This is a genomic window from Actinomadura sp. B10D3 (genome assembly GCF_039871695.1).
Classification (GTDB): Bacteria; Actinomycetota; Actinomycetes; order Streptosporangiales; family Streptosporangiaceae; genus Spirillospora; species Spirillospora madurae.
Genome location: NZ_JBDPLY010000007.1, coordinates 1 through 224,416 on the forward strand (window position 1 = coordinate 1; position 224,416 = coordinate 224,416).

Sequence of the window (224,416 nt, forward strand, 5' to 3'; positions counted from 1 at the left end):
ACGATCCCCCGGAGCCCCCTGTGCCTCCGCCATCCCCCACCCGCCCGCCCCCGGGCCTCTGCCCCTGTCCCCCGGGTGGTCGGGGGTTTCTGTCTCCGGTTACGTTGGGCCATCGGGTTCTCTCTTGGGAGTTTCCAGTGGAGCGGACGGTCGGGGATCGGCTTCGGCGGGCTCGGCGGCGGCGGTTCGTCGGGCGGGGCGGGGAGATCGAGCTGTTCCGGACGGCGCTCGCCGACGGGGACTTCTCCGTCCTGTTCCTGCACGGGCCCGGCGGGGTCGGCAAGAGCGCGCTGCTCGGGGAGATGGCGGAGGCCGCGCGGGAGGCCGGCGTCGTGCCCGTGACGGTGGACGCGCGGACACTGACACCCGAGCCCGCGGCGTTCCTGCGGGCCGTCGAGACGCCCCGGGAACGGCACGCGGTCCTCATCGACACCTACGAGCTGCTCGCTCCGCTGGACGACTGGGTGCGGGAGCGGTTCATCCCGGGACTGCCCGCCGACACCGTCGTCGTCATCGCCGGGCGTGACGCGCCGCCCGCCCGGTGGGTCGCCGACGCGGGATGGCACGAGCTGCTCCGGGTCGTGTCGCTGCGCAACCTCAGCCCCGACGACACCCGCTCCTACCTGCGGGTTGAGGGCGTCCCCGCCGAACTGCACGAGCGCGTCCTGCGGCTGGCGCACGGGCATCCGCTCACGCTCTCCCTGCTCGTCGACCTCATCCGGCGGGGGCAGGACGTGCCGGGCGCGCTGAGCGGCGTGCCGGACGTCGTGCGGGCGCTGCTCGGGCGGCTCGTCGAGGACGTGCCGGGAGCGCGGCACCGGGAGGCGCTGCAGATCTGCGCGCACGCCCGGTTCACCACCGAGGATCTGCTGCGGGAAATGCTGGGTGAGGACGCCGGGCCGCTGTTTCGATGGCTGCGGACGCTGTCGTTCGTCGAGGAGCGCGAGTTCGGGGCCTTCCCCCACGACGTCGTCCGCGACATCCTCGACGCCGACCTCCGCTGGCGCGATCCCGAAAGGTACGCGAAGCTGCATCGGGAGCTGCGGGCCCGTTTCGTCGAGCGTGCGCGGACGGTCCGGGAGGACGAGCGGGTCCGGCACCAGGCCGTCGCCGACATCATGTTCCTCAGCCGCCACCATCCGGTCGTCCTGGGCTACTGGCGGCTGGCCGGGCTCGGGCACGTGTCCGTCTCCAGGCTCCGGCAAGGGGACGTCGGAACCGTCGTCGCCATGACCCGGGAGCACCAGGGCGAGGAGCAGGCCGCGTACGCGGCGCGGTGGGCCGAGCGGCAGCCAGGGGCGTTCGGGGTGTTCCGGGACGAGGCGGGCGAAGCCTTCGGGTATGCCGCCTACCTGGCCCTGCACGAGGCCGCCGAGGAGGACCTCCAGGCCGACCCGGGGACCGCGGCGATGTGGGGCCACGTCCACCGGCACGCGCCGCCCCGGCCCGGAGAGGGCGTGCTGGCCTGGCGGTTCTTCGTGGACGCCGAGCCGGAGCAGCGGCCCTCCCGGTCGGAGACCATGATCAGGCTCTGGCACGGGCAGGAGATCATCACCCGCTCCGGCCAGGCCTGGGACCTCGTCACCGTCCTGTCCGAACGGGACTACTGGGACCCGCTGCTGTCCTTCTTCGACTTCCACCACGCGCCCGAGGCGTCCTACCGGGTGGGCGGGCGGCTCTACGACGTGTACGCGCACGACTGGCGTGTGCTCGGCGTCGACGACTGGCTCGCGCTCACCGCCGAACGGGAGCTCGGCGCGCCCGTCACCGCCGCCACGGTCGCCGCGCCCGAGCTCGTGCTGTCGCAGCAGGAGTTCGCCGGCGCCGTCCGCGGCGCGCTCCGCGACCTGCACCGCCCCGACCGGCTCCTCGGCAACCCGCTGGCCCGGTCCAGGCTCGTGCGGTCGGACGACGACCCCGCCGCGTCGCTGCGGAGGCTGATCGAAGAGGCCGCCGGGGTGCTGCGCGAGGACCCGCGCGAGGAGTCGCTGTACCGGGTCGTCGACCGCACGTTCCTGCGCCCGGCCGCCACCCAGGAACGGGCCGCCGAGATGCTCGGGCTGCCGTTCAGCACCTACCGGAGGCACCGCAACCGGGCCGTCGAGCGGATCGTCGCGGTCCTGTGGGACCGGGAGGTCTACGGAACCGGCCACCAGGTGGACAGCGACCGGCCTGGTGGGTGAACAGCGCGCCGCCGCATCGTCGCCTCATCGACCGACAACGGGAGGCACGAGATGCGGAGCATCGGAGAACACGCGGTGGTGCTCGGCGCCGGAATGGCGGGGCTGCTCGCGGCCCGCGTCCTGACCGGGGCCTACGAACGGGTCACCCTGGTGGAACGCGACCAGGGCGCGGCCGGAGCCTGCCGCAGGGGAGTACCGCAGGGCCGGCACGCCCACATCCTGCTGCCGCGCGGGCAGCAGGTCCTGGAGGACCTCCTGCCCGGGGTCGAGGCGGAGCTCATCGGCCGCGGCGCCGTCGTCGCCGACCCCGGCCTCGACCACCGCTTCACCCTCGGCGGGCACACCCTGTCCAGGCGTCCCGGCGTGGAGCGGGCGGTCCAGGCGAGCCGGCCGCTGCTGGAGGGCGTCGTCCGCGAGCGGGTCGAGGCGCTGCCCGGCGTCCGGGTCGCCGGAGGGCGCGATGTCGTCGGGCTGCTCACCGCGGCGCCCGGCCGCGTCACCGGAGTCCAGGTGATGCCGCGGACGCCCGGCGCCGCCGCCGAGGAGATCCGCGCCGACCTGGTCGTCGACGCGATGGGACGCGCCGGACGCGCCCGGCGGTGGCTGGAGCGGCTCGGCCACGGGCCCGTCCCGCGGGACGAGATCAAGGTCGGGGTCGCCTACGCCACCCGGCCCGTCCGGCTCCCGCTGGACACCGTCGCTCAGGGCAAGGCCGTCGTCGTCGGCCCGCGGCCCGGCCGGCCGCGCGGCATGGCGATGGTCGCCGTCGAAGGCGACCGGCACCTGCTCACCGTCGCCGGGCTGGACGGCCCGAACCGGCCGCCCACCGACGAGGAGGGCTTCCTGGACTTCGTGCGGACCCTCGCGCCGCCGGAGGTGTTCGAGGCGATCCGCGCCGCGGAACCGCTCGGCGGGATCGCCGCGCACCGGTACCCGTCCGACCTGCGCAACCGCTACGAACGCGTGCGGGGACTGCCCGCCGGCCTGCTCGTCATCGGGGACGCCCTGTGCAGCTTCAACCCCATCTATGCGCAGGGCATGACCGTGGCCTGCCTGGAGGCGCTGGTGCTGCGCAGCTGCCTGGAGGACGGGCCGCGCGGTCTGACCAGGCGGTACTTCCGGGCCGTCGCCAAGGCCCTGAACGACCCGTGGCGCATGGCCGTCGCCGCCGACCTGTCCATGCCGGAGGTCGAGGGGCGGCGCACCCCCGCGATCCGCGTCATGAACGCCTACGTCGACCGCGTCCAGGCGGCGGCCGCCCGTGACGCCGACATCGCCGAGCGGTTCTTCCGCGTCATCGGCCTGCTCGACCCGCCCCCGGCGCTGATGCGCCCGTCCGTCATGGCTCGGGCGCTGCGCCCGGCCGCCTAGCCTGGAGGCATGCGGAGTTCCCTCAACCCAGAGGTCGCAGGATCGATTCCTGCCCCGCTACTGGTCCTGGGTCTCCTTGGCCGCCGCTTTGCGGCTTCCCCGAGGGGACCCTTCGTTGCGGGGTGGGGCTTGGTCAGCTTGCGGTCGTCGGCGGGGCGACGATCTCGCGTTTGAGGATCTTGTTGGTGGGGCCCTTGGGGAGCTCGTCGAGGAACCAGATGTGGCGGGGGTACTTGTACGCCGCGACACGCTCGCGCACATAGGCCCGAAGCTCGCCGGCGCCGACCGCTCCGGGCCGGGTGAGGACCACGGCGGCCCCGATCTCTTCGCCGAGCTCGGCGTGGGGCACGCCGATGACCGCGCACTCGCCCACGGCGGGATGTTCGTAGAGCACTTCCTCGATCTCCCGCGGGTAGACGTTGTAGCCGCCGCGGATGATGAGTTCCTTCTTGCGGTCGACGATGTAGAAGAACCCGTCCTCGTCGACGCGGCCCAAGTCGCCCGTGCGGAACCAGCCGTCGGTGTCGAGCACCTCGGCGGTGGCCTCGGGACGGCGCCAGTAGCCCTTCATCACGTTGTGGCCGCGGACGGCGAGCTCGCCGACGGTCCCGGCCGGGACCTCGGTGCCCTTCTCATCGACGACGCGCATCTCGGTGCCCGCGATGGGGAGGCCGATACTGCCGGGTCGTTTCGCCTCGGGAAGGTTGAACGAGGCGATGGGCGAGGTCTCGGACAGGCCGTAGCCCTCCAGGAGCGCGCAGCCGAAGCCGCTTTCGAAGCCGCGGAGGATCTCGGCCGGCAGTGCGGCTCCGCCGGAGACGCACAACCGCAGGCGAGAGACGTCGAAGCGGTCGCGCTCGGGATGGTGGAGCAGCGCGTTGTACATGGTCGGAACACCCATGAACACCGTCGCGCGGTGCTCGTCGATGGTCTTGAGCACCAGGCCCGGCTCGAAACGGGAGACCAGGGACAGCAGGCCGCCGGAGGCCAGGAGCGCGTTGAGGCCGCAGGTCTGGCCGAAGGAATGGAACAGCGGGAGGGCGCCGAGCACCACGTCCTCGCCGGTCAGACCGAACAGGCGGGCGCCGGACTCGGCGTTGCGGGTTAGATTGGCGTGGGTGAGCTCGGCGCCCTTGGGCCGGCCGGTGGTGCCGGAGGTGTAGAGGATGACCGCGGTGTCCCGCGGCTCTCGGTCGGCCACGCCAAGGTACGGCGTCTGCTGGGCCGTCAGCGCTTCGAAGAATCCCGGAGCCACGAAGACGGTCGTGACGTCCAGACCGTCGGTGCCCGCCGTGACCTCCTCGCGGCAGGTGTGCCAGGCGAAGATCACCTTCACGCCGGGATCGGACAGGTGGTAGCGGATCTCACGGCCCTTGAGAAGCGGATTCATGGGCACCACGATCGCGCCGGCGCGGAGGGCACCGTAGTAGGCCACCGCGAAGGCGGGATGGTTGGGCACCATGACCGCGACCCTGTCCCCGGCCCCGATGCCGGCGGCGCGCAGCATCCCGGCCGCATGCGCGGTCAGGGCGTCGAGCTCCCCATAGGTGACCTCCTCATCGCCGAAGCGGAACGCGGCGCGGTCGGGACGGGCGGCCGCACTGCCGGCGAAAAGCCCGAACAGGTTGTGGTTCACGGTTCTCTCCAGGTTCGGATCGTGGGCCAGGTCTCAGCCGCGCAGGGCGGAGGCGAAGAGCGCCGGCAGCGCCCGCCAGCGCGGCCGCGCCGTGAAACCGGTCAGCAGCCTTCCGGTGGTCGCGGCGGTGCGGTTGGTGACGAACCACGGGGGCTTGGGGGAGATGGACCTCTCGCCGTGCAGGACTGATCGTGGCGAGGGACGGAACGGCCCGGTCACGACGGTGCGCTCGGTGTGGTCGAGAAGCAGGGCATTGTGGACGACGCCGACGCCGCTCTGCACGTCGTCCACGGTGTGCCCCGGGTAGGCGCCCCAGGTCGCGCGCGGGGTGAGGAAGCCGACACCGGTCCAGGCGTTCACCCCGATCGTCCCGTACCGGAGGTCGGCGATGGCCGCGCCGAGACGGTCCCCGAGCGCCCTGATGGTCCGGGGATGCACGATGACGTTGGCGCCCAGGGTGCCGCGCAGCCGGTCGTTGGCGGCCGCCACCGCGGCGTCGAGGAACCGCGCGCCGGTGCCGGGCAGCTCGGCGACTCCGAGGACGGGACCGAAGTACTCGGTGGAGAACGCCGATTCTCCCGGGTCCGCGAGGTCCAGCCCGGTGAGCAGGGTGCGTTCGGGCGTCCCGCCGACGGCGTCGGCCGCCGGGTGCAGGTCGCGGGCGGAGCGGACGCGTGCGCCGCACCCGGGATACCACGCCGGGCGGGCGGGTGCCTCCTTCAACGCCCGCCGGAGCGCGGCGAGGAAGGCGTCCTTCTGCGTCCAGTCGGCGCTGAGGATCACGATCTGCCCGGCGACGCAGTTGAAGCCGCTGTTGTGGAGGCGCTGGGTGGCCACGTGCTCGGCCTGGTAGCGCAGGTCCGCGGCGGACCAGTCCCCCGGCACGACGATGACCGGGCAGACCCCGCCGAGTTCGCTGGTCATCGGCTTGTCCAGCTTCGGGGTGCCGGCGGCCTTCGCGCCCGCCGCCTCCTCTCCGACGCCCCAGACGATGGCGTCATGGGTCGCCTCGCTGCCGGTCATGTGCACCGCCGTGATGCCCGGATGGTTCGCCAGCGCCGAACCGACCTCGGCGCCCCCGCTGACGATCTCGACGAGACCGCGGTCGATCAGCGGCTTGAAGGCGGCGCGGAAGACGTCGAGGAGCGGATCGGTGATGGGGTTCAGCTTGAGCGCGACGGTGCGGTTCCCGGCGTACAGCTGGTGGAGCACGTCGAGCGGGGCGATGGAGAAGATGTTGCCCGCGCCCAGGACCAGCGCCACCCCGTTGGTCTCGTGCGGCGTTCGCTGCCCGAGTCCCGCGCCGTCGTGGAGTTGCTCCTCGGTGGTGCCCGGCGTCGTCCAGACCTCGGCGCGGAAGCCGTTCAGCAGCAGCCTGTCGAAGGTGTTGTGGGGCAGAACCCGGACGGCGAGCCGGTCGCCGGGGACCTGCCTGACGTCGTGGCCGGTGAGGACCGGCGCGCCCTCGACCAGGCGTCCGAGGGTGTCCCGCAGTGCCCGGGCGTAGCCGATCACGGCGTAGGGGCCACTGATCCACTCTTCGCCCACCAGCGGAGACGCCGGATCCAGCTGCTTGATACGCGCCGCGACGCGGACCCATTCCGCCGCGTGCGCGTCGACGGCCTCGATCACCTGGAGGAGGAGGTCGCGGCGCCCGGAGACGGGCAAGGCGGCCCAGGCCTCCTCGCCCGCGACGAGGCGCTCGACGAGCGCGTCGAGATCGAGGTGGGCGTCGGCCGGTTCGGTCAGCCTCATGATCAGATCCTCGGGGTCGCACGGCGGTCGGACATGGACGGGCGGCGGCGGATCGCCGGCCCTCCGGGTTCAGGAGAGCCCGGTCAGAACCTCGGCGGCGGCGCGGCGGCCCGAGCGGACCGCGCCGTCCATGTAGCCGTTCCAGATGTCGGACGTCTCCGCGCCCGCCCAGTGGATGCGGCCGACCGGTGGGGCGAGGGCCCTGCCGTACTGGGTCCAGGCGCCGGCGCCGAGGTGTCCGCCGTAGCAGCCGCGGGTGAACTCCTCAGCGCTCCAGTCCTGCTCCACGATGTCGAACGGGCGGGCGGCCCTGTCGCCGAAGTACTTCACCAGGTCGGCGACGACCAGCTCGCGCCGCTCCTCCGCGGTCAGCCGGTGGGCCGCGCGGGCGTGGGCGCCCTCGAGGAAGCCGACCAGGACGCCGCAGGACGCGTCGGGCGGGGAGTTGTCCAGGACGACGTTGAGGCGGTCGTCGAGGCTGAGCACGAAGCCGTTGAGGCCCTCCTCACGCCAGAACGGCGTGTCGTAGCCGACCTGGAACTTGATCACCGAACCGGCCGGCATCTGCTGGGTCAGGCCGTCGCGCAGCGCCGGCATCGCCGGGGTGTAGCGGATCCGGCCCGCGAGCGTCTGCGGAACCGCGACGATCACGCGTTGCGCGGTGACCTCGCCGCCCTCGTAGGCGACGACCGCTCCCGCCTCGTCCTGGGAGATGGACCGGACCACCGCGCCGAGCCTGACCCGGTCACCGAGTTCCTCGGCCATCCGCTCCGAGATCAGGTGGGTTCCGCCGACCACCCGGGTCTCCTGGGCGCCGCCCGTGGTGGCGACCAGGGTCTCCAGGCTGGTGCCCGACTTGACGTAGAAGAGGAAGTGCAGAAGTGAGAGCTCCGGGGACTCCGCGGAGAAGAGCGCGGGCACCAGCAAGCGGAAGAAGCGCAGGGCCACCGTGTCATCGGTGTTGGCGACCAGCCACTGGTCGAGGGTGTGGCGATCGAGGTCCTCGGCGCCCTCGGTCTCCCACGGCGCGCCGGTGGTGACCGTGGAAGCGAGGCCCTCGACCAGCTCCCAGAGCCGGCCGACCTCCAGCGCGGAGTCCAGGGGGAGACCGAAGGTCTCGTCGGAATACCGCGCCGTCTTTCCGTCGTAGACGGTGAGGGCGTCGCCCTCGTCGTAGCTCGGGAAGGTCTCCAGGCCGAGCTCTTCGATGAGTCCGAGGACCGCCTCCTGGGTCGGGCCGACCCACTGGCCGCCCATCTCCACCGGCACACCGTTGCTCAGGAAGCCGCCGAGGGTGCGGCCCGCGGCCCGGTCGCGGGCCTCCAGGACGGTCACGGTCCGGCCGGCGGCCACCAGCGCGCGGGCCGCGCTGAGGCCGGCGAGGCCGGCCCCTACCACCACTGCATCGACGTCATGCATCCCGTCCTCCCAAGTAATACAGTCGTATGACTTGGTGGGAGGTTAGGCGTCCAGGGTTCGCGGTGGCAAGGGTCTGGGGGATGAAGTTGTGCAGGTGACCGGATCGTCTCCGGCTGCGAACGGCCCTCAGGCGTCGTCGGCGGCGCGTGCCCGGATGGCCGGTCGAACCCGGGCGAGGGCGATGAGCATGTCGATGACGGTGTCCAGGTCCTCGCGCGACCGGGCCGGGTTGGGGTCGCAGACGTGCTGGAGGATGAGCCCGTCGACACTGGCGACCAGCACCCTCGCCAGCCGGGCGAAGGGAACCGCGCAGACCTCGCCGGCATTGCTGGCGGCCTCCTGGCACCACTGGGCCACGATGCCCGCATAGCGTTCGTACTGCCAGCGCGCCAGGTATTCCTGGCGCGGGGTGCGCCGGGCATAGGTGGTCAGCTCGTACTGCATGAGCTGCAGATCGGTCTGCTCGGCCACGAGCCGGGACCAGAAGCCGGTGAGTCCCTGGCGGATCGCGTGCTCCAGGCCGTCCTCGACCTGAACCGAGTCCTGGAGCACCCCCGCGATCTCGTCGACCACGTCCTCGATGACGGCCCGCAGCAGGAGCTCCTTGGAGGGGAAGACGTACTGCAGCGTCCCGAGCGAGACCCCTCCCTCCGCCGCGACCGCCCGCAGGGAGGTGCGGGCCACGCCCTCCCGGGACAGCACGCTCCGAGCCGCCGCCACGAGCTGCTTGCGGCGAACCGAGGATTCGATGTACGGCATTGCTCTCCAGTTCGGTCGGATGACCGAAATTATCTCACACCGTCTTGTCAACGGGCCGTCCGTCTGCTTAGGGTCCGTCTATGTCAGTTGACTGACTTGAAACAAGGGCACCTCCTCTCCCCGGCGCCGCATCCTGCGGCGACGACGAGCGCCCGCGGCTCGCCGGACGCCGACCCCCACCCGCGAACGAACGCGACCCCCAGCTCTGCGAAAGATGGGCGAACAAGTGCATCCATCCGTGAAGAAGATGTTGATGAGAAAAAGGCTGGTGCCGGTTCTGGCGCTCCTCCTCGCCTTGGGGGTCGCCGTCGGTGTGGGCTTCTCGATCGTGGAGCAGCCCCGCCGCCCCGGGGGGACCGGGAATGCTGACACGGTCTTCGTGAACGGCCGGATCTTCACCGCGGACACCTTCTCTCGCACCGTCGAGGCCGTGGCCATAGACGACGGGAAGTTCGTCGCCGTCGGATCGAACGAGGAGGTGCGCCGGAAGATCGGTTCCAAGACGACCGTCCACGATCTCGAGGGCCGCATGGCGATGCCCGGCATCACCGACATGCACGTCCATCCGATCAGGGGCGGGCTCGCGGAGCTGACCTACTGCAAGTTCTCGGACCAGCTCGAGCTCCCCCGCGCGCTCGACGCCGTCCGTACGTGCGTGGCGGGCAAGAAGCCGGGTGAATGGATCGAGGGCGCCCAGTGGGACACGAGCCTCGCGTCGTCACTCGACAAGGCGGCGCTCGACGAGATCGCGCCCAAGAATCCCGTGTACCTGCATGACAACACCAACCACGTCATCTGGGTGAACTCGGCCGCCCTGGCCGCTGCCGGGATCGACAAGTCCACGCCCGATCCCCCGAACGGCAAGATCCTTCGCGATCGGAAGACCGGTGAGCCGACGGGCGTCCTGCTGGAATCGGCCATAGCCATGGTTCACAAGGTCAAACCGAAACCGGAAAGCGGCGACATCGAGCACGCGGCCAAGTGGATCTTCCAGAAGCTGAACGCCTACGGGGTCACCAGCATCCAGACCGGTAACGCCGAGGCCACGCACCTGGCGGCTCTTCGCAAGCTCGAAGGCAAGGGCGACCTGTCGGTGCGCGTGAAGGCGAACTGGGATTTCAACACGCCGCTGGCCCCGGTCGAGCCGGAGAAGATGCTCGAGCGCTTCGACACCCGCGACGAGCGCGGCCCGGTCAGCGCCCTGATCAACCCCGACGGCGGGAAGATCTACGCCGACGGCATCCCCATCGGAGCCCAGTCGCCTTACCTGGAGCCGTACGTCCACGAGCCGACGCACGGGCATGCCGCGATCGACAAGACCAGCCTCAACGCCGCCGTGAAGAAGATGGACGAGCTCGGCCTGTCCGTCATGATCCATGCCATGGGCGACGCCGCGGTGCGCATGTCACTCGACGCCTTCGAGGCCGCCAGGCGGGCCAACGGCGACGGCGGGAAGCGGCATGTCATCGCGCACACCTTCAGCGTCGACCCGGCGGACAGAGGGCGCGCGCACAAGCTGAACGTCGCCTTCGAGAACTCTCCGCCGATCGTCATGTTCCCCAATGACCTCACGGTGGTCGTCGCGGACCAGCTCGGCCGCAAGAGGACGAGGGAGATCGCGCCGATCCGCTCGCTCCTGGACGCGGGCGAGAGCGTCGGCTACGGCAGCGACTGGGACAACATCCCCGAACCCGATCCCTGGCTCGCGCTGCAGGCCATGATCACTCGGCGGAACCCGGCGAGCCCGCAGAGCGGTGTCCTCGCGCGCTCCGAAGCCGTCGACCTGATCACCGGTCTGGAGATCCTGACCTACAACGGGGCCCACGGCCTCGGTCTGGAGAAGAGCACCGGATCCATCGCGGTCGGCAAGGACGCCGATCTCATCGCCCTCGACCGGGATCTGACGAAGACGCCCGTGAACGACATTCACAAGACCAAGGTGCTGAGGACGATCCTGCGAGGTAAGACGGTCTTCGCCCGGGAGTGACCACTGGGTGCGAGGCCGTCGCCCACTGGTCGTAGCCTGGTGGGCATGCGGAGTTCCCTGGCCGGGCTGGTCGACGTCTGTTGCGTGCTCGTCTTCGTGGCGATCGGGCGGGCGTCGCATGGCGAGGCCGCCGGCCTGGCCGGGTTCGCCGGTACCGCCTGGCCGTTCCTCTGCGGCCTCGCCGCCGGATGGGGCGCCTGGCGGGTCTGGCGGCGCCCGGAGGCGCTCGTGCCCACCGGGGTCGGTGTCTGGGTGACGACCGTGGCCGTGGGGATGGTGCTGCGCGTCCTCTCCGGGCAGGGGACCGCCACCGCGTTCGTAATCGTGGCCTCGGTGTTCCTGGGGCTGGCGCTGGTCGGGTGGCGGCTCCTCCGGACGGTCGCGGTACGGGGCGGCGCGCCCGCCGAATGACCGCCCGGTCCGTTCGATGATCGAAACGGTTGACGGAAACGCGCCGCACTGGTGAAGTTACCCGCGAGTCACGTGGGTGACCGGGACCAACGCCGAAGGGGAGACGATGGCATCTGCGCTGCGCGGATGGCTGGACAAGCCGAACACGGCACGCGGCGTCCACCTGGCGGCCGACGACGGCGGCTGGGACTACCGCGACTACGGCGAGCTGGCCTCCGCCGCGCGACGCACCGCCGGGGCGCTGATCGAGGAGGGCGTCCGGCCGGGCGACGTGGTGTGCCTGGTGCTGCCCACGGACTTCACCTGCATCGAGACCTACTTCGCCGTCTGGGCCGCGGGCGCGACCGTGTGCTTGATCACACCGCCGCTGTTCCAGGACGGGGACGACTACGTCGCGCACGTCGCGGCGATCCTGCGGCAGGCGTCCCCGGCGCTGGTCGTGGCGTCCGAGGGCCTGGCCGAGTACGCGGGCCGGGCCATGGCCCAGGCGGGGCTGGACGGCGAGCCGTGGCGGCCCCGCCAGGCGGCCGAGGAGGCCGAGGTGCAGCCCGCCGGCGAGCTGGCGCTGCTCCAGTTCACGTCCGGGTCCAGCGGCGCGCCGCGCGGCGTCATGGTCACCTGGGCGAACCTGGAGGCCAACAGCGACCTGATCGGGCGGATGGCCGGGTACGAGGACGGCGACGTCGTGGCGTCCTGGCTGCCGCTCTACCACGACATGGGGCTGATCGGCTGCTTCCTCACCCCGATCACCCGGCAGGGCACGCTCAAGCTGATGCGGCCCGACCACTTCATCCGCGATCCCGCACGGTGGATCCGCTGCTTCGCGGAGGCCGCGCACACGGCCGCGCCGCCGTTCGCCTACGCGTACTGCGCGCGGCGGGTCAAGCCGGAGCAGCTGCAGGGCCTCGACCTGTCCGGCTGGAAGATGGCGCTGATCGGCGCCGAGCCCATCGACCCGCACGCCCTGGAGGTGTTCGCGCAGCTCACCGAGCCGTTCGGGTTCTCCCGGACGATGTTCAAGCCCGCCTACGGCATGGCGGAGACCACGCTGCTCGTCACCATGGACAGCGCGCAGCGCGAGCCGCTGGCCGTCCGCCCCGACCCGGAGACGCTGTCGTTCGGGGAGCCGGTCCGGATCCTGGAAGAGCACCCGCTCGGGCCCCGGTTGCTCGGCGCCAAGGCCGGCTGGATCGTCGGATGCGGGACGCCCGAGGACGACGTGCCCGTGACGATCGTGGACGACGACGGCGACGAGCTCGCCGACGGGCTGCTCGGCGAGATCGTGGTGGGCGGCCCCTCCGCCTGCCCCGGCTACTTCGCGGGCGCCGAGGCCAAGTCGACGCGGTTCATGGACGGGAAGGTCTACACCGGCGACGCCGGCTTCTTCCACGAGGGCCAGCTGTTCGTCCTCGGCCGGATGGGCGACAGCATCAAGGTGCGCGGCCGCTCGGTGTACGTCGAGGACCTCGAATCCAAGATCGCCGAGGTGAGCGGGCTGGGGAAGGGCCGGATCGTCGTCGTCGGCGTCCCCGGCGCCGGGCAGAAGGGCCTCGCCCTGTTCGCCGAGACGCAGGACGAGTCGTGGGTCCCCGCCGTCCGCGAGACCCTGCGCCGCCGCGTCGGCGACGACGTCGAGCTGACGATCGTCGTCGGCACGGGCCTGATCCAGCGGACGTCCAGCGGCAAGCCCCGCCGCCGCTACATGTGGGAGCGCCTCCAGGCGGGCCACATGGACGGCGCACGCGTCGTCGGCTGAGCATCGCACCGGCTTGATTGCTAAAGCCAGTGATAACAGGACAACATGGCGTTGACGCTGCGAGAGGTCGACGATGCCTGTTGCCAATACGCTCCTTCGCCTGGGCGCCCGCCTGGGCTCCACAGCCCAGAACGCCTTGGAGGTCGCCCGGTTCGGGGGCTTCGACACCGAGGAGGACGCCTCCCCGTGCGAGGTGGTGACCGAGCAGCGGGTGTACCGGCTGCGGCACTACTTCCCGGACGCGCCGTCCGGCGACGAGCCCGTGATGCTGCTCGTCCCGCCGCTGATGATCACCGCGGAGGTGTACGACATCTCCTCGAGGGTCAGCGCGGTGAAGGTGTTGCGCGACCGCGGCGTCGACCCGTGGGTGGTGGACTTCGGCGCGCCCGAGCGCGAGCCCGGCGGGCTGGAGCGCACCGTCACCGACCACGTCCTCGCCGTCGGCGACGCGGTCGACCGGATCCGCAAGGCCACCGGCAAGGACGTCCACCTCGCCGGATACTCCCAGGGCGGCATGTTCGTCTACCAGGCCGCCGCGTACCGGCGCAGCGAGGGCGTCGCGTCGGTGGTGACGTTCGGCAGCCCGGCCGACACGAGCGTCGGCCTGCCGTTCGGGCTGCCCGGCTGGCTCGCGTCCGAGGGCGTCGAGCGCGTCCCCGACTGGCTGCTCGGCGGGTTCGCCGTGCCGGGCTGGGTGACGCGGCTCGGGTTCCAGCTGCTCAGCCCGGTCAAGTCGGTCCGCTCCCGGGTCGACTTCATCCTCCAGCTGCACGACCGGGAGCGGCTCGCGCAGCGCGAGCGGCAGCGGCGGTTCCTGGAGCGGGAGGGCTGGGTGTCGTGGCCCGGCCCCGCGCTCGCCGAGTTCATCCGCCAGTTCGTCCAGCACAACCGGATGCTGACCGGCGGCTTCGTCATCGGCGACCGGCTCGTCACGCTCGCCGACATCACCTGCCCCGTCCTGACGTTCGTCGGCGAGGTCGACGAGATCGCGCCGCCGCCGATGGTGCGCGGCATCCGGCGGGCCGCGCCGCGCGCCCAGGTGTACGAGGCGTCCCTGCGCGCCGGGCACTTCGGGCTCGTCGTCGGCGGCCTCGCGATCGCGCGGACCTGGCCCGCCGTCGCCGGGTGGGCGCGCTGGCGCGAGGGCGGGGACGACCTGCCGGAGATCGTCGCGCCCGTCACCGGGGACGAGGAGGCCGAACCGGCCGGCCTGCCCGGCGGGCCTGCCGGGTACGCGCTCCAGCTCGCGACCGGCGTCGGGACGAGCGCCGCCCGGTCGGCCTACCGGACCGCGTCCCGGGCGGTGCACGGGACGCGGCAGCTCTCGGGGGAGGCCGCGCAGAACCTGCCGCGGCTCGCCCGGCTCGAACGCATCCAGTCCGACACCCGCATGTCCATGGGACTGCTGCTGGACGAGCAGGCCGCCCGCAGGCCGGGCGAGGTGTTCTTCCTCTACCGGGGGCGGCCGTACACGCACGAGGCCGCCAAGCGCCGCATCGACGCCGTCGTCCGCGGGCTGATCCACATCGGGGTGCGGCGCGGCGACCAGGTCGGCGTGCTGATGGGCACCCGGCCCACCGCGCTCGCGCTGGTCGCCGCGCTCAGCCGGCTCGGCGCGGTCGCGGTGCTGCTGCGCCCCGACGGCGACCCGGCGGCCGAGGCGCGCCTCGGCCGCGTCACCCGGGTGATCGCCGACCCCGAGCACGCCGCGCGGGCCGCCGCCCTGGACGGCGTCCAGGCGTACCTGCTCGGTGGCGCCGGGCGCGGCGACCGCGGCCCGCTGACGGACATGGAGGTCATCGACCCGGGGCAGGTCGCGCTGCCCGGCTGGTACCGGCCGAACCCCGGACGGGCCGGCGACCTGGCGTTCGTGGTGTTCCGGGGCGACGGCGAGCAGCTGCGGGCCAACCGGATCACCAACCGGCGGTGGGCGCTGTCGGCGTTCGGGACCGCGTCGTCGGCGGCGCTGTCGCCGTCCGACACCGTCTACAGCATCACGCCGCTCCAGCACCCGTCCGCGCTGCTGATGAGCCTCGGCGGCGCCGTCGCGGGCGGCGCCCGGCTCGCGCTCGCCAGCTCCTACGATCCGGAGACGTTCTGGGACGAGGCGCGCCGCTACGGCGTGACCGTCGCGTCCTACACCTGGACCTCGCTCGGCGACCTCGTGAACGCGCCGCCGAACCCGGCGGAGCGGCACCACGCCGTCCGGCTGTTCATCGGCTCCGGCATGCCGCGCAATCTCTGGCGGCGCGTGGAGGAGCGGTTCGCCCCGGCGCGCGTGCTGGAGTTCTACGCCTCGACCGAGGGCGAGTCCGTCCTGGTCAACCTGAGCGGCAAGAAGCCCGGCTCGCTGGGGCGCCCGCTGCCGGGCAGCGCCGAGGTGCGGCCGGCCCGCTACGACCTGGAGAGCGGCCGACTCGCCGAGGGGCCGGACGGGTTCGCGGTCGAGTGCGAGCCCGGCGAGATCGGCATGCTGCTCGCCCGCGTCCGGCTCGCCGCCATCGGCTCGGCGGCGCGGCCCGTGCGGGGCGTCTTCCGGCCCGAGGACGCCTGGACGATCACCGGGGACCTGTTCCGCCGGGACGCCGACGGCGACTACTGGCTGGTCGGCCGGGAGACGGAGCTGATCCGCACCGCCGACGGGATCGTCCCGCCCGGCCCGATCCGGGACGCGCTCGGCGACATCCCCTGCATCGGCACCGTCGCGGTCTACGGCATCCCGGTCGGGGACACGGAGCTGGCCGCGGCGGCCGTCAGCCTGCGGGACCCGGCCGAGCTGAAGCCGCTCGACCTGTCCGAGGCGCTGCTGCGGGTGGAGCCGGCGCTGCGACCCGCGATCGTCCGGGTCGTGGACGAGGTGCCGGTCACGGCGGGACGGCGGTTGCGGACGGCGCCGCTGCGCGACGAGGGCGTCCCGCCCGCGGGCGACGGGCGCGCCTACTACCGGGACAGGGCGGGCGCGTACCGGCCGCTGAGCGAGGCGGCCCGGCGGCGGCTCCTCAAGGCGCCGCCCGCCCGGGAGGCCCGCTGACGCCCGGATCACGTGCCGTAAGCCTGGACTTACGACCGTCCGCTACGTTAGAACAAAGCGACAGAATTTGCGTTTTTGTTGCACGCGTTCGGAGGGATCCATGGCCAGCGTCCTCGCACCGCCGCCGCAGGGCAGCGGCCTGAAACCGGTCCCCGGCGTGCCCGGCGTCCCGTACATCGGCAGCACGCTCGCGGTCATGCGCGACCCCATCGGCATCGCCAGGAAGCGGTACGAGGAGTACGGCCCCGTCGCGTGGGGATGGCTGCTCGGCCAGCGGACGGTCACCGTGCACGGCCCCGAGGCCGCCGAGGTCGTCCTGGTCAACCGGGACAAGGCCTTCGCCAACGGGCCCGCGTGGAGCTACTTCATCGGCCCGTTCTTCAACCGCGGCATCATGCTGCTGGACTTCGAGGAGCACCTGCACCACCGGCGCATCATGCAGCAGGCCTTCACCCGGCCCCGGCTGCGCGCCTACATGGACGCGATGGCCCCCGGCATCGTCGCCGGCGTGGAGTCGTGGGAGCCCGGCCAGGGCTTCAAGGTCTACGACCACTTCAAGAAGCTCACCCTCGACCTCGCCGCGGACGTCTTCATGGGCGTCGAGCTGGACGACGCCGAACGCGCGCGGGTCAACGGCGCGTTCATCGACGCCGTCCGGGCCGGGACCGCGTACGTCCGGTTCGCCGTCCCCGGCCTGCGCTGGCACCGCGGCCTGCGGGCCCGGCGGGTGCTGGAGGACTTCTTCCGCCGGCACCTGCCCGCCAAGCGCCGCGACGGGGGAGACGACCTGTTCGCGGCGCTCTGCCAGGCCGAGACCGACGATGGCGAGCGGTTCACCGACGAGGACGTCGTCAACCACATGATCTTCGCGCTGATGGCCGCGCACGACACCACCACCATCACGCTGACGACGATGGCGTACTACATGGCCAGGTTCCCCGAATGGCAGGAGCGCCTGCGCGAGGAGTCGCTGGGGCTCGGCGCGGCCCCGCCCGGCTACGACGACCTGGACGCCTTCACCGGCATCGACATGGTGATGAAGGAGTCGCTGCGGATGGTCACGCCCGTCCCGGCGCTGCCGCGCAGGGTCGTCAAGGACACCTCCATCCTCGGCTTCCACATCCCCGCCGGCACGACCGTCGTCGTGCCGATGCTCAGCAACCACCACATGGCCGAGTGGTGGCCGGACCCCGACCGGTTCGACCCCGGCCGGTTCTCCCCGGAGCGCCGCGAGGACAAGGCGCACAAGTACGCGTGGGCGCCGTTCGGCGGCGGCGCGCACAAGTGCATCGGGCTGTACTTCGCCGGGATGCAGGTGAAGACGATCATGCACCAGGTGCTGCTGCGGTACCGCTGGAGCGTCCCCGCCCGCTACGAGTGGCCGCTGGACACCACGTCCCTCCCCTCTCCCAAGGACGGGCTGCCCGTCCGACTCGACCGGCTGGAGTCCTGATGAGCCTGGAGTACCGATGAGCCTGGAGTGCCGATGAGCAAGGTCGTCGTCATCACCGGGGCCGCCCGCGGGATCGGCCTCGCCACCGCCCGCGCCCTCAAGGCCCGCGGCGCCACCGTCGTCATCGGCGACATCGACGGCACCGCCGTCAAGGAGGCCGCGGAGTCGCTGAGCGTCACCGGGCTGACCGTGGACGTCACGTCCCGCGAGTCGTTCACCGCGTTCCTCGACGCGGCCGAGGAGGCCGCCGGGCCCGCCGACGTCGTGGTCAACAACGCGGGGATCATGCCGATCGGGCCGGTCACCGGCGAGAGCGACGCCGACGCCCGCCGCTGCGTCGACATCAACCTGCACGGCGTGATGCTCGGCACCAAGCTCGCGCTCGACCGGATGCTGCCGCGCGGCTCCGGCCAAATCATCAACATGGCCTCGGTCGCCGGCGTCATGTTCACCCCCGGCCTCGCGCTCTACAACGCCAGCAAGGCCGCCGTTCTGGGGTTCACCGAGGCGACGCGGCTGGAGGTGCTGGACCGGGGCGTGCACGTCAGCGCCGTCCTGCCGACGTTCACCAACACCGAGCTGGTCGCCGGGACGCGCAGCCCGAAGGGCCGGCGCAACTGCGAGCCCGAGGACGTCGCCGCCGCCGTCGCCGGGCTGATCGCCCGCCCGCGCCCGCAGGTGATCGTCCCCGCGAAGCTCGGCCGGCAGCTCAGGCTGAGCGCGCTGCTCCCCGACCGGGCCCGGTGGGCGGTCTCCCGCCGCCTCGGCCTCGACACGATCTTCCTGGACTACGACGCGGAGGCCCGCGAGGCCTACGACGCCCGGATCCGCTCGGCTCCCGGAGCGGAGCGCTAGCGGGCCCGCCGGGCGCGGCGGAAGGCGCGGCGGGCCTGGGGCAGGTAGCGGACGGCCTCGGGCAGCAGCGGCCACACCCGGTTCCCCGCCCGGACGGCCGCCGCGAACCGCCGGTAGCGGCGCTCGTCGGCGGCGCTCCACGGCAGGTCCAGCAGCTCCCGCATCCGCGGAGGGAACCCGCCGACCGTGATGAACCGGGCCACCGCGTCGAGCGGCGGCGACACCGCCCGCCACAGCGGCGCCGGGACCCTCCTCGGCGCGGGCAGGCCCTTGGTGACGTAGCCGACGCCGTACCGGGCGGTCCGGTGCGGGACGATCACCTCGTCCAGCATCCGCTTCCAGTACGCCTGGAACGCCTCCCAGTCGTCCGGCATGGCCCGGTCGCTGACCCCGTACATCCGGAACCAGGTCTTGGACTCCTCGTAGATGCGGCGCTTCTCGGCCTCGCTCAGCGGCCGGACGAACGTCTCGACGCAGTACAGCATGCTGTCGAGGAAGGTCGCGTGCGCCCAGTAGTAGGTCTCGGGGTCGAGCGCGTGGTAGCGGGAGCCGTCCGGCATCGTCCCCTTGATGTCCCGGTGGTAGTCGCGCACCTTCCGGCCCGTCTCGGCGGACCGCTCCCCGTCGTACACGGTGTTCATGATCGGCCCGGCGGACCGCTTCACCCGCGCGAACGTCTCCTTGAAGAACACCGAGTGGTCGAGGACGCCCTGCCCCAGCTCGGGGAGCATGTTCTGCAGGACGGCGGCCCGCGGCCCGGCCAGGAGCATCCGGGTGTCGCCGAAGTACCGCCAGGTCAACGAGCCGGGTCCGAGAGGGGCGGTTCGGGCGTCGGCCTGATCAGTCATCTGCACCGCCGGAGAACGCAACAGAACTACAGAACGACGATTATTGTAACTGTGTAGCGCCTGGCGGGCGGAGGCCGGGCCCCGAGCCGGTTAGGGTGCGGCTATGACCTCGGATGCGACACTGCGGGAGCGGCTGGCGGCGCCGGAGGCGGACGCCGGCGGCCTCGACGCGCGCATCCTCGACGCCGCGCTCGCCGAGTTCGAGAGCTACGGGCTGCGCCGCGTCAGCGTCGAGGACGTCGCCAAGCGGGCCGGGGTCGCGCGCACCACCATCTACCGGCGCTTCGCCGGCAAGGACCAGCTGCTCCAGGCCGTGATCCTGCGCGAGTGCCGCCGGTTCCTCCTCGCGATCGCCGAGGCCACCGACGACCTGCCCACCCCGGAGGACGCCGTCGTCGAGGGGTTCGTGGCCGGGCTGCGCAGCGCCCGCGCGCACCCGCTGCTGGCGCGCGTCCTGGAGAGCGAGCCGGAGGCGTTCCTGCCGCAGCTCAGCATGAACGGCGGCGCGGTGATGCTCGCCGCCCGCGACATCCTCGCCGACCGGCTGCGCCGCGCCCGCCCCGGCGACGCCGGGGACCACGACACCGTGGCCGAGGTGCTGCTGCGGGTCGCGGTCTCGCTGCTGCTCGTCCCGGGCGGCGGCCTCGCGCTGGACGACGAGGACGCGATCCGCCGGTTCGCTCGCGACCACCTCACCCGGATGCTGCGCCCCGGCAAGGGCTGACGGGCCGTTCCGCCGCGTCCGCCCGTCCCGTACTTCGTCTTCGACAACCTGGGCGCCGCGGGCGAGCCCATGACCGGCCCGAACCCGCCGCAGGCGCTCGCCGACCGGATGCACCGCGCGTGGGTGGACTTCGCCGTGGGAGGCGACCCCGGCTGGGAGCGGTTCGACCCGTCCACGCGGGCGGTGCGGACGTTCGACGACCCGGCGGACGAGATCGTCCACGATCCGCACGGCGAGGACCGCAAGCTCTGGGACTAGACGCGGCGCACGGCGCGGGCGGTGCGCCCGCGCCGCGCGCCCACCCGTCCATCGCGGCGCCCGCGCCCGGGAAGGGGCGGGCGGGAGCTCAGCTGCCCAGCCTCTTGCGGCCCTGCGCGCGGACCCGCTTGCGCTGGGACGGGTCGAGCATCATGTACCCGACGACCGGTGCGCCGAGGACCCCGAGGATGATCAGCGCGCTGAGCCACCAGGGGAACACGAACAGGGTGAGGAAGCCGACGACGACGCCGCCGATCACGAGCTTGGTCTGGGTCGACATCTGGTACCTCCGTTTACGGGCCGCCCATCATGTCAACGGCCGTCCCGCGACCGCTGTTCCACGATATGTCGCGAGTCTGCCTGAAGGCCATGATGATCTGGCCTCGCGGACTGTATTCCCCGTCTCCCGCGGTCGGATGCGGATGGGTGCGGTCAGATGCGCAGGGAGAGCTGGCCGCCGCCCAGGGTGCGCAGGACGTCGGCGTGCAGCTTGCCGTTCGTGCACACGACGCTGCCGCCGTCCGGCCCGGGCACGCCGGACAGGTCGGTGAACATCCCGCCGGCCTCCTCCACGATGACCTGGAGCGCGGCGAGGTCCCACAGCGACACCTCGGGCTCGGCGGAGATGTCGACGGCGCCCTCGGCGACCATCATGTGCGACCAGAAGTCGCCGAACGCCCGCGTCCGCCACACCGACCGTGTCAGGTCGAGGAAGCGGGGGAGTCGGCCCTGCTCCTCCCAGCCGCTCAGGCTGGAGAACGACAGGGAGGCGTCGGACAGCTCGGTCACCGACGACACGGTCATCCGGGTCGCCCGGGTCAGGCTGCGGCCCGTCCACGCGCCGCCGCCCCGGGCGCCCCACCAGCGGCGGTTCAGCGCGGGCGCCGACACGACCCCGACGACGATCTCGTCGTTCTCCATCAGCGCGATCAGCGTCGCCCACACCGGCACGCCGCGGACGAAGTTCTTCGTCGCGTCGATCGGGTCGATGATCCAGCAGCGGTTGCCGTAGCCGGTCTTGCCGTACTCCTCGCCAAGCACCGCGTCCCGCGGCCGGGCCCGCTTCAGCGTTCCCCGGATCTGCTCCTCGACGCTGCGGTCGGCGTCGCTGACCGGTGTGAGGTCCGGCTTGGTCTCGATGGCGAGATCGAGGGCGCGGAAACGCTTGGTCGTGATGTCGTCGGCCCCGTCCGCCAGTACATGTGCGAGACGCAGGTCATCGGAATAGCCCGCCACGGCGTGCCACGCTACCCTGATCACCGCGCGTCCCAACACACTTACCCGGCCCGATCCGGCTTTTCGGTCCCGCGGTGGGGCGCGCCGGGCCGCGAACGCCGGTTTCCGGGGCCCCGGGGTGGCAGCATGGGGCCCATGCCGCACGACCTTCCCGCGTGGGTGGCCGAGCTGACCGACCCGCGCCGGGCCGAGACGCTCGACGAGCTCGCCGACCGCCTCGTCCCCCTCGCCGAGCACGCCATCGACGTCTCCCGCCGGCTGCAGGCGCAGCTCAACGAGCTCAACGATCCGTTCAAGCGCGAGGCGCTGTACGGGCGCGTGGAGCGCCTGAAGGCGCGCGTCGGCGAGGCCCTGGAGGAGATCACCTCCGAGATCAGCGCGTCGGGGGAGGAGCGCATCGAGCGCGTCTGGGCCGAATGCGCCGGGCAGGCGGGCCCCGGCGGGCGCGGCGCGGAGGAGCGCGAGCTGCGGCGCGTGCTCGACCGCGACATCGTGGCGGTCCTGTCCCGGCAGCAGCAGGAGGTCGCCGAGCGCGTCGCCGACCGCACCTCCACGGCCCTGGAGGACGCGACGCAGAAGCTGCTGACACGGGTGGAGGAGCTGGCCAAGGCCGTCACCGACCTGATCCACGACGTGCTGCCGCTGGCGCGCGAGGGCCTGACCCTGGCCAGCCGCATCTCGGCCCTGTCCGGGCACGCGCGCAAGACCGGGCGCGGCCCGATCCCGGACGAGCTGAAGGACGCCGGAGCCGAGACGTCCCGGGCGTTCGACGAGGCCGTCGCGCGGCTGGAACTGGAGTGGGCCGCGCTCGGCGCCCGCTCCGCGACCGTCCGGGCGGCGCTGCGGGGCGCGGAGGAGAGCGCGTTCAGCCAGGTCACCGAGGAGATGACCCGCTGCGTGGAGGAACTCGCGCCCCGGCACGTCCAGGCGCTGAACGAGGCCGAGGCCAAAGCGCGCAGCCTGTTCGAGGAGGCGCGGGGCTAGCATCGATCACGAGGCCCGGGCCCGTCGACCAGCCCGCGTAGCTGTGCCCGCCGCAGCGCACCGCGACCGGCATCCGCCTCAGCGTCGCGAACGCCAGGCACTCCGAGACGTCCTGCGGGGTCTCGCAGTAGGCGATCCCCGCCGGGCGGACCCGGTCGAAGCGCGGGATGTGGAGGTGCCCGGCCTCGGGGTAGGCGCCGTCGGACGGCCGGATGAGCCTCCCGTCGAGACCGCGTTCCAGCGCGCCCCAGTCGGCCGGGCCGGTCGGGCGGGGGCGGGACGGCGACGGCGGACGCCCGCGCGGGGCCGGTCCTTCCTCAGAGCATCCCGCGGCCGCGAGCGTGCCGAGGACGGTCGCCTTGAGCACCGTGCGCCGCTCCATGCCGCCATTGTCGCGGCGATCACTCGCGGGCGTGGGGAAGTCCGGCTTTTCAGGACGGCGCCCGCCACGTCCGCAGGAACGTCTCGAAGTGCGCGACGCCGGGCTGCCAGTCCTTCTGCGCGGCGAGCAGCGTGACCTGGTAGAACCCGCCGCCGAACTCGAAGGCGCGCATCCGGGCGCGTCCCGGCGTGCCCTGCTTCGTGAAGGTGAACTGGAGCTCGGCCGCCTGCCCGCCCTGGTAGGGGATGTTCCGGGTGAAGCGCTCCTGCTTGAAGTCGGGGAACTCCTTCGGGTCGTTCTTCATCTGCCGGGCCGCGGTGGCGAGACCGTCCCCGGCGTCGCCCGACCGGATCGAGACGAGCTGGACCGCGATCGCGCGCCGCACGCCCGGGGTGGGATCGGTGAACGTCACGTCGTCACCGGACGGCTCCTTCTTCCAGCCCTTGGGGACGGCCGCCTCGAAGGCCGACCCCCGGTACCGCTCGTACCCTGCGGGCACCCCCGCCTGCGGCCGCGACGAGGGCGACTCGCCGCCCTTCGACTCGTTGCCCCCGTCGTTGACGAACACCAGGATCGACAGGACGGCGGCGAAGAGCGCGGCCGTGAAGATCCCCGCCGGCACCACCAGCGGCCACGGCACGCGCCGCTCGCGGCGTGGAGGGGCCAGGGGCGTCGCGACGGTGGGCGCGGCCGGGGACTGCAACGTCACGTCGTGCGGCGGCGGGGAGGGCGGAGCCACCGAGGGAGCCGCCGGCGGAGGCGCCCACCGCGAACCGCCCTGCGCGATCTGGCTGAGCAGCCGGCCGGCCTCGCCCGGCCCCATCCGCTGCTCGGGGTCCTTGCGCAGCAGCCCGTGCAGGACCGGGGCGAGCGGGCCCGCGTGCTGGAGCGGGTCGGGATCGTCCGCCAGGACGGCCGCCATCACGCCCCACACGTCCGGGCGCCGGTACGGTGGGCGGCCCTCCACCGCCGCGTACAGCGTCCCGCCCAGCGACCACAGGTCGGACGCCGGCGTGGCCTTCTGGTACCGCGCCTGCTCGGGCGCCAGGTACGCGGGCGACCCGACGATCGCGCCGGCCTGGGTGAGGGTCTCGTCGCCCGCGACGGTCGCGATCCCGAAGTCGGTGAGGACGGCCCGGCCGTCCCGCAGCAGCACGTTGCCCGGCTTGACGTCCCGGTGGACCACTCCGGCGGCGTGCGCGGCGCCGAGCGCGTCCAGCAGGTCGAGCCCGATCGACGCGACCCGGTCCGGCGGCAGCCGCCCCTCGCGGGCGATGGCCTTGTCGAGCCCCTCCGCGCGGACGAGCTGCATCACGATCCACGGGCGCCCGTCCTCCTCGACCACGTCGTAGACGGTCACGATGCGGGGATGGTCGAGCCGCGCCGCCGACCGCGCCTCCCGGAACGTCCGCGCGTGGATGCGCGCGACCTGCTCGTCGTCCAGGCCCTGCGGCAGCGACATCTCCTTGATCGCCACCTCGCGGTCGAGCGTGCGGTCGAGCGCCCGCCACACGGCCCCCATCCCGCCGCGGCCCAGCACCTCCACGAGTTCGTAACGCCCTGCGATCAACCCCGGCATGGGGCGCACCTTACCGACGCGAACCGGGCGCCCGCAGCGGCATGGCGGCACCCCGCACGGTCACGCGGGACCGTGCCGCGGGGATCGGCCGGTGCGCGGCCCGGGTTCCACGGCGTCGTCGCCCGGGGACAGGGTGCCCCCGAGGGCCAGCAGCAGCCGGCGGAGGGAGTCCAGGCGGGCCTGGGACGCGTGGCCGTCCTCGACCCAGCCGTCGAGACCGCAGTCCTCCTGGACGTGGTCGCAGTGCGGCGGGCAGCGTTCGGCGGCGCCCTCGGCGAGGTCTTCGAACGCGTTGAGCACGTGCTCCGGATCGACGTGCGCCAGGCCGAAGCTCCGCACGCCCGGGGTGTCGATGATCCAGCCGTTCCCGCCGGGCAGCTCCAGCGCGATCGCCGACGAGGAGGTGTGCCGGCCGCGCCCGGTGACCGCGTTGACGTGGCTGACCGCCCGCTCGGCGTCCGGGACGAGCGCGTTCACCAGCGTCGACTTGCCGACGCCCGAGTGGCCGACCAGGACGCTCGTCCGGCCGGACAGGTGCTCGCGCAGCTCGCCGAGGTCGCCGCCGCGCCGCGTCACCACGTACGGGACGCCGAGCGGCGCGTACTCGGCGATCAGCGGGCCCGGATCGGCGAGGTCGGCCTTGGTGAGGCAGAGCAGCGGGTCCATCCCGGCGTCGTAGGCGGCGACGAGCTGCCGGTCGATCATCCGGGGGCGCGGCTCGGGATGGGCCAGCGCCGTCACGATGACGAGCCGGTCGGCGTTCGCGACGATGATCCGCTCGAACGGGTCGGTGTCGTCGGCGGTGCGGCGCAGCGCCGACGTGCGCGGCTCGACCCGGACGATCCGGGCCAGGGTGTCCTGGTCGCCGGAGACGTCTCCCACCAGCGCCACGCGGTCGCCCACGACGACGCCCTTGCGGCCGAGCTCGCGGGCCCGCATCGCGGTGACGGCGCGCTCGCGGTCGGTGCCGGGGTCGGCGAGGCAGCGGTACCTGCCCCGGTCCACCGCGGTCACGAACCCGGGGGAGGCGTCATCGTGCGCGGGGCGGCGGCGGGTGCGCGGGCGCGACCCGCGGCGGCCGGGCCGCACCCGGACGTCGTCCTCGTCGTAGTCGTGTGCTCGTCGTGCCAGTGGTCCGGTCCCTGCTGTCAGGCGGGCGCCAGCATCGACGCCCACTGCCGGGTGAAGTCCGGAAGAGTCTTGCCCACGGTGCCCGGATTCTCCACTTCGATGCCGGGAACGGCCAGTCCGAGAACGGCCGCCGCCATCACCATCCGGTGGTCGTCGTAGGTGTGGAACACGCCGCCGCGCAGCGGCCGCGGCCGGATCTCCAGGCCGTCCGGCAGCTCGGTGACGTCGCCGCCCAGCCCGTTGATCTCGGCGGCGAGCGCGGCGAGCCGGTCGGTCTCGTGGCCGCGCAGGTGCGCGATGCCGGTGAGCCTGGACGGCGAGTCCGCGAGCGCGCAGAGGGCCGCGAGCACCGGCGTCAGCTCGCCGACCTCGTGCAGGTCGGCGTCCAGCCCGGCGAAACCGCCGGCGCCGCGCACGGTCAGGCCGTCCGGGCCGCGGGTCACCTCGCCGCCCATCGCGGCGAGCAGCCCGCGCAGCGCGTCGCCGGGCTGCGTCGTGTCCTCCGGCCAGCCGGGCACGGTGACGCGCCCGCCGGTGACCAGTGCCGCGCCGAGGAACTGCGCCGCGTTCGACAGGTCGGGCTCGATCACCCACTCGCCGCCCCGCAGCGGGCCGGGCGCGACCCGCCAGACGTCGTGCTCCGTCTCGACCTCCGCGCCCGCGTCCCGCAGCATCCGCACGGTCATCGCCAGATGCGGCGCGGACGGCACCGGCGGCCCCTCGTGCCTGACCTCCACGCCCTTCGCGAACCGCGGCGCGGCCAGCAGCAGCCCCGACACCAGCTGGGACGAGGCCGACGCGTCGATCGTCACCCGCCCCCCGGCCACCGAGCCCGTCCCGCGGACGGTGAACGGCAGCGCCGCCCGGCCGCCGTCGTCGATCTCCGCGCCCAGGGTCCGCAGCGCCGCGATGATCGGGCCCATCGGCCGCTCGCGGGCGCGGGGGTCGCCGTCCACGGACACCTCGCCGGTCGCCAGCGCGGCGACCGGCGGCAGGAACCTCATCACCGTTCCCGCGAGGCCGACGTCGACGCGGGCCGGGCCGGTCAGCGGCTCCGGCATCACCTGCCAGTCGGTGTGGTCCTCCCCGATGCCCGTGCCGAGGGCGCGCAGCGCGTCCGCCATCAGTTCGGTGTCGCGGCTGTGCAGGGGCCGGGTGATGCAGACCGGCGCCTCGGCGAGCGCGGCGAGGACGAGCGCCCGGTTCGTCATCGACTTCGAGCCGGGCAGCGGCACGGTGGCGTCCACCGGGGCAGGGGCGACCGGGGCGGACCAGTGCGGAGCGGACATGCCCCAAGGCTATCCGGCCGGATCCCGTCAGAGCGGAATCGTCAGCAGAGTCCCGCCGCCGTCGAGCCGGACCTCGAACCGGCTGATCTCCTGGCGGGGCAGCCCCGTCCCGCCCTGCATGGTCAGCGGCTTCGGCTGACCGGGCACGCCGTACCCCTTGTCCGGGACGCGCCATCCGGCGACGACGCTGCGCTCACCGTCCCGCGACACCGCCTCCAGGTGGCACCGCAGCGGCCCCTTGATGCCGCGCAGCTCCAGGCTGACCTGCGTCCCCCACCCCTTGTCGACCAGGCCGACGGCGCCTGACGCGCCCGTGCTCGCGTTCGTCGCCTGGAAACGCTCGCCGGTGATGGCCTGCGCCGGCGGTCGCTCGGCGGGGGTCCCGTCGTCGTCGAGCACCGTCCCGAGCCCGACTCCGGCGGCCAGGGCCACGCCCGCCGCGGCGGCGCCGATGACGTACGCGCCGCGCCGCACGCGCCGGTCGGCCCGGCGCTTGCGGCGCATCATGTCGATCACCGGCGCCGGAGGTGCGGACGGCTCGTCCTCCGCCTCCAGCCCCACCTCCCCGGGTCCGCCGCCGAGCTCGAAGAGGGCGCTCGCCGTCCCCGACAGCGCCCTCAGCTCGGCCTGGCACGCCCCGCAGCCCCGAAGGTGCGCCTCGAACGCCCGCCGGTCGCCGGGTTCGAGGAGGCCGAGCGCGTACGCGCCGACGTCGGTGTGCTCCACCTGGGAACTCATGAGGTCACCCCCCTCTCCTCCAAGGCGACGCGCAGGGCGCGCAGCGCGTAGTACACGCGGGACTTGACCGTCCCCACCGGGATGCCGAGGTACTCGGCGGCCTGGTTCACCGTCCGGTCGCGCAGCACCGTCTCCGTCAGCGCCTGCCGGTGCGCGGGCGACAGCGATTCGAGCGCCTCGGTCACGACGACCTTGCGCAGCAGGCCGTCCATCTCGTCCGCCATCGGCAGGTTCTCCAGGGGGCCGTCGCCGACCTCCGGCGGCCTCACCTCGCGCTGCCGCCGGTTGTCGATCACGATACGCCGGGAGACCGTGGCCAGCCACGGCATCAGCGAGGACGTCCGGTCGTCGAGCCGGTCCGCGCTGCGCCATGCCCGGATCATGGTCTCCTGCACCACGTCCTCGGCCCACTGGCGGTCACCGCCGGTGAGTCGCAGGACGAACGCGAGGAGTGGCCGATGGTACTCGCGATACAGCGCGGCCACCATGTCCTCGTCGCGCACGGGCGCGTCATGGGGCTGGACGGGCCGCGCCGTGCCGGGGCGGCGGAGAAGGCTCCGCAACCCGCCGCTCTGGCGACCGGTCGATCCGGGAACTGCCATGGCCGGGGCGTCTCCGTCGGGGAATCGAAGGGCGGTCACCAGGCAGTACGGAACCACCCCGGTCCGCGGTTCAATCCTCTTGAGCCTCTTTTAAGGTTCTCTTCGGGAAGTCAGCGCTTCGCCGCGTGCAGCACCTTGCCGGCCTGCGCCGTCGTGCCCGCCTTCACGGCCTGCCCGGCCCGCGCCGCCCTGCCCGGCTTGGACGCGCGCCCGAACTTGAACCCGGCGCCCGCCGCCTTCTTCAGCGTCCCGCCCTTCTTGCGGGACTTCCGCGCCTTCAGCGCGCCGGCCGCCTTGCCGACCTGGAGTGCGCCGCCTGCCTTGGCGGACTTCGCGCGCTTCGTCGCCTTCGCGGACTGCTTGGCCGCCGTCCGCGCACCCTCGGCACGGGCGGCGCGCACCTGCCGGGCCGCCTCCCGCCGCGCCTCCCGCAGCGTGGCGGCGGCCTCCCGCCGCAGGGCCTTCGCCTCGGCGCCGCCCTTGACCTGCGTCTCGCGGGCCGCGCGGCGCAGTTCCGCCGTGCGGGGCTTGCGGCGCGGCTCGGTCGCCGCCATGAGCAGCGCGCCGAACATGCCCGCGTTCTTCAGCAGGTGCGAGCGTTCACCGGCCCGGCGCTCGGGGTCCTCCTCGGTCCAGAAGCGGTGCTCGGTGGCGAGCGCCGGGACCATCTGCGCCGCGAGCAGCAGCGTCGTCAGCCGCCGGAACTTCCCGGTGAGCAGCAGCGCGCCGGTGCCGAGGCTCAGCGCGCCTTGCATGCGGACGAGCGTCTCCGGGTCCTTGGGCATCCAGTCGATCCGGTCGGCGACCGGCTTGACCGCGGGTCCGACCCGCTCGGCGCGTTCCCGCGGATCCCGGACTGCCTCCAGGCCGGTCATGATGAAGGGCGCCGCCACGAACGGGCGGGCCAGGGTCGTGAAGGGTCGCATGACCCGCTTCATGCCCAGCGCGCCGCGCCTCAAGCGCGGCAGGATGGGACCCATGTGCGGACGCTATGCCACCACCCGCGCGCGTCAGGAGCTCCTGGACGAGTTCCAGGTGCAGCTCGACGCGGTCGACGGGGACATCCAGCCCGACTACAACGTCGCTCCGACCAAGCAGGTCCCGGTCGTCCTGAACCGGCGGCCCAAGGACGAGCCCGACGAGGCGCAGGCCGTGCGCCAGCTCCGCACGGTCCGGTGGGGCCTCGTCCCGTCCTGGGCCAAGGACGTCTCGATCGGCTCCCGGATGATCAACGCGCGGTTCGAGACGGTGCACGAGAAGCCGTCGTTCCGCCGCGCGTTCGCCAGGCGGCGCTGCCTGCTGCCCGCCGACGGGTACTTCGAGTGGTACACGCTCCAGGACCAGGGCGACCCGGCCGAGAGCGAGAAGAAGGCCAAGAAGAAGCCGCAGAAGCAGCCCTACTTCATCCACCCGAACGACGGCGCGATCATGGCCATGGCCGGCCTCTATGAACTGTGGAAGTCGCCCGAAAGCGGTTCCGGGGGGTCTGGAGGGTCGTCCTCCCAGACAGGACCTGGCGAGTGGCTGTGGACGTGCACGGTGATCACCACGAACGCGCCCGACGACCTCGGCCGGATCCACGACCGGATGCCGATGATCGTCGAACGGGACCGCTGGGACGCGTGGCTGGACCCCGCGCTCACCGACACCGAGCAGGTGCGGGGCCTGCTGGTCCCGGCGATGGCCGGGACAATGGAGGCCTACCCGGTGTCAAAGGCCGTCAACAGCGTGCGAAACAACGGACCCGAACTCATAGAACCGGCGAATTCTGGGGATAGTTCCGGCAACCAATCCGACAGTTTGTTCTGACACGGGGGCCCACCGGGAGGAGTTCGCAGCACCGTGGACACCGCCGTCGCCCGTGCCCGCCTTGAGGCCATGCTCCATGATCTGGACCGTTCCATCGCCATTCTGCGCGGGGAGGCCCCCGAGCGCGACAATTCCGCCGCCGACGCCGGGTCGGGGCTCACCGACCACCACCGCGTGGAGGCCGCGCTGGAGTCGCTGGAACGCCACCGCGGCGGCGTGGCCGCGGCCCTGGACCGGATAGGCGCCGGCACCTACGGCCGCTGCATCGGCTGCGGGCACCCGGTCCCCGAGGGCCGCCTGGAAGCCCGCCCGGACGCGGCCCGCTGCATCCCCTGCCAGACCAAGCACGACCGCCGCTGACCCCACCCACCCCCAGTGGGGTTCCCGCACCCGCCCCCTCTTGGGGGTACCCCCGCCCCACCCCTCTTGGGTTAAAGCTCAGCCGGGGTCACGGGCAGGTGCGTGGAGCGAGTGCAGCGAGCGGAGGGCGCATGCCCGTCGAGCCGGGCGACCGCAGCGGCACGTCGCAGACCCGCACGGTCACGGGGCACCTGCACCGTGGCGTGAGGATCGACCGGCTCGTGACGGGGGGTCCCAGGGGGGTCGCTACCCCTGGGACAACACAGCACTTGCCAAAAGATGGATGCCTAGGGATTCGTCGGGTTGTTGGGCGTTCAGTTCTGTGCGCACCAGGCGGGGGAGGGCTCGCGGGGATTCGGTGAGGACGTGTTCGACCGTCGAGGGGGAGAGCACGGTGCGGGGGCGGATCCACTCGACTTCCAGGCCGGCGTCGGCGAGGAGTTCGCGGAGCTGGTGGGAGGAGAAGGAGCGGGTGATCGTGCCGTCGGGCCAGGGGACGAGGACGACCTCGGCGCTCGGCACGTCCGACAGGTGGGCCCAGTAGTTCCGCTCGGCCAGGAGGGCCATGCCGAGGGTGAGGGAGTCGACGCAGAGCAGGACGCGTCCGCCGGGGCGCAGGACGCGGGCGATCTCCGCGATGGTGGTCTCGGTGGCCAGGTGGCGGGACAGCGCGCGGTTCTCGGCGATCACGGCGTCGAGGGAGGCGTCGGCGAGGTAGGGGAGCGTGCCGGAGTCGCCGATGAGCGGGGTGGTGCGTTCCCCGCGGGCGGGGCGGGCGAGGGCCGGGCGTCCGGGGTCGCGGACCTCCAGGACGGCATGTCCGGCCGCGGCGGCCTGGGCCGCGCTGTGGCCGGGGCCGCCCGAGACGTCCAGGACGCGGGACGGTCTGCGCGGCAGCCATCGGATGAGCTGGGCCTCCGCCACCGCCCTGTAGAACGTCCAGTAGTGCGCCAGGGAGTCTCCTGGGCCGCCTCCGGACGTCTCGCGCAGGCTCGCGATGGTGGGCTCGGACGATTGCGCCGAAGGCACCGAGTGCACCAATTGCTCCTGTTCTCTCCGTTATGTCAGTTCTTCCCCGTCCGGAGCCCCCATCACCCTGTGTGATGGACAGGGCGGACGAGCCCGTGCACCGATACGTCCGGCCGCGGCCGGGAATCGCCGCGGGCGTTCCGGTGTTGCACCGTCTCACAAGCCCGGTAAGAGCCTCACATCCCAGCACACGGAGGTGCGAACCCCATGACGACGGCCGTCGCCGATCAGCAGCGGAGCGCCGGCACGGCGGCGTCCCGTGGGGGCGCGCGGGAACCCGCCCGCGTGAGCAGGCCGCGCGGACCGATATCGTCTGGTGGACACGGCGCCGCCGGCCCAGCCGCGGCCATGCGCGCCACTGCCGAGGAGGTGGTTCAGGTACCGGGCACCACGGAGACCGTGGAGCAGCGCCAGGAGCGCTTCCAGCGCGACGTGCTCCCCTTCTTGGACCAGCTGTACTCTGCCGCGCTGCGCATGACGCGCAACCCCGCGGACGCAGAGGACCTCGTCCAGGAGACCTTCGCCAAGGCGTTCGCGTCCTTCCACCAGTTCAAGGAAGGCACCAACCTCAAGGCGTGGCTCTACCGCATCCTGACCAACACGTTCATCAACTCCTACCGCAAGAAGCAGCGCCAGCCGCAGCAGGCCGCGACCGAGGACATCGAGGACTGGCAGATCGCCCGCGCCGAGTCGCACACCTCCAGCGGGCTGAAGTCCGCGGAGGCCGAGGCGCTGGAGCACCTGCCCGACTCCGACGTCAAGCGGGCCCTGCAGGACCTGCCGGAGGAGTTTCGCATCGCCGTCTACCTCGCCGACGTCGAGGGCTTCGCGTACAAGGAGATCGCCGAGATCATGGGCACGCCCATCGGCACGGTGATGTCCCGTTTGCACCGCGGCCGGCGGCAGTTGCGCGGCATGCTGGAGGACTACGCTGAAGAGCGCGGGCTCACCCGTGCGAGCAGGGGGTCATCATGAGCTGCGGCAACCATCACGAGACGCCGTGCGACGAAGTCCTCGCCCGGGTCTATACCTATCTCGACGGTGAGCTCGACCAGGGCGGCTGCGGCGAGGTGCGCCAGCACCTCGACGAGTGCGGCCCCTGCCTGCGCGAGTACGGGCTGGAAGAGGCCGTCAAGAAGATCGTGAACAAGTCCTGCGGCTCCGAGCAGGCCCCGACGGACCTGCGCGCGAAGGTGCTCGGCCGCATCGAGGAGATCTGCGGCGAGATCAAGGCCTCCGCCGACGCGGGCACGACCGAGAGCGCCTGAACCCCGGTATCTTGCTCGGGTGCTCGCACTCGTCACCGGCGCGGCCGGATTCATCGGATCCCATCTCGTCGACCGGCTCCTCGCGGACGGCCACGAGGTCATCGGCGTGGACAACATGGCGACGGGCGCGAACGTCCGCCCGGACATCGAGATGTGGGAGTTGGACGTCGCCGACCCGGCCCTCCGCGAGCGGGCGGCGGCCCGCCGCCCCGAGGTGATCTGCCACCTCGCCGCACAGGTCAGCGTCCGGCACAGCGTGGCCGACCCCGTGGCCGACGCCCGGGTCAACGTCACCGGGACGGCCAACGTGCTGGAGGCGGCGCGGGCGGCCGGCGGGCGCAAGGTCGTCTTCACCTCCAGCTGCGCGGTCTACGGGGTGCCGGACGCGCTGCCCGTCCCGGCGGACGCCGAGCTGCGGCCCGCGTCCCCGTACGCGGCCTCGAAGGTCTCCGGCGAGGTCTACGCCGGGATGTACCGGCGGCTGCACGGCGTCGACTTCACGACCCTGACGCTGGCGAACGTCTACGGGCCGCGGCAGACGCCCGACGGCGAGGCCGGGGTCATCTCGATCTTCACGGACGCGCTGCTGTCGGGCCGTCCGACCAAGGTGTTCGGGGACGGCGGCCAGACCCGCGACTACGTCTACGTGCTGGACGTGGTGGACGCGTTCGCCCGCGCGGCGGGGGACGCGGGCGGCGGGCGGCGCTTCAACGTGGGCACCGGGGTGCAGACGACGGACCGCGACCTGCACGCGCTCGTCGCCGAGGCGGCGGGCGCGCCGGACGACCCGGAGTTCGCGCCGGCGCGGCTCGGCGACCTGCCCGCGATCGCCGTCGACCCGAGCGAGACGCGCGAGATCCTCGGCTGGGAGCCGAAGGTCGCCCTGCGGGACGGCATCGCCGAGACGGTCGCCTGGGCGCGCGAGCGCGGCGCGGCGGCCTCCGGCTGAGCGGGCCCAGACCAGGATGCGTCCAATGGTCCGCTTGTACTAATCCCCGGAGATGACCTTTTGGGGCTCTTTCCTGGGGCTATTGCGGAGCACCACCAGAATGCACGTGCATTCTGATTGTGCAGAGCGTTTGTGGCCGGCACCGCGGGCCCATTCGGCAGGGACAATTGATCACAACAGGTGACGAATCGTTCACGCTTAGCTCACATTTTCTCGCATGCCTGTGTGACCTGGGCAGTTCGCGTTAGGCTTGTGCCGAAATCAGCGACGGGAGCATGTGCGCACCGGTCAATTCGGGGGTATGTGCTCGCCCGGGAACCTGGACCGCACTGGTCCCGGCGGCCGGCCGCCACGGCCGGGCGGCCCGGTACGGCGGGGGGGGAGGCAAGGAGCCATGCTCAAGCGCGTGATGCCGGTGGGACACGACCGGCGGCCGAGCGCCTCGGCGTCGTCGCTGATGATGACCAGGGGCGTGTCCTGGGTCTAGGTGCCGGCAGGCACGTCTGAGCCAGGCGGTGCCCGCCATTCGTCACTCCCCGAGGGGCGGCAATGCGTGGACTACCTCTCGCTGCCTGGGCGTACGTCTGTGGTGTGGTCGCCCTGGCGGCGGGCCTCATCGCGACGTCGTCCTTCGCGGAGCTCGACTGGGGCCAGCTGGCCGTCCTGGCCCTGCTGTTCCTCGTCTGCGACTCGGCGCCCGCGCGGCTGAACATCACGCGGGCCAGGGTGTCGCTCAGCTTCGCCGCGAGCCTGGCCTCGGTCGTGCTGCTCGGCCCGGTCGGCGCCGCGCTGCTCGGGCTGTGCGCCGTCGTCACCGGCCAGCGGTTCTTCGCCCCCGTCAAACGGATCTTCAACGGCGCGCAGTTCGCGCTCAGCGGGTTCATCGCCGGGACGGTCTTCGAGCTCCTCGGCGGCGACCGCTTCCACCCCGAGCAGGCTCGCTGGGTGGAGAACGTCATCGGGCCCTTCCTTGGCGCGCTGTTCACCTTCGTCCTGGTGAACCTGGCGCTGATGGCCGGGGTGCTGCTGCTCAGCCGGCAGGCCGCGCCGCGCGAGCTGCTGCACGAGAGCGGCCAGCTCGCCGTCGGCTGCCTCGGCTACGGCATGGTCGGGCTGCTGATCGCCGGGCTGTGGCCGCGCGTCGGGCCGTTCGCCGCCGTGCTCGTCCTGCTCCCGCTGTTCATCGCCCGCTGGGCCATGGACCAGGCGTACGCGCAGCAGCAGGCGCACGCCGCGACGCTCGCCGCACTGTGCCAGGCGGTCGAGACCAAGGACTTCTACACCCGCGGCCACTCCGAGCGCGTCTCCCGCGGCTCGGTGATGATCGCGCAGGAGATCGGGATGCGCGCCGACCGGGTCGAGGCGATCCGCTACGCGGGCATGCTGCACGACGTCGGCAAGCTCGGCGTCCCCACCAAGGTCCTGCAGAAGAACGGGCCGATGACCGAGGAGGAGTTCGCCGCGATCCAGCTGCACCCGATGCGCGGGCTGGAGATCGTCCGGGAGATCGGCTTCCTGGACGAGGCGCTCGCCGGCATCATGCACCACCACGAGAAGATGAACGGCCGCGGCTACCCGATGGGCCTCGCGGGCGACGAGATCCCGGAGTTCGCCCGGGTCATCTCCGTCGCGGACGCGTTCGACTCGATGACCTCGACCCGCTCCTACCGGGCGGCCCGCAGCATCGACGAGGCCGTCCAGGAGCTGCGCCGGGGGATGGGGGACCACTTCGACCCGGCGATGGTCGAGGCGTTCCTGCAGGCGCTCGACCGCGACGGCTGGGAGCCGCCCGACCCGGTCGTCCTCCCCGACGACGACGTCGTCGAGACCACCCAGCAGGACCACGACGACCCGAGCACCCCCCTGCGGATCGCCGACAGCGGCGAGGTGCGCCGGTGACGGGACGCGCATGAGCGGCCAGACCCGCGCCCGGGAACGGGCGGCCTGGCAGACCATCGACTCCGGCCAGCTGCTGCTGATCGCCACGGCCGGGCTGTTCGTCATCATCGCGATCACCCAGGTCGCCGCGGCCGGCCTGCGGCAGCCCGACATCGCGATCATCTTCGGCGTGCTGATCGCGCTCGGCGAGCTGTTCCGCATGGTGATGCCCGGGAACCGGGAGGTCGCGCCGGTCGCCGCCGCGGGCGCCACCGGCTACGCGCTGCTCGTCGGCGTCGGCCCCGAGGGCGCCCCGCCGGACGCGCCGCTCGGCGTGGTCGCCGCCGAGCACTCCGCGCTGCAGGTCGTCGCCGTCACCGCGGTCGCCATGCTGGTCGGCTCGCTGCCGCACATCGCGGTCGGCCGCACCCCGCGCCCCGACGCGATGGCGCGCCGGCTGTTCACCGTCGCGGTCGTCGCGCTGTGCTTCCGTCCGCTGCTCGACCTCGACCTGCCCTGGCCGCTGCTGCTCGCCGTGATGTGCGTCGTGGTCGTCCTGTCCTGCTTCACCGACGTGCTGATCGCCGCGATGATCCGGGCGGAGGCCGTCCGGGCCCGGTTCGGCATCGCGCTGCGGGACGAGATCGACGCCAAGGCGGCGCTGTGCGCGGCGACCAGCGCCACCGCGGTGCTGATCGCCGTGGCGACGACCGCGATGGGCGAGGCCGCGCTGCTGATCTTCACGGTGCCGATCCTGGTGACGCAGTTCGCGTTCCGCCGGTACGCCGGCATCCGCGCCACGTACCTGCAGACCGTCCGGGCGCTGTCGCGCGTCACCGAGGTCGGCGGCTACGTGGAGACGGGGCACTCGCGGCGCGTGTCCAGGCTCGCGGTGCGGATGGGGCGCGAACTCGGCATGTCCGAGGAGGAGCTGCTCGAACTGGAGTACGCGGCGCTGATGCACGACATCGGGCAGCTGTCGCTCGGCGACCCGATCCCCGGCGGCGCGACCGTGCTGGCGTCCCCGGCCGAGCAGCGCCGGATCGCCGAGCTGGGCGCCGAGGTGATCAAGCAGACCGGGGTCCTGGACCGCGTCGCGCACATCGTCCAGCTGTCCTCGCACCCCTACCGGACGGGACGCGAGCCGTCCGGCGACTCGGGGGAGCGGCCCATCCCGCCGCCGCTCGCCGGCCGCATCATCAAGGTCGCCAACGCCTACGACGACCTGGTCGGCGACTCCTCCGACCGCGACCGCGGCGCCGCCGTGCTGGAGCGGCTGCGGCTGGACTCCGCCGCCGAGTACGACCCGACCGTGGTGGAGGCGCTCAGCCGGGTCGTGGACCGGCGCCTGCGCCAGTAGGCCGCGTGCGCCGCCGCGACCGCAAGGGTGATCGCGGCCGTGAGCGTCCACAGGAGCAGCGCGCCGAGGCGCTGGTCGTCGAGCGGCGGCGCCCCCCAGCGGCGGCCGAGGTGCTCGTACCAGCCGCCGAGGACGGTCCCGTTCCGCATCAGCGCGATCCCGGCGATGGCGTGCAGCGGCAGGAGAGCGAGCGGCATCGGCGTCCCCGTCGTCCCGTGGAAGTACGCCAGGCCGATGACGAGGAAGGCGGCCATCGCGAGCGAGTGCAGGGCGTGGTTGCCGAGAGACGGCCCGAACAGCGGCGACACGTACCACGCGTAGAGGGAGAGCAGGAGCAGCGAGGACGAGACCGCCGGACGCGCGAGCAGCCGCAGCGCCCGGCTCGCGCCGGCGGCGGCGACGAGGGCGCGTCCCTCACCGCGCATCGCGCCGAGCGCCAGCCGGAACGGCGCCCCGTAGAGCAGCAGGGCCGGTGCCAGCACCCCGACGAGGACGTGCTGGAGGGCGTGCGCGCTGAACAGGACCATGCTGTACCGGGAGATCCCGCTCGCGGCGGCGAGCAGCACGACGAGGAGGCCGGCGGCCCACGACGCGCTCCGCGTCCACGGCCAGTCGCGCACCCGCGCGGCGCCCAGCCCGTACAGGACTGCCCCGGCCAGGACCAGGACGAAGAACAGCGGATCGATCCACCAGTCGAGCAGGTAGGGGCCCGGCCCGGCGGGCCCCGGCAGCGGGAAGCCGAGGTTCAGCGCGACGACGTCGAGGGTGTCCGGCGGGTTCTCCGGCGGAGGCGTCCGGGACAGCCCGGTGGCGAGCGCCATCGTCGCCGTCATGATGAGGAGCTCGACGGTGCCGAGGCGGAGGAACGGCCGCGCGCCCGTCCCGTCCCGCAGGGCGGGGATCGTGGCGCGGCGGTGCCACCAGCCCAGCGCGCCGAGCACGGCGAGCGCCGCGCACTTCGCGACGACGAGCGCCCCGTACCGCGACCCGAGGTGGACGCCGCCGAGCCGCACCCAGGCGTTCACCGCGCCGCTGAGCCCGACGACGGCGAACGACACGAGCGCCAGGCCGCTGTACCGTCCGACGATCTCGGGGAGCCGGTCGCGGACGTACGGCGCGGCGGTGACGAGCGCGACCAGCCCGCCGACCCACAGCGAGACGCCGACCACGTGGAAGGCCAGGCTGTGGACGGCGAGCGCGTGGTACGAGGCGTTCGCCGCGTGCCCGGTGAACAGCGGCGGGAGGAGCCCGGCGAGCGCGCCCGCGAGCAGGTACCCGGTGCCGCCGGCGGCGCGGGGCAGGCTCGCCGCGACCGCCAGGGCGACCGCGGCGGCGAGGACGAGGAGCAGCGCCCGCCCCTGCGGCAGTTCGAGGAGGAACGTCCGCATCATGTCGCCGGTGACCCCGGCGACGCCGATGCCGAACAGGTCCAGGATGGAGAACACGATCAGCGCCAGCGTGCACGCCGCCCACGCCATCGCCGACAGCGCCGCGGCGCGCAGGCAGCGGCGCCCGGCGGGGGAGGCCGCCGGGACGAAGACGGCGCCGACGAGCAGCCACCCGACCGTGAGGACCGCGGCGACGTCGCCGCCGAGCTTGGCCACCGACAGGCCCACCTTGGTCAGCGCCCCGGCCTGCGACAGCCCCGGCGCGGCGGTGGCGCTGAGCGCGCCGCCCAGCCTGATCACGAGCGCGAGGACGACCAGCGCGATCGCCGCGGCGCCGATGACGAGCATCGGCCGGTCGGCCCGGGGCGCCCGTGCCGCCTCTGAAGCCGGGGTCGCCTCGCGTGTCGTCACGCGTAGAAATACGCACACGCACGGGTGAAGGGTTCATTAAGGTATCGGCCAAGCCGAGCCCCCGAGGAGCGAGATGAGCGCCCCCGACCAGGGAAACACCTATCTGGAGAAGGTCGTCGCGCAGCAGGCGGTTCTGGAGGACGATCTGCGGGCCAGGCGTTCGGCCCCGGCCGTGCCCGGGATGCCCGCCGCGGTCCCGCCGGCGGGTCCGCTGGCCAAGCGCGAACGGGCCCTCGGCGCCGCGCCGGGCACGGACCGGTCCGGGCCCGGTCCGGTGGACGTGCGGATCAGCGGGTTCTGGCGGTGGAAGAACGTGCTCGTCCCGCCGAACGCGTTCGTCGTGCACACCCGGCGCGGGCGGGCCGAGCCGCTGCACATCGGGCTCGGGGTGTCGTTCCGGTTCAACCCGTCCACCGACTCGTTCCTGGTCGTGCCGGGCGCGACGCAGACGATCCTGATCAACGCGTACTGCATCTGCCGGGAGCTGCAGGGCGTCCTCGTCCAGGGCTACGTGCAGTGGATCATCCAGGACTTCGCCACCGCGTACCGCAAGCTCGACTTCGGCGACGCCGACGACCCGATGCGGGTGGTGAACCTCCAGCTCCGCGAGCAGGCCGAGGCCGCGATCAAGGACAAGGTCGCCACGATGGGGGTGCGGGACGTCCTCAGCGACAAGCAGCCGATCATCGAGGAGCTGACCGCCCGGCTCCGCGCGGTCGCCGAGGGCGAGGAGAGCGGCGACCAGGGCCTCGGGCTGCGCATCGTCACGGTGCAGATCAAGGAGGCCGTGGTCAGCTCGTCCCGGCTCTGGGAGAACCTGCAGAAGCCGTACCGGGCCGAGCAGGGGCAGATCGCGCGGCTCGCCGAGCTGCAGGCGGAGGAGGCGGTCGCGCAGCGGGAGATGGCCGCCGCCCGGGTCAAGGAGACGCAGCGGCTGGAGCACGAGCGGGAGATCGCCGAGCTGCGCGCCCGCAACGAGTCGCAGCTGTTCGACACCGAGGCGGCCGAGAAGCTGCGCCGCACCCGCCGCGAGCACGACGACTCCCGCGAGGTCGCCGAGCTGCAGACCGAGACGACCCGGCACGCGCTGCGGATGGAGCGCGAGCGGCACGAGGAGGAGGCCGAGACGGGGCGGCTGCGCATCGAGCGCGACCACGAGCTGGCCCGGCTCCGCACCGAGGGCGAGCTGGGGCTCGCCGACATGCGCGCCCGGTCCCGGCACGAGCAGGCGCTCCTCGACCTGGAGCGGGAGGGCGCCCGGGCCGCGCTGGAGAACGACCGCTCGCCCGCGGCCGTCCAGTCCCGGCTCATCGCCTCGCTGCCGGAGATCATGGCCAAGCTCCCCAAGCCGGACGAGCTGCGCACCGTCACCGTCAACGGCGCCGACCAGACCAGCGTGGCCGGCCTCATCACGCAGCTGACCGCCGTCGTCGGCGCCCTCCGCGCCGCGACCACGGACGAGCAGCGGAAAGCCGGGTCCTGACCGGCCGGGGGGAAGACCACGGGCAGGGCCGTCATCGCGCGGTGGAACGGGCCGGGCCGCCATTCGAGCCGGTCCACCGGAACGGCGAGCTCCACGTCCGGGAGGCGGTCGAGGAGCTGCTCGATCGCGACCGACGCGATGAGCCGGGAGTGGCTCTTGGCCGGGCAGTTGTGCGGCCCGCCGGTGTACGACAGGTGGGCGCGGTTGCCCTTCCGGTCGGCGGTCGCCCGTGACGGGTCGGTGTTCGCGGCGGCGTAGCTGACCAGCACGGGCTGGTGCGCGGGCAGCCGGTACCCGTGGAAGTCGATGTCCTGGCGGGGGAACGTCGTCCCGTAGTTGGCCATCGGCGGGTCGGTCCACAGGATCTCGTCGAGCGCGTCCTCGACCGGCAGGCTGCCGCCGGACAGGTCGCCGCCGAACCGGTCGTCGGACAGCAGCAGCCGGATGCCGTTGGCGATGAGGTTCTGCTCCGGCTCCGTGCCGGCCCCGACCAGCAGGATGAGCTGGTGGGCCATCTCGCCGTCGTCGAGGCCCGCGGGGTGGGCCATCATCCAGGACGTCACGTCGGCGCCCGGCCGCCGCCGCTTGGCCGCGATGAGCTCGCCGGTCGCCTCCAGGAGCAGAGCGTTGCCCTCCTCGGCGGAGACGGTGTCGAAGATGGCGCTCATGCCCCGGACCAGCTTGGCGCCGATGTCCTCGGGGCAGCCGAACATCTCGTTGAACACCAGCAGCGGCAGCGTGCGGGCGTACTGCCCGATGAGGTCGGCCTTGCCGTCGGCCGCGAACCGGTCGATGAGGGAGTCGGCGTTGCTCGCGACGTACCCGCGCAGCGACACCGGGTCGACCCGCTCCAGGCTGTCGACGATCACCGACCGGAGCCGCGCGTGCACGGCGCCGTTGGTGAACAGGGCGCTGGGCCGCGTCATCATCATCGGCAGCACCGGGCATTCGGGGCCGACGGCCTCGTCCCACACCTCGCTGCAGCGCGGGAAGGTACCGGGGTCGCGCAGGATCTCCAGCGCGGCCTCGTAGCCGAGGACGAGCGTCGCCGGGACGCCGGGCGACAGCTCGACGGGCGCGAGGTCGCCGTGCCGGGCGCGCATCCGCGCGTAGGCCCCGGCGGGGTCCCGGGCGAACTCGGGCCCGTAGATCGGCGTGCGCTCGGATTCGGTGAACTGCGTGGTCATGAGGTCTTTCCGAGGGTCAGCAGGTGGTCGACGAGGGAGATCAGCGCCTCGGTGGACGAGCGGCGGTCGCGGGCGTCGCAGGTGACGAGCGGCGTGTCCGGCGCGAGGTCGAGGGCCTCGCGCACCTCGGCGTCCGGGAACACCGGCGCGCCCTCGAAGCGGTTGACGGCCACCGCGTACGGCAGGCCCTGCTTCTCCACGATGTCCATGACGGCGAACGACTCCTTGAGCCGCGCGGTGTCCACCAGGATCAGCGCGCCGAGCGCGCCGCGCGCCAGGTCGTCCCACAACCGGGTGAAGCGCTGCTGGCCCGGCGCCCCGAACAGGTACAGGACGAGGTCGTCGCTGAGGGTGAGGCGGCCGAAGTCCATCGCGACCGTCGTGGTCGTCTTGTCCTTGATGCCGGCGAGGTCGTCCACGGTGGCGCCGGCCTGCGTCATCCGCTCCTCGGTGCGCAGCGGGCGGATCTCCGACAGCGTTCCGACGTAGGTGGTCTTCCCGACGGCGAAATGCCCCACGATAAGGATCTTGACGGCGGTTCTGACGCTCTCCCGCAGATAGGAGGTGTCAGAGGCGAGCGCGGAGTCCATCGAGCACCTCCTGAAGGAGCCGGGCCTTCGACTGCTGGGCGGCGGGCGGGGTGGCCCGGGTGGTGAGGTGCCCGCTGTCGACGAGGTCGGAGAGCAGCACCTTGGTGACCCCGACGGGCAGGCTCAGATGCCCGGAGATCTCGGCCACCGACAGCGCCCCGCCCCGGCACAGCTCGATGATCCGCAGCTTCTCGGGGGACAGCCCGGTCCGCGGCAGGTCGCCGGTGGCGATCACGAGCGTGACGAGGTCGAACACGTTGCGGGTGGGGTGCGCCCGCCCGCCGGTGACGACGTGGGGGCGGACGAGCGCGCGCTCGTTCCGGCGGGGGGTCATGCGGGACGGCCCGCGCCGGGGCGTGGCGGACTGGTCATCTCCTTGCCCAGCCGCTGCACCAGTTCCTGGAGCCGGAACGACACGGTCTCCATGTCGACGTGCTGCGTCGCCGACACCGCCAGGTACGCGCCGGGACCGGCGGCGACGAGGAACACGTACCCGTCGTCGAACTCGTTCACGGTCTGCCGCCACGTGGTGCCCGGGTCCCCGCAGAACTCGGCGGTGCTGCGGGCGAGGGACTGGAGCCCCGCCATCCCCGCGGCCTGCCGCTCCGCCTCGTCCCGGCTGATCCGCTCGGAGTGCGCCATGAGCAGCCCGTCGGCGGACAGCAGGATCGCGTAGCGGGTCTCCGGCATCCGCAGCGCGTCGTCCAGCATCCAGCCGAGCCGGTTCGTACCGTCGTCCATCGCGCCGTTCCACCCCTCGTTCATGGCCGCAGGTCCTTGCTCTCGATGCCCGGGCCGTCCGCGCCGGGCGACCCGGCGGCCCGGCCGGACCGGGTCCCGCGCTGCCAGGCGCCTAGGCCCGCGGCGGTCTCTTTGGCCGGTCTGGCGGGGGGCCGCTCTCCGGTGTCCGGCGGGCCGGCGGGCTCGTCCTCCCCGGCGGGCACGGCGGGCCGCTCGGCGATCGCGACGCGGTTCCGCTTCGGCAGGCCGCCGGGCGTGGCCGGCTCGTCCGCCGCGCTGCCGGGCGGTTTCTCCTCCGCATGGTGGGGCGCGGCGGACGGCTCCGGCGCCTGCTCCGGGACGGCCGCCAGTAGCGCGGACGGCACGAACACGACGGCCCGCACGCCGCCGTAGGGCGAGCGCGTGTCGACCGACACGCGGAAGCCGTAGCGGGCGGAGAGGACGCCCGCGACCGCGAACCCGACGCGGGGCGGGTCGCCGAGCCGGTGGATGTCGACCGACGCGTCGCCGGACAGCAGCTCGGTGGCGCGCTGGAGCTCGTCGGCGTCCATCGCCACGCCCGCGTCGTCGATCATGATGGCGACGCCGTTGTGCGTCGGCTGGAAGTTGACCTCGACGGTGGTGTCGGGCCGCGAGTGGCGCGCCGCGTTGTCCAGCAGCTCGGCGAGGGTCAGCACGATCGGCTCCACGGCCCGGCTGGTCACCGCGGTGTTCACCGGCCCCTGCAGGTTGACGCGCAGGTAGTCGCGGATGCGGGAGGTGGCGCCGCGCACCACGTCGGTCAGCGACGACGCCGAGCGCTGCTGGCCGGGCCACGACCCGCACAGCACGGCGGTGGCCTGGGCGCGCCGCCCGAGCTGGGCGTTCATGTGGTCGATGCGGAGCAGGCCTTCGAGCACGTCCGGGTCGTCGTGGCGTTCCTGCATGTGGGAGATGGCGAGCTGCTGCTCGTTGGCGAGGCTCTGCACGGCGCGCATCATCGCCCGCAGCGTCGACTTCGCCGACAGGTCGGCCCGTTCCCGGACGCGGGCGGCGGACCCGGCGAACAGGTCGATCACCGTCTGCAGCGCCTGCCCGTAGGCGGGGGCCTCGCGGCCGAGGTCGTGCAGCGGCCCGGCGACGCGCACCCCCGGGTTGTGCAAGGACTCCATGAGCTCGGGCAGCCGGACGTCAGCCAGGTGCCGCAGCTCCTTCTCGCGCAGGTCGAGGCCGCGGGCCAGGACGGCGTTCTGCTCGCGGAGCTCGGCCGCCGCCTGCCGTTCGCGGACGAGCAGGACGGCGGCGGCGATGCCGGCGCCCGCCACGACGACGAACGCCGCAGCAAGGAGGAAGGGCTCCATCAGATCCTCGTGCAGGGGTTCGGGTGAGGGGACCGGCCCGTGTCACGGCACCAGGCCGACCGCCTCTTGGCTGGTGGGGGTTTCGGACGGCGCGATTACGCCGCAGTTTCGGCACCGTAGGACGGGTGCTGGGGTGCGCGCTTGTGCTCGCGCGCAGAGAAGTTGCCGCCGGGCGCATCGCATGATCACATACCGTCTGAATCGCGTCACTTTCCGGTTGATTTTCCAGATTCACCAGTGGTGGCCGTACTACTCTCACGCCGAAGCGATCTTCACGTCCGGGCCGGTGACGCGTCCGGCGGCGCGGCGGAGGACCTGTGGACGACATGCTCGGCGGGGCGGTCCGGCAGGGCACCGCCTACCGGCTCGTCCTCTGCCTCGCGGACCGGACCGACTACGTCCGCACGGCCGGGCAGGCCCGCCGCGACGGCGGCTACCGCTTCCTGCTGCCGCTGCACGGCGAGCTGCTGATGGAGCAGGAAGGCCGCGAGGCGTGCCTGCGCCCCGGGACCGGCGGCCTCATCGCACCGGCGGCGCCGTTCCGCGTCGTCCAGCCCCGTCCCGCCCGCGCGCTCGTCATGACCATCCCCGCTCAGGAGATGGACGGCCGGCTGCCCGGCCCGACCCTGCCGCTGACCGGCCTCGACCTGTCCACGGGCCTCGGCCGCGTCGTCGCCGACATGGTCCGCGCGGTCGGCGCCGAGCGCGGCGCGCTCACCGGGCCGCAGTTCGACGCCGCCTGCGAGCGCGTCACCGAGCTGCTCTGCCTTCTCGTCACCGGGCAGGAGCACCCGCCCGCGCCGGGCCACCTCGCCGAGGTGGAGGCGGTCGTGCGCCGCTACGTCCGCGAGCACGCCACCGACCCGGGCCTCACCGGCGCCGCGATGGCGCAGGACCTCGGCTGGTCGCTGCGCCAGATCCAGCTCGCCCTCCAGCGCGCCGGGACCACCCCGCGCCAGCTGATCCGCGAGGAGCGGCTCCGCCTCGTCCGCGACCGCCTGCGCCGCGACCGGCACGTCACCATCACCGACATCGCGCACGCCACCGGCTTCTCCTCCGCCAGCGCCCTCAGCCACGCCTTCCGCCGCCGCTTCGGCGTGAGCCCCCGCGAACTGCGGTCCCGGTGAGTGTGTCGGATGACATGGACGTCCGCCCGCCCGAGGCGTTCACTCGTTCCGTGGACGCATCCTTGGAGCGCGCCGGCGCCCTCGCGACCTGGGCGGGCCTGAACTGCTCCGTCCTTCTCTGCGACATCGCCGGTTTCGGCGACCCCTCTCGCGACGACGACGATCGCCAGGTCGTCCGCGAGGTCACCTACAACATCCTGCTCCAGGCGCTGGACGCGTCGGGCGTCCCGGCCTCGGACCTCTACCGCGAGGACCGCGGCGACGGCGCCCTCGTCATCGTCTCGCCCCGCGTCCCGACCGCGTCCCTCGTCGACCCGCTCGCCGGGCACCTGGCCCTCGCACTCCGCCGGCACAACCGCCGCGCGAGCGAAGCCGTCCGCGTCCAGCTCCGCGTCGCCCTGCACGTCGGCCCCGTCGCACCCGACGCCGAGGGCGTCAACGGCCAGGTCATCATCCAGACGGCCCGCCTCCTGGAGGCCCCCGTCCTCAAGACCGCCCTGGCCGAGACCGGCGCCGACCTCGGCTTCATCGTCTCCCCGTTCGTCTACGACGCCTTCGTGTCCCACCTGAACGGCCCTCTGGACCCCCGCGCCTTCGAACGCGTAACGCTCACGGTCAAAGAGACCACCACCGAAGCCTGGATGTACCTGACAGGCTCGAACGCCCCCACTCGCCCGCGCCCCGCAGCCCGCGCCGCACCCCACCCCGCCGCCGCCACCGTCTTCAGCAGCGCCGTCCACGTGGAGGGCGACCTGGTCCTGGGCAACAAAACCGTTCACGAGCACTGAGCCAGGCGTCACTCTTGTGGGGTGAAAAGACAGGCGATCTACCTCGACGTGCGCGCCGACACCGATGAGCACCCTGGACAAGTGGCCGCACGGGTCGGACGGGCACTGGACTGCACCTTCGCCGAAGGTGAACACCTCGGGTGGTACGCACAGATCGCGCACGTCTTCGGCCTCAAGCTCGTGCTCGTCGGCAGGGCAGGTATCGGTGGCAAGAACGTCATCAAGGTGACGTCGCAGCTCGCCGAAGCCGATTTCCTTCGTACCCCGGACGGCAACGGCCGCTTCGAACAGGACCGGGTGGACATCAGCCCCTACATCACCGTCCTGCTCACCCTCCGCACCGGACTCCTCTGGTACCAACCGACCGCCGAAGACCGCGCGGCCGAGAACAAGGCGGCCAGCAGGTTCGACGACTTCCTCGGCGGTGTGGGAACGGATTCGTGGACCAGCGACGATGAAGAGCGCTTCGGCGACTGGTAACCCCACCCCCATAGCCCGGGTCTCCTGGATGAAGCGCGGGGCTACGCTGGCGGCGGTCGGTGGGTGGCGTGCTTTGGTGCTCGGAGGTGCGGGTCGGGTGGGCGAGGGGCGGCTTCGTAACTGGGCGGGGAATGTTGTCTTCGGGGCGGGGCGAGTGCATCGGCCCGAATCTGTGGATGAATTGTGCCGGGTCGTTGCTCGTGGCCGACGGGTGCGGGCGCTTGGTAGCGGGCACTCGTTCAGTCTTGTTGCGGACAGCGACGGGGAGCTTGTCCGGCTGGATGCGTTGCCGCCCATGGTTGAGATCGACTCGGACCGGTCGTCTGTGACCGTGGCGGCTGGGATGCGGTACACGGACGTGGCGGCGGAGCTGTACCGGAACGGGTTCGCGTTGCCGAACATGGCGTCGCTGCCGCACATCTCGGTGGCCGGGTCCTGCGCCACCGGGACACATGGGTCCGGGGACGGTCTGCGCTGCCTGTCCGCGTCGGTCAGTGCGCTGGAACTCGTCGGGCCGGACGGCGACCTTGTCGAGCTGGATCGGGATGGCTCTGAGGTGTTCTCCGGTGCTGTGGTGGCATTGGGGGCGCTGGGGGTCGTCACGCGGGTGACGTTGGATGTCGAGCCCGCGTTCGAGGTGGCGCAGAGCGTGCGGGTCGAGGTGCCGCTGGACGATCTGGCGGCGGGGTTCGATGAGGTGTTCGGGGCGGCCTACAGCGTGAGCGCGTTCACCGACTGGCGGAGTGGGCGGGCGAGGGTGTGGCTCAAGTGCCGGACGGACGTGCCGGCGCCTGTCTGGGCGGGTGGGAGTGCCGCGTCGGAGCCGGTGCATCCCGTTCCGGGGATGGTTCCGGCCGCGTGCACCGCCCAGATGGGGCTGCCGGGGCCGTGGCATGAGCGGCTGCCGCACTTCCGGCCGGAGGTGACGCCGAGCGCCGGGCGGGAGCTCCAGTCCGAGTGGTTCCTGCCCCGGGACGCGGCGGCCGAGGCGTTCGGGGCGGTGCGGGCCGTCGCCGATCGCGTTGCGCCGGTGCTGCACATTTCCGAGGTTCGTACGGTGCGTGGTGACGATCTTTGGTTGAGCCCTGCGTACGGGCGGGACTCGGTGACGCTTCACTTCACCTGGCACGACGACCCCGCAGGGGTGCTGCCCGTGGTCGCGGAGCTTCAGGAGCGTCTCGTGCCGCTGGGTGCGCGGCCGCACTGGGGCAAGCTCAGCACCACGCCGGGGGAGGAGGTCATCGCGCAGTACGAGCGTGCCGATGATTTTGCTCGCCTGGCGAGGGGATTCGATCCCGGCGGAAAGTTCCGTAATGCGTTTGTGGACGCCCTTCTTCGCCCGGGAGGGTGACGGTCACGTGGAGGCCGCCCGTCTTGCGCGGGGCGGCGGTCACCGTGCCGTCGTGGGCCCGGACGATCGAGTGGACGATCGAGAGGCCCAGGCCGGCGCCCTTCGCGGTGACGATGCGGTCGGAGTCCATGCGGCGGAACGGTTCGAAGAGGGCCGGGATCTCGTAGGGCGGGACGGGCGGGCCCGAGTTGCTCACCTCCAGGACGGCGTGCCCGTTCTCGGTGCGGCACGAGACGTTGACCCACCCGGACTCGGTGTTGTGGCGCAGGCCGTTCTCCAGGAGGTTCTGCACGACGCGCTCCAGCAGGAGGGCGTCGCCGGTGGTCATGGCCTCGGCGGTGCTGGTCTCGACGGTGATGCCGGTGTCCCTGGCTTCGAGGGCGGTCTGGGACGCGACGTGCCCGACCACGTCCGCCAGGTCGACGGGGGCGCGGGTGGTGATCTCGTTCTCGGAGCGGGCGAGCAGCAGGAGGCCGGTGATGAGGCGTTCGTGGCGCGTGTTGATCTGCAGCAGGGTCTCGCCGAGCTGACGGACGTCCGGGGACGCCGATTCGCGGTGCATCGCGACCTCGACCAGGGCGCGGCCCAGGGTGAGCGGGGTCCGCAGCTCGTGGGAGGCGTTGGCGACGAAGCGGCGCTGGCCGTCGAAGGACCGGTCGAGGCGTTCGATCATCGAGTCGAAGGTGTCGGCGAGCTCCTTGACCTCGTCGTGCGGGCCGGGGAGGGCGATGCGCTCGTGCAGGCTGCGGTCGGCGGCGGGGGAGCCGGCGATGCGGCGGGCGGTCTCGGTGACGCGGTGCAGCGGGGTGAGGACCCGGCCCGCGATGAGCCAGCCGAAGCCGGCCGCGGCGCCGCCGACGACCAGCAGGGCGACGGAGCCCTGCGTGATCAGGGAGGTGATCGCGGCGTCCCGCAGCTCGTCGTGCTGCTTCTTCATCCACCGTTCGGTGTCCAGGAACGGCTCCTCCTCCTTCTGTATGGGCTGGGGGTTGACGGCGGTGGGCGCGGGGCCGGGGTTCAGCCGGGTCGCGACGACCTTGGTGGTGCCCGAGCGGGAGAGCTGCTGGTTGAACAGGGCGTAGGTGGCGCCGAGCAGGACCACGCCGGCGACGAGGAACAGGCCGGCGTAGGTGATGGTGAGCCGGGCGCGGAGCGACAGCCTCATGGGATCCGGTACCCCGCTCCCTTGACGGTCTCGACGACGGGCGGGTCGGCGAGCTTGCGGCGCAGCTTGAGGACGGTGAGCCGGACGGCGCCGGTGAACGGGTCGGCGTGCTCGTCCCAGACCTTCTCCAGGAGCTGCTCGGCGGACACGACGGCGCCGTCGGCGCGGAGCAGCTCGGCGAGGACGGCGAACTCCTTGCGCGCGAGCGGGACGTAGCGGCCGTCCCGGAACACCTCGCGGCGCGCCGGGTCGAGGGTGATGCCCGCGCGGTGCAGCGTGGGCGGCGCGGCGGGGCGGGCGCGGCGGCCGAGCGCGAGGACGCGGGCGGCCAGCTCGGGGAACGCGAACGGCTTGGTCAGGTAGTCGTCGGCGCCGATCCCGAGGCCGTCGACGCGGTCGGTGATCTCGGCCGCGGCGGTGAGCATCAGGACTCGCGCCGTGGTCTCGCTCCGCACCATCTCCCGGCAGACGTCGTCGCCGTGGACGAGGGGGAGGTCGCGGTCCAGGACGACCACGTCGTAGTCGTTCACGCCGACGCGCTCCAGGGCGGCGGCCCCGTCGTAGGCGAGATCGACCGCGTGGGTCGCGTCCCGCAGCCATTCGGCGATCGCGTCGGCCAGCAGCCGCTCGTCCTCCACCACCAGCACCCGCATACGTTCCTCCCTCGACGGTCCCGACCGAATGGTGCCCCAGGCGCTGTTTCGTTTCTGTTAGGGGACGGGATCCGGAGGCAGAAACGAGGGGGAAACCTGCGGCCCGGTTTCATCACTCGTCAACCGGCCGGAATCGCTCCGGCCGCGGAGACGAGGAGACCCCACATGCGCAAGCGAGTGCTGGCGATACTGCCCCTGGCCCTGGCGTTGACCCTGACCGGATGCGGCGGGGACGAGGGCGGCTCGAAGGTGGCCTCGGCGGGCGGAGAGAAGAAGGCGGCCGGCGGCGAGCAGCTCGGCAAGGAGGAGATGGGGCTGAAGTTCGCCCAGTGCATGCGCGACCACGGCGTGGACATGGAGGACCCGAAGCCCGGTCAGGGCGTCCAGCTCAAGGTCAAGGGCGGCCCGGAGAAGCAGGAGGCCATGAAGAAGGCCATGGAGGCGTGCCGGCAGTACAGCCCGCAGGCGAACCGGAGCGGAGCGCCCGATCCGAAGGCGCAGCAGCGCGCGCAGGAGTTCGCCGAGTGCATGCGCCAGAACGGCGTGAAGGACTTCCCGGACCCCGACCCGAACGAGCCCGGCATCCGGATCCAGCGGAAGAAGGGCGAGGACGACGCCACCTTCGAGAAGGCGCAGCAGGCCTGCCAGAAGATCCTCCAGGGCGGAAAGCAGAAGTGATGGGCGAGACCACCGTGGAGCGCACCCAGCCGAAGGAGGAGGGGCGCCCGCCGCGCCGCAGGCGCCGCCGGCCGCGGTTGAAGATCGCCCTTGCCGTCGGCGCCCTGGTCGCGGCCGGCGGCGTCGCCACCGCCGCGGCGCTCGGCACCGGCGGGGATTCCGGCGGCGGGGCGGCGGCCACGCTGCCCCCGAACACCACGAAGGTGGCCAAGCAGACGCTCCGTGACACCCTGAACGAGGAGGGGCAGCTCGGCTACGGCCCGGTGCACACCGCGACGAGCCAGGTGAAGGGCACGCTGACCAAGCTGCCCGAGAGCGGCGACGAGATCACCCGCGGCCACGAGCTGTACGAGGTGGACGGCGACCCGGTCGTGCTGATGTACGGATCGAAGCCCTCCTACCGCCCGCTGAGGGTCGGTGACGAGGGTTCGGACGTCAAGCGGTTCGAGGCCAACCTCAGCGCGCTCGGCTACGACGGGTTCACGGTCGACGACGAGTACTCGTCCGACACCGCCGCCGCCGTCCAGGAGTGGCAGGACGACATCGGAGTGGAGGAGACCGGGATCGTGGAGCTCGGACGCGTCGCGTACGCGTCCGGACCCGTCCGGGTGGACGGCGTCCAGGCGACCCCCGGCGAGCCCGCGGCGCCCGGCAAGAAGGTGCTGACCTACACCGGCACCGCGAAGGCCGTGACCGTCGAGCTGGAAACCGCCGACCAGCGGATGGCGAAGAAGGGCGCCGCGGTCGAGGTGACGCTGCCGGAGAACGAGGAGGTCACCGCGAAGATCGACGAGGTCACCACGGTGATCGATCCGGGCGAGCAGAACGAGGACCCGACGACGAAGGTGGAGGTGACCATCTGGCTCGACTCCGGCAAGGCGAAGAAGGCCGCCGCCGGGTACGCGCTGGCCGCCGTCGACGTCACGTTCACCGCCGGCGAGCGCGAGGACGTGCTGACCGTGCCGGTCGCCGCGCTGGTCGCGCTGAGCGAGGGCGGATTCGGCGTCGAGGTCGTCAAGGGCGGGACCTCCTCGTTCGTTCCGGTGGAGACCGGCCTGTTCGCGGACGGGAAGGTGGAGGTCTCCGGCCAGGGGATCGCCGAGGGCACCGTGGTGGGGGTACCGAAATGATCACGCTGCGGGAGGTGACCAAGCTGTACGCCGGCGGCGTCCGCGCGCTCGACGGCGTGACGCTGCACATCGGCGCCGGCGAGATGGCCGCGATCGTCGGCCCGTCCGGCTCGGGGAAGTCGACCATGCTGAACATCCTCGGCACGCTGGACCGCCCCACCTCGGGCAGCGTCCACATCGCCGGGCACGACGTCGGGCGGCTGCCGGACGCGAAGCTGTCGGCGCTCCGGGCGAGCGGCATCGGGTTCGTCTTCCAGCACTTCCACCTGGCCGCCGGCACCCGGGCGATCGACAACGTGGCGGACGGCCTGCTGTACACGGGGCTCCGCCCGGCGGCGCGGCGCCGGCGGGCCGCGGCGGCGCTGGAGAGGGTCGGCCTCGGCCACCGGCTGGACCACGAGCCGCACGAGCTGTCGGGCGGCGAGCGGCAGCGCGTCGCGATCGCGCGGGCGGTGGCGGGCGAGCCCGCGCTGCTCCTCGCGGACGAGCCGACGGGCGCGCTCGACTCGGCGTCGGGGGACGGGGTGATGGCGCTGCTCCGCGAGCTGCACGAGGCGGGCACCACCATCCTGGTCATCACGCACGACCTGGAGATCGCGGCCGGGCTGCCGCGCCAGGTGCGGATGCGCGACGGCCGCATCGTCCACGACACCGCCGCCGGCGGCTCCGGGGCCGAGGCGCTCGCGGAGGCCGCGCGATGATGCCCGGGACGTTGCAGCCCGCGCGGATGTGGCCGGGGGACGTGGTGCGGGTCGGCGCGGTCGGCCTGCGGACCCGGCCGATGCGGGCGTTCCTGTCGGCGCTCGGCATCGCGATCGGGATCGCGGCGATGGTCGCGGTCGTCGGCGTCTCGTCGTCGTCGCGCGCCGAGCTCGACCGCGCGCTCGCCGCCCTCGGCACGAACCTGCTGACCGTGTCGCCGGGCAGCACCATGACCGGCGAGGAGTCGCAGCTGCCCCTCGAAGCCGAGGCCATGGTGTCGCGGATCGCCCCGGTCCGGCAGGTGTCGGCGCTCGGCCTGATGAACGACGCGAAGGTCTACCGGACCGGCAAGATGCCCGAGAGCGAGACCAAGGGCATCTCCACCTACGCGGCCCGCACCGACCTGCGGGCCGCGACGGGCGCCGAGCTGAGCAACGGCGTCTGGCTGAACGCCGCGACCGGCCGCTACCCGGCGGTGGTGCTCGGGGCCACCGCCGCGGAACGGCTCGGGATCGGCCACGCGGCCCCGGACGTCCAGGTGCTCATCGGCGGCCGGAAGTTCACCGTCATCGGCATCCTGAAGGCGGCGCCGCTGGCCCCCGAGCTGGACACCGCCGCGCTGGTCGGCTGGCCCGCCGCCCGGGCCACGCTGGGCTTCGACGGGCACGCCACGACGATCTACACCCGGTCGCAGGAGGCGAGCGTCGAGGACGTCCGGGACGTGCTGGGCGCGACCGCGAACCCGGAGGCGCCGAACGAGGTCCAGGTGTCGCGGCCGTCGGACGCGCTGGCCGCCAAGCAGGCGGCCGGCGAGGCGTTCACCGGGCTGCTGCTCGGGCTCGGCGCGGTCGCGCTGCTCGTCGGCGGCGTCGGGGTGGCCAACACCATGGTCATCTCGGTGCTGGAGCGCCGGTCGGAGATCGGGCTGCGCCGCTCCCTCGGCGCGACGCGCGGCCAGATCCGCTCCCAGTTCCTCGCCGAGTCGCTGCTGCTGTCGGCCCTCGGCGGCGTCGGCGGCGCGTTCATCGGGACGGTCGTCACCGGCATATACGCCCTCTACCAGGGCTGGCCGGTCGTCATACCGGCGTGGGCGCTGGCGGGCGGTGTGGCGGCGACGCTGCTCATCGGCGCGATGGCCGGCCTGTACCCGGCGATCAGGGCGTCCCGCCTCAGCCCGACCGAGGCGCTCGCCACCACCTGACGGGGCCCTGCCCGCAGTGGCGCCGGCCGCGCGCCGCGGGCCAGCGCCCCGCGGGTCCGGCGGGCATGGAACGGCACACGGCGGTGAGAGTGCATGCATGGGGACAGCGGAGGCCGAGCCCGTCACGGTCGTGATCACCTGGGACGTCAAGCCCGGCCGGGAGAACGACTTCGAGGAGTGGGCCGACGGGCTGCACGCGGTCGCGTCCCGGTACCCCGGGCACATGGGTGCGACATGGCTGCGCGCCGAGGGCGCGCGGTCCCGGTACTACACCGTGGTGAACTTCGCCGACCAGGCGAGCCTCGACGGCTGGTTGCGCTCGGGCGAGCGCAAGGAGTGGCTCGGCCGGGTCCGCGGCATCGCCGACGAGGACAAGCAGGACACCACCGGGCTGGAGACCTGGTTCAACCTGCCCGGCGAGTCGGTCCCGGCGCCGTCCAAGGCGAAGATGATCGTCGTGACGTTCTGCGCGGTCTACCCGCTCAGCCTCCTGCTGCAGGCGTTCGTGACACCGTCGGCGTCGTCGTGGCCGCTGCCGCTGAAGGCCCTGGTCTTCCCGGTGATCGTGATCCCGCTGCTGACCCTGCTCGTCATGCCGGCGCTCAGCCGGGCGCTCCGGCGCTGGCTGTACCCGGCCGACCGGACGCACCGGCCGGCGCGGCCCGGCCGGTGATCAGCCGAGCAGCTCCCGCAGCTCGGCCACGGCCTCGCGGAGCCTCTCCGCGAACACCCCCATCGCCGCCGCGACCGGGCGCGGGGTGCTCAGGTAGACGTTGAAGCGGTCGGGCAGGAGGACGTAGGCGACGCCGATGCACTGCTCGCTGGTCGAGCCGAAGCCGAAGTACTGGATGTTGACCGACGGCGCCGAGCTGGTGCTCAGGTAGTCGTCCCGCATCGTCAGCCACCCCGGCGAGTCGAACAGCGCGGGCGGCTCGGTGACGCCCAGCTCGGCGCCGCGCCGCTTCTGGATCAGCTGCAGTTCCCAGAGGTGCTGCTCGGGGGCCTGCCCGGACTGGCACTCCTTGGCCCGGCGGACGTGGGCGTCGGCGGCGGCGCGGAACGCGTCCCGGCGGAGCGCGGTGCCGGCCGCCGGGTCGTCCATGACCTCGGTGAAGCGGAGCACCTCGGGGGTGACGACGCGCATCGCCTCGGTGCGCCCGTGCCGGTACTGGCGGGTGGCGATCGACTCGTAGGTGGCGCCGACGTGGCCCTTCGCGCGCTTGTGGGCCAGCTGGTAGGCCATCTGGACGAACGCGTCCGGCGACATCTTCAGCCGCTTGGCGTCGTCGGCGCCGAAGTCGTCGAACGACACGGTCGCCGTGGCGGTCGCGGCGCCGTAGTCGGCGAAGGCCGCCGCGGCGTCCCGGATGTCGCTCCGCAGGGCGTCGTCGAGGACGAACTCGACCGGCTCGATGACCGGCAGGCCCTGCGACCTGGCGCCCGAGCGCCGGGAGAGCTCGCCGGCGGGCGTGCCGAGCAGCGCGTCGACGAAGCTGAGGATCGTGGTGCCGTCCAGGCCGCAGTGCTCGACGTTGATCCCGGCGGTGCCGTCGCCGAACACGACGAAGGACACGGCCTTGTCGAACCAGCGGTTCGCGCTGTCGCCGTGGAGCAGCTGGTCGCAGGCTTCGAGGGTGCTCGCCGGGGTGAAGTCCTCCAGGCAGACGCAGAACAGCGCCGTCTCGACGGTGTCGAGCGCGCCGTCGTTGCCGAGCGCGATGAGCGCCTCGCGGCTCGCGGCCCACTCGGCGCGGGCCTTGGTGGTGAGGTGCCCGGCGGACGGCTCCGGCGGGGCCTCCGCCTTCATGATCGTGGCGAGGCCCGCCATCAGCTCGTCCAGCGTGTGCGGGCGCCCGTCGGGGCCGAGCACGTCCATCCGGACGATGTTGCCGCGGAAGAACACCACGATGTGCCGGGCGCCGGACGGGCCCGGCCACTCGTCGGTGTAGGGGGCGCGGACCGTGTCCTGCTCGGTCCCCGGGATGCGCGTGGTAGAGAACAGGAACCTGTTCTGCACCATCGACAGGGGACGGCCGCGCTGGACGACCGGCGGGACGTTCTCCTCGTCCAGCCGCAGCTTGTAGTCCAGCGCCCCGGCGATGAGGCCCGCCGCGCGCTCGACCTGCCCCTTGGGCGACTCCTTGAACAGGAAGAAGAAGTTGGCGTTCAACGCGATCCGGTCGCGGCGGCCCAGGTAGCGGTACGGCCAGAACGTGTCCAGCCAGCTGTGCACGCCCTCGCTCGCGTCGTAGCGTTCGAGCGCCGCGTGCAGCGCGCGGCCCGGCCCGTCCGGGCGCGCGAACGAGGCCAGCGCCGACTCCGTCCGGGCCCGCTCGCCGTCGGTCAGCAGCGGCGCGCACCACTCCATGAACCGCTCGCAGGTCGCGTCGAGCGTGGGCAGCGGCACCCGCGGCAGGCGCTCCTCGTTGCCGAAGGTGCGGGGCGACAGTTCTTCACCGGCGTTCAATGCGTTCCTCTTGTTCCAGGGTGGGCCGCTTGTTCCAGGGCGGGCCGCGCGGCGTCAGGCGGTCGGGCGGGAGATGTACAGCTGCGCGTAGAGCCGGCCCTCGGTCTCCAGGCCGCTCGGGTCGACGCCGACGCCGGAGAGGCGCTCCAGGACGAGCGCCTGCTCCTCCCCGGTCGCGAACTTCCGCTGGTGAAACAGGCCGTCCGCACGGACGGTCTCGTACCCCGCGGCGGCCAGGGTCTCGGCGATCGGGTCGAAGGGGAACATGCGCAGCACGAAATGCGCCGTCCACGGCAGGCGGCCCGGGGCCGCGCCGATGACGCGGGAAATGGTGCGCTCGGTGACGTAGCCGAGGCAGCCCGTCGAGATGACCAGGTCCGTTCCGGCCAGCTGCGCGCGCTGCTCGTCGGTCGGGTCGCCGTTCTCCAGATCGGCGTGGACCGCTCCGTCGAGGAAACCGGCTTCGAGGGCATAGGAAAGGGCGTTCTCCGAGGCGTCCAGCCCGACGAAACGCAGCCGGCCGGTGCGTTTCCGGGAACGGACCAGTTCCCGGTCGCGGGCCAGTAGCGTGCCGCGGGTGTGCCGGCCGGCGTCGGGACCGGCATAGCGATCGTACAGCTCACCCATCGTCACGTCGTATTTCACCAGGGCCGCGTTGACGCCGTAGGAGCAGCCGATGTCCAGAACGGTCGTGGACGGGAGATCCCGCGCCTCCCGGATTTCGGCGATGAGCCGCTGGAAGTGCGGTTTGGCCCGCTGCGGGATGTCGTAGTCGAGCCCGCGCAGCGTGCCGAAGTAGTCGCGGGGATCGGGCCGGGTGTAGATGTGGTCGAACGAGATCTTCCCTGTGGTGTCCGTGCGCACGCACGCCCTCCTAGTCGAGCAGCCGGTCGACCCGGACGGCGCCGCCCGCCGCCGCCCGGTGCTCGGGCAGGACGCGGCCGAAGAGCTGCCTCGTGCGCGCGACGCTGCCGATGACCCCCGGGCGCTCGCTGTAGGCGAAGATCGCCGTGTGCCGCGCCGTGTTCCCCCGGACCCTGCCGACCCGGTGCAGCGAGTACCGCCCCTTGAACAGCTGCAGGTCGCCGGGGCGCAGGGTGAGGCCGCGGACGAGGTCGCCGCCGTTCCCGGTCAGCACCCGGCGCACGTCGGCGAAGTTCTCCGCCTCCGCCGACCTGATGTTCGGGCAGTACTCGAAGACGCCCCCGTCCTCCGGCTCCTGCGTCAGGAGGCTCACGGTGAACTCGTTGGTGTCGAAATGCCAGGGATGCTCCATCTCCGGGTTGACCACGTTGACGCACAGCCCCGACAGCGGGTCGGCGAGCTCGTGCACGCGCGGCAGCCCGAAGCAGCTCGCCACGAACCGCTGGAAGAGCTCGCTCGAATAGATCCGGTGGACGATGAAGCCGCCGGGGATGTGGTCGCGGGCCACGAACGCGTTGCCCCGTTCGACCGTGATACGCCCGGGATGATCTTCCGGCAATGGGGTGGCGACGTCGATGTTGTAGGCGTTCACCGTTTCGACGTCGTAATGCGCGAGCGGCGCGATCTCCGCGCATTCCGCGCGGAGCGCGTCCTGCAATGCCGGGCGAATGAAGGCCGGCAGCACGCAGCAGCCCGTTTTCGCCAGTTCGTCCCGGGTCCGGGAAACGACCGCGTCCCACCCGGTGCTCCCCGGCGCGGCCAGCGGATAGCGCTCCGTGTCGACCACCCGTCCGAGAGCCTCCGCTGCGCCCATGACGATCCTTCCGCGTCGGCCGATCTCAGACGGGTTTTAGCACATTCCTCCCATGAATTCATGGCCGTGCTTTTCCGCCTGGTTTGTCAGAAAACGAGGAGGGTGTGGCGTGACCTGTGCCTTGGACCGTTCCCGGGCTCGGGGGCCGTCCGCGGGGGGTGTGTCCCATCTCACCGCCGGCCGCCGGCCGGACGGCGCCGGGCGGGGGGTGGCGCTCGTCGTGGCTTTCCGCGAACCTTTCGGCACGTGGCGGCGTCACCGTCCAGTGGAGCTTGATCGGAGAAGGGCGGGAGCACGGGATGGACTGGCGGCTGACGGGGTTCACCGAGGACCGTGAACTGGGACGCGGAGCGCAGGGGCGTGTCGTGCTCGCCCATCACACCGAGTCCGGGACTCCGGTCGCCATCAAGTACCTCGTCCGGGGGGACGCCGAGGCGATCACCGCGCTGCGGGCCGAGGCGCAGATGCTCGGCCGGCTGACCAGCCCGTACGTGGCGCGCCTCTTCCAGTTCGTGGAGAGCGACCAGGGCGCGGCGATCGTGATGGAGGCGGTCGACGGCGTGTCCCTCAAGGAGGTGCTGCGCGAGCACGGGACCCTGGCCCCGGAGGCGGCGCTGCTGGTCCTGAAGGGCTCGCTGCTGGGGCTCGCGGCCGCCCACGCCGTCGGGGTCGTCCACCGCGACTACAAGCCGGCCAACGTCGTCGTCCGGTCCGACGGCCTGAGCAAGCTGGTCGACTTCGGCGTCGCCGTCCTCGCCGGGGAGGGCTCGCGCATGGGAACGCCCGTGTACATGGCGCCCGAGCAGTGGCGCGGCGACCCCGCCACCCCCGCCACCGACGTGTACGCCGCGACCTGCGTGTTCATGGAGTGCGTCACCGGGCGGCGGCCCTTCGCGGCGTCCGAGCCGGCGGCGCTGATGAACCAGCACCTCAACGTGCCGGTCGACGTGGGGGACGTCCCCGAGCCGCTGCGCCCCCTCGTGCGGCAGGGGCTGGCCAAGAGCCCGGGGGAGCGGCCGCCCGGCGCCGCGGCGTTCGTGACCTGGCTCGAGAACACCGCCGCCGCCGCGTACGGGAGCGACTGGGAGCAGCGCGGCGTCCGCGCGCTGGCCGGCGCCGCGGTCGCCCTGGCCGCCCTGTTCCCGCTGGGCGCGCTCGCCGTCGCCCCGGGGGCCGCCGCCTCGGCGGGCGCGGGCACCGCGGGCACCGTGGGCGCGGCGTCCGCCTCCGGGGCCGGCGGGACGGCCGCCGGCGGCGGGACGGGCGCCGGAGCCGCCGTGAGCAAGGGGTTCCTCGCCACCGCGGCCGGCAAGGGCACGATGGCCGCCGCGGGCGTCGCCGTGGTCGGCGCGACGGCGGGCGGCGCCGTGTACGCGGTGCAGGACCACAAGGAGCCGCCGCCCCGGCCCGTCGCGGTCGTCCGGATGGCCACCGACAACCGCACGCTCAGCAACCCGGCGATCCAGATCCAGAACGGGCAGTACGCGACGGTCAGCGGCCTGGAGGACGCCGCGCTGCAGCGTCGGATCAACGCCGAGCTGCGCGGCCCCCTGGACCGCCTCATCGCCATGTCGCGGAGGCTCGACGCCTCGGTCGGCTGCAAGGGAAAGCCGGTGAAGATGCGGACCGAGGCCCGGCTCGGGCTGCGCGGGCCGCGGCTGGTCTCCGTCCGGTACTTCCAGGTCACCGACAACTGCCAGCAGGCCGACGGGTCGCCCGGCGGGGAGGTCGTCACCGTGGACCTGCGCACCGGCCGCAGGCTCACCGCCAAGGACGTTTTCACGCCCTCGACGCTGACCGCCGCGGGCGTCGCCCGGTTGCAGTCGCTCGTGCAACAGCGTCGCGGCAGGTTCGGGCGTGATTGGGCGCAGTGCTCCGGCGACGGCCGGTTCGAGCTCGCCGACTTCTCTCCGACCGAGGACGGGCCCGAGCCCACCCCGCCCCGCCTGAGCGCGTTCTTCACCCCCGCCGAGTTCCAGCTCTCCTATCTGGCCGGCGGCAGTGACGGCTGCGGCGACCTGGACTTCGGCGGTTCCTACGCGAGCGTCCGGTCCCTGCTGAAGCCCGAGATCGCCGCGATGCTGCCGAAGAACCCGTCGCCGACGCGGTCCTGACGGTCGCCGGCCGCCGTACGTTCCGGTGCTCACCTGCGGGTATACCGGGATACAAGCACCGAGGGGGCGGTCATGCAGACCTTCTTGCCGTATGCGGACTTCACCGCCACGGCGGACGTTCTCGACGCGCGCCGGCTCGGCAAGCAGCGCGTCGAGACCATCCAGGTCCTGCGGGCGCTGACGGTGCCGGGGTACGGCTGGCGGCACCACCCGGCGGCGCGGATGTGGAGGGGCTACGAGGAGGCGCTCGTCCGGTACGGCCTGGTGATCTGCGACCGCTGGTGCGGCCTCGGCCACGGGGACACCTGCGCCGGGACACTGGTGGAGGACCTGTCCGAGAGGACGGGAGTGCGGCGCCCGCGGGACCAGGCCGGGCTCGCCGCGGCGGGAGACCTGCCCCCGTGGCTGGGTGACCCGGCGTTCCACCGCAGCCACCGTTCGGCGCTCGTCCGCAAGGATCCGGTCTTCTACCGCTCCCGGTTCCCGGACGTGCCGGACGACCTGCCCTACGTCTGGCCCGCCTCGGACCGGCGGCCACATGGGAAAGCCGCAGGTGGGTAGAGGTCAGGACACCGAACCGTCCGTGATCGAGGATGTGGGGCGGCGAGCCCATGCTGAGGGAGTTGCTGGCGGCCAGCCATCTGATGTCGATGGAGCAGCTACCGGGCGCGGTATCCGAGCATGCCGCGAAGGTGGGTCTGCACGACGTGGAGATCTATGTCGTCGATCTCCAGCAGACGGTGCTGCGCAAGCTGGCCGGCACCGCGCCGGTCGTGGAGTCGGACGCCTGGTCCGAGACCGACCTCCAGATCAACAGGACGGTGGCGGGCCGGGCGTTCCAGACGGTGCAGACGCTGGCGGGGCAGACGTTCCCGGACGGGACGGTCCAGTACTGGGCGCCGATCCTCGACGGTACCGAGCGCATTGGCGTCCTGCGGGCCACGCTGCCGCAGGACGACGAGCGGGCACGGCAGGACGTCGAGTACCTCGCCGGCCTGGTCGCCCTGATGATCGTCAGCAAGGGGCCGTACAGCGACACCTACGCCCGGCTGATCCGGACCCGCGAGATGACGGTGTCGGCCGAGATGCAGTGGCGGATGATGGCGCCGCTCAGCTTCGCCAACGACCAGATGGTGATCGGCGCCGCCCTGGAGCCGGCCTACAGGCTCGGCGGCGACGCCTTCGACTACGCCCTGGCCGGCGACGTCGTGCACCTCAGCGTGTTCGACGCCATGGGCCACGACACCGCGTCCGGCCTGACATCGAACCTGGCGGTGGCGGCGGGACGCAACCTCCGGCTGCAGGGCGTGCCCCTGCGGGACGTCGGGCGCGCCATCGAGGAGATCCTGCTCGAGCAGGACTCCTCCGGCCGGTTCGTGACCGCGGCGCTGGCGGACCTGGACCTGCGGACGGGCGTGCTCTCGTGGGTCCTGCACGGGCACCCGGCGCCCGTGATCATCCGGGGCGGCCGGTGGGTCGCCTCGCTGCGCTGCGAGCCGGGGCACCCTCTCGGCACAGATCTCGGGGTGAGCGCCGAGGTCTGCGAGGAGCAGCTCGAACCGGGCGACCGCGTCGTGCTCTACACCGACGGCATCGTGGAGGCCCGGGACCCGAACAAGGACGAGTTCGGCCTCGCCCGGTTCGTCGACTTCATCATCCGCCACAACGCCGGCGGGCACGCCGTCCCCGAGACGCTCCGGCGTCTCACCCACAGCATCCTGGAGCACCACGCGGGGCGCCTGGACGACGACGCGACCGTCCTGCTCCTCGAATGGCACGGCACGTCCGGGCGCGAGGACGGGGGTGTTCCCGTGATCGCGTCCTGATCAGCCCGGAAGTCCGAGGGACCTCATCAGCGCCGGGTAGGCCTCGTGCAGGTCGCGCTGCCAGTACGGCCAGTCGTGCTGCCCGTCGAAGAACCGCGTCGTGACGGGGACGCCCTCGTCCTGCAGCCGCTTCACGAACGCGTGCGCGTTGGCGTACGCGGCCTTCTCCACCGGGTCGGTGAACGGCATCCCGCCGAGGGAGCCGGCCTTGCCGTTGCCGCTGGCCACCCACAGCCGGACGCCGCGCAGCCGGCCCGCGAGGTCGGCCGGGTTGTGCGCGTGCCAGATCGCGGCCTGGTGGTCGGGGTGGCCCCACACCCGCCGCCAGTCGGTGCCGGGGCAGGAGAAGGACGGCCCCCAGCCGGTCGAGCCGTCGCCCGGCTTGTGGCCGTGCAGGGTGTCGACGTACCCGCTGAACGCCGCCGCGGCCCGGAACATCCCGGGGAAGCGGGCCGCGTACAGCATGGCGCCGAGGCCGCCCATGGAATTGCCGGCGACCGCGCGTTCCCGTCCGGCGCCGTAGTCCCGTTCGAGAATGTGCCGCAGTTCGGTCATGTGGAACGTCTCCCATCGCGGGGAGCCGCCGCGGCCGTAGTTCCACCAGTCGGAGTAATTGCCGCACCGGCCGCCGTTCGGCATGACGACGATCACCCCGGTCCGGGCGGTGAGTTCGGCGACGTCGGTGTCGCGCGTCCAGGCGGTGTGGTCGTCGACGCCGCCGTGCAGCAGCCACAGGACGGGCCAGGTGCGGCCGGCGTCCCTCGACCAGCCGCGGGGCAGGAGGAGCCGGACCTTCTCGCGGCGGTCCATGGCGGGGGACTCGACGGTCAGGTCCACGGCGCGGGGTGCGACGGCCGTCTCGGCGACGACCTCGGCGCGGGGCGCGGCGGCGGCCGTGGAGCGGTCCACGACGGCGCCGGGAACGAGCAGGACGAAGGCCCCCAGCCATGCGGCGGGGGTACTGCGGCGGAGCAATGCGGGGCCTTCCGGAAACACCGGCGGGGATGGGCCGGCCTTTGCAGGAAAAGAAGAGACGCGGTCGGGCGCTTTTCTCTTCTCACCGGAATGGATTCCCGCGGGCCGGCCGTCCAAGCACTTCGTCAAAAGTGTATAAAATGCATTTCCCCGGCCGGGCGGACGCGCGCCGCGGTCCGCTCAAAGGCCTGTCCGCTCAGGCTCCGGAGGCGGTCTCCTGGACGGGCGCGTTGACGAAGCGGACGGCCCGCCGCACCAGCCAGCTCGCCATCATGTAGAGGATCAGCAGCACGCCCGCCAGCGGCAGCGCCAGCAGCAGGATCTGGAGCCCGGAGGTGAGCAGCTCGAGCGGGCTCGCCCCGGCGGACGCGGAGGCGGCGAGCCGGCGCATCATCCACCAGTCCTTCATCACCAGGTTCGGGATCTGCGTGACGATGAGGCCGATCTGGACGGCCAGGAGCGGGACGATGGTCAGCACCCAGGCCGTGACGAAGACCTGCGGCCAGCGCTTGAGGTCGCGGAGCCGCTCGTCGGCGGGGCGGCGCAGGAGCGTCCGGCGCAGGATGGGGCCGATGTACTTGAATAGGTCGGGGATGCCGATCAGGTCCGACATGATGTAGTACCCGTCGAACCGCAGCGTCGGCAGCAGCTGCTGGATGATCTCGATGTTGACGTAGAGGACGGCGACGAGCAGCGGCTCGTACCCCGTCGCCAGGTAGAGCAGGACGAGCCCGGCGACGAAGAGCCCGTTGAAGTAGACGCCGGCCAGGTCCGCGCGGAGCCGTCCGGCGCGGCCGAGCCGGTACGACTCGGTGATGTCGGTGTAGAACGCGGGCCACACCAGGTAGATGCCGCACCCCATGACCCCCGGGCGGACGCCGCCGTAGCGGCAGGCGGCGGCGTGCCCGACCTCGTGGAAGGCGCACGACAGCACCCCCAGCGCCATGATCAGCAGGATGCTCACCGGGGCGAGCAGGGTCTGCTGGAGCGCCTCGGCGATCGACCGGGTGGTCAGCACCCACACCTCGCCGGCGATGACGCCGGCCACCGCGACGGCCACGATCAGCGGCCTGAACAGCCAGGCGAACAGCCCGGCGACGAACCAGGAGACCGACTCCGGGAAGACGGCGACCTTGAACTTCAGCCCGAGGAACGGGTCGGCCTTGACGACGGGAGGCGGGGTGCCGTCGCTGTAGGTCGTCACGCCGAGCGGAGCCAGCTTGTGGTCGACCAGGTAGACGAGCTGCTCTGCGGTGAGGCGGGCGCCCGCCTGCTCGCTGACCGCCGCGGCCACGGTGTCGAGCGCGGCCGTCACGTCCTTCGTCCCGGCCGGCTCGCGGTGGTCGTGCAGCGTCTTCGCGACGAGGAACAGCAGCGGCGGCAGCCGGACGAGCTGGCGGTTGGGCAGGCACACCAGCTGCGGCGGCTCGCGGTAGCCGGAGTTCTTGAACTCGCCGGCGAACTCGGCGCCCTCGGTGATCGTGGGAAGGGTGAGCGCCGCCCGAGCGCCGGCGGCGGTGGCCTGGCCCGCGGGGTCGCTCATGATCCGTGGTGGACCACGACGGGGAAGCACGTCACCGTGGTGCGCTCGGCCTCCGCGAACAGCCCGGTGTCGAGCACGCCGGACGTCCCGGCCGAGTGGGTGTACTGGCAGGCGTACACGGCGTCGAGGTCGCCCGCGCGGCCGGCGGCCGACAGCAGCAGCCGCCCGGGGAGCACCTCGCCCGACAGCCTGTCGAGTTCGGCGTAGCTGAGCGCGTGAGGGTTGGTTGTGCTCATCGGTTCGCTTTCAGATCGTCCGGAAAGAGGGGGAAGGGCTGGCGGGAATCACCAGCCCTTCCGTGCGGGCGCGAACCCGCGGTCATGCTCGGTCTAGTCAGCCGACCGTGGCGCCGCTGCAGGCGACGGTGGCGGTGTTCGGGCCGGCCAGGAGCAGCTGGCCGAGGCTGCCGCTCTGGTTGACGACGTTGGTCGCGCAGTTCGGCACGATCGAGTTGCCGCCGCCGCCACCGACGAGGAGGGTGGACAGGACGGCGCGCTCCGGCAGGACCTCGCCGGTCAGCTCGGCCAGGTCGGTGTAGCTGTAGGACTTCATGTGGTTCCTTTTCTTCCTTGTCACGCCCGGATTCCAAGGTGGATACCGGATGTCCTTCTCCCGCCCGGATCGGAACGGGTAGCTCTACGTATAGCAGATGTGACTGGCCGTAGCCAAGCGCCCCTTGATCAGCGTCTTCGCGGGCGGGCGCCGGAGGCATGAGCGGCTCCTGCCGGGTAGGGACGCCTACGTCCAAGCCCGATGGGAGGAGTGGGAGCATGGCCGAGAGCAGCTTCAGCATCGACGTCGCGGCGATCCGGGAACGCGCCCGCCAGAAGATGGCGGACGGCCCGGTGACCGCGGGGTACGGCAGGAGTCCCGAGGAGGTCATCGGCGTCCTCAACGACGTCCTGGCGACCGAGATCGTCTGCTGGATGCGGTACGCGCAGCACGCGATCAGCGCGACCGGGATCGACCGCGCGCAGGTGGCGGCCGAGTTCGGCGAGCACGCCGACGAGGAGCGCGACCACGCCATGCGCGCCGCGGAGCGCATCAGCCAGCTCGGCGGCGACCCCGACTTCGACCCGAAGACGATCGCCGCGCGGTCCCACACGACCTACGTGACCTTCGACGACGGCGACCTGCGGGGGATGCTGCAGGAGAACCTCGTCGCCGAGCGGATCGTCATCGAGTCCTACCAGGAGATCATCCGCTGGCTGGGCGACGGCGACGTCACCACCCGCCGGCTGATGGAGCACATCCTCGCCGAGGAGGAGGAGCACGCCGACGACCTCATGGACCTCCTGGGGAACTGACATGCGATTCGGGTACACGCTGCTCTGCGAGCAGACGCCGCCGAAGCAGCTCGTCGCCGACCTCGTCGAGGCCGAGGAGGCGGGCTTCTCCTACTCGGTCATCTCCGACCACTACTTCCCCTGGCTGGAGGACCAGGGCCACTCCGCCTACGCCTGGTCGGTGCTCGGCGCCCTCGCCCAGGCCACCCACCGCATCCCGCTGATGACGTTCGTGACCTGCCCGATCATGCGCTACCACCCGGCCGTCGTGGCCCAGAAGGCCGCCACGATGGGCGTGCTGTCGGACGGCCGGTTCACGCTCGGCCTCGGCGCGGGGGAGAACCTCAACGAGCACGTCGTCGGGCGCGGCTGGCCGTCGGTGGACGTCCGGCACGAGATGTTCGCCGAGGCCGTCGAGATCATCCGCGCGCTGTTCGGCGGCGACTACGTCAACTACCGGGGCCGGCACTTCACCGTCGACTCGGCGAAGCTGTACGACCTGCCGGACGAGCCCGTCCGCATCGGCATGGCCGCCTACGGGCCCCGCGCGGGACGGCTCGCCGCGCGCCACGCCGACCTGCTGATCTCCGACCAGCCCGTCGAGGGCACCGTCGACGTCTTCCGAGCCGAAGGCGGGGCGGGGAAGCCCGTCTACGGCCAGATCCCGGTCGCCTACGGCCACGACCACGACGAATGCAAGGACCGCGCCCACCGCATCTGGAGGTTCTCCGCCCCGGCCTGGAAGGTCATGGCGGAGCTGCCGGGCCCGGTGAACTTCGAGGCGGCGGCGAAGACCGTCCGGCCCGAGGACGTCGCCGAGTCGGTGCCGTGCGGCGACGACGTGGAGGACTACCTGGCGGCCGTCCAGCAGTGGGCGGACGCGGGCTTCACGCACATCTCCTTCTGCCAGTCCGGCGCCGAGCACCAGAAGGACTTCCGGACGTGGGCGGAGGCCGACCTCCTCCCGGCGCTGCGCGAACGCTTCGGTTGAGCGCCCGGTCTCCCCTGCTGCGCCTGCTGGGCGCCCAGACCCAGGCGACGGGCCCGGCCGACGTGCGGACGGTGGTCGACCCGCCGCGTCCCGCCTCCGCTCCCGCTCCCGCCGCGGCCTCCGCGGCGCCGGTCTGCTGAGACCGGAACGGCGGACGCCGCCGCTGGAATAGCGGTGACCTAAATGCCAATTTACGGACAGGTAACGGTAAATACCGCGGCTGGTTCGTCGTCGAGGGAATGAGAGATTTTGATCAGGTATTGACCGGCAGAGGGCCGTTGTCTATCTTCCAGGTAGAACGCGTTCTACTTGGTGGTCGGAACCGTGGTCGACGCGGACACGGCGGTTCCCGGCTCCCGGCCCTCGGCTCACGACCGCGGCGCCGTCCATTGGCCACGGGCGGGGCAGCGCGCGGATTCGAGGGCGTCCCACCCCATTCCTTCGGGTGCAGGCGCGACGCCCACCGTTCGAAATGAGGACTCCCTTGTCCCGCACCACGAAGACGGCCGCGCTCGGCTCGGCCTTCGCCGCGGCGGCGCTCACCGTCGCCGTGACCGCCACCCCCGCCCTGGCTTGGACGGCCGGCGACTTCACGGCCACCCTGAACGGGACCATGACGATCGACGCGGGAATCCCCGCCTCCTGCACCGGCTCCACGCTGTCCGGCACGATCGCCGAGGACGGCACCCTGTCCATCACCTCGGCGTCCGTCGAGGGCTGCGGCGTGACCGTCACGCCGCAGGACCTGCCGTGGAGCGGCAGCCTGGACAACGGGGTCGCCACCATCAGCGGCTTCTCCATGAGCGCCATCGGCTGCACCTACGCGGGCAGCATCAGCGGCGGCTTCACCGGCACCGACCTCCCGGTCACCGCCACCTTCACCGAGCAGACCGTCAGCAAGACCAGCGGGCTCTTCTGCCCGGGCTCGGCCACCGTCACCGCCACCTACGACTTCGCCCAGGCCTGACCCGGCGAACGCCGTGACCCCGGCCGCACACCGGCCGGGGTCACGGTGGGGCCGTCAGCGCACTTCGTAGGCCCGGACGACCTCCTGGGTGATCTTGTTGCCCTGGGTGTCCTCGGCGGCGACCCGCAAGGAGACCAGTCCCTTCCCGCCGATCCGCGCGACGCCGTCCTTCACGGGGACGGTGGTCCAGGTGGCGCCGTCGTCGAAGGAGGTTTCCAGCGACAGCCGCTTCAACGGCATCGGCGAGCCGTCAAGGCGCCCGACGTTCACCTTCAGCTTCCGGGACCGTGCCCTGTTGCGCAGGTCGAGATCGGCGTCGAGGTCCACGCGGAGGAGCGGGATCGCGGTCGTCTCGGTGGTGTGCGCGGAACGGAACGCCCAGACCGTCTTGGTGCTCGTGGAGAACCGGGCCCAGGTCGCCTTGTTGGTGAAGTCGTACTCGACCCGGTAGGCCGCGTCGTCCGGCGTGGCCGCCAGATACCCGTCCGCCAGATAGGCCGTCCGGGCGACGAGCCGGTCATCCTGGTAAACGCGGAAGTCGGTTTCGAATCCCTGCGGGAACATGCTCGTGTAGGCGTCCGAGAAGTCGTTCTCGGCGTCCACCAATCCGACGTGGATGTTGATGGTGTTGCCTTCGCGAGTGAACGGCGTGGTCGGAGGGATCCCGCCCAGGAACGGAGGCTTGGCCCAGGCATGCGTCCCTCGATATCCGGGTTTGAACGAGGTCCATCCGGGATCGTTGAACGAAAGACGCGGTGTCGGCGTCTGGGGGAAGTTCGACACGACGGAATGCGCTTCCGGTGTCGTGGTCAGCACGGACCATTCCGTCTTCGGATCGGCCGAGAAGTACTGCGTACGTCCCGAGCGGCTGTGGGGGTAGCCATAGCCGACGGTGAAGTCCTCCCATGCGCGCCTGCCGAAGTGGGTCGTCGTCACGGTGCCGGTGTCGTGGTAGGTGGCGTCGACCCGCGCCAGATCCCGGGTGCGCACGACGTGGTTCAGGTTCTCGGAGATCCGCCCCTTCTCCGGGAAAAGGAGGTTGTACTGGTAGGGGCTGTTCAGGACGCCCTTGGCGGTCACCTTCGCGTTCTTCTTGCTCATCAGAGCAAGCCCTTCTTCGCGGGACAGGTACACCGTCGGGACCTTGAGCAGGACGCCATAGGCGCCCGTCGCTTCGAGTCCGGTCTCGTCGTTCACGCCGGGCTTGTCGTTGTAGACGGCGACCATGCGCGCACCGGCCTCGGCGGCCCGGTTGGCCTGCTCGCTGACGGCCACGCCGTCTTCGCGCTGGATCAGCGCGAGACGTCCGCGCAGGTCGGCGCGGGGGTCGTCCCCGTCCTGGACCCGCATCGCGGCGCTGCCGTCAAGACGGGGGAACTGGTGTGTGGACCCGCTGAACAGGAACGCGGGATAGTACTCCGGGTGCAGAGGGATTCCCTCGGCCCGCATGGTGATGACGGGGGCCTCCAACTGCCATCGCGTGTAGGCGTCGAACGTCCCGGTGCGGACCTTGCGGGTCGGCTGCATGAACACACGCTCTTTCAGGAGCGAGGCGCCTGTCTGAAGGGTCAAGGTCTGGGCCGGGCCCTTCTCGGGTGCGCGCATCCACCCCAGCGCGCTCATGGCGCCGGGATTGGGCTTGGTGACGTGCCCGGGCGTCTCGATGGTCACCTCCTTCGCCTTGCGCGCGTCGAGCACGATCTCGGTGTCCCCGGTGATCTCGATCTCCGGGTCGCCCACCAGGCTGTAGCTGAGCGCCTTCGCGTGGGGGTCCGGGCTCGGCGCCCAAGACGGCATCGTCTTGATGTACGCCATGACGGAGTAGGTCCCCTTGGGCACCTGGACGCATTCGGCGTGGTCCCAGTCGGCATTCGTGCACGGCAGGCCGGGGGTACCGGGCAGCGGCCGGCTCAAGGTCGCGAGCGACCCGTCCTCGACGTTGACCAGCTCGGCCTGGCCGCCTCCGGGCCGGCCGTCCCTCGCGATGCTCTTCAGGCGGACCGTCACGAGATCGCCGGCCGCCGCCTTCGGCTTGGGTGCGGCGGGGCGCCGATGCTCGTGCAGAGCGGTCACGTTGTAGCGCTGCGGGTTCTCCGAGGTCTTGTCGCTCGGAACGACGTAGAGGTCACCGTTCCGGTGCGAGACCGAGAACGCGGGTGAGCGTCCCCGTCCGGGCGTCACGGTCACCTGGTCGCCCGCCACGTGGACCTTGTCGCCCGTCGGCAACGTGACATCGTAGGCGCCGCCACCGACCCGCAACGCGGACGGTGGGGCCGGCCGCGCGTTCGCCGGTGCCGCGAGCCCCAGGGCACCGAGCCCCAGAACGGCGAGGCCCAGCGCGGCCGTCGTCTTCGCCAGCATGGCCATCCCTCCAAGAAAGTCGATCTTGATTCTCAGGCCGTGATCACGAGGGATCCAGAGACCGGGATGGCGGCTTCCGTCATGGCGGGAACCCGCCAAACGGTCGAAGGACCTCTACATTTAGGACGTGTCCGATTCGCCGCTGCTGGAGGGACTCGGGGTCTCCGCCGCCGAGGAGACGGCCTACCGCGGCCTGCTGCGCGAGGGCCCGTGCACCCTCGCCGACCTCGCCGCGCGGCTCGGCACGTCGGTCGCCGCCGTGCGCCGCCTCCTGCCGCGCCTGGAGGAGCTCGGGCTCGTGACCCGCCTGGCCGGCCGCCCGCTCCGCCTCCTCGCCACCCCGCCCCACGTCGCGGTGGAGGCCCTCGTCGCGAGCCGCCAGGAGGAGATCGCCCGCAGCCGCGCCGCCATCGGCCCCCTCCTCGCCGAGGCCGCCCCGCACCCGGAGGAGCTCGTCGAGGTCGTCAGCGGCCGGGCCGCCGTGGCCCGCCGCTACCTACAACTCCTCCAGGGCGCCCGCGAAGAACTGATCGTCCTGGTCCACCCGCCGTTCGCCACCGACGTCGCGGTCTCCAGCGACGAGCAGGAACGCACGATGCGCCGCGGCATCCGGGTGCGCGGCATCTACGGCCCCGAGGCGTTCGGCGAGCCCGGGGCGCTCGACCGCGTGCGCCGCGCCGTCGCGTCCGGCGAGCAGGCCCGCCTCGGCGCCGTCCCGATCAAGCTGGCCATCGCCGACGGCCGCACCGCGATGCTCCCGCTGACCTCCGAGCACGCCAGCTCGGTCGACAGCTCCCTGATCGTCCACCCCTCGGCCCTGCTGGACGCCCTCGTCTCCCTCTTCGAGGTGCTGTGGCGCAGCGCCCTCCCGCTCCCCGGCGAGGACGCCCCGGACGACGCCGTCCTCACCCTCCTCGCCGCGGGCCTCACCGACGACGCGATAGCGCGTCGCCTGTCCATCAGCACCCGCACCGTCCAGCGCCGCGTCCGCGACCTCTGCGACCGCCTCGGCGCCCGCACCCGCTTCCAGGCCGGCGCCCTCTACACCCGCCACCGCACCCCCTGACCGGGCGTATCACGCCTAATTTCCGGCGCCCGGCATTTCCGGTGTGCGGCGGTATATATCGCCTTTATTGCATTTGGTGTTAATACTTGCGGGTGTGACGGCGGGGACAGTAGTTTCGTCGGGCTAGCGGAGCGGCGGGCCTGGGGCGGCCCGGACAGCTGGGGAGCCATGAAGAAGCGTACCGACAGGAAGATCGCCATCGCGGGCACCGCGGCGGCGGCCGTGCTGCTGCCCGCGGTCATGGTCGGGCTCGCGCAGGCCGGGGTCGGCGTGCCGAAGGGCAGGTCGGAGGCTTCCGGGAACGGCAAGCCCATTCCGTCGTTCGGGCCCGCCACGCAGCCGTCCGCGCCCGGCTCGGCGTCCCCGACCACGTCGCCGAAGGCCCCGAAGCTCCCGAACGTCCCGCTGAACAGCAACCCCTTCGGCACCGGCGGCGGGTCGCCGAGCCCCACCGACCCCGACTCGAACACCGGCAGCCACGGCAAGAAGCCGCACCTGCCGCCCGGCGCCGGGTCGGGCAAGTACGCCAAGGCGCCCGACGGCGCCACCATCACCGGCGTGAAGAAGGTCGCCTCGCGGATCTTCGACGTCACGATCGCCTCGCCCGCGCTGGGCGCGCAGGTGAAGACCCGCGTGATGGTGCCGAAGAGCTGGAAGTCCAGCACCACCAAGACGTGGCCGGTCGTGTACGCCTACCACGGCGGCAACAACAACTACACGTCGTGGACGAAGGACTCCAACATCGAGCAGGTCGTCGGGCCCTACAACGCGATGGTCGTGATGCCCGAGGGCGGCTGGAACGGCTCGTACACCAACTGGTACAACGGCGGCAAGGGCGGCATCCCCGAGTGGGAGACCTTCCACATCCGCGAGGTCATCCCGCTGATGGAGCGCAATTTCCACGCGGGGTCGGTGCGCGCCGCGATCGGCCTGTCGTCCGGCGGGCAGGGAGCGATCACCTACGCCGAGCGGCACCGCATCTTCAAGTACGCCGCGTCCTACAGCGGCGCCCTGAACATCACCGCCCCCGGTATGCCGATCATCCTGACGTCGATGAACCGCGAGGCGGGCACCGCCATCTGGGGCGACCCGATCAGCGCGCGGGCGAACTGGCAGGCGCACGACGCGACCGTGAACGTGGCCAAGCTGAAGGGTGTCGGCGTCTACGTCTCGTCCGGCAACGGCCAGCCCGGCCCCCACGACAAGCCCGACACGCCGCCGCACGACGCGGGGCGGATCGGCGAGCAGCTCGCCGGGACGATGAACGAGAACTTCGTCGCCGCCGCCAAGCGGGCGGGCGTCCCCGTCACGTCGCACCTGTACGGGCCGGGGATGCACAACTGGAAGTACTGGCGCGTCGAGCTGCAGCGCAGCTGGCCCGCCATCGCCAAGGCCATCGGCGCCGGCAGGTCCTGACACCGGGGTGAAGGGCTTCGCGCGGCGGGAGTTCCAGCTCGTGCTGCTGCGCCGGATGGCCGACTATCAGCCGGAGCTAGTCGAGGACGCGATGCGCTCGCTCGGCGCGGACCGCACCGAGATGCGGGAGGTCAACGCGCGCTGGCAGCGCATCGTCCGGTCCCGGACGTTCCCGCGCGGGCGCCGCCGCTACGAGGCCGTCCTCGGGCCCGCGACCGCCGCGGAGCGCCGGATCGGGGACGTCGTCTGCGAGGTGGCGTGGTGGCCGCCGTTCCCGCTCTGGCCGGGCCTGCGCTTCGAGATCCTCATGGCCCCGGACGGGACGGTCGCGCACGAGTGGCTCGTCCGGGACGAGGGCGCCCCGGTGCCGCGGCTGGAGACCGTGGACGATCTCGTCCCGTGGTCCTGCGTGGTCGGTGACCTCGACGAGCGGTTCGGGGCCGTGGCGCACCAGGACGGCGACGCCCCGAGCCGCTGGCACGCGACCCTCACCGCACCGGACGGGACCACCTATGTCGCCCATTTCGTCTGGGGCCTCCTCCAGACGGTGGTAAGTGTCTGACCTGCCCGAAATGTTGGGACGATCTTGGCATTTCCGGAAACCGTCGATGGCGCAGGCGTCCCTAGCGTGGACGTCATGCGAGCTGTACGGGACCGGCGATGCCCGAGGTGACCTTCATCCCTCCCGGCTTTCCGGCGTGGACCGACCTGGGAACCCCGGACGTGGAGGCGTCCGAGCGGTTCTACCGCGGACTGTTCGGCTGGTGCGTCTACGAGCTGACCATCCCGGGGCGGACCGACTACCTCATGTTCACCCTCGGCGACATCGGCGGGCCGGAGGTCGCCGGAATGCAGGAACTCGCCGACGACACCCAGCCTCCGTCCTGGACCTGCTTCATCCGCAGCGACGACATCGAGGCGACCATCGCCGTCGTGGAGGCCGAGGGCGGGCAGGTGCTGGTGGACCCCTCGGACGTCGCGCATCTGGGCCGCTTCGCGGTCTGCATGGACTCCCAGGGCGCCGAGTTCGCGCTGTGGCTCCCGTTCGACCGGGCGGTGGGCGCCGGCGTGGTCGACGAACCGGCCGCCCGGTGCTGGGTGGAGCTGGCCTGCGAGGACGTCGAGGAGGCGAGGCGCTTCTACGGCAAGGTCTTCGGATGGGACGCGGTCGAGCGCCAGTACATCGCCGGCGCCGCCCCCTACACCAACTGGAGGGTCGGCGACTGGTCCCTGGGCGGCATGGTCCAGCTCGACGACCGCTTCCCGCCGGGCTTCGGCGCCCACTGGGTCCCCTACTTCTGGGTGACCGACTGCCCCGCGGCCACGGCGAAGGCCGCCGATCTCGGCGCCCGGGTCCTGCTCGGGCCGACCGAGGTCGGGCCGGGCCGCTTCTCCATCCTCATCGACCCGACCGGCGCCAGGCTCGGGCTCTTCACCCCGGCGCCCGGCCGGCGTCCGTCGATCCCGCCGGACGGTCCGGAGCGTGAAGACGGCCGAGGAGCATGAGGACGAGCTCGTCGATGACCTCGTCGAGGGTGGCGTCCACCCAGCCGGCGCTCCAGTCGTGCAGGAGGCCGTTGATGCTGCCGATGAAGGCGGTGGCGGCGATCCGGTAGTCGCGGTCGGGGATCTCGCCGCGCGCGGCGGCCGCGGCCGCCTCGGCGCAGATGAAGTCGACCCAGCGGGCGCGCCGGGTGAGGCGCTGGCGGTCCATCCGCGGGCTGACGCCGACGATCTCGACGAAGGCGATGCGGATCCGGGCGCGGTCGCCGGTGATGCCGGCGGCGTAGGCGCGGAAGAGGCGGGCGGTGCGCTCGGCCAGTTCGAGGCCCTCGACGGACGGGAGCGCGGCGAGGACGTCGCGCTCGGCGGCGTCGTTCACTTCGAGGTGCAGGTCTGCGAGGAGGTCCTCCAGGGTGCGGAACTCCTCGTAGAACTGGCGGGTGGACAGCCCGGCCGTCTCGCTGAGCGCCGCGACCGTGGTGCCCCGGTAGCCGGGGCCGCGGCCGAACATCTCCAGGCCGGCGTCCAGGAACCGGCGGCGGCGCTCGGCGCGGCGCTCGGCGGCGGTCCGGCCGCCGTACCTGCCGGTCGGTGTCGCGCGCCTGCCCGCCACGTCGCTCCCTCCGCTCGCTGGACCGCATTTTCCCGCAAATGGGTCTTGTGCGACACATCACCCTGTCTTACTGTCCAGTAACCACGGTTCGAACACGACCGTTTTCACACCGGAGACCCACCCCCTCCAGGAGGACGCGATGCCTTCCCGAAGTCTCCGACGAGGTACCGCGCTGCTGGCCGCCGCCGTCCTCGCGGTGACGGCGATCAACGGTGCCCTCCCCGCGCGGGCGGCCGGGCCGCTCCGGGACGTGATGGCCGTCGGCAACGGCCAGGGCGGCACCGTCAGCTTCATCGACACCGCCACCTACGCCAACCTCGGCTCCATCAACGTCGTCCCCGACCTCCAGGAGCGCCTGGACGCCATGACGCCGGTGGAGCGCATCGGGTACGAGGCCGTCAACGCGGCGCAGGGCTACCGCAAGCTCGTCGACGACATGGCCGTCTCCCCGGACGGGAAGACCATCTACGTCTCCCGGGGCGCCCTGTCGGACGCCGTCGCGTTCGACATCGCCTCGAAGCGGATGCTGTGGCGGCGCAAGACCGAGGGCTTCAAGGCCGACCACGCTTCGCTGTCGCCGGACGGGACGCGGTTCATCGTCTCCGCCACCACGGCGAGCAAGGCCGAGGTCATCAAGACCGCGACCGGCGAGCTGGAGACGACCTTCGCCACCGGCACCTACCCGCACGCCAACGACTACTCGCCGGACGGCAGGATCGTCTACAACTCCAGCATCGGCATCACGTCGCTGCCGAAGGCCCTCAACGTGCTGAAGGGGTCGAAGGCCGTCACCGCGGTCGACGCGGCGACGTTCCGGCCGCTGCGCACCTACACCTTCGAGTACGGGATCCGACCGGCCGTGTTCACCCGCGACAACAAGACGATGTACGCGCAGCTGTCCTACCTCAACGGGTTCGTCGAGTACGACCTGACCGCCGGCCGGATCAAGCGGACGGTGCAGATGCCGTTCAGCGACAAGGCCGCTCGGATGAAGCCGGACGACTACCCGCAGAACTCCGCGCACCACGGCATGGCCATGAACCCCGACGAGTCCAGGCTGTGCGTGGCGGGGACGATCGACGACTACGTCTCCATCGTGTCCCGTCCGGGCCTGACGACGGCCGGAACCGTCCACTACCCGACCGACGCGCTGCCGTACTGGACGCAGACCAGCCCGAACGGTCACGACTGCTTCGTCTCGCTCGCCGAGGAGGACCAGGTCTCCGTCGTCGACTACCGGACGGCCAGGGAGGTCGCCCGCATCGACGTCGGCCGGTTCCCGCAGCGGGAGCGCGCCGCGAAGCTCACCGCCGAGGCCGTCGCCTCGCTCGCCCCCGCCAGGGGCTGAGCCCGAGACCGGTCACCGCGCGGCCCGATTCCCCCGGCGGGCCGCGCGGTGACTTTTCGTGCGCCCGCGCCGTGCCTGCGCCGCGACCGTCTCGGCGCCGCTAATGTACGCAGGATTGTTGATAATCTGGGTTACAAGGCTGAGGGTGGGGCATGAGTACTACTGCCCCCTCCAGTCCCCTCCTCGTCGTCAGCGCCCACGCGGGCGACTTCGTGTGGCGCGCCGCCGGCGCGATCGCCCTGGCCACGGGGGCTGCCTCGGCCCGTCCATCCGCCCGGTGCACCTCGGCTCGCGGATCGCCGGGACGGCGGTGACGGTGCTGTCGTGGCCGGGCGACAACCTGATGATCCATGTCGCGGTCGAGCAGTGCCGCCCCGGGGACGCATCAAGCACGGCACATCATGACCGGCGGGGCCGGCCGGTCAGCCGGACAGGCGCCTGAGCAGGTCGCGGCTGGCGGCGGCCATGGTGGGCGGGACGTCGAGCTCGTCCAGCATGGTCGCCGCGGCCTCCATCTCGGCGGCGCGGCGGACGGCGTGCTTGTAGGTCCCGTCGACGAGCCGGTCCACGGTGTGCTCGCCGGCCGCGGCCAGCTCCTCGACGATGTTGCCGCGCAGCCAGTCCTCGCAGCCGGCCGCCCGCGCCGCCTCCAGCGCCTCGACGACCGACCCGGCCAGCCCCTTGAAGAAGACGCTGCGGAGCAGCTTGCGGCCCGCGGCCTCGCCGGCCTCGGCGTCCATCACCTCGACGCGGGCGCCGAGCGGGCCGAGCAGGGCGGCGACGCGGGCCGCGCCGTCCCCGGCGGCCAGCATCGGGGTGCGCAGCCCCCGTCCGGGCACCGGTGCCATGATCGCGACGTCCGCGAACGGGACGCCGCCCTGCCGGGCGATGCCGTCCAGCTCCCGCTTCAGGCCCGGCGACCCGGTGTTCAGGTCGGCCCAGACGGCGCCGTCCTCGACCCCGCCGATCCCGGCCTTGAACGCCGCGGCCGCGTCGTGCGCGCTGTTGACGCTCAGCACGAGGTCGGAGCCGGCCGCGGCCTGCGCCTCGCTCCCGGCCGGGACGATCCCACCGGACGCCGCGACGAGCGGGTCGTAGCCGCGCACGACCGCACCCGCCGCCACGAGGTCGCGCGCGATCGCGCCCCCCGCCTCACCGAGCCCCAGTACGGCGATGACCGTCATGCGTGCCTCCCTCGCGACCTGCACTTGCGTCACCGGATACCCTAGATCAGCGACAAAATTGGCGACAATCTGGGGGACTCCGTGAGCGACGTGGTGGCCGGGATCCGCGAGGCGATCCTGAGCGGCGAGTTCGTCCCGAACCAGCGGCTGATCGAGGCCGACCTGTCCGAGCGGTTCGCCGCGAGCCGCGCCGGCGTGCGGGCGGCGCTCGTCGAGCTCGCCAACGAGGGCCTGATCGAGCGCGTCCAGAACCGCGGCGCCCGCGTCCGCGCCGTGTCGCTGGAGGAGGCCGTGGAGATCTCCGAGGTGCGGATGGTGATCGAGGGGCTGTGCGCCGCCAAGGCCGCCGAGCGCGCCGCCCCGGCCGACGTAGCCTCGCTCCAGGAGATCGGCGAGGCGATGCGGACCGCGGTCTCGTCCGGCGACGTGCTCGGCTACTCCCGGCTCAACGAGCGGCTGCACAGCCGCGTCCGCGAGATCAGCGGCCAGGCGACGGCGTCGCAGGTGCTTGAGCGGCTGCGCGCCCAGAACGTCCGGCACCAGTTCCGGCTGGCCATGCACCCCGGCCGGCCCCAGGTCTCGCTCCCGCAGCACCTGGACATCATCGACGCCGTCGCCGCCCGCGACCCCGCCGCCGCCGAGGAGGCGGCCCGCGCCCACCTCCGCAGCGTCATCGAAACGCTCCGCGAGATAGCCCCTTGACGCGCTCCCCGGCCTGAAGGCCGGGGATTCAGCCCGTGCCGCGCGTGCGGCACCTCTGTGGCTTCCTGTTTCACCGGGTCCTGCCCTCCGCTAGGCGGCGGGTCTTACGGTCCCTCCGCAGGCGTTTGGCCTCTCCGCCCGTCCGGCGGCGAGGATGTTGCGGGCGGCGTTGACGTCCCGGTCGTGGACCGCCCCGCACGGGCAGGCCCACGACCGGACATTCAGCGGCATGGACTCGGCGACCGCCCCGCACGCCGAGCAGAGCTTCGAGCTGGGGAACCAGCGGTCCACCTTCATCAGGGTCCGGCCGTACCGGTCGGCCTTGTACTCCAGCATGTTCACCAACGCCGACCATCCGGCGTCGTGCACACTCTTGGCCAGCCGGGTGCGGGCCAGGCCCTTCACCGACAGGTCCTCCACGTACACCGCTTGGTTCTCGCGGATGATCCGGGTGGAGAGCTTGTGCGCGAAGTCCCGGCGCGCATCGGCCACCCCCGCATGGGCACGGGCGACCTTGACGATGGCCTTCTTCCGGTTGTTCGACCCTTGTGCTTTCCTGCTGAGCGCCTGCTGGGCTTTCTTCAACCGGCGTTCGGCGCGGCGCAAGAAACGCGGGTTGTCGATCTTGCGGCCGTCCGAGAGGACCGCGAAGTGGGTGAGCCCCAGGTCGATGCCGACCTCGGCGGCGGTCTCGGGCAGCGGCTCGCCGCTGGTCTCGACCACGAACGAGGCGAAATACCGGCCCGCCGCGTCCTTGACCACCGTCACGCTGGACGGCTCGGACGGCAGGCGGCGTGACCACCGCACCGTAACATCGCCGATCTTCGGCAGGCGCAGCTTCCCGCCCGCCGTGACCTGGAACCGGGCGTTCCTGGTGAAGCGGATCGCCTGCCGCCGGTCGCTCTTGGACCGGAACCGGGGCGGGGCGACCTTTGCCTTCCGTTTGCCGGTGATCGAGTTGAAGAAGTTGCGGTAGGCGGTGTTCAGGTCCGCCAGGGCCTGCTGGAGGACGACGGCCGAGACCTCGCCCAGCCATGCCCGCTGGCCGGTCTTCTTCGCCTCGGTGATGACTTGCTTGGACAGCTCGCCGTCGGAGATGTACGCCAGCCCGGCCGCGTGCGCTTCCTGCCGTGCGCGAAGGGCGTCGTTGAACACCACCCGGGCACACCCGAAGGCATTGGCCAGCGCTTGGCGCTGGCCGGCGGTCGGGTAGAGGCGGAAGTTGTACCGGAGCTGCACATCATGATCCTATCGTTGGTTTATGGCCGAGTATGGAGACATCAGAACAGGTAGACATTGTGTTTTTGCTCTGCACGCTCACTTGGTTTTCGTCACCAGGTTCCGGCATCGGGTGTTCACCGGTACCCATCTGGAGCGCATGGAGCAGATCATGCGGGACGTGTGCGCTGACTTCGAGTGCGAGCTGGCGGAGTTCAACGGCGAGAGCAACCACGTCCACCTGCTGGTGCACTTCCCGCCGAAGGTCGCCCTGTCCCGGCTGGTCAACTCGCTGAAAGGGGTGTCCTCCCGGCGGCTGCGACAGGAGTTCCCCGAGCTGGCCCGCCACTACTATCGGGCGAACAAGCTGTGGTCGGGCTCCTACTTCGCCGGGAGTGTGGGCGGCGCTGCGATCACCGTCCTGCGCCAGTACATCGAGCAGCAGAACCGCCCCGTCTGAGCCCACCCGGACGACGATCCGCCTGGCGGCGGATCGTCTTTCCCTGCCCCGCTACGCGGGACGGTCCGCTTCACCCCCGGCCTGAAGGCCGGAGCACTGCGGACGAGCCAGGAAGCGGAAAACCCTTCGCGGTCCTCCTCGTCCGGCCGTTACGGTCACGGTGCCGCACAGGCGATCTTGCCCGGCGGCGGTCGTCATCAGAGAGAAGAGGAGGATCCCCGATGACAACCACGACCCTTGCTCTGACCAAGGTCCGCAACATCGGGATCATGGCGCACATCGACGCCGGGAAGACGACGACCGCCGAGCGCATCCTCTTCTTCACCGGCGTGTCGCACCGCATCGGCGAGGTCCACCACGGCAACACGGCGCTGGACTTCATGAAGCAGGAGCGCGACAAGGGCATCACCATCACGTCCGCGGCCACGACCTGCCACTGGGACGGCCATACGATCAACCTGATCGACACGCCGGGCCACGTCGACTTCACCATCGAGGTCGAGCGCTGCCTGCGCGTGCTCGACGGCGCCGTGGCCGTCTTCGACGGCGTCGCGGGCGTCGAGCCGCAGTCGGAGACGGTGTGGCGCCAGGCCGACCGGTACGGCGTGCCGCGGATCTGCTTCGTCAACAAACTCGACCGGGCGGGCGCGGACCACCTGCGCTGCGTCGGCATGATCAGGGAACGGCTCGGCGCCGTCCCGCTGGTCATGCAGCTGCCGATCGGCGCAGAGGGCGAGTTCGCCGGGGTCGTCGACCTCGTCTCCGAGCGCGCCCACGTCTGGTCGGACGGGGACTACGCGGTCACCGGCGTCCCGCCGGGCATGGCCGAGGACGTCCGCCGGTGGCGGGCCGCGCTCATCGAGACGGTCGCCGAGCACGACGAGGAGGCCATGGAGCTGTACCTGGCCGGCGCGGAGCCGTCCGAGGAGCAGCTGCACGCGGCCGTCCGGCGGCTCACGGTCGCGTCCGCCGTCACCCCGGTGCTCTGCGGGAGCGCGTTCAGGAACAAGGGCGTCCAGCCCCTGCTCGACGCGGTCGTGCGGTACCTGCCGTCGCCGCTGGACGTGCAGGACGTGTCGGACGACAGGCCGCTGGCCGCGCTCGCCTTCAAGATCATGGCCGACCGGCACCTGGGCCGGCTCACGTTCGTCCGGATCTATTCCGGGCGCCTCGTGGTGGCGCGCAGGTGCTGAACAGCGTGAAGGAGCGCAAGGAGCGGATCGGCAAGATCTACCGGATGCACGCGGACGCGCGGGAGGAGATCGCCTCGGCCGGGGCGGGCGACATCGTCGCCGTGATGGGCCTGAAGCAGACCACCACCGGCGAGACGCTGTGCGACGGCGCCCACCCGGTCGTCCTGGAGTCCATGGACTTCCCGGCCCCGGTGATCGAGGTCGCGATCGAGCCGAGGTCCAAGGCCGACGTGGAACGGCTGGGCGCCGCCGTCCAGCGGCTCTCGGAGGAGGACCCGTCGTTCCAGGTCCACGACGAGGACGGGCAGACCGTCATCGGCGGCATGGGCGAGCTCCACCTGGAGATCCTCATCGACCGCATGAAGGAGGAGTACGGCGTCGAGGCCAACGTCGGCCGCCCGCGGGTCGCCTACCGCGAGACCGTCCGCCGGGCGGTGGAGCGGGTCGACCTGACGCACCGCAAGCAGTCGGGAGGCAAGGGCCAGTACGCGAAGGTGCAGATCTCCGTCGAGCCCATCGAGGACGGGTACGAGTTCGTCAACCGGGTCACCGGCGGGCGGATCCCGAAGGAGTTCATCCCGTCCGTGGACGCGGGCTGCCAGGAGGCGATGCAGACCGGCGTGCTCGCCGGGCACGAGATGACCGGCGTGCGCGTCACCCTGCTGGACGGCGACTTCCACCCGGTCGACTCGTCCGAGCTCGCCTTCAAGATCGCCGGTTCGCTGGCGTTCCGGGAGGCGGTCCGGCGCGCGTCCCCGGTGCTGCTCGAACCGGTGATGGCCGTCGAGGTCACCACCCCCGAGGAGTACCTGGGCGCGGTGATCGGCGACCTCAACGCCCGCCGGGGCCGGATCGAGGGGACGGGCGAGCGCGCGGGCGCGTGGACCGTCGAGGCCCTCGTCCCGCTGGCGGAGATGTTCGGCTACGTCGGGCACCTGCGCGGGGCGACGTCGGGCCGCGGCGTGTTCACCATGCGGTTCGCCGCCTACGCCGAGGTCCCGCCGGCGGTCGCCGAGACCGTCATCGCGGCCGGCTGAGGCCCTGACCGGGGCCGCACCGAGGTGCGGCCCCGGTCAGCTCCAGATGGTCACGTAGACCGGCGGGCGGAAGCGGGACGGCGGCACGCCCGAGCCCGGCGAGCGCATGAGGTGCAGCGCCTCCGCGGTCGCCAGGAACCGGCGGAACACCCCGGCGAGCGGCGGGCGGCGGTCCGGCGCCAGCGTCGTGGCGTGCCAGCGGATCTCCAGCGGGGTCGCGGGGGTCGCGATGACGTGCAGCTCGCCGCGCTGGACGCGCGGCGCGACAAGATGGGCGAGGGCGATCGCGAGGCCGTCGCCGTCCGCGGCGGCGGCCCAGGCCGCGGTCTGGTTGGGGTAGACCCGGATCCTGTCCTCGGGCACCTTCAGCCGGCGCAGCAGCCGCGCGGTCTCGCTGCCCGGGTCGGTGCCGGACGGGTCGACCAGCCACAGCGGGCGCGGTGCGGGGACCGTGCCCGCGGCGCCGCCGCCCACGGCGACCAGGGCGGTGCGGTAGACGGGCTCGCTGACGAGGCCCGGGTCGTCGGCGAGATGGGGGCCGAGGGCGACGTCGGCGAGGCGGTTGTGCAGCAGGACGGGCATCTCGCGTCCGGCGACGACGCCCGCGCTGCCCTCGACGGGGCGGGACGAGCGGGCGGCGAACGCGTCCAGCAGCGGGGTCGCGACGAACTCGGCGATGGCGGGGACGGCGACGACCCGCAGCGCCTCGGGCGCGCCGCGGGCCGCGCGGACCGCGCCCTCCGCCTCCGCGCCGAGCACCACCATCTGCGACGCGATCGGCAGCAGGCGCGCCCCGCCCTCGGTCAGCGTCATCCCGCCGGGCCCGCGGACCAGCAGCGGGTCGCCCAGGTGCTGGCGCAGCGCGGCCAGCGCCTGCGACACGGCGGGCTCGCTCACGTTCAGCGCCCGCGCCGCCTCCTTCACCGAGCCGAGCCGGGCGACGAGGACGAACGCGCCGAGCTGCGTCAGCGTCATACCGCCCAGTCTGGCCCTCCGGGCGGCCCGCGTTAACCCTTCGCTTATTCGCCTGTTGTCCCTGTTCGCGAGGCGGAGTGAGAATTCCGTCACATCCTTACTCCGAGGGGGACGCCGTGCAGGTTCCCGCGAACTTCGAGTACGCGAAGGCGACGACCGTCGAGGAGGCGCTGGCGCTGCTGGCGCGCCACGGCGACGATGCGAGGGTGCTGGCGGGCGGCCACAGCCTGCTCCCGATGATGAAGCTGCGCCTGGCGCAGCCCGAGGCCCTGGTCGACATCAACGACGTGGCGGAGCTGGCCCGCATCCGGATCGAGGGCGACGCCCTGTGCGTGGGCGCGCTCGTCCGGCACGCCGAGCTGCTGGCCTCCGCCGTCGCGGGGGAGCACTTCCCGATCCTGCACGACGCGGAACGGGTGATCGCCGACCCGGTGGTGCGCAACCGGGGGACGGTCGGCGGCTCGCTGTGCCAGGCCGACCCGTCCGAGGACCTGGCGGCGGCGTTCGCCGCGCTCCGGGCGTCGGCGGTGATCCGCGGGCCGGGCGGGGAGCGCGTGGTGCCGGTCCGGGAGTTCCACACCGGCCCGTACGAGACGGTCGTGGAGCCGGGCGAGCTGCTGACGGAGCTGAGGGTGCCGATCCGCCCCGGAGGGTCAAGCGCCTACGTCAAGGTCGAGCGGCGGGTCGGGGACTGGCCGCTCGCCGCCGCGGGCGCCGTGCTGAGGCTGGCGGACGGGCGGATCGCCGAGGCCGGGATCGGCCTGACGGTGGTACGGGCGGAGCACTTCACCGCCGCGGAGGCGGAGGACGTGCTGCGCGGCGCCGTCCCGTCCGAGGAGGTCTTCGCCGAGGCGGGACGGGTGGCCGCCGAGCACTGCGACCCCGGGTCCGACCAGCGGGGACCCGCCGACTACAAGCGCCACCTGGCCGGGGAGCTGACCACCCGCGCGCTGCGCCGCGCCTACGAGAGGTGCCTGCCGTGAACATCACCGTGACGGTCAACGGGCAGCCGTACACCCGCGACGTCGAGCCGCGGATGCTGCTCGTCCACTTCCTGCGGGACGAACTGGACCTCACCGGGACGCACTGGGGCTGCGACACGTCCAACTGCGGCGCCTGCGTCGTGTGGCTGGACGGGGTGCCGGTGAAGTCGTGCACGGTCCTGGCGGTGATGGCGTCCGGCAAGGAGGTCCGCACCGTGGAGGGCCTGGAGCGGGACGGGGAGCTGGACCCCGTCCAGAGGGGCTTCAGCGAGTGCCACGGCCTCCAGTGCGGGTTCTGCACGCCGGGGATGCTGATGACGTCGCGGTGGCTCCTCGACCACAACACCGACCCGACCGAGGCGGAGATCCGCGAGGCGGTGTCGGGCCAGATCTGCCGGTGCACCGGCTACGAGAACATCGTCCGGTCCGTCCGCTGGGCCGCCGAGCACTCCTCCCGGGAAGTGACGTCATGAGCCAGGTCACGAGCGAGAACGGGCACCGCGGGTTCGGCAGGGTGCCGCGCAAGGAGGACGCCCGGTTCATCCGCGGCAAGGGCACCTACGTCGACGACATCAAACTGCCGGGGATGCTCTACGGGGCGGTGCTGCGCAGCCCGCACGCGCACGCCCGGCTCGTCTCCGTCGACACCACGGCGGCGGAGGCGCACCCGCAGGTCAGGGCCGTGATCACCGGCGAGACGCTGGCCGGCCTGAACCTCGCGTGGATGCCGACCCTGTCCGGCGACGTGCAGGCGGTCCTCGCCACCGACAAGGTGCGGTTCCAGGGCCAGGAGGTCGCGTTCGTCGTCGCCGAGTCGCACTACGCGGCGCGGGACGCGCTGGAGCTCATCGACGTCGACTACGAGGCCCTGCCCCCGGTGATCGACGCCCGCCGGGCACTGGACGAGGACGCCCCGCTGATCCGCGACGACGTGGAGGGGCGCACCGGCAACCGCATCTTCGACTGGGAGGCCGGGGACGCGGACGAGGCCGCCCGCGTCTTCGACGGGGCCGAGGTGGTCGTCGCCCAGGACGTCCTCTACCCGCGGGTCCATCCGGCGCCGCTGGAGACGTGCGGGATCGTCGCGGACATGGACAGGGTGACCGGCAAGCTCACCGTCCACACCACCACCCAGGCCCCGCACGCCCACCGCACCGTCTACGCGCTCGTCGCCGGGCTGCCCGAGCACAAGATCCGGGTCGTCTCGCCCGACATCGGCGGCGGCTTCGGCAACAAGGTCGGCATCTACCCGGGCTACGTGTGCGCCATCGTCGGCTCGATCGTCACCGGGCGTCCGGTCAAGTGGATGGAGGACCGGTCGGAGAACCTGATGACGACCTCCTTCGCCCGCGACTACCACATGCGGGGTGAGATCGCCGCGACGCGGGACGGGCGCATCCGCGGCCTGCGCGTGAAGGTGCTCGCCGACCACGGCGCCTTCAACGGCACCGCCCAGCCGACCAAGTTCCCGGCCGGGTTCTTCCACGTGTTCACCGGCTCCTACGACATCGAGGCCGCGCACTGCGCCGTCACCGGCGTCTACACCAACAAGGCGCCCGGCGGCGTCGCCTACGCCTGCTCGTTCCGCATCACCGAGGCCGCCTACCTGGTCGAGCGGATGATCGACGTGCTGGCCGCCGAGCTGGACATCGACCCGGCGGAGCTGCGGCTGCGCAACCTGCTGCGCTCCGAGCAGTTCCCGTACTCGACGGCCACCGGCTGGGAGTACGACTCCGGCGACTACCCGCGCACCCTGCGCAAGGCCCTGGACATCGCCGGGTACGACAAGCTGCGCGCCGAGCAGGCCGACCGGCGCGAGCGGGGCGACGGCCCGCTGATGGGCATCGGCATCAGCTTCTTCACCGAGGCGGTCGGCGCCGGGCCGCGCAAGCACATGGACATCCTCGGGCTCGGCATGGCCGACGGCGCCGAGCTGCGCGTCCACCCGACCGGGAAGGCGGTGCTGCGCATCTCCGTCCAGACGCAGGGGCAGGGGCACGAGACGACGTTCGCGCAGATCGTGGCGCAGGAACTCGGTATGCCGGTGGAGGACGTCGAGGTCGTCCACGGCGACACCGACCAGACGCCGTTCGGCCTCGGCACCTACGGGTCGCGGTCGACGCCCGTGTCCGGCGCGGCGACGGCGGTCGTCGCGCGGAAGGTGCGCGAGCGGGCCCGGATCGTCGCGGGAGCGATGCTGGAGGCCGCCCCCGAGGACCTGGAGTGGACGCCGGGGCGCTGGAACGTGCGCGGCGACCCGTCGTCCGGGGCGACCATCCAGGAGATCGCGATGGCCGCGCACGGCAGCCTCGAACTCCCGGAGGGGGTCGAGGGGCATCTCGACGCGACGACCGTCTACAACCCGCCCAACCTCACCTACCCGTTCGGCGCCTACATCGCGGTCGTGGACGTCGACCCCGGCACGGGCAAGGTCACCGTCCGCCGGTTCGTCGCGGTCGACGACTGCGGCGTCCGGATCAACCCGATGATCGTCGAGGGGCAGGTGCACGGCGGGCTCGCCGACGGCGTCGGGATGGCGCTCATGCAGGTCATGGCGTTCGACGAGGACGGCAACCACCTCGGCGCCTCGTTCATGGACTACCTGCTGCCCACGTCGATGGAGTGCCCGTCGTGGGAGCTCGGCGAGACCGTCACGCCCTCGCCGCACCATCCGCTCGGCGCGAAGGGCGTCGGCGAGTCCGCGACCGTCGGCTCGCCCGCCGCGATCGTCAACGCGGTCGTGGACGCGCTCGCGCCCTACGGCGTCCGGCACGCCGACATGCCGCTCACCCCGGCGAACGTCTGGCGCGTCATCCAGGGGCGGCCCTTCCGCACGGACCTGGCGATCCCCTGATGATCGAGAACGCGGAACTGGCGGAGCGCCTGCGCGGCGAGCGGACGCCGTACGTCCTCGCCACGGTCGTGCGGGCGGAGCGCCCGACGAGCGCGAAGACCGGCGACCGGGCGCTCGTCCTGCCGGACGGGACGATGGAGGGGTTCGTCGGCGGCCACTGCGCCGAGTCGGCGGTGCGCGACCAGGCGCTCGAACTGCTCAGGTCGGGCCGGTCGACCCTGCTGCGCATCACCCCCGGCGCGGACGCCCCGCCACTGGAAGGGATGGTGACGGTGAGCAACCCGTGCCTGTCCGGCGGGACGGTCGACGTGTTCCTCGAAGCGGTGATCCCGCCCGCGCTGATGAACGTCTACGGCGACGGGCCGGTCGCGCGTGCGCTGACCGAGGTGGGACGGGTCGCCGGGTTCGACGCCCGCCCGTCCACGGCGGCCGACCCGCCGTCGCCGGACGCGGCGGCGGTCGTGGTCGCCACCCACGGACGCGACGAGGAGGCCGTCCTCCAGGCCGCGCTGGACGCCGGCGTCCCCTATATCGGCCTGATCGCCAGCCGGAAGCGGGGCACCGCGGTGACCGCGGACCTGGAGGGCGGCGAGCGGGTCCACACCCCGGCGGGGCTGGACATCGGCGCCCGCACCGCCCCCGAGATCGCGCTGTCGGTGCTCGCGGAGATCCTCTCGCTGCGTCCCCGCGCCGACCGCCCTCCGGAGCCGGTGGCCCCGGTCGAGGCGTCGCCGGCCGGGATGGGGGAGTGCTGCCACCACGGAGGTTGACGGCCGCGCACGACTAGAATTAGGTTCGCATTCCGACCGGTCGGTACATTCCTGCCGTCCGGGCTCCCGGCGAGAGACGGAGGCGGCGGATGCGAGCGGCACGGCAGGCATGGCGGCGGCTGGAACCGGTCCATTCGATGATCTACTTCGTGCCGGAGGCGCCGGAGCGGTACGCCGCCCTCGGCCTGGACGCCCGGACCGCCTACTTCGCGTCCCGCGCGGCGGCCTTCGGGCGCGCCTCCGCCGAGATCGTCATCGCGACGTTCTACAACTTCAACCCCGAGGTCGTCCGCGCGGCCCTTCCCGGCGCCTGGGAGAAGACGTCCCCCGAGCAGGTGCTCGACGCCCGGGCGGACGCGGCCGCCGCGGCCCTCCGCCGCGCCGGCGTCGACCGGCTCCCCGGGCTGGAGGAGACCCTCTCCCTGGCCCGCCGCGCCGCCGAGGCCGCCGGCGACCACGCCCAGGGCAGGCCCCTCTACGCCGCGCACGCGGCGCTGCCCTGGCCGGACGAGCCGATCCTCCAGCTCTGGTGGGCGCAGACCCTCCTGCGCGAGTTCCGCGGGGACGGGCACATCGCCGTCCTCACCGCGGAGGGCGTCACCCCCGTCGAGGCCCTCGTCCTGCACGTGGCCACCGGCACCATGCCCAAGAAGTTCCTGACGTCGACCCGCGCGTGGCCCGCCGAGGAATGGGAGGCGACCGCCGAGAGCCTCCGCGGGCGCGGCCTGCTCGACGGCGAATCCCTCACGCCCGAGGGCGAGGCCTTCCGCCAGCGCATCGAGGACCGCACCGACGAGCTCGCGCTCCCCGCCTACGCCGCCCTGGGCGAGGACGGCTGCGAGCGCCTCGCCGAAATGGCCCGCCCCTTCGGCAGGGCCGTCGTGGACGCCGGCCTGTTCGGCCTCTCGTAGCACGCCGCCCCGGGGTCTCCGCTAGGCTCGCGCCGATCGGGTCGTCTGGCGCGCTAGGGGTGTCCGCAAGTGTTCGAGTCCGTGCTCGTGGCGAACCGCGGGGAGATCGCCGGACGGATCGTGCGGACCGCCCGCGCGATGGGGCTCAAGGCCATCGCGGTGCACTCCGACGCCGACGAGGGGCTGCCGTTCGTCGCGGAGGCCGACGAGGCCGTGCTGATCGGGCCCGCCGACCCGTCCCGCAGCTACCTCAACGCCGCCGCGATCCTGGAGGCCGCGCGCCGGACGAACGCGCAGGCGATCCACCCCGGCGACGGCGTCCTAGCCGAGAACGCCGTGTTCGCCCGGCAGGTCACCGGCGGGGGCCTGGTCTGGGTCGGCCCGCCGCCGCTCGCCATCGCCCGGATGAGCGACAAGATCAACTCCCGGAACCTGATGCGGGAGGCGGGCGTCCCCGTCGGGCCCGCCGGCTGGGAACCGGTCCCCGACGCCGGCAGCGCGGCCGAGGAGGCCGAGCGCATCGGCTACCCCGTGATGGTGAAGCCCGCGGCGGGCGACGGCGGCCTCGGCCTGGCCGTCGCGCACGACCCCGCGGGCCTGCGCGCCGCCTACGAGACGGCCCGCGCCACCGCCGAGCGCGTCTTCGGGCACGGCGCGGTGCTCCTGGAACGGTACGTCCCGGGCGCGCTGCACATCGAGGTGCAGATCCTCGGCCTCGCGGACGGCACGGTCCTCGCGCTCGGCGAGCGCGACTGCTCCGTCCAGCGCCGGTACCAGAAGATCGTCGAGGAGACGCCGTCGCCGGGCGTCGCCCCCGCCCTCCGCGACCGCCTGCTGGCCGCCGCCGTCCGCGCCGGCGAGACCGTCGGCTACCGGGGCGCCGGCAGCGTCGAGTTCCTCGTCGACCCCGCCGCGCAGGACTTCGCGTTCCTGGAGATGAGCACCCGGCTGCCGTCCGGGCACGTCGTCACCGAGACGGTCACCGGCATCGACCTCGTCGAGCAGCAGTTCCGCATCGCCGCCGGCGGGCCCGTCTCGTTCACGGACGCGGCGCCGCGCGGCCACGCCGTCGCGTTCCGCGTCCACGCCGAGGACCCACGGGAGTTCCGCCCCGGCTCCGGCGAGATCAAGGTGTGGGAGGAGCCCGCCGGAGACGGCATCCGCATCGACGCCGGGTACGCCGAGGGCACCACCGTCACCCCGCACTACCACCCCCTGATCGCCAAGCTGACCGTCCACGGCGACGACCGCGGTCACGCGCTCGCCCGCGCCAGGGCCGCCCTCGACGCGTTCCGGATCGAGGGCCCGCCCACGAACCTGCCCTTCCTGCGCGAGCTGCTCGACGCCCCCGGGTTCGCGGCCGGCACCTACGACACCGGCATCGTCGGGCGCATGCGCGCCGGCGGCCCGTCGTAGAGTGGCGACGTGCCCCGAGACGAGCCCGTGTACTGCGACCGCTGCGGCGAGCCCGCCGCCGAGGGCGCCCACGCGTCCTGCCGCGCGGCCCGCGAGATGGAGCCGCCCCGCTACTGCGCGCACTGCCGCCGCCGCATGACCGTCCAGGTCACGCCGCTCGGCTGGACGGCCCGCTGCTCGCGGCACGGCGCGCTGCAGAGCGCGTCCTAGAACGCCGGTACCCGGTCACACACCGGTGGTCCTGCGGGGGTAGGACACCTCGGGATCGGTCGCGACGTTCACCAGGTACGGGACGCCGGAGTCGAACGCGCGCCGCAGCGCCGGGCCGACCTCGTCCGGGCGGGTGACCAGCTCGCCGGCGCCGCCGAGCGCGCGGACCACCTCGTCGTAGCGGCAGTGCGGCTGGAGGTCGGCGGCCACGTCGTAGCCGTAGAGCATCCGCATCGGGTGCTTCTCCAGCCCCCAGGAACCGTTGTTGCCCACGATCATCACGACCGGCAGGCCGTGCCGGACCAGGCTGTCGGCGTCCATCAGGGACAGCCCCGCGGCGCCGTCGCCGAGCAGCAGCACGACCTGGGCGGACGGCCGGGCGAGGCGGGCCGCGATCGCGTAGCCGAGGCCGGTGCCGAGGCACCCGTACGGCCCCGGGTCGAGCCAGCCGCCGGGCCGCCGCGGCTCGACGTACCTGCCCGCGTAGGAGACGAAGTCGCCGCCGTCCCCGATCACCACGGCGTCGTCGTCGAGGAGCTTCGACAGCTCCCCGTAGACGCGCAGGGGGTGAACCGGGTCGGCGTCGGAGGTGAGCAGGTCGACGTCCTCGGCGATGGCGGCGCAGGTCGCGTCGCGCAGGCCGTCGCGCCAGGGCGCGTGGGCGGCGGGGGAGACGCCGGCCTTCGCGCAGGCGGCGGCCAGGCCCGCGAAGACGAGCGACAGGTCGCCCGCGGCGGCCGCGGCCGGCCGGACGTGGGCGGCGAGGGCCGACGGCGCGTCCGCGAGGTGCACGACCTTGGCGGTCCCGTCGCCGAACGAGCCGTAGCCGAGGCGGAAGTCCAGCGGCGTCCCCGCGACGATGACGAGGTCGGCGTCGCCGAACGCGGTACCCCGCGCGCGGGTGACGAGCAGCTCGTGCCCGGCCGGCAGGACTCCGCGGCCCTGCCCGTTGGCGACCACCGGAAGCCGCAGCTCCTCGGCGAACGCGCGGGCGGCCTCCTCGGCGCCGTCCATCCACACGTCCGAGCCGAGGACGAGGACGGGCCGCCGCGCCGCCTTGAGCAGCCCGGCGATGCGGGCGAGCGCGTCGGGGTCGGCGGGCCGCTCCGGCGGCTCGGCCGGCCGCCGCGCGCCGTCCCGCCCGGCGGGGCCGAAGAGGTGGTCCATGTGGACGTCGAGGAAGACGGGGCCGCGGTGCGGCGCGGCGGCCGTCGCGAAGGCGCGGGCCACGTCGTCGGCGAGCGTGTCCGGCCCGCCGGCGGTCGTCGCGAGCTTGGTGACCGGGGCGAGGATCGGCGGCTGGTCGAGCTCCTGGAGCGCGCCCGAGCCCCACCGCCCGAGCGGGGCCCGGCCGCCGAGGACGACGACGGGGGACCCGTTGAACCAGGCCGTGGTGATCCCGCTGACGCCGTTGGTGACGCCCGGCCCGGCCGTCAGGACGGCGAGCCCGGTGCGGCGGGTGAGCCGGGCCGTCGCCTCCGCCGCGAACACGGCCGTCTGCTCGTGCCGGACGTCCACGATCCGCGGGTCGGCGCCGTCGGCGGTCCTGGCGCCGTCCTCGCCGACGCCCCCGTCGTAGAGCGGGAACACGTGCCCGCCCGAGAGGGTGAACATCGTGTCGACGCCGTGCCTGCGGATCTCCGCGATGGCCGTGTCACCGCCGTGCCGAGCGCTCATGCACGCACCGTAACAAGCGGTCGCTTGGCTGCCCAGGGGGCGGCGGTTCCGGTCAGGCGAGGTCCTGGCAGGACAACTCGCCCGGGAGCAGGGGACGGAGGCGGACCGAGTAGGTCTCGCCCTCGCTGCGCCAGGCGATATCGGGCCCGGTCTCGGGGATCTTCTTCGGCGGGGCCAGCGTGCAGATGGCGCCCGCCACCTGGGCGCCCTTGCCGAGCGGCTTCAGCGGCCAGGTCTTGACCGTGCCGCCGCCCGTGGTCGGTCCGGCGAGGACGGCCGTCTTCTCCGGCGCGTACGGGCGGGGCTTGGCGGCCTGGTCGGCCGCGGGCCAGCCGGCCGGGTCGAGCCTCTTCAGGAACCGCGCCTCCGGCCCGGCCTGCGACTCGGGCTGGATGATCCGGGTCGTCGCGTCGCCCATGCCGACCACGGTGATGATCGCGTCCGCGATCCGGTCGGAGCCGACCGTGTGCGAGCGGCCGAGTCCGGCGGCGCGGGCCTCGTCCAGGAGCCGCCGGAGCGCGTCCGGCTTCAGGCGGTACTCGGTCAGCCTGCCCTGGGAGGAGGCGACGGCGCGTCCGGTGGAGTAGAGGGAGAACTCGGGGACGCTTCCCGGGCCGCCGAGGCCCGCGAAGCCCCCGGTCTGCCGCCGCCGGAGGACGAGCTGCTCACCGGCGGGGGAGTCCTTGGCGGGGGACGAGGCGCCGGGTGACGAGGGCGAGGGCCCGGCGGTGCCGGAGCCGTCCCCGCACGCGATGAGCGTCGCGCAGGCCGCGAGGGCCGCGCAGGCGAGTGCCGGCGTCCGGTGGGAGCGTGTGTGCGGACCGGCCATGACGGTTGGACGCCCCGCCGCCGCCCCGGGTTCCGCCCGTGCCGGAAAAGTGAGGGGTCCGGCGACGGGCGAGGTCAGGGCCCCGCGCTAGGGTGCCGCGTTGTGAGCGTTCTCGTTGTCTCCGGGACCTGCACGGGCGTGGGGAAGACCGTCGTGACCGCGGCCCTGGCCACGGTCGCCGCCGCCCGCGGCGCGTCGGTCGCCGTCGTCAAGCCCGGCCAGACGGGCGCCGGCGACGCGGATCCCGGCGACCTGGACGAGGTGCGGCGCCTCGCCGGCCTGGACGACGTGCACGAGTTCGCGCGGTTCCCCGACCCGCTGTCCCCGGCCGCCGCCGCGCGCCGGGCCGGGGTCCCGCCCGTCCGGCTGGCGGACGTGGCCGAGCGCGTCCGGGACCTCGCGGAGACCCGCCGGCTGGTGCTGGTGGAGGGCGCGGGCGGGCTGCTCGTCCGCTACGACGACGAGGGGACGACGATCGCGGACCTCGCGCGCTGGCTCGGCGCCGCCGTCGTCGTGGTGGCCCGTCCGGACCTCGGCACCCTCAACCACACCGCGCTCACCCTGGAGGCGATGGCGCACCGCGGCGTGCAGCTCGCCGGGGTGGTGGTCGGCGCCTGGCCGGACGACCCGGACCTCGCCATGCGCAGCAACATCCGCGACCTGGAGACCATCGCGGCCCGCCCGCTGTCGGGCGCGCTGCCCGCGGGCGCGGGCGCCCTGGACCCGGCGGAGTTCCTGCCGGTCGCGCACCGCGGCCTGGCCCCCTCGTTCGGCGGCGGCTTCGACGCCGCCGCGTTCCGCGACCGCTTCGGCCCCGACAAGGAGAACACGTGACCGACATCCTCGACATCCTCGATATCGCCCGCCGCCAGGTGCTGGAGGAAGGCCGGGGCCTGTCCCGGGAGCAGGTCCTGGAGGCGCTGACCCTGCCGGACGACCGGCTGCAGGACCTGCTCGCGCTCGCCCACGACGTCCGGATGCGCTGGTGCGGCCCGGAGGTCGAGGTCGAGGGCATCGTGTCGCTGAAGACGGGCGGCTGCCCGGAGGACTGCCACTTCTGCTCGCAGTCCGGCACGTTCGAGTCGCCGGTCCGGTCGGTGTGGCTGAACATCCCGGACCTGGTCGAGGCGGCGCGGGAGACCGCGAAGACCGGCGCGACCGAGTTCTGCATCGTCGCCGCCGTCCGCGGCCCGGACGAGCGGCTCATGGCCCAGGTCCGCGAGGGCGTCAAGGCGATCAACGACGCCGTCGAGATCAACATCGCGTGCTCGCTCGGCATGCTCACCCAGGAGCAGGTGGACGAGCTGGCCGCGATGGGCGTCCACCGCTACAACCACAACCTGGAGACGGCCCGCTCCCACTTCCCCAGCGTGGTCACCACCCACACGTGGGAGGAGCGCTGGGACACCCTCCGCATGGTCAAGGACGCCGGCATGGAGGTGTGCTGCGGCGGCATCGTCGGCATGGGCGAGTCCATCGAGCAGCGCGCCGAGTTCGCCGCGCAGCTCGCCGAACTGGAGCCCGACGAGGTCCCGCTGAACTTCCTCGCGCCCCGGCCCGGCACCCCGTTCGCCGACCGCCCCCTGGTCGAGGGCACGGAGGCGCTGAAGACGATCGCCGCGTTCCGGCTCGCCCTGCCCCGCACGATCCTCCGCTACGCCGGAGGCCGCGAGCTCACCCTCGGCGACCTCGGCACCCGCGACGGCATGCTCGGCGGCATCAACGCCATCATCGTCGGCAACTACCTCACCACCCTCGGCCGCCCCGCCCAGAAGGACCTGGACCTCCTGACCGACCTCCAGATGCCCATCAAGGCCCTGACCCAGACCCTCTAGGCCGGAGCCGCTCCCGGTGCCTCCCGCTGGCACTCAGGCGTCCCATGGTTTCCACTCTGTGGTGTCTATGTCGATGTTGAACGGCTCGGGGAGGTGGATGGGGTCGCCGAAGTCCCAGGCTTCCTGGTGCAGGTATGCGCCTAGGGGTTGGTCCGGGATGCTGTACAGGATGGCTTGCGCGACCTTCGGGGAGCGGTCGACCAGCAGGTAGTACGGGATCTCGGCCCTGGCGTAGCCGTTCCACTTGTTGCTGCCGCGCTTCCCGGTCGGCTGCCGGTCGTTCTTCGCGTTGCTGCGGGAGGTGACCTCCACGACCAGTTCGACCTGGTCCGGAACCAGCGTCCGCACACCCGCGCGCCGCGCGGCCAGGTACACGTCCTGCTCTATGACCATCAGGTCCGGGACGTATCCGTCGCCGACGCCGACGAGCGACATCCCTGTCCCGCTGTCGGTCCTCCAGGTGAAACCGGGCTGGAGCACGTGGCCGCGGATCAGTGCGTAGTTGATGTCGCCCACGATGGTGTTGTGCGGGAAACCCGGCGGCGGGGACACTACGACCTTCCCTCCGATGACCTCGACTCGGGATCCTTCGGGGGCGTCGACGTAGTCATCGAGGTCGCCGCGGACCCACAGGTTGTAGGGGGTATCGGGCAACAGCGACACTTCTTCTTCTGTCAGGACCTTCACGCCGTGTGACTCCTCCCTCACGATCTGCTCCCGGTCATCGTAGAGAAGGGGTGCACCCAGCGTAGCCGGATCCTTCGAAAGTGTGGTCGAAAGGCCGGCTCGCGCGGAGGTCAGCGGCTGAGGCGGGTGATGAACTTGTAGCGGTCGCCTCGGTAGAGGGACTGGGCCCACTCGACCGGCTGGCCCGTGGTGTCGAAGGCGTGGCGGGAGAGCAGGAGCATCGGCAGGCCGACGTCCACGCCCAGGAGCTGCGCGTCGTGCGGGGTGGCCAGGACGGTCTCGATCGTCTCCTCGGCCTCGGTGAGGTGGACGTCGTAGGCCGTGGCGAGCGTCTCGTACAGGGAGTTGTGGCGGGGGAGCTCGCGACGCAGGCCGGGGAAGCGGCGGGCCGGGAGGTGGGACGTGTCGATCGACATCGGCTCGCCGTCGGCGAGGCGGAGGCGGTGGACGCGCAGGACGCGCCCGCCCGGGCGGATGCAGAGGAGGGTGGCCAGGCGCTCGTCGGCGCTGACGTAGCCGGCCTCCAGGATGCGGGTCTCGGGGCGCAGGCCGTGGTGGCGCATGTCCTCGGTGTAGCTGACGAGCTGGAGCTCCTGCGCGACCTTCGGTTTGGCGACGAAGGTGCCCTTGCCCTGGATGCGCTGGAGGCGGCCTTCGACGACGAGTTCGGCGAGGGCCTGGCGCACGGTGGTGCGGGACGTCTCGTACTTCTCCGCGAGCGTCCGCTCGGGCGGCAGCGGGCTGCCCGCCGGCAGCGACTGGATGAGCTCGACCAGCAGCTCTTTGAGCTTGTAGTACTTGGGGATCCGGGGCGCCTGGTTCGGGTGGCGCTTACCGAGGTCGCCGAGCCCCGTCCGGTCGTACCCGTGCTGGAATCCGCCCCCGTGCCGGGGCCCGCCCCTGACCTCCGTCACGGCATCTCCTCACGTTCATCACGGGTTCTCCCGATGTTATGTGTGAAGACTACGGGCGGTAGACGACGCAACATCGGCCAGGGCCGTCCGGAGGCGTGTGAGGTCGGCCTCGTCGAGGGTGGCGCGGGCGGTCAGGCGGAGGCACGCGCGGCCCTTGGGGACGGACGGCGGACGGAAGCATCCGACGCGGAGACCGTGCTCAGCGCAGATCGCGGCGGCCCGGACGGCGGCGTGCGGCTCGCCCAGGAACACCGGGACCACGGCCGCGGCGGGGTCGGTGGTCTCCAGGCCGGAACCGGCCGCGAGGTCCGCCAGCCGGGCCGCGCGCTCGCGCGCCCGGCCCGGCAGCCCCGGCTCGGCTTCGAGGACGTCCAGCGCGGCGAGCGCGGCGCCGGCGGCCGGCGGGTTCAGCCCGGTGTCGAAGATGAAGGACCGCCCGGTGTCGACGAGCGTGTCGATCACCTCCGGCGCGCCGAGCACCGCGCCGCCCTGCGAGCCGAGCGACTTCGACAGGGTGAGGGTGAGGACCACGTCGGGTTCGCCGGCGAGCCCGGCCGCGTGCGCGGCGCCCCGGCCGCCGTCGCCGACGACGCCGAGCGCGTGCGCCTCGTCGATCACCAGCAGCGCGCCGTGCGCCCGGACGGCCGCGTGCAGGGCCGCCAGCGGGGCGAGGTCGCCGTCCACGGAGAAGACCGCGTCGGTGACCACGAGGGCGTCGTCCTCCTCGCGCTCGGCGAGGGCCTGCTCGACGGCGGCGGTGTCCCGGTGCGGGACGATCGCGACGCGGGCCCGCGACAGCCGGCACGCGTCCACGATCGAGGCGTGGTTGACCTGGTCGGACACTACGAGCGTGCCGGGGCCGGCGAGGGCGGTGACGGCACCGAGGTTGGCCAGGAAGCCGGAGGAGAACACGAGGCCGGCGGCGCTCCCGGTGAACGCGGCGAGCCGGCGGTCCAGCTCGGCGTGCAGCTCGGTCGTCCCGGTGACCAGGCGCGATCCGGTGGAGCCGGTGCCCCACGCGCGGGCGGCGGCCACCGCGCCCTCCGCCAGCCGGCGGTCGCCGGCGAGGCCCAGGTAGTCGTTGGACGCCAGGTCGGTGAGCCCGTCGGGGCGGGGGCGGGGGCGCAGCGTCCGGCGCAGCCCGGCCCCGGCGCGCCGCGCGGCCGCGTCCCGGAGCCGCGCCAGGGGGTCTGCTCCTGCGGTCATGCGTGGATACTGCCAGGTCGCGCGGGGGGCGGGGCACCCGGCCCCCGCACCAGGAAGCATGGGCGATGATGGTCGCGTGCCTACCTTGACCGATCTGGTCCGCGATCACTCCGATCTGACCGACACCGACCTGGAGTGGCTGCACGCGCTGGTGTCGGACTGGCAGCTGCTGGCCGACCTGTCGTTCGCGGACCTGCTGCTGTGGGTGCCGCTGCGGTCCGCGGACACCCTCCCCGCCGACGGGGCGTCCCGGCCGGGCCGCGGCCAGCGGGGCGCCCTCGACACCGGGGCGGTGGTGCCGGGCTGGGTGGCGATCGCGCAGATGCGCCCCACGACCGGGCCGACCGCCTACCCGGAGGACCTCGTCGGCAAGGTCGTCCGGACGGGGCGCCGCGGGCTGATCGACGTCGCGTGGCGGGAGCGCCGGATCGTCCGGGAGGGCGACCCGGAGTGGGGCAGCGGCATCCCGGTCCGGGAGGAGTCGATCCCGGTGCGGCGCGGCGCCAAGGTGCTCGGGGTGATCCAGCGCAGCACGAACCTCAGCTCGGCGCGCACGCCGTCCCGGCTGGAGCTGACCTACCTGCAGAGCGCCAGCGACCTCGCCACGATGATCTCCGAGGGGCGCTTCCCGGTGCCGGGCGAGGAGCCGAACATGGTCCGCTCGCCGCGCGTGGGCGACGGGCTGATGCGGCTGGACCGGGCGGGGCGGGTCACCTACGCCAGCCCGAACGCGCAGTCGGCGTACCGGCGGCTCGGCTTCCCCGCCGACCTGGTCGGCGAGGCGCTCGGGCAGGTCACCGCCGACCTGTGCGACACCGGCGAGCCGATGGAGGAGGCGCTCAGCGTCGTGCTGTCCGGCCGGGCGCCGCGCGAGGTGGAGGTCGAGTCGCGCGGGTCGGTCATGCAGTTGCGGACGATCCCGCTGGTCGTCGGCGGGACGCGGATCGGCGCGGTGGTGCTGTGCCGGGACGTCACCGAGCTGCGGTGGCGGGACCGGGAGCTGATGACCAAGGACGCCACCATCCGGGAGATCCACCACCGGGTGAAGAACAACCTGCAGACGGTCGCCGCGCTGCTGCGGCTCCAGGCCCGCCGGCTGCGCATCCCGGAGGGGCGGGCCGCGCTGGACGAGGCGGTGCGGCGCGTGGGGTCCATCGCGATCGTGCACGAGACGCTGTCGCACACCCCCGACGAGCTGATCGACTTCGACGACATCGCCGACCGGGTGATCACGATGGCGGGGGAGGTGTCCACGCCGGAGACGAAGGTCGCGCCGAAGCGCACCGGCAGCTTCGGCGTCCTGCCCGCCGAGGTCGCGACGCCGCTGGCGATGGCGCTCACCGAGCTGCTGCAGAACGCCCTCGAACACGGCCTCGCCCGCCGGTTCGGGACGCTGGAGGTCGTCGCGCACCGCTACGGCGAGGGCGAGACCCCCCGCGACCCGGGCGGCGTCCCGGTCTGGGGCGAGTGGCCCGCGCCCGGCTCCGACGAGCCCCGGACCACCGCTGGTGACGAGCCCCAGGCCTCTCGTGAGGACGCGCCGCCGCCGGGGCGGCGCCTCGTGACGATCGTCGCCGACGACGGCGTGGGGCTGCCCGAGGACTTCGACGTGGAGAGCAGCAACAGCCTGGGCCTGCAGATCGTCCGGACCCTGATCGTCGGGGAGCTCGGCGGCCGTCTCGACTTCCGCCCCCGCCCCGGCGGCGGCACCGAGGTCGTCGTCGACATCCCCCTGGACCACCACCACGGCCCCGGCCGGAACTGAGGGGCCGGGGCCGATGCCGTCAGTACGGCGCGAGCCGTTACTGCGCTGGGGACGGGGAGGTCAGATGCGGGCGCGGGTGCGGGCGCGGGACGCCCGGCGCTTCAGGGCGCGGCGCTCGTCCTCGCCCATGCCGCCCCAGACGCCCGAGTCCTGGCCGGACTCCAGCGCCCAGCGGAGGCAGGCGTCGCTCACGTCGCAACGCCGGCACACCTGCTTGGCCTCTTCGATCTGCAGGATCGCGGGCCCGGTGTTGCCGATGGGAAAGAACAGCTCGGGGTCCACGTCACGGCAGGCTGCGCGGTGGCGCCAGTCCATGCGGTCCACTCCTTCGTCAGGTGGTGGAGACATTCCACACTTGTGAACGGTTTCACATGTCGCGAACGCCCGGGGTGGCGGTGGCCAGGTCCAGGGGTGGTTGTTCGGCGGCGCTGCGAGCAGGGGACCTACGGCGTTGGGGCCCTCTGTCGATCGGCGCACTTCGAGCGTGTCAGGGGGTACCGGACGGCGCAAGACCTTTGAGAAAGGATTCTCAAAGTATGGGTGTCGCATGTGTCACACACGCGGGACGACCGTGTTACTTGGCTCTCACCTTGCGGCGCCGCCGTCCTCAAATGACGATGCGGATCGCCTTCGGGACCGATCGGAACGTCACGCTCCGGTGCTCGCCGAGGTAGTCGCCGTCCAACTGGAAGGCCACCGGGCGGTCGGCGCACAGGGTGACCTCCGACGCGTCGTGCACGTTGACCACCTGCCTTCCCTGGACGGGACGGTGGCGCGCGGTCAGCATCTGGGCCAGCGCCCCGGCCGTCGGGCCCACGTCCAGGGAACGCATCCCGAACACGTCCAGGCCGCGCGAGAAGTTCGCCTTCGGACTCGGATTCACCGGCAGCCGGCCCATGAAAGTCCACGGCGACGTATTGGAGATGAAGGCCAGGAACAGGCCCGATTTCGGCGGGCGGCCCGGCTGCTCCAAAGTGAGCGCGGGACGCCTCCGGTCCGTGCCGGAGAAGAAATGCCGGACGGCCGTGCGCACGTACAGCGACGGGTCGGCCCGGACCCCGGCCGCGCGCCGCCGCTCCACCTCCCGGACGACCTCCGCGTCGAGCCCCACCCCCGCGCAGAACGTGAAGTACCGCTCGGTGCCGCCCGGGTGGCGGGCCGTGCCGAGCCCGACCGTCCGGTGCCGCCCCGCCCGCAGCGCCTCCAGCACCGCCTTCGTCGAGCCGATCGGGTCGTCGGGCAGGCCGAGCGCGCGGGCGAACACGTTCGCGCTCCCCGACGGCAGCACCGCCAGCGCCGGCAGGTCCGGGGACGGCCCGTCGGCGAGCAGCCCGTTCACCGCCTCGTTGACCGTCCCGTCGCCGCCGAGCGCGATCACGACGTCGTAGCCGTCCACCGCGGCCTGCCTGGCCAGTTCGGTCGCGTGGCCGCGGTGGCCGGTCTCGGCGAGGACGAGGTCGAGATCGCCGGTGAAGGCCCGCATCAGGATGTCGCGGGCCCGCCGGGAGGTGGAGGTCGCCTTGGGATTGGCGATGAGCACAGCGCGCACGGCGCCAGCGTATCGATCGTTCCGGACGGGGTCGGCGGCCGTTCGCCCTCGGGACGGGCGGCGGCCGGGTGCGAGTAGGGTTTCGGGGTGTGACCAAGCGTCCCTTCACCGTGCGGGCCGCCGCCGCCCTCGAGGCCGCGGAGGGGCTCGCCGCCGCCGGATTCGGTGTCTTCACCGGCGTCGAGACCGCCGTCGGAGCAGCCGTCGACCCGGCCAGCGCGATCGGGGTCACCGTCCTCGCGCTCGCCGGCGGGCTCGGCATGCTGGCGTGCGCCCGCGGCCTGCTGCGCGCCGACCAGTGGAGCCGCGCCCCCACGGTGCTGACCCAGCTGTTCGCGCTGCCGATCGCCTGGTCGCTGTGGCAGAGCGACCGTCCCGCGATCGCGCTCCCGATGGCGGTCGTCGCCGTCCTCGCGCTCATTGCCGTCCTCAGCCCGCCGAGCACCGCCTGGCTCGTCCACGACCACGACGAGGACGAGGGCGGGGACGCGGAGAAGGGCGGCGGGCCCGCCGTCCCGGCCACCGCGCCCAAGGCCGGCAAGGCGCCCTCCGAGGGCGAGACGGACGCGAAAGAGCCGCGCTCCCTCGGGCAGCGCCTCAAGGACCGCCTGAAGGAACAGCCCACCAAAGACTGACCGGAAACGGCCGAGAGCCCCGGGGGGAGTACCCCGGGGCCCTCGTCACGTCATCCGTTACTCGTCGGCGGTCAGGCCCTCGCGGAGCTGCGCCAGCGTGCGGGCGAGCAGCCGGGACACGTGCATCTGGGAGATGCCGAGCTCCGCGGCGATCTGCGACTGCGTCATGTTGCCGAAGAACCGCAGCAGCAGGATCTTCTTCTCGCGCGCCGGCAGCTTCTCCAGCAGCGGCTTGAGGGACTCGCGGTACTCCACGCCCTCCAGCGACTCGTCCACCATGCCGAGCGAGTCGGCCACCGCCGGGGCGTCCTCGTCGCCGGAGTCGGGGGCGTCGAGGGACACCGTGGAGTAGGCGTTCGCCGACTCCAGGCCCTCCAGCACCTCCTCCTCGCTCATCTGCAGGTGCGCCGCCAGCTCGCTGACCGTCGGCGCGCGGCCCTCGCGCTGGGCGAGATCGCTGATCGCCTTCGTCAGCGACAGCTTCAGCTCCTGGAGCCGGCGCGGAACCCGCACCGCCCAGCCCTTGTCGCGGAAGTGCCGTTTGATCTCACCGACGATCGTGGGCGTGGCGTAGGTGGAGAACTCCACGCCGCGCTCCAGATCGAACCGGTCGATCGACTTGATCAGGCCGATGGTGGCGACCTGGATCAGGTCGTCCAGCCACTCGCCCCTGTTGCGGAACCGGCGGGCGAGGTACTCCACCAGCGGCAGATGCAGCTCCACGAGCTGGTCGCGGATGCGCTGGCGCTCCGGGTCGCCCTCCGGGAGCTCGGCCAGCCGCTCGAACAGGGCACGCGCCCGCGCCCGGTCGGGCACGGCGCTCTCCGACCGCTCGGTACCCGCGCCCGCGACGGTCGTCTGCTCCGTGGTCGTCTTCTCCGTCACGGGGCCCCCGCCGCACCGCGCCGCTTCTGCAGTGTCACCGTGACCCGGTCGTCGGCGCCCACCCGGGCGTCGACCTCACCGGCGAGCGACGACAGGACGGTCCAGGCGAACGTGTCGCGGCTGGGCTCCTCGCCGTCCACCGTGAGGACCGACACGGAGATGCGCATCGCGTCGCCGGACAACTCGAACTCGCAGGTCAGATCCGTGCCCGGGACCGCCTGCGCGAGCAGCATCGCGCACGCCTCGTCGACGGCGATGCGCAGGTCTTCTATCTCGTCCAGCGTGAAGTCCAGCCTGGCCGCCAGGCCCGCGGTGGCCGTGCGCAGCACGGACAGGTAGGCGCTCGCGGCAGGCAGCCTCACCGTCACGACGTCGCGGACGGACAGCTTCGTACTTGCCGGCATTGCAGCGGTTTCCTCGGTCACGTCACTCCCTCGCAGGATGGTCCCGCTGCCTTCGAAACTACCGCCTACACGACGTGCTACGAGACTCCGGCGCGGTGTTTGCTTGGCATTTCTCTCCTCGTGTTCATGGCAGAGCCCTTCTCCTTCGGGCCTGGCGGCCCTCCATCGTCGGGCACTGCGGGCGATCGCTGCATCGCTTCGACTCGCCTTGCGGCTCGCTGCGCGATCAGGTTCTCGCAAGCTCGAACCTGCCTTCGGACGCGATCGCAGCCCTTTCGGTTGTTGCGGGGTTGCGGTGGTGGCTGGGGTTTGCGCGGAACGGGGGTGCGGTTGGTGTGTTCGTCCTGGTCAGGTGCTTGTGCCGGGTGGGAGTAGGGCTCCTCGGTGGGTTATTACCTTGGCGGCCAGGGTTGTTGCTTCTTCGGCTGACTCTCGGCGGGACGTTCCCTGTAGGCGGGCGGCCAGGTAGGCGGCGTTGTAGGCGTCGCCGGCGGCTGTGGTGTCGGTGACCTTTACGTCTGGGACGGCTGGGATGTGCTCCTGTGTGCTCGTGTCCGCGATCACGCTGCCCTGGGCGCCCATCTTCACGGCGATCTCGGTTACGCCGGTTTCGCGGAGGCGGCGGATGGTGTCGGTGGGGGTCTCGTCGCCGAAGACGGCCCGGTCGTCGGTGAGGGTGGGCAGGGCCACGTCGGTGCGCTTGAGGACGGCCCGCATGGCGGACGCGGCGGCGTCGGGGGACGGCCAGCCCGCCGGGCGGTAGTTGCCGTCGAAGGCGACCCGGCCGCCGCGCCGGCGGGTCTCGTCCAGGACGGCCAGGAGGCGCTCGCGGGCCTCGGCGGTCAGGACCGAAAGGGTGATGCCGGAGAGGTAGACGAGGTCGTGGCCCGCGACGGCCTCGTCGATCTCCGTGGGGTGGGACGGGCCGAAGAGTCCTCGGGCCGCTGATCGGGAGCGGTAGTAGTGGAACGTCCGCTCGCCCTCGGTGTCGGTGCGGATGAGGTAGAGGCCCGCCTGGCCGCCGGGGACGACGCGGGTGTGGTCGGAGCGGACGCCGTGGGCCGTCCACGAGGCCCGCATCTCCGCGCTGTACGGGTCGTCTCCGACGAGCGTGACGAACTGGACGTCGGTCCCGGGAGGCGCGCTCCTGGCCAGGTACGCGGCGGTGTTGAAGACGTCGCCCGCGTAACCGATCGCGAGGCGGTCCGGGGAGACGTGGCTGAGTTCGATCATGCACTCGCCGACCAGGGCGATGCGGGTCGGACGGGGGCGCGGACTGTCCACGGGCGGATCCTCTCTGTTCGGGCGAGGATACATCTAGACAACAAGTCATCAGATGACTAACACTTCGGGTGGTGCGGATCACGGACGAAGGGACGCCCCATGCACGACGATCCGATGCGAGGCTATGACGAGGACGGGTACGCGATCTTCAGGAACGTGCTGGACCCCGCGCTGATCGCCGAGGCGGACCAGCACGTCCGGTGGCTCCAGCGGCGGTACCCCGAGCGGTCCGGCGAGGACCTGTCCACGGAGCTGGTCGCCAAGGACCCGTTCTGGGTGCGGCTCGTCTCCGACGACCGGCTGCTGGACGTGGCCGAGCGGTTCATCGGCCCCGACATCGCGCTGTTCGCGTCCGCCTACATCTCCAAGCCGCCCTACACGGGCAAGGCCGTCCTGTGGCACCAGGACGGCGCGTTCTGGCCGCTCGATCCGATGCGCGTCGTGACGTTGTGGTTGGCCGTCGACCGCTCGACGCCGGAGAACGGCTGCCTGCGCGTCATCCCCGGAAGCCACAAGGAGGACCTGCACGAGGTCCGCGAGCGCGAGGACGCCGAGGCCGTCTTCGGCGTGGAGAGCGCGGCCGGCGTGGACGAGTCGCGGGCCGCGGACCTCGTTCTCGAACCCGGCGACGTCGAGGTCCACCACCCGAACATCATGCACGGCAGCAACGCCAACGACTCGCCCTACCGGCGCTGCGGGCTGACCATCCGGTACATCCCGACCTCGACCAGGATCACCGAGGAGCCGCTGCCGTGGCCGTCCGCGCTGCTGCTGCGCGGCGAGCCGGGCGTGAACGAGTACCAGCCGCGGCCCCGCTACGTCCCCGGCGAGCACTTCGCCTTCAGCGGCGCGGAGAACTGGAGCTGATGGGCGTCCGCAGGCACCGGCCGTCCCGCAACTGGGGCGCCCGCGTCCACGAGACCACCTGGGCCGGCATCGACGCGGTCGTGCTGGAGAACGAGCTGGTGCGGGTGACGGTCCTCGCGGGCAAGGGCGGCGACGTCGCGGAGTTCTGCTACAAGCCGCGCGACATGGACTTCGTGTGGCTGTCGCCGGACGGGCCGCGCGACCCGCGCGACGTGGCCGGGGGAGCGGCCGACGACACCGCCCTGTTCCTCGACTCCTACGAGGGCGGCTGGCAGGAGGTGCTGCCGAACGGCGGCGCGCCCAGCACCTACCGGGGCGCCGCGTTCGCGCAGCACGGCGAGGTGGCGGGGCTGGCGTGGGACGTCGCCGTCGTGGCCGACGACGCCGGGGAGGTCGCCGTCCGGCTGACCGTGCGGGCGCGGCGGATGCCGCTGCGGGTGGCCAAGACGTTTCGGCTCCGGTCCGGCGAGGCCGAGCTCGTCGTCGAGGAGGAGCTGGTCAACGAGTCCGGGGTGCCGCTGGACGCGATGTGGGGGCACCACATCGTGTTCGGCGCGCCCTTCCTGCGTCCCGGGCACCGGATCAGGCTGCCGGACGGCGCGCAGGTCGTCCCGCACGAGACGGCGATCGCGCCGGGCGGGCGGCGGGTCCGGGCCGGAGGGCCGTACGCGTGGCCGCACGTGCCGGCGGACGGGGGCGGGACCGTCGATCTCGGTGTCGTCCCGGACCGCGGTGCGCCGAGCGACATCGTCTACATCACCGGCCTGGAGGAGGGGCGCTACGAGGTCGTCGCCCCGGACGGCCTCGGCATGCGGGTGCGCTGGGACGTGGCCGTCCTGCCGCACCTGTGGCTGTGGCAGGAGCTCGGCGCCACCACCGGGCACCCGTGGTGGGGCCGCGCCCACGTGGTGGGACTGGAGCCGTTCGCCGGGTATCCGACGGACGGGCTGGCCGCGGCGGCGGCCAACGGGAGCGCGCTCAGGCTCGGACCGCATGCCCGGCGGAGCCTGTGGCTGCGCGCGGGGGTCATCGGAGGGGAGCAATGACGGAGTTCGAAGGCAAGGTCGCCGTGGTGACCGGCGGGTCCCTCGGGATCGGGCGGGCCGTGGTGGAACGGCTCGCTCGCGATGGCGCCGCGGTCGTGTTCTGCGGCCTCGCCGAGGTCGAGCGGGCTGAGCGTGAGCTGCGCGCGGAGGGCCTGGAGGTCGCCGGGACCGTCGCCGACGTCACGGACGCGGCGGCGATGGACGGGCTGGTCGCGGACGCCGTGGCCCGGTACGGCGGCCTCGACGTGCTGGTGACGTGCGCGGGCGTGCAGCGGTACGGGACGGTCGAGGAGACGTCCGAGGAGCTGTGGGACGAGGTGCTCGGCGTCAACGTCAAGGGCGTCTTCCTCGCCTGCCGCGCCGCCGTGCCCGAGCTGCGCCGCCGGGGCGGCGGGACGATCGTCACGATGTCGTCGGTGCAGGCGTTCGTGTCCCAGGATCGGGTCGCGGCCTACAGCGCGAGCAAGGCCGCGATCAACGCGCTGACGCGGGCGATGGCGCTCGACCACGCCGCCGACGGCATCCGCGCGAACGTCGTCTGCCCGGGATCGGTGGACACGCCGATGCTGCGCTGGGCCGCCGACCTGTTCCGCGGGGAGAAGGGCCAGGACGCGCAGGTCGAGGAGTGGGGGCGGGCCCATCCGCTGGGGCGCGTCGCGACGGCGGACGAGGTCGCGGAGGTGGTGGCGTTCCTCGCCGGGCCGCGGTCGTCCTTCGTCACCGGTGCCGAGCACCGCGTGGACGGGGGGCTGCTGGCGCGCAACCCGGCCGCGCTTCCCGAGACCTAGACGGCAAAAGATCTAGACAGCAAGTCATTTGATGACTCATGATGTGGGACGCACGAGCCCCGTGCGAACCGCCCACCCCATCCGTCAGGTTCGCCCGCGTGCTCGCGGAGGTTTCCATGCAGGAGTCCCGTCCCTCGTCGACCGAACGGCCCTCTCGCCTTCACGCCCGGCGGTGGCCGCGCGCCGCCGCCCTGGCATCCGCGCTGCTCCTCGCCGCCGCCCCCGCCGTTCCGGCGGCGGCCGACACCCACGGGCACGGCCCCGGCCACGGCCCCGGCTACGGCGCCGGCCACGAGAAGGCCCGGGGCAAGGGCCACGCGGCCGAGGCCGACGCGCCCACCTGTTCCGGGCACGCCCCGCCGACGTTCGGCACCGCCACGCAGAACGCCGCGCTCAACGGCAAGTTCACCTCCTACGGCAACAGCAACGCCCTCCTCGACGACTGGACCGGCGCCGACACCACGTACTCGTTGAAGCTGTCGGACGGGCGCATCGTCTACGCCTACTCCGACACCTTCCTCGGCCGGGTGAACGCCGACGGCTCCCGCCCGGTCGTGGTCGAGGAGGGCGGGACGACCCAATTCCTCAACAACTCGTTCGTCGTCCAGGGGACGGGCGGCGCGCTCACCACCGTGCACGGCGGGACGGCCGCCGACCCGAAGGCGGTCATGCCGCCCGCGCAGGCGGCCCACTGGTACTGGGCGGGCGACCTCACCCAGAGCGGCTCGGAGGTGCAGCAGCTCTACCGCGAGTACTACGACCCGGACCCGGACAACGGCACCGGGTGGGACATGAAGTTCAAGGACAACGTCCTCGCCCGCTTCTCCGCCGGGAATCTGACCACGCCGACCAAGGTGAAGGCGATGCCGTCGGCGTCGGGCGTCCAGTGGGGGTCGGCGCTGCTGCGGGACGGCGGCCACACCTACATCTACGGCACCGAGGACTACACCGACCCCGACACGCAGGTGAACACCAAGTACCTGCACATCGCCCGCGTGAAGGGCGCCGACCTGCGTGGGACGTGGGAGTACCGGACCGCCGGCGGCTGGTCCAGCTCGGAGACGGCCTCGGCGCGGCTGATGAGCGGTGTGTCGAACGAGTTCAGCGTCACCAGGCGCGGCTCGCACTACGTGATGGTCAACCAGGACGCGAGCATCGCGTTCGGCGCCGAGATCGACGTCCTGCTGTCGTGCTCGGCGGACGGCCCGTTCACCGGTGAGCAGACCGTCTACCGGACGCCCGAGACCGGGCCGCTCGGCTCCTACGGCGACCCGGACATCTTCACCTACAACGCGCACCAGCACGCGTCGCTGTCGTCGAGCGGCAACCTCGTGATCTCGTACAACGTCAACAGCATGGACGCCACCAAGGGCCCGGCGAACGACAACTACCGCGACGTGACCATCTACCGGGCGCGCTACATCAACCTCCCGGTCTCCGGCTGACGGGGAGGACCCACAAGCAGCGGAATCGCCGTTCCGTCCACGGCGATACCGCTTCCCACGCGCCCCCGGGACCTCCCGCCCGGGGGCGCGTCCCCGTCCACGACACCAGCGTCCACGACACCAGGAGGTCCGGACCATGACCCTGGACGCCGAGCTCGCCGCCGCGCTCGCGGGAATGCCGTACGTCGGCCTGGAGGATCCGCTCAAGGCGCGCGCCGCCATGCGCGACCTGGTCTCCGCCCTCTCCCGTCCGGCCGACGAGGAGGGCGTGCGCATCGAGGACAGGACGATCCCGGGGCCGCCCGGGGCGCCGCCGGTCCCGGTGCGCGTGTACCGGCCGCGGGAGGCGCCCGGTCCCGTGCCCGTGCTCGTGTACTTCCACGGCGGCGGATTCGTCACCGGGTCGCTCGACAACGAGCACGAGCGGTGCGTGACGTTCGCCGGCCGGGACGGGATCGCGGTCGTGTCCGCCGGCTACCGGCTCGCGCCCGAGCATCCGTTCCCGGCCGGGTTCGACGACTGCTACGCGGCCACGGTGTGGGCGCACGAGCACGCGGCCGGGTTCGGCGGCGACCCGGAGCGCCTCGCGGTGGGCGGCGGCAGCGCGGGCGGCGCGCTGGCCGCGGCCGTGGCCTTGCGGGCGCGGGACGAGGGCGGCCCTCCGCTCGTCTTCCAGATGCTGCTCTACCCCGTCCTGGACGACCGGATGGACACGCCCTCGATGCGGGCGTTCACCCGGCCGCCGCTGTTCAACAGCACCAACGTCGAGCACATGTGGCGCCACTACCTGGGCGGCCGGACGGCCGTCCCGGCCTACGCGGCGCCCGCGCGGGCCGAAGACCTGTCGGGCCTGCCGCGGGCCTACGTGCTGGTGCCCGAGTACGACCCGCTGCGGGACGAGGGGCTCACCCACGCGCACCGCCTGATCGGGGCGGGCGTCCCCACCGAGCTTCACCATGTGCCGGGCGCCTGCCACGGTTTCGACGGCATCATGTCGGCGCGGCTGGGACGGCTCGCGTTCGAGGAAGAGCGCGCCGTCCTGCGGAGATGTCTCACCGCGGAGTCTGGACAGCCCAGTCGCTAAGTGATTAGATGACTTTACTTCTTGGTGGAACGAGGTGTCGATGTCCCAGGATGTGGCCCGGCCGAGCCTTGCGGACGCGCTCACGGAGCGGATGCTGGAGCTGATCAGGTCGGACGGCCTGCGCCCCGGCGACCGGCTGCCGTCGGCGCGCGAGCTGTCGCAGCGCTTCGCGGTGACCACCCCGACGCTGCGCGAGGCGCTGCGCCGGCTGGAGGCGACCGGGGCGATCCAGCTCCGGCACGGCTCCGGGATCTACGTGGGCGCCGACCTCGAACGGGTGGTGATCCCCAACCCCAACGTCGGGGAGCTGGAGGCCGACCGGCTGCTCCAGCTCCTGGACGCCCGGCTGCTCATCGAGCCGCCGCTGGCGGGCCGCGCCGCCCGGCAGTCCGGCCCCGCGGACATCGACCTGCTCCGCGGCATCCTCGACCGGGCGGGCGCGGAGCTCGGCGATGCGCAGGGGGCGCCTCCGCCCTCTCAGGCGCGCGACGCCGAGGCGCGCCTGCACAAGACCAACATGACCTTCCACCGCGAAGTCGCCGGGGTCGCGGGCAACTCCGTGCTCTGCGAGGTCATCGACTCGCTGCTGACCGTGCACGCGTCCGAGCAGCGCGAGATACAGCGGATCTTCGACGACCGCGTCCGCGACTTCGAGGAGCACACCGCGATCCTCGCCGCCATCGAGGCGGGCGCCGAGCAGGAGGCCGAGTCCCTCATGCGGACGCACCTCGCCGACATCAAACACGTGATCGAACAGCGGCTCACCTGACCCGGGCCGCCCCCGCCGCACGGCGCGCACGCCGTGCGGCCGGTTCACCCTTCCCCGACCCAGCCGATTCCTGACCCTTCGACATCCCCCGACATCCTTCGACACCCCGATCGGGCACCGACGCCCGATGAAGGAGGCCACCATGGTGCCGTCCACGCGACTGCGGGCGACCGCGCTCACCGTGAGCGCGCTGCTGCTCGCCGCCGGCTGCGGGTCCGGCGACTCCGGCGGGAGCAAGTCCGAGCTCAAGCTGTACAACGACAAGGGCGCCTGGAAGCCCTTCTTCGAGCAGATGGCCGCCCTCGGCAAGCAGCAGACCGGGCTCGGCATGACGCCCGTCGGCTACACCGACGAGCCGACCTACACGGCGTTCATCAAGACCTCGTTCCGCACCAAGGTCAAGCCCGACCTGTTCACCTGGACGACCGGCGGGCGCCTTGAGGAGATCGTCAAGCAGAACCAGGTCGCCGAGACCACCGCGATCTGGCAGGACGCCATCAAGAGCGGCGACCTCACCGAGGACCTCAAGACCTACTACACGGTCGGCGGCAAGCAGTACTGCGTCCCGCTGAACACCGCGTACTGGGGGATGTTCTACAACAAGAAGATCTTCGCCAAGTACGACCTGAAGCCGCCGACCACGTGGGCGGAGCTGGAGAAGACCGCGCAGACGCTGAAGTCGAAGGGCCAGGTGCCCTTCAACCAGACGACGCCGACGTCGCTGTTCTCCTTCGCCTGGTTCGAGCAGATCCTCGCCGGCACCGACCCCGACCTGTACGAGCGGCTGTCGAAGGGCCAGGCGTCCTACACCGACCCCGGCGTCGTGAAGGTCATGGAGCGCTGGAAGTCGATGATCGACGCCGGCTACTTCACCGAGCCGGGCGACAAGGCCGACCCCGCCGACCACTTCAAGTCGGGCAAGGCCGCCATGGTCATCAACGGGACGTGGTTCAACACGAGCATGACCCAGCGCGGTCTCAAGCAGGGCGAGGACTACGGCTTCTTCTTCATCCCGAACGTGAACCCGGCCCTGCCGAAGCGGTCGCTGGTGTTCGAGAGCGGCCCGCTGTGCTCGCTGCGCAAGGCGCCCGACCGGGACGCCAGCACCAAGTACCTCAAGTGGTGGATCACTCCCGCCGCGCAGGAGAAGTGGGCGAACGCCCGCGGCGACGTGTCCGGCAACCCGAAGGTGAAGGTCGCCGACCCCGAGCTGGACAAGGTCACCAAGGAGGCCGCGTCGACCGGGAACCGGCTCGTCCTGCGCTACTTCGAGGCCGCCCCCGCGCCCGTCCTCACCGAGGCGCTCAGCGGGTTCGACAAGTTCCTCAACAAGCCGGAGACCTACATGGACGTCCTCAAGACCATCCAGAAGGCCAACGAGGACTACTGGAAGAACCACAAGGCCGGAAGCTGACCCTTTCATGTCGCACAAGGCCACTGCCGAACGTCCGAGGCTGACGCTGGTGAAGACCTCGGGAACCGGTCGCCGCGGCGGGCGCGGCGACCGGCCCGGGAAGGCGTTCGCCCTGCACGGCCGGTTCCGGCACGTCTACGTCTCGCCGGCGGTGCTGTTCGTCGCCGTCCTGCTCTACCTGCCGTTCCTGTGGACGGCGTACCTGAGCTTCACCAGCTACGACGGGCTCGCGTCCCCCGACTTCACGGGGCTGGACAACTACCGGCGCCTGATCGAGGACGACGCGCTCGTCACATCGATCCGCAACACGCTGCTGTGGGTCGTCGGCACCGTCGTCCTGCCGGTGGGGCTCGGATTGCTCGTCGCCGTCCTGTCCTACGACCTCAAGGGCGGCGGGTGGTTCCGGCTGCCGTTCCTGCTGCCGTACGCGATGTCGGGCGCCGGCCTCGGCGTGATCTGGGGCTTCATCCTGCAGCCGGACGGGATGGCGAACCAGATCCTCACGTTCTTCGGGATGCCCGGCGGCGACACCGCGTTCCTCCAGGACGGCCCGCGCAACACCATCGCGATGATCGTCGTGTGGGCGTGGCAGCAGCTCGGCGTCAACATGCTGCTGTTCGTCGTCGGCCTGCAGTCGATCCCGCGAGGCCCGATCGAGGCCGCCCGCATCGACGGCGCGTCCGGATGGGCGATGTTCCGGCACGTCATCTGGCCGCTGATGCGCCCGATCACCACGGTCGTGCTCGGCCTCGCGCTCGTCGCCGGGCTGAAGAACTTCGACATCGTGTGGGTGATGACGCAGGGCGGGCCCGGCCGGTCGTCCGAGACCCTCGCGGTGACCATGTACCGGGACGTCTTCGTCGCCAACGAGTACGGCTACGGCTCGGCGGTCGCGGTGCTGCTCACCACCATCACCGGCCTGGCCTCCTACGTGTACCTGAGGCGGCAGGTCGGTAGGGAGGAAGCCCGATGAACCGGCTGATGCTCAACGTTCGACGGCTCGTGCTGGTGGTGCTCGGGGTGGTGTGGCTGTTCCCCACGTACCTGATCATCGCGAACGCGCTGCGCCCGGCCGGGGACTACGACCCCTCGGACGCGGTGAAGCCGCCGTCCTCGATCGGCCTGTTCGGCAACATCGCCGAGGCGTGGGACCGGACGGCCGTCGGCGACACGCTGCTGAGCACCCTGCTCTACAGCGTCGTCTCGCCCGCGCTCGCCGTCCTCATGGGCGCGCTCGCCGGGTACGCGATCGTGGTTCTGCGCCTCAAGCACGGCTTCGCCTGGTTCATCGTGATCTTCGCCGGGACCGTCGTGCCGTTCCAGATGTTGCTCGTCCCGCTGTTCGTCGGCTACAGCAAGGTGTCGCTCTACGACAACCAGCTCGGGCTGATCGTCATCTACTCGGCGATCAACGTGCCGCTGGCCGCGCTCGTGATGCGCAACTTCTTCGGCAACGTCGCCGTGTCGATCTTCGAGGCGGCGCGGCTGGACGGCGCGTCCACGTTCCGGATCTTCTGGCGGATCTACCTGCCGCTGTCGTCGGCGGCCCTCGCCGCCGTGTTCATCCTGGAGTTCACCTTCGTCTGGAACGACCTGCTGTTCGGCCTGACGCTCTCGCAGTCGGAGACCGTCCGGCCGGTGTGGGCCGAGCTGTCCGCGCTGACCACCGACGTCTACGCCGGAACGCCCGTCCCGATCGCCCTGGCGGCCGGCCTGGTCGTCTCGCTCCCGACCGTCGTCCTGTTCCTCGCCACCCAACGCCTGTTCACCCGCGGCCTCACGCTCGCCCAATTCTGACGCTCCCCACAGAAAGAACACCCATTAGAAATGACGAGTCGTCTGCTTCAGGCGAGCCTCGGTTCGCCCGACTATGACGGGATCCGCGCCGCGCTGCGGCAGGACACGTCCACCGAGGTGCTCGCCGTGCGCGGGCTGTCCGTCCGCGCCGCCGTGCTGCCGCTGTTCAAGCGGGACGGGGACGGCGCGCTGCGGCAGGCCGTCCGGCTGACCCTGTCCGGCGGCGGGCGGGTGGACGTCGCCCTCAAGGACGGGGACGCCGTGCTGGCGTCCGCGACGGGGAAGGGCGAGACGCTCACCCTGCTCGTCCCCGAGGTGGACGGCCCCCGCCGCGTCACCCTGGAGGTCCGGGACGCGGACGGTCTCGTCGGCGCCGCCCCGCTCGACATCACCCCCCAGCGCAAGTGGAACGTCTTCGTCGTCCACCACTCGCACCTCGACATCGGCTACACCGACACGCAGGGCACCGTCCTGCGCCACCACCTCGACTACCTGGACGCGGCGCTGCGGCTGGCGCGGGAGACCGACGGGCGGCCGGACGACGCGCGGTTCCGCTGGTCGGTCGAGTCGTCGATGCCGGCATTGCGCTGGCTCGCGACCCGTCCCGACGACCAGGTCGCCGAGTTCACCGAGCGGGTCCGCGCCGGGAACATCGAGGTCACCGCGTTCCCGATGCAGCTGCACACGGAGGCGTGCTCGACGGAGGAGCTGTACCGGCAGCTCCGCTTCGTCGAGGACCTGCGGCACAGATACGGCATCGAGGTCCGGTCCGCCATGCACACCGACATCCCCGGCGCGGTCGCCGGGACGGTCGACGCCCTCAACGCGGCCGGCGTCCGGTACCTCGCCGCCGCGCACAACTGGGCGGGACGGTCCGTCCCGTACATCACGGGCGGCGACCGGCTCGCCCGGCCCTTCCGCTGGCGGTCCCCGGGCGGCGGCGAGCTGCTGGTCTGGTTCACCGACACCCCGCACGGCATGGCCTACATGGAGGGCAACACCGTCGGCCTCGTCGACGATTACGACCTCGCCGAGGACCTCCTGCCCCGCTACCTCGGCTCCCTCGCCGACCGCCCCTACCCCTACGGGCCCGGCACCTTCGGGTGGTACGCCGCGCCCGGCCAGGTCGGCGCCGCCAAGGACCCCGACTTCCTGGACGCCGTCCACCTGCGCGTGCAGGGCGCCCACGCCGACAACGCCGGGCCGTCCATCGTCCCCGCCGACATCGCGCACCGGTGGAACGCGACCTGGGCCTACCCGCGGTTGCGGATGGCGGCCAACGCCGACTTCTTCGAGTACGTCGAGGAGCACCACGGCGACCGGCTCCAGGTCCACGAGGGCGACTGGACCGACTGGTGGGCCGACGGCCTCGGCTCCGGCGCCCGCCCGCTCGGCTACGTCCGGCGGGCTCAGAACATCCTGCGGTCCGCCGAGACCCTCCACGCCCTCGCCGACGAGCGCAGCGGCGACCGGACCGGCGCGTCCAAGGCTGTGGACGCCGCCTACGACCTCGCCGCCCTGTTCGACGAGCACACCTGGGGCGCCGCCAACCCGTGGGAGGACGCCGAGGAGGGCACCGACTCGGGCGGCCTCCAGTGGACCCGCAAGTCCCAGGTCGGCTACCAGGCCCACGACGACGCGCTCGACCTGCTCCAGGCCGGTGCCCGGCGCCTCGGCGCCACCTTCGGGGCGGCACCGGACGCGCTCGCCTCCTTCCTCGTCGTCAACCCGGGCACGGCCGCCCGCACCGACGCCGCCCGCGCGTTCCTGCCCCGCGACGTCGTCGCCGTGGACGTCCCGATCGCGCTCGTGGACGCCCGCACCGGCGAGCCCGTCCCGCACCGCGAGGAGGAGGTCGACCCCGACGAGTGGCCGACCCGTCCCATCGGCCGCCACCTGGAGGCCGTGCTGCCGGACGTCCCCGGCCACGGGCACGTCCGCGTCGACGTCGTCCGGGCGGAGGAGGGGGCGCCCGAGCCCGTCGACCTCGGCACCGAGGGGACGGTCGAGAACGAGTTCTACCGCGTGACCTACGACCTCAAGGAAGGCCACATCGGCTCGGTCTTCGACAAGACCACCGGCCGCGAACTCGTGAACGCCGACGCCGCCGCCGGGTTCGGCCAGTACGTCTACGACCGGTACGCGACCGCGCCGCACTTCAACCACATGTCCGGGCACATGCTCGTCCACGACAAGACGATGCTCGGCGACCGGGCCATCGCCACCCACGCGACGGTCACCAGGTGCGAGCGCACCCCGGCCGGTGAACGCCTCGTCGTCGAACTGCACGGCAAGGGCGTCGACTGGCTGCGCACCACGATCGACCTGTACGCGGGCGTGCCGCGCGTCGACGTCCGCTACCAGCTCGGCAAGCAGCCGACCGCGGCCAAGGAGGCGGTGTTCTTCGCGTTCCCGTTCGCCGTGGACGGGCCGCCCGCCGCCTGGGAGCTCACCGGCGGCGTCGGCGGCACCGCCGTCCCGAGCGTGCCGGGATCGGCCGAGCACATGCGGCCCATCCGGCACTGGGTCGCGTTCGAGGACCCCGACCTCACCGTCGCGTGGGCGACGCTGGAGGCGCCGCTCGTCCAGTTCGGCTCCATCCACATGCCCTACGCGCCGTTCCCGCCGACGCTCGACAACGAGGACGGCACGGTCTACTCCTGGGCCCTGAACAACATCTGGGACACCAACTTCCCGTCCCAGCAGCAAGGCGAGACCACCTTCCGGTACGCGTTCGCCTCGGCGGCGACCGGGTCCGGCCGCCGGCTCGGCGCCCGCACCGCCGCCGGCCTCACCGACCCCTTCGTCGCCACCCTCGCCACCGGCCCCGCACCCTCCGCCGCGTCCGGGACCTTCCTGCGCGTGGACGACCCGGACGTCCTCGTCACCTCCGTCGGCCGCGCCCGCGACGGCGACGGCCTGGCCGTCCGGCTCCAGTCGCTCGCGTCCGGCGCGGTCGAGACGGACCTGCACATGCCCGGCGTGACGAGCGCCCGGCTGAGCGGCGGGCTGGAACGCGACCCGGCGGACCTGCCCGTCCGGGACGGCACGATGACGGTGCGGCTGCCCGCGTGCGGCGTCGCCACCGTCACGGTTCGGCGTTGACCACGGATCGGGGACACATGAAGATCACAGGCATTCGCGCCACCACGGTCACCGTGCCGCTGGAGGCGCCGCTCCTGCACAGCAACGGCGCCCACTGGGGCCGCTTCGTCCGGACGATCGTGGAGGTCGAGGCCGACAACGGCCTCGTCGGGCTCGGCGAGATGGGCGGCGGCGGGCAGAGCGCCGAGGCGGCGTTCGAGGCCCTCGCCCCCCACCTGGAGGGGCACGACCCGTTCGCGCTGGAGACCCTCCGCTTCAAGATCGCCAACCCGACGGCGAGCCTCTACAACAACCGCACCCAGATGCTCGCCGCCATCGAGTTCGCCTGCCTCGACCTCGTCGGGCAGCACCTCGGCGTCCCGGTGCACGACCTGCTCGGCGGCCGCATCCGCGACTCGGTCCCGTTCGCGTCCTACCTCTTCTACCGCTACCCGGGCGCCGGCGGATCGACGGAGGTCCGCACCCCCGAGCAGCTCGTCGAGCACGCCCGCGTGCTCAAGGACGCGCACGGCTTCTCCGTCCACAAGCTCAAGGGAGGCGTCTTCCCTCCCGGCCACGAGCTGGAGTGCTACAAGGCACTGGCCGCGGCGTTCCCCGACGACCGGTTCCGCTACGACCCGAACTCCGTGCTGTCACTGGAGGAGGGCCTCCGCTTCGGGAAGGCGATCGAAGACCTCCCCAACGACTACCTCGAAGACCCCGTCCTCGGCCTGGAGGGGCTCCGGCTCGTCCGCGAACGCGTGAACATCCCCCTCGCCACCAACACCGTCGTCGTCAACTTCGAGCAGCTCGCCGCCAACGTGCTGCGCCGCAGCGCGGACGTCGTCCTGCTCGACACCACGTTCTGGGGCGGCATCCGGCCGTGCGTGAAGGCCGCCGGCGTGTGCGAGACGTTCCAGATCGGCGTCGCCGTCCACTCGTCCGGCGAGCTCGGCATCCAGCTCGCCACCATGCTGCACCTCGGCGCCGTCCTGCCCAACCTCACCTACGCCGCCGACGCGCACTACCACCACCTCGCCGACGACGTGATCGAGGGCGGCCTGATGCGGTACGCCGACGGCAGGATCGCGGTGCCGTCCGGCCCCGGCCTCGGCGTCCGGTTGGATCGTGACAAGCTCGCCGAGTACGCCGAGCTGTACAAGGAGCTGGGCGGCTACGACTACGACCGGGACCCGGGCAGGCCGGGCTGGTACCCGCTCGTCCCCAACGACCGGTGGGCCGATCCGGACGCGGCACTGGCGCCGCTCGATTAGCCTGCCTGCTGTGATCCGCTACGCGACCTCCGACGACGTCCCGGCCATCCTGCGGCTGATCCGGGAGCTGGCCGACTACGAGCGCGCCCTGCACGAGGTCAAGGCCACCGAGGACCAGCTGCGCGAGCGCCTCTTCGGCCCCGATCCCAAGGTCTTCGCCCACGTCGCCGAGCACGAAGGACGGGTCGTCGGGTTCGCCGTGTGGTTCCTCACGTTCTCCACGTGGAACGGCACCCACGGCATCTACCTGGAGGACCTCTTCGTCGACCCGGACGTCCGCGGTCACGGCTACGGCAAGGCACTCCTCACCGAGCTGACCCGCATCGCCGACGACCGGGGCTACGAACGCGTCGAATGGGCCGTCCTCAACTGGAACGAACCGGCCATCGGCTTCTACGAGTCCCTGGGCGCCCGCCCCCAGGGCGAGTGGACGGTCTACCGCCTGACCGGCGAAGCCCTGACCAAGGCCGCCCGCTCCTGACATGCCGCGAGGGCCGCCCGGAACCGGACGACCCTCGCGGTCACCAGTGCAGGTCAGCCCTGCTTGGTCTCCCAGAAGATCTTGTCGATTTCGGAGATCTTGCCCAGCAGCTCGTCGGCCACCTTGACGTCCATGCTGCCCTTGGTGCCGGAGGCGCCCGCGAGCTTGGTCGCCTCGTTGAACAGCTGGTGGAGCTGGGGGTACTTCTCGAAGTGCGGCGGCTTGAAGTAGTCGGTCCACAGCACCCACAGGTGGTGCTTGACCAGCTCCGAGCGCTGCTCCTTGATCAGGATCGCCCGGGCGCGGAACTCGGGGTCCTCGTTGGCCGCGTACTTCTCGGCGATCGCCTTGACCGACTCGGCCTCGATCCGGGCCTGCGCCGGGTCGTAGACACCACACGGCAGGTCGCAGTGCGCGGAGACCGTCGTCCTCGGGCGCAGAAGCTTGAGCAACACCTGCGAATCCCTTCCCTCGTTGCGGATCATGCTCAGGTCACCGACATTACTCTTGTGCCCCTGGGCCCGTCCGGCCAGGGCACTCGGTATTTCGGCCTAAGACCCGGACCGGCAGGCGGCCCGGAACCCTTCCAGCACTGGTTGTGACCGCCGCCCGCCGAAGTATGCGGGCCAGCAAGGAGGATCATGCGGATCCGGACCCCCCGCCACCCCGTGCTCTGGGTCCTCGCCAGCGCGGCCGTGTGCGCGCTGGCCGCGGCCCGGAGGCTGCGGACCGTGGAGGTCACCGGAGACTCGATGCTCCCGGGCCTGCGCCCGGGGGACTGGCTCATCGTCCACACCGGCGCCCGCCCCGCCCCCGGCGCCGTCGTGGTCGCCGAGCACCCGGAGCGCCGCGACCTGCTGATCGTCAAACGCGTCACGCACCGCTCCGGCGACGGCTGGTGGCTGGAAAGCGACAACCAGCGCGCCCGAGGCCGCCGCGACAGCTGGGACTTCGGCCCCGTCCCCGAAACCCTGATCAAGGGCTGCGTTCTCCTCCGCTACTGGCCCTTCCCACCCGTATCCCCCTCGAAGAGCAGATGACAGCCATCCACGTGACGGAGTGGGACGAGACCGGCGGGGTTCCCGCGGTCTTCGTCCACAACATCTTCACCTGGGGCGACGACGACGCGTACGGCTTCGCCGCCCAGAGACCCCTGGCGGACCGCCATCGCCTGCTGCTGGTGGACCGGCGCGGCTACGGCCGGAGCCCGGACACCGACCGCAGCGACTTCGAGTCCGACGCCGGCGACCTGGTGGAGTTGCTGGCCCGGCAGGACGGCCCCGCGCACCTGGTCGGCCACGGCAACGGCGGCCTGGCGGCCATGCTCGCCGCCGCTCGCCGCCCGGACCTGGTGCGTTCCCTGGCGCTGATCCAGCCCTCCGCGTTCTCAGCGGCGGCGGGCCACCCGGTGGTGGATGCCATGCTGAGCAGGATCCAGGACGCCCCGAGCCTGCCGGAGTCGGTCACTCCCGAGCAGTACCTGCGCGCGTCCACGGAAGGCCTGGGCATGGAGATGCCCGCCCCCACGCCGATGCGCCTGCGCGCCGTGGCGACCTCGATGCGCGAGCGCCCGGTCTGGGAGGCGGAGGTGCCCCTGGAGCCGCTGCGGGACGCCCCGTGGCCGACGCTGGTGATCTGCGGCACCTGGGAGGTCGCGCCGGAGCCCTACCGCACGTACGCGGGCGAGCCTCTGATCGCCTGCGCCGAGGCCGTGGCAGCCGCCACCGGGGCCCGCCCGCTCCGCGTCCCCGGCTACTACCCGCACACCCAGCACCCCGCCACGGTCAACGCCGCACTGCGAGACCTCTGGGGGTGACCGCGAGCGTCAGCGCTTCAGGTCCGCGACCAGCGCGGCGAAGGCGTCACGGCTGACGGCCAGCTTGGGGCCGTCGGGGTCCTTGGAGTCTCGGAAGGCGATCGCCCGGGGGAGGCGGCCGACCTCCACGCAGTCAGTCCCGGACTGGGTGCCGCTGTGACTGCTCTTGCGCCACGTCGTCGTCACTGAACGCCTCCATCGCCTGCTTGATCAGTTTCTTGGACCGTTGCTCGGGGAGAGCCTTCGCGCTGATCCGTGCGAACAAGATCGCGCACTCCGCGACCTCCACTGGTGACGATATAAGGCGCCCGCCACCAAGTGACTCGGTGTAGGCCACTTCTCCAAAATCATCCCCCGTGACGAGCTTCAGGCCGCCGTCCAGCCCTGGATACGCGCCGGTCTCGAAAGTCTGTGGGATGACGTGCAGGATTAGGTTTGGCTGTTCGGCCAGGTTCAGGAGGTGAGCGAGTTGTTCTCGCATGATCTCTGGGCTTCCCACCGGCCACCGCAAGGCGGTCTCGCTTAATAGCACCTTGACGAAAGCTCGGTCGAGAACACCCTGTCGTTCCATCCGTTCGGCGACATCTCGTTCGGGGTCGGAGACCCCGCCCCCGGTCAGGAGAGCCCGGGCGTACTCCTCGGTCTGGAGGAGGCCGGAGATCAGGAGCGGCTCGAAGACCCGAATGAGCCGAGCCCGCTGCTCGAAGGTCTTGAGTTGCGCGAGCCATTGGGGGTCGTGGCCGATGCTGGCGTACCAGACCAGGAGGGTGAAGAGGCCGCCGGTCTCCCAGGCCTTGTCCAGGAGGGCGGCGCGGGTTCCGTCCAGGCGGTCCACGCCGTTCTCGATGCGTGAAACGGTCGCCTTGCTGGCATTGATGAGGCGTCCCACGGCTTCGCCCGACAGGCCACGTTGATTGCGGCAGAAGCGCAGGTAGTAGGCGGTGAAGGCCCAGAGTCCGGTCTTGGGATTCGGCGAGGCGTTCGTGGTCATGGGGGGTGACCTCGCGTTCCGTGTTGTCGCGGATGCGTTCTGTACATGCCCAAATCTAGCGTCGTGGCGTGACTCTGTGTCGTGGTTCACACACAGGTCGCGATGCCGAAGGTTGTACCGATGCTTACTGCCATGGCCCCCGAGGTCCCCACGCTCGTCCTCGATCCGACTGACCGTGCGCCTTGGCTGGCGCGGCGGTTTCTCGCCGAGCGGTTCGCCGAGTGGGGGATCGATGACGACTACGTCGCGCGGCTCGTGGTCTGCGAGCTGGTCACGAACAGCTTCAAGCACGGGGAGGGGCCGATCATCGTGCGGCTGTTCCGCGACGAGCGCGACGGGCACCCGATCGTGGAGGTGTGGGACGCCGGGGACGGGCGCCCGCTGATCCCGCCGGAGAACCACGCGGCGACGACCGGCCGCGGCCTGATGCTCATGGCCGAGTTGGTCAGAGCGTGGGGCGTCCGCCCCCTGAACGAGGGAGGCAAGGCCGTGTGGGCAAAACTCGCCTGATGGCCCGAAGCAGCGGGGAAACAGAGAGGAAACCCGCCATGCGGTTTTCTCTCGTCATGCTTGGACCTGTATCAGTGCCACGCGGGGCCAGGCCCCCGCGCCGAACCGCCAAGCGGGCAGACAGACCGTCTCCCGCGGAGGGAGAGGGATGTTGAGGAATTCATGGCTGCCAGCCGTCCTGGCGCCGGCCCTTGCACTGTCGCTCGTGTCCGCCTCCGCACACGCGGACACACGGTCCTCGGTTCAGCAGGACCCGGTGAAGAAGTCCGACGGCCTCTGGCTGATGTGCATGCCGGGACTGCCCCGCGACTGCTGGGCGGAACTTCAGTTCCGGCCGGTCGGAGACAAGGTGACGCTCTGTGATGGGCTCGCCGACGGTCGCGGAGTCAGAGCGCGGGTCACGAACGTGACCAAAGACCCGGATGTTCGCGAGTACACGATAACCAATACCAAAGGCTCGGGGAAATGTGTGACAAAGGGGGCCGCCGCTGGGCAGCCATACAATCTGGCGGAGGGGCATTGCTTCCGCTTCGATTTGCTCTTTGTCGACAACGGCGAAGAGGTCGGCGATAAGATGACGGGTCAGATACGAAACAAGAACGAGAACGCCAGTCTGTGCCTTGGAGTCGATTAGACCAGGTCGACGGTGGCTGCACCTCGCACGTATCGGGGTGGCCTCTGGAGCCCCGGGCGGACGCCGAGCGCCACCGAGACATCGGCTGAGAGCGCATGCAGGAGGCCCTGACGAACGTCCTGCGGCACGCCCCCACGGCCCGGTCCGTCACGGTCACCGTCGGGCAGGGGGAGCAATGCGTCACCGTCGAGATCGCCGACGACGCCCCGGCGACCCGGTCCCGGCATCCTCAGCGCGGCGGGTACGGCCTGATCGGCATGCGCGAACGCGTCGAGGCGCTCGGCGGCACGCTGCGGGCCGGGCCACGGCCCGGCGCCGGCTGGTCCGTGCTGGCGACCCTGCCCGTCCCTACCGGGGAGCCCCGATGACCATCTCGGTCCTGCTCGCCGACGACCAGGCGATGGTGCGCCGCGGGCTGCGGCTGATCCTGGAGGACCAGCCCGACATCAGCGTCGTCGGCGAGGCGTCCGACGGGGCCGACGCGGTCGCCCTGGCGCGGCGGTTGCGCCCGGACGTGTGCCTGGTGGACATCAGGATGCCCCGGCTCGACGGCATCGACGTGACCCGCGCGCTGGCCGGACCGCGGGTGCCCGACCCGATGCGGGTCGTCGTGGTCACCACCTTCGACCTGGACGAGTACGTGTACGGCGCGCTGCGCGGCGGGGCGGTAGGCTTCGTCCTCAAGGACGCCGGGCCCGCCCTGCTCGTCGAGGCGGTCCGTGCCGCCCACAACGGCGAGGCGCTGGTCTCGCCTTCCGTCACCGTCCGGCTGCTGCGGCACCTGACGGCCGCCTCGGCACCGCCGCCCGCCCCTGTCGGACCGCGTACTCCAGGTCGTCCGCGCCCTGGCGCGTGGCCGCACCAACCAGGAGATCGCCGCGGAGCTGTTCATCTCGCTTAGCCAATCGTCACCTGGGCGTGGGAGAACCACCTCGTCGACCCGTCATGACGCCCCATGGGCCCGCGATGATCCCGCCGGAGAACGGTGGGTGCGTGGTCATCGGGACAGGGCCGCGTAGAGCAGGCGGTCGTGCCATCGGCCCCGCAGAAGAAGGTGGTCGCGCAAGTGGCCCTCGCGCCGCATGCCGATCTTGGTCAGGACGCGGACCGACGCGGCGTTGGCGGGGTCGCAGGCGGCCGAGATCTTGTGCAGGCCCAGGTCGTCGAATCCGAAACCGAGCAGGGCGGCGGCGGCTTCGCCGGCATACCCGCGTCCCCACCACTGGCGGTGCAGGACGTAGCCCAGCTCTCCACGTCGATGGGAAGTACTGGTGACCTGGAGTTCGAATGATCCGATGAGCGTGCCGTGCTCCTGCTCGACCAAGGCCAGCCCGAACCGGTGGCGGGGGAGGGCGTTGGAGTCCTGGACGACCTCGGTCAGGAACGTGGTGGTGTCCTGCGTGCTGTTGGGGCCCCAATCGGTGTAGCGCGTCACCTCGGTGTCGGCGGCAAAGGCGTGGACGGCCGCGTGGTCACCGGGGCGGAACTCGCGTAGCAGCAGGCGCGGGGTTCTCAGTTCCATGCCCCGCAGGGTGCCACTCGCCGGCCCGTGCTCCCCCCGGAGCACGGGCCGCGGGGTGGGTCAGATGCGGGCGACGCCTCCCGCGCGGGCCTGGGCGGCCACGGCCTTCTTACGTGGTGGGGACCAAGGCGACGTTCTGGCCGGTCTTGGTGACGGTGATGCGGAGCCTGCGACGTGCGTCGGGTGCGCGCTCTGCCCGGAGTACCGATTGCGGCTGCTTCTGACCCCGCAGCGGCATGAAGAACGCGTCGCCTACCGCGCGTCCGGTCGCCGTCCTTCCCGCGACATCGAGCACGAGGAGCGCCCCCGCGCATTCGGGGCCCGAGTAGGGGACCACGAGACGGCCACCATCGCGAGTCTGCTCGACCCACGTGTACGGGATCGTGCGAGCCGCTGCTGTAACGATCACGCGGTCGAAGGGTGCTCGCTCGGATGCGCCCCGCTCGCCGTCACGGGTGATGACAGTGACCCGGTCGGCGAAGCCCGTCCGCTCCAGTGCGGCCGATGCGGCGGCGGCCAGTTCCGGGTCGATCTCCATCGTGGTGACGCGGACGCCGAGGTCGGCCATGAGCGCCGCGTTGTAGCCGGTGCCGGTGCCGATCTCCAGCACGTTCAGGTCCGGCTCCAGCGCTGCCGCATCGACCATCTGCCGCATGGTGTGGAGGGCCGAGGACGAGGAGGTCGGCCAGAGCATGCCGTTCGCGTCCTTGCTGACCTGGGTGACCACCGACTCCTCAGCGGCAACGTGCTCCGCCCACAACTCCGGATCGTCCGCACGGTCGAGCGGCCGTAGCTGCTCTCCTTCCGGTCGTATCCAGATCCGCTCGGGGATGAAGTCGGCCCTGTTCACGCCTGCCCCGAACCGTTGCAGAGGGGACACGTCACCTCTTTTTTCTTCCCGTCGTCCCACTGGTCTTGCTTCCCTGATCCGTTGCAGCCCGTGCACTGGACCGGTTTGCCGTGCTTACCCATAAATCACCTCACCGATTCGTCAGTCGAGATAACGGTAAGCACCGCATGGTCAACGGAGTGTGTTTATCGGTGAGGTCGTTGCAGACGGGTCATGCGACGGTATGGGGCGGGCCTGGTAAGCGGCCCGAGCCTTGGTCTCGCACTGAATCCCATGAATCGACGCGACACGGAGGCTGGAGGGGGGCGGCGGCTCTTCACCGTCGGACGGCCCGGCGGCCCGTGCTCGTTGCGGAGCACGGGCCGCTCGTGGGTCAGATGCGGGCGACGCCTTCCTTGCGGGCCTGGTCGGCGACGGCCGTGGAGACGGCCGGGGCGACGCGGTCGTCGAAGGGGCCGGGGATGACGTAGTCGGCGGTCAGGTCGTCGCCGACGATGCCGGCGAGGGCGTTCGCCGCCGCCAGCTTCATGCCCTCGGTGATGGAGTGGGCCCGGACGTCCAGCGCGCCGCGGAAGATGCCGGGGAACGCCAGCACGTTGTTGATCTGGTTGGGGAAGTCGCTGCGGCCGGTCGCGACGACCTTGGCGTGCCGGCGGGCGATCTCCGGGTGGACCTCGGGGGTCGGGTTGGAGAGGGCGAAGACGATCGCGTTGTCCGACATCGTGGCGACGCACGACTCGCGGACGGTGCTGCCGGACAGGCCGACGAAGACGTCGGCGCCGCGCAGCGCCTCCTCGGTGGAGCCCTTGAGGTGCGACCGGTTGGTGATCGCGGCGATGCGCTCCTTGATCGGGTTCAGGCCGTCGCGGCCCTCGTAGATCAGGCCCTTGCTGTCGGACAGGGCGATGTCGCCGATGCCGCCCTCGATCAGCATCCGCGAGACGGCGATGCCGGACGCGCCCGCGCCCGCCACGACCGCGCGCAGCTCCGACAGGGGCTTGCCGACGTGCCGGGCGGCGTTGGTGAGCGCGGCGAGCACGACGATCGCGGTGCCGTGCTGGTCGTCGTGGAAGACCGGGATGTCGAGCGCGGCCCGCAGCCGGTCCTCGATCTCGAAGCAGCGGGGGGCGCTGATGTCCTCCAGGTTGATGCCGCCGAAGCTCGGCGCCATCCGGCTCACCGTGTCGACGATCTCGTCGACGTCCGTGCAGTTCAGCGCGATCGGCACGGAGTCGACGTCGGCGAACTCCTTGAACAGGAGGGACTTGCCCTCCATGACCGGCATGGACGCGGCCGGGCCGATGTCGCCGAGGCCGAGCACGGCGGTGCCGTCGGTGACGACGGCGACGACCTTGGACGTCCAGGTGTAGTCGTAGGCCAGGTCGGGGTTGTCGGCGATCGCGGTGCACACGCGGGCGACGCCCGGGGTGTAGGCCAGCGAAAGGTCGTCCTTGTTGCGGACGGGGATGGTCGACCGCATTTCCAGCTTGCCGCCGCGGTGCAGCGGAAAGGCCGGATCCTCGTCCAGTGAGAGTGGTTCGGTGGGAATGGGCTCAGCAGCCACAGCGACCCCTGTCAGTGAAAGTTGGCTTTCTTGCGATGCCGCCGCGGTGGTTTTGGTGTGGTGGCCGTCACCTGGGTGGTCATCTGGCGACGCACGGGGGTCACCCGTTGTCCGATTGTGCCACACGGCGTCCGGACGCCCCTGAGGCCGGGGTGGTGGTGACCATCACGTGACCGTGCCCACACGTGGTCAACCGATTGCTCCGTGTTGGTGCTGGACGCCAGGTTCGTACCGATTCGGAGCTTCCTCGTTGCGTGATTGTTTCGGACCCTTTATCCAGATCAGGGCCCTTGTGCGCCAAAATGTGCACCTGACCTTCGGATCTCCGCGGATCCGACGCAACCATCGAAGGGGGACCCGTGATCACCGGTTCTCTGCGCCGTCACGCCGTCGCGGCGGGCGCGCTCGTCCTGACGGGCGCCCTCGCCCTGTCCGCCTGTGGCGATGACTCGGGCGACTCCAGCGACTCCGGGGCCTCGAACACCAGCGTGGACAGCAAGCTCGCGGCCATGGTCCCGGCCGCGATCAAGAGCGATGGCAAGATCACCGTCGGCTCGGACGCGTCCTATCCGCCCAACGAGTCGGTCGACCCGGCGTCCCAGAAGATCGTCGGCTGGGACATCGAGCTGTTCGACGCCGTCGCGGCCAAGCTCGGCCTGAAGACCCAGTACAGCAACGCGGGCTTCGACACGATCATCCCGGGCGTCCAGTCCGGCAAGTACGAGGCCGGTGTCTCCTCCTTCACCGACACCAAGGAGCGCGAGGGCGCCGTCGACTTCGTCACCTACTACTCCGCCGGGACGTCCTGGGCCGCGCTCAAGGGCAACCCGAAGGGCGTCAACCCCGACGACGCGTGCGGGAAGAGCATCGGCGTCCAGCAGGGCACCGTGCAGGTCGACGACCTCAAGGCGCGCAGCAAGAAGTGCACCGACGCGGGCAAGCCGGCCATCACCCCCGTCGTCCGCAAGCAGCAGACCGAGGTCAACAACGACCTCGTCGCGGGCAAGGTGGACGGGATGGCCGCCGACTCCCCGATCGTCGGCGACGCGGTGAAGAAGACCGGCGGGAAGCTGCAGATCCTCGGCCAGGTGTACGACACCGCGCCGTACGGGTACGCGATCGGCAAGAACTCCGGCCAGTTCAAGGAGGCCATCCAGGGCGCGCTGAAGGCCCTGATCGCCGACGGCACCTACAAGAAGATCCTCACCGACGCTGGGGTGGAGACCGGCGCGATCACCGAGCCGGCGATCAACGCCGCGCAGAGCTGATCGCATGACGGTCGACAACGACGCCGAGAAGGGGCGGCCTGAAGCGATCAAGGCCGTCCCCGTCCGGCACCCGGGCCGCTGGCTGGGCGCGGCCGTCATCCTCGTGCTGGTCGCGATGTTCATCAACTTCCTGCTGACCAGCGATGCGCTCGAATGGTCGGAGCAATGGAAGTACCTGTACTCCGACCCGGTGCTCAAGGGCGTCCGCAACACCGTCTGGCTCACCCTGGCCGCGATGGTCGGCGGGATCGTGCTCGGCATCGTGCTGGCGCTGATGCGGCTGTCGGCCAACCCGCTGCTGAGCGGGGCGGCCTGGGTCTACCTGTGGTTCTTCCGCGGCACCCCGCTGTACACCCAGCTGCTCATCTGGGGCGCGATCGGCACGCTGTTCCCGACCGTCGGGATCGGTATCCCGTTCGGGCCCGAGTTCGAGACGTGGAAGACGCAGGAGCTGGTCAACGCCGCGATCGCGGCCTCGCTGGGCCTGATCCTGAACGAGGCCGCCTACATGGCGGAGATCGTCCGGGCCGGGATCCTGTCGGTGGACGAGGGGCAGCAGGAGGCCGCGAGCGCCCTCGGCATGTCCCGGATGCAGACCATGCGGCGGATCGTGCTGCCGCAGGCGATGCGCGTGATCGTCCCGCCGACCGGCAACGAGTCGATCTCGATGCTGAAGAACACCTCGCTGGTCGCGGCCGTGCCGTACTCCGAGCTGACCTTCACCGCCCAGACCATCTACGCCACCACCTACAAGATCATTCCGATGCTGGTGATGGCCTGCCTGTGGTACCTGCTCATCTCCTCGGTGATGATGATCGGGCAGTACTACCTGGAGCGGCACTACAGCAAGGGCACGAGCAAGGGGGCGGAGGCCAGGCAGCGGCTCCGCTTCCGCGCCGGAGGCGGTGCACCGTGAGCGGAGGTGAGGACATCGTGAGCGACTCCCTCTCCAAGGACCCCGGGGCGCCCCCGCCCGCGTCCGAGAGCGGCGGCCTGATGGTCAAGGCCGAGGAGGTGCACAAGTCCTTCGGGCGCCTGGAGGTGCTGAAGGGCATCAACCTGGAGGTCAAGCCGGGCGAGGTGATGTGCGTCGTCGGGCCGTCCGGGTCCGGGAAGTCGACGTTCCTGCGCTGCATCAACCACCTGGAGAAGATCAACGCGGGCCGGCTGTGGGTGAACGGCCACCTGGTCGGCTACCGGGAGTCGGGCGGCAAGCTGTACGAACTGCGCGACCGGGAGGTCGCCGCCCAGCGCCGCGAGATCGGCATGGTGTTCCAGCGGTTCAACCTGTTCCCGCACATGACGGCGCTGGAGAACGTCATGGAGGCGCCCGTCCGGGTCAAGAGGCAGCCGAAGTCGGAGGTCCGGGAGCGGGCCGGCGCGCTGCTGTCCCGGGTCGGCCTCGGCGACAAGGTGCAGAGCTACCCGGCCCAGCTGTCCGGCGGGCAGCAGCAGCGGGTGGCGATCGCGCGGGCGCTCGCCATGGAGCCCGCGCTGATGCTGTTCGACGAGCCGACGTCCGCGCTCGACCCCGAGCTCGTCGGCGAGGTCCTGGAGGTCATGAAGCAGCTCGCCCTCGACGGCATGACCATGGTCGTGGTCACCCACGAGATGGGCTTCGCCCGCGAGGTCGGCGACTCGCTGGTCTTCATGGACGGCGGTGTCGTCGTCGAGGAGGGCACGCCGCGGGAGGTGCTGACTAACCCGCAGCACCAGCGGACGCAGGACTTCCTGTCCAAGGTCCTCTGACCCTGGCGCGCACTGCCCGCCCCTTCGCCCGGGGGCGGGCCGTTTGCGCATCGTCCCGGCGGCTAGTGTGCGTTCATGTTCGCTGTCACGGCCACACAGATCGACGCAGACAATCCGCTGGACGGGCTCACGCTGGGGGAGCGGCCCGACCCCGAGGTACCGGACGGCTGGACGACCGTCACGGTGAAGGCCACCGCGCTCAACCACCATGACCTGTGGTCCCTGAAGGGCGTCGGCCTGCCCGCGGACCGGCTCCCGATGATCCTCGGCTGCGACGCGGCCGGGGTGGACGAGGACGGCAACGAGGTCGTCGTCCACGCGGTCATCGGCGACCCGGTCCGAGGCGGCGGCGACGAGACCCTCGACCCGAAGCGGTCGCTGCTGTCGGAGGTCCACCCGGGCACGATGGCGGAGAAGGTCGCGGTGCCGCGCCGCAACCTCGTCCCGAAGCCGGCCGGGCTGTCGTTCGCGGAGGCGGCCTGCCTGCCGACCGCGTGGCTCACCGCCTACCGGATGCTGTTCGACAAGGCGGGGCTGGAGCCCGGCGCGTCCGTCCTCGTGCAGGGCGCGGGCGGCGGGGTCGCGACCGCCGCGATCTCGCTGGCGTCCGCCGCCGGCTTCCGCGTCTACGCCACCAGCCGCAGCGAGTCCAAGCGCAAGCGCGCGCAGGAACTCGGCGCGGACGCCGCGTTCGAGCCGGGCGCCCGGCTCCCCGAGCGGGTGGACGCCGTGATCGAGACCGTCGGCCAGGCGACCTGGTCGCACTCGCTGAAGTCGCTGCGGCCCGGCGGGCGGATCGTGGTGTCCGGCGCCACCAGCGGCCAGGTCCCGCCGGCGGAGCTGAACCGGGTGTTCTTCCTGCAGCTGCAGGTGATCGGGTCGACCATGGGGACCCGCGACCAGCTGGAGCGGCTCGCGCGGTTCCTGGTCAAGACGGGCACCCGCCCGCTGATCGACCGGACGCTCCCGCTGGACCGGGCCCGCGAGGGCTTCGCCGCGATGGCGGACGGTGATCTCTTCGGCAAGATCATCTTCACACCGTGACATCCGGGGCCGTGGCCCCCGCTCCGGCGCGGGTCACGGCTCCCGGCGGAAGATCTCGTTCAGCCGTTCGCGGGCCTCGTCCAGGACGTCCTGCGCGGCGGCGAGGTCGTCGTCGTCCAGATCCGACTGCTTGGCGTCCTTGCGGACGTCCTCGACGAACCGGCGCAGCAGGCGCTCCAGCTTGAGGCGGGCGACGTCCTCGCGGGTGCCGGTCGCCGTCTTCCAGGCGTCGTCCCAGTTCTGCCGCCACTCTTCCTTCCACGCCTGCTTCTGCTCGCGCCAGTACTCCTTCTGCCGGCGCCACTCGTCCTTCTGCCGATCGGTGGTCTCCTTCCACGCCTCCTTGGACGTGGCCTTGCCCTGGTCGCGCATCGTCCGCGCGGCCTGCGTCAACTCCTCGCGCAGCGACCGGACGGTCTGCCGGACGTCCTCCTGCACGCCGCGGGCGAACTCCTGGGCCGACGCGGCGATCTCCTCCTCCAGGTCGGCCAGCTCGTCCATCCGGCGCTCCAGCTCCTCGCGGCCCTTGTCGGTCAGCGAGTACACCTTCTTGCCCTTGATCACCTCGTGCGTGACCAGGCCCTCGGACTCCAGCCGGGCGAGCCGCGGGTAGATGGTGCCGGGGGAGGGCGAGTAGACGCCGAGGAAGCGGTCCTGCAGGAGCCGGATCACCTCGTACCCGTGCCGCGGGCTCTCCTCCAGCAGCTTCAGCAGGTAGAGCCGCAGGCGACCGTGGCCGAAAACGGGGCTCACGTGGTCACTTCTCCGTTCCGGGGGTGGTGGTGATCTCGGGCGCGTCGTCGTCGCGGCCGAGCAGGGCGATGCGGCCGGAGACCGTGTTGACGGTGATACGGCCCGAGCCGTCGCCGATCTTGCCGGAGGCGCTGCGCGAGACGGTGCGCTCCTGCCGGGCCAGCTCGGGGAAGGACGAGTCGATCTGCCCGGCGGCGGAGTTCAGCGTGATCTGCGCGTTCGTGGACTCGGGGACGCGCAGCGCCACCTCGCCCGAGACCGTGTTGACGTCCACCCCGCCGTCGCCGCCGAGGCTGAGGTCGGCGGCGATGCGGCCGCTGACGGAGCGGGCCGCCAGATGGTGCACGGACGCGCCGGCCAGCGACAGGTCGCCGGAGACGGACGTGAACGACACCCGGCCGTCCAGCCCCTGCGCCTCGATGTCGCCGGACACGGTGTTGGCGTCGACCGAGCCCGCCACCCCGTCCAGGGTCACGTCGCCGGAGGCGCTCTTGATGGACGTGCGGGACGTCATGCCGGTCACGATCGCGTCCGCCGACACCAGGTTCAGCGTGACCGGGCAGTCGTGCGGGACGGTGATCGTGATCGTCGCGCGGGCCCGGTGGGTGCGCAGCCAGCTCAGCACGCCCTCCCACAGCTTCTCGTGGGTGACGGTCAGCATGCCGGCGTCGTGCGTGACGACCAGCGGCGGGCCCTCGACGTCGCCGACCATGATGGACGGCCGCTCCGCGGAGGCGAGCACCGAGACGTTGCCCGCGATCACCGTGACCCGCAGCGCGACCACGCCGTCGAAGTCCAGGGTGGTCGGTTCGTCGATCGTCCAGCGCGACATCGCGATGTGCCCTTCGTCGGAGCTGACCCACATCCAGTAAACACGATATGTCGCGTCATTCGAAAGTCAAGATGTATCGCGTTTGTCGGGTCAGTCCTCGTCGTCGTCGAGCCTGGCCAGCCAGGTCGCGAGGCGGTCGACCGGCGTCTCGAACTCGGGGTTCAGGTCGACGAACTCCCGCAGCCGGTCCGCCAGCCAGGCCAGGCTGACCTCCTCGGCCCCGCGCCGGTCCGTCAGCTCTTCGATGCCCCGATCCGTGAAGTACATGGCGTTCTCTCTCCGTGGACGCCGAAGGCCCCGGCGCGGCGCACCGGAGCCCTCGGACCGTCGCGTCCTATTTCTGTTCGCCGAACAGCCGGGCCAGCAGGGCCTCCTGCTCCGCCTGGTGCAGCTTCGCCGAGCCCACCGCCGGGGACGAGGACGCCGGGCGCGACACCCGCGACATCCGCAGCCCCTCGATGTGGTGCGGCAGCTTCAGCGCCATGAACGGCCAGGCGCCCATGTTGGCCGGCTCGTCCTGCACGAAGACGACCTCGGCGTCCGCCGGGTACTTGGCCAGCTCCGCCTTGATCTCGTCCACGGGCGGCGGGTACAGCCGCTCGATCCGGACCACCGCGGTGTCGTTCACGCCCGCGGACTGCCGGGCCTTCACCACGTCGTAGTAGATCTTGCCGGTGGTGAGCAGCACCCGCCGCACGCCCGCCGGGTCGATCGCCGGGTCGCTCTCCGGGATGACCGGCTGGAACGCGCCGCCGGTGATCTGGGCGACCGGGGACGTCGCCGCCTTCAGCCGCAGCAGCGACTTCGGCGTGAAGACGATCAGCGGCTTGTGGCGGCCCGACAGCACCTGCCAGCGCAGCAGGTGGAAGTAGTTCGCCGGGGTCGTCGGGTACACGACCGTCATGTTGTCCTGCGCGCACAGCTGCAGGTACCGCTCGATCCGCGCGGACGAGTGGTCGGGCCCCTGGCCCTCGTAGCCGTGCGGCAGCAGCAGCACGACGCCGGAGTGCTGGCCCCACTTCTGCTCGCCGGAGGAGATGTACTCGTCCACCACCGACTGGGCGCCGTTGGCGAAGTCGCCGAACTGGGCCTCCCAGCAGACCAGCGCGTCAGGGCGGGTCATCGAGTAGCCGTACTCGAAGCCCATCGCCGCGTACTCGCTGAGCAGCGAGTCGTGCACGTAGAACTTCGACACGCCCTGCCCGAACTGCTTGAGCGGCGTGTACTCCTCGCCCGTCTTGCGGTCGACGAGGACCGCGTGCCGCTGGCCGAACGTGCCGCGCCGGGTGTCCTGCCCGACGAGCCGCACCGGGTGGCCGTCGATCAGCAGCGAGCCCATCGCCAGCAGTTCGCCGGTCGCCCAGTCGATCGCGTCGTCCTCGATCATCTGGGCGCGGCGCTGCAGGATCGGCTGGAGGCGCGGGTGCGGGGTGAACCCCTCCGGCAGGGCGACCTGCGACTCGATGAGCCGCTTGACGGTCTCCTGCGGGATCGCCGACCCGGCCTTGCCGTGGTCGATCGGGATGCGCTCCTCGACGTCCGGCTTCACGACCGAGCCCGGCTCCAGGGGCTTCTTCACCGCCTCGCGGGTCTCGGTGAAGGCCCGCTCCAGCTGCTCCTGGTAGTCGCGCAGCGCCTGCTCGGCCTCCTCGACGGTGATGTCGCCGCGGCCGATCAGCGCCTCGGTGTACAGCTTGCGCACCGACCGCTTCGCGTCGATCAGGTCGTACATGAGCGGCTGCGTGAACGAGGGGTTCTCGCCCTCGTTGTGGCCGCGCCGCCGGTAGCAGACCATGTCGATGACGACGTCCTTCTTGAACGTCTGCCGGTACTCGAACGCCAGCCGCGCGACCCGCGCGCACACCTCCGGGTCGTCGCCGTTCACGTGGAAGATCGGAGCCTGGATCATCCGGGCCACGTCCGTGGAGTACACGCTGGACCGCGAGTACTCGGGGGCCGTCGTGAAGCCCACCTGGTTGTTGATGATCACGTGCACGGTGCCGCCGGTGCGGTAGCCGCGCAGCTGCGACAGGTTCAGCGTCTCGGCCACCACGCCCTGCCCGGCGAACGCGGCGTCGCCGTGGATGAGCACCGGCAGCACGCTGAACCCGGCCTCGCCGACGTCCAGCAGGTCCTGCTTGGCGCGGACGACGCCCTCCAGCACCGGGTCGACCGTCTCCAGGTGGGACGGGTTCGCGACCAGCTCGCAGTGGATCTTGGAGCCGTCGCTCGCCACGAAGTCGCCGGCCGCGCCGAGGTGGTACTTCACGTCGCCGGAGCCCTGCGCGCTGCGCGGGTCGAGGTTGCCCTCGAACTCGCCGAAGATCTGCCCGTAGGACTTGCCGACGATGTTGGCGAGGACGTTCAGCCGGCCGCGGTGCGCCATCCCGATGACGACCTCGTCCAGGCTGTCCTTCGCCGCCGCCGAGATCACCGAGTCCAGCAGCGGGATGACGGACTCGCCGCCCTCCAGCGAGAACCGCTTCTGCCCGACGAACTTCGTCTGCAGGAACGTCTCGAACGCCTCGGCGCTGTTGAGGCGGCGGAGCACGTGCAGCTGCTCCTCGCGCGACGGCTTGTCGTGCGGGACCTCCACGCGCTCCTGGATCCAGGCGCGCTCCTCCGGGTCCTGGATGTGCATGTACTCGATGCCGACCGTCCGGCAGTACGCCATCCGCAGCACACCGAGGATCTCGCGCAGCTTCATCGTCGGCCTGCCGCCGAACCCGCCGGTCGCGAACTCGCGCTCCAGGTCCCACAGGGTGAGGCCGTGCTTGAGGATGTCGAGGTCGGGGTGGCGGCGCTGCTTGTACTCCAGCGGGTCGGTGTCGGCCATCAGGTGGCCGCGGACCCGGTAGGCGTGGATCAGCTCGTGCACGCGGGCGACCTTGGCGACGTCGTCCTCGTGCGTGGCGGAGATGTCCTTGACCCAGCGCACCGGCTCGTACGGGATGCGCAGCGCCTCGAAGATCTCGTCGTAGAAGCCGTCCTCGCCGAGGAGCAGCTGGTGGATGCGGCGCAGGAAGTCGCCCGACTGCGCGCCCTGGATGATCCGGTGGTCGTAGGTGGAGGTCAGCGTCATGACCTTGCTGATCCCCATGCGCGACAGGGTCTCGCCGGACGCGCCCGCGAACTCGGCCGGGTACTCCATCGCGCCCACGCCGATGATCGTGCCCTGGCCGGGCATCAGCCGCGGCACCGAGTGCACCGTGCCGATCGTGCCCGGGTTGGTGAGGCTGATCGTGGTGCCCTGGAAGTCCTCAAGGGTGAGCTTGCCGCCGCGGGCCTTGCGGACGATCTCCTCGTAGGCGGCCCAGAACTGGCGGAAGTCGAGCGTCTCGGCGGCCTTGATGCTCGGTACCACGAGCTGCCGCGAGCCGTCGCTCTTCTGCAGGTCGATCGCCAGCCCGAAGTTCACGTGCTCGGGCCGGATCAGCACCGGCTTGCCGTCCACCTCGGTGTAGGCGGCGTTCATCTCCGGCATCGCGGCGAGCGCCTTGACGATCGCGTACCCGATCAGGTGCGTGAACGAGACCTTGCCGCCGCGGCCGCGCTTGAGGTGGTTGTTGATGACGATGCGGTTGTCGATCAGCAGCTTCGCCGGGACGGCCCGCACGCTCGTCGCCGTCGGCACGGCGAGGCTGGCCTCCATGTTGGTGGCCGTCCGGGCGGCGACGCCGCGCAGCCGGACCTCCTCCGCGCCCGCCGGGACCGGCGGCGGGGCCGGCCTGTCCGCCTTCGGCGCCGGAGCCTTGGCGGACCCGGCCTTGCCGTCCGGCGCCTTCGGCGGCGTCACCGGCCGCTGCGGTGTCGGTGGTGCGGCCGCGGTGCCGTTGGCGGCCTGCGGGGCCGCGCTGTCGGCGGGCGCCTGGGGAGACGCGGGGGTCGCGGACGCGGGCCGGCTGTCCGGCTGGTAGTCAGCGAAGAAGTTCCACCAGGCTTCGTCGACGTTGTTCGGGTCTTCGAGGTACTTCTGGTACAGCTCGTCGACCAGCCATTCGTTGGCGCCGAAATCTGTGGTCTTCGGGTCGGCACTTGTTTGCGACGACTCTGTCGACACGGCGGAGATCGCCCTCTTCCGCAGCTCGCAGGTTGGTTCTGAGACGCAGACAAGGCTACTCGCACTTGCCCCCGCGCCACGCCAGCGCGGTGGTAACCCTCGCGGGCGCGCCCGTCACCTTGGCTGAACTCGCCGAAGGCGGAGCCGCGCCTTCGGCAAGATCAACTAAGCGTGGTCACCGGCGCTCCCGGTGCTCAGTGTGTGTGCGGGGCGACCGTGGGGCCCTCGCTGGCCTGGATGAGGACGAAGCCCTGGCCCTGGTAGGCGAGCTGCATCGCCTCGCCGCTGCCGCGGCCGATCAGGGCCCCGGCCTTGAAGGTGCGGTTGACGCCGACCTGGAGGCTGGTGCTCCACGCGACGGCGGACTGGCCGTCGGCGAACGTGGGAGCGCGGCCGCAGTCGAGCATGACGGGGGTGCCGTGTGTGGTGAGCGCCACCCACCCGGTGCCGGTGAGGGTGGTGTTGAACAGGCCGCCCGCGGCGATCCCGGCGCCCTGGACCCGCTGGATGTCGGACTGCAGGTGCGGGTCGTAGGCGAGGATGTTCTTGCCGTTGACGGTGATGCCCTCGTTCTCCAGGTAGAACAGGTGGATGTCGTCGGCGTCGTTGGCGACGAACAGCAGGCCCTGTCCCTTGACGCGCATGGTGGGGACGCCCTCGCCGGTCAGGGCCTTCTTCATGAACTTGCCGATGCCGCCGGCGCCCTCGTAGTCGAACTCCATCTGGCCCTGGAAGGCGACCATGGAGCCTTGCCGGGCGAGGACGTCCCCGTTCAGGTGGATCCGGAGCATCTTGGAGTTCTGGAGGGCGAAGTGGCCGGGGAGCTGCTGCCCCTGTTCGAGGTTGCCGAAGAACTGGCTGCGCATGGTCGGGTCGTGCCTCTCGTGGGATTTACTGGAGGTTCGTCAGCATAACGAGGTGGACGCCGTCAACGTCCCCGGTCGTTCGGGCTGGTCCAGTCCACGAGAGGCCCCTTCGGGACGACGCCCGACGGGTTGATGTTGCGCTGCGTCACGTAGTAGTGCCGCTTGATGTGATCGAAGTTCGTCGTCTCGCCGAACGCGGGGATCGAATACAGGTCGCGGGCGTAGCCCCACAGGTTCGGGTAGTCGACCAGCCGCCGCAGGTTGCACTTGAAATGGCCGTGGTAGACGGCGTCGAAGCGCGCGAGCGTCGGGTAGAGGCGGACGTCGGCCTCGGTGACGGCGTCGCCGAACAGGTACCGGCTGGACGCGAGGCGCTCCTCCAGCCGGCCGAGAGTGTCGAAGAGCGCGTCGAACGCCTCCTCGTAGGCCGCCTGCGAGGTGGCGAACCCGGCCTTGTAGACGCCGTTGTTGACCGTCGTGTACACCAGCTCGTTCAGCTCGTCGATCTCCGGGCGCAGCGCCTCGGGGTACAGGTCGGGGGCCCCGGGGCGGTGGAACGCGGTGAACTCGGTCTCGAACATCGTGGTGATGTTCGGGAAGTCGTTGGTGACCAGGCGCTCCGTCCGGGTGTCCCAGACGCACGGGACGGTGTAGCGGCCCTCGAAGGACGGGTCGGTGCCGAGGTACAGCTCCGACAGGAAGACGGCGCCGGTGACGGGGTCGCGGTCGGGGAACCGCCAGCCGCGCTCGTCCCGGATCGGGTCGACCACCGCGACGCCGATCGCGTCCTCCAGGCCGAGCAGGCGGCGGACGATCAGCGTCCGGTGCGCCCACGGGCAGGCGTAGGAGACGAACAGCCGGTACCGGCCCGCCTCGGCGGGCAGGCCGCTCGACCCGTCGGCGGTGATCCGCTCGGTGAACCGGTTGGGCTGCCGCACGAACCGGCCGCCCTCGACCTCCTGCACGCTCATGCCGTCTCCTCCAGAAGTCGGTGGGACCGGCCCGGCGATGGTCTCGGGGAACGACGCGGGCGCGGTGACCCCGCGGCTACCATAACCGTCGGCGATCGATGTCAAACGGGATGCGGGGATCCATGCTGGAGCAGTTCAACGCCCTGGTGGACGGGCTCCCACCCGCGATGATCTATCTGATCGTCGCCGCGCTGGTGTTCGCCGAGGCGGCGCTGTTCGTCGGGTTCGTGTTCCCCGGCGAGACCGCGATCGTGGTCGGCGGCGTCCTCGCCAGCCAGCACGTGCTGTCCCTCTGGGTGCTGCTCGCCATCGCGGTGGGCGCGGCGGTCGCGGGCGACTCGGTCGGCTACGAGGTCGGCCGCCGGTACGGGCCGCGGCTGCTGGACGTCAAGATCATGCGAAAACACCGCGCCAAGGTCGCGGGCGCGCAGGACCTCATCCGCCGGCGCGGCGCGTTCGCGGTGTTCATCGGGCGTTTCACCGCGCTGCTGCGGGCGCTCATGCCGGCGCTCGCGGGCAGCTCGCGGCTCCCGTATCCGACGTTCCTGCTGTTCAACGTCATCGGCGGCGTGACGTGGGTGGTGACGTTCACGCTCGGCGGCTTCTTCGCCGGCGCCGCGTTCGAGCACGCGGCCAAGCTCGCGGGCCGCGGCCTCGCGATCGGGCTGGCGGTGGCGGCGGTGGTCGCGTTCGCGGTGTGGAGCGTCCGCAAGCGCCGTCAGGAGGCCCGCGAGGAGGCGGCCGCGGAGGCGGCGGAGGAAGGGGCGGGCACGCTCGACGGCGAGCCGGCGCGCACCCTTCCGTGACCCCGGCCGCGGCCTACAGGTGCATCTTGCCGCTGATCATGGGCAGGTCCAGGTAGGTCCGGATGCCGGGCTCGGCGGCGCACACCGCGGGGACGGAGTTCAGCGCGTGCGCCGTCGCCGCGGAGATCTCGTCGGAGACCCAGTCCTGGTCGGCCGTCAGCGTGAGCGACGGGCGGCCGTCCACGCGGAGCGAGTACCCGGGCCGCCCCCACTCCCCGCACATCCGCGCGGCGTTCGCCTTGTGCACGATCTCCAGGGTGATGACGGGCCGGCCGGCGGCGAGGCCGCTGAACGTCCAGCGGGACGCGGCGACCGTGCCGCGGGGGACCGGCCCGGCGGCGGTGGCGAGGTCGGTGCGGGCGAGCCGGTGGTCGGCGTCCACGTCGATCTCGTCGAGGTCGGCGCCGAGGCCCGCGGCGATCAGGTGCAGGCTCTCGGAGTACAGCGTCCGCATCGCGGCGCGGCGGGGCCGCAGGGCGCCCAGGTACGCCTCCTCGTTCTTGCCGAACCCGAGCATGTGGTGGACCATCCCCCAGGACGGGTGCCGGGCGAAGTCGGTGCACTCGCGGGCGTAGACGTGCGTGATCCTCCGGGACAGCCGCGCCAGCATCAGCGGCATCACGTCCGCCATGAAGCCGTGGCTGACGCCGCTGCCGTGCACGGACACGCCGCCCCGCTTGCAGGCCTGCTCCAGCTCGTTCACGAAGTGCGGTCCGTGCGCCTGCGGGTAGACCAGGCCGCTCAGCGAGATCAGGTTCTTGCCGGACGACAGCAGCGCGCAGAGCGTGTCCAGCTCGGCGAACCGGTCGCGCACGGGGCCCGGGGCGAAGATGACGCAGTCGGCGTCGAGGTCGAGGATGTCGTCGAGGTCGCCGGTCGCGGTGACGCCGACCGGGGCGCGCCCCGCGAGGACCCCGGCGTCGGTGCCCACCTTGGCCGGGGTGTGCACCCACGCGCCGGCGAGCTCCATGTCGTCGCGGTCCATCACGCCGCGGATCACGCTGCGGCCGATCGCGCCCGTCGCCCACTGCACGACGCGGTAGCGGCGCGGGGACGGCGTGAACGCCTCGGCGGAACCCATCGAAAGAGGACCTCCGTTGCTCCTGCGGCTCCGATGAGTGAGGAGACTGCGCCGCCGCCCCGCCCGAATACGGCATACGGCGCAACTTCCCCCCTCGCCCCATCGTACGCAGGACCGCCCGGACGTCCAGCCTTCCCGCGGGCCCCCCGGGGGGTCGCGGCCGAGCGTGATTCGGTTTACTGGTACGACTGGGTAACCCCTTGATGATTACCTGGGGGCGTAGTCGGTGCGATGTGAGGAGACACGAGATGTCGGAACTGCGCTACGACGGCCGCGTGGCGGTCGTGACCGGGGCGGGCCACGGCCTCGGCCGGCAGCACGCGCTTGAGCTCGCCGCGCGCGGAGCCAAGGTCGTCGTCAACGACCTCGGCGGCGACCGGTCCGGTGTCGGCGCCTCCGCCGGCCCCGCGCAGGAGGTCGTCGACGAGATCACCAAGAACGGCGGGGAGGCCGTCGCGAACCCCGGCAACGTCGCGACCCCCGAGGGCGCGCAGTCGATCGTGCAGACGGCCCTGGACACGTTCGGCAAGGTCGACATCGTCGTCAACAACGCGGGCATCCTGCGCGACAGGTCGTTCAAGAACATGACCCCGGAGGAGTTCGACTCGGTCATCGCCGTGCACCTGCGCGGCTCGTTCCTGGTGTCCAGCGCCGCGTGGGCGCACCTGCGCGAGCAGGGCTACGGCCGCATCGTGAACACCTCGTCGCCGGCGGGCCTGTTCGGCAACTTCGGCCAGGCCAACTACTCCACGGCGAAGATGGGCCTGGTCGGGTTCACCAAGACCCTCGCGCACGAGGGCGCCAAGTACAACATCAAGGCCAACGCCATCGCGCCGGTCGCCTGGACCCGGATGACCGAGGACCTCCTGCCCGCCGACTTCGCCGGCAAGCTCGGCGTCGAGCAGGTCACCCCGCTCGTCGCCTACCTCGTCCACGAGTCCAACGAGGACTCCGGTGAGGTCTACACCGTCGGCGGGGGCCGGATCGCGAAGATCTTCGTGGCGGAGGGCCCCGGCTACGGCCAGAAGGAGACGTTCTCGGTCGAGGACGTCCGGGACAACTGGACCGCGATCAACGCGGGCGAGCCGCTCACCGTGTACCGCAACGTGGGCGAGCAGATGGGCCCGCTGATCCAGCAGCTCGGCTCCTGAGCCATTGGGCGGGATCAAGCTCGACCGGCGGGACGGGGTGCTCACCATCGCCCTGTCCCGCCCGGAGCGTCTGAACGCCGTCGACGGCGCCCTGACCGAGGAGATGCTCGACGTCCTCAACGAGCTGATGCGCGACCCCGGCACCCAGGTGGTCGTGCTCACCGGCGAGGGGCGGGGCTTCTGCTCGGGGATGGACATCCAGGGCGGCGACGCGGGCGCCGAGAGCACCGAGGGCCGCGCGCAGCGGCTCTACCGGGGCATCGCGCGCGGCGGCGAGGTCACCGCCCGGCTGCGGGAGATCCCGCAGCCGGTGGTCGTCGCCCTGCACGGCCCGGTCGCGGGCATGGGCGTCTCCTGGGCGCTGGCCGGCGACCTGCGCGTCGCCGACCCGACCACCCGGTTCGTCGTCCCGTTCACGAACCTCGGCCTGTCGGCCGGCGACTGCGGCCTGTCGTGGCTCCTGCCCCGGCTGGTCGGCCCGGCGAAGGCCGCGGAGATCGCCTACCGGGCCCAGCGCCTGGACGTGGACCGCGCGGACGCGCTCGGCCTCATCACCGAGATCGCCCCCGAGGGCGGGGACCTGTCCGCCGCCCAGGCCCTCGCCGGCGAACTGCTCACCAAATCCCCCTACGGCCTGCGGCGCACCAAGGAACTGCTCAACGCGTCCCTGGACGTCCCGGGCCTGCGGCGGCAGCTCCAGGCCGAAACCGCCGTCCAGACCCTGGCCTTCTTCACCGAAGACCTCGCAGAGGGCATGACCGCCACCCTCCAGAAACGCACGCCCCGATTCGAGAACCGCTGACGCCGCCGCGAGCCCAGGGCCGGCCCCTGGGCTCGCGCCGGCGGCCCTCCGGCCGGGCCGGCTAGTCGGCCAGCGCCGTGGAGAGGGCCTCGACGTAGCGGAGAGCGGTGAGGCGGGCGAGGGCGGGGTGCGCGCCCAGCGGGGCGGAGTGGGCGGATCCCACCAGCCCGGCCGCGGCCGGGACGAGGGCCGCCTCCTGCTCGGTGCCGATGAGGTGCGGCGCGACGGCGATGGACGTGGCGCCGGCCATGCGCAGCTGCTCGGCGGCGCCCTTGACCGACGACTCGTCGTTCAGCGAGGCGGTGAAGACGGGGGCCGCGAGGCGCGAGGCGAGCAGGACGCCGGTGACCTCGGCCTGCCGGACGGCGGTCGCGTCGCCGGGCGTGGCGATGATGACGCCGGACGCGGCGGTCACCATCGTCATCAGCCTGATCCGGTCGGCGCGGGCGAGGCCGGCGTCGGCGAGGCGGTCGTGCAGGGCCTCGGCGATCAGCGGGTGCGGGCCGAGCGGCTCGGCGGCGACGGCGCGCACGGGGGAGTTCGCCACGGTGGCGTGGAGGGCGGCGTCCAGGGCCCGGTCGGGGCCGGTGGACAGCGGTACCACCACGGCCGCGAGCTCGTCGTCCTGCCGGCCGAGGCCGGCGAGGACGCCGTGCAGGCCGGCCTCGTCGCCCTCCAGGTACGCGACGCGCGCGGGCTGGCCGGTGTGCTCGATCTCGACCAGCCGGGCGAGCTCGGCGGCGACCTCGGTGCCGGCGCGCCGGGCGGGACCTGGGACGGCCAGGACGAGCGTGGGGGATCCGGGGGGCAGTAGGAAGGATTCATCGCCGCGGTGCCGGCCGCCGCGGGGTGTGCGGCGCCGTCGCGACGGCAGTGCCTCGGGTGCCTGGCTTTCGGGACTCACGGCGGGCATCGTAACGCCCTCCGGCCCGGGAACCGTCCTCCCGGTCCGGCCGTCGTCGTTGCCTGTATGAATCGCCGCTCTCCTTCCCGTGCCGGCCGCGACGCGAGCGGTGGGTGAAGAAGCAGAGTATGGCGCAATGTCCCCGAGGGACAGGGGGAAATGAAGTAAGTTGTCCGGATTTGCCGCTATCTTCCTCGCTCAGTTCCTCAAGATCGCGGGGTGCGCGGGCATTGCCGCAGGTGGCGCGGAATGGCGGCAATGCGTCCGAAAGCCGCCAAAGGGGTTGCGGGTTCGTTACGGACGGCCTTTATGATCCAGGGACCCTCCGTGCCGGAACGTTCGAGGTCACATGAAATCCCCCCGTACGCGGTCGATCCGCTCGAAGGTCGCCGCCTTGCTGCTGGTGCCGCTGCTGTCGCTCGTGGCGCTGTGGGGATACGCCGCCAACGTCACCGGGCGCGACGCGCTCGCCCAGCGCAAGTACCACACGCTCGACCGGAAGTTCGCGCCGAGCGGACAGGGCGTCCTCGTCGAGCTGGGCCGGGAGCGCCAGGCGTCGGCCGTGTTCCTCAGCACCCCGCGCTCCACCGAGGGCGGCACGCCCGCGGCCCTGCTGACCCAGCGCCACCGCCTGGACGAGGCCGTCGAGCGCTTCCGCCGCGAGGCCACCTCGGCCGCCGCCCGCGAGGCCACCGACGCCGAGATGGAGAGCCGCGTCACCGACGTCCTGCGGGCGCTCGGCGGCCTCGGCGGGATCCGGGCCGCGGTGGACGCCCGCTCCATCGACCGGCTGACCGCGGTCAACGGCTACAGCACGATGGTCGACGACATGCACCGGCTCTACGACGCGCTCGTCGTCATCGACGACTCCGAGCTCTACAACTGGACCCTGTCGACCCGGGCCGCCGGCCGCGCGATGGAACTGCTGCAGCGGGAGAACGCGCTGGTCGCGGCGGCGTTCATCACCAAGGGCCGGATGAGCCGCGCCGAGCACCGGATGTTCACCGAGATGGTCGGCGAGCAGCGCTGGCAGTGGATCAAGCAGCGCTCCCTGCTCGACCCCGCCGTCTACCGGACCGGCACCGCGCAGGTCTTCGCCGCCCCGGCGTACCAGAACTTCAGGGCCATGGAGGACCGGATCGCCGACGCCGACCCGCGCCGGCCGATCCCCGTCAAGCCCGCCGAGTGGCAGCGGACGGCCGAGCCGCTCGTCCTGTCGGTCAACAGGATGGTGCTCGGCAACTCCCAGCGCGCCGGCGAGCACGCCGACGACCTCGGCCGGCAGGCCTACATCCGGCTCGGCGTCGTCGGCGGCCTCGGGCTGCTGGCGATCCTCGCCTCGGTGCTGCTGTCGCTGCGCTTCGCCCGCGGGTTCGTCCGGGAGCTGGTCGGGCTGCGCGGGTCCGCCGAGGAGGTCGCCGAGAAGCGGCTCCCGGACGTCGTGCGGCGGCTGAGCCGCAACGAGACCGTCGACGTCGCCGCGGAGGCGCCGCCCCTGGAGTCCGGCCGCACCACCGAGGTCGCCCGGCTCGCCGACGCGTTCGCCAGGGTGCAGCGGACCGCGGTCGACGCGGCCGTCGGGCAGGCCGAGCTGCGCGCCGGCGTCAGCCGCATCTTCCTCAACATCGCCCGCCGCAACCAGTCGCTCCTGCACCGCCAGCTGACGATGCTGGACGGCCTGGAGAGCCGCGCCGAGGCCGACGACCTGGAGGACCTCTTCCGGATCGACCACCTCACCACCCGCATGCGGCGGCACGCGGAGAGCCTGATCATCCTGTCCGGGGCCACGCCGGGCCGCGGCTGGCGGGAGCCCGTGCGGATCGCCGACGTCCTGCGCGCCGCCGTCTCGGAGATCGAGGACTACACCCGCGCCACGGTGCTGACCGACACCGAGGACGGCCTGGTCGGCGCCGCCGTCACCGACCTCATCCACCTGCTGGCCGAGCTGATCGAGAACGCCGCGGTGTTCTCCCCGCCCAACACCGAGGTGCGGGTCATGGCCGACCGGGTCGGCACCGGGTTCGCCATCGAGATCGAGGACCGCGGCCTCGGCGTCAAGCCCGAGCAGCTCGCCGAGGCCAACCGCAGGCTCGCCGAGCCGCCGGAGTACGACCTGGTCGACACCGACCAGCTCGGCCTGTTCGTCGTCGCGCGGCTCGCCGCCCGGCACGAGATCTCGGTGACGCTGCAGCGGTCCCCGTACGGGGGCGTGACGGCGGTCGTCCTGCTGCCGCACGAGCTGGTGGTGCCCGCCGAGCAGATGGTCGCCGGGACGCTGCCGCCCGCCTCCGGCCCCGGCGAGGACGTCGCCGCCCCCGGCGACGGGCGGTCTCCGCTCGACACCGTCACCGACGGCCTGGACGAGGAGGACGTGGAGGAGGCGGTGCTGGTGCCCGCGCCGCGCGCGGACGCGGTCGTCCCGCTGCGCGACGCCGCTCCGGGCCGTCCGGAGGGCGCCGGCGGCCACCTGGAGGCGCCGCCCGCGCTGCCCGAGCTCACCGGGCCCGCGACGCCGTGGGGCGCGCCGGACCGGCCGGCGCCCGCCGCCCCGCCGCGTCCCGCCCCGAACCCCTGGTCGGACGACGCCGTCCCGCCGCCGCCGGACGACGAGCCGGCGGACGCGGGCGGGCCCGGCGAGGAGGACGAAGACTGGCAGCCCGCGGGAACCCACGCGGGGCTGCCGCGCCGGGTCAGGCAGGAGAACCTGGCCCCGCAACTGCGCAAGAGCCCCCCGGCACCGCCCAGGATCGGCGGAGTCATGGCCGGGGGTGTCGCACGCTCGCCCGAGGAGGCACGCTCGCTGATGGCATCGATACAGCAGGGATGGCGGCGCGGACGCGCGTCCGATGTGGGGGATGAGGGAACCCGATGATGCACAACACCGTGACCGGTGAGCTGAACTGGCTGCTCAACGACTTCGCAGAGCGGGTCACGACGGTGCGGCAGGCGGTGATCCTGTCACGTGACGGGCTGGCCGTGGCCGCGTCCAACGAGCTGGCGCGCGAGGACGCCGAGCACCTGTCCGCGCTGGCGTCCGGCGTGCAGAGCCTCGCCCGCGGCGCCGGCCGGCACTTCGCGGGCGGCAACGTCCGGCAGACCATCATCGAGATGGACGCGCTGCTGCTGTTCGTGACCGCCGCGGGTGACGGCACCTGTCTCGCCGTGCTGGCGGAGGCGGAGGCCGACGCCGGTCTCGTCGCCTACGAGATGGCGGTCCTCGTCAAGCGGGTCGGCCAGCATCTGCAGGCGAGCCCGCGGTTCGCCGGCGAGCCGGGCGGTCAAGGGTTCGGAGGGCCCGGGTCGCGGGGCTTCTGACCGATGACCCCGCCGGCAGAACGGTGGCTGGACCGGGAGGCCGGTCCGGTCGTGCGACCGTACGCGATGACCCGGGGCCGGACCCGTCCCGAGGGCGCCGGCTTCGAGCTCATCGCGGTCGTGGCGGCCACCGGCGTCCCCGCCGGTGACCGGCTGCGCTACAGCCCCGACCACGCGCGGGTGCTGCGCGGGTGCGCGCGGCCCGTGCCGGTCGTCGACCTGGCCGCCGACCTCGGGCTGCCGATCGGCGTCGTCCGGGTGCTGCTCGGCGACCTGCGGGACGAGGGACTCGTCGCGGTGGTCGCCGAGGCGCAGCCGGCCACCGCGGGCCGCCGGCCGCCGAAGGGCGTGCTGAGGGAGGTGCTCAATGGCCTCCGTGCCCTCTGAGGGCCCCGCGGACGCCGGCCGGGGGCCCCTCGGCGCCGCGGGCCGCCCGCTCGTCACGACGAAGATCCTCATCGCCGGCGGGTTCGGCGTCGGCAAGACCACCATGGTCGGCTCGATCAGCGAGATCCGGCCGCTGCACACCGAGGAGCCGCTGACCGACCGCGGCGTCGGGGTGGACGACGTGTCCGGGGTCGGCGCGAAGGGCACCACGACGGTCGCGATGGACTTCGGCCGCATCACCCTGTCGGACGAGCTGCTGCTCTACCTGTTCGGCACCCCGGGCCAGGAGCGGTTCTGGTTCATGTGGGACGAGCTGGCGTCCGGCGCGATCGGCGCCGTCGTGCTGGCCGACACCCGCCGGCTGAAGGACTCCTTCCCGGCGATCGACTACTTCGAGCGCCGGGGCCTGCCGTTCGTGGTGGCGGTGAACTGCTTCGGCGGGCGGCGCACGCACCGGGCCGACGACGTCGCCATCGCGCTCGACCTCGATCCGGGCGTTCCGGTCGTGCTCTGCGACGTCCGCCGGCGCGAATCGTCGAAGGAAGTCCTCGTGGCATTGATGGAGCACGTGCTGACCTGGCCGGACGAGAATTCCGATCCGGGGGAGGTGGCGGACGGTGATCGGATCATCGATCATCGTGAACCCGCGACGTAGTAGGCTCCCGCACACCCCCGTACTCCACGCATCGGGAGGTTTCCCCCGCATGTTCCGCCCCCCAATGCCGAAGGCGACGACGGCGCGCGCGCCGGTGAGCAGGGTCCGCCGGCCGTGATGAGACCCCGTTTCTCCTCCATCCGGGCGAGGATCAGCCTGCTGGTCGTCGTGCCGATGCTGGCGCTCGCGTCGCTGTGGGCGTTCATCACCGGCATCACCTACGGGGACGCGCACGTGCTCCTGCAGAGCCGCAGCTTCCAGGAGAAGACGGTGCTGCCGGCGCAGCGGCTCATCGACGCCGTGCAGAAGGAGCGGCGGCTGTCGACGGCGGAGCTCGGCGGCGCCCCGGCGGTCGACCTCGGGATCATGCGGACGCAGCGGCAGGCCACCGACAAGGCGGCCGAGGAGGTGCGCGCGGGGAGCCGGGACGAGGGGCTGCGCGACTCGATCCTGCCCGAGACCGTCCGGCGGATCGACGCGCTGGTGCAGCAGATCGGCGCCCTGGAGGGGATCCGCCAGAGCGTGGACGAGCGCGTCGCCGACCGCGCCCATGTGCTGCGGCGCTACAACGCCATCGTCGACGCGGCCTTCGCCGTCTACCTGTCGGCCACGCCCGGCGACGGGCGGATCGTCGCCGACACCCGCACGCTCATCGCGCTCGGCCGCGCCCGCGAGTTCATGAACCGCGAGGACGCGCTGCTGACCGGCGCGCTCGCGTCCGGCCGCATCACCGCCGCCGAGCGCGCCGAGTTCGCGCAGCTCGTCGGAGCGCAGCGGATGCTGTACGCCGACAACGCGCTGAACCTGCCGGAGGAGGCCCGCGCCGACTACCAGAAGCTCGTCGCCTCGCCCCAGTTCATCCAGCTCCGCCGGCTGGAGGACGAGGTGCTCGGCGGCGCCGAGGCGCCGGCCAAGGCCGCCGCGCGCCGCACCCGCCCGCCCGGCGGGCAGGCCGGCGCCGCCGGAGCGGGGCGCGGCGCGCGCGGCTCCGGTCCCCACACCCTGGAGCCGGCCGTGTGGCGGACCGTCGCCGACACCGCCAACGGCCGCCTGTACAAGTTCGAGAACCGGACCCTGGACGAGGTCGTCGGCCGCGCCCAGGGCGTCGCGCTCGGCACGTTCGGGCGGCTCGCCATCGCGGGCGGGCTGGGGCTGCTCGCCATCCTGCTGTCCACCCTGATCGCGGCGCGGGTGTCGCGGCGGCTGCTGCGCGAGTGCCGCACGCTCGCGGGCGGCGTCGTGGACTTCACCAGGAAGCGGCTGCCCATGCTCGCCGAGCAGATCCGCGCCGGCGCTCCGCCCGAACCCGAGCCCGATCCCGAGGTCGAGTACCACATCACCGAGATCCGGCAGATCGCCGAGTCGTTCGACCGCGCCCGCGAGGCCGTGCTGGTCGCCGCCGAGGGCGAGGTCGCGGCGCGGCGCGGGATCAGCGAGGTGTTCGTCAACCTCGCGCGCCGCAACCAGGCGCTGCTGCACCGGCAGCTCAGCCTGCTCGACAGCATGGAGCGCCGCACCGAGGACCCCTCGGAGCTGTCGGACCTGTTCCGCCTCGACCACCTCGCGACCCGCATGCGGCGGCACGCCGAGGGCCTGGTCATCCTCGCCGGCAAGAGCGCCGGGCGCGGCTGGCGCCGTCCCGTCCCGCTGGTCGACGTGGTCCGCGGCGCGGTGGCCGAGGTCGAGGACTACCCGCGCGTCCGCGTGCAGCCGCTGCCGCGCATCGCGCTGCTCGGCTCCGCCGTCGCCGACGTCATCCACCTGCTCGCCGAGGTGGTGGAGAACGCCACCACGTTCTCGCCGCCGCAGTCGCCGGTTCGGGTCAGCGGCCACCCGGTGGCCAGCGGGTTCGCGATCGAGGTGGAGGACCGCGGCCTCGGGATGACGGAGGAGGCGCTGCGCGCGGCCAACGAGCGGCTCGCCAACCCGCCCGAGTTCGACCCGTCCGACAGCGCCCAGCTCGGGCTGTTCGTCGTCGCGCGGCTCGCGCAGCGGCACGACATCACCGTCACGCTCCGCCCGTCCCCGTACGGGGGGACGACGGCGATCGCGCTGATCCCCGGGACGCTCATCGTGGACAGCGCCGAGGCGGAACCCGCCGTGCGGCGCTCCACCGGGCCGATGGAGGTGCTGTCCGAGCAGGGCGCGGCGCTGTCCGCGTCCGGCCGGGCGGCCGTCGAGGCGGGCCCGGCCGAGTCCGGCGGCGTGGTCCGGCTCGTCGCCGAGGCCGAGCCCCTGCCGCCGGAGGCGGCACCGCCCCCCGCGGAGCCGCCCCCACCCCCGCCGCCGGAACCGGCGCCGTTCCCGGCGCCGCCGGAGCCCGCGCCGCCGCCGAAGGACGGAGAGCTGCCCAAGCGCAGGCGGCAGCAACACCTGGCACCCCAGCTCAAGCAGCGGGTCGACGCCCATCTCGCCGAGCAGGGCCACGCCCCGCCGGAGGAACCGGCCGCCCCGCCGCCCGCTCCCGAGCCGGCGATGCCGCTCTCCGCGCCCGTCCCGACGGACGCGCCGCCCCCGGAGGGCGGCGCCCCGGAAGGGACCGTTCCCACGGGCGACGCACCGGAGGACGTTGCGGGCCCCTCGCCCGAGACGATGCGTTCGAAATTGTCCGCCATGCAGCGCGGCTGGCAGCGCGGCAGGCAGGACGCGTCCGGCACCGACCCCGCCGGCACCCCACCTCACCAGGAGGACGACACCCCATGACACAGCCCCAGCACTCCGGCGCCGAACTCCCAGGCGCGGCCGGAGGTGAGCTGAACTGGCTGCTCGACAGCCTCGTGCAGCGCGTCGCCCCGGTCCAGAACGCGGTGGTGCTGTCGAGCGACGGGCTCCGGATGGCCGCCTCGAGCGGGCTCTCCCCCGAGGAGTCCGATCACCTGTCCGCCGTGGCCGCCAGCTTCCAGAGCCTCGCACGGGGGGCGGGGGAGTCGTTCGGCGGCGGCCCCGTCCGGCAGACGATCGTGGAGATGGAGTCCTCGTTCCTCTTCGTCACCGCCGCCGGACGGGGCGCCTGCCTCGCCGTCCTCGCCTCCGCCGACGCCGACCTCGGCATCATCGCCTACGAGATGGCCATGCTGGTCTCCCGCGTCGGCCAGCACCTGTCGGCGAACCCGCGCGTCGGCTCCGAGACCGGTGGCAGGTGAGATGAGCGGTACGGGATGGTACGACGACGCGGCGGGTCCCGTCGTGCGCCCGTACGCCCTCACCGGAGGCCGGACGCACTACGACGGGGTCGAGTTCGACCTCGTCGCGCTCATCGCCGTCGCGGACCCGCCGGAGCCCGCCGACGACGCCCATGCCCTTCCGGCGAACCCATGGGCGCCGGAGCCAGAACATGACATGATCCTGGAGCTTTGCCGCACCCCGTTGTCGGTCGCCGAGATAGCGTCGGATCTGGAACTTCCCCTCGGGGTCGTCCGTGTCCTGCTCGGTGATCTGCTCGACCACTCGCTGATACAGGTCCGGCGTCCCGCGCCGGTGGCGCAGTTCCCCAGCGAGCGCGTACTCAAGGAAGTGATCGATGGAATCCGTGCGCTCTGAGCCGGCCGCCCATCAGGGCGATTCGGCGCTGACGGTAAAGATCCTCGTGGCCGGCGGCTTCGGCGTCGGCAAGACCACCCTGGTCAGCGCGGTGAGCGAGATCCGGCCGCTGCGCACCGAGGAGGCGCTGACCGAGAAGAGCATCGGGGTCGACGACACCACCGCCGTCGCGTCCAAGACGACCACGACCGTCGCCATGGACTTCGGGCGGATCACCCTGCCCAACGGCCTGGTGCTGTTCGTGTTCGGCACCCCGGGCCAGGACCGCTTCTGGTTCATGTGGGACGAGCTGGCCAAGGGCGCGCTCGGCGCGGTCGTCCTGGTCGACACCCGGCGCCTCGCGGACTGCTTCGCCTCGGTCGACTACTTCGAACGCCGCGGCGTCCCGTTCATCATCGGCGTGAACCGGTTCGACGGCGCGGGCCTCCACTCCGCCGACCAGGTGCGCGACGCGCTCGACCTGTCCCCCGACATCCCGGTCATCTCCTGCGACGTCCGTGACCGCGAGGACGCCAAGCGCGTCCTCATCACCCTGGTCGAACACATCATGCGCACCATGGCCGCAGGCCGCCAGACGGTCAGCTACTAACCCGACCCCCAACCTCCCACGGCCGCGCCCCGCGGTCGTCTGACAACGGCCCCGGCCGCCGCGTTCCGCGCGGTGGGCGGGGCCGTTGCTTGTTCGTTACTTTGTCCTCTAAATGGGGAAAGTCTTGATGATCTAGGGAAAAGGTCTTCTCAGGGCGGCGAAAGCGGGTTACGGTCTCGGCCATGAGACCGGGGTCACAGCGCTCCGGGAGCGATCCCGAGAGGACGGCGTGATGCGCATGTCAGCTCGTCCGCAGAACGTGCATCAGGCACGCCTGCTGCGGCTGCTGCGCGACGAGGGGCCGCGTTCGCGCGCCGAGCTGGGCGACGTCGTCCGGCTGTCGCGCTCGAAGCTGGCCGTCGAGCTGGACCGGCTCGTCGAGCTGGGGCTCGTCGAGGGCGCGGGGCTCGCCGCCTCGCGCGGCGGGCGGCGGTCCGGGATCGTGCGGCTGTCGCCGAGCCTGCGGTTCGTCGCCTTCGACATCGGCGCCACCTCGATCGACGTCGCGGTGACCGACGGCGCGCTGGAGGTGCTCGGCCACGTCAGCGAGCAGTGCGACGTCCGGCAGGGCGCGACCGTGGTGCTCGACCGGGCGCTGGACCTGCTCGGCAAGCTCCGGGACGAGGGGCTCATCCCGCAGGTGCACGGGACGGGGATCGGGGTCCCCGGACCGGTCAGCTTCCGCGACGGCATGCCGGTCGTCCCGCCGATCATGCCGGGCTGGGACCGGTTCCCGGTGCGGGACGCGATCGGGCAGGAGCTCGGGTGCCCGGTGCTCGTCGACAACGACGTGAACCTGATGGCGCTCGGCGAGCTGCACGCGGGGCTCGCCCGAGCGGTGGACGACTTCCTGCTCGTGAAGATCGGCACCGGCATCGGCTGCGGCATCGTGGTGGACGGCGCCATCTACCGGGGCGTGTCCGGCAGCGCCGGGGACATCGGGCACATCCGCGTCGACGACGACGGGCCGATCTGCGCCTGCGGCAACGCCGGATGCCTGGAGGCCTACTTCGGCGGCGCCGCGCTCGCCCGCGACGCCGAGGCCGCGGCGCGGTCGGGGCGGTCCGCGCAGCTCGCCGCGCTGCTGGAGACCCACGGGGAGCTGTCGGCCGAGCACGTCGGCGAGGCGGCCGCCGCGGGCGACCCGGTCGCCGTGCAGATCATCCGGGAGGGCGGCCGGCACGTCGGGCAGGTGCTCGCCGGGCTGGTCAGCTTCTTCAACCCCGGCCTCGTCATCATCGCGGGCGGCGTCGCGGGCCTCGGCCACGCGCTGCTCGCCGAGATCCGCAGCGTCGTCTACCGCCGGTCCGCGCCGCTCGCGACCGGCAACCTGCCGATCGTGCTGTCCGAGCTCGCCGGCACGGCCGGTGTGGTCGGCGGCGCCCGCCTCATCAGCGACCACGTCTTCTCCGCGTCCTGACCCCCCGAGGAGGCCCGATGGGTACGCCCGAGCCGCTGCTGCTGATGCGCGGCATCGTCAAGCAGTTCCCCGGCGTCCGCGCGCTGGACGGCGTCGACCTCGACGTCCGCCCCGGCGAGGTGCACTGCCTGCTCGGCCAGAACGGCGCCGGGAAGTCGACGCTCATCAAGGTGCTCGCCGGCGCCCACCAGCCCGACGCGGGCGAGATCGTCTTCGCCGGGGCGCCGGTGCGGCTCGCCGGGCCGACCGCCGCGATGCGGGCCGGGATCGCGACGATCTACCAGGAGCTCGACCTGGTGGACGGCCTGTCGGTCGCCGAGAACATCTTCCTCGGCCACGAGCGCGCGGCCTACGGGTTCACCCGGCGCGTCGAGGCCGAGCGGGCGGCGCGCGAGCTGCTCAAGCGGCTCGGGCACGGGGAGATCCCGCCGCGGCGCGAGGTCGGGCGGCTGCCCGCCGCGGGCAAGCAGGTCGTCAGCATGGCCCGCGCCCTGTCGCACGCCGCCCGCCTCATCGTGATGGACGAGCCGTCCGCCGCGCTCGCCCATGACGAGGTCGAGAACCTGTTCCGCATCATCCGGGAGCTGACCGACGCCGGCGTCGCCGTCGTCTACATCTCGCACCGCCTGGAGGAGATCCGCGAGATCGGCGACCGGGTCACGGTGCTGAAGGACGGCAGGTCCGTCGCGGGCGGCCTGCCCGCGCGGACGACGTCGACCGACCGGCGACCGGAACGGAGCGCCAGCGGAGTGGAGGGCGACGGTCGGTCTGCTCTTGCCGGGGGGTCTGGGGGGGCGCCCCCCCAGTTGAGTACGCGCGAGATCGTGTCGCTGATGACCGGGCGCGACGTGGAGTACGTGTTCCCGGAGCGGCCCGAGCCCGCCGACGAGCGGCCGGAGGTGCTCCGCGTCGAGCACCTCACGCTGCCCGGCGCCTTCGAGGACGTGTCGCTCACCGTCCGCGCGGGCGAGATCGTCGGCCTCGCCGGGCTCGTCGGCTCGGGGCGCTCGGAGATCCTGGAGACCGTCTACGGCGCCCGGCGGGCCGCCCGCGGGCGGGTGCTCGTCGACGGGCGGCCCGTCCGCCCCGGCGACACCGGCGCGGCGGTCCGGCACGGCATGGGCATGGCGCCGGAGGAGCGCAAGAGCCAGGCGCTGCTGATGAACGAGACCGTCGCCGGGAACGTCAGCGTCGCCGGGCTCACCCGGTACGCCTCGTTCGGCTGGCTCAACCGCCGCCGCGAGCTCGCCGACGTGCGCCGCCAGATCGAGGCGCTCGACATCCGGCCGCCCGACCCGAGACGCCCGGTCGTGACGCTGTCGGGCGGCAACCAGCAGAAGGTCGTGCTGGCCCGGTGGCTGCTCGACCCGGCCGGGCTGCGGCTGCTGATCCTGGACGAGCCGACCCGCGGCGTGGACGTCGGGGCCCGCGCCGAGCTGTACGCGGTGATCCGGCGGCTGGCCGACAGCGGGATCGGGGTGCTGCTGGTGTCCAGCGAGGTGCCCGAGGTGCTCGGCCTCGCCGACCGCGTCCTCGTCGTGCGGGAGGGCCGCGTCGTGCACACCGGCGACGCCCGCGACCTCGACGAGGGCACCGTACTCAACATGATCATGGAGGGGAGCGCTCTATGACCGACACGGGGCTGGACGAGCGCGGCGGGGCGCTCGGCCCGCTGACGAAGATGAAGCCGGGGGGCGGCGGACCGTGGCGGCCGTTCGGGCGCAACGGCGGCGCGGGCGGGCGCGAGATCCACCATCTCGGGCTGGTCGCCGCGCTGGTGCTGCTCGCGATCGTCGGGCTGGTGACCGAGCCGGACAACTTCGCGACGTCGGGGAACGTGGTCGGCATCCTCGCCCTCGCCGCCACCATCGGCGTCATCACCGTCGGCCAGACGTTCGTCATCATCGGCGGCGGGATCGACCTGTCCGTCGGGTCGGTGATGGCGCTGGCGTCGGTGTGGGCGACGACCGTCGCGACGCAGTCCTACGGGCCCGGCGTGATGGCGCTCTGCGCGATCCTCGTCGGGACGGGCTCGGGCATCGTGACCGGGCTGCTGATCTCCTACGGGCGGCTGGTGCCGTTCATCGCCACCCTCGCGATGCTCGTCGCGGCGCGCGGGCTGGCGCAGCGGATGTCGGACCGCAAGACCCAGCTCGTCCGGCCGGAGAACGACGCCATCGAGGCGCTGTCCACCACCAGGCTGCTCGGGCTGCCGCTCGTCGTGTACATCTTCGCGGCGGTCGCGATCGCCGGGTGGCTGCTGCTCAACCGCACCACGTTCGGCCGCCGGACGTTCGCCGTCGGCGGCAACCCGGAGGCGGCGCGGCTGGCCGGCATCAACGTCCGCCGGCACACCCTGCTGCTGTACGCGCTGTCCGGGTTCTGCTGCGGCATCGCCGCGATCATCATCATGGCGCGGACCACCACCGGCTCCAGCACCCACGGCGACCTGTACGAGCTGGACGCGATCGCCGCCGTGATCATCGGCGGGACGCTGCTCACCGGCGGGCGCGGCACCGTCGCCGGGTCGATCCTCGGCGTGCTGGTGTTCACCGTCATCACCAACCTGTTCATCCTGAACGGCCTGCAGACCAGCGACCAGCTGATCGCCAAGGGCGTGATCATCGTGATCGCCGTGCTGCTGCAGCGCCGCGGGCTCCGCTCGCCCACCTGACCTCGCACTCCACCACCCCACGTCCGGTGCCGCGCGTCCCGGGGACCGCGCGGCGCGGGACGCCCCATCCCACCAACCAGGAGCACGTCATGCGTGATCATCAGCAGGGCCCCCGTCCCACCCGCAGAGGCGTCCTGTTCGGCGGCGCGGTCGTCGCGGCCGGCAGCCTCGCCGCGGCCTGCACGAGCAACAGCGAGGACGACCCGGCCCCCGCGGCCCAGGCCGGGTCGCTCGGCGGTGACAACGACAAGCAGGGCAAGCAGGTCACCATCGGGTTCTCCGCGCCCGCCGCGGACCACGGCTGGATCGCGGCGATCGCCAAGAACGCCGAGGGCCAGGCGAAGAAGTACAAGGACGTGACGTTCAAGCCGGTCGAGCCGACCAACGACATCAACCAGCAGATCTCCGCGGTCGAGTCGCTGATCCGGGCGAAGGTCAACGTGCTGGTCATCCTGCCGAACGACGGCGAGCAGCTGAACCAGGTCGCCCGCAAGGCGATGGACGCCGGCATCCCGGTCGTCAACCTCGACCGCGTCTTTCCCGACAAGCTGTCGTACCGGACGTGGATCGGCGGCGACAACTACGGCATGGGCGTCTCCGCCGGCCACTACATCGGCAAGAAGCTGAAGGACAAGGGCGTCTCGAACCCGGTGATCGTGGAGATCCAGGGCATCGCGACGCTGCCGCTGACGCAGGACCGCAGCAAGGGCTTCGCGGACGCGCTGAAGTCCTACGGCTTCACCGTCACCGCGAAGCAGGACGCGAAGTTCACCGTCGAGTCCGGCAACCAGGTCGCCACCAACCTGCTCCAGGCGCACAAGAAGATCGACGCGATGTGGAACCACGACGACGACCAGGGCGTCGGCGTGCTCGCGGCGATCAAGCAGTCCGGCCGCAAGGAGTTCTTCATGGTGGGCGGCGCCGGGTCCGCCAACGCGATGCGCGATATCAAGTCGGGCGGCGGGGTGCTGGAGGCGACCGTCACCTACCCGCCGACGATGGCCGCGTCCGCGATCAAGCTGGGCCGGCTCATCGCGCAGGGCAAGGGCATGGCCGACCTGGTCGAGCTGCAGGTGCCCCAGTCGGTCACGCTGGCGTCGGAGACGGTCACCAAGGACAACGTCGACCAGTACATGCCGCTCGGCTTCGAATCCTGAGAGGCACGGGGGCGTCGGTGCGCCCGCCTCCCCTTCCCCTCCGGGGCGGGCGCACCGGCCAGGAACAGAGAGGTGAGCGAATATGACGACCGTCGGAGTCGGGATGGTCGGGCACGCGTTCATGGGGCGCGCCCACTCCCAGGCGTGGCGCAGCGTCGGGCCGTTCTTCGGGCCGCCGCTGACCCCGGTCATGGCCGTCCTGGCCGGACGTTCCGCGGAACGCGCCGGCGCCGCCGCGGCGGCGCTCGGCTGGGCGACGGTGGAGACCGACTGGAAGGAACTCCTCCGCCGCGACGACGTCCAGCTCGTCGACATCTGCACGCCGGGCGACAGCCACGCCGAGATCGCGGTCGCCGCGCTCGACGCGGGCAAGCACGTGCTGTGCGAGAAGCCCCTCGCCAACTCCGTCGCGGAGGCGGAGGCGATGGCCGCCGCCGCGGAGCGCGCCCGCGCGCGGGGCGTCCGGTCGATGGTCGGGTTCAACTACCGGCGCGTCCCGGCCGTCACGCTCGCCCGCAAGCTCGTGGACGAGGGCCGCATCGGGACCGTCCGGCACATCCGGGCCCAGTACCTGCAGGACTGGCTCTCCGACCCGGAGGCGCCCTTCACCTGGCGGATGGACCGCGACAAGGCCGGGTCGGGCGCGCTCGGCGACATCGGCGCGCACATCATCGACACCGCGCAGTTCATCACCGGGCAGTCGCTCGTCGGGGTGTCGGCGCTGCTGGACACCTTCGTCCCGGAGCGCCCGGTGCCGGGCGGCGGCACGGCGCGGGTCACCGTGGACGACGCGGCCCTGTTCATCGGGCGGACGGACGCCGGCGCGCTCGCCACGTTCGAGGCCACCCGGTTCGCGACCGGGCGCAAGAACTCGCTGCGGATCGAGGTCAGCGGCTCGTCCGGCGCCCTGTCGTTCGACCTGGAGTCGCTGAACGAGCTGTGGTTCCACGACGCGACCGAGGACCCGCGCACCGCGGGCTTCCGGCGGATCGTCGTCACCGAGCCCGTCCACCCCTACGCCGGGCACTGGTGGCCGCCCGGCCACATCCTGGGGTACGAGCACACGTTCACCCACCAGATGGCCGACCTGCTCACCGCGATCGCGGACGGCGCCGACCCGCGCCCGTCGTTCGCCGACGGCCTGCAGGTGCAGCGGGTCCTCGCCGCGGTCGCCGACAGCGCGGCGTCCGGCCGCTGGATCGATGTCGAAGGGAGCGAGTGAGATGGCACGACCGATCACCCTGTTCACCGGCCAGTGGGCGGACCTGCCGTTCGAGGAGGTCTGCCGGCTGGCCTCGGGCTGGGGCTACGAGGGCCTGGAGATCGCCTGCTGGGGCGACCACTTCGAGGTCGACAGGGCCGTCGCCGACGACGGCTACATCCCGCGCAGGCTGGAGACGCTCGCCAAGCACGACCTCAAGGTGTTCGCGATCTCCAACCACCTCGTCGGGCAGGCCGTCTGCGACAACCCCGACGAGCGGCACCGGGCGATCCTGCCGGACCGGATCTGGGGCGACGGCGAGGCCGAGGGCGTCCGGCGGCGCGCCGCCGAGGAGATCAAGGACACCGCGCGGGCCGCGGCGAAGCTCGGCGTCGACACCGTCGTCGGCTTCACCGGGTCGTCGATCTGGCACACGGTCGCGATGTTCCCGCCCACCCCCGACGCGATGGTGGAGCGCGGCTACGCCGACTTCGCCGAGCGCTGGAACCCGATCCTGGACGTGTTCGACGAGGTCGGCGTCCGGTTCGCGCACGAGGTGCACCCGAGCGAGATCGCCTACGACTACTGGACGACCGTCCGGACGCTGGAGGCGATCGGGCACCGGCCGGCGTTCGGGCTGAACTTCGACCCGTCCCACTTCGTCTGGCAGGAGCTCGACCCGGTCGGCTTCCTCTTCGACTTCCGCGACCGGATCTACCACGTCGACTGCAAGGACACGAAGGTCCGCACGGGCGACGGCCGCCGCGGGCGGCTGTCGTCCCACCTGCCGTGGGCCGACCTGCGGCGCGGCTGGGACTTCATCTCCACCGGCCGCGGCGACGTCCCGTGGGAGGACGTGTTCCGCGCCCTCAACGCGATCGGCTATGACGGCCCGATCTCGGTCGAGTGGGAGGACGCCGGCATGGACCGCCTCCAGGGCGCCCCCGAGGCGCTGGAGTTCGTCCGCGGCCTCAACGCGATGGAGCCGCCGACCGCGTCGTTCGACTCCGCGTTCTCGTCCGACTGAGCCCGCGGCGCGCCGCCCCCGTGAGGCCACGCACGCGGGTGGCGCGCCGCTCCCGTCAGCGGGCCGGGCGGGCGCCCAGCCTGCCCGGGGCGTGGTCCTCGACGAACCGCTCCAGCTCCTCCGCCGGGACGCCCATGGGCGGGACGACGATGAGGCGGTCCACCCCCAGCTCGCCGGCATCCGGGTGCGGCACTTCCTGGTGCTGGCGATGCTCGGCTCGTCCGGCACGCTCAGCCAGCAGGACATGGCCGGGTACCTGCTGCTCGACCCCACGCTGATGGTCGGGCTCGTGGACGACCTGGAGGCGCGCGGCCTGTGCGAGCGCGCCCGCGATCCGCGCGACCGGCGGCGCTACTCCGTCGCGATCACCGAGGAGGGGCGCGCCCTGCACCGCCGCGCCCGGTCCGCGGCCGACCGCGTGGGCGACGAGGTGTTCGGGCCGCTGGACGAGGAGGAGAGGCGCGTCCTCGTCCGCGCGGTCGGCCGGGTCATGGAACCGTTCTGGGCCGAGCAGGCGGTGCGCCCGCGGCGCAAGGGCGCGGGCTGACGCGCGTCAGGGCAGGGCGCGGAAGTCGGCGAAGTCGAAGCCGGGGGAGACGACGCAGCTCACCAGGACCTCCTCGTCCCCGGCCGGGCGCGCGGCCTGCCAGGCGTTCGCGGGCACGACGGCCTGCGGGACCTGCCCGCCCGCCACGTCCGGCCCCAGCACGACCCGCTCGGGCGTGCCGGACGGACGCTCCCCCTCGCCGCCGAGCAGCAGCGCCAGCGGGCCGCCGCTGTGCCACAGCCACACCTCGGCGGACCGGACGGCGTGCCACATCGACTCCTCTCCCGGCGGCAGCAGGAAGTAGATGGCGGTCGCGCTCGCCCGCTCGCCGAGGTAGCCGCCCGGCGTGAACGCCGCGTCCGACCGCCAGGTCTCCCGGAACCAGCCGCCCTCGGGATGCGGCAGCAGGTCCAGCGCCTCGGCCGTCGCGGGACGCTCCAGCACCGCGACGTGCCCGCCGTCCGGGCCGCGCCGCACGTACCGGACGCGGGACGCGGTGGTCCGGTCGATCACCCCGCGCGGCGGCATGGCGCCGGGCGCCGGGTCGAGGGTGACGGCGACGACCTGGCCGTCCTTGAACACGTCGTCGGCCACGGCGAGCACCCCGGGCTCGTCGTCCGGCGCCCAGACGGCGCCCGCCTCGGACAGGACGAACCTCGGGCCGGCCTGGGCGCGCCAGGCGTCGAGAGTGGTGATCAACAGCACGGATCGAGCCTAGAGGGTCCGGCTACTCCATCTCGGAGAGGCGGGCCGGGTCGAACGCGATGGGGAAGGGACGGTCGAGCGTGACGGTCTCGCCGGAGCGGGCCTTGCCCGTCAGCTCGTAGCGGCCGTCCCGCAGCTCCATCAGGGTGAGGGTCGGCCGGGGCTCCAGGTCGACCAGCCAGTAGTGCGGGATGCCCGTCGCGGCGTACTCGTCGACCTTGCGGACGCGGTCGATCTGCTCGTTGACCGTGCGCGGCGTGACGACCTCGGCGACCAGGATGAGGTCGGGGCCGTAGTAGGTGCGGGTCTGGCGTTCGAGGGCGGCCCGCGCGACGTCCCGCGCGACCGCGAAGACGTCCGGCTTGCGGATGCCGGCCGGGGTCGTGACGTCCTGCGGCGCGCCGGCGATGTGCACGTCGGCGTCGGCCTGCCGGGCCGCGTCCTTGAGGATCGCCTTCAGCCGCTCGGCCGCGTGGTCGTGCCAGAGGTCGCCCGGCAGCTCGTGCAGCCAGCCGTCGGCCAGCTCGTAGCGGCGGCCCTCCTCGGGAAGCGCGTCCAGGTCGTACAGCGTGTACGGGCCGTGCGCGCGGCCGAGCGTCCCGCCCATGGATCGTCCCCCCTCACCTCGATCAACGGGCTGTTCCGAATCTAGCGGACGGCCGTCCGGAAAGGCCGCAGCCGTGATCGCGCGTCGGGATGCGGCCGAATGTCTCGATAGCCGAGCGGCGGCAAGTTAAGATACATCGTGTCTTGACCCTCCTCCCGGGGGAGGGTGCAGGCTGCGGAGGCGGACCCGCTAAGGAGAGAGCGATGAGCGTCGAGCAGCACCCCCAGCCCCCCGTCGCACTGCGCGCCTCTGACCGCGACCGGGACGACATGCTCGTCCGGCTGCACACCGCCTTCGCCGAAGGACGCATCGACGAGGCCGAACTCGACGAGCGCATCGACGCCGTCCTGGCCTCCCGCACCCATGACGAGCTCGGGACGGTGGCCGCCGACCTGCCGTCCGGCCGGGTCGCCCCGCCGGACGCCGGGCACGGACCGGCGGGCCGGTTCCAGGTCGCCTACAAGGGCTCGGTCAAGCGCGCCGGGTGCTGGCGGCTCCCCGCGCAGTTCACGACCGTCGTCTACAAGGGGACGGGGACGCTGGACCTCCGCGCCGCCGACTTCGAGGCCGAGGCCACCGTCCTGCGCGTGCTCGCCTACAAGTCGGACGTGGAGATCATCGTGCCGCCGGGCGTCCGGGTGGAGACCGCCGGCCTCGGGGTGTCCTCGGAGGTCCACGGCGATCCGCGGCCCGGTGCGCCCGTCGTCCACGTGCGCGGTTACGCCTACAAGGGAACGATCGAAGCGAAAGATCGGATACGTCGCCCGTGAGGTGATAGAACGCTCCAGCGGCCCCATCGGCCGCCGTTCACGCGGATGTCCGTACAAGGGCTCCCGTGGCGCGATTTGATGGTGGTCCGACAGGACCGTGAAGGAGCGCGTGTGACGGCGAGCACCCCGGAGCAGGACGAGGCCCGGCGGACGGCCGAGGAGGGCCCCGCGGGGTCCCGCCAGGTCCGGCGGCGGCTGACGTTCGGCGTCGCCGGCGACCTCGCCGACATGCCCGCCGCGCTGTCGCCCTGGCAGCGCGCCTACGAGGCCTGGCGCGCCGCCGGACTGGTCTGGGGGCACGGGGCCCCGCCGCGGGAGCGCGCGCCGAAGGCCGCGAGCCTCAACGCCGTCCGCCTGGGGTCCCCGACCGAGTCGGCGGGCGCCCCCGGCCCGCGGCCGGCGAAGGCGAAGCCTCCCAAGCCCGCCAAGCCTCCGAAGCCCGCACCCGTGCCGCGGCGGGCCGCGAAGGCCAAGCCCGATCCGGACGACGTCCTGGTCGCCGGGCCGCCGAAGCCGAAGCCGGCTCCGGCGATGCGGGCGGGCCTCTCCCGGCGCCTGCGCGTCCGGGGGGCGGTCGGAGCCGGGGTGCTCGCGGTCGCCGGCGGCGTGATCGTCGTCGCCGCGCAGGGCGACGGCGGGCCGGACGGGCCGCGCGTCCCGGCGCCGATCGCCGCGGACGCGCTGTTCGCGCCCGACCCCGAGGCGGCGGCCGACGGGCTCGTCCAGGACCTCACCACCGTCGCCTCCGCCGGCACGGCGGTCGTCGCCGCGGGCACCGAGGGCGACGGGGTCCCCGGCCGGGAACGGGCCCGGTTCCTCGTCTCCGCCGACGCGGGGCGCACCTGGTCGGTCGCGGCGCCGCGCACCGCGGGCGGCGCCGCGCCCCCGGCCGGCGAGGTCCCGCGCCTGCTCTCCGGCGGGGACGGCCGCTGGGTCGCGCTCGGCCGCTCGCCCGGCGGCGGCGTCGTGGCCTGGACGAGCGAGGACGCCAAGACCTGGACGCGCCGCCCCGTGACCGCGGGCTTCACCCCGTCCGACCAGGTGACCGACCTGACCCGTACCGGCCGGGGCTTCGTGGCCGTGGGCGCGTCCGGCGGCCGCGCCGTCGCCTGGAGCTCGGCGGACGGCCGCGCGTGGCAGCGCGCCGAGGGCGGCCTCACGGGCATCCTCGGCCTCGACCGCGTGGCGGCGTCCGGGAACGTGGTGCTGGCGCACGGGACGTACTCCCGGAAGATCACCGCCAAGCGCGGCAAGAAGAAGGTCACGCGGACCGTGCGCGCCGGCGGCATCTGGCGGTCCGCGGACGGCGGCCGGACGTGGGCGCTCGTCACCGTCCCGCAGACGCAGGGCTCGTACGGCGCCACGAAGGGCCTGACGGCCGGTCCGGGCGGGTTCGCGACCGTCCGCGAGGGCAGGCGCACGACCGGCCGCAAGAAGAACCGCAGGACCACCCGGTTCGGGGTGCTGTTCACCTCGCCGGACGGGCAGACCTGGCGGGTCGCGAGCAGGTTCGGCGGAGCCGGCATCGACCGGTTCGACGGGACGCCGTCCGGCCTCGCGGTGATCGTCCGCGGCGCCAAGGGCGGGCACACCGTGCTGCGCAGCGCCGACGGCCGCACCTGGCAGCCCGGCGGAAGCATCCCGGCGCCGGTGGAGAGCAGCGGGCTCACGGTCGCCGGCGGGCGGGTCGCCGTCACCGGGCGGCAGGGCGACGACGCCTACCTGTTCGGCGTGGACCTGCGCACGGTGCCGGGCGCCGTCCACCCTGAGCGCTCGATCGGCTCGCTCACCCCGGCCCCTGGCCTGACGGTCGCGGTGGGCAGCACCAACGGCGGCGCCGCGGTCTGGACGGCCCCCGACGGCCGCTCGTGGACGCGGGCCCAGTTCCCCGGCACCGGCGGGCGGCTCGCGGACGCCGTCCGCGGCGACCGCGGCTGGCTGGCCGTCGGCCGTGTCTCCGGTACCTCGCCCGGCCCTCTCGCGCTGACCTCGCAGGACGGGCTGGCCTGGCAGAAGGCGCCGTTCCCCGGAGGGCCGCCGCCGGTCGCCGCGGCCGTCGGCCCGTCCGGCTACGTCGCGGTCGGGACCGGCGTCGCCTGGCGCTCGTCCGACCTGCGGGCCTGGCGGCGCGCGGCCCTCGACGGGGCCCCCGCCGACGTCACCGCGACGGGCCGCAACCTCGTCGCCGTGGGCGGCCGGGGCAAGGCCGCCGCGGCCTGGACGTCCCCCGACGGCGCCGCGTGGAAACCGGCGAAGCTCCCGCCCGGCCTCACCGCCCCGCTCACGCAGGTCGCGGCCAAGGGCGGCACGCTGGTGGCGATCGCCGGTGACGCACCGGACGGGGCCGCCGTGCTGGTCTCCACCGACGCCGGCGCGACCTGGACGCGGCGGGTCCTCGGCCCCGGCCTCACCGCCACCGCCGTCGCGCCGACCCCGCGGGGATTCGCGGTGGCCGCGGTCGCGAACGGGAGGGCGGCCGTCCTGACGTCCCGCGACGGCACGGCCTGGCGCCGCCTCGACGTCCCGGGACTCGCGGGCGACGGGGCCCAGAAGCTGACCGCCCTCACCACCGTGGGGCCGGATCTCCTGGCCACCGGGACCAGCGCGGAGACGCCGATCCTCTGGCGTGCCCCCGTTCCGGAGTGAGGACGCCGGCGCGGGTCAGCCGTTGCACCCGCAGGAGCAGCCCTTCGGGCAGGAGCATCCGCCGCCGTGTCCGCAGTCGCAGTCCTTTTTCGTCATGAACGGACGGTAACGTCCGGTGCACTCTGCGGTCTATGACCGGAGTGCCACGTGCACCTGTCGCCGGGGGAACGGGCCGTCCCGCGGCGGGGACGGGACGGCCCGTGCCCGGCTCCGGGCGCTCAGAAGTCGATGTGGAAGTCCACGCCCAGCAGGACGAGGACCCACAGGAAGACGGCCAGCAGGGCGCTGACGATGCGCTGGACCAGGCCTTCGTCGATGTAGCCGCGGTCCCACGCGATGAACACGCCGATGATGATGTAGATGAGCCCGACCAGGCTGATGTGCGGTCGGTATCGGGTCGCCATGGGGGGCGTCTCCTCCAGCAGGGGGTGTGACGATCGATGGCTGCCCCGCCCGTCCGGAGGAAAACACCGGAGGCGTTGAGGGACCTGCCGCGCCGATCTTTTCGGCACCGCCCAAATCCGGTGAGGTGTTTACTTCCCCTGCACGGCGATGCGGACGACCGTCGGGTCGCGCTCGCCGGCCCGGTCGGCGAACTCCGCGCCGCGGTGCACCACGTCGTACTCGTGCCGCCGCCGGTGCAGGGACGCGCTGAGCATGATGTGGTCGAGGTCCTCGGCGTTGCCCGCGGTCACCGCCGTGTAGCGGTCGCCGGCGGGCAGCTCCGCGGAGAGGTCGGCGAGCCCCGCCTCCCTGGCCAGGGTCTGCACGGGGATGGACGCCCCGCGGTCGTTGAGGTCGCCCGCCACGATCACGCTCGCGTTCGCGTCCACCCTCCGGACGGAGTTCACGAACCGCGCGACGACGCGGGCCTGCGCGTCGCGGCGCCACGCGGTGGGCTGGGACGGCGGCTGGGCGGGCCCGAAGAGCGGCTGGTCGTCGCCGGTCCGCGGGAACCACTGGTTGGCGATGACGATGAGGCGCCGGCCCTGCCAGGTCAGCTCCCCGGCGACCGGCTTGCGGGTGCCGGACCACGCGGCGTCGCGCGGCGCGATCCGGCCGGGGCTGAGCGTGAGCCCGGCCGTGCCGCCGCGCGGGACGGCCCGGACCGCGGTCACGGCCGGGTCGGGCCGCTTCGGCGGCTCGTCCGGCAGCGGCTCGGAGGGGGAGGGGCGGTCGACGAACGCCAGGCCGCGGTCGGTGCGGAACAGGAAGCCGACCCGGTCGTTGGCGCCCTTGCGCCCGCCGTCCTCGTTGTCGCGCGGGTCGACCGAGCGCCAGTCGTAGGCGGGTCCGCCCGCCGCGCTGATCGCGGTGATGAGCTGCGCGACGGTCTGGTCGTCGGCGACGGTGCCGTCGTCGTCCGGCCCGCTGTTGTCGCCGAGCCCGGTCACCGCGACGAGGTCGGGGGAGCGCAGGCCCGTCACGATGTCGCGGGCCACGGCGTCGAACCGCGCGGGCGGCGCGTCGGGGTTCAGCCCGTCCAGCCCGGCGGTGGCGACGGCCAGCTCGCCCCGGCGCTGCGGCCGGGTCGCCTCGCGCGCCAGCGTGCCGGGGACGCGCCGCGGCGACGCGGTGAGCAGCAGCCGGAAGTCGCCGTAGGAGTAGTCGAGGACGCCGTCGCTCGGGCCGGCCAGCCGGTCGCCGACGTTCACGGCGGGGATCGGGGCGAGCGCGTCGTCGAGGATGACCCGCTCGGGGTTGGCGTCGCCGTCGCGCAGCAGGATGCCGCCGCGCGCCGTCCGCGCCCGCGCCCCGGCGCCGCCGGCGGGCAGGACGGGCAGCTCGCCGTCGAGGGTGGGGCCGGCCGCGACGGCGTCCTCGACGCGGACCCGCATGCCTTCGAGGGCCTCGTAGAAGTCGATGGCGTCGTGGCGGGGGTCGAAGGCGCCGCCCCGCTCCACGTTCCCCCGCCCGCGGTCGATCACGGCGCCCGGCGGGCGGACCCCGCGCGGGCCGAGCACGGCGGGCGCCGGGAGCGGCGCGCCGCGCGCGCCGACGGACGTCGCGGTGGCGTCGATCTCCGTCCGGGTCAGCCCGCCGGACGTCCGGCCGCCGGGGCGGAACTCGCTGACCTTGCCGTCCACCCGGACGGAGTCGCCGACCCGGGCCTTGGGCGCGGTCCGGGTGAAGACGAAGACGCCCTCGGAGGTCGCGTGGCTGCGGTCGGGCTGGGGGTCCTGCATCCAGAAGCCGTTGACGGTGAGCGCCGTCACGACGCCGGGGACCCCGGACACGGCGCGGCCGTTCAGCGGCGAGATGTGCGCGGCGCCCTGGATGTCGCGGATGCGGGGCGAGGGGGCCGCCGCGTGGGCCGCGGGGGCGGCGAGCAGCGGCGCCGCCAGCGCCGCCGCGGCCAGGAGCGCGCCCAGACCGTGCACCAACCACGCTCCATGACCGACTCGGAGTCCGAACGAACGACAAGGATGATACGCGGGTGCGACCGTGCGGCGTGCCGTCCCGGGATGGGCGCGATCGCGGGGCGGCACGCCGGGGGCCCGGGGGCCGGGCGGCGGCGCGGGCGGGCTACTCCTCCAGCGTCAGCGCGGCCTTCGGGCACGACCGGACCGCGTGCCGGACGCGGTCCTGCTCCTCGGGCGGGACGTCCGGCTTCAGGATCACCAGCTCGTCGTCGTCGGTGAGGTCGAAGACCTCGGGGGCGAGCCCGACGCACACGGCGTTCGCCTCGCACACCAGCGGGTCGACCCGTATATTCATCGCCTTCTCCGTTCACGAATCCCGGTGAGCGCCGCGGCGGCCGGGGCCCGGCCACCGCGTCCGCCAACCTACCGAACACGGTTCGGGAAGGTGTCCGCGCACCCGGAAAAGTAGAACACGTTCCAGTCTGGTGGGGCAAGCCGTCCTGGACACCGCACGTCTTGTCCGGACGATGTCGGACATGGCACCGGCGAGATAAGGTGCCCCGGACAGAGGAGATCGATGACCGACACCAAGGCGTCCACCCCCGCGGGGACGACCGCCGCGCCCGCCCCGGCGATGCCCGCCGACCTGCGGCGCGTCGCACGCGCCGCCAAGGGCTTCATGCCGGAGGAGGAGGGCCTCGCGCTGTACGAGACCGCCCTGCTCTACGGGGGCCGCCTCGCCGCGACCGGGCCCATGCTGGAGGTCGGCACCTACTGCGGCAAGTCCGCCGTCTACCTGGGCGCCGCCGCCCTTACGGCGGGAACGGTCCTGGTCACCGTCGACCACCACCACGGCTCCGAGGAGAACCAGCCGGGCTGGGAGCACCACGACCCGTCCCTGGTCGACCCGAGCACCGGCCGGATGGACACGCTGCCCACCTTCCGCAAGACGATCGGCTACGCGGGCCTGGAGGACCAGGTCGTCGCCGTCGTCGGGCAGTCGCGCACCGTCTCGGCCTTCTGGCGGACGCCCCTGGCGCTGCTGTTCATCGACGGCGGCCACGCCGAGGAGCACGCGCAGGGCGACTACGAGGGCTGGGCGCCGCACGTCGCCGTCGGCGGGGCCCTCGCGATCCACGACGTCTTCTCCGACCCGCGGGACGGCGGGCAGCCGCCCTACCACGTCTACCTGCGGGCCGTGGAGAGCGGAGCGTTCGAGGAACGGCGGGTGGAAGGGTCGCTGCGCGTCCTGGAAAGGATCGCCGACACCGACCCCCTCACGCCCGCCTGACGCCTCTCACGCGCCCCTGAGGCGCCTCACACGCGGTTGGCGGCCGCCACCAGCGCGCACCCGCACGCCAGCGGGTCGGACGCCTCCGACGGCCCGAGCGGCCGTCCCGCGATCTCCTTGAACAGCCGGGAGCCGGGGGACGCGCCCGCCAGCGCGTCCGCCGCGAGGACGACCGCCGCCGCCGTGTAGGTGGAGCGGTCACCGGGGAAGTGCCGCTCGTTCTCGAACTGCCAGCCCGTCCAGTACGAGCCGTCCTCGTGCCGGAGGTGCTGGATGGTGGCGAACAGCTCCAGCGCGCGGTCGCGGTCGCCCGCCGCGTCCAGCGCCAGCACCAGCTCGCAGCTCTCCGCCGCCGTCACCCACGGCTGGTCGGACACGCAGCGGCACCCGAGGCCCGGCACGACGAAGGTGTCCCACCGCTCCTCGAACCGGCGGGCCGCGTCCGCGCCGCGCACCGGGCCGCCGAGCACCGGGTAGTACCAGTCCATCGACCAGCGGCTCTTGTCGGCGAACGCCTCCGGGTGCGCGGCCACCACGTGCCCGAGCTGGTCGGCGGCGAGCTCCCACTCCGGCTGGTGCTCGCCGAGGTGCTCGGCCAGCGCCACCGCGCAGCGCAGCGACTGGTAGATGGACGAGCAGCCGGTCAGCAGCGCGTGGTCGGCCGGCCCGCCGTCCTCGTGCCGGATCCAGATGATCTCGCCGCGCCGGGTCTGCAGCCCGAGCGTGAAGTCGATCGCCCGCCGGACCGCCGGCCACATGTGCCGCGCGAAGCGCTCGTCGCCGGTGCTGAGCAGCTCGTGCCAGACGCCGACCGCGACGTAGGCGGCGTGGTTGGACTCGCCGCCCGGCTCGGTGACCTCGCCGAGCACCCACTTCGCGGGCCACGACCCGTCCGGCCGCTGGACGCCCCGCAGCCACTCGTAGGCCCGCCGGGCCTCCGCGCCGAGCCCGGCGACCGACAGCGCCATCGCCGCCTCGACGTGGTTCCAGGCGTCCACATGGCCGGGGACGCCGCCGGTCGGGGAGAACCACGGGATGGCGCCGGACGCCTCCTGCTGCGCCGCGATGCTCCGCGCCGTCGCGACGATCTCGTCCGTCGTGAGGATTCCGGGGACTGCGGGCGGCGCGGTCTCAGACCGCATCCGCCGTCTCCCTGGCCGGGGCCGCGGGCGTGCCGGGGACCGCGGGCTTGGCGGAGTAGACGACGACGCTCTTTCCGATCAGCGGGTTCATCACGCGCTCGGCCAGCCGGGTGGCGAGCGGCCGCTTCATGATGTCCCACACGAGGATCTGGTGGTAGGCCTTGGCCAGCGGGTTGCCGTCGTTGTCCACGCCGACCGCGCACTTGATCCACCAGTACGGCGCGTGCAGGCCGTGCGCGTGGTGGTGCCCGCCGATCTTGAAGCCGGTCGACTTCAGCTTGGCCTCCAGCTCGGCGCGCGTGTAGATCCGCACGTGCCCGCCCGGGGCCGTGTGGTAGTCCTCCGACAGCGCCCAGCACACCCGCTCGGGCAGCCAGCTCGGCACCGTGACCGCGAGCCTCCCGCCCGGCTTGAGGACGCGCAGCAGCTCGCGCATCGCCCGCATGTCGTCGGGGATGTGCTCCAGCACCTCGGACGCGATGATCGCGTCGAAGTGGTCGTCGGGGAACGGCAGGTCGAGCGCGTCACCCTGGACGGTCTCGGCGGTCGCGTCCTCGGGGACCTCGCCTTCGAGGCGCATGGCCCCGAACATCGTCTCGACCCCGGCCAGCTCGCCGGCGTCCTGGTCGAAGGCCACGACGTGCGCACCCCGGCGGTACAGCTCGAAGGCGTGCCGCCCGGCGCCGCACCCCATGTCGAGGACGCGGTCTCCGGGAGAGACGCGGAACCGCTGGAAATCCACGGTCAGCAGGGTCGTGCTCCTTCCGTACTGGGGCCGCCGGGAGGGCGCTCCCTCACTTGCCCCCGGCGGCGAGCCGCCGGTAGTTCTGCTGGGTGATCGCGGCCCGGTAGTGCTCGACGGTGGCCTGCGCCACGGCGGGCCAGGCGAACCGCGCCTGGACGCGCGCGAGGCCGGCGGCGCTCGCCCGCGCGCGCTCCTCGGCGGAGTCGTGCAGGCGGTGCAGGGTCGCGGCCAGCTCCTCCACGTCGCCGGGCTGGACGAGGATCCCGGCGTCGCCGACGACCTCGGGCAGCGCGCCGGCGCGGCTGGCGACGAGCGGCGTCCCGGACGCCATGTGCTCCACGGCCGGCAGCGAGAACCCCTCGTAGCGGGACGGGACGACGGCGATCTCCGCGGACGCGAGCAGCTCGCCCAGCTCCTCGTCGCCGATGCCGCTGACGAACCGGACGCGGTCGCCGAGAGCCAGCTCGCGGACGAGCTTCTCGGTCGGCCCGTCCTTCTGCGGCCGGCTCACCACGATCACGTGGACGTCCCGCTCGGTGGCGACCTTGGCGACCGCGCGCAGCAGCACGTCCACGCCCTTGATCGGCGCGTCCGCGCTGGCCATCGCGACGATCCGGCCGCGGACGCGCTCCCCGCGCGGGTGGAAGACGCGGGTGTCGACGCCCAGCGGGAGGATCTCGATGTCGCGCGGGTCGACCTTGAAGTCCTTGACGATGTCGACCTTGGACGACTCCGACACCGTCAGGACCGGGCCGATCCGCCGCGACACCTGCGACTGCATGCCGACGAACCCGTACCAGCGGAGCTTGCCGAGCTTCTGCTTGATCCCGCGGGCGGCCTCGATCTCGATGCGGCGGTCGACGCTGATCGGGTGGTGGATGCTGGTCACCAGGGGCAGCCCGAGCCGGGCGATGCCGAGGTTGCCGAGGCCGAGGACCTGGTTGTCGTGCACGACGTCGAAGTCGCGGCGGCGCCGGCGCAGCAGCCGCAGCGCGCGCAGGCTGAACGTCAGCGGCTCGGGGAAGCCGCCCGTCTTCATGTGCGCGAACTCCAGGACGTCCAGCCAGTCGCGGAACTCGCGGAGGGCGGGGGTGCGGAACGGGTCCTCGTCGCGGTACAGGTCCAGGCTCGGCAGCTTGGTGAGCGTGATCTCCTCGCGGTCGAGCTCGGGGTACGGCTGGCCCGAGACGACCTCGACGGTGTGCCCGAGATCGACCAGTTCCCGGCTCAGATGCCGGAGGTAGACGCCCTGCCCGCCGCAGTGCGGCTTGCTCCGGTACGAGAGCAGGGCCACCCGCAACGGGCCGCCCGCCTCGCCTGCCTCACCCACGCCAGGCCCTGTTCACGCACCACTCCCGTCAGTCGAGGGACGCCGGTCGCACGCGCACCGGCATTTCCTTTATGCCGTTGATGAAACTAGACCTTAGCCTGCGTACGTTACCGCTGAGTTCAATATTGGGCATGGCGTCCAAAAGTGTTTCGAAGAGCACACTCAGCTCAAGTCGGGCAAGGTGCGAGCCCAGGCAGAAGTGGGGCCCTCCGCCGCCGAAGCCGAGGTGCGGGTTCGGGTCCCGTCCCACGTCGAAGGAGTACGGGTCGGCGAACACGGCCTCGTCGCGGTTGGCGGACGAGTAGAAGACGACGACCTTGTCGCCCTCCTCGATCTTCTTGCCGCCGAGCTCGGTGTCCTGGACGGCCGTCCGCCGGAACAGGTTGACCGGCGTGACCCAGCGGACGATCTCGTCCACGGCCGTGCGGACCAGGGACCGGTCCGCCCTGAGCCGCGCCCACTGCTCGGGATGCTCCAGCAGGGCGAGCATGCCGCCGGTCGCCGCGTTACGGGTCGTCTCGTTCCCGGCGACCGACAGCAGCATGACGAACAGCTCGAACTCGTCCCCGGTCAGGACCTCGCCGTCCGCGTCCGGCTGGAGCAGCCTGGTGACGATGTCGTCGCGGGGGTTCTCCCGCCGGTCGGCGGCCAGGACGTTGGCGTAGGCGTACAGCTCGGTCGCCGCGGCCTGGCCCTCCTCCGGCGTCCGCTGGAACTCCGGGTCGTCCCCGCCGATCAGGGTGTTCGACCAGTGGAAGATCTTCTCCCGGTCCTCCGGCGGAGCGCCCAGCAGCTCGCAGATCACGTACAGCGGCAGCGGCGCCGCCAGGTCGCGGACGAAGTCGGCGTCCTCGCCGCGCTCGGCGGTCTCGGCCACGAGCGTCCGGCAGATGCCGCGGATGTGCTCCGCCAGCGCGCCGATCGCGCGGGGAGTGAAGCCCCGGTTGACGATGCTCCGCTTGCGGGTGTGCTCCGGCGGGTCCTGGTTGAGCATCATCATCCGCTGCAGGACGAGATGCTCCTCCGGCGGCTCGTCGAACAGGGCGAGCCGCCGCCAGGACGAGAAGACCTCCGGATGCCGCGACACGTGGACGACGTCCTCGTGCCGCGTGACCGCCCAGAACGGCGGGTAGTCCCGCTCCGGATCGCCGTGGTGCCGGTGCACCGGTTCGTGCTCCCGCAGCCAGGCCAGCTGCTCGTGCGGGGCGCCGCCGCGCTCGTACGCGCTGGGATCGACCAGTTCGATGTCGGGGGTGGTGGTCATCGCCTCGAACCTCCTTGTCCGGAGTGATGGGCGCCGTCAACCCCCGAGAGGAGCCGAAGGCGTGAACCGCACCGGGATCTCCTTGTAGCCGTTGACGAAGTTGGACCGCAGCCGGCGCGGCTCGCCGGCGAGCCGGATGTCGGGCATCCGCTCCAGGATCGTCTCGAAGATGATCCGCAGGTTCATCCGGGCGAGGTGGGTGCCGAGGCAGTAGTGCGGGCCGCCGCCGCCGAAGCCGAGGTGCGGGTTCGGGTCGCGGCCCACGTCGAAGGAGAAGGGGTTCTCGAACACCCGCTCGTCCATGTTGGCGGAGCCGTAGAACAGCACCACCTTGTCGCCCGCCTTGATCTCCTTGCCGCCGAGCTCGGTGTCGACGAGGGCCGTCCGGCGGAACTGGTTGATCGGGCTGACCCAGCGGACGATCTCCTCGACCGCCTTCGGCAGCAGGCTCCGGTCCGCCTTCAGCCGCTCCCACTGGTCCGGCCGCTCGAAGAAGGCGAGCATCCCGCCGGCGGTCGCGGTCCGGGTCGTCTCGTTCCCCGCGATCGACAGCATGATGATGAACAGCTGGAACTCCTCCGGGCTGATCGTGTCGCCGTCCGCGTCGGGCTGCAGCAGCTTGGTCACGATGTCGTCGCGCGGCGTGGACGCGCGGGCCGCCGCGAGCCGCCCGCCCCACTCGGCGAACTCGGCGGCGCACAGCGTCGACTCCTCGCGGCCCTCGATGAACTCGGGGTCGTTGAACGCGACGAGCTTGTTCGACCAGTGGAAGATCTTCTCCCGGTCCTCCAGCGGGGCGCCCAGCAGCTCGCAGATCGTGTACAGCGGCAGCGGCGCCGCGAACTTCTCCACGAAGTCGCACTCGCCGAGCGGCGCCGCCTCGTCGATCAGCTCCTTGCAGATCCGCCGGATGTGGTCCTGCAACCGCCCGATCATCCGCGGCGTGAAGCCCTTGTTCACCATGGACCGCAGCCGGGTGTGGTCCGGCGGGTCCTGGAACAGCATCATCTGCCCGTAGAGCGCGATGTCCTCGTCGGAGAACTCCTCGAACATCGCCGACCGCACGTGCGAGGAGTACGGGTCGGCGCGCCGCGACACCGCGACGACGTCCTCGTGCCGGGTGATCGCCCAGAAACCGGGGACCCCCTCGTTGGGGTCCTGGTGCCAGTGCACGGGGTCGTTGTCGCGCAGCCACTGGAACTGCCGGTGCGGGATGCCCCCGCGCTCGTACACGCCGGGGTCGATGATGTCGATCTCGGGAGCTCGGAAGGCCCGGTGGGCGGAGACGGGAGACGTCGCGACTGCCATGGAAGATCCTTCGTGCCGGGGTGGAGACCACACGAGGCGAACAGGCCGTTTGAGCGCTTGCTTGGGTGCGCGCACCTAGAACAGGTTCTAACATGAGACTCCAGTCTCATCAAGGCCCCCGCGCCGGAGCGACCCGTGCCGCATCCGGCCCGCGCCCCCTCGTCCGCCTGCGGGCCGTGGACGGGAACGGTCAGCGCAGGACGTAGCGGAGCGGGTCGTCGGTGCCCTCGCGGCGGGCCACCGCCCGCGTCTCCAGCGTGCGGATGTGGGCGGCGGCCTCCGCGGCGGCCATGCGGCGGGCCTGCTGGGCCATGTCCGCCCAGGGATGGCGCCAGGTGAGGCCCGCCGTGAGGTCCCACAGCGTGATGGGGCTGGACGACAGGAGCGCCGCCACCTCGGCGAGGCGCTGCTCGTGGTGGTCGATGATCTCGCGGGCGCGGGCGGACAGCCCGGTGAAGCGGAACTGGTGGGCGGGCAGGACCTCCTCCACCGACATCGCGGACACCTTGTCCAGCGACCCGAGGAAGTCGCTGAGCGGGTCGATGTCCGGGGTGTCGTACGGGTAGAGGCCGATGTGCGGGGTGATGCGGGGCAGGACGTGGTCGCCGGTGAAGATGCGGTCGCCGTCCTCCAGGTGCAGGCAGATGTGCCCGGGGGAGTGGCCCGGCGTCCAGACCGCGCGGAGCCGGCGGCCGGGCACGTCGACCAGGTCGCCGTCGGACAGCTCGCGGTCGGGGATCGCGGGCGGGGCGACCCGGGTCTGCTGGCTCGGCCCGCTCAGCTCCGACTCGGCCGCGCCGGCGCGGCGCAGCGCGGTCAGCTCGAACGCGCGGCGGCCGCCCTGGCCGACCTCGTTGAAGAGCCGGACGATGCCGGCGTCCGCGTGGTGCATGGCGATCCAGGCGCCGGACGCCTCGCGGACGCGGCCGGCGAGGCCCGAGTGGTCGGGGTGGAAGTGGGTGACGACCACGCCGTGCACGTCGGCGACGTCGATCCCGAACGTGCCGAGGCCGTCGCACAGGGCCGTCCAGGCGTCCTCGTGGTGCCAGCCCGCGTCGATCAGGACGGGCCCCCGCGGGCTCTCCACCGCGTACACGAGCGTGTACGCGAGGGGGTTGTCCGGGATGGGGACGGGAACGCTCCACAGCCCGCCGCCGAGATCTTCAGGTTCCGGCTGCACCGAGACCGCCTTTCGCGCCTGTCAGGGGTCGAGGCCCCGGCGACGGTCGCCGGGGCCGGAGTCCAGGATGCCCGCTCAGATCCGCTCGATGATCGAGGCCGTGGAGAGGGCGCCGCCCGCGCACATCGTGACGAGGGCCGTGCCGGCGTCGCGCCGCTCCAGCTCGTGCAGCGCGGTGGTGATCAGCCGGGCGCCGGTGGCGCCGACGGGGTGGCCGATGGCGATGGCGCCGCCGTTGACGTTGACCCGGTCCATGTCCGGCCTGTGGACCGACGCCCACGACAGCACGATCGACGCGAACGCCTCGTTGATCTCGGTGATGTCGATGTCGCCCATCGCCATGCCGGACCTGCGCAGCACGCGCTCGGTCGCCTGGACCGGCCCGTCGAGGTGGTAGTACGGCTCGCCGCCGACGAGGGCCTGCGTCCTGATCCGGGCGCGGGGCCGCAGGCCGAGCGCCGCGGCCTTCTCCTCCGACATCAGCAGGACGGCGGCGGCGCCGTCGGAGATCTGCGAGGACGTGCCCGCGGTGTGCAGCGCCTCCGGCATCACCGGCTTCAGCCCGGCGAGCCCGTCGGCGGTCGTCTCGCGCAGGCCCTGGTCGCGGGTGACCTCGCGGGTCTCGCCGGTGACGTTGCCCTCGGCGTCCAGGACGGGGGCCGTGATCGGGGCGACCTCCCGGTCGAACCGGCCGTCCGCCCACGCCTTGGCGGCGAGCTGCTGGGAGCGGGCGCCGAACGCGTCGAGGTCGGCGCGGGTGATCCCGCGGCGCGCGGCGATCCGCTCGGCCGCCTCGAACTGGTTCGGCATGTCGAGCGACCAGTCGTCCGGGCGCGGGTTGGCGGGCAGCACGTTGGTGCCGAGCGGGGCGCGGCTCATCACCTCGACGCCGCAGCCGATCGCGACGTCCACGACCCCGGCCGCGATCTGGGACGCGGCGAGGTGCACGCCCTGCTGCGACGACCCGCACTGCGCGTCGATCGTGGTGACGCCGGTCTGCCACGGCAGCCCGGCGTACAGCCAGGAGTAGCGGCCGATGTGGCCGCCCTGCTCGCCGGCCTGCGTCACGCAGCCCGCGAAGACCTGCTCCACCTCGGCGGCGTCGATGCCGGCGCGGCCGACGACGGCGTTCAGCGCGTGCGCGAGGACGGCCATCGGCTTCAGGCCCGCCATCCAGCCGTTGCGCTTCCCGAGCGGCGTGCGCACCGCCTCGACGATCACCGGGGTACCCATGCGGTCTCCTTCTAGAACGCGATTCGCCTTCGACTGTAACGTGTTCTAACTTTTCCGGGGAAGAGTGGGTCCCGGTGAAAGGGATCGGCGCCGGGCGCGGGCGGCGGCCGCGGATCGCCCCCTGTGGGCACGCGGACGCGTCCATTAGCCTGGGTGCGACGATCCCCCCGCGCCGGAGGGCCCCATGGCCGCAGATTTCGACGATCCCGTGTTCGACGAGGACTTCGTCCGGAGCGCGGTCTTCACCGAGCCGTCCGCCCGCGAGCGGGCCCGCCCGCCGAGCCGGCGCGAGCGGCGGCGGTCCCGGCGGTCCGCCCGGCGGGCCGCGGGCGGCCGGTTCCGCCGCCGCGGGGAGACGAGCCACCGCATGGCCGTGTTCCAGCTCATCGGGGCCGTGCTGGTGCTGCTGGCGATCTCCATCGCGCTCTGGTGGTGGAACTCGGCGCCGCGCGCCGAGGAGCCGGCCCCGCCGGTCGGCCCGACGATCACCCACTCCCCGGCGCCCGGCCCCACCCCGACCGGCCCCACCCCGACCGGCCCGGCCCCGACCGGTCCGGCGACGCAGACGCCGCCGACCGGCATCCCGGAGATCTAGGCGAGCCGCACCCGGAGTTCGGCGTACGCCGGGACGAGCACCCGCCGGGCGGGGCGCCGGGAGACGATCCGGTACGGGCGCCCGGCCGCCAGCAGCGTCCCCAGCATCCGCGCGACCTGCACCCGCGCGACCGCCGCACCGAGGCAGAGGTGCCGGCCGCCGCCGAACCACAGCTGCCGCGTCTCGGGCACGTACCCGCGGTGGACGTCGAACGGGCCGGCGCCGTTGGTGGCCCGGTGGACCAGCAGCAGGACGCGCTCGCCCGCGCGGAGCCGCCGGCCGCCGACCGTCGCGTCCCGGGACACGTGCCGCCCGATCAGCGGGGCGGGGGCCGCGACGCGCAGGCCCTCGCGGACGGCGGCGTCCATGAGCGACGGGTCGTCCAGCAGCGCCCGCTGCCGGCCGGTGTCGTGCAGCAGCGCCGCGGTCCGGGCGGTCCCGGAGGCGCCGGTCTCCGTCCCGGCGATCACCAGCAGGGTCGCCAGGCCGCGGCTCAGCGGCAGCCCGAGGCCCATCGCGCGGCACCGGCCGAGAAGGGTGTCCGGCCCCGCCGCGCGGTAGGCGTCCGGGACGGCGGCGGTGAGCCCGGCCACGATCGCGCGGGCCTTCGCGAGCACGGCCGGGTCGAGGTCGGTGGACGCGGTGGTGCCGAGCGCGAGCCGGGCCAGCCGCTCCCCGGCGGCGAACAGCTCGCGGCAGGCGTCGTCGGACCGCCCGGTGGGCAGCCCGAGCAGGTCGGCGACCATCCGCCCGGCGAGGACGCGGGCGGCGTCGGCGACGTCCACGTCCGCGCCTGTGGCGAGGCGGTCGGCGAGCGCGGCGTGGGAGGCGCCCTGGGAACGTTCCACCAGGGTCCGCGCGGCGTCTTCGGTGAACAGGTCCCGGACGCCGGTGCGGATCTCCGCGTGCCGCGCGCCGCCGAAGAAGCGGCCCATCTCGTCCCCGAACAGCTGCGTCCACAGATGCCCGACGCCGCCCTCGCCGGTCATGCCGAAACCGGCGTGGTCGTTCAGCACGTCCCGGGCCAGGACGGGATCGGTCACCACCCACCCGAGCCTGGGGACGCGCGCGATCGGGCCCGTGTGGCGCGCCGCCTCCAGGAGGGCGAACAGCGCCCGGTTCGCGGCCCACAGCAGCCGCGCCTCGTGCCGGTTCGCGATCTTCATGCTGGTCATCCGGCGATTCTGGCCGCCGGTGGGCCGGGACGGAAACGCGGTGTTACTCAAACCGGCTAAGTGGCGGTACTCATCACGAACCGGGTACAACGCCCGCTCCATGTTCCGTAGGGTCTCCCTGATCGGGAGCGTCCGGGTTCGGCGAGTCTGGCCGGACACCGAGCACGAGGAACCGGGGGAACCCCAGCCCATGAGAGCCCGCATCACCGCCGTCGCCGCGCACCTGCCGGAGCGGACCGTCAGCAGCGCCGAGGTCGAGGCCCGGGTCGCCGCCGAGAGCACCGGATTCCGGCCGCGGCCCACGATCGTGGAGCGGATGACCGGGATCCGCGCCCGGCACGTCATGCCCGACGGCGAGCAGGCGTCCGACCTCGCCGTCGCCGCCGCCCGCCGCGCCCTCGCCGACCGGGCCGCCGACCCGGCCGGGCTCGACCTGCTGGTCTTCGGATCGGCCTCGCAGGACCTCATCGAGCCCGCGACCGCGCACATCGTCGCCGCCAAGCTCGGCGCGACCTGCCCGGTCTTCGACGTCAAGAACGCCTGCAACAGCTTCCTGAACGGGCTGCAGGTGGCGGACGCGCTCATCCGCACCGGGCAGCACGAGCGCGTCCTGGTCTGCACGGGCGAGAGCCCGTCCCGCGCGATCCGCTGGAGCGTCCGCGACCGCGCCCAGTTCGTGGACGCCTTCGCCGGCTACACCCTCTCCGACGGCGGCGCCGCGATGCTCGTGGAGGCCGCCCCGGACGGCGGGATCTTCTACCGCGACTTCGCCGCCGTCTCCAGCGCCTGGCGGATCGGGACGCTGCCCGCCGGCGGTTCGATGCACCCGCGCGACCCCGAGCACACCTACTTCAGCGGCGACGGGCGGCTGCTCAAGGACGCCTTCGTCGCCAACGGCCCGGAGATCTTCACGACCGCGCTGGAGAAGACCGGGCTCACCTGGGACGACTTCGCGGTCGTCGCCGTCCACCAGGTGACGCTGCCGTACCTGGAGGTGCTGCGCTCGATCCTCGGCATCCCGTCCGACCGGCTGGTCGTCACGCTGCCGGAGCACGGCAACGTCGCGTCCGCGAGCCTCCCGCTGCAGATCGCCACCGCCCGCGCCGAGGGGCGCTGCGGGCCCGGCGACCGGATCGCGCTGATCGGCCTCGCCGGCGGGGTCAGCCTCGGCGTCATGTTCGCGGAGCTGTGATGGGCGGCCTGTGGGTCGTCGTCCCCGCCTACGACGAGGAGCGGTCGATCGGCGCGACGCTGCACCGGCTCGCCGAGCAGACCGACACCGCCTTCACGCTGGTCGTGGTCGACAACGGCAGCACCGACGGGACGGTCACGGTGGTCAAGGAGTTCGCCGCCGCGGACCCGCCCTTCGACGTCCGGATCGTCCACGAGCCGGAGAAGGGGACCGGCGCCGCCGCCGACACCGGCGTCCGGCACGCCATCGCCGCCGGCGCCGCGCACGTGGCCCGCACCGACGCCGACTGCCTGCCCCACCGCGGCTGGGTCGCGGCGGTGAAGCGGGCGTTCGGCGACGGGCTGGAGATGGTGTCCGGGCCGTTGCTCCCGCGCACCGACGAGTTCCCGCTGAAGTTCTGGGAGCGGCGCCTGCTGCCGGCCGTCATCGACATGGCCGCGCTCTTCGGGCGGTTCCGCCCCGGCAACCAGGACCCCCTCTACCTCGGCCCCTACGTGATGATGCCGGGCTGCAACCTCGCGATCACCGCGGACCTGTACGCGCGGTCCGGCGGCTTCCCGCGCACGCGCATCGAGGACGTCCACGAGGACCGCGCGCTCGTCAACCGCGTCCGCTACGTCACCGACGCCTACGGGCTGCGCGACGACGTCATCGTCTACGGCTCCGTGCGGCGGCTCCGCGCGTTCGGCCTGGTCAGGACGCTCGGCTGGTACGCCGACCACCGCTACCGCCCCGACGTCGTGGACATCCGGTGAACCGGCGTCCGGTGAACTGGGAGGAGCGGCTCTACCTGACCGCGCACCCGGTCGCGTACCCGCTGCTGCGCGCGGTCGCGCGGCGCGGACCGGTCGTCCGGGTGCCCGGGGTCGGGGTGGTCGTCAACGACGCCTCGGCGGCGCGCGAGGTCCTGATGGACGGGGAGACGTTCCGCAAGGACGGGCCCGGCTCGCCCGGCGACCTGTGGACGCCCGTGCTCGGGCCGTCGGTCCTGCTGAACATGGAGGGGGACGCGCACCGCGCCCTCCGGCGGCGGCTGACCGACCTGTTCGTCCCGTCCTACACCGAGGCGCTGTGCGCCCGCGTGCTGGCCGGGCCGCTGGAGCGGCTCGCCGGCCGCCTCGACCGCGGCGCGACCCTCGACCTCGTGGACGCGGCGCGCGTCATGGCCGGAACCGTGATCGGCGAGGTCATCGGCCTCGAAGGCGGCACCGAGGCCGCCTACCGGGACCTGTTCGAGCAGGGCGAGCGGGTCGTGTCGATGGTGTCGCTGCGGACGCGGCGGCTGTCGCCGTCCCAGGTGCGGCGCGCCCGCGCGGTCCTCGACCCGCTCGGCGACATCGCGGCGAAGTCCTACCTGGCGGGCGACGAGGCCACGGTCATGGGACGGATGCGGGCCCTCGGCCTGTCCGAGGACGAGGCGCGCGGCGCGGCCGGGGCGTTCTTCCTCACCGGCACCGAGACGGTCGCCACGCTGCTGCCCCGCCTGATCGCGCTCCTCGCCGACCACGGGCAGCTGCTCCGCGTCGCCGGTGACGCCGCCCTCCTCGACCGGGCCATCGGAGAGGCCATGCGGGTCACGACGCCGACGCCGGTCATGCTGCGCAGCGTGCACCGTCCGGCGACGGCGGGGGGCGTCCGAGTCCGCCCCGGCGAGCGGGTCCTGATCGCCACGCACAACTGCTGCCGCGCGCACGGGCCGTTCGACCTGGACCGCCCGCCCCCGCCCGAGCTGCGCCGCCTGTGGTTCGGCGCCGGGCCGCACTTCTGCATCGGGTATCCGCTGGCCATGGCCCAGATCCGCCTGGTCGCCCGGACGCTGCTCGCCGCCGCGCCGCTGGTCGTCACCGGGCGGGCCGCCGCCCGGAACGTCCTGATCCCCACGTACCGGTACCTGACCGTCCGCAGGGGGGACGCGCCATGACCCTCGTCCGCCGGCTCCTCGACCAGGCGGGCCGGACGCCCGGAGCCGTCGCGCTGGTCTCCGGGGACGGCGCGGAACTGACGTACGGCGAGCTGCGGCGGCAGGTGCTCGCCGTCCGGCACGGGCTGCTGTCCGGCGGGCTCGCCGCGGGCGACGGGGTGCTGTTCTCGGTGCGGCCGTCGCCGGAGTCGCTGGTGCTCGCGCTCGGCGTGGTCGCGGCCGGGGGAGTGGTCGTCTTCGCCGACCCCGGTGCGGGGCCGGAGATGTTCACCGCCCGGTTGCGGCTGGCGCGCCCGCGCTGGTCGGCCGCCGAATCGGTGCTGTACGCGGGGAGCCGGCTCCGGCCCGTCCGGGCGTATGCGCGGCGCCGCGGGCTGCTCCTGCAGAACCTCGCCGACCTGCGGGTCCCGGGCGAAGGCCGGATGCGGCACGTGTACGTCGGCCGCCGCCTGCCGGGCGTGCCCAGGACGGCGCTGTCGTTCGCGCGGCTGATCCGGGGAGAGGCCCCCGAACCGGGCCCCGACCCCGATCCGGACGCGCCCGCGGCGGTGATCTTCACCTCGGGGACGACGGCGAACCCGCGCGCGGTCGTCCACACGCAGGCGTCCCTCGCCGCGGCGCTCGACCTGTTCCGGGAGCGGCTGCCGCTCGGGCCGGGCGACGTCGTCCACACCGACCAGCTCATGCTCGGGCTGCCGACGCTGATCGCCGGCGCGCGGTGGTCGATGCCGCCGCTGTCCTGCCCGCCCGCCGGCTTCGCGCGGCTGATGCGGGAGCGGGAGGCCACGCACACGTTCTGCGTACCCGTGCACTTGGCGGAGATCCTGGACGAGTGCGGCGAGCTGCCGCCGTCCGTCCGGTACGTGCTGCTCGGGGCGGCTCCGGCGCCCGCGGCGATCCTGCGGCGCGCGGTCGCGGCGGCCCCGTCCGCCGAGGTCCTGTCGGTGTACGCGATGACCGAGATCCTGCCGGTGGCGATCGCGTCGGCGGAGGAGAAGCTCGCGCACGCCGCGCCCGGCGACCTGCTCGGCGCGCCGCTGCGCGGCGTCGGCGCGCGGCTCGCGGACGACGGCGAGCTGCTGCTGTCCGGCCCCAACCTCTGCCGCGGCTACCTCGGCGCCGACCCCCTGTCCGAGCTGCCGACCGGCGACCTCGCCCGGATGGACGACGGCTGCCTCGTCCTCGAGGGACGCAAGAAGGACATGCTGATCCGCGGCAAGTTCAACCTCTATCCGGGCCTGTACGAGCCGTCGATCGCGGCCCTCCCCGACGTGGCCGAGGCCGCCATCGTGGGCGTGCCGGACCCGCGGACCGGGGACGAGGAGGTGGTCCTCGCGGTCGTCGGCCCCGGCGACCTGCCCGCAAGGCTCCGGCGGGCGCTCCCGGACGTCATCGACCACGACGCCCTGCCGGACCGCATCGTCGTCCTGGACGGGCTGCCCCGCTCCGGACGCACCCGCAAGCTCGACCGCGACCGGCTGCGCGACCTGGTGGCGCCATGAGGATCGCGGTGACGGGCGCCTCGGGGTTCGTCGGCGGCGCGGTGTGCCGGGAGCTGGCGTCCGAAGGCGTCACGACGTTCGCGTTCGGCCGCCGTCCGGCCGTGGACCCCGCGCATGTGGGCGGCGCCGGCTACCGGTCGTGGGACCTCGCGCACGGCCCGCTCGCCGATCCGCCCCGGGTCGACGCGGTCGTGCACTGCGCGGGAAGCGCCACCGACTGGGGACCGGCCGCCGACCTGTTCGCGGCCAACCTCACCGGGACGTGCAACGCCCTCGCGACCTTTCCCGGTGCCCGGTTCGTGCACGTCAGCACCGCCAGCGTGTACGACCCGTACCGTCCGAGCGTCATGGCGCGCGAGGACGAGGCCCCGGTGCGCCGCTACATGAACGCCTACGGTGCGTCCAAGGCCGCCGCCGAACGGCCGGCCGCCGCCCGCGGCGCGATCATCCTGCGCCCGCACGCCGTCTACGGGCCCGGCGACACGACGCTCCTGCCGCGCGTCCTGTCCGCGGTGCGCGGCCCGGTCCTGCTCGCCGCCGGGACGGGACGGCAGCGCGTCAGCCTCACCTCGGTCGGCAACCTCGCGCGGGCCTGCGTCCTCGCCGCGGCCGGCCCGGTGGCCTCGGGCGTCTTCAACATCGCGGACGCCGAACCGGTCGTCCTCGACGACGCGCTCCGGGAGATCCTCCGGGAGCGCGGCGTCCGGGCCCGTCCCGTCTACGTCCCCGCCCGCGCCGCCCGCCCGCTCGCCGCGGTCACCGAAGGCGCGTACCTCCTGGCCCGCCGTCCCGAACCCCCGCGCCTCACCCGCTACGCGATCGGCCATCTCGCCGTGGAGCGCACCCTCGACATCACCGCGGCCAGGGCGGGGTTCGGCTACGACCCGGCTCCGACGTCCTTCGCGGGCGCCGCCGGGTGGTGATCGTCAACCTCGGGTTGACGATCGAGGGGCGTCAACCTATGGTTGACGCATGTCCGAACCGACGCCTCCGGCCGTGCAGGTCCGCCTCGACGACCTCATCAACGCCATCAAGAAGGTCCACACCGACGCCCTCGAACAGCTGAGCAGCGCGGTCCTCGCCGCCGAGCACCTCGGTGAGGTCGCCGACCACCTCATCGGCCACTTCGTCGACCAGGCCCGGCGCTCCGGCGCCTCCTGGACCGAGATCGGCACCAGCATGGGCGTCACCAAGCAGGCCGCCCAGAAGCGGTTCGTCCCGAAGGGGTCGGGCCCCGACCTCGACCCGTCCCAGGGCTTCTCCCGCTACACCCCCCGGGCCCGCCAGGTGGTCGTGCAGTCGATGAGCCAGGCCCGCGCGGCCGGGAACGCCGAGATCACCCCGGCCCACCTCGTGCTCGCCATGATCGGGCAGCCCGACTCGCTCGCCTGCAAGGCGATCCTCGCCCAGGACGTCCTGCTGGACACCGTCCGCCAGGCCGCCACCGCCGCCCTCCCGCCGTCGGGCGAGGACCTCCCCGAACTCATCCCCTTCGACCAGGACGCCAAGAAGGCCCTGGAACTGACGTTCCGCGAGGCCCTCCGCCTCGGCCACAACTACATCGGCACCGAGCACCTGCTCCTCGCACTCCTGGAGTTCGAGAACGGCACCGGCGTCCTGTCGGAGGCGGGCATCGACAAGGGCGCCGCCGAGGCGAACATCGTCGAGGCCCTGGCCGCCATCACCGCCCAGAAGGAGAGCGGCTGACCGATGAGTTCCGCGTCCGGCCGCGGTCCACCCCGTCATGGAGAAACTCATCAAGGCCGACGGGGTGGAGCTGTGCGCCGAGACGTTCGGTGACGCGGCCGAGGCACCGGTCCTGCTGATCGGGAACACGATGCTCACCTGGCCGGACGAGCTCTGCGAGCTGCTCGCCGAGCTGCGGCGGTTCGTCGTGCGCTACGACCTGCGGGACACCGGGGGCTCCGCAGGTGGCGACCCCGAGGCACCCGGCTACACGCTGCGCGACCTCGTCGACGACGCCGCCGGCGTCCTCGACGCCCACGACCTGCCGGCCGCGCACGTCGCCGGCTTCGGGCCCGGCGGCTGGATCGCCCAGCTCCTCGCCCTGGACCACCCCGGCCGCGTCACCACGCTCACCCTGGTCGCCACCCGCCCCACCGCCCCCGGACCCAGCGACGAGGACCTGCCCGACCACGCGCCCGAGATGATGGCGCACTTCACGGGCATGCGGGAGGTCGACTGGAGCGACCGCGAGTCCGTGGTCGCGTTCATGGTCGACAGCGCCCGGCACCGCGCGGGGCCGGCCTTCGACGAGGCCGAGGCCCGCTCCGCCGCCGAACGGATCCACGACCGGACCCGGACCGGCGCCGACCCGGGCAAGGCGCACCGCGCGAACCAGATGGGGACGGTCTTCGCGGCACTGGACTGCGGCGACCGCTGGCGCGAGCGGCTGCCCGGCATCACCGCGCCGACGCTCGTCGTCCACGGCGAGGACGACCCCTTCTTCCCGCTGGGCAACGGCCAGGCTCTGGCCGCCGAGATCCCGGGCGCCGAACTCCTCGTTCTTCCCGGCACGGGCAGCGAACTCCCCCGCCGGACGTGGGACACGTTCGTCCCGGCCCTGCTCCGCCACACTTCCTGAGCGCCGTCAGGACAGCCGGAGGGCAAGGAAGAAGTCGACCCGGTCCTCCAGGCGGGAGAGGTCGCGGCCGGTGAGGTCCTGGATGCGCTGGATGCGGTACCGGACGGAGTTGACGTGCAGGTGGAGCTGCTCGGCGCACCGCGTCCAGGAGCCCGAGTTCTGCAGGAACGTCTCCAGGGTGCGGACGAGGTCGGAGCCGTGGACCTCGTCGTAGTCGCGCAGCGGGTCCAGGAGCCGCACCCGGAACATCTGGCGGACGTCGTCGGGGACGCTGGCGAGCAGCAGCACGTGCGTCGAGAGCTCGTCGTGCCGGACGACGCGGACCGGAGCGGATCGAGTGGCGGCGAGGCGGCGCGCGTAGCGGGCCTCCTCGATGGCGCCGCGCAGCCCGGACGCCATGGCGCGGTCGCTGACCCCGGCGGCGATGCCGCCCTCCGGCAGCCCGGGGGACAGGAAGTCGAGCGCGTCCTGGACGGCGGCGGCGACGTCCACCCCGGCGGCCGGAACGAGCGCGACGGCCTCCCCGTCCACCATCCCGACCGCCGCCCGCGGCCCGGGGACGGCCTCGGACAGGACGGTGCGCAGCTCGCCCGGACGCAGCGGCCCCTCCGCCGAGGCCGCGACGGCGACGACGGGGAAGGACAGCCGTCCGGGCGCGACGGCGTCCCCGGCGAACGCCGCGTCCAGGATCTCCTGGGACGAGCGGTCCTCGGCGCGCAGCCGGGCCCGTTCGAGGGCGACGATCGCGGCGAGCTCGCCGGCGAGGGCGTGCCGCTCCTCGGGCCAGCCGGCGGCGTCGCCGTCGAGCGCGATGAACCAGTCGGCGGCGCGGGGCGTGCCGTCCTGGCCGACGGGCAGGACCGAGGTGTCCAGCCCGGGGACGTGGTGCGGCAGCCGCGGCGCGGTGAGGAAGGCCCGCGCCAGCGCGGCGGGGTCCGCCGGCGGCGGCCCGGCGACGACGCGGCCGGTCGGGGCGAGGACGTGGCAGTGGCCGACCAGGTCGACGACGGCGCCGAGCCCGGTGCCCTCGACCAGCCGCCGGTGCCGGTCGAGGACGGCGGTCAGGTCGGCGGCGCGGGCGCCCGACAGGTGCCGGACGACCTCCTCGGTCACGGTCGCGAACGCCACGTCCTCGGGCACCTTGAACAGCGGCATGCGGTGGCGGCGGCACGCCTCGACGAGGTCGCCGGGGATGGCGCCGAGCGCGAGGTCCCAGGCGGCGAGGCCGGAGACGCCCGCGTCCGCGAGGGCCCGGACGAACGCCTCGGAGTCGGCGGGACCGGTCCGCCAGACCAGCCCGGTCAGCACCAGCTCGCGTCCGCGCAGGTAGCGGCCCGGGTCGAGCAGGTCGGTGGTGACGACCCACCGGATCGGCCGGTCCAGCTCCTCCTCCCCGGTGACGACCTCCAGCCGCAGCCCGGGCATGGCGAGCAGCGAGCGCAGCTTCATATGGAGCAACCTACAAAAGGAGACGTGCAACGACGCGGACAATTCGGACTTCCTGCCCCTCGACGGAGCGCCGGGCCACTGTGTGTACTGCTGGCGTGCTGGAACCCGCTACCGACGACCTGGCGGCGTGCTGCGCGTCCCGCCGCTGGGTCGAGGCCCTCGCCGGACGCGCCTACGCCGACCTCGGCGCGCTGCGCGCCGCCTCGCGGCGGGCGCTGGACGAGCTCGGGTGGGCCGATGTGGAGGAGGCGCTCGCCGCCCATCCGCGCATCGGTGAGCGGGCCGGCGGCGAGACCCGGGAGGCGGCCTGGTCGCGCGGCGAGCAGTCCGGGATGGGCGTCGCCGCCCCCGATGTCCGGCTCGCCCTGGTCGACGGCAACCGGGTTTACGAGGAGCGCTTCGGGCACGTGTTCCTGATCTGCGCGTCCGGCCGCCCGGCCCGGGAGATGCTCGGGGAGTTACTGGAACGGCTGGGGAACGACGCCGAGACCGAACGGGAGGTCGTCCGGGGCGAACTGGCCAAGATCGTCGATCTGCGCCTTGGCAAGCTTTGTGAAGGGCTCAAGTGAGCGGAGCGCACCGGGGGGTGTGGGGGATCGCCCCCCCACGAGGGGAACTGGGATGAGCCTGTCTACGCACGTGCTCGATGCCGCGAAGGGGTTGCCGGCCGAGGGGGTAGCCGTGCGGCTCGACCGGCGGGACGACGGCGGAGGCTGGACGACGCTCGCCGAGGCCCGCACCGACGCCGACGGCCGGATCAGGGAGTGGGGCGTGCCGCCGCGGGAGGGCGTGCACCGGCTCACGTTCGACACCGCGGGTCTGTCCGGCTTCTATCCCGAGGTGACGGTGGCCTTCACGATCGATGACCCGGGGCGGCACTACCACGTCCCGCTGCTGATCAGCCCGTTCGCGTACTCGACCTACCGGGGAAGCTAGATGGCGGTCGTTCTCGGGCCCAACCGCTACGGGAAGGCGGAGACGCGCGTCGTCCGCGTGACGCGGGACGGCGGCACGCACCGGCTCAAGGACGTCAACGTCAGCGTCTCCCTCTCCGGTGAGATGGACGACGTGCACCTGACCGGCGACAACACGGCCGTGTTGCCGACCGACAGCCAGAAGAACACCGTGTTCGCGTTCGCGAAGAAGCACGGGATCGCGTCCGTCGAGCGGTTCGGGCTGCTGCTTGCCCGCCATTTCGTCGATGCGCAGCCGACGATCACCCATGCGCGGGTGGAGATCCACGAGTACGGGTGGCGGCGGATCACGGGCGGGCACTCGTTCGTCCGGGACGGCGGCGAGGTGCGGACCGCGCTCGTCCACGCCGGCGCCGGGTCGGAGACGGTCGTCTCCGGGCTCACCGACCTGGTGGTCCTCAACTCGACGGGCAGCGAGTTCCACGGCTTCGTCCAGGACGAGTACACGACGCTCGCGCCGACCGACGACCGCGTCCTCGCGACGGCGGTGACGGCCCGGTGGCGGCACCGCGGCACGGACACGGATACGGACACGGCCTGGGACGACTCCTACACCGCCGCCCGCGACCACCTGCTGCACGCGTTCGCCGAGACGCACAGCCTGTCGCTCCAGCAGACGCTCTACGAGATGGGGCGGCGGGTCCTCGCGGAGCGGCCGGAGATCTGCGAGATCAGGCTGTCGATGCCCAACAGGCACCACTTCCTCGTCGACCTGGAGCCGTTCGGGCTGGACAACGACAACGAGGTCTACTTCGCCGCGGACCGCCCGTACGGGCTCATCGAGGGCACCGTGCTGACCGATGACGCGCCGGACGCCCCGTCCGCCTTCACATGAGGAACCCTGGAGACATGGACTTCTTGCGACCGCCGACCTGGGAGGACGCCCTCGCGGCCAAGGCGGCGCTGCCGGGCGCGCTGCCGGTGCAGGGCGGCACCGACGTCATGGTCGAGATCAACTTCGACGTGCGCCGGCCCGACGCGCTGCTCGACCTCACCGGGATCCGCGAGCTCGCCGACTGGGACACGGCGGACGGACGGCTGCGCGTCGGCGCGGGCGTCACCTACGCCCGGCTGATCACCGAGCTGGGCGGCCGGCTGCCGGGCCTCGCCCAGGCGTCCCGGACGGTCGGATCGCCGCAGATCCGCAACCGGGGCACGGTCGGCGGCAACCTCGGCGCCGCGTCGCCCGCCGGGGACGCCCACCCGCCGCTGCTGGCCGGGGACGCCGCCATCGAGGCGGAGTCGGCGGCGCGCGGGGTCCGGATGATCCCGGCCGCGGAGTTCTTCACCGGCGTGAAGCGCAACGCGCTGGAGCCGGACGAGCTGATCCGCGCGTTCTGGACGGCCCCCGCGTCCGGCCCGCAGTACTTCTCCAAGATCGGGACACGGAACGCGATGGTCATCGCGGTCTGCTCGTTCGCGATCGCCCTGCACCCGGCGGAGCGCCGCGCCGGGACGGGCCTCGGGTCGGCCGCCCCGACGCCCCGCCGCGCCGCCGCGGCGGAGGAGTTACTCTCCGCCGAGCTGGACTGGGACGGGCGCGGCCCGCTCTCGGACGCGGTCGCGCGGCGGTTCGGCGAGCTGGTGAGCGGCGCGGCGGCGCCGATCGACGACGTCCGCGGGACGGGCGACTACCGCAGGCACGCCCTCGCGGTGATGGCGCGCCGCACCCTGACGTGGGCATGGAACGAGCACCGGGCGGGGAGCACGGGACGGAAGGAGGCCTCCTGATGCGGGTGAACGTGGTCGTCAACGGGTCCGCGGAGGCCGTGGACGATGTGTGGGAGGGCGAGAGCCTGCTCTACATGCTGCGCGAGCGGATGGGCCTCCCCGGCTCGAAGAACGCCTGCGAGCAGGGAGAATGCGGCTCGTGCACCGTCTACCTGGACGGCCTGCCGGTGTGCGCGTGCCTGGTCGCGGCCGGGCAGGCCGAGGGCCGGGAGGTCCGCACCGTGGAAGGCCTGGCCGGGGGGCCGCCCGGGGACGAGCGGCTCGACCCCGTCCAGGAGGCGTTCGTGGAGACGGGCGCCGTCCAGTGCGGGTTCTGCACGCCGGGGCTGATCGTCCAGGCGCACGACCTGATCGAGCGGAACTCCGCCCCGTCCGACGCCGAGATCCGCGAGGCGCTCGCGGGCAACCTGTGCCGCTGCACCGGCTACGAGAAGATCCTCGACGCGGTGCGCCTCGCGGCCGCGCGGAAGGCGGTCACCGGATGAGGCTCATCATCGAGAACGCGCACGTCGTCACGGTCTCCGGGGAGGAGTACCCCGGCGGCCACATCGTGGTCGACGGCGACCGGATCACGGCGGTCGGCGCCGGCCCCGCCCCGGCGGGCGCCGCCGCGCGCGTCGACGGCACCGGCTGCCTCGCCACCCCGGGCCTCGTCAACACCCACCACCACCTCTACCAGTGGGCGAGCCAGGGCCTGGCCACCGACAGCACGCTGTTCGAGTGGCTGACGACGCTCTACCGGCCGTGGTCGATGATGGACGCCGAGGTCGTCGCCGGGGCCGCCACCGCCGGGCTCGCCTGGCTCGCCAAGTCGGGCTGCACGACGTCCACCGACCACCACTACCTGTTCCCGAAGGGACGCGGCGACCTGTTCGCGGCGGAGGTGGAGTCGGCGCGGGAGATCGGCCTCCGGTTCCACCCGTGCCGGGGGTCGATGGACCGGGGCGCGTCCCAGGGCGGCCTGCCTCCGGACGAGGTCGTCGAGGACCTCGACACGATCCTCGCCGAGACCGAGGCCGCGATCGACCGGTACCACGACCCGTCGCCGGGCTCCATGCTCCGCGTCGCCGTCGCGCCCTGCTCGCCGTTCTCCGTCACGCGGGAGCTGCTGGTCGAGTCGGCGCGGCTGGCCCGCGACAAGGGCGTCCGCCTGCACACCCACCTCGCCGAGACGCAGGACGAGGAGGAGCACACGAGGGAGCAGTTCGGCATGACGCCGACCGAGTACATGGACTCGATCGGCTGGCTCGGCCCCGACGTGTGGCTCGCGCACTGCGTCCACCTGCACGACACCGACATCAAGCGGCTCGCGGAGACCGGCACCGGCACGGCCCACTGCCCGAGCTCCAACGCGCGCCTCGGCTCAGGGATCGCCCGCGTGTCGCACCTGCTGGAGGAGGGCGCGCCCGTCGGGCTCGGCGTGGACGGCTCGGCGTCGGCGGAGCTCGTCCCGCTGGCGGGCGAGCTGCGGCAGGCCGTCTACCTGCAGCGCGCCCGGTACGGCCCGGCGGCGCTGACCGCCCGGCAGGCCCTGGAGATGGCGACGCTCGGCGGCGCCCGCTGCCTCGGCCGCGAGGACGAGATCGGCTCCCTCGAACCCGGCAAGCTCGCCGACATCGCGCTGTGGCGGATGGACGGCTTCCAGGCGGCGATCGACGACCCGGTCGTCGCGTTCGCGTTCGGGCCGGCGCCGCCGCTGCGGCGCCTCCTCGTCGGCGGCCGCACCGTCGTGGACGGCGACACGCTCGTCACCGTCCCGCAGGACGAGGCCGCGCGGCGCGGCGCCGCGGCCCACCGCCGCCTCATGCGCTCGGCGGAGGAGGTGCTCTGACATGGCGTCCCCGGTGAGAAGCCCGGGCCACGTGGCCGCCCCCGGGATCGGCGGGGTCGGGGAGAGCCCGCTGCGGCCGGACGGCACGCTCAAGGTCGCCGGCGAGTTCGCCTACGCGTCCGACCTCTGGATGGACGGGATGCTGTGGGGCGCGACGCTGCGCAGCCCGCATCCCCGGGCGCTGATCCGCTCGCTCGACATCGGGCCGGCGCTCGCGGTCCCCGGCGTCCGCGCCGTCCTGACCCACGAGGACGTGCCGGGCCGGAAGATGTTCGGCATCGACCACATCGAGGACCAGCCCGTCCTCGCCATCGACCAGGTCAGGCACCAGGGCGAGCCGGTCGCGCTGGTCGCCGCCGACCATCCCGAGACCGCCCGGCGCGCCCTGGAGAGGATCGCCGTCGGGTACGAGGTGCTGGAGCCGATCACCGACCCGCGCGCGGTGATCGCCGACCCGGAGCGGCTGAAGGTCCAGGACCGCGGCGGCATCACCCGGCACCAGCCCGTCCGCGTCGGGGACGTGGACGCCGCGAAGGCCCGCGCCGACGTCGTCGTCTCGGGCGAGTACGAGGTCGGCATCCAGGACCAGGCGTTCCTCGGCCCGGAGTCGGGGCTGGCGATCCCGTCCGAGGACGGCGGGATCGACCTGTACGTGTCCACCCAGTGGATCCACAACGACCTCAGGCAGATCGCGCCCTGCCTCGGCCTCCGCGAGGACCAGGTGCACATGACGCTCGCCGGGGTCGGCGGGGCGTTCGGGGGGCGCGAGGACCTGTCGATGCAGATCCACGCCGGGATGCTGGCGCTGCACACCGGCAGGCCCGTGAAGATGTCGTACAACCGGTACGAGTCGTTCTTCGGGCACGTCCACCGGCACCCCGCGCAGATGCGGTACGAGTACGGCGCCACCGCCTCCGGGCGGCTGCTGTACGCCGACGTCGAGATCGTGCTGGACGGCGGTGCGTACACGTCCTCCACGATGAACGTGGTCGGCAACGCCGCCTCGCTCGGCGTCGGCCCCTACGAGATCCCGAACATCAGGATCGACGGCTACGGCGTGTACACCAACAACCCGCCGTGCGGTGCGATGCGCGGGTTCGGCGCCGTGCAGGCGTGCTTCGCCTACGAGTCGATGATGGACAGGCTGGGCGCCGCCTGCGGTCTCGACCCGGTGGAGATCCGCCGCCGCAACGCCGTCACGCAGGGCTCCAAGCTCGCGACCGGGCAGGTCATCGAGTCGCCGGCGCCGCTCGCCGAGATGCTGACCCGGCTGGAGGCGATGCCGCCGCCGCCCGCCCCGGACGCGGCCGACCTGCGGAACCTGCCGGGCGGGGTGTCGCAGACGACGCACGGCGAGGGCGTCGTGCGCGGTGTCGGCTACGGCGTCGGCATCAAGAACATCTGCTTCTCCGAGGGCTTCGACGACCTGTCCACCGCCCGCGTCCGGCTGGAGGTCATCGGCGGGGAGGCGACCGCGCTCGTCCACACCGCGGCGGCCGAGGTCGGCCAGGGGCTCGTCACGATCCAGGCGCAGATCGCGCGGACCGAGCTCGGCGTGCAGAAGGTCACGATCGCGCCCGCGGACAACCGGGTCGGCGACGCCGGCTCGTCCAGCGCGTCCCGCCAGTCGTACATGTCGGGCGGGGCGGTGAAGGCGGCCTGCGAGGCGGTGCGGGCGGAGCTGCTCGCCCGCGCCGCCCGCCGGTTCGGCCGCGACGACCTCGCCGTGGCCGGCGGGAAGATCATGTCGCGGGCGGCCGGGGTGCTCGGCACGATCGAGGACGCCCTCGGCGACGCCGTGATCGAGGAGACCCGCGAGTACCACCACCGCCCCACGTCCCGCATGGACCCGGTCACCGGGCAGGGGCGCAGCCACACCCAGCTCGCGCTGTGCGTCCACCGCGCCGTCGTCGACGTGGACGCCGAGCTCGGCCTGGTCAAGGTCGTCGAGCTGGCCGCCGTCCAGGACGTCGGGAAGATCATCAACCGGACCGGGGTGGAGGGGCAGATCCACGGCGGGTCCGCGCAGGGCCTCGGGCTCGCCCTGATGGAGGAGATCGTCGTGTCGGACGGCCTCGTCCGGAACCCGTCCTTCACCGACTACCTGATCCCCACGATCCTCGACATGCCGCCGATGCGGCTGGAGATCCTGGAGAATCCCGACCCGGAGGCGCCCTACGGGTTGCGCGGGGCGGGGGAGCCGCCGACGCTGTCGTCGACGCCCGCCATCGTGGCGGCCATCCGGGACGCGACGGGCGCGGCGCTCACCCGGGTGCCGGTCCGGCCGGAGCACATCGTCCAGGGAGGCCCATGACGCGGCGGTTCGCGGTCAACTGCTCGATCCTCTTCACCGAGACGCCGCTGCTGGACCGTCCGGCCGCGGCGCGGGCGGCGGGGTTCGGCGAGGTGGAGTTCTGGTGGCCCTGGCCCGGCGAGCCCGACCCGCCCGGCGCGGAGGTGGACGCGTTCTGCCAGGCCGTCGAGGACGCGGGCGTGCGCCTCATCGGGCTCAACCTCTACGCGGGCGACATGCCGGCGGGGGAGCGGGGCGCGCTGTCCGACCCGTCCCGCGTCGAGGAGTTCCGCGCCTGCCTGCCCGTGGTGCGGCGGATCGCCGAGCGGACGGGCGTCCGGTCGTTCAACGCGCTCTACGGGCAGCGGCTCGACGGGGCGGCGGCGTCCGACCAGGACCGGACCGCCACGGAGAACCTCGTGCATGCCGCGCGATCGGTGGGCGAGTTCGGCGGAACCCTCCTGATCGAGCCGCTCGCGCGCGGGCTCAACGGCGCCTACCCGCTGGAGACGGCCGCGGACGCCATGGCCGTGGTGTCGCGCGTCCGGGCGGCGGGCGCCGCGAACGTCCGGTTCCTGTTCGACACCTTCCACCTCGCGACCAACGGCGACGACCTGGAGAGGGCCGCCCGGGAGCACGCCGCCGACATCGGGCACGTCCAGATCGCCGACGCGCCCGGCCGGGGGCGTCCCGGCACCGGCCGGATCGACTTCGACCGGCTCTTCGCCGTCCTGGACGGCATCGGCTACACCGGCCGGATCGCGCTGGAGTACGTGCTCCAGGGCCCCTCGCCGGAGGAGTTCGGGTGGACGACCTCCTGATCCGGTCGCGACGGACCGTGCTGCCGGACGGCGAGCGCCCCGCCGCCGTCTCGGTCCGCGGCGGACGGATCGCTGCGGTCTCTGCCCACGACGCCGTCCTCCCGGCCGCCGAGTCGGTGGACCTCGGTGACGTCGCGCTGCTCCCCGGTCTCGTCGACACGCACGTCCACGTCAACGAGCCGGGACGCACCGAGTGGGAGGGCTTCGCCACCGCGACCCGCGCCGCCGCCGCGGGCGGCGTGACGGCGCTCGTCGACATGCCGCTCAACGCGCTCCCGCCGACCGTCGACCCGTCCGCGCTGGCGGCGAAGCGCGCGGCCGCCGAAGGCGCGTGCGCCGTGGACGTCGGCTTCTGGGGCGGTGCGATCCCCGGCAACCTGGCCTCGCTGCGCCCGCTGCACGACCTCGGCGTCTTCGGGTTCAAGTGCTTCACGTCCGACTCGGGCGTCCCGGAGTTCCCACCGCTGGCGCCCGCCGAGATGAGGGCGGCGTTCCGGGAGATCGCCTCGTTCGGCGGGCTGGTCATCGTGCACGCCGAGGACCCCGGGTCCCTGCTGCCGCCCGCCGGCGGCGACTATCCGGCCTTCCTGGCGTCGCGTCCCCCGTCCGCCGAACGCCGCGCCGTCGAGCAGGTCGTCGGCTTGGCGGCGGAGACGGGTGTGCGCGCCCACATCCTGCACCTGTCCTCGGCGAGCTGCCTGGAGGTCCTGGCGAAGGCGCGGGCGGACGGCCTGCCCGTGACCGCCGAGACCTGCCCGCACTACCTCACCCTCAGCGCCGGCGACGCCGTCGCCACCACGTTCAAATGCTGCCCGCCCATCCGCGACGAGGCGAACCGCGAGATGCTCTGGCAGGGCCTCGCCTCCGGCGTGATCTCCTGCGTCGTCAGCGACCACTCGCCCTCCACGCCGGAGCTCAAGCTCGGCGACTTCGCGACGGCCTGGGGCGGCGTCTCCTCGCTCCAGCTCGGCCTGCCCGCGGTCTGGACGGCCGCCCGCGAGCGCGGCCACGGGCTGGCGTCCGTCGTCCGCTGGATGTCCGAGGCCCCCGCGGCGCTGGCCGGCGTCCCCGGGAAGGGCGGCATCGCCGCCGGCAACGACGCCGACCTGGTCGCCTTCGCGCCCGACGAGCCCTTCACCGTCGACCCGGCGGCCCTCCACCACCGGCACCCTCTCACCCCCTACGCGGGCCGGACGCTGACCGGGGTCGTCCGCACCACCTGGCTGCGCGGCGTGCCGATCGCGGACGAGCCCGCCGGCCGGCTGCTCACCGCGGAGGCGCGATGACCGACTTCACGTCCCTTCCGGACCTGGCCGTCCGCGCCCTCGGCGGCTCGGTCATCGCCGCCAGCGACGAGTCGTTCGCGGAGAAGGAGAACCTGCTCAACCCCTGGCCGCCGGCGTTCAGCCCGGAGACCTTTGGGCCGAAGGGGCAGCTCTACGACGGCTGGGAGACCGCCCGCCGGCGCGGACCCGGCCACGACTGGGCGCTGATCCGCCTCGGCCTCCCCGGCCGGATCATGGGGGTCGTCATCGACACCGCCTGGTTCAAGGGCAACTTCCCGCCGCACGCCTCCGTGGAGGCGTGCTTCGCGGCCGGCCACCCCTCACCCGCCGGCCTCGCCACCGCCGACTGGGTCGAGATCGTCCCGAAGACCCCCCTCAAGGGCGACACCGCGCACGCTCTCCCCGCCCGCGCGCCTGACCGCGTGTTCACGCACGTCCGGCTGAACATGTTCCCCGACGGCGGGATCGCGCGGCTCCGCGTGCACGGCCACGTCGTCCCCGATCCGGAGTTCCTGACCGGCCTGACCGTCGACCTGGCCGCCCTGGAGAACGGCGCCCGCGTCGTCGGCTGCTCCGACATGTTCTACTCCTCGCCGGACAACATGCTGTTCCCGGGGCTCGCCCGCAACCAGGCCGAGGGCTGGGAGACCGCCCGCCGCCGCGACGGCGGCAACGACTGGGCCGAGATCGGCCTCGCCGCGCCCGGCACCATCCTCATGGCCGAGATCGACACCACGAACCTGAAGTTCAACGCCCCCGCCGAGGTCCGCCTCACCGGCATCGACGGCCGCGGTGGCGCCGACAACAGGGGGTTCTCCTGGACGATCCTGCCGCGGACCCCCCTGCGGCCCGACACCCGGCACCGTTTCCGGATGGCGACCCCGGAGGTCACGCACGTCCGCCTGGACATCTACCCGGACGGCGGAATCTCCAGGCTCCGCCTCTGGGGCGAACTGAGCCCCGAGACCCAGCGCAGCCTGGCGCGGAGCTGGGACGGGTACACCCGACATTAGGCACACCGTTGACGACCGTGAGATTTCTGCCTACATTCTGAGCACTCGACCCCGGAGCCCGCCTCCGCGCGGATCGACATTCGACAAAATCTTGGCGTTCGTGGCGTACAAATCCAATTTCTGAGCCTCCGGGCCGGAGAGGATCCCCCATGAAACGACTGCGGGCAGGCGCTCTCGCCGCCGTCCTCGCGGTACCCGCGGTGCTCACCCCGGTCGCCGCCCACGCCGCGGGCCCCGCGCACCACACCGGCACCCTCCCCGACGGCGCGACCTGGATCGCCGACGTTCCGCGGGCATGGAACGGGACGCTCATCCTGTTCAGCCACGGGTTCGGCCCGCTCACCCCCGCCGACCGCCCGAGCGAGGCCGCCGGCAAGGCACTCCTCGACCGCGGGTACGCGCTCGCCGGCTCGTCCTACGATCCGGACGGCTCCCTGTGGGCGCTGGGCAGCGCCGTCCGGGACCAGATCGCGACGAAGCACGCGGTAGCGAGAATCATCGGACGTCCCCGCACCACGCTCGCACTGGGCCAGTCGATGGGCGGCCTGGTCAGCGCCAAGCTCGCCGAGACCCGCGCCGTGGACGGCGTCCTCAGCACCTGCGGCATCGTCGGCGGTGGCGTCGACCTGAACAACTACCAGCTCAACGCGGGCCACACCATCGCCACGCTGCTGGCCCCGTCCGAGGACATCAAGCTCACCGACTACACGTCCTCCGCCGAGGGCATCGCCGCCGGAACCCAGCTCACCCACGCCGTGCAGAACGCCCAGGCCACCCCCGCCGGCCGCGCCCGCATAGCCCTGGCCTCCGCGTTCCTCAACCAGTCGTCCTGGTTCACCGGCGAAAGGGAACCGCCCCACCACGACTACGCCGAACAGGAACGCCAGCAGTACCAGTGGCTCACCTCCGGCGTCCTCGGGTTCATCTTCAGCGGCCGCTACTCCATCGACCAGGCCGCGGGCGGCGACAGCGCCTGGAACAAGGGCCTGGACTACTCACGCCTGCTCACCCGCTCCGCGAACCTCCGCCAGGTGAAGGCCCTCTACCGAACCGCGGGCCTGAGCCTGAAGAAGGACCTCTCCACCCTCACCACAAAGGCCGCCAAAAAGCTCGAACCGGCCCCTCTCGCGTGGATGACGCGCACATCAGAACCCACGGGCCGCATCACCGTCCCGACGCTGAACATCCACACGATCTCCGACCAGCTGGTCCCGGTGGAACACGAGACCGAATACGCCAGGACCGTCCGCGCCGCCGGCCGCACCCGCCTGCTGCGCCAGGCCTACGTCCACCGCACGGGCCACTGCAACTTCGCGGCCTCCGAATACGTGGCAAGCCTCCAAGTCCTGGAAAAGCGCGTCAAAACCAACCATTGGCCCAGCACCACACCAAAATCCCTAAACCAAAAAGCCAACGCCCTCTCCCTGAACACCCCCGCCTTCCACCCTCACAACCCAAACCCCCTACTAGTGCAACCTTCCCGCCCATAAATGCACTGTGACCCACTGCACACGGTAAGTAATCACAAAGTAAGGACTCCTTTGGATCGCCACCAATAACGTCCCGTGCATGGTCACCACCGAACACGAATCCCCAATCAAGATCATCCGCGACAACCCCGAAGTCCTCGTCCAGTTAATGAAACTCGCCTTCGGCATCGACGCGGGCCCCGACCTCACCATCAGATCCGCAAGCGAAGCGTGCACACAGCTCGCCCCGGTCTCCTACACTGCCGACAACGTCGTCGAAATCTGCGAGGGCACCTCCACCGAGCCGACGCTCAGCATCGTCGCCGAGACCCAGCGGGCCGTAGACCACGACAAGTGCGGCAGTTGGCCCCTCTACGTCACCTCCCAATGGGCCAAGACGAGAGCCCCGTGCTACCTGGTGGTCATATGTCCTCGTCCTGCGGTGGCCGAGTGGGCCCGAGAGCCGATCAAGCTCGGTCACCCGGGCTTCGAGCTCACGCCCCTGGTACTGGGACCGGGCTCCGAACCGCTCATAACCTCGACCGAGCAGGCGGCACAGATGCCTGAATTGACCATCCTGTGCACCCTGGCCAACGTCACCCCCCACACCCGGGAGTCCATGGAAATCGCCCACGCGGCCCTGGCCACCATCGAGAACGAGGATGCGAAAACCGGCGCGCTCTACACTGGCATCCTGATGGCAGTCCTCGCACAGTCCGCCAAGAAGCTCCTGGAGGAGTACGTGATCACCGGCACCCCCGACTTCAAATTCGAGAACGACCCATTTCGCCCGTACGTCGCGGAGGGTGAGGCCAAGGGCGAGGTCAGGGGAGAGGCCAAAGCGGTGTTGAAGGTTCTCGCCGCGCGAGGGGTCTCGGTACCGGACGACGCGCGGGAGCGTGTCTTGGCCTGCGAGGACACGGAGCAACTGGACCGCTGGCTGGCCCGCGCGGTCACGGCGGAGTCGGTCGACGACTTGTTCGGTTGATCTGGGTGTGCTTCACGCAGAACGCCCCCGGCGGGGATGCCGGGGGCGTTCTGGGTTTGGGTCAGGGGGTTTCGGTGGGGTCTTCTAGGAGGTCGTCGAACTCGCCGTCCTTGACGCCGGCGATGAAGGCGTCCCACTCGGCCTCGGTGAAGTAGAGGATCGGGCCCTCGGGGTTCTTGGCGTCGCGCATGACGACGGCCCGCTCACCGAAGTCCTTGTGCTGGACGGGGACGTCCTTGCCATCGATGAACTCGATGATGACCCCGTCGCTGAGGATCGGTTCCTGCTCGGTCACTGGCCCACCTTCTTCTTCCCTGGCTCTGGCGTGGCTAAGGCTAGTAGGGAAGGTGCGTGCGGCACACCGGAACGCGAACGCGCGGTGGGGGATCGGCGAAGCACAGGTGACCATCCCCCTCTGCGAAAGGCAGGACATGACCCGAGAAAGACCGGCATGGTCGCGGTGACCGCCGGGGACGCCGAGATCGTCCGGCGGTCCCGGCACGAGCCCGAGTGCTTCGCCGCGCTGTTCGACCGGCACTACGCCGCGATCCACGGGTACGCGGCGCGGCGGCTCGGGCGGGGGCTCGCCGACGACGTCGCCGCCGAGACGTTCCTGATCGCGTTCGACCGGCGCGGGCGCTACGACCTGGCGCGGCCCGACGCGCGGCCCTGGCTGTACGGGATCGCGTCCAACCTCGTCGCCCGGCACCACCGTGCCGAGGTGCGCCAGTACCGGGCGCTCGCGAGGGCCGGGACGTCCGAGGCCGGCGACGGGCACGCCGACGCGGTGGCCGGGCGCGTCGACGCGCAGGCCGCGAAGGGGGCGCTGGCGGCGGCGCTCGCCGGGCTGCCGCGCGGCGACCGGGACGTCCTGCTGCTCGTCGCGTGGGCGCAGCTCACCGTGCAGGAGGCCGGTGAGGCGCTCGGGATACCGGCCGGGACGGCGCGGTCGCGGCTGCACCGGGCCCGCAGGAGGATCCGCGCCGCATTGGGCGAGACCGACCCGACGACCTTGGGAGAGGACCTGTGAACGACCTCGACATTCTTCGCGACGCCTGGGCCGAGCCCGGGCCGCCCGCGGAGGCGTCTCGCACGGCGGCCAGGACGGCGCTCCTCGAACGCGCGTCAGGAGGCACCCGGAAGCGGGGGCGGTTCCGGCTCGGCATCAGGGTCGCGGTGGTGGCCGCCGCGGTCGCCGTGGGCGTGACCGTGGTGCAGGCGGGCGATGGGGACGGGCCGGTCGTACGTCCCGTGTCCAGCGCGTCGCAGGCGCTGGAGCGGGCCGCGCTGGCCGCGGAGGAGCGGCCGTTCACGCCGCCCCGTCCGGACCAGTGGATCTACATCGAGTCGCGGACGCGGACGGGCCCCCGCCCGAACGGGGCGCTGTCGAAGGACCCGCGCGACACGGTCGTGCGGCGGCAGTGGAAGCGGGCCGACGGTGAGAAGTCCGCCAGGCTGGAGGACGGGAAGCTCGTCGTCTCCGACTCGCCTCCGACCACGCCGCCGTCCGACTACGCGTCGCTGGCGGCGCTGCCGACCGATCCGGCCGCCCTGCTGCAGTGGGTCTACGAGAAGGCGGGCGGGCAGGGGGGAACGGCGGAGGGGCGGTACTCGGCCGCGTACTCGATGCTCTGCGCGATCCTGCGGGACAATCTGCTGCCGCCGAAGACCGAGGCGGCGGTGTACCGGGCGATCAGTCGGATCCCCGGCGTGCTCGGGGTCCTGTACCTCCCCGGCGTGACGCTGGCGGGACGGACCGGCGAACGTCCGGCGCTCGGGCTCGGGCGCGTCTCCGAAGGCTGGCTGCACCAGGAACTGCTGCTGGACCGGGAGAGCTACGCCTACATCGGCGAGCGGTCGAGCGCGATCAAGGACCACGACGGCGGCGTGCCGGTGAAGAGGGACGATCTGCTGAACCTCACCGTCCGGGGCAGGTCGGGCGTCGTCGACGAGGCGGGGCAGCGGCCCTGAAGAGCGGCGGGAGAGCGGCCGGGGCGCGCCCCGGCCGCTCGTCGTGTCAGGGGTCGATGAGGAGGCGGGTGGCGGTGATCTCAAGGCGGGCCTGGATCTCCTCGGCGGTCGCGTTGCCGCGCAGCATCTCGATCATCTCCATGGTCCAGATGCCGGACAGCGCGCGGGACGCGAGGCGGCGCGGGTCGCCGGCGGGGATCTCGGCCGGCGGGCCGTACGCGGCGCGGAGCAGCAGTTCGCTCATGCGGTAGCCGAAGTCGGTCTTGACGTCCGACAGGAGCAGCGACCGGATCAGCGCCTCGGCCAGCTCCGGTTCGCGCATCAGGCCGCGGGTGGCGCGCATCAGCACGTCCACGGCCCGCTCCGGGGCGGCGCCGGCGCGGGGCGGCCGGCGCTCGATGCTGCTTTCGAGAAGGTCGATCTCCTCGCTGACGACGGCGACGACCAGGTCCATCTTGGACGGGAAGTAGCGGTAGAGGGTGCCGAGGGCGACCCCGGCGCGCTCGGAGACGGTGCGCATCTGCATCGCCTCGATGCCGCCGCGCGAGGCGAGCGCCGCGGCCGCCTGGACGATACGCTTGCGCCGCTGGTGCTGGCTGCGGGAGCGCACGCCCTGGCCGGCCGCCTGCCCCCGGGCCTCGTCCCCGGTCACTGTCGGCTCTGCGGTCACGGTCGTCATCCCTTCTGTGCGGGCCCGGACGCCCGACGTGTTCCCCCAAGCGTACCGCTCATGCGAGAACGTGTTATCTGATCCGTCGATCGCGGTGGTGTTCGCCATGCTCGCGGGGGGCCGGCGACACACCGGTGGTCCAGGCCAATCGGGGCCGGAAGACTGATGATCAGGGCTCTGGACAGAGACTAGAATCTGTTCTAGTTTTTGCCGCGGGAGGTGGTGGCGTGAGCGTCGCGACACTGCTGGAGGCGAGGGCGGACGACGACCGCCCCGGGCTGCGCTCCGCCGGCGACGGGCGCGCCTGGACGTGGCGGCAGGTCGTCGCCGAATGCGCGGCCCGCGCCGCCTGGATGGGCGGCAGGGCCGGTGCGGAGCGCCCCGTCCATGTCGGGGTGCTCCTCGACAACCTTCCCGAGATGGTGTTCCTCCTCGGCGGGGCGGCGCTGTCGGGCGCCGTGGTGGTCGCGCTGAACCCGACCCGGAGCGCCGCCGAGCTGGCGGGCGACGCCGAGCGCGCCGACTGCGACCTCGTGGTGGCCCAGCCGCGCCACGCCGAGCGGGCCGCCGCGCTCGCGGCCCCCGTGCTCGACCTGGACGCCTTCCACGAGCAGCTGGCGCCCTTCGCGGGCTCCCCGATCCCGGACACCTCCGGGATCGGCCCGGCCACCCTGCTGATGCTCATCTTCACGTCCGGGACGTCGGGACGCCCCCGCGCCGTCCGCGTCACCCACCGGAAGGTGGTCGTGCCGGGGGAGGTGCTCGCCGAACGCATGCTGACCGCGGAGTCGGTCGTCTACTGCCCGATGCCGCTGTTCCACTCCGGCGCCGTCATGGCCGCGTACGCGCCCGCCCTGGTCGCCGGGGCCGAACTGGTGCTGCGTGCCCGGTTCTCGGCGTCCTCGGTCCTGCCCGACGTGCGCGCGTACGGGTGCACTTACCTGCACTACGTCGGCAAGGCGCTGTCGTACGTGCTCGCCACGCCCGCGAAAGAGGACGACGCCGACAACCCCGTCCGGTTCGCGTTCGGGAACGAGGCGGCTCCGCTGGAGCAGAGGACGTTCGGCGAGCGTTTCGGCTGTTTCGTCATCGACGGCTACGGGTCGACGGAGACCGCCATCTCGCTGGCGCCCGACCCGTTCGGCCCGCAGGGCGCGCTCGGCAGGCTGACGGAGGGCGTCGCGATCCTCGACCCCGCGACCGGCCGGCCCTGCCCGCCCGCGCGGTTCGACGGCGCCGGACGCGTGGTGAACGGCGACGAGGCCATCGGCGAGCTCGTCAAGTCCGGCGACCTCGGCCTGTTCGACGGCTACTACAAGGAGGACGCGCCCGACCGCCTGCGCGACGGCACGTTCTGGAGCGGCGACCTCGCCTACGCCGACGCCGACGGGTACGTCTTCTTCGCCGGGCGCAGCGCCGACCGGCTCCGCGTGGACGGCGAGAACTTCGGCGCCGTCCAGGTGGAACGCGTTCTTGCGGAGCTGCCCGGCGTCCGCCAGCTCGCCGTCTACGGGGTGCCGGACGCGGCGTCCGGCGACCAGGTGATGCTCGCCGTCGCCGCCGACTCCTTCGACCCCGAGGCGTTCGCCGCCTACCTGCGCGGGCGCGCCGACATGAGCCCCAAGTGGCCGCCCCGCTACGTCCGGGTGGCGCGGGAGCTGCCCGCGACGGCCTCCAACAAGATCCTCAAACGCCGGCTGGCGCGGGAGGGCTGGCGCACCGGGGATCCGGTGTGGTGGCGGCCCGGCCGCGACCTCGACTACCGCCCGATGACCGCGGACGACGCGGCGGGCCTGCGGGCCGAGTTCGAGCGGCGCGGCCGGCTGCACCTCCTGGAAGGGAGCGGATGAGTGGACTTCGACCTCGACGAGACCCAGCAAGAGATCAGGGGGCTCGCGGCGGAAGTGCTCGCGCGCGAGTCGACGCGGGAGCGCCTTGAGGCGTTCGAGCGGAGCGGGGCGCCCTACGACGACGTGACGTGGAAGGCCCTCGCGCAGGCGGGGCTGCTCGGCGTCGTCCTGCCGGAGGACGCCGGCGGCGCCGGGCTCGGCCCGGTCGAGCTGGCGGTGATCCTCAAGGAGGTCGGCCTCCACGTGGCGCCCGTGCCCGTGTACGCGTCGCTCGCGCTCGCCGCCGCCCCGATCGCGGCGCACGGGACGGCGGAGCAGCGCGCACTGCTGGCCCCGCTGACCGAGGGCGCGACGATCCTGACGGGCGCGTACCGCGAGGTCGGACCGGCCGGTGCCATCGCCGCGACGGCCCGCGAGGACGGCACCGGACATGTCCTGAACGGCGTGAAGACGTTCGTCCCGTACGCGCGGGAGGCGTCCCGGATCCTGATCCCGGCACGCGTCGAGGGCGCGGGCGTCGGGGTCTTCCTCGTCGAGCCCTCCGCCGCGACGATCACCGGGCAGCCGTCCGCGACGTCCGAACCCCTGTCGCGCGTGGCGCTCGACGGCGTCCGCGTCGGCCCGGACGCCCTTCTCGGCGGCTCGGCGGACGGCGCGGCCTGGGACACGCTGCGCCGCTCGGCCGTCGCGGGCGCGGTGGCCGTCGCGTCCGGCGTCGTCGAAGGCGCCCTGGAGCTGACGAAGGAATACACGAAGACGCGCGAGCAGTTCGACCGCGCGCTCGCGCAGTTCCAGGCCGTCACGATGCAGATCGGGGACGTCTACATCGCCAAGCGCGCGCTGGACGTGGCCGTGTGGGCGGGGGTGTGGCGCCTCGCGCAAGGCGCGGACGACGCGGAGGAGGTCCTCACCGTCGCCGCCTACAACGCGTGCGACCCCGTCGCGAAGGCGCTCTACACCTGCCAGCACCTGCACGGCGGCATCGGCCTGGACGTCACCTACCCGCTGCACCGCTACTTCGCCTGGGGCAAGCACTGCGCGCACCTGCTCGGCGGCCCTGAAGACCGTCTCGACGCGCTCGGCGCCCTGATCGCCCAGGAGGCTTAGATGTTCATCGACCTGACCGACGAGCAGAAGAAGCTCCGCGCCGAGCTGCGCGAGTACTTCGAGAACTGCCTGACGGCCGAGCAGCGCGCCGCCATCCTCGCCGACCCGTTCGGCCCGGCCTACCTGGAGCACTGCCGGCGGCTCGGACGGGACGGGATGCTCGGCGTCGCGCTGCCGAAGGAGTACGGCGGGCGCGGCTACGGCCCGGTCGAGCAGACGATCTTCGCCAACGAGATCGCGCGCGCCGAGGTCACCTACCCGCTCATCACGCTGAACTCGGTCGCGCCGACGATCCTGCAGTACGGGTCCGAGGCCCACAAGGAGTTCTTCGTCCCGCGCATCCTGGCCGGCGAGTGCCACTTCGCGATCGGGTACAGCGAGCCGGGCGCGGGCACCGACCTCGCGGCCCTGCGCACCACCGCGGTCAGGGACGGCGACCACTACGTCGTCAACGGCCAGAAGATCTTCACCTCCGGGGCGCACCACGCGGACTACGTGTGGCTCGCGGCGCGCACCGACCCGTCCGCGAAGAAGCACAAGGGCATCTCGATGCTCATCGTGGGCTGTCAGGACCCCGGGTTCTCCTGGACGCCGATCATCACGATGGACGGCGCCCACCACACCAACTCGACGTACTTCCAGGACGTCCGCGTCCCCGCGGACATGCTCATCGGCGAGGAGAACAAGGGCTGGGACCTCATCGTCAACCAGCTCAACCACGAACGGGTCACGCTGGGCCCGGCGGGCAACATCGGGCACACCTACGTCCGCTTCGAACGCTGGGCCCGCACCACTCTGGGTCCGGACGGGCGCCCGCTGATGGAGGAGTCCGCCGTCCGCCGCGCGGTGGCGCAGGTGTACGCCTACCTGCGCGTCAACGAGATCCTCAACTGGCAGGTCGCCGCGAACCAGGACCTCGGCTGGCTCGGGGCCGCCGACGCGTCCGCCACCAAGATCTATTCCTCGGAGCGGATGCAGGAGGTCGGCCGGATCGTCGGCACCGTCCTCGCCCGCTACGGCGACCCGGCCGACCCGGAGACGGCCGCGTTCATGGAGGCGCTCGACCGGCTGGCCAAGGGCGCCCTGGTGCTGACCTTCGGCGGCGGCGTCAACGAGATCCAGCGCGAGCTGATCGCGATGATCGGCCTCGGCCTGCCCCGGGCGCCGCGCTGATGCCGCGCCCCGGAGTCAGCTGGGTGTGACGGGGCGATCACGGTACGGGCTGCACTCCACCGGAAGAAATGCGATCATCTACGCACTGACGCAATGAATCCGGGCGGTCACTCGCAGGAGGTGCAGCGTGTTCTGGCGGAGGAAGCGGGACCGGGAGCCGGACAAGGACGGCACCCTGCTGCTCAGCGGTGCTTGGACCGCCGACATCTGGGACCGCAAGCCCATCCGCGTCCCCGCGGTGGTGGACGTCGACTCCTTCCTCGACCAGAGCCCGATGCCGTCGCTCTGGCCGGACGACGCGGAGTTCAACGACTACGCGGGCGGGGACGACGAGAGCCTGCGCCGTATGTGGGTCATGGCGCTGCTGCACCATCCGGACCGTGACGCCGTCGTCCAGACCCTGCGCTCCCCGCACCTGGAGGACGTCACGCCGCACGCGGTCACGGTCGCCGATCTGGTCATCGACTCGCCGGTGGCCGAGGAGGCCGCCGGGGCCGTGTGGCAGATGACCGACGACGGCGTGACCGTGGTGCTCAATGTCGTGCTGAACCGCGGGATCGTGTCCTCGGGCCACTCGCCCGCCCAGGCCGACCGCGCGATCGAGCTGCTGCGCTCGACCTGCCCCGAGGATCGGCTCGCCTTCTTCGAAGCGGAGGCCGTCGACGAGGACGAGCGCACGGCCCGCCGTCTCGTGGACCTCGTGGCGGCCGCCCAGCGCGCGTACAAGGGGCTCAGCGAGGAGGACCGGGAGCGCTGGCACGACCTCCGCTATGTCGACGGCCTGCTGGACGGCGGCACGCCGCCGGAAGGGCTCGCCGAGCGTGTCGAGATCCGCGCCATCGGGCACCGCCTCAACGACGAGGGCGGGTTCGCGCTGATGCGGTCGGTCGCCGCGCGGGCGGGCGAGCTCAGCGATCGCCGGATGGCCGAGCGGATGCTCAACATGTACTGGGACAGCATCGGCGAGTGGATGGCCTGACCGCCCCTCAGACCTTCCGGGCGCGTGCCTTCTTGGGTTCGGCGCCGTGGGCGAATCCGGTCGTCTCGCTCGCATCGCGGCCGGGGCCGCGCTGGGCGTGCAGCCGGGGCAGGGCGCGGCGCAGGTCGTCCAGGAACAGGTCGGCGAGGTCGTGCCCGAACCCGTTGCGCACCACCACGCGCAGGACGGCGAGGTCGGTGCGGTTCTCGGGGAAGGTGTAGGCGGGCACGAGCCATCCGCACTCGCGCAGCGCGGCGGACACGTCGTAGACCGTGAAGCCGGCGTCCTCCCGCACCCGGAACGCGAACACCGGGAGTTCGCCGCCGCCGGTGAGCGTTTCGAACGGCCCGAGCCGGCCGATCTCGGCGGCCAGCCGCGTCGCGACGTCCCGGCAGGTCCGCTGGACGCGGCGGTAGCCGTCGAAGCCGAGCCGCAGGAACGCGTAGTACTGGGCGACGACCTGCGCGCCGGGCCGGGAGAAGTTGAGCGCGAAGGTCGGCATGTCCCCGCCGAGGTAGTTCACGCGGAAGACCAGGTCGGCGGGCAGCGCGTCCTCGTCCCGCCACAGCGCCCAGCCGACGCCCGGCATGACCAGCCCGTACTTGTGCCCCGAGGTGTTGATCGACGCCACTCGCGGCAGCCGGAAGTCCCACACCAGCTCGGGGTCGAGGAACGGCGCGATCATCGCCCCGGACGCCCCGTCCACGTGGATCGGGACGTCCAGCCCGGTCCGCGCCTCCAGGTCGTCGAGCGCGGCGGCGATCTCGGCGACGGGCTCGTAGCTCCCGTCGAAGGTGGACCCGAGGACGGCGACGACCCCGATGGTGTTCCCGTCGCACAGCTCCGCGGCCTCCCGCGCGCCGAGGTGGAAGCGGTCGCCCTCCATCGGCACGTACCGGGGCTCGACGTCGAAGTAGTTCGCGAACTTCTCCCAGCAGATCTGCACGTTGACGCCCATGACGAGGTTCGGCCGGTCCGCGGGCCCGCCCGCGGCGCGCCGCCGCTCGCGCCAGCGCCGCTTGAGCGCGAGCCCGCCGAGCATCGCGGCCTCGCTGGACCCGGTCGTCGAGCAGCCCACCGCCCGGCGCGGGTCCGCGGCGTGCCACAGCCGGGCGAGCATGTGCACGCAGCGCATCTCCAGCTCGGCGGTGCGCGGGTACTCGTCCTTGTCGATCATGTTCTTGTCGGCGCACTCGGCCATCAGCCGCAGCGCCTCCGGCTCCGCCCACGTGGACACGAACGTCGCGAGGTTCAGCCGCGCGTTGCCGTCCAGCATCAGCTCGTCGTGGACGATCTGGTAGGCGGTGCCGGGGTCGAGCTCCCCGGCGGGCAGCGCGTACCGGGGGATCGTCAGCGGCTCCCGGCTGAAGACCGGGTTGATCTCGAGGTCGCGTCCGCCGGACCCGCCGTCGCGCGGATGCCGCAGAGCCATGTCGCCCCCCTCCTGCGCCCGGGGACGGGACGCCCCCGGATCCGCAGGGGGTACCCGCGGCGCACCGCGCCACACCGGGCGGGTCCGCGCAGGTCAGGGCGAGGTCACGCGGCCGGCCGGCTGGGTTCGTTGAGGCCGTTCTCCAGGATGGCGAAGGCCTGGTCGACCGTCTCGGAGAGCGTGGAGAACCTCCCGCCGAGGCGGCCGGCGACGTCGACGGCCGCCTGGAACGCGCAGGTCGTGGCGGCGGCGACGACGTGCGGGCGCAGGTCCTCGTCCGGGTCGAGGCCCATCCGCCGGCCGACGATCTCGACGAGCAGAGCCTGCTTGCGCTGCGCGTGCTCCAGGCTGCCCGCCATCAGCGACGGGCTGTCGCTCATCATCGTCAGCATGCACTCGAAGCGGCCGGGCTCGAAGCCCAGCTCGCCCGCCTCGCAGGCGCGGGCGATCTCCACCACGGTGCGCCGCAGCGCGGTCATGATCGGCTCGTCCGGGGGGCGCTCGGCCAGCGCCTCCATGACGGCGCGGGTCTGCTCCTCCTGGAAGGTGAGCGCGACGTCCTCTTTCGAGGCGAAGTAGCGGAAGAACGTGCGGGACGAGACGTCCACGGCGTCGGCGATCTCCTCGACGGTGGTCGCGTCGAAGCCCTTCTCGGCGAAGAGGGTGAACGCGGCGTCGACGAGCGCCTCTCGGGTGCGCTGCTTCTTGCGTTCGCGCCTGCCCGGGGGCTGGGAACCGGGACCGGCGGGGCCGGTCTCGGGGGCGGTCGCGGTCATGGGCGAAGTGTAACCAGCTGTTGGCCGCCCGCCAAGCGACAGAGCATGACTGTTGTCGTGATATGAATCATGTCTTGGCACGACTATCGGCATTTGACGACAAGTGTCATCTCATGACACTTTACGATCCTGCCTAATCCGGAGGTCGAAGATGACTCACCCCACGGGCGCCGAGACTCTCGACGCCGTCACGATCCCGCCGCGCGAAGGGGCGCGCGGCCGTACGGGCAGACGGGGGCACGGGCATCCCTGGCTCACGCTCGTCGCCGTCGCGCTCGGCGTGATGATGGTCGGCCTGGACGCGACCGTCGTGTCCATCGCCAACCCCGCGATCGCCAAGGACCTCGGTGCAAGCCTGTCCGGCCTGCAATGGGTCACCAACGCCTACCTGCTGGCGCTCGCCGTCACGCTGATCCCGGCCGGCAAGATCGCCGACCGCTTCGGGCGCAAGCGGACGTTCCTGGCCGGCGTGATCGGGTTCGCGGTGTCGTCGGTGCTGATCGGCGTGTCCGGCGGGCTCGGCATGGTGATCTTCTGGCGCGTCGTGCAGGGCTTCGCCGGCGCGCTCCTGCAGCCCGCGAGCCTCGCCATCCTGCGCAACACGTTCCCGCCCGAACGGCTCAACGCCGCGATCGGCATCTGGGGCTCCACGGTCGGCATCTCGATCGCGGGCGGCCCGATCGTCGCCGGCCTGCTCGTCGAGAACGTCAGCTGGGAGTCGGTGTTCTTCCTCAACGCGCCCCTCGGGGTGATCGCGCTCGCGGTCGGCCTGTGGGTGATCCGCGAGTCGAAGGACGAGGAGGCCGCCGGCTCGTTCGACCTGCCCGGCGTCGCCCTGCTCACCGGCGCGCTGTTCGCCCTCGTCTGGGGCCTCATCAAGGCCGGCGAGAACGGGTTCGACGACACCGTCCCGCTCGTGTCGTTCGCCGCGTCCGTGGTGCTGTTCGCCGGGTTCGTCTGGAACGAGCTGCGGGTGGAGCGTCCGCTGCTGCCGCTCGGGCTGTTCCGCTCGGTGTCGCTGTCGGCGGCGACCGGTCTCATCGTGCTCGGCTTCTTCGCGATGTTCGGGACGATCTTCTTCATCACGCTGTACCTGCAGCAGGTGCACGGCATGAGCCCGGTGGACGCCGGCGTCCGGATGCTGCCGATGACCGGCGTGTTCATCGTCGCGTCGCCGGTGGCGGGCGCGCTGACCTCCCGTTTCGGGCCGCGGGTCCCGCTGGCCCTCGGCATGGCCTTCACCGCGGCCGCGCTGTTCGGGCTGTCGCGCATCGGGGTGGACGCCCCCTACGTCCAGCTGTGGCCGTGGTTCGTGCTGGTCGGCCTGGCGTTCGGGCTGGTCATCGTCGCCGGGACGGAGGCCATCGTCGGCAACGCGCCCGCGCACCTCGCGGGCGTCGCGGGGGGCCTCCAGCAGACCGCCGCGCAGGTCGGCGGCGTCCTCGGCACGTCCGTGCTGGGGGTGCTGCTGTCCACCAAGGTGGGGGACGTCCTGTTCGGGCGGCTGACCGACGCCGGGCTCCCCGGAACCGCCGCGCGCCAGCTCGAAGGCCAGGGCGGGCTCGTCTCGCAGGGCGTCGCGCCGGTCCCGCCGGGCACCCCGCCCGAGGCCGCCGACGCCATCACGACCGGAAGCCACCTGGCGTTCATGGACGGCTTCCAGACGTCCCTGACCGTCGCCGGGGCCGTCGCGCTCGCCGCGATCCTCGCGGCGCTCCTGGTCCGGCGCGGGACGTCACCGGCCGAGGGCGGCGTCGCCGTCTGACCTCCGGGCGCCTCGCTGCTTGGCGCGTCAGCCCTGGCCCGGCTGCGGCGTCGGGTTGGACGTGGGGCTCGGGCTCGGTGTCCCCGGGTCGCCGGGCGGCGGGTCGGTCGGGGTGCCGCTCGGCGGCGGCGTCGTCGGACCGGTCGAGCCGTCGTCCGGCGGCGTGGTCGGCTCCGAGGGCGAGTCCGGGGGAGTGGTCGGCGTCTCCTCCGGCGGCGTGGCCGGCGGCTGCGGCTTCGACGGCGTGGCGGACGCCGGCGGCTTCTCCCGCGCGCTCGACGGGGGTGCGGCGGGCGGCGCCGCGGCCGTGCCGCCGCCGGGCGTGCCGCCGGTCTGCTGGGGCGGGCTCTCGTGGGCGCCCGCGACCGGGTTCTTCGGCCCGCTCTCCGGGGTTCCCGATCCGGGCAGGCCGGGCAGCGGGTCGTGCGGGACGCCGTGGGTCTGCGTCGACGCCGGCTGCGTCTGCCCGTTGCCCGCCGTCGGGACCAGTGACGAGGCGCCGCCTCCCTTGGCCGCGGGCCAGGACACCAGCAGCCCGATGACGGCGGCGGCGGACGCGGCGAAGCCCGCGGCGGCGCCGAAGCCCTTGGACACCCCGGCCGACAGGCCGCGCTTCGGGCGGTCCTCGGCCCGCGGGCCGATCACGACGAGCGGGCTCGGCGCGGAGACGCTCGGCAGCGGCCGGGTGGCCTCCGCCTCGCAGGCGGCGAGGACCTGCGCGCGCAGCCAGCCCGGCGCGCGGGACGGGGCCGTCCCGGCGAGCAGCCGCGGCAGCCTCCCCTTCTCGAACGCGGTGATGAGGTCGAGCCGCGGCTGCGCCGTGCCGCGCATCAGGATGTCGAGGACGGACCGTTCCAGCCGCGTGCGGGCCGCGTTGAGCAACTGCGCGACGGTGTCGGGCGCGACGCCGAGGACGCGGGCGATGTCGTGCGTTTCGAGCCACTCGCCCGCCCACAGCAGCAGGACCTCGCGGTGGTCGGCGCGCAGGGCGGCGGCGGCGCGCAGCAGCGGGTCGGAGCCGGCGAACAGCGGCCCGCCGCGGCCGTCGACCGTGGGCCCGCCGAGCTCGCCGGTGAACGCGCCGCGCTCGGCGCACGTCGTCCGGGCGAGCGAGTACAGCCACAGCACGCTGTCGCCGCGCGGTGGCTGGTGCACGGCCGCGCTGAAGGTGGCGCCGACGGCCGCCGCCGCGTGCCGGTCGCCGACGAGCGACCAGCAGTACGCGTAGAGGCGGTCGGCGTGGGCGTCGTAGAGCGAGTCCAGGTCCCCGCGCATCTGACCTCCCGTTCCCCGTCCGGGTGCGCCAGCAGTCCGACAAATGGTGCATACCGCTGGCTGGCGGGACTCTAGCGCCTCAGGTCAACCGGTGAGAAGTCTGGGATCGGACGTTACGTCGAATAGCACGGAAGGTAGCCGAGACAGGGGCGGACAGTGACGTTCACGGAGATTTGGGCAACTTCCCGAAAACAGCGGATTCCTGATCCGGTTCAGCAGGGAAGGATTCGAACCCGTGATCGATTCACGTGAGGAGTCAACGGTGACCCGGCTGACGGTCGACGGCGTCTACCAGCACATCCGCGGCGTCTGCTTCAAGACGGGCCCTCCCGGGACGGTCGGCGCCGAGACCGAGTGGTTCGTGGTGGACGCCGCCGACCCGGCCGCGTACGTGCCGCGCGAACGGGTGCGCGCCCTTGTGGACGAGGCCGGGCCGCCGCCCGGCGGGAGCCGGATCACCTACGAGCCGGGCGGGCAGCTCGAACTCAGCTCCGCGCCGTTCCCCGGCCTGGGTGCCCTGCACGCCGCGCTCGGCGGCGACATCGCCCACGTCCGGGGCGCCCTCGCACCGGCCGGGCTCGCGCTCGCCGGGCACGGCGTCGACCCCGTCCGGCGGCCCCGGTTCCAGGCCGACCATCCCCGCTACGCCTGCATGCGCGACTACTTCCGCGCCGGGGGCTTTCGCGACGCGGGCATGGCGATGATGTGCTCGACGGCGTCCGTCCAGGTGAACCTGGACATCGGCGCCGACGCCCGGGACGCGGCCCGCCGCTGGCGGCTCGTGCACGCGCTCGGGCCGGTGCTCGTCGCCGCGTTCGCCAACTCGCCGCTGCGGGCCGGCCGCCGCACCGGGATGCGCTCGTCCCGCCAGGCGATCTGGACCGAGCTGGACCCGTGCCGCACCCTGCCCGTCCTGCGGGGCGGGGCGGACGGCGACCCGGCCGAGGCGTGGACGCGGTACGCGCTCGACGCCCAGGTCATGCTCGTCCAGACCGCCGAGGGCGAGTGGGTGTCGGACCCCGGGATGTCGTTCCTGGAGTGGCTCGACAAGGGCGAGCCCGGCGAGGACGACCTGACCTACCACCTGTCCACGCTGTTCCCGCCCGTCCGCCCGCGCGGCTGGCTGGAGCTGCGGATGATCGACGCGCTGCCCGGCCCGTACTGGCCGGTCCCCGTCGCGGTCACCACCGCCCTGCTGGAGGACCCGGCCGCGTCGCGCGCCGCCGAGGCCGCCGCCGAACCGGTGGCGCACCTGTGGGCGGAGGCGGCCCGGTGCGGGCTGTCCGACGCGTCGCTGGCCGCCGCCGCGGCGGCGTGCTTCGCGGCGGCGCTGGAGGCGCTGCCGCGGCTCGGCGCGCCCGGCCTCGTCCCGCTGGTCGAGGAGTACGCCCACCGGTACGTCGAGCGGGGACGCTGCCCCGCCGACGACCACCCGTCTCTCTCCCTGGAGGATCCGACATGAGCTCCCCGACCGCCGGCGAGGCGGACCTGAAGGAACTGATCGCGGGCGAGCTCGGCGCCGTCCGTGACCGCAGCCTCGGCCTCACCACCGACGTCCTCGCCGAGGAGGACCTCACCGCGCAGGTGTCGCCGCTGATGTCGCCGCTCGTGTGGGATCTCGCGCACGTCGGCAACTACGAGGAGCTGTGGCTGCTCCGCGCGGCCACCGGCCAGGAGGCGATGCGCCCCGAGATCGACGACCTGTACGACGCGTTCGAGCATCCGCGTTCGGAACGGCCGACCCTGCCGCTCCTGCCGCCGGACGAGGCCCGCGCCTACATCGGGACGGTCCGCTCCAAGGTGCTCGACTCCCTGTCGTCCGTGCGGTTCGACACGGCGAACCCGCTGACGTCGGGCGGGTTCGTGTACGGGATGGTCGTCCAGCACGAGCACATGCACGACGAGACGATGCTGGCCACGCACCAGCTCCGCAAGGGAGCCCCCGCCCTGCTCGACCCTGCGGCGGAACCGTTGCAGACACCCGGCGAAGGCACACAGGCCGACGAGGTTCTGATCGAGGCGGGCCCGTTCCAGATGGGGACCTCGGACGAGCCATGGGCGTACGACAACGAGCGTCCCGTCCACATCGTCGACCTGCCCGCGTACTACATCGACGTGGAACCGGTGACCAACGCGGCCTACATCGCGTTCATCGAGGCCGGCGGCTACGACGAGCCGCGCTGGTGGGACCCCGCCGGATGGGAGTGGCGCAACCGCAGCGGCAAGCGCGCTCCCGCCTTCTGGAGCCGCGACGGAGACCAGTGGGTGCGGCGCCGGTTCGGGCGGACGGAACCCGTCCCGCCCGGAGAGCCCGTCCAGCACGTGTGCTGGTACGAGGCGGACGCCTACGCGCGGTGGGCGGGGAAGAGGCTCCCGACCGAGGCCGAGTGGGAGAAGGCCGCCCGCTGGGACCCGTCCACCGAGCGGTCGCGCCGCTACCCATGGGGCGACGTGTACGAGGAAGGGCGCGCCAACCTCGGGCAGAAGGCGCTGCGTCCGTCAGAGACCGGCTCCTACGCATCGGGTGCGTCGGCGTACGGGGTGAGGCACCTCCTCGGGGACGTGTGGGAGTGGACGTCATCGGACTTCCACGGCTATCCCGGCTTCCGTTCGTTCCCCTACAAGGAGTACTCGGAAGTCTTCTTCGGGCCCGACTACAAGGTGCTCAGGGGCGGTTCCTGGGCGACGCACCCGCTCGCCATACGCGGGTCGTTCCGCAACTGGGACTATCCCATCCGGCGGCAGATCTTCTCCGGCTTCCGGTGTGCCCGCACTCCTGAGGAGGCGCGCTGAATGTGCCGCCATCTGGGCTACCTCGGGCCTGAACGGACGCTGCACTCGCTCGTCTACGAGGGGAAGTACTCGCTGGAGACCCAGGCGTACGCACCGCGGATGACCCAGGGGAACCTCCTCAACGCCGACGGGTACGGCGTCGGCTGGTACCAGGACGGGTCCGCTCCGGTGCGGTTCCGCCGCGCCCAGCCGATCTGGACGGACCAGTCGTTCCGCGAGGTCGCCGGAGCCGTCCGAGCGTCCTGCGCGGTGGCGGCCATCCGGTCGGCGACGGTCGGGTTCCCCGTGGACGAGTCGTGCGCCCAGCCGTTCCGCGCCGGGCCGTGGCTGTTCAGCCACAACGGGAAGATCGAGGGCTACGACGGTGCCGAGGCGAAGCTCCGGGACCTGGCAGGGGACGTGGCCGGCGTGCCCGACGCCCGCGCCCCGGTCGACTCGGCGCCGCTGTTCGCGCTCGCCGTCCGGCACTGGCGGGACGGCCTCCCGCTCGGCGACGGCCTCGCCGCCGCCGTGTCCGCGGTGACCGCGCTCGCCCCCGGCCGCTACAACCTGCTCGCCTCCGACGGGACGGCCCTGGCCGCCACGACCTGGGGCGACTCCCTGTTCGTGCGCGAGGGCGGGGACGCGATCCAGATCGCGTCCGAGCCGCTCGACGACGGCCCGGGCTGGCGCCCCGTCCCCGACCGCACGCTCGTCACCGCAGGGCTCGCCGCCGGCGTGCGCCTGGACCCGCTGTGAAGGAGAACCACGTGGACCGGTTCCTGACCGCCGACGACCTCGCCAAGACGCTCCGCCAGGACGTCCGGGACGGGCTCACCGGCACACCGAAGACCCTGCCGCCCAAGTGGTTCTACGACGAGCGCGGCAGCGCGCTCTTCGAGGAGATCACGAAGCTGGAGGAGTACTACCCGACCCGGCGGGAGCGGGAGATCCTCGTCGCGCGGGCGCCCGACATCGCCGCGGCCACCGGGTCCCGGACGCTGCTGGAACTCGGCGCCGGGTCGGGGGAGAAGACCCGGCTCCTCCTCGGCGCCCTGGCCGGCACGCTCCGCTCCTACGTGCCGGTGGACGTGAGCGGCGACTTCCTGGAGGAGGCCGCCGCGGGCATCGCAGCCGACCACCCGGACCTGACCGTCCGGACGGTCGTCGCCGACTACGAGCAGCACCTGCACCTCCTGCCCGGCGGGGAGCGCCGCCTCATCGCCTTCCTCGGCGGGACCATCGGCAACATGCCGGCCGCCGAGCGGGTCGGGTTCCTCGGCGGGCTGCGCGCCACCATGGCCTCCGGCGACTTCCTGCTGCTCGGCGCCGACCTCGTCAAGGACCCGGGACGGCTCGTCCGCGCCTACGACGACGCGGCCGGCGTCACCGCCGAGTTCAACCGCAACGTCCTGTACGTCATCAACCGGGAGCTCGGCGCCGACTTCGACCCGGAGGCGTTCGAGCACGTCGCGATCTGGGACCCGGCCGAGGAGTGGATCGAGATGCGGCTGCGGTCCGTCCGCGACCAGGACGTCCGCGTCGGCGGCCTCGACCTGGAGGTGTCGTTCGCGGCCGGGGAGGAGATGCGCACCGAGGTCTCCGCCAAGTTCCGGCGGGAGCGGATGGCGGCCGAGCTCGGCGCCGCGGGCATGGAGCTCGCCCGGTTCTGGACCGACGAGGCCGGCGACTTCTCCCTCACCCTCGCGCGGCCCGCGTCCGGCTGAGGGGCCTGCCTCCGTGGGGGGGACGACCCCCACACCCCCCGGAAAGGAGGTCAGCCCTTCCGGACGGGATGCGCGAGGCCCATCCGCTTGAGGTCCGCCGCCAGGCGGGTCGCCACGTACAGGTGGCCCGCCGGCGTCGGATGGGTGCGGTCCTTCTTGATGAGCCGCGGCGCGTTGCCCTGGCCGGTCACCAGGTCGCCGGTGATCCACTGCTCGCCGATCGGGTCGACGAACGGGACGCCGACCTGCCCGGCGAGGTTCTTCAGCGCGTTCCGGACCGCGATCGCCCCCGGCACCGGCGTGCCCGTCCCCCAGAGCGGCCCCATCAGCACGATGTGGGTGCCTGGCCAGCGCTGCTTCGCGCGCTGGAGCAGCAGGTGCGCCGCCGCGGCGACCTGCGGCGCCGGGGTCCGCCAGTCGTTGTGGCCGCCGGACACGATCAGCATGTCGGGCGCGGGCCGCCAGCCGAGCTGGCTCTCGAACTGGCCGAGGAACGCGTAGGGCGTGCGGCCCCGGACGACGAAGCCGGTGCCGGACCGTCCTCCGACCACGACCTGCCAGCCGAACAGCCGCGCCGTCGCGGACGCGTACGTCGACTCCGGCTCGACGCCCCGGTCCCCGACCGTGTAGCTGTCGCCGAGGAACATCACCACCGAGGGGGCCTTGCGGGACGCGCCGTCCTTCTTCGGCCCGTCCGCCGCCGCCCGCTCGTGCACCGACTCCGCGAGCAGCGAGCAGCCCGCGAGCGCGGAGACCGCCACCAGGCTCAGGCACAGCACCAGGGTCGCCGCGCCGCGTCGGGTGCGGCGAGATGTCATGGAGAACCACCAAATATTCGGGAGACCACCCGGCATCTTACTGAGACTCCGCCGCCGCCGCGGGCGATGTGGGATCGCGGCCTGCGCGTCCGGCGTCCCTGGAGTCGATGCGCCCGCCCGCGCAAGGGGCTACGTTGGTCGGCCATGGCGATCGGGGTGGACGGAGCGGTCCTGCTGTCGACGGCGTTGAGCCTCGTGCTCGCACTCCGGTTGACGCGGGACACCACTGACCGTCCGCACGCGCCTGCTCGCCGCTGGGCTTGCCCAGAGGTCTTCCTTGGCCTGGTGGTGCTGCTGGTCTATGTGAACCAGGTGCTCTTCACCGTGTACGTGCTGCGCGTGCACGGCGGGGACGCCGCGTTCATCGCCAGGTACCTACCGGAGGGCTGGTTCGCCCTTGAGGACGGCCCCGCCATGCGCGGTCTGGCAGACCACTTTCCGCTTCCGGAGTTGCTGGCGCCGTCCGTACTGCGAGTGCAGGCGTTCCTTGAACTACCCCTCGTCCTGCTGGCCTACTGCACGGTGTTGCGGTGGCTGGACGGTGGCCTGTACCGGCGCCTGGCCGGCTCATGGCCGGTATGGGCGGCGTCGATCTCGTACACCTTCGTCTTCTGCACGGTCGAGTGGGATCTGCACAACCCCTACACCGTGGACGACATCGTCATCCGAGCGTGCTCGGCCATCGCGACCCCGCTGCTCCTTCAGTGGCTGGCCAGGCAGGAGGACACCGATTGCGAAGCCATGTCGTTCGCGCAGATGCTGCTCTTCGCCGTCTCCGTCTGGGCCTTGGGGCACCTGGTCCTGACCGTGTACGACACCGCCCTGCTCTACAACCTCGGCCATGCGGGTGGACGCCTGCCGGGTGCGGCGATCGCGCTGTGCGTTCTCGCGGGCGCGCGCTGGGCGTCGTCCAGGGTGAGCGTCCGTGAGGCCGGTGTCGCCCTGTCGTCGGTCGTGTTCGGGTTGCGCTGGGCGTTGCTGGTGTTCTTCGTCCCGGCTCTCGCCGTCCGGTACGGAGTGAACTTCGGCACTCCGCTGCTCGCCGCGGCGGCCGGACTGGTCATCGTCCTGGTCGCCGGGGTGTGCGCTCTCCGGGATTCGCTCGCCGGTGAGGCGAGAACCCGCATCGCGCTTTGGGCCGTCCAGGCACTCGTCGCCCTCTTCGCCGGAGCGGCCACCTGCTACGCGGCCGTACGCCTGGTGACCGACACCTACTACGAGGCGGGTCTCCTGCGAGGCGCCGCCGCGGGCTTCGCCGTCGTCATCGCCGTGGCGGCCCTCACCGACCGATGGTGCGCCCGGACGGCTCCAGCCCCTGCCCCGGTGACCGCGAGCCGGTCCCGGGCGGGTGTGACACATCGGAAGTGAGGGGCGCTGAGTGGGTATGGCGTCCGGCCGATGTGAGCGGGCTTCGGCCGGACGTGCTTCCCCCGGCGGGCCCATCTCCCCCGGTCGGGCCCGCCGGGGGCTCCAGGCTCAGGCCGGGTCCGCCGGCGGTTGCAGCTCGTCGGTGTAGCTGACCGGCTCCCGCCGCATCACGCCCGACGCGTCGATCGAGTACTGGCCGAGCCGGACGAGCGGCGGCGAGTAGGCGTGGATCGAGACGCTGGCGTCGTCCATCCCGGTGAGCCGGTGGATGTGCTCGGGGCCGAAGCAGAACGACCGCCCCACCCGGACGACGGTCCGCACGGGCTCGCCGCCCATGCGCGGGTTGTTCTCCTCGATGGCCCCGGCGACGACGCGGACGGCCCCGGACGAGACGTCGTGGTCGTGCCAGCCGGTGTCGTTCTGAGGCGTCCAGCACAGCAGCCAGACGTCCACGTGCTCGTCCCGGTACAGGGAGGCGTAGTGGCGCCGCCCCTCCGGGAACGCGACGTGCTGCCGCCACAGGCCGGGCTGCTCGGCCAGGTCGTCCACCAGCTCGCGCAGCTCCCGCTTGTCGAGGGGGCGGCCGGGCAGGTTCTCGAAGCCGGTGGCGCGGGGCAGGACCTCGGAAGACACGGGTTCGCTCCTCTCCGAACAGTCGTCGATCGCGGTTCGTTTCGCTCGTCATCCCTGCGACGTTGCTGGCAGGGATTGCTGAACCGCATCAGTTAACCGTTTCAGTGAACCGGTTCAGGAAGCATTCGTCAAGTGACGGGTCCTCTGGTTCGTCGGTGGCGACCTCTAGGGTTGGAAGGATGTCGGAGAAGCGCAAGCGCGCGACCATCCGCGAAGTGGCGCAGGCGACCGGGCTGTCGCCCGCGGCGGTGTCGTACGCGCTGCGCGGCATCCAGACCTCGGAGGAGACGCAGGAGCGCGTCCGCGCGGCGGCCGAGCAGCTCGGGTACGAGGCCCATCCGATCGCCCGCGCCCTCGCCAGCGGCCGCACCGACCAGGTCGGGCTGCTGTGCGGCTCCCTGGAGGACTACTGGCAGCAGTCCCTCGCGGTGGGCATCGGCCGGGCGCTGCTCGCCCGCGACCGCTACGCCCTGCTCGTGGACGCCGGCGGCGATCCCGAGCGGGAGCTGGCCCTCGCCCGGCGGCTGCGCGACCAGCGGGTGGACGGGCTCATCGTCCAGCCGCTCGACCCGTCCGCCCCGCTGTGGACCGAGCTGGCGGCGACGGTCCCCGTGGTGTCCGTCGGCGACGCCCTGCACGGGGGCCAGTCGCAGGGCGAGGTCGTGTTCGACAACCGACGCGGCGTCACGCTCGCGCTGGAGCACCTGCGCGACCTCGGCCACCGCCGCGTCACCGTGTTCACCCCGACCCGCGCCAGCACCCCCGACCGCCCCGCCGACGTGCACGTCAACGCGGAGGCCGAGCGGCTCGGCCTCCGCGTTGACGTGGTCGTCGTGCCGCAGTCGCTCGGCGAGGCCACCGAGGTCGCGCTGGGCGTGCTCGACGGGGCCGACCGTCCCTCGGCCGTGTTCTGCTTCGCCGACTCGATCGCCTACGGCGTCTACGCGGCCACCCGCGCGCTCGGCCTGGCCGTCCCCGGCGACGTCGCCGTCTGCGGGTACGACAACCATCCGATGTCGGCGCTGCTCACCCCGCCGCTGACCAGCGTCGACTGGGACATGGACGGCATCGTGCACTCCGCCGTCCGGCTCGTCGTCGACGTCATCGACGGCAAGCCCCGCAAGCGCCGCGTGGTGCGCGAGCCGTCCCTGCGCGTGCGCGCGTCCACCGGCGAGGCCGGGCCGGCCGGCTGAGGGTCAGGGATGGAGCCGGGCCAGGTCGGGGAGCAGGTCCGCCGCGGCGGCGATGTCGGCGTCCAGCGGCCGGTCCCCGATGCGCGGGTCGAGGACCGGCTCCGCGAGGTCGGCCGCCGACCGGAGCGGCCCGCCGGACGGCGCGCGCCCCTGCATCCGCAGCGCCCGGACGGCGGCCACCAGCTCGCAGCCCAGCCCCAGCCGGTAGGCGGCGACGGCGTCGGTCGTCGCGCGGGCCGACTGGGTGGAGAAGCCCGCGTGCTCCTCGACGCCGCGCGACAGCACCGCGCTGCCGAGCGCCGCCGGGGTCGCCAGGCGCCGGACGTCGGCGAGGCACGAGTGCGCCACGTACTCCAGGATCATGATCCCGGAGGACGCCTCGGTCTCCCCCTGGAACGGGTAGAGGCCCGTGAACGACGGCTCGGCGAGCGTGCCGAGGCGGGCGGCGGCGAGCGCCATCGTCTGGAACAGGGCGGCGCGGGCCGAGTCGAGGGCGAGGCCGACGTAGGCGGTGTGGAAGTTGCCGTTGTGCCAGACCGTCCTGCCGTGGACGTCGACGAGGGGGTTCTCGGCGGCGGCGTTGATCTCGCGGGTGACGACCTCCTCGGCGTACCCGGCCGCCTCCAGCGCCGGTCCGTGCACCTGCGGGAACGCCCGGTACCCGTACGGGTCCTGGATGCGCATCGGGGCCGGCCGGTCGAAGGCGAGCAGCGCCCGCATCGCCGCCGCGGCCTCCTGCTGGCCCGGGTGCGGGCACGCGTCCTGCACCGGCTGCGCGTACGGCTCCTCCGAGCCCCGGACGGCGAAGTGCGACAGCGCCGCGACGACCGTGGACGCGCGGAGCGCCTCGCGCAGGTCGGCGACCGCGAGCGCCGCCTCGCCGAGCGTGGCCGCGTTGGAGCTGATGAACGCCAGCGCGTCGGCGGAGCGCAGCCGGTAGCCGGGGCCGCGCTCGGGGACGCCGTCCGGCCCCGCCAGCCACGACCGCTCGCCCAGCAGGCACAGCGCGGTGGAGGCCAGCGCCGTCAGGTCGCCGGTGCCGATCGCCCCGTACACCGGGACCGGGGGCAGCAGGTCCAGGTTGAGGACGTCCGCGAGGGCCTGCAGCACGCCCGGCTCCACCCCCGAGCCGCCCGCCGCGATCTGGTTCAGCCGGACGGTGAGCATCGCCCGGACGATCTCCGGCGCGACCAGCGGCCCGGCGCCCGCCGCGTGGCTGCGCAGCAGCCGCAGGCCGTGCGCGTCGGCGTCCTCCCACTCCACGTCGACGACGCGGTTGGCGCCGACGCCGGTCGTCCGCCCGTACACCGGCTGCGAAGCGGCGACCTCGCGGGCGACCCGCCACGCGGCCTGCGCCCGCTCGACGCCCGCGGGCGCGGTGAGGATCGTCACGTCCTCGCGGGCCGCGCGCACCAGCAGCGCGCAGGTGAGATTCGTCCCATCGATAACGATTCGGCTGTTCTCCACGCCGCAACGCTACTTTCCCGGGAATCCCGGTAGTTATCCTCCAGATCGGAAGTTTCCGGATAGGCCGGGATACTGAAGAGACCGTACCCACTGGTTACGGTGGGGGAGAAGGCCGAATCGATCACCGGCGTCGCGGGCGCCCCGACGAGGACGTGAATCGTTGATCACCTTTGAGGGCGTCACCAAGCGCTACCCGGGCGGCACCGTCGCGCTCGACGACGTGAGCCTCGAATGCCCCACCGGCCGCATCACCGTGTTCGTCGGCACGTCCGGCGGCGGCAAGACCACGGCGCTGCGGACCATCAACCGTATGGTGGAGCCCACGTCCGGGCGCGTGCTCATCGACGGGCAGGACGTGCGCGAGCGCAAGCCGGCGGAGCTGCGGCGCGGCATCGGCTACGTCATCCAGCACGCCGGGCTGTTCCCGCACCGCACCATCATCGACAACATCGCGACCGTCCCCTACCTGCTGTCCTGGAACAAGAAGAAGGCGCGGGAGCGGGCGGCGGAGCTCATGAAGCGGGTCGGGCTCGACCCGTCCATGGGCAAGCGGTACCCGTTCCAGCTGTCCGGCGGCCAGCAGCAGCGCGTCGGCGTCGCCCGCGCGCTCGCGGCCGACCCGCCGATCATGCTGATGGACGAGCCGTTCAGCGCCGTCGACCCCGTCGTCCGCGCGGAACTGCAGGACGAGTTCCTGCGCCTCCAGGACGAGCTGCACAAGACGATCGTGTTCGTCACCCACGACATCGACGAGGCCATCAAGCTCGGCGACCGGATCGCGGTGTTCCAGACCGGCGGCAGGCTCGTGCAGCTGGACAGCCCCGAGAACATCCTCGCCCACCCCGCCGACGACTTCGTGGCCGGCTTCATCGGCCAGAACCGCGGCATCCGCACCCTGTCCTTCGCGGGCACGGGCGGGGTGCGGCTGAGCGACCACGCGATCCGCGCGGCGAGCGCCGGCGCGGCGGAGGCCGCCGGACTGGAGTGGGTGCTGGTCGTCGACGGCGAGCGGCGCCCCCTCGGCTGGGTCCGCCCGGCGGAGGCCACCGGGCCGCTCGGGGAGGCGCCGCTCAGGCCGGTCGGCCCCACCTTCCAGGTCGGCGCCGACTCGGTGCGGGTCGCGCTGGACGCGGCCGTGCTGTCCCCGTCCGGGCTGGCGGTCGGCGTCGACGCCACCGGCGCCGTGGCCGGCACCGCCGCGGGCACCGAACTGCTCGCCGTCCCCACCCACGGCACCCGGGACGCGCCCGGCGCCGCCGGGGACGACGACGGTGCCGAGGACGCGGCCGAGGACGCCGCCGAGGACGCCGCCGGCGCGGAGGCGCCGTCGCTGTCGAAGGACGGCGGCTGATGGACATCGACTGGGGCTGGATCGGCGAGCACACCGACACCCTCACCGAGCACGCCCTCATCCACCTGCGGCTCGCGCTGCTGCCGGTCGTGTTCGGGCTGGTCATCTCGCTGCCGCTCGGCGTGCTGTGCCGCCGCTGGGGCTGGCTCTACCCGCCGACGCTGACGATCTCGAACGTGCTGTACGCGATCCCGTCGCTCGCGCTGTTCATGCTGTTCATCGACTACACGGGCCTCACGGCGGCCACGGTCATGATCCCGCTGACCCTCTACAGCCTGTCGGTGCTCGTGCCGAACGTGGTGGACGGCCTCGCGTCGGTGTCCGAGCCCGTCCGGCAGGCGGCCACCGCGATGGGCTTCGGGCCGCTGCGGCGCCTGCTGCGGGTCGAGCTGCCGATCGCCGTGCCGATCGTCATCGCCGGGACGCGCGTCGCCGCCGTCTCGTCCATCAGCCTCGTCGCCGTCGGCCAGCTGATCGGCCAGGGCGGGCTCGGCGCCGACATCATCCGCGGCTACCAGCTCCAGTTCCAGACGCAGATCGTCGCCGCGACGGTCCTGATCATCCTGCTGGCCCTGGTCACGGACGCGATCCTGGTCGCCGTCCAGCGCCTTCTCACCCCCTGGGCCAGGGCGAGGAAGACCTCATGAACGACGTGTGGAACCAGATCGACCTGTTCTGGACGTGGCTGACCGCCTCGTCGCAGTGGCACGGCGGCGACGGCATCCCGCACCGCCTGCTCCAGCACGTCTACTACAGCGGCGTGTCGCTGCTCTGCGCCGCCGTCATCGGGCTCGCGGTAGGCCTGCTCATCGGCCACACCGGCCGCGGCGGCTTCCTGGCGATCACGCTCGCGAACTTCGCCCGCGCGATCCCCACCTTCGGGCTCATCCTGTTCGTCGTCGTGATCGAGTACAGCATCACGCCGGTGCTGGTCGCGCTCGTGGCGCTGGCCGTCCCGCCGATCCTGGTCAACACGTTCGAGGGCGTCCGGGGCGTCGACGCCGACGCCAAGGACGCGGCCCGCGGCATGGGCATGACCGGCTGGGGCGTGCTCGGGCGGGTCGAGCTGCCGATGGCGCTGCCGCTGATCCTGCTCGGGCTCCGCACGTCGGCGATCCAGGTCGTCGCCACCGCCACCATTGCCGCCTACCCGGGGTTCGGCGGGCTCGGCCGCTACATCATCGACGGCCTGGCCCGCAACGACTACCAGCTCGTCGTCGGCGGCACGGTCCTGGTGGTGCTGCTCGCGGTGATCGTCCAGCTGGTCTTCGCGGCGCTGCGCCGCGTCGTCGTCTCGCCGGGCCTGCTCGGCTCCGCCCGTTCCTCCTGATCTAAGGACTAGAGCAATGAAGAAACTCATCCGTGGCGCGGTCGTCGGCCTGGTGGCCGCACTGGCGCTGTCCGCCTGCGGCAGCGGGGACTCCGGCGACAACGAGAACCCGCTCGCCGGGGGCGGCGGGAACGGCACCGTCACCGTCGGCGGCGCCAACTTCCCCGAGAGCAACCTGCTCGCCGAGCTTTACGCGCAGGCCCTGGAGGCCAAGGGCGTCAAGGTCACCCGCAAATTCAACATCGGCGCCCGCGAGATCTACTACGACCAGGTCGTCAAGGGCGGAATCAGCGTGATGCCCGAGTACAACGGCGCCCTGCTGACCACGTCGGTCGACGAGAAGAGCACCGCCGCGACCACCGACGCGATCAACAAGGAGCTGAAGGCGAAGCTGCCGCCCTCCGTCGAGATCCTGAACTCGGCGCAGGCCGAGGACAAGGACTCCGTCACCGTCAACCCGCAGACGGCCGCGAAGTACAACCTGAAGTCCATCGCCGACCTGAAGCCGGTCGCGAAGGACCTCACCATCGCCGGCCCGTCCGAGTTCAAGACGCGGCAGCAGGGCCTCGTCGGCCTGAAGAAGGCCTACGGCCTCGAGTTCAAGAAGTTCCAGCCGTTCGACGCCGGCGCCCAGGCCACCCTGGTGAAGCTGCTCACCGAGAACAAGATCCAGGCCGCCGACCTGTTCACCACCGACCCGACGATCCAGGAGAACAAGCTGGTCGTCCTCGAAGACCCGGAGAACGTCTTCAGCGCCCAGAACGTCACGCCGCTCATCAACAAGTCCGCGGTGAACGAGGAGGGGAAGGCGGCTCTGAACGCCGTCTCCGCCAAGCTCACCACCCAGGACCTCCTCGACATGATGAAGCGGGTCGCCATCGACAAGGACGACCAGGAGAAGGTCGCCGAGGACTGGCTCAAGAAGGCCGGCCTCGTCTGACGCACATCCTCGGGAAAGCCCGCCGCACGCCCGTGCGGCGGGCTTTCGCGCGCTCGCCACTCCGGCGTTGATCCGTAGGCGAGGCGGGCAGGGACACGGATGGCTGATCCGCACGGCACAGGGAGAGGGCATGTCACCGGACGAGTGGACGTTGGGCAAGGGCTTCGGCGGCACGCTGGGGGAGATCCGATGGGAGCGCCTGGGCGATGCGGACGCCGAGCCCGTCGTCCTGGTGCACGGCACGCCGTTCTCCTCGTTCATCTGGCGTGACGTCGCCCGCGCCCTGGCGGTCACCCGCTCGGTGTACGTCTTCGACATGCCCGGCTACGGCGCCTCGTCCATGGCCGACGGGCAGGATCTCTCCCTGGACGCCCTGGCCGGTGCCTTCGCCGAACTCCTGGAG

General features: G+C 72.6%; 213 protein-coding genes and 3 pseudogenes (1 of these 216 cut by a window edge). 137 read left to right on the forward strand and 79 right to left on the reverse strand.

Features of this window, described 5'->3' with window-relative positions; genetic code table 11:
* Positions 1–137 precede the first annotated feature (137 nt).
* Both ABGB11_RS13530 and ABGB11_RS13535 read left to right on the forward strand, forming a co-directional pair.
* Positions 138–2,183, forward strand: a complete 2,046-nt coding sequence (locus ABGB11_RS13530; protein WP_347632447.1) for an AAA family ATPase — start codon at positions 138–140, stop codon at positions 2,181–2,183.
* A gap of 51 nt (positions 2,184–2,234) precedes the next feature.
* Positions 2,235–3,554 (forward strand): FAD-dependent monooxygenase, encoded by a 1,320-nt coding sequence (locus ABGB11_RS13535; protein WP_347632449.1) that lies wholly within the window; start codon positions 2,235–2,237, stop codon positions 3,552–3,554.
* 133 nt (positions 3,555–3,687) lie between these two features.
* On the opposite strand, the gene ABGB11_RS13540 is transcribed toward ABGB11_RS13535, so the two are convergent.
* The 4 genes from ABGB11_RS13540 to ABGB11_RS13555 form a co-directional block, all read right to left on the reverse strand.
* Positions 3,688–5,190, reverse strand: a complete 1,503-nt coding sequence (locus ABGB11_RS13540; RefSeq protein ID WP_347632450.1) for a long-chain fatty acid--CoA ligase — start codon at positions 5,188–5,190, stop codon at positions 3,688–3,690.
* 33 nt (positions 5,191–5,223) lie between these two features.
* Positions 5,224–6,945 (reverse strand): aldehyde dehydrogenase family protein, encoded by a 1,722-nt coding sequence (locus tag ABGB11_RS13545; protein ID WP_347632452.1) that lies wholly within the window; start codon positions 6,943–6,945, stop codon positions 5,224–5,226.
* A gap of 69 nt (positions 6,946–7,014) precedes the next feature.
* Positions 7,015–8,364, reverse strand: coding sequence for a flavin monoamine oxidase family protein (locus ABGB11_RS13550; RefSeq protein ID WP_347632454.1), 1,350 nt, complete (start codon positions 8,362–8,364; stop codon positions 7,015–7,017).
* 126 nt (positions 8,365–8,490) lie between these two features.
* Positions 8,491–9,123 (reverse strand): TetR/AcrR family transcriptional regulator, encoded by a 633-nt coding sequence (locus ABGB11_RS13555; RefSeq protein ID WP_347632456.1) that lies wholly within the window; start codon positions 9,121–9,123, stop codon positions 8,491–8,493.
* Between the two features lie 253 nt (positions 9,124–9,376).
* Here ABGB11_RS13555 and ABGB11_RS13560 point away from each other — a divergent pair, with 253 nt between their 5' ends.
* From ABGB11_RS13560 to ABGB11_RS13585, 6 genes are all read left to right on the forward strand, one after another.
* On the forward strand, positions 9,377–11,110 hold the full coding sequence (locus tag ABGB11_RS13560; RefSeq protein WP_347632458.1) for an amidohydrolase: 1,734 nt from the start codon (positions 9,377–9,379) through the stop codon (positions 11,108–11,110).
* Between the two features lie 45 nt (positions 11,111–11,155).
* Positions 11,156–11,521 carry a DUF3054 domain-containing protein gene (locus ABGB11_RS13565; RefSeq protein WP_347632459.1) on the forward strand — a complete coding sequence of 122 codons (366 nt, stop codon included), beginning with the start codon at positions 11,156–11,158 and terminating at the stop codon, positions 11,519–11,521.
* A gap of 106 nt (positions 11,522–11,627) precedes the next feature.
* Positions 11,628–13,277 carry an AMP-binding protein gene (locus tag ABGB11_RS13570; protein WP_347632461.1) on the forward strand — a complete coding sequence of 550 codons (1,650 nt, stop codon included), beginning with the start codon at positions 11,628–11,630 and terminating at the stop codon, positions 13,275–13,277.
* A gap of 73 nt (positions 13,278–13,350) precedes the next feature.
* Positions 13,351–16,308, forward strand: coding sequence for an AMP-binding protein (locus ABGB11_RS13575; RefSeq protein ID WP_347632463.1), 2,958 nt, complete (start codon positions 13,351–13,353; stop codon positions 16,306–16,308).
* Between the two features lie 100 nt (positions 16,309–16,408).
* A complete protein-coding gene (locus ABGB11_RS13580; protein WP_347632464.1) occupies positions 16,409–17,761 on the forward strand; it encodes a cytochrome P450 in 1,353 nt (450 codons plus the stop codon).
* Positions 17,762–17,794: 33 nt separating this feature from the next.
* Entirely contained in the window at positions 17,795–18,616 is an 822-nt protein-coding gene (locus tag ABGB11_RS13585) for an SDR family oxidoreductase (protein ID WP_347632466.1), read from the forward strand.
* On the opposite strand, the gene ABGB11_RS13590 is transcribed toward ABGB11_RS13585, so the two are convergent.
* Positions 18,613–19,464 (reverse strand): oxygenase MpaB family protein, encoded by an 852-nt coding sequence (locus tag ABGB11_RS13590; protein WP_347632468.1) that lies wholly within the window; start codon positions 19,462–19,464, stop codon positions 18,613–18,615. The genes ABGB11_RS13585 and ABGB11_RS13590 overlap by 4 nt on opposite strands.
* 103 nt (positions 19,465–19,567) lie before the next feature.
* Here ABGB11_RS13590 and ABGB11_RS13595 point away from each other — a divergent pair, with 103 nt between their 5' ends.
* Complete coding sequence (locus ABGB11_RS13595; protein WP_347632470.1) at positions 19,568–20,188, forward strand: helix-turn-helix domain-containing protein; 621 nt, start codon at positions 19,568–19,570, stop codon at positions 20,186–20,188.
* Between the two features lie 69 nt (positions 20,189–20,257).
* Positions 20,258–20,446, forward strand: a complete 189-nt coding sequence (locus tag ABGB11_RS13600) for a hypothetical protein (RefSeq protein ID WP_347632472.1) — start codon at positions 20,258–20,260, stop codon at positions 20,444–20,446.
* An 88-nt stretch (positions 20,447–20,534) separates the two neighbouring features.
* Here ABGB11_RS13600 and ABGB11_RS13605 read toward each other — a convergent pair whose 3' ends face one another.
* Together ABGB11_RS13605 and hisN are read right to left on the reverse strand one after the other, a co-directional pair.
* Complete coding sequence (locus ABGB11_RS13605; protein ID WP_021597464.1) at positions 20,535–20,726, reverse strand: hypothetical protein; 192 nt, start codon at positions 20,724–20,726, stop codon at positions 20,535–20,537.
* A gap of 152 nt (positions 20,727–20,878) precedes the next feature.
* Positions 20,879–21,682 carry a histidinol-phosphatase gene (gene hisN / locus ABGB11_RS13610; RefSeq protein ID WP_347632474.1) on the reverse strand — a complete coding sequence of 268 codons (804 nt, stop codon included), beginning with the start codon at positions 21,680–21,682 and terminating at the stop codon, positions 20,879–20,881.
* Positions 21,683–21,817: 135 nt separating this feature from the next.
* On the opposite strand from hisN, the gene ABGB11_RS13615 reads away from it, so the two are divergent.
* A complete protein-coding gene (locus ABGB11_RS13615) occupies positions 21,818–22,666 on the forward strand; it encodes a hypothetical protein (protein WP_347632476.1) in 849 nt (282 codons plus the stop codon).
* A gap of 431 nt (positions 22,667–23,097) precedes the next feature.
* Here the strand turns inward: ABGB11_RS13615 and ABGB11_RS13620 are convergent, their stop codons facing one another.
* From ABGB11_RS13620 to ABGB11_RS13645, 6 genes are all read right to left on the reverse strand, one after another.
* Positions 23,098–24,627 (reverse strand): serine/threonine-protein kinase, encoded by a 1,530-nt coding sequence (locus ABGB11_RS13620; protein ID WP_347632478.1) that lies wholly within the window; start codon positions 24,625–24,627, stop codon positions 23,098–23,100.
* 60 nt (positions 24,628–24,687) lie between these two features.
* The gene (gene rsgA, locus ABGB11_RS13625) at positions 24,688–25,758 is read right to left on the reverse strand and encodes a ribosome small subunit-dependent GTPase A (protein ID WP_347632891.1); all 1,071 of its coding nucleotides are present in this window, start codon (positions 25,756–25,758) and stop codon (positions 24,688–24,690) included.
* Positions 25,759–25,775: 17 nt separating this feature from the next.
* Positions 25,776–27,047, reverse strand: coding sequence for a 3-phosphoshikimate 1-carboxyvinyltransferase (gene aroA / locus ABGB11_RS13630; protein ID WP_347632480.1), 1,272 nt, complete (start codon positions 27,045–27,047; stop codon positions 25,776–25,778).
* A gap of 27 nt (positions 27,048–27,074) precedes the next feature.
* Positions 27,075–27,785, reverse strand: a complete 711-nt coding sequence (locus ABGB11_RS13635; protein WP_347632482.1) for a zf-HC2 domain-containing protein — start codon at positions 27,783–27,785, stop codon at positions 27,075–27,077.
* Complete coding sequence (locus ABGB11_RS13640; RefSeq protein WP_347632484.1) at positions 27,782–28,387, reverse strand: sigma-70 family RNA polymerase sigma factor; 606 nt, start codon at positions 28,385–28,387, stop codon at positions 27,782–27,784. Before ABGB11_RS13640 ends, ABGB11_RS13635 begins: the two co-directional genes overlap by 4 nt.
* Before the next feature lie 110 nt (positions 28,388–28,497).
* A complete protein-coding gene (locus tag ABGB11_RS13645) occupies positions 28,498–29,367 on the reverse strand; it encodes a DoxX family membrane protein (protein ID WP_347632486.1) in 870 nt (289 codons plus the stop codon).
* Between ABGB11_RS13645 and ABGB11_RS13650 the strand changes: the two genes are divergently transcribed.
* Together ABGB11_RS13650 and ABGB11_RS13655 are read left to right on the forward strand one after the other, a co-directional pair.
* On the forward strand, positions 29,366–30,196 hold the full coding sequence (locus tag ABGB11_RS13650; protein WP_347632488.1) for an SOS response-associated peptidase: 831 nt from the start codon (positions 29,366–29,368) through the stop codon (positions 30,194–30,196). The two genes, ABGB11_RS13645 and ABGB11_RS13650, sit on opposite strands and share 2 nt — an antisense overlap.
* A 33-nt stretch (positions 30,197–30,229) precedes the next feature.
* The gene (locus tag ABGB11_RS13655; RefSeq protein ID WP_347632490.1) at positions 30,230–30,556 is read left to right on the forward strand and encodes a TraR/DksA C4-type zinc finger protein; all 327 of its coding nucleotides are present in this window, start codon (positions 30,230–30,232) and stop codon (positions 30,554–30,556) included.
* A gap of 246 nt (positions 30,557–30,802) precedes the next feature.
* On the opposite strand, the gene ABGB11_RS13660 is transcribed toward ABGB11_RS13655, so the two are convergent.
* Positions 30,803–31,594, reverse strand: coding sequence for a methyltransferase domain-containing protein (locus ABGB11_RS13660; protein ID WP_347632492.1), 792 nt, complete (start codon positions 31,592–31,594; stop codon positions 30,803–30,805).
* A gap of 339 nt (positions 31,595–31,933) precedes the next feature.
* Here ABGB11_RS13660 and ABGB11_RS13665 point away from each other — a divergent pair, with 339 nt between their 5' ends.
* The 5 genes from ABGB11_RS13665 to ABGB11_RS13685 all read left to right on the forward strand — a co-directional run bounded on the left by ABGB11_RS13665 (position 31,934) and on the right by ABGB11_RS13685 (position 37,040).
* Positions 31,934–32,560 (forward strand): sigma-70 family RNA polymerase sigma factor, encoded by a 627-nt coding sequence (locus ABGB11_RS13665; RefSeq protein WP_021599861.1) that lies wholly within the window; start codon positions 31,934–31,936, stop codon positions 32,558–32,560.
* Positions 32,557–32,853 carry a mycothiol system anti-sigma-R factor gene (gene rsrA / locus ABGB11_RS13670; RefSeq protein ID WP_347632494.1) on the forward strand — a complete coding sequence of 99 codons (297 nt, stop codon included), beginning with the start codon at positions 32,557–32,559 and terminating at the stop codon, positions 32,851–32,853. The genes ABGB11_RS13665 and rsrA overlap by 4 nt, the downstream gene beginning before the upstream one ends.
* Positions 32,854–32,872: 19 nt before the next feature.
* Positions 32,873–33,802 (forward strand): NAD-dependent epimerase/dehydratase family protein, encoded by a 930-nt coding sequence (locus ABGB11_RS13675; protein ID WP_347632496.1) that lies wholly within the window; start codon positions 32,873–32,875, stop codon positions 33,800–33,802.
* Positions 33,803–34,351: 549 nt separating this feature from the next.
* Positions 34,352–35,701, forward strand: a complete 1,350-nt coding sequence (locus tag ABGB11_RS13680) for an HD-GYP domain-containing protein (RefSeq protein ID WP_347632498.1) — start codon at positions 34,352–34,354, stop codon at positions 35,699–35,701.
* Positions 35,702–35,711: 10 nt separating this feature from the next.
* On the forward strand, positions 35,712–37,040 hold the full coding sequence (locus ABGB11_RS13685) for an HD domain-containing phosphohydrolase (protein WP_347632501.1): 1,329 nt from the start codon (positions 35,712–35,714) through the stop codon (positions 37,038–37,040).
* A 47-nt stretch (positions 37,041–37,087) separates the two neighbouring features.
* Here ABGB11_RS13685 and ABGB11_RS13690 read toward each other — a convergent pair.
* Positions 37,088–38,776, reverse strand: a pseudogene (locus ABGB11_RS13690) (bifunctional copper resistance protein CopD/cytochrome c oxidase assembly protein); the annotation flags it as partial.
* A 136-nt stretch (positions 38,777–38,912) separates the two neighbouring features.
* On the opposite strand from ABGB11_RS13690, the gene ABGB11_RS13695 reads away from it, so the two are divergent.
* Both ABGB11_RS13695 and ABGB11_RS13700 read left to right on the forward strand, forming a co-directional pair.
* The gene (locus ABGB11_RS13695) at positions 38,913–40,322 is read left to right on the forward strand and encodes an SPFH domain-containing protein (protein WP_347632503.1); all 1,410 of its coding nucleotides are present in this window, start codon (positions 38,913–38,915) and stop codon (positions 40,320–40,322) included.
* A gap of 627 nt (positions 40,323–40,949) precedes the next feature.
* The gene (locus ABGB11_RS13700; RefSeq protein ID WP_347632505.1) at positions 40,950–41,354 is read left to right on the forward strand and encodes a hypothetical protein; all 405 of its coding nucleotides are present in this window, start codon (positions 40,950–40,952) and stop codon (positions 41,352–41,354) included.
* A 151-nt stretch (positions 41,355–41,505) separates the two neighbouring features.
* Here ABGB11_RS13700 and ABGB11_RS13705 read toward each other — a convergent pair whose 3' ends face one another.
* The 4 genes from ABGB11_RS13705 to ABGB11_RS13720 are packed head-to-tail and all read right to left on the reverse strand — an operon-like array spanning position 41,506 to position 44,180.
* Complete coding sequence (locus tag ABGB11_RS13705; RefSeq protein WP_347632507.1) at positions 41,506–42,099, reverse strand: ATP/GTP-binding protein; 594 nt, start codon at positions 42,097–42,099, stop codon at positions 41,506–41,508.
* The gene (locus ABGB11_RS13710; protein ID WP_347632509.1) at positions 42,077–42,433 is read right to left on the reverse strand and encodes a DUF742 domain-containing protein; all 357 of its coding nucleotides are present in this window, start codon (positions 42,431–42,433) and stop codon (positions 42,077–42,079) included. The genes ABGB11_RS13705 and ABGB11_RS13710 overlap by 23 nt, the downstream gene beginning before the upstream one ends.
* Positions 42,430–42,864, reverse strand: coding sequence for a roadblock/LC7 domain-containing protein (locus ABGB11_RS13715; RefSeq protein WP_021597395.1), 435 nt, complete (start codon positions 42,862–42,864; stop codon positions 42,430–42,432). Before ABGB11_RS13715 ends, ABGB11_RS13710 begins: the two co-directional genes overlap by 4 nt.
* Entirely contained in the window at positions 42,861–44,180 is a 1,320-nt protein-coding gene (locus ABGB11_RS13720; RefSeq protein ID WP_347632511.1) for an ATP-binding protein, read from the reverse strand. Before ABGB11_RS13720 ends, ABGB11_RS13715 begins: the two co-directional genes overlap by 4 nt.
* Before the next feature lie 326 nt (positions 44,181–44,506).
* Between ABGB11_RS13720 and ABGB11_RS13725 the strand changes: the two genes are divergently transcribed.
* The 4 genes from ABGB11_RS13725 (at position 44,507) to ABGB11_RS13740 (ending at position 47,926) form a co-directional block, all read left to right on the forward strand.
* On the forward strand, positions 44,507–45,307 hold the full coding sequence (locus tag ABGB11_RS13725; protein WP_347632893.1) for a helix-turn-helix domain-containing protein: 801 nt from the start codon (positions 44,507–44,509) through the stop codon (positions 45,305–45,307).
* Between the two features lie 50 nt (positions 45,308–45,357).
* Positions 45,358–46,095, forward strand: a complete 738-nt coding sequence (locus tag ABGB11_RS13730; RefSeq protein ID WP_347632513.1) for a hypothetical protein — start codon at positions 45,358–45,360, stop codon at positions 46,093–46,095.
* Between the two features lie 21 nt (positions 46,096–46,116).
* A complete protein-coding gene (locus ABGB11_RS13735) occupies positions 46,117–46,575 on the forward strand; it encodes a hypothetical protein (protein WP_347632515.1) in 459 nt (152 codons plus the stop codon).
* A gap of 97 nt (positions 46,576–46,672) precedes the next feature.
* Entirely contained in the window at positions 46,673–47,926 is a 1,254-nt protein-coding gene (locus ABGB11_RS13740; RefSeq protein WP_347632517.1) for an FAD-binding protein, read from the forward strand.
* On the opposite strand, the gene ABGB11_RS13745 is transcribed toward ABGB11_RS13740, so the two are convergent.
* Together ABGB11_RS13745 and ABGB11_RS13750 are read right to left on the reverse strand one after the other, a co-directional pair.
* Positions 47,814–49,091 carry a HAMP domain-containing sensor histidine kinase gene (locus ABGB11_RS13745; protein ID WP_347632519.1) on the reverse strand — a complete coding sequence of 426 codons (1,278 nt, stop codon included), beginning with the start codon at positions 49,089–49,091 and terminating at the stop codon, positions 47,814–47,816. The two genes, ABGB11_RS13740 and ABGB11_RS13745, sit on opposite strands and share 113 nt — an antisense overlap.
* A complete protein-coding gene (locus tag ABGB11_RS13750; protein WP_347632521.1) occupies positions 49,088–49,744 on the reverse strand; it encodes a response regulator transcription factor in 657 nt (218 codons plus the stop codon). The genes ABGB11_RS13745 and ABGB11_RS13750 overlap by 4 nt, the downstream gene beginning before the upstream one ends.
* A gap of 165 nt (positions 49,745–49,909) precedes the next feature.
* Between ABGB11_RS13750 and ABGB11_RS13755 the strand changes: the two genes are divergently transcribed.
* From ABGB11_RS13755 to ABGB11_RS13775, 5 genes are all read left to right on the forward strand, one after another.
* The gene (locus tag ABGB11_RS13755; RefSeq protein WP_347632523.1) at positions 49,910–50,422 is read left to right on the forward strand and encodes a hypothetical protein; all 513 of its coding nucleotides are present in this window, start codon (positions 49,910–49,912) and stop codon (positions 50,420–50,422) included.
* Entirely contained in the window at positions 50,422–51,552 is a 1,131-nt protein-coding gene (locus tag ABGB11_RS13760) for a peptidoglycan-binding protein (protein ID WP_347632525.1), read from the forward strand. The genes ABGB11_RS13755 and ABGB11_RS13760 overlap by 1 nt, the downstream gene beginning before the upstream one ends.
* Positions 51,549–52,253, forward strand: coding sequence for an ABC transporter ATP-binding protein (locus tag ABGB11_RS13765; RefSeq protein WP_347632527.1), 705 nt, complete (start codon positions 51,549–51,551; stop codon positions 52,251–52,253). Before ABGB11_RS13760 ends, ABGB11_RS13765 begins: the two co-directional genes overlap by 4 nt.
* Complete coding sequence (locus ABGB11_RS13770) at positions 52,253–53,455, forward strand: ABC transporter permease (protein ID WP_347632895.1); 1,203 nt, start codon at positions 52,253–52,255, stop codon at positions 53,453–53,455. The genes ABGB11_RS13765 and ABGB11_RS13770 overlap by 1 nt, the downstream gene beginning before the upstream one ends.
* A 97-nt stretch (positions 53,456–53,552) precedes the next feature.
* Positions 53,553–54,128: an antibiotic biosynthesis monooxygenase gene (locus ABGB11_RS13775; RefSeq protein WP_347632529.1), complete on the forward strand. Its 576-nt coding sequence runs from the start codon at positions 53,553–53,555 to the stop codon at positions 54,126–54,128.
* On the opposite strand, the gene ABGB11_RS13780 is transcribed toward ABGB11_RS13775, so the two are convergent.
* From ABGB11_RS13780 to ABGB11_RS13790, 3 genes are read right to left on the reverse strand one after another with little or no spacing between them, the layout of a single operon-like run.
* Positions 54,129–55,922: a choline/carnitine O-acyltransferase gene (locus ABGB11_RS13780; protein WP_347632531.1), complete on the reverse strand. Its 1,794-nt coding sequence runs from the start codon at positions 55,920–55,922 to the stop codon at positions 54,129–54,131.
* Between the two features lie 54 nt (positions 55,923–55,976).
* Complete coding sequence (locus ABGB11_RS13785) at positions 55,977–56,786, reverse strand: class I SAM-dependent methyltransferase (protein WP_347632533.1); 810 nt, start codon at positions 56,784–56,786, stop codon at positions 55,977–55,979.
* 10 nt (positions 56,787–56,796) lie between these two features.
* A complete protein-coding gene (locus ABGB11_RS13790; RefSeq protein ID WP_347632535.1) occupies positions 56,797–57,660 on the reverse strand; it encodes an arpA protein in 864 nt (287 codons plus the stop codon).
* Positions 57,661–57,959: 299 nt separating this feature from the next.
* On the opposite strand from ABGB11_RS13790, the gene ABGB11_RS13795 reads away from it, so the two are divergent.
* From ABGB11_RS13795 to ABGB11_RS13805, 3 genes are all read left to right on the forward strand, one after another.
* Positions 57,960–59,774 (forward strand): serine/threonine-protein kinase, encoded by a 1,815-nt coding sequence (locus tag ABGB11_RS13795; RefSeq protein WP_347632537.1) that lies wholly within the window; start codon positions 57,960–57,962, stop codon positions 59,772–59,774.
* A 72-nt stretch (positions 59,775–59,846) separates the two neighbouring features.
* The gene (locus ABGB11_RS13800; protein ID WP_347632539.1) at positions 59,847–60,335 is read left to right on the forward strand and encodes an MSMEG_6728 family protein; all 489 of its coding nucleotides are present in this window, start codon (positions 59,847–59,849) and stop codon (positions 60,333–60,335) included.
* A gap of 50 nt (positions 60,336–60,385) precedes the next feature.
* A complete protein-coding gene (locus ABGB11_RS13805) occupies positions 60,386–61,600 on the forward strand; it encodes a PP2C family protein-serine/threonine phosphatase (protein WP_347632541.1) in 1,215 nt (404 codons plus the stop codon).
* Here the strand turns inward: ABGB11_RS13805 and ABGB11_RS13810 are convergent, their stop codons facing one another.
* The 4 genes from ABGB11_RS13810 to ABGB11_RS13825 all read right to left on the reverse strand — a co-directional run bounded on the left by ABGB11_RS13810 (position 61,601) and on the right by ABGB11_RS13825 (position 64,670).
* Positions 61,601–62,575: an alpha/beta hydrolase family protein gene (locus ABGB11_RS13810; RefSeq protein WP_347632543.1), complete on the reverse strand. Its 975-nt coding sequence runs from the start codon at positions 62,573–62,575 to the stop codon at positions 61,601–61,603.
* Between the two features lie 196 nt (positions 62,576–62,771).
* The gene (locus ABGB11_RS13815) at positions 62,772–64,118 is read right to left on the reverse strand and encodes a hypothetical protein (RefSeq protein ID WP_347632545.1); all 1,347 of its coding nucleotides are present in this window, start codon (positions 64,116–64,118) and stop codon (positions 62,772–62,774) included.
* Positions 64,115–64,354, reverse strand: coding sequence for a hypothetical protein (locus ABGB11_RS13820; protein WP_347632547.1), 240 nt, complete (start codon positions 64,352–64,354; stop codon positions 64,115–64,117). Before ABGB11_RS13820 ends, ABGB11_RS13815 begins: the two co-directional genes overlap by 4 nt.
* A 97-nt stretch (positions 64,355–64,451) precedes the next feature.
* Complete coding sequence (locus tag ABGB11_RS13825; protein ID WP_347632549.1) at positions 64,452–64,670, reverse strand: hypothetical protein; 219 nt, start codon at positions 64,668–64,670, stop codon at positions 64,452–64,454.
* Positions 64,671–64,888: 218 nt separating this feature from the next.
* On the opposite strand from ABGB11_RS13825, the gene ABGB11_RS13830 reads away from it, so the two are divergent.
* The 4 genes from ABGB11_RS13830 to ABGB11_RS13845 all read left to right on the forward strand — a co-directional run bounded on the left by ABGB11_RS13830 (position 64,889) and on the right by ABGB11_RS13845 (position 67,362).
* Complete coding sequence (locus ABGB11_RS13830) at positions 64,889–65,425, forward strand: DUF892 family protein (RefSeq protein ID WP_347632551.1); 537 nt, start codon at positions 64,889–64,891, stop codon at positions 65,423–65,425.
* A gap of 1 nt (position 65,426) precedes the next feature.
* Positions 65,427–66,395 carry a TIGR03557 family F420-dependent LLM class oxidoreductase gene (locus ABGB11_RS13835; protein WP_347632553.1) on the forward strand — a complete coding sequence of 323 codons (969 nt, stop codon included), beginning with the start codon at positions 65,427–65,429 and terminating at the stop codon, positions 66,393–66,395.
* Positions 66,392–66,535, forward strand: a complete 144-nt coding sequence (locus tag ABGB11_RS13840; protein ID WP_347632555.1) for a hypothetical protein — start codon at positions 66,392–66,394, stop codon at positions 66,533–66,535. Before ABGB11_RS13835 ends, ABGB11_RS13840 begins: the two co-directional genes overlap by 4 nt.
* A gap of 344 nt (positions 66,536–66,879) precedes the next feature.
* Positions 66,880–67,362 (forward strand): hypothetical protein, encoded by a 483-nt coding sequence (locus ABGB11_RS13845; protein WP_347632557.1) that lies wholly within the window; start codon positions 66,880–66,882, stop codon positions 67,360–67,362.
* A gap of 54 nt (positions 67,363–67,416) precedes the next feature.
* Here ABGB11_RS13845 and ABGB11_RS13850 read toward each other — a convergent pair whose 3' ends face one another.
* Positions 67,417–69,723 (reverse strand): PA domain-containing protein, encoded by a 2,307-nt coding sequence (locus tag ABGB11_RS13850; protein ID WP_347632559.1) that lies wholly within the window; start codon positions 69,721–69,723, stop codon positions 67,417–67,419.
* 127 nt (positions 69,724–69,850) lie between these two features.
* On the opposite strand from ABGB11_RS13850, the gene ABGB11_RS13855 reads away from it, so the two are divergent.
* From ABGB11_RS13855 to ABGB11_RS13870, 4 genes are all read left to right on the forward strand, one after another.
* Complete coding sequence (locus ABGB11_RS13855; protein ID WP_347632561.1) at positions 69,851–70,789, forward strand: winged helix-turn-helix transcriptional regulator; 939 nt, start codon at positions 69,851–69,853, stop codon at positions 70,787–70,789.
* 168 nt (positions 70,790–70,957) lie between these two features.
* Positions 70,958–72,205, forward strand: a complete 1,248-nt coding sequence (locus ABGB11_RS13860) for an alpha/beta hydrolase-fold protein (RefSeq protein ID WP_347632563.1) — start codon at positions 70,958–70,960, stop codon at positions 72,203–72,205.
* A 7-nt stretch (positions 72,206–72,212) separates the two neighbouring features.
* Positions 72,213–72,767, forward strand: coding sequence for a hypothetical protein (locus ABGB11_RS13865; RefSeq protein ID WP_347632565.1), 555 nt, complete (start codon positions 72,213–72,215; stop codon positions 72,765–72,767).
* 98 nt (positions 72,768–72,865) lie between these two features.
* Entirely contained in the window at positions 72,866–73,711 is an 846-nt protein-coding gene (locus tag ABGB11_RS13870) for a VOC family protein (protein ID WP_347632567.1), read from the forward strand.
* On the opposite strand, the gene ABGB11_RS13875 is transcribed toward ABGB11_RS13870, so the two are convergent.
* Positions 73,638–74,321 (reverse strand): TetR/AcrR family transcriptional regulator, encoded by a 684-nt coding sequence (locus tag ABGB11_RS13875; RefSeq protein WP_347632569.1) that lies wholly within the window; start codon positions 74,319–74,321, stop codon positions 73,638–73,640. The two genes, ABGB11_RS13870 and ABGB11_RS13875, sit on opposite strands and share 74 nt — an antisense overlap.
* A gap of 139 nt (positions 74,322–74,460) precedes the next feature.
* Between ABGB11_RS13875 and ABGB11_RS13880 the strand changes: the two genes are divergently transcribed.
* Both ABGB11_RS13880 and ABGB11_RS13885 read left to right on the forward strand, forming a co-directional pair.
* Positions 74,461–75,669 carry a YncE family protein gene (locus ABGB11_RS13880; protein ID WP_347632571.1) on the forward strand — a complete coding sequence of 403 codons (1,209 nt, stop codon included), beginning with the start codon at positions 74,461–74,463 and terminating at the stop codon, positions 75,667–75,669.
* Positions 75,670–75,772: 103 nt separating this feature from the next.
* Complete coding sequence (locus ABGB11_RS13885) at positions 75,773–76,111, forward strand: hypothetical protein (protein ID WP_347632573.1); 339 nt, start codon at positions 75,773–75,775, stop codon at positions 76,109–76,111.
* Here ABGB11_RS13885 and ABGB11_RS13890 read toward each other — a convergent pair.
* The gene (locus tag ABGB11_RS13890; protein WP_347632575.1) at positions 76,092–76,853 is read right to left on the reverse strand and encodes a DUF1932 domain-containing protein; all 762 of its coding nucleotides are present in this window, start codon (positions 76,851–76,853) and stop codon (positions 76,092–76,094) included. The two genes, ABGB11_RS13885 and ABGB11_RS13890, sit on opposite strands and share 20 nt — an antisense overlap.
* An 81-nt stretch (positions 76,854–76,934) precedes the next feature.
* Between ABGB11_RS13890 and ABGB11_RS13895 the strand changes: the two genes are divergently transcribed.
* Positions 76,935–77,555 carry a GntR family transcriptional regulator gene (locus tag ABGB11_RS13895; protein ID WP_347632577.1) on the forward strand — a complete coding sequence of 207 codons (621 nt, stop codon included), beginning with the start codon at positions 76,935–76,937 and terminating at the stop codon, positions 77,553–77,555.
* A gap of 90 nt (positions 77,556–77,645) precedes the next feature.
* Here the strand turns inward: ABGB11_RS13895 and ABGB11_RS13900 are convergent, their stop codons facing one another.
* On the reverse strand, positions 77,646–78,794 hold the full coding sequence (locus tag ABGB11_RS13900) for a transposase (RefSeq protein WP_347632579.1): 1,149 nt from the start codon (positions 78,792–78,794) through the stop codon (positions 77,646–77,648).
* A 22-nt stretch (positions 78,795–78,816) separates the two neighbouring features.
* Here ABGB11_RS13900 and tnpA point away from each other — a divergent pair, with 22 nt between their 5' ends.
* Entirely contained in the window at positions 78,817–79,233 is a 417-nt protein-coding gene (gene tnpA, locus ABGB11_RS13905; RefSeq protein WP_347632581.1) for an IS200/IS605 family transposase, read from the forward strand.
* Between the two features lie 221 nt (positions 79,234–79,454).
* Positions 79,455–81,463, forward strand: a pseudogene (gene fusA / locus ABGB11_RS13910) (elongation factor G).
* 36 nt (positions 81,464–81,499) lie between these two features.
* Here fusA and ABGB11_RS13915 read toward each other — a convergent pair.
* Complete coding sequence (locus ABGB11_RS13915) at positions 81,500–82,438, reverse strand: LysR family transcriptional regulator (protein WP_347632583.1); 939 nt, start codon at positions 82,436–82,438, stop codon at positions 81,500–81,502.
* A 116-nt stretch (positions 82,439–82,554) separates the two neighbouring features.
* On the opposite strand from ABGB11_RS13915, the gene ABGB11_RS13920 reads away from it, so the two are divergent.
* From ABGB11_RS13920 to ABGB11_RS13950, 7 genes are all read left to right on the forward strand, one after another.
* Positions 82,555–83,421 carry a xanthine dehydrogenase family protein subunit M gene (locus ABGB11_RS13920; protein ID WP_347632585.1) on the forward strand — a complete coding sequence of 289 codons (867 nt, stop codon included), beginning with the start codon at positions 82,555–82,557 and terminating at the stop codon, positions 83,419–83,421.
* The gene (locus tag ABGB11_RS13925; protein WP_347632587.1) at positions 83,418–83,894 is read left to right on the forward strand and encodes a (2Fe-2S)-binding protein; all 477 of its coding nucleotides are present in this window, start codon (positions 83,418–83,420) and stop codon (positions 83,892–83,894) included. The genes ABGB11_RS13920 and ABGB11_RS13925 overlap by 4 nt, the downstream gene beginning before the upstream one ends.
* Complete coding sequence (locus ABGB11_RS13930) at positions 83,891–86,275, forward strand: aerobic carbon-monoxide dehydrogenase large subunit (RefSeq protein WP_347632589.1); 2,385 nt, start codon at positions 83,891–83,893, stop codon at positions 86,273–86,275. Before ABGB11_RS13925 ends, ABGB11_RS13930 begins: the two co-directional genes overlap by 4 nt.
* Positions 86,275–87,045: an XdhC family protein gene (locus ABGB11_RS13935; RefSeq protein WP_347632591.1), complete on the forward strand. Its 771-nt coding sequence runs from the start codon at positions 86,275–86,277 to the stop codon at positions 87,043–87,045. The genes ABGB11_RS13930 and ABGB11_RS13935 overlap by 1 nt, the downstream gene beginning before the upstream one ends.
* 89 nt (positions 87,046–87,134) lie before the next feature.
* The gene (locus tag ABGB11_RS13940) at positions 87,135–87,956 is read left to right on the forward strand and encodes a hypothetical protein (RefSeq protein ID WP_347632593.1); all 822 of its coding nucleotides are present in this window, start codon (positions 87,135–87,137) and stop codon (positions 87,954–87,956) included.
* Positions 87,957–88,025: 69 nt separating this feature from the next.
* Positions 88,026–89,372: a biotin carboxylase N-terminal domain-containing protein gene (locus ABGB11_RS13945; RefSeq protein ID WP_347632595.1), complete on the forward strand. Its 1,347-nt coding sequence runs from the start codon at positions 88,026–88,028 to the stop codon at positions 89,370–89,372.
* 9 nt (positions 89,373–89,381) lie between these two features.
* Positions 89,382–89,582 carry a hypothetical protein gene (locus ABGB11_RS13950; protein WP_347632597.1) on the forward strand — a complete coding sequence of 67 codons (201 nt, stop codon included), beginning with the start codon at positions 89,382–89,384 and terminating at the stop codon, positions 89,580–89,582.
* A 15-nt stretch (positions 89,583–89,597) separates the two neighbouring features.
* Here the strand turns inward: ABGB11_RS13950 and ABGB11_RS13955 are convergent, their stop codons facing one another.
* A complete protein-coding gene (locus ABGB11_RS13955) occupies positions 89,598–91,259 on the reverse strand; it encodes an acetolactate synthase (protein WP_347632599.1) in 1,662 nt (553 codons plus the stop codon).
* A 52-nt stretch (positions 91,260–91,311) separates the two neighbouring features.
* Positions 91,312–92,088 carry a hypothetical protein gene (locus ABGB11_RS13960; RefSeq protein ID WP_347632601.1) on the reverse strand — a complete coding sequence of 259 codons (777 nt, stop codon included), beginning with the start codon at positions 92,086–92,088 and terminating at the stop codon, positions 91,312–91,314.
* A gap of 102 nt (positions 92,089–92,190) precedes the next feature.
* Between ABGB11_RS13960 and bioD the strand changes: the two genes are divergently transcribed.
* Positions 92,191–92,922: a dethiobiotin synthase gene (gene bioD, locus ABGB11_RS13965; protein WP_347632602.1), complete on the forward strand. Its 732-nt coding sequence runs from the start codon at positions 92,191–92,193 to the stop codon at positions 92,920–92,922.
* Positions 92,919–93,923, forward strand: coding sequence for a biotin synthase BioB (gene bioB / locus ABGB11_RS13970; RefSeq protein WP_347632603.1), 1,005 nt, complete (start codon positions 92,919–92,921; stop codon positions 93,921–93,923). Before bioD ends, bioB begins: the two co-directional genes overlap by 4 nt.
* 33 nt (positions 93,924–93,956) lie before the next feature.
* On the opposite strand, the gene ABGB11_RS13975 is transcribed toward bioB, so the two are convergent.
* The 3 genes from ABGB11_RS13975 to ABGB11_RS13985 all read right to left on the reverse strand — a co-directional run bounded on the left by ABGB11_RS13975 (position 93,957) and on the right by ABGB11_RS13985 (position 96,730).
* Positions 93,957–94,610 carry a Uma2 family endonuclease gene (locus ABGB11_RS13975; RefSeq protein WP_347632605.1) on the reverse strand — a complete coding sequence of 218 codons (654 nt, stop codon included), beginning with the start codon at positions 94,608–94,610 and terminating at the stop codon, positions 93,957–93,959.
* A gap of 110 nt (positions 94,611–94,720) precedes the next feature.
* The gene (locus tag ABGB11_RS13980) at positions 94,721–95,524 is read right to left on the reverse strand and encodes a GntR family transcriptional regulator (RefSeq protein ID WP_347632606.1); all 804 of its coding nucleotides are present in this window, start codon (positions 95,522–95,524) and stop codon (positions 94,721–94,723) included.
* A gap of 36 nt (positions 95,525–95,560) precedes the next feature.
* Positions 95,561–96,730, reverse strand: coding sequence for an aminotransferase class I/II-fold pyridoxal phosphate-dependent enzyme (locus ABGB11_RS13985; protein WP_347632608.1), 1,170 nt, complete (start codon positions 96,728–96,730; stop codon positions 95,561–95,563).
* A 76-nt stretch (positions 96,731–96,806) separates the two neighbouring features.
* Between ABGB11_RS13985 and ABGB11_RS13990 the strand changes: the two genes are divergently transcribed.
* Positions 96,807–98,495, forward strand: coding sequence for a histidine kinase N-terminal domain-containing protein (locus ABGB11_RS13990; RefSeq protein ID WP_347632610.1), 1,689 nt, complete (start codon positions 96,807–96,809; stop codon positions 98,493–98,495).
* A 60-nt stretch (positions 98,496–98,555) separates the two neighbouring features.
* On the opposite strand, the gene ABGB11_RS13995 is transcribed toward ABGB11_RS13990, so the two are convergent.
* On the reverse strand, positions 98,556–98,810 hold the full coding sequence (locus tag ABGB11_RS13995; protein WP_021598588.1) for a WhiB family transcriptional regulator: 255 nt from the start codon (positions 98,808–98,810) through the stop codon (positions 98,556–98,558).
* A gap of 292 nt (positions 98,811–99,102) precedes the next feature.
* Positions 99,103–100,044, reverse strand: coding sequence for a diacylglycerol kinase family protein (locus ABGB11_RS14000; RefSeq protein WP_347632612.1), 942 nt, complete (start codon positions 100,042–100,044; stop codon positions 99,103–99,105).
* 89 nt (positions 100,045–100,133) lie between these two features.
* On the opposite strand from ABGB11_RS14000, the gene ABGB11_RS14005 reads away from it, so the two are divergent.
* Entirely contained in the window at positions 100,134–100,679 is a 546-nt protein-coding gene (locus ABGB11_RS14005) for a hypothetical protein (RefSeq protein ID WP_347632614.1), read from the forward strand.
* 57 nt (positions 100,680–100,736) lie between these two features.
* On the opposite strand, the gene ABGB11_RS14010 is transcribed toward ABGB11_RS14005, so the two are convergent.
* From ABGB11_RS14010 to ABGB11_RS14020, 3 genes are all read right to left on the reverse strand, one after another.
* Positions 100,737–101,495 (reverse strand): RNA polymerase sigma factor SigF, encoded by a 759-nt coding sequence (locus ABGB11_RS14010; RefSeq protein WP_026401215.1) that lies wholly within the window; start codon positions 101,493–101,495, stop codon positions 100,737–100,739.
* A gap of 65 nt (positions 101,496–101,560) precedes the next feature.
* Complete coding sequence (locus ABGB11_RS14015) at positions 101,561–101,989, reverse strand: anti-sigma factor (protein ID WP_347632616.1); 429 nt, start codon at positions 101,987–101,989, stop codon at positions 101,561–101,563.
* Between the two features lie 327 nt (positions 101,990–102,316).
* On the reverse strand, positions 102,317–103,252 hold the full coding sequence (locus tag ABGB11_RS14020) for a sugar kinase (protein ID WP_347632618.1): 936 nt from the start codon (positions 103,250–103,252) through the stop codon (positions 102,317–102,319).
* 99 nt (positions 103,253–103,351) lie between these two features.
* Between ABGB11_RS14020 and ABGB11_RS14025 the strand changes: the two genes are divergently transcribed.
* The 12 genes from ABGB11_RS14025 (at position 103,352) to ABGB11_RS14080 (ending at position 117,301) form a co-directional block, all read left to right on the forward strand.
* Positions 103,352–104,119, forward strand: a complete 768-nt coding sequence (locus tag ABGB11_RS14025; RefSeq protein ID WP_347632620.1) for a phytanoyl-CoA dioxygenase family protein — start codon at positions 103,352–103,354, stop codon at positions 104,117–104,119.
* A complete protein-coding gene (locus ABGB11_RS14030; RefSeq protein WP_347632622.1) occupies positions 104,119–105,165 on the forward strand; it encodes a DUF4432 family protein in 1,047 nt (348 codons plus the stop codon). The genes ABGB11_RS14025 and ABGB11_RS14030 overlap by 1 nt, the downstream gene beginning before the upstream one ends.
* Positions 105,162–105,953, forward strand: a complete 792-nt coding sequence (locus ABGB11_RS14035; protein WP_347632624.1) for an SDR family oxidoreductase — start codon at positions 105,162–105,164, stop codon at positions 105,951–105,953. Before ABGB11_RS14030 ends, ABGB11_RS14035 begins: the two co-directional genes overlap by 4 nt.
* 116 nt (positions 105,954–106,069) lie before the next feature.
* Positions 106,070–107,398 (forward strand): DUF4185 domain-containing protein, encoded by a 1,329-nt coding sequence (locus tag ABGB11_RS14040; protein WP_347632626.1) that lies wholly within the window; start codon positions 106,070–106,072, stop codon positions 107,396–107,398.
* 136 nt (positions 107,399–107,534) lie between these two features.
* Positions 107,535–108,482 (forward strand): alpha/beta hydrolase, encoded by a 948-nt coding sequence (locus ABGB11_RS14045; protein WP_347632628.1) that lies wholly within the window; start codon positions 107,535–107,537, stop codon positions 108,480–108,482.
* A gap of 40 nt (positions 108,483–108,522) precedes the next feature.
* Positions 108,523–109,251, forward strand: coding sequence for an FCD domain-containing protein (locus ABGB11_RS14050; protein WP_347632630.1), 729 nt, complete (start codon positions 108,523–108,525; stop codon positions 109,249–109,251).
* 142 nt (positions 109,252–109,393) lie between these two features.
* Complete coding sequence (locus ABGB11_RS14055; protein ID WP_347632632.1) at positions 109,394–110,665, forward strand: extracellular solute-binding protein; 1,272 nt, start codon at positions 109,394–109,396, stop codon at positions 110,663–110,665.
* A gap of 49 nt (positions 110,666–110,714) precedes the next feature.
* The gene (locus ABGB11_RS14060; protein ID WP_347632634.1) at positions 110,715–111,638 is read left to right on the forward strand and encodes a sugar ABC transporter permease; all 924 of its coding nucleotides are present in this window, start codon (positions 110,715–110,717) and stop codon (positions 111,636–111,638) included.
* Positions 111,635–112,462: a carbohydrate ABC transporter permease gene (locus ABGB11_RS14065; RefSeq protein WP_347632636.1), complete on the forward strand. Its 828-nt coding sequence runs from the start codon at positions 111,635–111,637 to the stop codon at positions 112,460–112,462. Before ABGB11_RS14060 ends, ABGB11_RS14065 begins: the two co-directional genes overlap by 4 nt.
* Positions 112,463–112,492: 30 nt before the next feature.
* Complete coding sequence (locus ABGB11_RS14070) at positions 112,493–115,567, forward strand: glycoside hydrolase family 38 C-terminal domain-containing protein (protein WP_347632638.1); 3,075 nt, start codon at positions 112,493–112,495, stop codon at positions 115,565–115,567.
* 17 nt (positions 115,568–115,584) lie between these two features.
* Positions 115,585–116,820 (forward strand): enolase C-terminal domain-like protein, encoded by a 1,236-nt coding sequence (locus ABGB11_RS14075; protein ID WP_347632640.1) that lies wholly within the window; start codon positions 115,585–115,587, stop codon positions 116,818–116,820.
* A gap of 10 nt (positions 116,821–116,830) precedes the next feature.
* Positions 116,831–117,301, forward strand: coding sequence for a GNAT family N-acetyltransferase (locus ABGB11_RS14080; RefSeq protein WP_347632642.1), 471 nt, complete (start codon positions 116,831–116,833; stop codon positions 117,299–117,301).
* Between the two features lie 53 nt (positions 117,302–117,354).
* Here the strand turns inward: ABGB11_RS14080 and sodN are convergent, their stop codons facing one another.
* Entirely contained in the window at positions 117,355–117,756 is a 402-nt protein-coding gene (sodN, locus tag ABGB11_RS14085; RefSeq protein WP_347632644.1) for a superoxide dismutase, Ni, read from the reverse strand.
* Between the two features lie 186 nt (positions 117,757–117,942).
* Here sodN and sodX point away from each other — a divergent pair, with 186 nt between their 5' ends.
* Positions 117,943–118,341, forward strand: a complete 399-nt coding sequence (sodX, locus tag ABGB11_RS14090) for a nickel-type superoxide dismutase maturation protease (RefSeq protein WP_347632646.1) — start codon at positions 117,943–117,945, stop codon at positions 118,339–118,341.
* Entirely contained in the window at positions 118,338–119,117 is a 780-nt protein-coding gene (locus tag ABGB11_RS14095) for an alpha/beta hydrolase (RefSeq protein ID WP_347632648.1), read from the forward strand. Before sodX ends, ABGB11_RS14095 begins: the two co-directional genes overlap by 4 nt.
* Before the next feature lie 9 nt (positions 119,118–119,126).
* Here ABGB11_RS14095 and ABGB11_RS14100 read toward each other — a convergent pair whose 3' ends face one another.
* Both ABGB11_RS14100 and ABGB11_RS14105 read right to left on the reverse strand, forming a co-directional pair.
* Positions 119,127–119,246, reverse strand: coding sequence for a DUF397 domain-containing protein (locus ABGB11_RS14100; protein WP_347632650.1), 120 nt, complete (start codon positions 119,244–119,246; stop codon positions 119,127–119,129).
* Positions 119,247–119,250: 4 nt separating this feature from the next.
* Positions 119,251–120,108 (reverse strand): Scr1 family TA system antitoxin-like transcriptional regulator, encoded by an 858-nt coding sequence (locus tag ABGB11_RS14105; RefSeq protein WP_347632652.1) that lies wholly within the window; start codon positions 120,106–120,108, stop codon positions 119,251–119,253.
* 120 nt (positions 120,109–120,228) lie between these two features.
* On the opposite strand from ABGB11_RS14105, the gene ABGB11_RS14110 reads away from it, so the two are divergent.
* From ABGB11_RS14110 to ABGB11_RS14125, 4 genes and pseudogenes are all read left to right on the forward strand, one after another.
* Complete coding sequence (locus ABGB11_RS14110) at positions 120,229–120,618, forward strand: ATP-binding protein (RefSeq protein ID WP_347632654.1); 390 nt, start codon at positions 120,229–120,231, stop codon at positions 120,616–120,618.
* 256 nt (positions 120,619–120,874) lie between these two features.
* Positions 120,875–121,252, forward strand: coding sequence for a hypothetical protein (locus tag ABGB11_RS14115; RefSeq protein WP_347632655.1), 378 nt, complete (start codon positions 120,875–120,877; stop codon positions 121,250–121,252).
* 95 nt (positions 121,253–121,347) lie between these two features.
* Positions 121,348–121,620: an ATP-binding protein gene (locus ABGB11_RS14120; protein ID WP_347632657.1), complete on the forward strand. Its 273-nt coding sequence runs from the start codon at positions 121,348–121,350 to the stop codon at positions 121,618–121,620.
* Positions 121,617–122,154 (forward strand): annotated as a pseudogene (locus ABGB11_RS14125) (response regulator transcription factor); the annotation flags it as partial. The gene ABGB11_RS14120 and the pseudogene ABGB11_RS14125, both read left to right, overlap by 4 nt.
* A 95-nt stretch (positions 122,155–122,249) precedes the next feature.
* On the opposite strand, the gene ABGB11_RS14130 reads toward ABGB11_RS14125, so the two are convergent.
* The 3 genes from ABGB11_RS14130 to ABGB11_RS14140 form a co-directional block, all read right to left on the reverse strand.
* Positions 122,250–122,774: a GNAT family protein gene (locus ABGB11_RS14130; RefSeq protein ID WP_347632659.1), complete on the reverse strand. Its 525-nt coding sequence runs from the start codon at positions 122,772–122,774 to the stop codon at positions 122,250–122,252.
* 109 nt (positions 122,775–122,883) lie between these two features.
* Positions 122,884–123,654 (reverse strand): methyltransferase domain-containing protein, encoded by a 771-nt coding sequence (locus tag ABGB11_RS14135; protein ID WP_347632661.1) that lies wholly within the window; start codon positions 123,652–123,654, stop codon positions 122,884–122,886.
* A 343-nt stretch (positions 123,655–123,997) separates the two neighbouring features.
* On the reverse strand, positions 123,998–125,188 hold the full coding sequence (locus ABGB11_RS14140; protein WP_347632663.1) for an NADP-dependent malic enzyme: 1,191 nt from the start codon (positions 125,186–125,188) through the stop codon (positions 123,998–124,000).
* A gap of 359 nt (positions 125,189–125,547) precedes the next feature.
* Between ABGB11_RS14140 and ABGB11_RS14145 the strand changes: the two genes are divergently transcribed.
* From ABGB11_RS14145 to ABGB11_RS14160, 4 genes are all read left to right on the forward strand, one after another.
* Positions 125,548–126,456, forward strand: a complete 909-nt coding sequence (locus ABGB11_RS14145; protein WP_347632665.1) for an ABC transporter substrate-binding protein — start codon at positions 125,548–125,550, stop codon at positions 126,454–126,456.
* Positions 126,457–126,460: 4 nt separating this feature from the next.
* The gene (locus ABGB11_RS14150; RefSeq protein ID WP_347632667.1) at positions 126,461–127,372 is read left to right on the forward strand and encodes an amino acid ABC transporter permease; all 912 of its coding nucleotides are present in this window, start codon (positions 126,461–126,463) and stop codon (positions 127,370–127,372) included.
* 80 nt (positions 127,373–127,452) lie between these two features.
* Positions 127,453–128,205, forward strand: coding sequence for an amino acid ABC transporter ATP-binding protein (locus ABGB11_RS14155; RefSeq protein WP_347632898.1), 753 nt, complete (start codon positions 127,453–127,455; stop codon positions 128,203–128,205).
* 75 nt (positions 128,206–128,280) lie between these two features.
* Complete coding sequence (locus ABGB11_RS14160) at positions 128,281–129,249, forward strand: zinc-binding dehydrogenase (protein WP_347632669.1); 969 nt, start codon at positions 128,281–128,283, stop codon at positions 129,247–129,249.
* A gap of 33 nt (positions 129,250–129,282) precedes the next feature.
* Here the strand turns inward: ABGB11_RS14160 and ABGB11_RS14165 are convergent, their stop codons facing one another.
* From ABGB11_RS14165 to ABGB11_RS14190, 6 genes are all read right to left on the reverse strand, one after another.
* Positions 129,283–130,002 carry a PadR family transcriptional regulator gene (locus tag ABGB11_RS14165; protein WP_347632671.1) on the reverse strand — a complete coding sequence of 240 codons (720 nt, stop codon included), beginning with the start codon at positions 130,000–130,002 and terminating at the stop codon, positions 129,283–129,285.
* Between the two features lie 4 nt (positions 130,003–130,006).
* Entirely contained in the window at positions 130,007–130,867 is an 861-nt protein-coding gene (locus ABGB11_RS14170; protein ID WP_347632673.1) for a DUF4097 family beta strand repeat-containing protein, read from the reverse strand.
* Between the two features lie 57 nt (positions 130,868–130,924).
* Positions 130,925–131,101: a DUF6104 family protein gene (locus ABGB11_RS14175; protein ID WP_347632675.1), complete on the reverse strand. Its 177-nt coding sequence runs from the start codon at positions 131,099–131,101 to the stop codon at positions 130,925–130,927.
* A gap of 67 nt (positions 131,102–131,168) precedes the next feature.
* Entirely contained in the window at positions 131,169–134,894 is a 3,726-nt protein-coding gene (locus ABGB11_RS14180; RefSeq protein WP_347632677.1) for a multifunctional oxoglutarate decarboxylase/oxoglutarate dehydrogenase thiamine pyrophosphate-binding subunit/dihydrolipoyllysine-residue succinyltransferase subunit, read from the reverse strand.
* A 194-nt stretch (positions 134,895–135,088) separates the two neighbouring features.
* The gene (locus ABGB11_RS14185) at positions 135,089–135,760 is read right to left on the reverse strand and encodes an AIM24 family protein (RefSeq protein WP_347632679.1); all 672 of its coding nucleotides are present in this window, start codon (positions 135,758–135,760) and stop codon (positions 135,089–135,091) included.
* 62 nt (positions 135,761–135,822) lie between these two features.
* Positions 135,823–136,731 (reverse strand): glutathione S-transferase family protein, encoded by a 909-nt coding sequence (locus tag ABGB11_RS14190; RefSeq protein ID WP_347632681.1) that lies wholly within the window; start codon positions 136,729–136,731, stop codon positions 135,823–135,825.
* Positions 136,732–136,853: 122 nt separating this feature from the next.
* On the opposite strand from ABGB11_RS14190, the gene ABGB11_RS14195 reads away from it, so the two are divergent.
* Positions 136,854–137,537 (forward strand): DedA family protein, encoded by a 684-nt coding sequence (locus ABGB11_RS14195; RefSeq protein WP_347632683.1) that lies wholly within the window; start codon positions 136,854–136,856, stop codon positions 137,535–137,537.
* A gap of 13 nt (positions 137,538–137,550) precedes the next feature.
* On the opposite strand, the gene ABGB11_RS14200 is transcribed toward ABGB11_RS14195, so the two are convergent.
* On the reverse strand, positions 137,551–138,618 hold the full coding sequence (locus tag ABGB11_RS14200; protein ID WP_347632685.1) for a dihydrodipicolinate reductase: 1,068 nt from the start codon (positions 138,616–138,618) through the stop codon (positions 137,551–137,553).
* Positions 138,619–138,866: 248 nt separating this feature from the next.
* Between ABGB11_RS14200 and ABGB11_RS14205 the strand changes: the two genes are divergently transcribed.
* Both ABGB11_RS14205 and ABGB11_RS14210 read left to right on the forward strand, forming a co-directional pair.
* Entirely contained in the window at positions 138,867–139,769 is a 903-nt protein-coding gene (locus tag ABGB11_RS14205; RefSeq protein WP_347632687.1) for an SDR family oxidoreductase, read from the forward strand.
* A 4-nt stretch (positions 139,770–139,773) separates the two neighbouring features.
* Complete coding sequence (locus ABGB11_RS14210) at positions 139,774–140,571, forward strand: enoyl-CoA hydratase-related protein (RefSeq protein WP_347632689.1); 798 nt, start codon at positions 139,774–139,776, stop codon at positions 140,569–140,571.
* A gap of 61 nt (positions 140,572–140,632) precedes the next feature.
* Here ABGB11_RS14210 and ABGB11_RS14215 read toward each other — a convergent pair whose 3' ends face one another.
* The gene (locus tag ABGB11_RS14215; RefSeq protein WP_347632691.1) at positions 140,633–141,475 is read right to left on the reverse strand and encodes a hypothetical protein; all 843 of its coding nucleotides are present in this window, start codon (positions 141,473–141,475) and stop codon (positions 140,633–140,635) included.
* 349 nt (positions 141,476–141,824) lie between these two features.
* Here ABGB11_RS14215 and ABGB11_RS14220 point away from each other — a divergent pair, with 349 nt between their 5' ends.
* The 15 genes from ABGB11_RS14220 to ABGB11_RS14290 all read left to right on the forward strand — a co-directional run bounded on the left by ABGB11_RS14220 (position 141,825) and on the right by ABGB11_RS14290 (position 157,987).
* Positions 141,825–144,347, forward strand: a complete 2,523-nt coding sequence (locus tag ABGB11_RS14220; protein ID WP_347632693.1) for a sensor histidine kinase — start codon at positions 141,825–141,827, stop codon at positions 144,345–144,347.
* Positions 144,347–144,790, forward strand: coding sequence for a roadblock/LC7 domain-containing protein (locus ABGB11_RS14225; protein ID WP_081842652.1), 444 nt, complete (start codon positions 144,347–144,349; stop codon positions 144,788–144,790). Before ABGB11_RS14220 ends, ABGB11_RS14225 begins: the two co-directional genes overlap by 1 nt.
* A gap of 3 nt (positions 144,791–144,793) precedes the next feature.
* Positions 144,794–145,177, forward strand: coding sequence for a DUF742 domain-containing protein (locus ABGB11_RS14230; RefSeq protein WP_347632695.1), 384 nt, complete (start codon positions 144,794–144,796; stop codon positions 145,175–145,177).
* Entirely contained in the window at positions 145,158–145,832 is a 675-nt protein-coding gene (locus ABGB11_RS14235; protein WP_347632697.1) for an ATP/GTP-binding protein, read from the forward strand. The genes ABGB11_RS14230 and ABGB11_RS14235 overlap by 20 nt, the downstream gene beginning before the upstream one ends.
* Positions 145,833–145,949: 117 nt before the next feature.
* The gene (locus ABGB11_RS14240; protein WP_347632900.1) at positions 145,950–148,535 is read left to right on the forward strand and encodes a nitrate- and nitrite sensing domain-containing protein; all 2,586 of its coding nucleotides are present in this window, start codon (positions 145,950–145,952) and stop codon (positions 148,533–148,535) included.
* Entirely contained in the window at positions 148,532–148,975 is a 444-nt protein-coding gene (locus ABGB11_RS14245; protein ID WP_347632699.1) for a roadblock/LC7 domain-containing protein, read from the forward strand. The genes ABGB11_RS14240 and ABGB11_RS14245 overlap by 4 nt, the downstream gene beginning before the upstream one ends.
* Before the next feature lies 1 nt (position 148,976).
* Positions 148,977–149,372 carry a DUF742 domain-containing protein gene (locus ABGB11_RS14250; RefSeq protein WP_250360989.1) on the forward strand — a complete coding sequence of 132 codons (396 nt, stop codon included), beginning with the start codon at positions 148,977–148,979 and terminating at the stop codon, positions 149,370–149,372.
* Positions 149,353–149,961 (forward strand): ATP/GTP-binding protein, encoded by a 609-nt coding sequence (locus ABGB11_RS14255; RefSeq protein WP_347632701.1) that lies wholly within the window; start codon positions 149,353–149,355, stop codon positions 149,959–149,961. Before ABGB11_RS14250 ends, ABGB11_RS14255 begins: the two co-directional genes overlap by 20 nt.
* Before the next feature lie 232 nt (positions 149,962–150,193).
* Positions 150,194–151,381 carry an ROK family transcriptional regulator gene (locus ABGB11_RS14260; protein ID WP_347632703.1) on the forward strand — a complete coding sequence of 396 codons (1,188 nt, stop codon included), beginning with the start codon at positions 150,194–150,196 and terminating at the stop codon, positions 151,379–151,381.
* Positions 151,382–151,398: 17 nt separating this feature from the next.
* Positions 151,399–153,012, forward strand: coding sequence for a sugar ABC transporter ATP-binding protein (locus tag ABGB11_RS14265; protein ID WP_347632705.1), 1,614 nt, complete (start codon positions 151,399–151,401; stop codon positions 153,010–153,012).
* Positions 153,009–154,055: an ABC transporter permease gene (locus ABGB11_RS14270; RefSeq protein WP_347632707.1), complete on the forward strand. Its 1,047-nt coding sequence runs from the start codon at positions 153,009–153,011 to the stop codon at positions 154,053–154,055. Before ABGB11_RS14265 ends, ABGB11_RS14270 begins: the two co-directional genes overlap by 4 nt.
* Positions 154,056–154,144: 89 nt before the next feature.
* On the forward strand, positions 154,145–155,212 hold the full coding sequence (locus ABGB11_RS14275; protein WP_347632709.1) for an ABC transporter substrate-binding protein: 1,068 nt from the start codon (positions 154,145–154,147) through the stop codon (positions 155,210–155,212).
* Between the two features lie 82 nt (positions 155,213–155,294).
* The gene (locus ABGB11_RS14280; RefSeq protein WP_347632711.1) at positions 155,295–156,434 is read left to right on the forward strand and encodes a Gfo/Idh/MocA family oxidoreductase; all 1,140 of its coding nucleotides are present in this window, start codon (positions 155,295–155,297) and stop codon (positions 156,432–156,434) included.
* 1 nt (position 156,435) lies between these two features.
* Entirely contained in the window at positions 156,436–157,440 is a 1,005-nt protein-coding gene (locus ABGB11_RS14285) for a sugar phosphate isomerase/epimerase family protein (RefSeq protein ID WP_347632713.1), read from the forward strand.
* A 91-nt stretch (positions 157,441–157,531) separates the two neighbouring features.
* Positions 157,532–157,987: a MarR family transcriptional regulator gene (locus ABGB11_RS14290; protein ID WP_347632715.1), complete on the forward strand. Its 456-nt coding sequence runs from the start codon at positions 157,532–157,534 to the stop codon at positions 157,985–157,987.
* 6 nt (positions 157,988–157,993) lie between these two features.
* Here the strand turns inward: ABGB11_RS14290 and ABGB11_RS14295 are convergent, their stop codons facing one another.
* Together ABGB11_RS14295 and ABGB11_RS14300 are read right to left on the reverse strand one after the other, a co-directional pair.
* Positions 157,994–158,692 (reverse strand): cupin domain-containing protein, encoded by a 699-nt coding sequence (locus ABGB11_RS14295; protein ID WP_347632717.1) that lies wholly within the window; start codon positions 158,690–158,692, stop codon positions 157,994–157,996.
* Between the two features lie 22 nt (positions 158,693–158,714).
* Positions 158,715–159,299 (reverse strand): Uma2 family endonuclease, encoded by a 585-nt coding sequence (locus tag ABGB11_RS14300; protein ID WP_347632719.1) that lies wholly within the window; start codon positions 159,297–159,299, stop codon positions 158,715–158,717.
* Positions 159,300–159,502: 203 nt separating this feature from the next.
* Here ABGB11_RS14300 and ABGB11_RS14305 point away from each other — a divergent pair, with 203 nt between their 5' ends.
* Positions 159,503–160,069 (forward strand): DUF1707 domain-containing protein, encoded by a 567-nt coding sequence (locus ABGB11_RS14305; protein WP_347632721.1) that lies wholly within the window; start codon positions 159,503–159,505, stop codon positions 160,067–160,069.
* Between the two features lie 111 nt (positions 160,070–160,180).
* Complete coding sequence (locus ABGB11_RS14310; protein ID WP_347632723.1) at positions 160,181–162,715, forward strand: hypothetical protein; 2,535 nt, start codon at positions 160,181–160,183, stop codon at positions 162,713–162,715.
* A gap of 218 nt (positions 162,716–162,933) precedes the next feature.
* Here ABGB11_RS14310 and ABGB11_RS14315 read toward each other — a convergent pair whose 3' ends face one another.
* The 3 genes from ABGB11_RS14315 to ABGB11_RS14325 form a co-directional block, all read right to left on the reverse strand.
* On the reverse strand, positions 162,934–163,119 hold the full coding sequence (locus tag ABGB11_RS14315; RefSeq protein ID WP_021600335.1) for a hypothetical protein: 186 nt from the start codon (positions 163,117–163,119) through the stop codon (positions 162,934–162,936).
* A gap of 129 nt (positions 163,120–163,248) precedes the next feature.
* Positions 163,249–165,096, reverse strand: a complete 1,848-nt coding sequence (locus ABGB11_RS14320; RefSeq protein WP_347632726.1) for an endonuclease/exonuclease/phosphatase family protein — start codon at positions 165,094–165,096, stop codon at positions 163,249–163,251.
* A 145-nt stretch (positions 165,097–165,241) separates the two neighbouring features.
* Entirely contained in the window at positions 165,242–165,433 is a 192-nt protein-coding gene (locus ABGB11_RS14325) for a ferredoxin (protein ID WP_347632728.1), read from the reverse strand.
* Positions 165,434–165,655: 222 nt separating this feature from the next.
* Here ABGB11_RS14325 and ABGB11_RS14330 point away from each other — a divergent pair, with 222 nt between their 5' ends.
* Positions 165,656–166,369, forward strand: coding sequence for a class I SAM-dependent methyltransferase (locus ABGB11_RS14330; RefSeq protein ID WP_347632730.1), 714 nt, complete (start codon positions 165,656–165,658; stop codon positions 166,367–166,369).
* Positions 166,370–166,395: 26 nt separating this feature from the next.
* On the opposite strand, the gene ABGB11_RS14335 is transcribed toward ABGB11_RS14330, so the two are convergent.
* The 7 genes from ABGB11_RS14335 to ABGB11_RS14365 all read right to left on the reverse strand — a co-directional run bounded on the left by ABGB11_RS14335 (position 166,396) and on the right by ABGB11_RS14365 (position 174,571).
* Positions 166,396–167,511 (reverse strand): prenyltransferase, encoded by a 1,116-nt coding sequence (locus ABGB11_RS14335; protein ID WP_347632732.1) that lies wholly within the window; start codon positions 167,509–167,511, stop codon positions 166,396–166,398.
* Positions 167,501–168,262: a methyltransferase domain-containing protein gene (locus ABGB11_RS14340; RefSeq protein ID WP_347632902.1), complete on the reverse strand. Its 762-nt coding sequence runs from the start codon at positions 168,260–168,262 to the stop codon at positions 167,501–167,503. The genes ABGB11_RS14335 and ABGB11_RS14340 overlap by 11 nt, the downstream gene beginning before the upstream one ends.
* Positions 168,263–168,305: 43 nt before the next feature.
* Positions 168,306–169,586 carry a glycosyltransferase family 4 protein gene (locus tag ABGB11_RS14345; RefSeq protein ID WP_347632734.1) on the reverse strand — a complete coding sequence of 427 codons (1,281 nt, stop codon included), beginning with the start codon at positions 169,584–169,586 and terminating at the stop codon, positions 168,306–168,308.
* 28 nt (positions 169,587–169,614) lie between these two features.
* Entirely contained in the window at positions 169,615–170,850 is a 1,236-nt protein-coding gene (locus ABGB11_RS14350; RefSeq protein WP_347632736.1) for a cytochrome P450, read from the reverse strand.
* Positions 170,851–170,886: 36 nt separating this feature from the next.
* Positions 170,887–172,158 (reverse strand): cytochrome P450, encoded by a 1,272-nt coding sequence (locus ABGB11_RS14355; RefSeq protein ID WP_347632738.1) that lies wholly within the window; start codon positions 172,156–172,158, stop codon positions 170,887–170,889.
* A 190-nt stretch (positions 172,159–172,348) separates the two neighbouring features.
* Complete coding sequence (locus tag ABGB11_RS14360) at positions 172,349–173,338, reverse strand: MBL fold metallo-hydrolase (protein WP_347632740.1); 990 nt, start codon at positions 173,336–173,338, stop codon at positions 172,349–172,351.
* 75 nt (positions 173,339–173,413) lie between these two features.
* Positions 173,414–174,571, reverse strand: a complete 1,158-nt coding sequence (locus tag ABGB11_RS14365) for a steroid 3-ketoacyl-CoA thiolase (protein ID WP_347632742.1) — start codon at positions 174,569–174,571, stop codon at positions 173,414–173,416.
* A 184-nt stretch (positions 174,572–174,755) separates the two neighbouring features.
* On the opposite strand from ABGB11_RS14365, the gene ABGB11_RS14370 reads away from it, so the two are divergent.
* Complete coding sequence (locus ABGB11_RS14370; protein ID WP_347632744.1) at positions 174,756–175,166, forward strand: hypothetical protein; 411 nt, start codon at positions 174,756–174,758, stop codon at positions 175,164–175,166.
* On the opposite strand, the gene ABGB11_RS14375 is transcribed toward ABGB11_RS14370, so the two are convergent.
* A complete protein-coding gene (locus tag ABGB11_RS14375) occupies positions 175,163–176,341 on the reverse strand; it encodes a cytochrome P450 (RefSeq protein ID WP_347632746.1) in 1,179 nt (392 codons plus the stop codon). The two genes, ABGB11_RS14370 and ABGB11_RS14375, sit on opposite strands and share 4 nt — an antisense overlap.
* Positions 176,342–176,531: 190 nt before the next feature.
* Between ABGB11_RS14375 and ABGB11_RS14380 the strand changes: the two genes are divergently transcribed.
* From ABGB11_RS14380 to ABGB11_RS14410, 7 genes are read left to right on the forward strand one after another with little or no spacing between them, the layout of a single operon-like run.
* A complete protein-coding gene (locus ABGB11_RS14380; RefSeq protein WP_347632747.1) occupies positions 176,532–177,533 on the forward strand; it encodes a ketoacyl-ACP synthase III in 1,002 nt (333 codons plus the stop codon).
* Positions 177,533–178,288 (forward strand): glycosyltransferase family A protein, encoded by a 756-nt coding sequence (locus ABGB11_RS14385; RefSeq protein WP_347632749.1) that lies wholly within the window; start codon positions 177,533–177,535, stop codon positions 178,286–178,288. Before ABGB11_RS14380 ends, ABGB11_RS14385 begins: the two co-directional genes overlap by 1 nt.
* Complete coding sequence (locus ABGB11_RS14390; RefSeq protein ID WP_347632751.1) at positions 178,285–179,454, forward strand: cytochrome P450; 1,170 nt, start codon at positions 178,285–178,287, stop codon at positions 179,452–179,454. Before ABGB11_RS14385 ends, ABGB11_RS14390 begins: the two co-directional genes overlap by 4 nt.
* Complete coding sequence (locus ABGB11_RS14395) at positions 179,451–180,956, forward strand: class I adenylate-forming enzyme family protein (RefSeq protein WP_347632753.1); 1,506 nt, start codon at positions 179,451–179,453, stop codon at positions 180,954–180,956. Before ABGB11_RS14390 ends, ABGB11_RS14395 begins: the two co-directional genes overlap by 4 nt.
* A complete protein-coding gene (locus ABGB11_RS14400) occupies positions 180,953–181,879 on the forward strand; it encodes an NAD(P)-dependent oxidoreductase (protein ID WP_347632755.1) in 927 nt (308 codons plus the stop codon). The genes ABGB11_RS14395 and ABGB11_RS14400 overlap by 4 nt, the downstream gene beginning before the upstream one ends.
* A gap of 49 nt (positions 181,880–181,928) precedes the next feature.
* A complete protein-coding gene (locus ABGB11_RS14405) occupies positions 181,929–182,663 on the forward strand; it encodes a Clp protease N-terminal domain-containing protein (RefSeq protein WP_347632757.1) in 735 nt (244 codons plus the stop codon).
* Positions 182,664–182,700: 37 nt separating this feature from the next.
* Positions 182,701–183,561: an alpha/beta hydrolase gene (locus ABGB11_RS14410; RefSeq protein ID WP_347632759.1), complete on the forward strand. Its 861-nt coding sequence runs from the start codon at positions 182,701–182,703 to the stop codon at positions 183,559–183,561.
* Positions 183,562–183,567: 6 nt separating this feature from the next.
* Here ABGB11_RS14410 and ABGB11_RS14415 read toward each other — a convergent pair whose 3' ends face one another.
* Positions 183,568–185,010: a PucR family transcriptional regulator ligand-binding domain-containing protein gene (locus tag ABGB11_RS14415; protein WP_347632761.1), complete on the reverse strand. Its 1,443-nt coding sequence runs from the start codon at positions 185,008–185,010 to the stop codon at positions 183,568–183,570.
* Between the two features lie 95 nt (positions 185,011–185,105).
* On the opposite strand from ABGB11_RS14415, the gene uraD reads away from it, so the two are divergent.
* The 12 genes from uraD (at position 185,106) to ABGB11_RS14475 (ending at position 197,416) form a co-directional block, all read left to right on the forward strand.
* Complete coding sequence (gene uraD / locus ABGB11_RS14420) at positions 185,106–185,579, forward strand: 2-oxo-4-hydroxy-4-carboxy-5-ureidoimidazoline decarboxylase (protein ID WP_347632763.1); 474 nt, start codon at positions 185,106–185,108, stop codon at positions 185,577–185,579.
* 52 nt (positions 185,580–185,631) lie between these two features.
* A complete protein-coding gene (gene uraH / locus ABGB11_RS14425; protein WP_347632765.1) occupies positions 185,632–185,946 on the forward strand; it encodes a hydroxyisourate hydrolase in 315 nt (104 codons plus the stop codon).
* On the forward strand, positions 185,947–186,819 hold the full coding sequence (gene pucL, locus ABGB11_RS14430; RefSeq protein ID WP_347632767.1) for a factor-independent urate hydroxylase: 873 nt from the start codon (positions 185,947–185,949) through the stop codon (positions 186,817–186,819). It begins immediately after the preceding gene.
* A 14-nt stretch (positions 186,820–186,833) separates the two neighbouring features.
* Positions 186,834–187,715: an FAD binding domain-containing protein gene (locus tag ABGB11_RS14435; protein ID WP_347632769.1), complete on the forward strand. Its 882-nt coding sequence runs from the start codon at positions 186,834–186,836 to the stop codon at positions 187,713–187,715.
* Entirely contained in the window at positions 187,715–188,200 is a 486-nt protein-coding gene (locus ABGB11_RS14440; RefSeq protein ID WP_347632771.1) for a (2Fe-2S)-binding protein, read from the forward strand. The genes ABGB11_RS14435 and ABGB11_RS14440 overlap by 1 nt, the downstream gene beginning before the upstream one ends.
* Positions 188,197–189,546, forward strand: coding sequence for an 8-oxoguanine deaminase (locus ABGB11_RS14445; RefSeq protein WP_347632773.1), 1,350 nt, complete (start codon positions 188,197–188,199; stop codon positions 189,544–189,546). Before ABGB11_RS14440 ends, ABGB11_RS14445 begins: the two co-directional genes overlap by 4 nt.
* A gap of 1 nt (position 189,547) precedes the next feature.
* Complete coding sequence (pucD, locus tag ABGB11_RS14450; RefSeq protein ID WP_347632775.1) at positions 189,548–191,860, forward strand: xanthine dehydrogenase subunit D; 2,313 nt, start codon at positions 189,548–189,550, stop codon at positions 191,858–191,860.
* A complete protein-coding gene (locus tag ABGB11_RS14455; protein WP_347632777.1) occupies positions 191,857–192,660 on the forward strand; it encodes a TIM barrel protein in 804 nt (267 codons plus the stop codon). Before pucD ends, ABGB11_RS14455 begins: the two co-directional genes overlap by 4 nt.
* Positions 192,645–193,946 (forward strand): allantoinase AllB, encoded by a 1,302-nt coding sequence (gene allB / locus ABGB11_RS14460; protein WP_347632778.1) that lies wholly within the window; start codon positions 192,645–192,647, stop codon positions 193,944–193,946. The genes ABGB11_RS14455 and allB overlap by 16 nt, the downstream gene beginning before the upstream one ends.
* Positions 193,943–194,959 carry an allantoicase gene (gene alc / locus ABGB11_RS14465; protein ID WP_347632780.1) on the forward strand — a complete coding sequence of 339 codons (1,017 nt, stop codon included), beginning with the start codon at positions 193,943–193,945 and terminating at the stop codon, positions 194,957–194,959. The genes allB and alc overlap by 4 nt, the downstream gene beginning before the upstream one ends.
* Before the next feature lie 149 nt (positions 194,960–195,108).
* Entirely contained in the window at positions 195,109–196,449 is a 1,341-nt protein-coding gene (locus tag ABGB11_RS14470; protein WP_347632782.1) for a hypothetical protein, read from the forward strand.
* A gap of 79 nt (positions 196,450–196,528) precedes the next feature.
* On the forward strand, positions 196,529–197,416 hold the full coding sequence (locus tag ABGB11_RS14475) for a hypothetical protein (RefSeq protein ID WP_347632784.1): 888 nt from the start codon (positions 196,529–196,531) through the stop codon (positions 197,414–197,416).
* Between the two features lie 61 nt (positions 197,417–197,477).
* Here ABGB11_RS14475 and ABGB11_RS14480 read toward each other — a convergent pair whose 3' ends face one another.
* Complete coding sequence (locus tag ABGB11_RS14480; protein WP_021594222.1) at positions 197,478–197,711, reverse strand: DUF397 domain-containing protein; 234 nt, start codon at positions 197,709–197,711, stop codon at positions 197,478–197,480.
* Between the two features lie 156 nt (positions 197,712–197,867).
* On the opposite strand from ABGB11_RS14480, the gene ABGB11_RS14485 reads away from it, so the two are divergent.
* Both ABGB11_RS14485 and ABGB11_RS14490 read left to right on the forward strand, forming a co-directional pair.
* On the forward strand, positions 197,868–198,446 hold the full coding sequence (locus tag ABGB11_RS14485) for an RNA polymerase sigma factor (RefSeq protein ID WP_021594223.1): 579 nt from the start codon (positions 197,868–197,870) through the stop codon (positions 198,444–198,446).
* Entirely contained in the window at positions 198,443–199,387 is a 945-nt protein-coding gene (locus ABGB11_RS14490) for a CU044_5270 family protein (RefSeq protein WP_347632787.1), read from the forward strand. Before ABGB11_RS14485 ends, ABGB11_RS14490 begins: the two co-directional genes overlap by 4 nt.
* Positions 199,388–199,433: 46 nt before the next feature.
* On the opposite strand, the gene ABGB11_RS14495 is transcribed toward ABGB11_RS14490, so the two are convergent.
* Entirely contained in the window at positions 199,434–200,057 is a 624-nt protein-coding gene (locus ABGB11_RS14495) for a TetR family transcriptional regulator (protein WP_347632789.1), read from the reverse strand.
* A gap of 227 nt (positions 200,058–200,284) precedes the next feature.
* On the opposite strand from ABGB11_RS14495, the gene ABGB11_RS14500 reads away from it, so the two are divergent.
* The 4 genes from ABGB11_RS14500 (at position 200,285) to ABGB11_RS14515 (ending at position 205,166) form a co-directional block, all read left to right on the forward strand.
* Entirely contained in the window at positions 200,285–201,907 is a 1,623-nt protein-coding gene (locus ABGB11_RS14500; protein ID WP_347632790.1) for an AMP-binding protein, read from the forward strand.
* A complete protein-coding gene (locus ABGB11_RS14505) occupies positions 201,908–203,014 on the forward strand; it encodes an acyl-CoA dehydrogenase family protein (protein ID WP_347632792.1) in 1,107 nt (368 codons plus the stop codon).
* Positions 203,015–204,187: an acyl-CoA dehydrogenase family protein gene (locus tag ABGB11_RS14510; protein ID WP_347632794.1), complete on the forward strand. Its 1,173-nt coding sequence runs from the start codon at positions 203,015–203,017 to the stop codon at positions 204,185–204,187.
* Positions 204,188–204,314: 127 nt separating this feature from the next.
* The gene (locus tag ABGB11_RS14515) at positions 204,315–205,166 is read left to right on the forward strand and encodes a hypothetical protein (RefSeq protein WP_347632796.1); all 852 of its coding nucleotides are present in this window, start codon (positions 204,315–204,317) and stop codon (positions 205,164–205,166) included.
* A gap of 7 nt (positions 205,167–205,173) precedes the next feature.
* Here the strand turns inward: ABGB11_RS14515 and ABGB11_RS14520 are convergent, their stop codons facing one another.
* Both ABGB11_RS14520 and ABGB11_RS14525 read right to left on the reverse strand, forming a co-directional pair.
* On the reverse strand, positions 205,174–206,598 hold the full coding sequence (locus tag ABGB11_RS14520; protein ID WP_347632798.1) for a glutamate decarboxylase: 1,425 nt from the start codon (positions 206,596–206,598) through the stop codon (positions 205,174–205,176).
* 104 nt (positions 206,599–206,702) lie between these two features.
* Positions 206,703–207,374, reverse strand: coding sequence for a TetR family transcriptional regulator (locus tag ABGB11_RS14525; RefSeq protein ID WP_347632800.1), 672 nt, complete (start codon positions 207,372–207,374; stop codon positions 206,703–206,705).
* Between the two features lie 151 nt (positions 207,375–207,525).
* On the opposite strand from ABGB11_RS14525, the gene ABGB11_RS14530 reads away from it, so the two are divergent.
* Entirely contained in the window at positions 207,526–209,139 is a 1,614-nt protein-coding gene (locus tag ABGB11_RS14530) for an MFS transporter (RefSeq protein ID WP_347632802.1), read from the forward strand.
* 27 nt (positions 209,140–209,166) lie between these two features.
* Here ABGB11_RS14530 and ABGB11_RS14535 read toward each other — a convergent pair whose 3' ends face one another.
* A complete protein-coding gene (locus tag ABGB11_RS14535; protein ID WP_347632804.1) occupies positions 209,167–210,414 on the reverse strand; it encodes a hypothetical protein in 1,248 nt (415 codons plus the stop codon).
* Between the two features lie 262 nt (positions 210,415–210,676).
* Between ABGB11_RS14535 and egtA the strand changes: the two genes are divergently transcribed.
* The 4 genes from egtA to egtD are packed head-to-tail and all read left to right on the forward strand — an operon-like array spanning position 210,677 to position 214,913.
* The gene (egtA, locus tag ABGB11_RS14540; protein ID WP_347632904.1) at positions 210,677–211,876 is read left to right on the forward strand and encodes an ergothioneine biosynthesis glutamate--cysteine ligase EgtA; all 1,200 of its coding nucleotides are present in this window, start codon (positions 210,677–210,679) and stop codon (positions 211,874–211,876) included.
* Positions 211,873–213,207 (forward strand): ergothioneine biosynthesis protein EgtB, encoded by a 1,335-nt coding sequence (gene egtB, locus ABGB11_RS14545; protein ID WP_347632806.1) that lies wholly within the window; start codon positions 211,873–211,875, stop codon positions 213,205–213,207. Before egtA ends, egtB begins: the two co-directional genes overlap by 4 nt.
* On the forward strand, positions 213,208–213,945 hold the full coding sequence (gene egtC / locus ABGB11_RS14550; protein WP_347632807.1) for an ergothioneine biosynthesis protein EgtC: 738 nt from the start codon (positions 213,208–213,210) through the stop codon (positions 213,943–213,945).
* A gap of 11 nt (positions 213,946–213,956) precedes the next feature.
* Positions 213,957–214,913: an L-histidine N(alpha)-methyltransferase gene (gene egtD, locus ABGB11_RS14555; RefSeq protein WP_347632808.1), complete on the forward strand. Its 957-nt coding sequence runs from the start codon at positions 213,957–213,959 to the stop codon at positions 214,911–214,913.
* Positions 214,914–214,963: 50 nt separating this feature from the next.
* Here egtD and ABGB11_RS14560 read toward each other — a convergent pair whose 3' ends face one another.
* Positions 214,964–215,731 carry an SGNH/GDSL hydrolase family protein gene (locus ABGB11_RS14560; RefSeq protein ID WP_347632810.1) on the reverse strand — a complete coding sequence of 256 codons (768 nt, stop codon included), beginning with the start codon at positions 215,729–215,731 and terminating at the stop codon, positions 214,964–214,966.
* Positions 215,732–215,875: 144 nt separating this feature from the next.
* On the opposite strand from ABGB11_RS14560, the gene ABGB11_RS14565 reads away from it, so the two are divergent.
* On the forward strand, positions 215,876–217,099 hold the full coding sequence (locus ABGB11_RS14565; RefSeq protein WP_347632812.1) for a hypothetical protein: 1,224 nt from the start codon (positions 215,876–215,878) through the stop codon (positions 217,097–217,099).
* Positions 217,100–217,207: 108 nt separating this feature from the next.
* Here the strand turns inward: ABGB11_RS14565 and ABGB11_RS14570 are convergent, their stop codons facing one another.
* A complete protein-coding gene (locus tag ABGB11_RS14570; protein ID WP_347632814.1) occupies positions 217,208–217,732 on the reverse strand; it encodes a cysteine dioxygenase family protein in 525 nt (174 codons plus the stop codon).
* A gap of 179 nt (positions 217,733–217,911) precedes the next feature.
* On the opposite strand from ABGB11_RS14570, the gene ABGB11_RS14575 reads away from it, so the two are divergent.
* Positions 217,912–218,925, forward strand: coding sequence for a LacI family DNA-binding transcriptional regulator (locus ABGB11_RS14575; protein WP_347632816.1), 1,014 nt, complete (start codon positions 217,912–217,914; stop codon positions 218,923–218,925).
* 3 nt (positions 218,926–218,928) lie between these two features.
* Here ABGB11_RS14575 and ABGB11_RS14580 read toward each other — a convergent pair whose 3' ends face one another.
* Positions 218,929–220,392, reverse strand: coding sequence for an aromatic amino acid ammonia-lyase (locus ABGB11_RS14580; RefSeq protein WP_347632818.1), 1,464 nt, complete (start codon positions 220,390–220,392; stop codon positions 218,929–218,931).
* A 160-nt stretch (positions 220,393–220,552) separates the two neighbouring features.
* On the opposite strand from ABGB11_RS14580, the gene ABGB11_RS14585 reads away from it, so the two are divergent.
* The 5 genes from ABGB11_RS14585 to ABGB11_RS14605 all read left to right on the forward strand — a co-directional run.
* Positions 220,553–221,743 (forward strand): ATP-binding cassette domain-containing protein, encoded by a 1,191-nt coding sequence (locus tag ABGB11_RS14585; RefSeq protein ID WP_347632820.1) that lies wholly within the window; start codon positions 220,553–220,555, stop codon positions 221,741–221,743.
* Positions 221,743–222,390 carry an ABC transporter permease gene (locus ABGB11_RS14590; RefSeq protein ID WP_347632822.1) on the forward strand — a complete coding sequence of 216 codons (648 nt, stop codon included), beginning with the start codon at positions 221,743–221,745 and terminating at the stop codon, positions 222,388–222,390. Before ABGB11_RS14585 ends, ABGB11_RS14590 begins: the two co-directional genes overlap by 1 nt.
* On the forward strand, positions 222,387–223,073 hold the full coding sequence (locus ABGB11_RS14595; protein ID WP_347632824.1) for an ABC transporter permease subunit: 687 nt from the start codon (positions 222,387–222,389) through the stop codon (positions 223,071–223,073). The genes ABGB11_RS14590 and ABGB11_RS14595 overlap by 4 nt, the downstream gene beginning before the upstream one ends.
* Before the next feature lie 16 nt (positions 223,074–223,089).
* Positions 223,090–224,013, forward strand: coding sequence for an ABC transporter substrate-binding protein (locus ABGB11_RS14600; protein WP_347632826.1), 924 nt, complete (start codon positions 223,090–223,092; stop codon positions 224,011–224,013).
* Between the two features lie 130 nt (positions 224,014–224,143).
* Positions 224,144–224,416 carry the 5' end (the start) of an alpha/beta fold hydrolase gene (locus ABGB11_RS14605; RefSeq protein ID WP_347632828.1) on the forward strand. The gene runs 567 nt beyond the window's last position, so 273 of the gene's 840 nt are visible here — the first part of the coding sequence; the start codon lies at positions 224,144–224,146; its stop codon lies beyond the right edge, outside the window.

Bases quoted from the DNA above. Each gene is read 5' to 3' on its own strand.
- ABGB11_RS13760 (WP_347632525.1), top strand. From the start codon at position 50,422: ATGGGCGAGACCACCGTGGAGCGCACCCAGCCGAAGGAGGAGGGGCGC.
- alc (WP_347632780.1), top strand. From the start codon at position 193,943: ATGACCGACTTCACGTCCCTTCCGGACCTGGCCGTCCGCGCCCTCGGC.
- ABGB11_RS13615 (WP_347632476.1), top strand. From the start codon at position 21,818: ATGCCGCACGACCTTCCCGCGTGGGTGGCCGAGCTGACCGACCCGCGC.
- ABGB11_RS14445 (WP_347632773.1), top strand. From the start codon at position 188,197: ATGAGGCTCATCATCGAGAACGCGCACGTCGTCACGGTCTCCGGGGAG.
- ABGB11_RS13685 (WP_347632501.1), top strand. From the start codon at position 35,712: ATGAGCGGCCAGACCCGCGCCCGGGAACGGGCGGCCTGGCAGACCATC.
- ABGB11_RS13635 (WP_347632482.1), bottom strand. From the start codon at position 27,785: ATGAGTTCCCAGGTGGAGCACACCGACGTCGGCGCGTACGCGCTCGGC.
- ABGB11_RS13605 (WP_021597464.1), bottom strand. From the start codon at position 20,726: ATGTCGACCCAGACCAAGCTCGTGATCGGCGGCGTCGTCGTCGGCTTC.
- ABGB11_RS13575 (WP_347632463.1), top strand. From the start codon at position 13,351: ATGCCTGTTGCCAATACGCTCCTTCGCCTGGGCGCCCGCCTGGGCTCC.
- ABGB11_RS14025 (WP_347632620.1), top strand. From the start codon at position 103,352: ATGCACGACGATCCGATGCGAGGCTATGACGAGGACGGGTACGCGATC.
- ABGB11_RS14350 (WP_347632736.1), bottom strand. From the start codon at position 170,850: ATGACCACCACCCCCGACATCGAACTGGTCGATCCCAGCGCGTACGAG.
- ABGB11_RS13940 (WP_347632593.1), top strand. From the start codon at position 87,135: ATGCGAGCGGCACGGCAGGCATGGCGGCGGCTGGAACCGGTCCATTCG.
- ABGB11_RS14050 (WP_347632630.1), top strand. From the start codon at position 108,523: ATGTCCCAGGATGTGGCCCGGCCGAGCCTTGCGGACGCGCTCACGGAG.
- ABGB11_RS14280 (WP_347632711.1), top strand. From the start codon at position 155,295: ATGACGACCGTCGGAGTCGGGATGGTCGGGCACGCGTTCATGGGGCGC.
- ABGB11_RS13590 (WP_347632468.1), bottom strand. From the start codon at position 19,464: ATGACTGATCAGGCCGACGCCCGAACCGCCCCTCTCGGACCCGGCTCG.
- sodX (WP_347632646.1), top strand. From the start codon at position 117,943: ATGCGGATCCGGACCCCCCGCCACCCCGTGCTCTGGGTCCTCGCCAGC.
- ABGB11_RS13695 (WP_347632503.1), top strand. From the start codon at position 38,913: ATGAGCGCCCCCGACCAGGGAAACACCTATCTGGAGAAGGTCGTCGCG.
- ABGB11_RS14045 (WP_347632628.1), top strand. From the start codon at position 107,535: ATGACCCTGGACGCCGAGCTCGCCGCCGCGCTCGCGGGAATGCCGTAC.
- ABGB11_RS14365 (WP_347632742.1), bottom strand. From the start codon at position 174,571: ATGGGTACCCCGGTGATCGTCGAGGCGGTGCGCACGCCGCTCGGGAAG.
- ABGB11_RS13725 (WP_347632893.1), top strand. From the start codon at position 44,507: ATGCTCGGCGGGGCGGTCCGGCAGGGCACCGCCTACCGGCTCGTCCTC.
- ABGB11_RS14335 (WP_347632732.1), bottom strand. From the start codon at position 167,511: ATGCGGTCTGAGACCGCGCCGCCCGCAGTCCCCGGAATCCTCACGACG.
- ABGB11_RS14170 (WP_347632673.1), bottom strand. From the start codon at position 130,867: ATGTGGGTCAGCTCCGACGAAGGGCACATCGCGATGTCGCGCTGGACG.
- ABGB11_RS14525 (WP_347632800.1), bottom strand. From the start codon at position 207,374: ATGACCGCGACCGCCCCCGAGACCGGCCCCGCCGGTCCCGGTTCCCAG.
- ABGB11_RS14315 (WP_021600335.1), bottom strand. From the start codon at position 163,119: ATGGCGACCCGATACCGACCGCACATCAGCCTGGTCGGGCTCATCTAC.
- ABGB11_RS13665 (WP_021599861.1), top strand. From the start codon at position 31,934: ATGCGCGCCACTGCCGAGGAGGTGGTTCAGGTACCGGGCACCACGGAG.
- ABGB11_RS13640 (WP_347632484.1), bottom strand. From the start codon at position 28,387: ATGGCAGTTCCCGGATCGACCGGTCGCCAGAGCGGCGGGTTGCGGAGC.
- ABGB11_RS13815 (WP_347632545.1), bottom strand. From the start codon at position 64,118: ATGAGCGACCCCGCGGGCCAGGCCACCGCCGCCGGCGCTCGGGCGGCG.
- ABGB11_RS14265 (WP_347632705.1), top strand. From the start codon at position 151,399: ATGGGTACGCCCGAGCCGCTGCTGCTGATGCGCGGCATCGTCAAGCAG.
- ABGB11_RS13545 (WP_347632452.1), bottom strand. From the start codon at position 6,945: ATGAGGCTGACCGAACCGGCCGACGCCCACCTCGATCTCGACGCGCTC.
- ABGB11_RS13820 (WP_347632547.1), bottom strand. From the start codon at position 64,354: ATGAGCACAACCAACCCTCACGCGCTCAGCTACGCCGAACTCGACAGG.
- ABGB11_RS13750 (WP_347632521.1), bottom strand. From the start codon at position 49,744: ATGCGGGTGCTGGTGGTGGAGGACGAGCGGCTGCTGGCCGACGCGATC.
- ABGB11_RS14330 (WP_347632730.1), top strand. From the start codon at position 165,656: ATGACCGACACCAAGGCGTCCACCCCCGCGGGGACGACCGCCGCGCCC.
- ABGB11_RS14190 (WP_347632681.1), bottom strand. From the start codon at position 136,731: ATGAGCGTGCAGGAGGTCGAGGGCGGCCGGTTCGTGCGGCAGCCCAAC.
- ABGB11_RS13960 (WP_347632601.1), bottom strand. From the start codon at position 92,088: ATGGCCGGTCCGCACACACGCTCCCACCGGACGCCGGCACTCGCCTGC.
- ABGB11_RS13985 (WP_347632608.1), bottom strand. From the start codon at position 96,730: ATGACCGCAGGAGCAGACCCCCTGGCGCGGCTCCGGGACGCGGCCGCG.
- ABGB11_RS13550 (WP_347632454.1), bottom strand. From the start codon at position 8,364: ATGCATGACGTCGATGCAGTGGTGGTAGGGGCCGGCCTCGCCGGCCTC.
- ABGB11_RS13795 (WP_347632537.1), top strand. From the start codon at position 57,960: ATGGACTGGCGGCTGACGGGGTTCACCGAGGACCGTGAACTGGGACGC.
- ABGB11_RS13805 (WP_347632541.1), top strand. From the start codon at position 60,386: ATGCTGAGGGAGTTGCTGGCGGCCAGCCATCTGATGTCGATGGAGCAG.
- ABGB11_RS14160 (WP_347632669.1), top strand. From the start codon at position 128,281: ATGTTCGCTGTCACGGCCACACAGATCGACGCAGACAATCCGCTGGAC.
- ABGB11_RS14040 (WP_347632626.1), top strand. From the start codon at position 106,070: ATGCAGGAGTCCCGTCCCTCGTCGACCGAACGGCCCTCTCGCCTTCAC.
- ABGB11_RS14510 (WP_347632794.1), top strand. From the start codon at position 203,015: ATGTTCATCGACCTGACCGACGAGCAGAAGAAGCTCCGCGCCGAGCTG.
- ABGB11_RS14375 (WP_347632746.1), bottom strand. From the start codon at position 176,341: ATGACCAGCATGAAGATCGCGAACCGGCACGAGGCGCGGCTGCTGTGG.
- ABGB11_RS13770 (WP_347632895.1), top strand. From the start codon at position 52,253: ATGCCCGGGACGTTGCAGCCCGCGCGGATGTGGCCGGGGGACGTGGTG.
- ABGB11_RS14595 (WP_347632824.1), top strand. From the start codon at position 222,387: ATGAACGACGTGTGGAACCAGATCGACCTGTTCTGGACGTGGCTGACC.
- ABGB11_RS14105 (WP_347632652.1), bottom strand. From the start codon at position 120,108: ATGACCACGAACGCCTCGCCGAATCCCAAGACCGGACTCTGGGCCTTC.
- ABGB11_RS13720 (WP_347632511.1), bottom strand. From the start codon at position 44,180: ATGGAGCCCTTCCTCCTTGCTGCGGCGTTCGTCGTCGTGGCGGGCGCC.
- ABGB11_RS14565 (WP_347632812.1), top strand. From the start codon at position 215,876: ATGGCGATCGGGGTGGACGGAGCGGTCCTGCTGTCGACGGCGTTGAGC.
- egtC (WP_347632807.1), top strand. From the start codon at position 213,208: ATGTGCCGCCATCTGGGCTACCTCGGGCCTGAACGGACGCTGCACTCG.
- ABGB11_RS14305 (WP_347632721.1), top strand. From the start codon at position 159,503: ATGAGCGTCGAGCAGCACCCCCAGCCCCCCGTCGCACTGCGCGCCTCT.
- ABGB11_RS14275 (WP_347632709.1), top strand. From the start codon at position 154,145: ATGCGTGATCATCAGCAGGGCCCCCGTCCCACCCGCAGAGGCGTCCTG.
- ABGB11_RS14230 (WP_347632695.1), top strand. From the start codon at position 144,794: ATGACCCCGCCGGCAGAACGGTGGCTGGACCGGGAGGCCGGTCCGGTC.
- ABGB11_RS14220 (WP_347632693.1), top strand. From the start codon at position 141,825: ATGAAATCCCCCCGTACGCGGTCGATCCGCTCGAAGGTCGCCGCCTTG.
- ABGB11_RS13745 (WP_347632519.1), bottom strand. From the start codon at position 49,091: ATGAGGCTGTCGCTCCGCGCCCGGCTCACCATCACCTACGCCGGCCTG.
- ABGB11_RS13880 (WP_347632571.1), top strand. From the start codon at position 74,461: ATGCCTTCCCGAAGTCTCCGACGAGGTACCGCGCTGCTGGCCGCCGCC.
- ABGB11_RS13715 (WP_021597395.1), bottom strand. From the start codon at position 42,864: ATGAACGAGGGGTGGAACGGCGCGATGGACGACGGTACGAACCGGCTC.
- ABGB11_RS13645 (WP_347632486.1), bottom strand. From the start codon at position 29,367: ATGGGTCCCATCCTGCCGCGCTTGAGGCGCGGCGCGCTGGGCATGAAG.
- ABGB11_RS14110 (WP_347632654.1), top strand. From the start codon at position 120,229: ATGCTTACTGCCATGGCCCCCGAGGTCCCCACGCTCGTCCTCGATCCG.
- ABGB11_RS14055 (WP_347632632.1), top strand. From the start codon at position 109,394: ATGGTGCCGTCCACGCGACTGCGGGCGACCGCGCTCACCGTGAGCGCG.
- ABGB11_RS14240 (WP_347632900.1), top strand. From the start codon at position 145,950: ATGAGACCCCGTTTCTCCTCCATCCGGGCGAGGATCAGCCTGCTGGTC.
- ABGB11_RS14405 (WP_347632757.1), top strand. From the start codon at position 181,929: ATGTCCGAACCGACGCCTCCGGCCGTGCAGGTCCGCCTCGACGACCTC.
- ABGB11_RS13850 (WP_347632559.1), bottom strand. From the start codon at position 69,723: ATGCTGGCGAAGACGACGGCCGCGCTGGGCCTCGCCGTTCTGGGGCTC.
- ABGB11_RS14530 (WP_347632802.1), top strand. From the start codon at position 207,526: ATGACTCACCCCACGGGCGCCGAGACTCTCGACGCCGTCACGATCCCG.
- ABGB11_RS13860 (WP_347632563.1), top strand. From the start codon at position 70,958: ATGAAGAAGCGTACCGACAGGAAGATCGCCATCGCGGGCACCGCGGCG.
- ABGB11_RS13915 (WP_347632583.1), bottom strand. From the start codon at position 82,438: ATGACGCTGACGCAGCTCGGCGCGTTCGTCCTCGTCGCCCGGCTCGGC.
- ABGB11_RS13680 (WP_347632498.1), top strand. From the start codon at position 34,352: ATGCGTGGACTACCTCTCGCTGCCTGGGCGTACGTCTGTGGTGTGGTC.
- ABGB11_RS14185 (WP_347632679.1), bottom strand. From the start codon at position 135,760: ATGCGCAGCCAGTTCTTCGGCAACCTCGAACAGGGGCAGCAGCTCCCC.
- ABGB11_RS13650 (WP_347632488.1), top strand. From the start codon at position 29,366: ATGTGCGGACGCTATGCCACCACCCGCGCGCGTCAGGAGCTCCTGGAC.
- ABGB11_RS14410 (WP_347632759.1), top strand. From the start codon at position 182,701: ATGGAGAAACTCATCAAGGCCGACGGGGTGGAGCTGTGCGCCGAGACG.
- ABGB11_RS13585 (WP_347632466.1), top strand. From the start codon at position 17,795: ATGAGCAAGGTCGTCGTCATCACCGGGGCCGCCCGCGGGATCGGCCTC.
- ABGB11_RS13560 (WP_347632458.1), top strand. From the start codon at position 9,377: ATGAGAAAAAGGCTGGTGCCGGTTCTGGCGCTCCTCCTCGCCTTGGGG.
- ABGB11_RS14195 (WP_347632683.1), top strand. From the start codon at position 136,854: ATGCTGGAGCAGTTCAACGCCCTGGTGGACGGGCTCCCACCCGCGATG.
- ABGB11_RS14300 (WP_347632719.1), bottom strand. From the start codon at position 159,299: ATGGGCGGGACGCTCGGCCGCGCGCACGGCCCGTACACGCTGTACGAC.
- ABGB11_RS13570 (WP_347632461.1), top strand. From the start codon at position 11,628: ATGGCATCTGCGCTGCGCGGATGGCTGGACAAGCCGAACACGGCACGC.
- ABGB11_RS13930 (WP_347632589.1), top strand. From the start codon at position 83,891: ATGAGCCAGGTCACGAGCGAGAACGGGCACCGCGGGTTCGGCAGGGTG.
- aroA (WP_347632480.1), bottom strand. From the start codon at position 27,047: ATGTCCGCTCCGCACTGGTCCGCCCCGGTCGCCCCTGCCCCGGTGGAC.
- ABGB11_RS13885 (WP_347632573.1), top strand. From the start codon at position 75,773: ATGTACGCAGGATTGTTGATAATCTGGGTTACAAGGCTGAGGGTGGGG.
- ABGB11_RS14455 (WP_347632777.1), top strand. From the start codon at position 191,857: ATGACGCGGCGGTTCGCGGTCAACTGCTCGATCCTCTTCACCGAGACG.
- ABGB11_RS14255 (WP_347632701.1), top strand. From the start codon at position 149,353: ATGGAATCCGTGCGCTCTGAGCCGGCCGCCCATCAGGGCGATTCGGCG.
- ABGB11_RS13535 (WP_347632449.1), top strand. From the start codon at position 2,235: ATGCGGAGCATCGGAGAACACGCGGTGGTGCTCGGCGCCGGAATGGCG.
- rsrA (WP_347632494.1), top strand. From the start codon at position 32,557: ATGAGCTGCGGCAACCATCACGAGACGCCGTGCGACGAAGTCCTCGCC.
- ABGB11_RS13995 (WP_021598588.1), bottom strand. From the start codon at position 98,810: ATGGACTGGCGCCACCGCGCAGCCTGCCGTGACGTGGACCCCGAGCTG.
- ABGB11_RS14520 (WP_347632798.1), bottom strand. From the start codon at position 206,598: ATGGCTCTGCGGCATCCGCGCGACGGCGGGTCCGGCGGACGCGACCTC.
- ABGB11_RS13765 (WP_347632527.1), top strand. From the start codon at position 51,549: ATGATCACGCTGCGGGAGGTGACCAAGCTGTACGCCGGCGGCGTCCGC.
- ABGB11_RS13620 (WP_347632478.1), bottom strand. From the start codon at position 24,627: ATGCCGGGGTTGATCGCAGGGCGTTACGAACTCGTGGAGGTGCTGGGC.
- ABGB11_RS14535 (WP_347632804.1), bottom strand. From the start codon at position 210,414: ATGCGCGGGGACCTGGACTCGCTCTACGACGCCCACGCCGACCGCCTC.
- ABGB11_RS14150 (WP_347632667.1), top strand. From the start codon at position 126,461: ATGACGGTCGACAACGACGCCGAGAAGGGGCGGCCTGAAGCGATCAAG.
- ABGB11_RS13775 (WP_347632529.1), top strand. From the start codon at position 53,553: ATGGGGACAGCGGAGGCCGAGCCCGTCACGGTCGTGATCACCTGGGAC.
- ABGB11_RS14600 (WP_347632826.1), top strand. From the start codon at position 223,090: ATGAAGAAACTCATCCGTGGCGCGGTCGTCGGCCTGGTGGCCGCACTG.
- ABGB11_RS13800 (WP_347632539.1), top strand. From the start codon at position 59,847: ATGCAGACCTTCTTGCCGTATGCGGACTTCACCGCCACGGCGGACGTT.
- ABGB11_RS14155 (WP_347632898.1), top strand. From the start codon at position 127,453: ATGGTCAAGGCCGAGGAGGTGCACAAGTCCTTCGGGCGCCTGGAGGTG.
- ABGB11_RS13755 (WP_347632523.1), top strand. From the start codon at position 49,910: ATGCGCAAGCGAGTGCTGGCGATACTGCCCCTGGCCCTGGCGTTGACC.
- ABGB11_RS13565 (WP_347632459.1), top strand. From the start codon at position 11,156: ATGCGGAGTTCCCTGGCCGGGCTGGTCGACGTCTGTTGCGTGCTCGTC.
- tnpA (WP_347632581.1), top strand. From the start codon at position 78,817: ATGGCCGAGTATGGAGACATCAGAACAGGTAGACATTGTGTTTTTGCT.
- ABGB11_RS14400 (WP_347632755.1), top strand. From the start codon at position 180,953: ATGAGGATCGCGGTGACGGGCGCCTCGGGGTTCGTCGGCGGCGCGGTG.
- ABGB11_RS14590 (WP_347632822.1), top strand. From the start codon at position 221,743: ATGGACATCGACTGGGGCTGGATCGGCGAGCACACCGACACCCTCACC.
- ABGB11_RS14225 (WP_081842652.1), top strand. From the start codon at position 144,347: ATGCACAACACCGTGACCGGTGAGCTGAACTGGCTGCTCAACGACTTC.
- ABGB11_RS13580 (WP_347632464.1), top strand. From the start codon at position 16,409: ATGGCCAGCGTCCTCGCACCGCCGCCGCAGGGCAGCGGCCTGAAACCG.
- ABGB11_RS14120 (WP_347632657.1), top strand. From the start codon at position 121,348: ATGCAGGAGGCCCTGACGAACGTCCTGCGGCACGCCCCCACGGCCCGG.
- ABGB11_RS14325 (WP_347632728.1), bottom strand. From the start codon at position 165,433: ATGAATATACGGGTCGACCCGCTGGTGTGCGAGGCGAACGCCGTGTGC.
- ABGB11_RS14260 (WP_347632703.1), top strand. From the start codon at position 150,194: ATGCGCATGTCAGCTCGTCCGCAGAACGTGCATCAGGCACGCCTGCTG.
- ABGB11_RS14380 (WP_347632747.1), top strand. From the start codon at position 176,532: ATGAGAGCCCGCATCACCGCCGTCGCCGCGCACCTGCCGGAGCGGACC.
- uraH (WP_347632765.1), top strand. From the start codon at position 185,632: ATGAGCCTGTCTACGCACGTGCTCGATGCCGCGAAGGGGTTGCCGGCC.
- ABGB11_RS14250 (WP_250360989.1), top strand. From the start codon at position 148,977: ATGAGCGGTACGGGATGGTACGACGACGCGGCGGGTCCCGTCGTGCGC.
- egtB (WP_347632806.1), top strand. From the start codon at position 211,873: ATGAGCTCCCCGACCGCCGGCGAGGCGGACCTGAAGGAACTGATCGCG.
- ABGB11_RS13830 (WP_347632551.1), top strand. From the start codon at position 64,889: ATGGCCGAGAGCAGCTTCAGCATCGACGTCGCGGCGATCCGGGAACGC.
- ABGB11_RS13555 (WP_347632456.1), bottom strand. From the start codon at position 9,123: ATGCCGTACATCGAATCCTCGGTTCGCCGCAAGCAGCTCGTGGCGGCG.
- ABGB11_RS14235 (WP_347632697.1), top strand. From the start codon at position 145,158: ATGGCCTCCGTGCCCTCTGAGGGCCCCGCGGACGCCGGCCGGGGGCCC.
- ABGB11_RS14200 (WP_347632685.1), bottom strand. From the start codon at position 138,618: ATGGGTTCCGCCGAGGCGTTCACGCCGTCCCCGCGCCGCTACCGCGTC.
- ABGB11_RS14070 (WP_347632638.1), top strand. From the start codon at position 112,493: ATGACGAGTCGTCTGCTTCAGGCGAGCCTCGGTTCGCCCGACTATGAC.
- ABGB11_RS14355 (WP_347632738.1), bottom strand. From the start codon at position 172,158: ATGGCAGTCGCGACGTCTCCCGTCTCCGCCCACCGGGCCTTCCGAGCT.
- ABGB11_RS13890 (WP_347632575.1), bottom strand. From the start codon at position 76,853: ATGACGGTCATCGCCGTACTGGGGCTCGGTGAGGCGGGGGGCGCGATC.
- ABGB11_RS14245 (WP_347632699.1), top strand. From the start codon at position 148,532: ATGACACAGCCCCAGCACTCCGGCGCCGAACTCCCAGGCGCGGCCGGA.
- pucL (WP_347632767.1), top strand. From the start codon at position 185,947: ATGGCGGTCGTTCTCGGGCCCAACCGCTACGGGAAGGCGGAGACGCGC.
- ABGB11_RS14175 (WP_347632675.1), bottom strand. From the start codon at position 131,101: ATGTACTTCACGGATCGGGGCATCGAAGAGCTGACGGACCGGCGCGGG.
- ABGB11_RS13705 (WP_347632507.1), bottom strand. From the start codon at position 42,099: ATGGACTCCGCGCTCGCCTCTGACACCTCCTATCTGCGGGAGAGCGTC.
- ABGB11_RS13595 (WP_347632470.1), top strand. From the start codon at position 19,568: ATGACCTCGGATGCGACACTGCGGGAGCGGCTGGCGGCGCCGGAGGCG.
- ABGB11_RS14095 (WP_347632648.1), top strand. From the start codon at position 118,338: ATGACAGCCATCCACGTGACGGAGTGGGACGAGACCGGCGGGGTTCCC.
- ABGB11_RS13935 (WP_347632591.1), top strand. From the start codon at position 86,275: ATGATCGAGAACGCGGAACTGGCGGAGCGCCTGCGCGGCGAGCGGACG.
- ABGB11_RS14395 (WP_347632753.1), top strand. From the start codon at position 179,451: ATGACCCTCGTCCGCCGGCTCCTCGACCAGGCGGGCCGGACGCCCGGA.
- ABGB11_RS14370 (WP_347632744.1), top strand. From the start codon at position 174,756: ATGGCCGCAGATTTCGACGATCCCGTGTTCGACGAGGACTTCGTCCGG.
- ABGB11_RS14385 (WP_347632749.1), top strand. From the start codon at position 177,533: ATGGGCGGCCTGTGGGTCGTCGTCCCCGCCTACGACGAGGAGCGGTCG.
- ABGB11_RS13790 (WP_347632535.1), bottom strand. From the start codon at position 57,660: ATGGGCGCAGCGGAGGCTCTCGGACGGGTGGTCGACACGGAGCGCTAT.
- ABGB11_RS14075 (WP_347632640.1), top strand. From the start codon at position 115,585: ATGAAGATCACAGGCATTCGCGCCACCACGGTCACCGTGCCGCTGGAG.
- ABGB11_RS14560 (WP_347632810.1), bottom strand. From the start codon at position 215,731: ATGACATCTCGCCGCACCCGACGCGGCGCGGCGACCCTGGTGCTGTGC.
- pucD (WP_347632775.1), top strand. From the start codon at position 189,548: ATGGCGTCCCCGGTGAGAAGCCCGGGCCACGTGGCCGCCCCCGGGATC.
- ABGB11_RS14575 (WP_347632816.1), top strand. From the start codon at position 217,912: ATGTCGGAGAAGCGCAAGCGCGCGACCATCCGCGAAGTGGCGCAGGCG.
- ABGB11_RS13870 (WP_347632567.1), top strand. From the start codon at position 72,866: ATGCCCGAGGTGACCTTCATCCCTCCCGGCTTTCCGGCGTGGACCGAC.
- ABGB11_RS14485 (WP_021594223.1), top strand. From the start codon at position 197,868: ATGGTCGCGGTGACCGCCGGGGACGCCGAGATCGTCCGGCGGTCCCGG.
- ABGB11_RS14475 (WP_347632784.1), top strand. From the start codon at position 196,529: ATGGTCACCACCGAACACGAATCCCCAATCAAGATCATCCGCGACAAC.
- ABGB11_RS14065 (WP_347632636.1), top strand. From the start codon at position 111,635: ATGAACCGGCTGATGCTCAACGTTCGACGGCTCGTGCTGGTGGTGCTC.
- ABGB11_RS14470 (WP_347632782.1), top strand. From the start codon at position 195,109: ATGAAACGACTGCGGGCAGGCGCTCTCGCCGCCGTCCTCGCGGTACCC.
- ABGB11_RS14270 (WP_347632707.1), top strand. From the start codon at position 153,009: ATGACCGACACGGGGCTGGACGAGCGCGGCGGGGCGCTCGGCCCGCTG.
- ABGB11_RS14440 (WP_347632771.1), top strand. From the start codon at position 187,715: ATGCGGGTGAACGTGGTCGTCAACGGGTCCGCGGAGGCCGTGGACGAT.
- ABGB11_RS13600 (WP_347632472.1), top strand. From the start codon at position 20,258: ATGACCGGCCCGAACCCGCCGCAGGCGCTCGCCGACCGGATGCACCGC.
- ABGB11_RS14285 (WP_347632713.1), top strand. From the start codon at position 156,436: ATGGCACGACCGATCACCCTGTTCACCGGCCAGTGGGCGGACCTGCCG.
- ABGB11_RS14130 (WP_347632659.1), bottom strand. From the start codon at position 122,774: ATGGAACTGAGAACCCCGCGCCTGCTGCTACGCGAGTTCCGCCCCGGT.
- ABGB11_RS14435 (WP_347632769.1), top strand. From the start codon at position 186,834: ATGGACTTCTTGCGACCGCCGACCTGGGAGGACGCCCTCGCGGCCAAG.
- ABGB11_RS13955 (WP_347632599.1), bottom strand. From the start codon at position 91,259: ATGAGCGCTCGGCACGGCGGTGACACGGCCATCGCGGAGATCCGCAGG.
- ABGB11_RS13825 (WP_347632549.1), bottom strand. From the start codon at position 64,670: ATGAAGTCCTACAGCTACACCGACCTGGCCGAGCTGACCGGCGAGGTC.
- ABGB11_RS14205 (WP_347632687.1), top strand. From the start codon at position 138,867: ATGTCGGAACTGCGCTACGACGGCCGCGTGGCGGTCGTGACCGGGGCG.
- ABGB11_RS14030 (WP_347632622.1), top strand. From the start codon at position 104,119: ATGGGCGTCCGCAGGCACCGGCCGTCCCGCAACTGGGGCGCCCGCGTC.
- ABGB11_RS13835 (WP_347632553.1), top strand. From the start codon at position 65,427: ATGCGATTCGGGTACACGCTGCTCTGCGAGCAGACGCCGCCGAAGCAG.
- ABGB11_RS13710 (WP_347632509.1), bottom strand. From the start codon at position 42,433: ATGACCCCCCGCCGGAACGAGCGCGCGCTCGTCCGCCCCCACGTCGTC.
- ABGB11_RS14415 (WP_347632761.1), bottom strand. From the start codon at position 185,010: ATGAAGCTGCGCTCGCTGCTCGCCATGCCCGGGCTGCGGCTGGAGGTC.
- ABGB11_RS14035 (WP_347632624.1), top strand. From the start codon at position 105,162: ATGACGGAGTTCGAAGGCAAGGTCGCCGTGGTGACCGGCGGGTCCCTC.